Source organism: Actinoallomurus acanthiterrae, assembly GCF_054775715.1.
Map to the genome: position 1 here is coordinate 11,047,585 of NZ_BAAHCO010000001.1, position 222,906 is coordinate 11,270,490.

A 222,906-nucleotide genomic window follows, 5' to 3' on the forward strand; every position below is an offset into this window, starting at 1 on the left:
GGGTGCACCAGGGGGTCGGAGTTCCCGCCGGCGAAGCAGACGACGACCGCGTCGCCGGCGCGGAGCTGCCGGCCGCCCAGCATGGTGTCGCGGGTCGCCCAGCGGAAGGTGTTCTGGGCGGGCGACTCCTCCCACATGACCTCGTTCATCGCCTGACCCACACTGCGGCGCCCGCCCGCGAGGGTCAGGGAGAACCGGTCGTCGACCAGCATGAGCCGCAGTGTGTTGCCGATCCAGTTGGCCGTGGGGTCCTGGCCGGCGATCGTCATGATGAGGAGGTCCTGGGCGAGTTCCTCATCGGACAGGCCGGCCGGGTGGTGGACCATGCGGGACGTGACGTCCGGCCCGGGCTCGGCGCGCTTCAGCCGGACGAGGCCGCCCAGAGTCGCCGCGAACCGCTGGTACGCCTCGAGCGAGCCCTCCCCGCCGTCGATGATGGCGATCACGTCCTCCGCGACGCCGGGCACCTCGTCGTCGGGCAGGCCGAACATCCCGGCGAGCGCCAGGATCGGCATCCGGTTCGCGAACCGGGCCAGGAGCTCGGCCTCGTCGGCGAGGCAGAACTCGTCGATGAGCCCGTCGGCGATCCGCTCGCACCGGGACCGCAGCTCGAACTGGTCGACCTCCGCCATGGCCTCGGTCATCACCTCGGCCCGCCGCTTGTGAGCGGACCCCTCGCTGAACAGGATCGATCCGGGCTGGTAGCCGACGAGGACCATGAGGGGCCAGTCCGGCGGGACGTTCGGCCACTGGTTCCAGCGACGCGAGTCGCGGCCGAACAGCACCGAGTCGTTCAGCGCCTGGTGGACCTCCCGGTACCCGACCACGAGCCACGCCGGGACGTCCCCGTCGAGCAGAACCGGCACGACCGGCCCGTGCTCACTCCGCAGCTCCCCATAGAGCTGAGCGGGGTCCTCCATGTCGTACAGCGACCCGTACAGCCGCACGGAGCCCGGCGGGACCGGGGACGGCGGCCCCAGGGGACGGATCGCCGCGTCAGCTGCCGGCTCGAGCTCGGTCATTGATGGCCTTCCCAGCCCGGGAGGTCGGTCGGGGTTGGTTGGTCGGGAGAAATACGAGGTCGGTCGGGGGAGATACGAGGTCGGTCGGGGTCGGTTGGTCGAGAAAGATACATGGTAAAGACCCGGCGGTGACCGGCGCCGGGGAACCTTCACGAGTGGTGGGTCAGGGCCCGGTGGCGACCGGGGCCGGGGCGAACGTGACGGGCAGCGAGAGCAGGCCGCGGATCTGGAACGACGACCGCCAGGCCAGCTCGTCGGCGGGCACCGCCAGGGTCACGTCCGGAAGCCGATCGAGGAGCACCTCGACGGCGGTACGGGCGATGACCTCGGCGAGCTCCGGCGCCGGGTGCGGGCACCCGTGGCTGCCGTGCGCGAAGGACAGGTGCGCGTTGTTGGCGGGCGCGCCCTCCAACGAGGCGGGCCGGACGTACGGGTCGGCGTTGGCGCCGGCGAGGCCGAGGATGAGCCCGTCACCGGCCCGGATGTGCCGCCCGCCCAGCTGCGTGTCGCGGGTGGCCCAGCGCCCGAAGCTGTTCTGCACCGGGATGTTCTCCCACATCACCTCGTTGAGCGCCTGGCTGACGCTCTGGCGGCCGCCGGAGAGCGTGAGGGAGAACCGGTCGTCGGTGAGCATCAGCTGGAGGGTGTTGCCGATCCAGTTCGCCGTCGGTTCCTGGGCCGCGAGCGTGAGGATGAGCGTGTCGAAGGAGAGCTCGTCGTCGGTGAGGCCCGCCGGGTGGGCCAGCATCCGCGAGGTGATGTCCGGGCCCGGCTCCGCACGCTTGGCCTCCACCAGGTTCCGCATCCGGCCGGCGACCCTCTGGTAGGCCGGGAGGGCCCCCTCGCCGCCGTCGAGCGAGGCGACGAGGTCCCGCGCGGTGTCCCCGATGTCGCCGATGGAGATGCCGATGAGCCCGGAGATGGCCATGATCGGCATCGAGTAGGCGTACTGCGTCATCAGCTCGGCCTTGCCGCTGCCGGCGAACTCGTCGATCAGCGCGTCGGCGATCTCCTCGCAGCGGGCGCGCAGCTCGAACTGGTCGACTCCGGCGAGGGCGTCGCTGATGGCGTCGACCCGGCGCTGGTGCTCGGGCCCCTCTCCGTACAGCACCGACGGCTGGTAGGCGGTGTACTGGATGAGCGGCCAGTCCTGCGGGATGTTCGGCCACTGGTTCCAGATGCGCGGGTCGCGGGCGAACAGCTGCGAGTCGCTGAACATCTGGTGCAGTTCCCGGTACCCCATGACCAGCCACGCGAAGATGTCCCCTTCGAGCAGCGCCGGCACGACACCCCCGTACTCCCGCCTGAGTTCCCGGTACAGCTCGGCCGGGTTCTCGTCGTAACGCTGGCCGTACAACGGGACGGCGTCGGGTGGGATCGGGGTCGGCGGGCCCACGGGGCGGTGCGTCGGGTCGTTCGGGTCGAGTTCGGGCATGGGGTGCCTTCCGGGGCCGTGAGGGCAGTGCGGGCGGCTGGGCGTGGCTAGTGGATCAAGACCCGGCGCCGAGAAGAGAGGATGCCACGGATCATGATCTTGCGGTGGGCACCGGGGAGAACTTCACCGGCAACGAGAGCAGTCCGCGCAGCTGGAAGGACGGCCGCCAGGTCAGTTCTTCGGCGGGCACCGCGAGGATCACGTCCGGGACGCGGTCGAGGAGCACCTCGACGGCGGTTCGGGCGATGACCTCCGCGATCTCCGGCGCCGGGTGCGGGCACCCGTGGCTGCCGTGCACGAAGGACAGGTGCGCGTTGTTGGCCGGCGCGGCTCCCGCCGAGGCGGCCCGCACGTACGGGTCGGCGTTCGCGCCCGCGATGCCCATGAGGAGCGCGTCGCCGGCCCGGATGTGCCGCCCGCCGAGCTGTGTGTCGCGGGTCGCCCACTTCCCGAGGGAGTTCTGCACAGGCCCGTTCTCCCACAGCACCTCGAGGAGCGCCTGGCCGACACTGCTACGGCCGCCGGAGAGGGTCAGGGAGAACCGGTCGTCGGTCAGCATCAGGTGCAGCGTGTTGCCGATCCAGAGCGCCGTCGGTTCCTGGCCTCCCATCGCGACGAGCATGAGGTCGAGGGCGAGTTCCTCGTCGGTCAGGGCCGCCGGATGGGCCAGCATCCGGGAGGTGACATCGGCGCCCGGCTCCGCACGCTTCGCCGCCACGAGACGCTGCATCACGGCGAGGACTCGCCCGTAGGCCTCCTGGGAGCCCTCGCCGCCGTCGAGCGCGGCGATGGCGTCCCGGGCGACGACCGCGATCTCGGACGTCGAGATGCCCATCATCCCGGCGACGGTCATCACCGGGATCGAGTACACGTACTGGGTCATGAGCTCGGCCTCGCCGCTGCCGGCGAACTCGTCGATCAGCGCGTCGGCGATCTCCTCACACCGGGCGCGCAGCTCGAACTGGTCCACTCCGCCGAGGGCGTCGCTGATGGCGTCGACCCGGCGCTGGTGGTCGGGTCCCTCACCGAACAGCACCGACGGCTGGTAGGCGACGAACGCCATGAGCGGCCAGTCCGGCGGGACGTTCGGCCACTGGTTCCAGATGCGCGAGTCGCGCGCGAACATCTGCGGGTCGCTCAGGAGCTGGTGCAGCTCCCGATACCCGATCACCAGCCACGCGAACACGTCGCCCTCGAGCAGCACCGGCACGACGGGCCCGTGCGTCCGCCGCAACTCGCGCATCAGTTCGGCGGGGTTCTCCCGGTAGCGCGGCCCGTACAGCGGGACCGCGTCCGGCGGGATCGGCGACGGCGGGCCCAGGAGGTGGTTCGTCAGGTCGTTCGGGTCGAGCTCGGGCATGGGGTGCCTTCCGGGGCGGTGAAGGTCGTCCAGTGCGGGCGGCTGGGCGTGACTTAGTGGATCAAGACTCGGCGCCGGGCAGAGAGGATGCCAAGGATCATGACCTCGTGGCGGGCACCGGGGAGAACTTCACCGGCAACGAGAGCAATCCGCGCACCTGGAAGGACGGCCGCCAGGCCAGTTCTTCGGCGGACACCGCGAGGACCACGTCCGGGACGCGGTCGAGGAGCACCTCGACGGCGGTACGGGCGATGACCTCCGCGATCTCCGGCGCCGGGTGCGGGCACCCGTGGCTGCCGTGCGAGAAGGACAGGTGCGCGTTGTTGGCCGGCGTGGCTCCCGGCGAGGCTGCCCGCACGTACGGGTCGGCGTTGGCGCCGGCCAGGCCGAGGATGAGCCCGTCGCCGGCCCGGATGTGCCGCCCGCCCAGCTGCGTGTCCCGGGTCGCCCACCGCCCGAGGGAGTTCTGCACCGGCGCCTCCTCCCACAGCACCTCGTTGAGCGCCTGGCCGACGCTCTGGCGGCCGCCGGAGAGGGTCAGGGAGAACCGGTCGTCGGTCAGCATCAGCTGGAGGGTGTTGCCGATCCAGTTCGCCGTCGCTTCCAGGCCCGCGGTCACGACGATCATCAGGTCGGAGGCGAGTTCCTCGTCGGTGAGGGCCGCCGGGTGGGCCAGCATCCGGGAGGTGACGTCCGGGCCCGGCTCCGCACGCTTGGTCTCCAGGAGGCGCTGCATCGCGGCGACGAGCCGGCCGTAGGCCTCCACGGCGCCGTCGCCGCTGTTGAGCACGGCGATGGCGTCCCGGCCGACGACCTCGATCTCGCCGATCGGGATGCCGACCATTCTGGCGACAGCGTTCACCGGCATGGAGCGGGCGTACTGGGTCATGAGCTCGGCCTCGCCGCTGCCGGCGAAGCCGTCGATCAGCGCGTCGGCGATCTCCTCGCACCGGGCGCGCAGCTCGAACTGGTCCACGTCGCCGACGGCGTCGCTGATGGCGTCGACCCGGCGCTGGTGGTCCGGCCCCTCGCCGAACAGCACCGACGGCTGGTAGGCGATGAACGCCATGAGCGGCCAGTCCGGCGGGACGTTCGGCCACTGGTTCCAGATGCGCGAGTCGCGCGCGAACAGCTGCGGATCGCCCAGGAGTTGGTGCAGCTCCCGATACCCGATCACCAGCCACGCGAACACGTCGCCCTCGAGCAGCACCGGCACGACGGGCCCGTGCGTCCGCCGCAGCTCGCGGAACAGCTCGGCCGGGTTCTCCTGGTAGCGCGGTCCGTACAGCGGGACCGCGTCCGGATGCTCGACGAGCACCTGCCCCGGCTCCAGCGGCTGCTGGGTCATGGGGTGCCTTCTGCGGCGGTGGACAGAGCGTACAGGTGGTTCACCAGTGTGATCAGGACCTTCTTGCTCGACTCACGCTCGCGGGCGTCGCAGTCGATCAGCGGGATCTCCGGGGACAGGTCGAGCGCCTCCCGGATGTCCTCCAGCTTGTGCGCCGGTCCGCCGAAGTCGTTGCGCGCGACGATGAACGGCATCCCGTGGTGCTCGAGCCGGTCGATGGCGTACCAGGAGTCCTGGACCCGCCGGGTGTCGACGAGGACGACCGCTCCGAGGGTGCCGGAGAACAACCGGTCCCACAGGAACCAGAACCGCTGCTGCCCCGGCGCGCCGAACAGGTAGAGGATCATCTGGTCGTTCAGGCTGATCCGGCCGAAGTCGAAGGCGACCGTGGTCGTGGTCTTGTCCTGCACCCCGCCGGCGTCGTCGATGCCGACGCCGGCGCGGGTCATGACCTCTTCGGTGCTCAGGGGCCGGATCTCGCTGACCGATCGGACCATCGTCGTCTTGCCCACGCCGAAGCCACCAACGATCACGATCTTCAGTCCGTTGCTGGCGGTGCTCCGCAGCGGCGTACTGGTGACCCGTTCAGAGCTTTTCAAGTCCAAGGAGCACCTGCTTCAGGATGGCGGGATCGGGGAGTTTGGTCTTGGCGGGGGCCATGGTCGGGTGGCGAGCGGTGATCCGGCCCGTGTCGAGCAGGTCGCACAGGAGGATCTTCACCACGCTGACCGGCAGTCCGAGCTCCGCGGCGATCTCCACGACCGCCATCGGGTTGGTGCACATGCGGAGGATCTTCACGTGCTCGGACTGCATGCCCGGAGCGGGGTCGCACTCGCTGACGATCAGAGAGACCAGGTCGATGGAGCTCTCATCGACCTGGCTACGCCCACCCGTGACGATGTAGAGCCGGTCCGGGTCCTCTCTGTCGACTGGCCGTGACGTCATCGCGCGGCGCTGCCCTGCTGCGTCTGCCGGGGAGCGGCCACCAGGTACTCGCCGAGCTGCTCGACCAACTCGTGCATGTTGTGCCCGATCACGCCGACGTCGGCCTCCTCGCTCGCGATGAGGGCCAGGTGGGCCCCTTCGCCCGCCTCGACGATGAACAGCAGCCCGCCGTGGAACTCGGTCATCGACTGGCGGAGCCCGCCGCTGCCGTCGCCGAACTCGGCGGAGGCACCGTACGACAGGCTCTGGATGCCCGAGGCGATGGCGGACAGCTGGTCGGCCTGGTCGACGGACAGGCCGTACGTGTGGCAGAGCTTCAGCCCGTCCTTGGACAGGACGATGGCGTGCCGGCTCTCCGGCGTCCTCTCAAGGAGGTTCTCCAACAGCCAGTCGAGATCGCGATCTGTGGTCTTCATAGGTTGTTCGGGGCGGTGGTCCTGGCGCGGGCGCCGGAGACTCGTCCCCTGCCTCCAATCTCTTGTCGTGTCATTCCGGCCTGGCAGGGCGAGCCCAGCATTCAGGTCTCATCGGTGTCGGAGGCGGGCGCGTCATCGCTCGTGCGCTTACGGCGACCGGCCTCGCGGAAGGCGCTGAATCTGGCTCCGGGGTCGGAGGCGGGCTTCACGGATCGGGGCTTCGGCGCCTCGGCCTGTGCGGAGGGAGCCGTCGACGCCGCGAGTGTCTGTCCCCGGCGGCGCTTCGGCAGTCCGGCGATCATCTCGTCACTGGTCGTGGTGCTCTCGCTTTCGGCCTCGACGATGTTGAGCGGCCCGGTCGTGGCCGCGATGTCCTCGTCCATGCCGACGGGCGCCGCGGCCTCGACGGGGACGTCCACGCGCGTGGCGACCGCGGTGGCGCCGGCGCTCGGGAATGGCCAGATCACCCGGGACGGCGTCCGGACCGGTCCGCTCGGCGACGCTCTGGCGGATGCCCGCTCCGACGGTGCGCGGCGTGCCCTCGACGGCCACCGGCGCCTGCGTGATCAGCTGCCGCGGGATCATGACGACCACGCCGGTGCCGCCACGGGAGGACGGGCGGAAGGAGACGGTCAGGCCGTGCTTGCGGGCGAGGCAGCCCACCACCGCGAGGCCGAGGCGCGTACCGGACAGCGTCGTCAGGTCGAGGGACTCCGAGGAGACGGCCCGCTCCGCGCGCTCCAGGGCCGCGGCGCTCATGCCGAGGCCGCCGTCCTCGATCGTGACCACGACGCCCGCGTACACCTCTTCGACGTAGACGTGGACCTCTTCAGAAGGCGGCGAGAAGCTCGTCGCGTTGTCCATCAGCTCGGCCAGGGCGTGCATGACGCCTTCGGCGGCGTATCCGGCGACGGCGACGCTGCTGGTGGAGTGCGTACGGACCCGCTGGTAGGCGCTGATCCGGCCGACGGCACCGCGCAGGATGCTCTCCATCACGATCGGCTTGGTCCAGCGGCGGCCGGAACGGGCACCGGTCAGCACGGCGATGCTGTCGGCGAGGCGGCTGGCCTGCGCGGTCGCGTGGTCGACCTTGAGCAGGTCGCCGAGGACCTCCTCGTCGTGGCGGTTCTCCATCTCGCGGAGGTCGGCGAGCATGCTCGTGGCCAGCGCCTGGACGCGGCCGGCGGCGTTCGCGCAGGCCGTCATGGCGGCCGCGCGCATGCGCTCTCCCCGCCCGACCTCGTCGACGAGGGTGCGGAGGATGCGCCGGTGGATGGCGTCGCCCGGCTGTTCGACCGCGGACATGGCGGTGTCGGTGGACGCGCCGTCACGCAGCCGCTTCACCACGGCGGGCAGCGTCTGGTCGGAGAGCCGGCCGAGGTCCGACTCCATCACGGCCATCCGGTCGCGGAGCATGCGGGCGGTCTGGAGTCCGTAGGCGGCGAGCGTGAGCGCGGCGCATATGACGAGCGCGGCGACCCCGGTGTAGGCGGCCACGACCGCGCGGTCGGCGGCAGGGACCGAGGCCGTCGCCACCAGGCAGCCGCCCCCGGTGACGATCACCGCGGCCAGCAGGACGAGCAGGGCCCGGTCCATCGGCGGGCGCTCGGCCCGCTGGTGGGTTGGAACGTGTGCTGACATGAATCAGGTCCTCGTCGGCGGTTGGATCGGAACGGGAGTCATCCGGGAGCCATGGGCCGGTCCACCCGCACGAACGGGGACGTCCGACCGCACTCACCAAATAGTCGGTAAATCGGCGCGAGCGCGCCGTTCGGCGCGGGAGGCGGCGACGTCCTCGGCCGAGCCGCGTACGAAAAGGCGACGAGAGCGGCAAGAAGTGAAGCGGATTCGCTTTTGCCGTGTCGCGTATTCGTACGTCTCTATCTCGATCCCTCGCCTCAGCCGCGATGTCCGTCCTGGCCCGTATAGCGGCCAGGTCGCGCATGGGAGGCAAATAGTACTGGTTCTGTAGTTCTTGCGGGACGGTTTGTCACTATTCGCAGGGATTACCGCGCTAGGCGGCGAAACGTCCCGGTCGGCGACGCGAACGGAGACGCTTCGACTTCTCATCCGCACGACGGGCATGACGACTTCCCGCCTCAGCCGACGCCGCCGCGGACGGGCGCGGGGGTGAATCGCACCGGCAACGCGATGAGCCCGCGCATCCACACCGACGGCCGCCACACCAGGTCGTCGACGTCGACCGCCAGCGCCACGTCCGGGAGCCGGTCGAGGAGCACCTCGACGCCGGTCTCGGCGATGACCTCGGCGACCTCGCGCGCCGCCTGCGGGCAGCCGTGCTCGCCGTGGCTGAACGACATGAACGCCTGGTTGCCGAGCGCCTCGGCGTAGGTGTGCGGGCGCACGTCCGGGTCGGTGTTGGCCGCCGCCAGGCCGAGGACGACCATGTCGCCCTCCCGGATGCGGCGCCCGCCGAGCTCGGTGTCGCGCGTGGCCCAGCGGCCGACGAAGTTCTGGGTGGGGGTGTCCTCCCACAGCACCTCGTTGAGCGCCTGGCCGATGCTGCGGCGTCCTCCGGTGAGGCTCAGCGCGAACCGCTCGTCGGTGAGCATGAGCCGCAGCGTGTTGCCCAGCCAGTCCGCGGTGGTCAGCTGGCCGGCGCCCAGGATGAAGAACAGGTCCGTCGGGATCTCGTCCTGGGGAAGCCCCGCCGGATGCGCCAGCAGCCTCGAGGGGATGTCGTCGCCCGGCAGCTCGCGTTTCTCGGTCACCAGGTGCTGCATCCGCGCGACCACGCGCTGGTGGGCGCGGACGGCCTCCTCCCCCTCGTCCGCGGAGGCGGCGATGTCGCGGGCCAGGGCGGGGGCGTCCGAGTCTGGCAGGCCGAGCAGCCGGGCGATGGCGAGAACGGGAAGCCGCAACACGTACTGGGCGATCAGGTCGGCCTCGCCACGGGCGACGAACTCGTCGATCAGCCCGTCGGCGATCCGCTCGACGTCGGCCCGCAGCTGGAACTGGTCGACCGCGGACAGGGCGTCGCCGGTGGCGCCGGCCCGCCGCCGGTGCTCCTCGCCCTCGACGTGGAAGGAGCAGGGCTGATGCTCGGCGTACGGACGGAGGGACCAATCGGGCGGGACGCGATGCCAGCTGTGCCAGCGGCGGGAGTCGCGGCCGAAGATCTGGGGATTGCCCGTGACGTGCCAGACCTCGCGATAGCCCAGCACCAGCCACGCCGGCGCGTCGCCTTCGAGGACGACGGGGGCGACCGGCCCGTGCTCCTGCCGGATCCGCCGGTACAGCTCCGCCGGCTCCCGCTGGAACCGCTGCCCGTACAGCGCGAAGCCCGTCGCGCCGTCCGGCCCCTCCGGCGATGACGTCGACGTGGGGGCAAGGGGGTTCGTCACAGCACCTCCGTAGCGCGAAGAACGGGCGTTGAACCCGAAAGGCCGCAGACTGCCCAATGATCGGCAAAAATAGCGCCTTACCCCCTATCTCGCCGAGAGGCGGCGGCGTTTCCCTCCCATCTGCTCGTCTTACGCCGGAGGAAGGGTCCGCACCGGCTGCCGCGCTCGCCGGCTCACCGCCGAACGGCTCCGGGAGCGCGAGCGGTCTCCGCGGGGACCCGGAGTCCCTGCGGAGACCGTCGACGGTCGGGCCGGCGTCAGCCGGTGACGGGAAGGTTGCTGGGAACGGGCGTGGGCTTGGGCGCCTGGCTGGGCGGCGTGGTGGGGGTGCCGGGGGCGGTCGGGGTCGGGACCGGGGTCCCGGTCGGGCCGCCGGGCGGGGTGGTGGTCGTGCCGCCGCTAGGCGCGCAGGTGGCCGAGGAGATGCTGATCGTCTGGGTACTGCCAGGAGGCAGCGGCAGGGTGACCTCGATGGCGGTGACGGTCAGGCCACCGCCCGGGGCGCGGGTCTGCTTGTTGAGCACGACGGCGGCGGCGCCGAGGCCGGGGACCTGGACGGTCAGGGCGCTGTTGGGGGCGGCGTCGGCGGCGAGCCGGTGCCCGGCCAGGCGGGCCTCGGCCAGGTGGGAGACGCCGCGGCCGCCCTTGCAGGTGGCGGTGACGAGGCTGGCGGTCAGGGCGGCCTTGGCGACGCGCAGGTCGACGACGCTGGCGCGGGCGAAGGCGGGCTTGGCGGTGACGTGCAGGACCTTGACGTCGATGAGCGGGTTGGCCGGCAGGCTCACCAGGCTCTTGTCGGCGGTGGCGGTGACAGCGGGGGTCTGGGGGATGCGGACCAGACCGGTGGCGGCCAGGCCGTAGGCCGAGCCGGTCCCGGCGGTGGCCGAGGCGGTGCCGACGAAGGCCAGAGGCGCGGCCAGCGCACCGGTGATGACCATCGCGCTGGCGGCCAGACGTGTCGAACGCACGGGTGGGACTCCATTCCATACGGAAAAGGACATGCCACAGTGCCCGGACGGGCCGTGGCGAGAACCGGGCGCGATGCCCGGGGTGAGAACCGGGCGCGATGCCCGGGGTGAGAATGGTCGGCAGGCCGGATATCGGACCGCTGCCGACCGCTCCGGCCGGGCGGAGAGACTGATCCGCTCCGGCGGTGAGATCAGGCCGTGACGACGACCGGCGTGCCGAGGGGTACCTCGGACAGCTTCTTCAGGGCGTCCGCGGGTACGCGGACGCAGCCGTGCGTGACCGCCTTGCCGAACACCGACGTGCTCGGCCAGCCGTGGAAGGCCACCGTGCCGGGACCGCCGCCGAAGGTGTCGAGCGTCTCGGAGTGCGCCCCGACCGGCAGGATCAGCGGGCTGAAGGTCTTCTGGGCGGGCGCGAGCGAGGCCAGCAGGAAGGTCCGCCCGACAGGGGTCGGCGTCTTGGCAGCGCCCACCGCGACGGTCCAGGTGCCGAGCTTGTGGCCGGACTTGGTGAGCGTGAGGCTGCGCGCCGAGGTGTCGACCTTGATGAGGTACGGGCTGCGGGCGGTGTCCAGGCCGACCTTCCCGGTCGGGATCCAGCCGGTGGAGCGGTTCGGCCGGCTGGGCAGCAGGACGCGGTCCCAGCCCGGCTTCGTCTCGACGACCGGGACCCAGGTGGGGCTGCCGAGCTGGGTGCTGGGCAGCGCGGCGACCGGCGGCCCCCCGGCCGTGGCCGAGACCGGCACCGTGGCCTTCGGGTGCACCACGGCGCCGTCGGTCGCGGCGGCGGCGGTGTCCTGGCCGAGGCCTTTCACGGTCGTGTAGGTCGTCGTCTGCGGGAGCTTCCCGGTGGACGACGCCGCGTTGCCGCCGCGCCGGCGAGTGGCTCTTGCTGCCACAGCCCGTCGCCGCCATCGCGACGGCCGCGATGACCACGGCGGCCGTCGTCAGGCTGCGCGCGTCCATCGCCGCGAACGGCGCCGCCGCACGCGCGCGAGGAGGACGGTTGGAACGATCGGTCACGAATACTCCAGGAGATCGTGATTCAGGGGGGAGGCGAGCGGGGGATCTCGCGAGACCGTTATCTCGGAGGGAAGCCAAATAACTACCACAGGTAACGATGCTCGTGTGGGTGACTCTGAATAATCAGTTGGCAACAGATGCCGACATGGGTCGACGTGGGGAGATTACGCTGGATATCGCCACCGTCACCGTACGGTGAGAAAGACCTCACCTCGAGCGGCGTGTCCGGAATCCGTCGCCGAGCGCGCCGGGCCCGTCACGTATCGCATGTCCGGCCGCTGACCAGCGTCGGCCCGCTCCGGCCCGCCCCGGGGAAGTCTCGTCCGGAAAGCGATGAGCTGTAATGATTCGGGTTATGAGCATGCCCATCCTGATGACGGTCGACGATGATCCTTCGGTCTCCCGTGCCGTCGCCCGTGACCTGCGGCGACGTTACGGAACCGATTACCGCGTCGTCCGGGCCGACTCAGGTGCCGACGCCCTGGACGCCCTGCGCGAGATCAAGCTGCGCGGCGACGCGGTCGCCGCGATCCTCGCCGACTACCGAATGCCGAACATGAACGGCATCGCCTTCCTGGAGCAGGCGATGGACCTGTTCCCGCACGCCCGGCGCGCCCTGCTCACCGCCTACGCCGACACCGACGCCGCGATCCAGGCGATCAACGTCGTGGACGTCGACCACTATCTGCTCAAGCCCTGGGACCCTCCGGAGGAGAAGCTGTACCCGGTGGTGGACGCGCTGGTGGAGACCTGGCACGCCGTCGGGGACCGCCCGGTCGAGGAGACCAAGCTCATCGGGCACCGCTGGTCGCGTCCGTCGTACGAGGTGCGCCAGTTCCTGGCCCGCAACTCGGTCCCCTACCGGTGGTACTCCGTCGACGAGCCCGAGGCCTCGCGGCTGCTGGACGCGGCCGGCGCGACGCAGGAAGAGATCCCGGTGGTCATCACGCCGGACGGCAAGGCGCTGCGCGCTCCGACCGGCCCGGAGATCGCCGCCGCCGTCGGGCTGTCGACCGAACCGGCCGCGGAGTTCTACGACCTGGTCGTGATCGGCGGCGGGCCCGCCGGGCTGGGGGCCGCCCTGTACGGCGCGTCCGAGGGCCTGCGGACCGTCCTGGTGGAGAAGAAGGCCACCGGCGGCCAGGCCGGGCAGAGCTCCCGGATCGAGAACTACCTCGGCTTCCCCGACGGCGTCTCCGGCGCGCAGCTCACCGGCCGCGCCCGGCGGCAGGCGCTGAAGTTCGGCGCCGAGGTGCTCACCGCGCGCGACGTCGTCGGGCTGACCGTCCGCGGCTCGGCCCGGGTGATCACGTTCGGCGACGGCTCGGAGATCGCCACGCACGCCGTGGTCCTGGCGACGGGCGTGTCCTACCGGGCCCTGCAGGCGGAGGGCATCGAGCGCCTCACCGGCCGGGGCGTGTACTACGGCTCCGCGTCGACCGAGGCCCAGTCCTGCAGCGGCGAGGACGTGTACATCGTCGGCGGGGCCAACTCCGCCGGTCAGGCCGCGGTGTTCTTCTCCCGCTACGCCCGGACGGTCAACCTCCTCGTACGTGGTCCGGCCCTGGAACGCTCGATGTCGTACTACCTGATCGAGCAGCTGCGGGCCATCGAGAACGTCCGGGTCCGGGTGTGCACGACGGTCGAGGCGGTCGAGGGCGAGGAGCACCTGGAGCGGGTGACGCTGCGCGACGCGAGCACCGGTGCCACCGAGACCCTGCCGACGAACCACCTGTTCGTGTTCATCGGCGCGGCGCCCCGTACGGAATGGCTCGGCGACTCGATCTTCCGGGACTCCCACGGCTTCGTGTGCACCGGACCGGACCTGCTGCGTGAGGGCCACCGCCCGCAGGGCTGGACCCTCGACCGCGATCCGCTCTACCTGGAGTCGTCCGTGCCGGGGGTGTTCGTCGCCGGTGACGTACGCTCGCAGTCGGTGAAGCGGGTCGCCTCCGCCGTCGGCGAGGGCGCGATGGCGGTCGCGCTCGTGCATCGGTACCTGGAGGAACGTTGACCACTGCATCCCTCTCCCCGACCGAGCTGCGGGGCCTCTTCCTGTTCGAGGCGCTCTCCGACGAGCAGGTGGCGTGGATCGCCGAGCACGCGTCCATCGAGCACTACGAGGCGGGGGGCCAGGTCATCGCCGAGGGCGACCCCGCGACCTGCTTCTACGTGCTGCTGTCCGGCACGCTGCGCATGTGCCGGATGGTCCACGGCGACGAGGTGGAGGTCGTCCGCAGCGAGCAGCGGGGATCGTACTTCGGCGCGACGCAGTTCTACATGACGGACCGGCGCGAGCAGGGCTATGGGGCCTCGGTGTACGCCGTCACCGACATGACGGCCCTCACGCTGCCGACCGCGGAGTTCGGCGAGCGGTTCATCGCGTGGTTCCCGATGGCGGCGCACCTGCTGGAGGGGATGTTCCTCGGGCGGCGCAACATCGACGCCACCGTCGGCCGTCGGGAGCGGCTGCTCGCACTCGGCGCGCTGTCGGCCGGGCTGACGCATGAGCTGAACAACCCGGCCGCCGCGGCCGTCCGGGCCACCTCCGCGCTGCGGGAGCGGGTGGCGGGGATGCGGCACAAGCTGGCGCTGCTCGCCCGCAACGACATCGACCCCGAGCTGCTCGAACGCCTCATCGATGTCCAGGAGGCGATGGTCAAGCAGATCGCCGACGCGCCCGAGCTGACCGCGATGCAGACCGCCGACCGGGAGGACGAGCTCACCGACTGGTTCGACGAGCACGGCGTCACCGACGGCTGGGACCTCGCCGCGGTCTTCGCGCCGGCCGGCATCACGGTGGACCGCCTGAACGAGGTGCGCGAGGCGGTCGGCGTCGAGCACCTGAACACGGCCCTGCGCTGGCTCGGCTACGCGGTCGAGACCGAGACGCTGATGGGCGAGATCGAGGACGCCACCACCCGGATCTCCACCCTCGTCGGCGCGGCCAAGCAGTACTCCCAGATGGACCGCGCCCCGTTCCAGTGGGTGGACGTGCACGACGGCCTGGTGTCCACCCTCATCATGATGTCGGGGAAGATCGGGAAGAACATCCGGGTCGTCAAGGAGTTCGACCGGTCGCTGCCGCAGATCCCGGCGTACGCCGGCGAGCTCAACCAGGTCTGGACCAACCTCGTGGACAACGCGCTCGGCGCGATGAAGGGCGAGGGGACGCTCACGATCCGCACGAGCCGGAAGAACGACCAGGTGCTCGTCGAGATCTGCGACACCGGCCCGGGCATCCCGGAGGACCAGCGCGAGCGGATCTTCGAGCCGTTCTTCACGACGAAGCCGGTCGGCGAGGGCACCGGGCTGGGGCTGGACATCTCCTGGCGGATCGTGGTGAACCGCCACCACGGCGACCTGCGGGTCACCTCGGAACCGGGCGACACGCGCTTCCAGGTGCTGCTGCCGCTGACGGAGCAGCCCGAGACCTGACGGGTTCGAAGATCGCACCCGCCGCGTTCGAAGATCGCGCCCGGCGGGTTTTAACCATGCCCGCGCCGGACATTGTCCCCCAATCACCACTTAAGCTCCTCTGAGCTCGCGGTGTAACGCTCTGAACACGCATAGCGACAGGAGGGGTACATGGCCGATCAAAGCCTCCAAAAAGGGCTGAAGAACCGCCATGTCGGCATGATCGCCATCGGCGGCGTCATCGGGGCGGGACTGTTCGTCGGCTCCGGCGCCGGGATCCACACGACCGGCCCGGCGATCCTCGTCTCGTACGGCATCGCCGGCCTGCTCGTCGTCCTCGTGATGCGGATGCTCGGCGAGATGTCGGCCGCGTCGCCGGACACCGGATCCTTCTCGGCGTACGCCGACCGCGCGATCGGCCGCTGGGCGGGCTTCACGATCGGCTGGCTGTACTGGTGGTTCTGGGCCGTGGTCCTGGCCGTCGAGGCGACCGCCGGCGCGAAGATCGTGCACGGCTGGATCCCCGCGCTGCCGCAGTGGCTCCTGGCGCTGCTCCTGATGATCCTGCTGACCGCGACGAACCTGTTCTCCGTCGGCTCGTACGGGGAATTCGAGTTCTGGTTCAGCTTGATCAAGGTCGTCGCGATCGGCGTGTTCATCGTGCTCGGCGTCCTCGCCATCTTCGGGCTGCTGCCCGGCACCCACCACGCCGTCGGCATGACCAACCTCACCGGGCGCGGCGGCTTCTTCCCGCACGGGTACGGCGCGATCGTCACCGGCCTGCTGACCGTGGTCTTCGCGTTCATGGGCAGTGAGATCGTCACGATCGCGGCGGGCGAGTCCAAGGACCCGGGCCGCGCGGTCACCCGCGCCGTCAACAGCGTGATCTGGCGGATCCTGGTCTTCTACCTCGGGTCCATCGCCGTCGTCATCACCCTGCTGCCCTGGAACGCGAGCAGCGTCAAGCAGAGCCCGTACGTCGCGGTGCTCGACAACATCGGCATCCCCGGGGCGGGCACCATCATGGACGTCATCGTCCTCACCGCCGTCCTGTCCTGTCTGAACTCCGGCCTCTACACGGCGTCGCGCATGGCCTTCTCGCTGGCCGAGCGCGGCGACGCGCCGAACGTCTTCAAGGCCACCACCGCGCGCGGCGTCCCGCACGTCGCGATCTGGGTGTCGGTGGCGTTCGGGTTCCTCGCGGTGATCTTCAACTACACCAGCCCGGACACCGTCTTCCTCTTCCTGCTGAACGGCTCCGGCGCCGTCGCCCTCTTCGTGTGGGCGGTGATCGCCGTGTCGCAGCTGCGGATGCGCCGCCGCCTGGAGCGGGAGGCGCCCGACCGGCTGCTCGTCCGCATGTGGCTGTTCCCGTACCTGACCCTGGCCACGGTCGCCGGGATCGCCGCGATCCTCATCACGATGCTGTTCGACGACAGCGGGCGGCCGCAGGTGCTGTGGTCGATGGTGGTCGCCGCCGTCGTGCTCATCGCGGCGTTCGTCCGCCACGGCCGGGCCGGCGCGGCCGAACCCACCGCCGCCGAGACCGTCGCCGCCGACCGCTGATCCCCGTCCCGTACGGGCCCGTCCGCCACGGGTCCGTACGGACGGGCGGGGTGGTACGTTCCGCAGCGGAATGATCACATTCTGCGGGATCGTCGAGAATAGGTCACGTCAGGTGGGATATAACGCGTCCCGTGATGAGCGGCTTTCGTAAATTCATTCTGCGTGGCAACCTCGTCGACCTCGCCGTGGCGGTGGTCATCGGGACCCAGTTCAGCAACCTCGTCAAGAGCTTCGTCGACTCCTTCATCAACCCCCTGCTCGCCGTCGTGGGGGGAACGCCCAACTTCGACGGCCTCGTGTTCAACGTCGGCAAGGCCCAGTTCAAGTATGGAACCTTCCTCACCCAGGCGTTCTCCTTCCTGATCTCCGCCGCGGTCGTCTACTTCGTGATCGTGCTGCCGGTCACGCGCCTGCTGCACCTGTTCGACCGGAAGCAGGCGGCGACCACACGTGACTGCCCCGAGTGCACGATGCCGATCCCCCTGGCGGCGCGACGCTGCCCGGAGTGCACCACCGCGATCGCCCCGGCGGCCGAGCAACCGCAGCCGATGATGTAAGGGAGGCGACGATGAGCGAGTCGGCCGCCGGCGAGTCCCCTGCCCCGGCCGATGACCCGGAGCAGGACACCGGGTCGGCGGGTTCGGACGATGACGCCGAGCGCGAGGTTCCCGAGCCGACCGACCTGGGTGTCCGGTGGTGGTGGTCGGCGCTGCGCCGGGCCGTCAAGGAGGTCCGCCGCGACGAACTGGTCGACCGGGCGGCCTCGCTCACCTACTACGGGGTGCTGTCCGTCTTTCCGGCCCTGCTGGTGCTGGTCTCCCTGCTCGGCCTCGCCGGACGGGAGACGCTGCAGCGACTGATCTCGGAGCTCGGAAAGGCCGCACCCGGGCCGGTACGGCAACTGGCGATCAACGCCGTGACCGAGTTGCAGCACGGCACCGGCGTCGCCGGCGTGACCGGGCTGCTCGGGCTCATGGCGGCGCTTTGGTCATCGTCGGCTTACGTGGCCGCCTTCATGCGGGCGTCCAACGTCGTCTACGACGTCCCCGAGGGCAGGCCGCTGTGGAAGACACTGCCGATCCGCCTCGGCATCACGATCGCGATGATGATCTGCCTGACCGTGACGGCACTGACCGTGGTGGTCACCGGCGGCATCGCGCGCCGCGTCGGCGAGGTGATCGGCGCGCGGTCCGTCGCCGTGACGACCTGGGACATCGCCAAGTGGCCGGTGCTGCTGCTGGTCGTCAGCCTGATGTTCGCGCTGCTGTACTGGGCGTCTCCCAACGCCAAGCAGGGCCTCCGGTGGGTCAGCCCGGGCGGCGTGCTCGCCGTGCTGCTCTGGCTCGTCGTCTCGGGGGCGTTCGCCGTCTACGTCGCGAACTTCGGCTCGTACAACAAGACGTACGGAAGCCTGGCCGGCGTCGTCGTCGCGCTGGTCTGGCTGTGGATGTCGAACCTCGCGATCCTGCTCGGTGCGGAGTTCAACGCCGAACTCGAACGCAGCCGCGCCATCGAGGCCGGCCACTCGCCGCGCGAGGAGCCGTACGTCGAACTCCGCGACACCCGGAGCCTCAAGGGCGACGAACCACCGGTCTGACGATCGGGATTAGCCTGAGGTGATGACCCCTGCGCTTTTCGGGCAGCCGACCGGGCAGGGATGGGTACAGGTCGGCGAGCTCGCGCTGGCCCTCGTGCTGTCGGCCGCGATCGGGCTCGAGCGCGAGATCCGGCAGAAGAGCGCCGGGCTGCGCACGCACACCCTCGTCGGCTTCGCCTCCGCGTTGATCATGCTGGTGTCGAAGTACGGGTTCACCGATGTCCTGGGCGCGCACGTCGCCCTGGATCCGTCGCGGGTCGCCGCCCAGATCGTCTCCGGCATCGGGTTCATCGGCGGCGGGCTGATCTTCGTCCGGCGCGATGTGGTGCGCGGGCTGACCACCGCGGCCATCGTGTGGCTGACCAGCGCCGTGGGGATGGCGGCGGGCGCCGGTCTCTGGCTGCTCGCGGTGCTGGTGACCGCCGGGCACTTCCTGGTGATATTCGGCCTGACGCCGCTGGCCGCGCGGCTGCCCCGGTCGAAGTACGCGCCCTCCCGGCTGCGGCTCGCCTACCTCGGCGGACGCGGCACGCTGCGGGAGGCCATGGCCCAGTGCACGAATCAGGGGTTCGCGGTCAGCGAGCTGTCGATCGACCAACACGACGAGGAGCACGATCCCCGGATCGTCTCGGTCTGGCTGTCGGTGCAGGGCACCGGGTCGGTCAACGAGCTGGCCACGACGCTGGCGGAGATCGACGGCATGCTCGTGGTCTCCGGCGACGACGCCAACATCCAGCGGGAGTGAGTGGGTCAGCCCTGTGGAGTGGACAGGCGGTCGTCGCGGTGCGGATGCCCGTCCAGGGCCTCGCGGGCGGTGGGACGGACGGGGATCGCCTGGTCGACGCCGGACATCTCGAGCAGCCGCCCCAGGCGGTCGGGAACCGCCGCGAGCGTCAGCGACCCGCCCGCCTCACCCGCCCAGCGGCGCAGCATGATCAGCGCGCTCAGCCCGCTGGAGTCGCAGAACGGGACTCCCGACAGGTCGAGGATCAGGTGCGGATGGCCGTCGCCCGCCGCCCGTACGGCGGTGCGGAAGCCACCGCTGGTGTAGAGGTTCAGCTCGCCCTTGACGGTAAGGACCGCCACGGGCCCGCTGGCGTCGGTGACGTCAACGTCCAGATCCTTCACCATCAGACACCTCTCCCCGTTGGTGACGCCTGCTGCCGATGATAGGTCAGCGCTTCCCGCCGGGGATCTCCCCGCGTTCGGCGGCGATGAGCCGTCCGGACCGTCGTGGACTCGTCGCGGAGAAATCTGGTCGTTCGGGAACAATGACGCTGCTCGCCCCGTTACATGTCACGTGGCCGATGTGCCTGGTGTCCCCGGGCCTCACCTTCTGCCTTCGCGGAATACCGTTCGGCTGGAGCCGCGTTGTGCCTTTCGCCGAGAGGCGACCCACACATCGGTACACATACGTCGACGGCCCTGCCGGGATTCCCGGCAGGGCCGTCGGTCTTCTCCATCACGGTGAGCCGCCCGTGTGAGGCGGCGCCGCCCATGCGCCGGCGGGATGGCGGGCATGCGAGATCGTCGCTGGTCGTCCGCCGCGTTCCGGTTCTAGCGTGAGTCGCCATGGATCCGACGATCGGGCTGCACTCGCCGAACGGGTACGCCGCCGCGAGCCGGGACGGCGCCGCGCGCGTCGCAGCGCTCGCGGAGCGCCTCGGCTATGACTCGCTCTGGGCCGCCGACCATGTGGTGCTTCCGTCTCCGCGGACCGAGTCGTCACCGCTCGACCCGGACGCTCCCCTGCTCGATCCGCTCGTCGCGCTCGCCTTCGCGGCGGCGCACACCACCCGCATCCGGCTGGCCACCGGAGTGGTCATCCTCCCCCAGCGCGATCCGCTGGTCCTGGCCAAGCAGCTCGCGAGCGTGGACGTGCTCAGCGGCGGGCGGCTGATCTTCGGGTTGGGGATCGGCTACCTCGAGCCGGAGCTGCGCGCCCTGGGCGTGCCGCCGGCCGGGCGCGGACAGCGCGCGGAGGAGTACCTCGCGGCGATGCGAGCCCTGTGGGAGTCCCCGGAACCGGCCTTCCATGGGCGGTTCGTCGACTTCGCGAAGGTCGACGCGCATCCTCGCCCGCCGCAGCGCCCGGTGCCGGTGGTCGTGGGCGGGAACAGCACGGCGGCGCACCGGCGCGCGGCCCGCCTCGCCGACGGCTGGTACGGCTGGATGCTGGGCCTGCGTGCCACCGCCGCTCAGCTCGACTCCCTGCGGGCGGCGGAACGGGAGACCGGCCGGCGGCTCCACGTGTCGGTCACCCCCGCACGCCGCCTCGACCGGGAGACCGTTCGCGCGTACGCCGAGCTCGGCGTGGACCGGCTCGTGGTGACACCGCCGCCGGGCCTGCCGCTCTCCGATCTCGAACGCTTCGTCGAGGAGAACGCGCCGGAGCGCCTAGGCGCGCGCGTCGCCGGCTGAGCCGCCGGTTTCGGCGAGCGCCGGTGTGAAGCGGCGGAACACCTCGTCGTCGAGGAACCGGGTGATGCCGTGGAGGCGATCACCGGCGAGCGTGAGCACGATCAGCCCGGCGGGGCGTTCGACGGCGCCGACGTGCCGGCAGGTGAACGCCGGCTGCCCGTTGGCGCGCGTGGGGCGCAGCACGAGGCGCAGGTCCGCGCGCCACGCGGCGCTCGCCCGCAGGAACGCGGCGATCGCCGTGCCCCCGTGGTACTCGTGCGGGGCGGGCGGCATGGCCAGCCACGCGTCGTCGGTGAGGAGGGTCAGCAGTGCGCCGATGTCGTCGGTGGTGAAGGCCTCGGCGAAGCGGTGGACCAGGTGCCGCTCCTCCGGGGACCCTGGCGCGGGCGGTTCGTCGTGGCGGGACCGGCCGAGGGAGGTGCGCGCCCGCTGCAGCAGTCCTTTGACGGCGGTTGGTGTGGCGTCGAGCATCGGCGCGGCCTCATTGAGGGGGTAGCCGAGCACGTCGCAGAGCACCAGCGCGGCGGCCTGCCTCGGCGGGAGGCGCTGGAGTGCGGCGACGAACGCCAGCTCGATCGCCTCACGTGTCGTGTAGCGCGCCTCGGGGCCGGGCTCGGCGTCGGGCACGTGCTCCAGCAGGGCGTCCGGGTACGGCTGTAGCCATGGCACGTCGCCGTGCAGGCTGGGCCGTGGCGGCTGGAACGGCGGGACGGGTTCCGGCGGGATCCGCCGGCCACGGTCGCGCAGGGCGTTGAGACAGCGGTTGGTGGCGATGCGGTACAGCCACGACCGGGGCGACGCGCGGTGCTCGAAGCCGTCCAGGCCGCGCCAGGCCGCCAGCAGCGTCTCCTGGAGCACGTCTTCCGCGTCGGTCAGCGAGCCGAGCAGCCGGTAGCAGTGCAGCAGCAGTTCGTGCCGGTGCGCCGCGATCAGCTCGTCGAACTCGATTTCGGCCACGACCGTTCCGTTCCGCCGCTCGCCGGTGTCGTAAGAGGTGACACCGGAAGGAGACATCATGACCAGCCCAGCATTGCAGACCGCCCTGGCCTACCACCGCGCCTGGACCGGCAAGGACCTCGACCTGGCGATGACGTACCTCGCCGACGACGTCGTGTGCGACGCACCGGCGGGACGGCTCGAGGGCATCGCGGCGTACCGGGACTTCCTGGCGCCCTTCGCCGAGCGGTTCCTCATCGGCGCGGAGATGATCGCCGCGTTCGGGGATGAGGGCACGGCCGTGCTCATGTACGACACGGAGACGATCCCGGCCAAGAGCGCACCGGCGGCCGAGTACGTCAGGGTCCGCGACGGCAAGATCATCTATAACCGGTTCGTGTTCGACCGCACGCCGTTCGAGGAGTTCCGGCGCCGCCAGGCACCGACCGGTCCGTGACACGGTGCGCTCAGGGGCCGTCCCGTGATCACGGGGTGCGGCCCTTGGGCGCTTCGCCCGCGTCGTCTCCCCGGATGGCGCGCAATCCGGCGATCATGATCTGGACGCTGAACCGGAAGGCCTCCTCCTGGTTGTCGTCGGTGGCCTGGCGTTCGGTCGCGCCATGGGCGATGGTCGGGAAGAGCCTCCGAGCCTGTTCGACGTCGGCGGCGTCGAGCTCCGGAAGCGCCTGCTCCTCGACGGTACGGCCGACGACGAACCAGGTGAAGGAGCCCGCCGCGCGGGAGGCGTCGCGGAGGGTGAAGCCGGCGGCGTGCAGGACCTGGGCGGTGCGTTCGACGAACATCCCGAGGGCGACCGCTCGGATGAGGTTCGCCCCGAGGGCGATCCTGGCGCCGTCGGTGTGCGCGAGCAGCGTCGAGCGCAGGAGCTCGGCGGTCCGCAGCAGCCACTGCGGCCATTCGTCGGGGTGGGCGGGCCCGGCGAGCGCGGGCACGGCGGGCGCGAGGATCACGTCGGCCATATGGTCGAGCAGGGCGCGCTTGTTCGCGAAATGCCAGTACAGCGCGGGCGCGCGGACGTCCAGCTCGGCGGCGATCCGGCGCAGGGACAGCTTGTCGAGGCCCTCGGCGTCGAGGAGGCGCAGGGCCGTACGGACCGCGTGATCCCGGTCGATCGCCATGGGTTTCCTCCTTGTCCGGGTTGACAGCTTAACGCGTTAAGGAGAATCTAGGCCCGTCACTTAACAAGTTAAGGAGCCCCTCCGTGGACACTCAGGTCCTCATCGCCGGCGCCGGGCCCGTCGGGCTGATGCTGGCCGCCGAGCTTCGGCTGCACGGCGTCGACGTGCTCGTCGTCGACCCGCTTCTCGAGCCGGTGCCGTACTCGAAGGCGTTCGGCCTGCACCCCCGCAGCATCGAGACGGTGCAGCTGCGCGGCCTCGTGGAGCGCTTCGAGGAGCGAGGCGGCTTTGCCGGTCCCGGCGGCAAGGTCGCGCGGTCGCCGATCGCGCTCGCGCACTTCGCCGGGATCCGCACGATCCGGCTCGATCGCCTGCGGACGCGGTACCCGAGGCTCCTCGCGTCAGGGCAGGCCGCGATCGAGGCGGTGCTCGCCGAGCGCGCCGTCGAGCTGGGCGCCGAGATCCGTCGCGGAACGGCGATCGCCGGGGTGGCCCAGGACGAGGACGGGGTCACGGTCGAGACCGACGGTCCGGAGGGGTCGCGGGTGTGGCGCGCGGAATACCTGGTGGGCTGCGACGGCGGGCGCAGTGCCGTACGCGGGCTCGCGGGGTTCGCGTTTCCCGGCACCGACCCGACGATCACCGGCCGGCTGGCCGACGTCCACGTGCCCGCGCTGCTGGAGGACCCGGGGATGGGATGGCACCGCACCGACGGCGGGATCGTCCAGATCACGCCGTTCCGGGTGCTGACCGTGGAGTTCGACGGACCGCCCGCCGACCGCACGGCCCCGATGACCGAGCAGGAGATGACCGACTCGATCCGGCGCGTCGTCGGCCGCGAGGTCGAGCTCCCCGCCACGCCTCAGTGGCTGTCCCGGTTCACCGACAACACCCGCCTGGCCGACCACTACCGGCGGGGCCGGGTCCTGCTCGCGGGCGACGCCGCCCACGTGCACTCGCCGTTCGGCGGCCAGGGCCTCAACCTCGGCCTCCAGGACGCGGTGAACCTCGGCTGGAAGCTGGCGGCGGCCATCGACGGCCGGGCGGCCGAGGGGCTGCTGGACACCTACGAGGCCGAACGACGTCCCGTCGCCGCGCGCGTCCTGCACAACACGCGCGCCCAGGTCGCGCTCATGAACCCGGATCCGCGGCTGACGCCGCTGCGGGAGATGTTCGCCGAGCTGATGGAGCTGGAGCCCGTCAACCGCCATCTCGGCAACATGGTCAGCGCGCTCGAGGTCCGCTACGACCTGGCCGGGTCCCATCCCCTCACCGGCGGGTTCCTTCCCGACCTGACCGTCAAGACGGCGGACGGCGAGCAGCCGGCCGGAGACCTGTTCCACGCCGCGGCCCGTCCTGCTCGACCTCACCGACGGCACGGCCGTACGGAAGGCGGCCCGGGGCTGGACCGACCGCGTCGACGTCGTCACGGCCACCCCGGTCGGCGCCCCACCCGCCAAGGCGCTCCTCGGACGGCCGGACGGCTACGTCGCCTGGGCGGGCGACGACGAGACCGGCCTCCGTGAGGCCTTGACCCGCTGGTTCGGCCCGGAAGCCCACGCCTGATGCTCCGGGCGCCCCGGCCCCGGTGAATTCGGGCCGCCGACGCGGCCCCGGGGCGTCCGGCTTTGCCGGGTCATCCGGCGGTGGGCTGCGGGGGCTCGGGGTGGAGCTGCTCGACGCGGTCGCGCTTGGTGTACATGTCCCAGTAGTACGCGGCGAGGTCGTCCGGGTCGACGATCGGGAATCCCGCGAGCGACTCGGAGGCGGCCGCGGCCACCTCGCTGATCTCGCTGCGGGCGATCATGGCCCCGATGGAGAGGGTGCCGGCGTAGACGCCGGTGCCGGCCAGCTCGGCGTTGAGGGAGTACAGGTAGTTGCGGGCGGCGGCCATGACCGGGCCGACACCGCTGAGGTGGGGCATCGGGTGCACCGCCGTGTAGCCCTGCGTCAGCAGGAAGGCGCCGTCGCCGCGCTCGGTCCACTCCGGCAGCGCGGCGCGGACCACCTCCACCGGGGTGAGCAGCAGCAGCGGGATCAGCCCCTCCAGGGTGGCCGCGTCCAGCTCGGCGGCCGGGGTGAAGCCCTGGTCGCCGCTGATCGGCCCGTACTCGACCACGTCGATCCGGCCGAAGCGGTCGCGAACGGCCGCGACGAGAGCGGGCACCGCGGCGGGGTCGGACAGATCGGCGGAGAACGCGGCCGCCTCGATGCCTTCGCCGGCGAGCTGCTCGACGAGCGCGTCCAGACGGTCCTTGCGGCGCGCCACCAGGGCGACCCGGAAGCCTTCGCTCCCGAACCGGCGGGCCACGGACACGCCGAGACCGGTGCCGCCCCCGAGGACGGCGATCACTTTGGACATTGGGACTGCTCCTTTTATCTTGACCCCATGGTCAACTTATTCCTCCACGTTAGCATGGAAGTCGACCCAGGGGTCAAGTTATGTCCGGCGGGGAGGTGCGATCATGGGGAACGCCACGCCAGGACCAGGAGGAACGACCGGATGCGGGCCGACGCGCAACGAAACGCGGAGAAGCTGCGAGCAGCCGCCGCCGAGCTCTTCCAGGAACGCGGCCTCCACGTGCCCCTGAAGGAGATCGCCCGGCGGGCCGGCGTGAGCCACGGCACCCTCTACAACCTCTTCGGCAGCCGCGAGACGCTCATCGACGAGGTGGTGACCGACCTGGCGGCGGACCGCCTCGACGAGGTCGCGAAGCAGGCCCTGTCCTTCGACGACGCCTGGGAGGGCTTCGCGTACTACATCGAGAAGCTCTGCGAACTGCAGGTCGTCGATCCCCTGGTCGCCGACGTCCTCAGTGGCCGCTACCCGGGCGCCGAGCGCCTCATGGCCGTCTGCGACCGGGCGAAGGACGCGTCCGATCGGATCATCGAGCGGGCCCAGCGCGCAGGGGCCCTACGCCCCGACTTCACCGGCGAGGACCTCGCGTTCACCTTCGGCGCCAACGCCCTGCTGGCCCGCGCCGCCGCCGACGCGGCCCCGGACGCCTGGCGGCGCAGTGTCGCCTTCCTCCTCGACGGTCTGCGCACGGAGGCCGCCACCCGGCCGCTCCCCGTCGGTCCCCCCACCCCGCAGCAGGTCTACGAGGTGCTGCGGGGCCTCGCCGGTAAGCCGTAAGGGGTCATCCATCGGCCTCGGCGTGGCCGGGCCGGCGACCGGCCAGCGCACCGCCCACGGCGAGTACGGCGGGCACGACGAGGTAGGCCGCGCAGGACAGCAGCACCAGGCCGGTGAAGACGGTCGCCGCCGCGGCCACCGTACGGCCGCGGCCGGTGAGGAGCCGGACGGCGGCGGCCATTCCGATCACCGTGACGGCGGCCAGGCAGGCCGCCGTGGCCCGCATGAGGGTGTCCAGGCCGAGCCCGTACGGAACGGCGACGGCGGTGACCAGGGCCGTGAGAGCCGCCAGCAGTCCGAGGCTGCGGTGCGGCACCTGCCCGGCCGCCGACCCGCGGGCCAGCGGCGCGGGCAGGGCGCCGTCGCGGGCCAGCGCGGCTCCCAGCCTGGCCCCGCCGGCGACGTACGTGTTGATCGCGATGAAGCTCAGGATCACCGCCACGACGCCGGTGGCGACCCGGGCCCCGTCCCCGAGTCCCTCCTGCAGGAGCAGCGCGAGCGGTACCGGTGAGGTGGCGGCCCGGCCGCCGAGCACGCCGATCACGGTGACGACCAGCCCGAGATAGAGGACGCCGACGATGAGGAGGGTCAGCGCGGTGGCGCGGGGCATCGAGCGCCGCGGCTCGGCGAACTCCCCCGACAGGTGGCTCGCCGCCTCCCATCCCGCGAAGGCGAAGAACAGCACCCCGGCCGCGTGCACCACGCCGAGCGCGCCGTGCGGCGCGAACGGCGTGAAGTTCGCCCACGACGACCGCGGTCCCGCCGCGACGATCGCGGTGGCCAGCAGCGCGGCCAGCCCGCACACCAGCACGAGCTGCACCCGGCCGGACATGCGCAGCCCACCGTGGTTCGTGACGAACGCGGCCGCCAGCAGGGCGATCGCCACCACCACGGCCCACGAGCGGTCCAGCCCGACGGCCGCGACGACGTAGTCGCCGCCGATCAGCGCACCGGCCAGCGTGCCCACCGGGACGATGCCGTAGAACCACCATCCGACGACCGCCGCCGTCCGGGGCCCGAACGCCCGCGCGGTGAACGACGCGACCCCACCCCCGTCGGGAAACCGCGCCCCCAGCGCCGCGAAGGTCAGCGCGACCGGCGCGCTCAGCGCCAGGAGCACCGCCCACGCGAGGATCGAGGCGGGCCCGGCCGCCGCGGCGGCCAGCTGCGGCAGGGCCAGCACGCCAGGGCCCAGGACGGCCCCGACGAACAGCGCGGTGCCCTGCGCCAGGCCCAGGCGGTGCTCGGGGACGTCGGCGACCGGCCTCGCCGGGTGGCTCCGCGTCGGCAGCGTCACGTCGTCCTCCTCGCTGGTGGGTGATTCGCCTCGACGGTAGCCATACGATCGCCGGATTCCGCCTGCCACCGAACGTTCGTCCGGAATTCGGGTGGATAATCCGGTCATGGACGAACTCGACGTTGAAATCGTGCGCCTTCTCCAAACGGATGCGCGGCAGTCCAACCGCGAACTGGCCCGCAGGCTCGGCATCGCGCCGTCGACCTGCCTGGAACGCGTGCGCACGCTCACCCGCCGCGGGGTGATCCGCGGCTACCACGCCGACATCAGCCTCCCCGCCCTGAACCGGGGCGTGCAGGCCTTCGTCTCGGTGAAGCTGCGGGTGCCCAGCCGGCCAATCATCGATGAGTTCAAGGACTTCGCGTCCCGGCTTCCGGAGGTGCTGAGCGTGTTCGTCATCTCCGGCGACGACGACTTCCTCCTGCACGTCGCGGTGCAGGACCTCGAGCACCTGCACGCCGTCCTGGTCGACCGGCTCAGCACGCGCCGGGAGGTCGCCGGCTTCCGCACCTCGGTGATCTTCCAGCAGGTCCGCAACACGGTGCTCGACCGCCTCGACGCCCCGGCCCCCGCGCCCTGAGTCTCATCGCCGCCCGGGCGGCGGCGTCCAGGACCACAGGCGGGCCGTCTTGCGGCCGCTGAGGTCCGCGGGCGCCAGGCGGGTGAGTACGGTCGCCAGGCGGTAGGTCACCGGCGAGGTGGACAGGCTTATCCTCGGGTCGAGCCGGGCCATGCGGGCGACCTGCCGGCCGCGCGGCCGGCGGGCCCGGTCGTACGCGGCCAGTGCCGTGGGGACGTCAGTGGCGTCGGCCAGTTCGGCGGCGAGGACGACCGCGTCTTCGAGGGCCTGGCCAGCTCCCTGCGCCAGGAACGGGGTCATGGCGTGCGCCGCGTCGCCGAGGAGGGCCACCCGGCCATGGACGTACGACGGCAGCGGATCCAGGTCGTAGATGTCGTGGCAGAGCACCGACCCGGCGGGAGTGGCGTCCAGCAGCGCGGGAATCGGCGCGTGCCACCCGGCGGTCCGCCGCCGTACCTCCGCGAGGTCGTCGTCGTAGCGCAGGCCGGGTTCGGCCTGCCGGACGGCGAGGAACCAGAACACCCGCCGTCCGCTGAGCGGATGCGCCCCGAACCGTGCCCCGCGTCCCCAGGTCTGGAAGCCCTCGGTCGGCTCCGCCGCGCCCGGCGCGGTCACCCCGCGCCAGCACAGGATCCGCTGGAACACCGGCGCGGGCGCCTGCGGCCACAGGGCCCGGCGTACCGCGCTGTTGATCCCGTCGGCCCCGACGAGCAGCGCGGCGGTCGTCTCCCGGACGCCGTCGCGGGTGCGGTAGGCGACCGTCACTCCGCCCTCTGACAGGCGTGCGCCGGTCACCTCGGACCCGGTGTGCAGGGACTCGCCGGGGACCTGGTCGGCCAGCACGCGGTGCAGTTCGGCGCGGTGGTCGGCCAGGAGCGCGACGTCGCGGCCGGGCCGGAACCGCATCAGGTACGCACCGTCCGGGGTCCGCAGGGTGGCGCCCGCGTGGCTCGGCGTCGAGATGGCCCGGAACCGTTCGGCCACGCCCAGGGCCTCGACCGCTCGCACCCCGTTCGGCGCGAACGACCACCCGGCGCCGAGCTCCCGGAGCTCCGCCGCCCGTTCCAGCACGGTGACCGACCAGCCGGCCCGGCGCAGCCCGATCGCCGCCGCGAGCCCGCCGATGCCTCCACCGGCCACGACCGCCTTCGGCGTCATCTCGGCTGCGGAGCGTCGGCGAACAGCTTGGCCATCCAGTCGTAGACGTCGTGCGCCGCTCGCAGGCGCGCCGCGCGGGCGCTGTCGGCTCCGGCCAGCTCCATGCCGTCGGCGGCGATGTCGCGGAACGCGGTCAGACCGGCGATGCGCCGCCGGATGACCGTCTCCCACGCGTCGTCGTCCACCCGGTAGTACTGCGTGCGCTCACCGGGACGGGTGCGACGGCGTACGAACTTCGCGTCGGTCAGCATCCGCATGTTCGTCGCCAGCGACGCCCGGCTCGCCCCGATCGCGGCCGCGATCTGACCCGCGGACTGCTCGGGCGGGTCGCAGATCATGAGCCATCCCAGGACGCGTCCCGCGATCGGCGGCACGCCGTACTCGTCGGCGCAGAACATCGCCACCCGCTCGACCCACTCCAGCACCCGATCGCCGTCGGCATGCGACTCGGCCATCCCTACCTCCACAACTATCTAGCTTGTTCAGTATGTACTGAAATTACTAGATGATCAACGGGCGAGTGCGTCGTCGACGGCTTGGCCGAGTTCGGCGCGCAGCTGGGTGCACTCGCGGACCGGGTCGGCCCTCGGGCAGGTCAGCAGGTGCTCGAGGAGTTTCTGGGCGCTCCGCAGGTGATCGATCTGCCGCTTGATCGCCTCGATCGAACCGGTCAGCACCTCGCGTCCGGAGGGCCGGTCAGGGTCGTCGCTGATCAGGGTGGCGGTGTCGGCCAGGCTGACCAGGCCGTGCTGGTGCAGACGCTGGATGAGGGCGAGCCGGCGCAGCTCCGCGTGGCCGTAGTGGCGGACGTTCCCCCGGCGTTCGGCGGCCGGCAGGAGGCCCAGGTCGTCGTAGTAACGCAGCGTCGACACCGGCGTGCCGAAGCAGCGGGCGACCTGACTGATCGAGTAGCGCTCGTGTCCCATGCCGCCATCTTGCGCTCAAGTCGGCTTGAGCGTGCAGGGTGAAGGTCTCATTCGGGAAACAGCGAGAGGGAGCGTTCGATGCGTGTTCAGGATGTGCCGGTGCTGGTGGTGGGCGGGGGGCCGGTCGGCCTGTCGACGGGCCTGTTCCTCGCCCACTGGGGCGTTCGGCCTCTGGTCGTCGAGAAGCGGGATTCGATATCGGCGGTGCCGCGCGCGAGCACGAGCCTGCGGACGCTGGAGGTGTTCCGCTCGATCGGGCTGGAGCGGGCGCTGACGGACGTCGGCTGGGAGGGCGGCGCGCCGATGCGGACGGTCTTCAGAGACCACGGGCTCGGCGTCACCCTGCACGAGGGCGGGCTGCCGGAGCGGTACTCCAGAATGCTCGAGACCTGCAGCCCGGTGAATCCCCGTCTCGTCCTGACGCACGACCAGGTGCAGCGCCTCGCGCTGGACGAACTGCGCCGCCGCGACGGCGAGGTCCGGTTCGGCGCACGGCTGGTCGACCTCGCCCCCGAGGCCGACCACGTACGCGCGCGGATCGCGGACGCCGCCACGGGCGAGCACTGGGAGGTCAGGGCCGAGTATGTGATCGGCGCGGACGGGGCGAACAGCGACGTACGCGCGCGGCTGGACATCACGGTGCCCGATCGAGAGGTCATCTCGCGTCCCAACACCGCCTTCTTCCGCGCCGACCTCGGCCCCTTCCTGCGGGAATGGGGCACGCACATGTGCATCGTCCGCAACGACGCGGTGTACGCCACGTTGATGTCGAAGAACGGGCGGGACCAGTGGTCCTCGCACCTCATGGACTATCCCGGCAAGCCCGAAGGCCTCGCCGACCTGACCGAGGCCGAGACCGTCGCGCTGCTGCGGGCCGTGATCGGCGATGACACGATCCCGATCGAACTGCACGCCGTCAACGCCTGGGAGGCCGCCATCGGCATGGCCTCCTCCTTCCGGGCGGGCCGAGTCTTCCTGGCCGGGGACGCGGCCCACGTGCAGAGTTCGGCGGGCGGGCTCGGCATGAACACCGGGATCCAGGACGGCCACAACCTCGCCTGGAAGATCGCCGCCGTCCTGCGCGGAGAGTTCACCCCGGCGCTCCTCGACACCTACGAGCCCGAACGCCGTGCCGCCGCTCAGGCGTCCCTGGCCGTCTCCCGCCGGATGCATCAGGGCTACCTGTCGCTGGAAGGCGACCCGAACCTCCTGTACGAGAAGCTCGCCGCCGACTACCTGCGCGGCATGATGTGCTACGCCTACCCGCCGTACGACACCACCGAATCCGACCCCTTGGACGACGCCGTCCGCCCCGGCCACCGGTTCCCGCATCGCTGGGTGGACTCCGCCGGGACCGGCCGCGTCTCCACCGTGGACCTGGCGGGCTCGCGCTGGACGCTGTTCACCGGTACCGGCGGCGGGCGGTGGCGAGCGCAGGCGGCCGCGCTGGGGATGGACGTGCACGAACTCGGCACGATGGACGACGCCGCACTCGTACGGCCGGACGGCTTCGTGGCCTGGCGCGGCACCACGGAGGAGTCCATGCAGGCCGCACTCCGCGGTCTGGGCCGCTCGTAGGAGCGGCCACCCCGGGGGGCCGCGGTGGCGGTCGTTCAGAAGTCGCCGCTCGAGGTGCCGCCACCCGAATCGCCGCCCGACGTGTACCCGCCGGAATCGCCGCCTCCGCTGGAGAAGTCACTGGACGATCCCGAGTCGAAGGCGCTGAAGGCGGCGCCGGAGTCCACATACGAAGACTGATCCTCGTAGCTCCGATACCGCCAGCCGCCCGATCCGCCGCCGGAGCTCCGCGCTCCCGCACCTTTGGCGGCGACGCCGATCAGGATGATGAGCGCGATGAACAGCACCACGGCGAGGAGTGCTCCGGAACCACCGTGATGTTTCGATCCGGCACCGACGGATTCGGGCGGCGAGAACGTCGCCTGCAGATGCAACGCGGTCTCGATGTAGGTCAGTGCGGAGTTCAGCGCCTTACCGTAATTCGGCTCCATCTGGAAGCTGCTCGTGAAGTCCTCACGTGCCGTGTCGGCCATGGAGTCCGACAGCCCGGAACTGGTCCCGCTGGTGACGATGATGTGCCGGGATTTGGTGTTCACGGCGATGATGACGACGTTGTTCGGCGCCGATCCGCGCAGGTTCCCGTACCGCTGGTCGAAGGCGTCCTTGTCCCGGGCCAGGTCGGTCGTGGTGTAGATCGAGATCGGGTCCGAGTTCGCTGAGCCGAAGAGGGAGGCGGTGGTCCGCAGCGAGGAACGGTCGGCCCGCGACAACACGTGCGAGTCGTCGGTGATCTTCACTGCGGCGGAGGACGTCTCCGAGGGATTCACCGACGGTTCCGGGGTCGCAGCCGACGCCTGGCCGCCGAAGAGCAGCACCACGGCGAATGCGGGCACCGTCATCAACCGGACCATGCCTCGCAGCGCTCTTCGGGGGAATCGACCCATCGCACTCTCCTCCATGGCGTCGCGGACGGCCCCTTGGACGGTGGCCATGATCGATCGGTTCACCGTGTCCGGGTGTGGCCAACGGTGGCCCTGCACGGCTCACCGTTCGGCGCGAGCGACACATTGCCGTCGCCGTTGACGCGCGAACCCCAACGATTCGGGCAATCGACCGGCCATGCCGACGGCAGGGAGTCAACAGCGACGGCGATCAGTCGCGTCGGTGGCATCGAGGTCCGCGCAGTGTCCGACGATGCGCTCGACCACCTCGACGCGGTCGTACGGCGGGTGGCGTACGGTGCCCAGGCCCGGCACCCGGTAGGAGATCGACCCCTCGCGCACCCAGACGTGCACCCCGGCGCGGACGCAGATGACGGCCATGCCGTAGCCGATGGCCAGTTGCAGCGGTCCGAGGCCCCGGGCGGCGAGCAGGGCGTGGATCTCCTCCGCCGTCCGCCGCGCCGGGCTCGGCCTCGGGGCGACGAGCCCGGCCGGTACGGGCACGGTGAAGTACACGGCCTTCCCTGGAACGAGTCCCGCGCCGAGCCGCGACCGGGTCCGGCGCACGCCCCACTCGCCGCCGTACTCGGCGGTCAGCGCGTCCACCACCTCGAACCCGCGCCCGCCCTCGGCGTCCGGCGACGGCCGCAGCCGCCCGTCCGGCAGTGGGCCCTGCCAGGGCGCCGAGTCGTACACGGCGAGGACGACCTCCGGCCGCGCGCGCCATCGCACGTACGCCCACAGCTCCGGCAGGCCCGCCAACGGCGGGTGCATCGGGACCTGGCCGCCGTAGGCGTGCAGGTGGACGTTGGTCGCCAGCTCGGAGAGGGCGACGGCGGCGTCGTACGTGGTAACGGCGGGCATCCGCAGCTCGCCGAACACCGCCTTGAGCACGCTCCGCGCGAACCCCGCCCCCGTCGGCCCTGCGGGCAGAAGCCAGGCCGCGCACCCGCCGGCCGGTACGACCCGCGGAGCGACTCCCCCGATCGTCGTGTCCATGCTCACCCACCGCCTGTGCACCGGAATTGTTTTCCACAGGCTCGCCGACGGACTCACATGGAGTAATGGCTATCTCTACACTCCGTTACATGTCGGTCAACCGGCCCCCGCCGGTTGCGAACACCCGCCAACGGAGGTGGCTCATGCCGCGCCGACCCAACCCCCTCGACCCGTCGTCCTCGCCCCTCGCCCTCTTCGGCGCGGAGCTGCGCTACCTGCGCGAGCGCGCCCGCCTGTCCCAGGACCAGGCCGGGTCGAAGGCCAACTACAGCGGCTCCCACATCGGCTCGGTCGAGCGCGCCGAGGACATGCCGCTCCGCGACTTCGCCGTCGCAATGGACAACGCCCTCGACGGAAACGGCATCCTCTCCCGCCTCTGGGACGGCCTCCTCAAACGCAGCGTCCACCCGCCATGGTTCGACTGGCCGATCTACGAGTCCGCCGCCGACCTGCTGCGCAGCTTCCAGCTCGCCTTGGTCTACGGCCTCCTGCAGACCGAGGCATACGCGCGAGCCCTGCTGCACGGCGACGACCAGGCGGTGCGCGCCCGGCTGGCACGCCAGGAGATCCTCCGGCGCACCGAGCCGGAGCCGCCCTATATCACCTGCGTGCTCGATGAGGCCGTGCTCTGGCGCGAGGTCGGCGGCCCCGAGGTCATGCGCGAGCAGCTCCAGCACCTGGTCACGGTGGTCTCCGAGCGGATCAGCGTGCAGATCCTCCCCTGCGGGCTGCACCGAGGTGTCAACGGGTCCTTCGTGCTCGCCACACTCGACGATCGGAGGGAGGTAGCGTACGTGGAGACGGCAGCGCGTGGGATCACGACGGGCGAGCCGGCGGACGTGGCGACGCTGACCAAACGGTTCGAGTCGATCCGGTCGCGGGCGCTGCCGATCGATCAGTCCCTCGATCTGATCACGAGGACGGCGAAGGAACGATGGTGCTGACCCACACCCCCGAGTGGCGCACGTCCACCCACAGCGGCGACAACGGCGGGAACTGCGTCCAGGTCGCGGTCTGGCGCAAGGCCAGTCGCAGCGGTGACAACGGCGGGGACTGCGTCGAGGTCGCAGTGCTGTCCCTCACCGGCGACGACCGCGCCTGACCGGCGATCGCACCGGACGAGCGTCCGGCGTCTCTCCCGGTCGTACGACATCCGTCCACGTGGCGGTGAGCGGCCGTCCATCGGCCGTTCACTGCCACGCCGTTCCATGATCATTAATAGGCCACTGCCGAGTTGATCTTGGAGTGGAGATTTGAGCGTCACTCCCCGTAGAGAGAGGAACGCTCAATGAAGCGAACGATCATAGGAGCCGCGGCGCTCGGCCTGACCGGGCTGATCGTGACCGGTACGCCGGCGCAGGCGGCGTCATACGTGTCGTACAAGAACGACGCGACGCACAACTGAGCCCAGCCCGGCCGGTGATCCAGAGACCCCCCGAGACCCGCGAGCGGCTTCGCGTCCGCCGACCGGACCGCCTCGTCTGAGCTCGCCGACCGGGGTGGCTCGCGTGGCGGTGACGCGCGTGACCTGGGCCTAAACGTTTCGGTGCGCAGGACGCCGAAATTTCTCGGCGCGGCCGAGCAACTTTGGGGGTCTGCAGGACATCTTCACTTATGAGACCCATGATCATGAGTGCGGTGCCGCGCTCATCCGAGCTCGGGGAGATACGGATGGACACCAAGAATCGGCGGCGAAAGCCCCTGCTGATCGCGGCGGTCGTCGCCACCGGGGTCGCGGTCACGGTGAACGCCATCGCTCCGTCCATATCGGCGTCCAGCGCCACCGCCGCCGCGGCGGCCAAGGTGACCGCCGGCGGGCCCGGTAGGTCCGTGTCCGGCGACCCGAAGGTGTCCCTCTCCATGTCGACCGTTGTTCCGGCGAACACCGGCCGGGGCATAAAGATGTGCGCCACCACGCACGGTGAGTACCAGAGCACGGTCGTACGGGCGTTCCCCGTCATCGGTGACATGGGCGCCGTGAGGGGTAAGCGGGGCGGCACCCTCATCGTCATGCGGTCCGCCGTCTGCGGAACTGCGTGGGCCCTGCTGAAGAAGGACCCGAAGTACGACAAGCGGATGTACCGGACCAACGTCTCGATCGCCACGTACGCCACGGAGCTCACGGACCATTCGAAGGACGGCGAGAACTACCGAGAGACCACCACCACCCGACCGGTGCTCGCCACGAGGGCGGTGCCCCTCCGTGCGCACGGCCGGATCGAGGTGGAGGCTGGGTGGGCCGGGAACGACTTTGCCTTCAACACCTCTCTCCTGAATGTCGCCTATTGAACGCCGCGAGGGCCTCCTCGGCAGGCGCGAGCGATCGGCCCTCGGCGATGATCCGCCGTACGGCCTCCGCTTCCAGAGGGTACGCACGAAGAACAGGTCACGTACGGCGTCCGGGGTGAACGTGAGCACCTGCGGCGACCGGCCGGATCGCTGTGCCAGGTGCCGGGCGGCCGGCTCCTGCGGCGCCGACCGCACCGTCGGCCTGGCCACGCCGAACTCCGTCGCCAGTCCGTTCTCGGTCAGCGGCGTGCCGGTTTGAGGTCACCGCAGACTGACTGTGTCCTGTTCTTCCACCCAGGAGGCGACGATGAGTGAGATCCGCTGGGCGACGTTCGACTGTTTCGGCACCCTGGTCGACTGGCGGCACGGGATCGCCACCGGCGCTGAGCTGCTGTTCCCCGGTCGCGGTGCCGAGTTGCTGGAGATCTACAACCGCCATGAGCCCGAGGTGCAGCGCGACTTCCCGGCGATGCGCTACCGAGACGTCCTCACGGAGTCGCTACGCCGGGCGGCCGGGGAGGCGGGACTCGATCTGCTGCCGGACGACGCGTCGGTGCTGGCCACGGGGATCCCCTACTGGCCGGTCTTCCCCGACACCCGCCGGGCCTTGGCGCGACTGCGCGACGCCGGTTGGCGGATCGCCCTGTTGACCAACTGCGACCGTGACGTGATCGGCGAGACTCAGCGTCGTCTCGTGGTCCCGATCGACGCGGTCGTGACGGCGGAGGACGTCGGCGGCTACAAGCCCGCCCACGATCACTTCCACCGGTTCGCGGAATCCTTCGGCGTCACCCGGGACAACTGGGTTCACATCGCGCAGAGCTACTTCCACGACATGCGGCCGGCCCATGCGCTGAACATTCCCCGGGTGTGGATCAACCGGTTGGGCGAGAAGGACGATCCGTCGATCGTGGACGCCGTCCTGCCCGACCTGTCCGACCTGGTCGGCAGCGTCGAGCGGGTCCACCGCGCGGCCCGGTGAGCGCGGGCTCTACGGGGGGTCGGCGGCGAGTTCTGCTACGACGTGGGCGAAGCCGTGGACCAGCGGGTTGTCCGTGGTGGCGGGCCAGGCGAGTGCGACGCGGAGCGGTTCGACGTCGGTGAGCGGGACCCAGGCGAGGTCGGGCCGGGCGTAGTAGCGGGCCATGCTCGTGGGCGCGAAGCAGATCGCGATGCCCTCCGCGACCTGCTCCAGCATCTCCTCGACGTTGTCGTTGGTCGGCCCCCAGCGCGGGGCCGATCCGTCCGGCCGAGGGTTGACCGCCCACCAGTCGACCCACGCGCGCGGCGCGCGTTCGGTCCACATGAGCGGCTCGTCCTTGACGTCGAGGATCGACATCTCCGTACGCCCGGCGAGCGGGTGCCCGGCGGACAGGCCGACCACTCTCGGCTCGGTGTGCACGAGTTCGCTGCGCATTCCGGTCAGGTCGGCGGGCAGCCAGACGAAGGCGACGTCGACGCGGCCGTCCCGCAGCGCCGCCGCCTCCTCGCCCCAGTCGAACCGCTTGGGCTCGACCCGTACGCCCGGATGGCGGCGGGCGAACTCCGCGCGGGCGCGCGTCGTCAGCTCCCCCGCGCCGCTCGCTTCGAACCCGACCCGTAGCACGCCGGTCGCGCCCCTGCGGTGGCGTTCGGCGGCGGCGGTGACGCGTTCGGCCTGGTGGAGCGTACGGCGGGCCTCGGTGATCACGTCGCGGCCGGCCGGTGTCGCGGTCACGCCGCCGGCGTGCCGGTCGAACAGCCGTACGCCGAACTCCGCCTCGAGGTTCTTGAGGGCGTACGAGAGGGCGGGCTGGCTGACGAACAGCCGCTCGGCGGCACGGCCGACGTTCCCCTCGTCGTCGATGGCGACCAGGTAGCGCAACTGACGCAGCTCCACGCTGCGATGATAAACGCTCTTTATCGCTCAAACGATCTTCTGTCTTGGACGGCTTCCTCCATCCGCTGACATAACGGAGACATCAGCACGTCGACGGGAGTCAGCGAAATGAGCATTGAGAACACGCGTGCGGCGAGCGGCCGGGTCTGGTTGATCACCGGTGCGTCCTCCGGCTTCGGCCGGTCGATCGCCGAGGCGGCGCTGGCCGCCGGTGACACCGTGGTGGCCGCCGCCCGCAAGCCGGAGGTCCTTGACGACCTGGTCGCCGCCCATCCCGACCGGGTGAACGCCGTCCAGCTCGACGTCACCGACACCGCCCGCGTCGCCGCCGTCGTCGCCGAGGTCATGCTCTGGTACGGCCGGATCGACGTCCTCGTCAACAACGCCGGCCGCAGCCAGATCGGCGCGGTCGAGGAGACGACCGACCGGGAGTTCCGCGAGCTGATGGACGTGCACTTCTTCGGCCCCGCCGCGCTCACCAGGGCGGTGCTGCCGCACATGCGCGACCGGCGATCCGGGGCCATCGTGCAGATGAGCAGCATGGGCGGGCAGCTGTCGTTCGCCGGGTTCGGGGCGTACTCGGCGACCAAGTTCGCCCTCGAGGGGATGTCCGAGGCGCTCGCGCAGGAGGCCGCCCCGTACGGGATCAAGGTGCTGATCGTCGAGCCGGGCGCCTTCCGTACGAGCCTGTTCGGCGGCGCGCTCTACCAGTCGGCGCCCATGGACGCCTACGCCGAGACGGTCGGCCCCACCCGGGCGATGGCGGCCGGCGCCCACGGGCAGCAGCCCGGCGACCCGGAGAAGGCCGCCGCCGCCATCCTCACCGCACTCGACGCGGAGAAGACGCCGCTGCGCCTGCCGCTGGGCAACGACGCCGTCGACGCCCTCGTCGCGCACGCGGACGCGATCCGCGAGGAGCTCCGGGAATGGGAGCCCGTCTCGCGCGGCACCGACTTCGACGACGCCTGACCCCCACCATCGACCGCGACCATCGCGAAAAGCAAACGTCACAGGAGTGACCCGATGAAATCCCTGCCCACGCCCTCCCCTGCCGCCCGCACCGCTGCCGCGGCGCCGGAGGCGGTCCGGGGCGGATCTCCCGTGGTGCTCGGCGCCGCCATGCTGGGCTTCTTCCTCATCTCGCTGGATGCGTTGATCGTCACCGTCGCACTGCCCCACATCGGCCGCAGCCTCGGCGGTGGCATGTCCGGCCTGCAGTGGGTGGTGGACGGATACACGCTGATGTTCGCTGCCCTGATGCTCTCCGCGGGCGCCCTCTCCGATCGCATCGGGGCCCGGCGGGCGTTCGCCGGCGGGCTGGTGCTCTTCGCGCTGGCCTCTGCGGCGTGCGGGTTCGCGCCCGGGCTCGGCGTGCTGGTGGTCGCGCGACTGGTGCAGGGGGCCGCGGCAGCGGTGATGATGCCGGCGTCCCTCGCCCTGGTCTGGCAGGGCTTTCCCGATCAGGCGAAGCGGGCGCGGGCGATCGCCCTCTGGACCGTGGGTGGCGCGGTCGCGGTGGCGGCCGGGCCGGTGCTCGGCGGGGCACTCACCGCTTCCGTCGGGTGGCGGTGGATCTTCTTCGTCAATCTCCCGGCGGGCCTGCTGGCGCTCACCCTGCTCGCCCGCGTGCCGGCCTCCCCGCGGCTGCCCTCGCGGCTGGACGTGGTCGGGCAGGTGACGGCGGTGGTCGCGATGGGCGCGCTGACGTACGGCGTGATCGAGGGCGGCGCCGAGGGCTTCGGCCGGCCACCCGTGGTGGTGTCGCTGCTGGCGGCCGGGGCCGCGGCAGTGGCCTTCCTCGCCGCGCAGGCCAGGAGCGCGCACCCGATGCTCCCGCTGCCGCTGTTCCGCTCGCGGGTGGTGGCGGTCTCCTTGGTGGTCGGTTTCATGCTCAATGCCGCCTACTACGGCGGGGTGTTCATCTTCAGCCTGTACCTGCAGCAGGAGCGCGGGCAGTCCGCGCTGCGCACGGGCCTGATGTTCATTCCGATGACGGCACTGGTCGCGCTGGTGAACCTGGCATCGGCGAAGCTGGCGGGGCTGTTCGGCCCGCGGGTGCCGATGGTCGCGGGACAGTTGCTCGGGACGGCCGGGCTGGCGGCGTTGACCACAGTCGGCGCGCACACCGATGTATGGGCGGTGGCACTGCTGATGGTGCCGGTCGGCCTGGGCGGGGCGCTTGCGGTGCCGGCGCTGACCGCGATGCTGCTCGACGCGGTGCCCGCGGACCGGGCCGGCACCGCGGGCGCCGTGCTCAACACCGGCCGCCAGGTGGGTGGAGCGATCGCGGTGGCGGCCTTCGGGGCGCTGGTGGCGGGGGCGGACACATTCCTGGCCGGCATGCGCTGGAGCATGCTCGTCGCGGCGGCCGGGCTCGTACTGACGGCGGGAGCGACACTGACGCTGCCGCGGGGCAGGCGGGCGTGAGGCCTGCCGCGAGCGGGACGGCAAAAGGACCCCGGCCAGCACGAACGCCTCGTCGACCGCGTCGTCTACACCCGAAAAATCAAATAAGCACGGCACTGGGTCAGAACAGGGAGGGCGTCAGCATCCACAGCAGCTCGGCGTCCTCCTCCGCCGACGGGTTGCGCCAGCTTCGCTTCTCCCGGCCGGTGAAGGTCAGAGAGTCCCCGGCCCTGAGGCGGAACACCTCACCGTCGAGGGTGATCTCGAACTCCCCCTTCGTGACGTGGATGAACTGGGCGTCGGAGCGGGTGCGATAGGGCGGATCTCCGTCCCCTTCGCTGTTCCCGCCCGGCGCCACGGTCGACTGGATGACCTGGACGGTCCGGTTCGTACGGGGGGTGAGCAGGAAGTCCTGGGCACCGCTGCCGCCGAAGTGCAGCGCGGGCCGACGGTCGGCCGACACCAGGCCGGACTCCCCGTCGTCGAACAGCTCTCCCACCCGTACACCGAGCACCTCGCAGATCCGCAGCAGCGAGGCGACCGACACGTTGGCCCGGTCCCGTTCGACCTGGGAGAGGAATCCCTTGGTCAGCCCGGTGGCGTGGGCGAGCTGTTCGATCGTCAGCTCCCGCTGCCGTCGCGCGCGCCGCAGCCGGTCTCCGATCCGCGGCCGGAGCCCGGAGCCCGGCCCGGAGTCACGGTCGTCGCGCGCATCGGCCCCGTCGGTCATCATCGGCTCCAAGCTCTGGAGATTTACAGTGACATACTTAGTTTTCCAGGAGCATACTGGCCTGGTTCTGAGATGCCATGTTCTCGCAGCCGACGGCGGCCCCGGCCGGCCCGACGCCGCAGGACCACCCGGGAAAGGACGATGACGTGCCGAAGCCGACCCACGCCCCCGAGGTCCGGATCGAGCCGTGGGGCGAGGGCGACCTCGATCTGCTCCGGCGCATCAACGCCCCGGAGATGACGGAGCACCTCGGCGGCCCGGAGACGGAGGAACAGGTCCTCCGCCGCCACCGGCGCTACCTGGAGCCGGGAGACGAGGGGTCCGGCGGGATGTTCCGCGTCGTCCTCCCGGAGGGCGCGGCCGTCGGCAGCATCGGATACTGGGAGCGCGAGTGGCGGGGCGAGACCGTCTACGAGACGGGCTGGGGCATCCTGCCGGAGTTCGGCGGCCGGGGGCTGGCCACCGCCGCGGGCCGTCTCGTCGTCGAGCGCGCCCGCGCCGAACGGCGGCACCGGTTCCTGCACGCGTATCCGTCCGTCGACCATCCCGCGTCCAACGCGATCTGCCGGAAGCTCGGCTTCACCCTGCTCGGCCCCTGCGACTTCGAGTATCCGCCGGGGCACCCGATGCGCTGCAACGACTGGCGCCTGGACCTTCAGGCCAAATGATCGAACATGCGTTTGAACGAGTGCGTAGACTCGTCGTATGACAGGGGCTTTCCAGGCGTCGCTGCTCGACTTCGACGACGAGAGCGGCCTCGGCCCGCTCGGCTCGTCGGTGCACCGTACGGTCCTCGACCATGGGGCCTGGGTCGACGTGCGCCGGGGCTGGGTGACCGGGGCGGACACGCTCTTCGAGCGGCTCCGCGACACCGTCCCGTGGCACGCCGAACGGCGGCACATGTACGACCGGGTCGTCGACGTACCCCGCCTGCTGAAGTTCTACGAAGAAGACGAGCCGCTGCCCGACCCGGCACTCGACGAGGCGAAACGCGCGCTGGACGCGCACTACGCCGCCGAGCTCGGCGAGCCGTTTCGCACCGCCGGGCTGTGCTTCTACCGCGACGGCCGCGACAGCGTCGCCTGGCACGGCGACACGATCGGGCGCGGCAGCACGCACGACACCATGGTGGCGATCATCTCGGTCGGCGCGCCCCGCGCGCTGACGCTCCGTCCGCGCGGGGGCGGCGCGACCCTGCGGTACGACCTCGGTCACGGTGACCTCATCGTCATGGGCGGCAGCTGCCAGCGCACCTGGGAGCACGCCGTCCCCAAGACCGCCAAGCCCTGCGGGCCCCGCATCAGCATCCAGTTCCGCCCGCGCGGCGTCCGCTGACGCGTCGGGCCGGGGACGACGCACGCTCCCCATCGCCGGCCTCGGCCGGTGACCTGGCTTCCCTTCGGGCCTGGGACGACGCACGCTCCCATCCCGGCCTCGGTCGGTGATCCGGCTTCCCTTCGAGCCGGGACCACGGACGCCTCCTCGGTGAGTGACCCGGCGTCCCGCCGGGAAGGCCGATGGGTAGAGGCATCGCAAGCCGTCTCCCCGTGTCGCCGTCCCCCTCCGGTCCGGTCGCAACGCGAACGAGGAGGAGAAGGTCCATGGGCAAGCTCACAGGGCGCGTCGCGGTGGTCACCGGTGCCTCAAAGGGAATCGGAGCGGCCATCGCCACGTCACTCGCCGCGGAGGGCGCCTCCGTGATCGTCAATTACGCCACGAGCCGGGCAGCGGCCGAGGCCACCGTCTCCGCCATCACCGGCACGGGCGGCAAGGCCGTCGCCGTGGGCGGCGACGTGTCCAAGGCCGCCGACGCCGAGCGGCTGATCGAGGATGCCATCGAGCGGTTCGGCCGGCTCGACATCCTGGTCAACAACTCGGGCGTGTGGGAGTTCGCCGCCATCGAGGAGTTCACCGAAGAGTCCTTCCACAAGCAGTTCGACATCAACGTCCTCGGCGTACTGCTCACGACCCGCGCGGCCGTCCGGTATCTGGGAGCAGGCGGCAGCATCATCAACATCGGCTCGGCGGGAACAACGATGACCCCACCGGAGACCGTGGTCTACACGGCCTCGAAGGCCGCCGTGGACGCGATCACTCGGGTGCTCGCCAAGGAACTCGGGCCCCGCGGGATCCGCGTCAACTCCGTCAATCCCGGACTCGTGGCGACCCCGGGCACGGCCCATACCGGGGTCCTGGGCTCGGATCTCGAAAAGACCTTCGTCGGATCCACTCCGCTGGGGCGCGTCGGTCTGCCCGAGGACATCGCGGCGGTCGCGCTGTTCCTGGCCTCCGACGACGCCGGATGGCTGACCGGGGAGCACGTGCTCGCCGCGGGCGGTATGCGCTGACCATCGGCCCCGCGTGCGCATAGGCGGGCGAAACCGGGAGATACTCGCTGTGTCCTCGAACCCCCCGGAGGAGCAATGGCCTGGCTCGGTGCACTCGTGCTCTTCGTCGGCGCGATCCTGACGTTCGCCGTCGGCGGTGACGTCGGGACTCTCGACGTTCGCACGGTCGGCATCGTCGGGATGGTCGTCGGCGGCGTCCTGCTCGTCGTCGGCATCGTGCGACTGCGCCGTACGCCCCGGGCCGCCGGAGCGCGGTCTTCCTCCGGGGCGATCCGGGGCGGTGTGCAGGCGCGGGTGCAGGAGCAGATGTACCGGACGAGCAAAGGCAAGATCATCGCGATGATCGCCGTCGTCATTTACATCCTCTCCCCCGTCGACCTGATCCCGGACGTGTTCCTGCCCGTCGGCATCATCGACGACGGCACGGCGTTCGCGTGGCTACTGTTCGCGATCGGCCAGGAGGTCACCCGGAAGCGCCGCAGCGCGCTGTCGGCCCGTGAGCGATGATCGCGCACCCGAAACGCCGTCGGCCATGTGCGAGTGCGCCCGACGAGCCCGCGGCACCCGAAACGCCGCAGCACGTCCGCAGCCCGCGAGCGATCACGGCCCGGCGAACCCGCAGCGCCTCGTCAGCCCGTGAGCGCGTCCGGTGAACCCGCGCGGTATCGGCCCGGGGCGGTCGCGAACTCACGCTTGAACGCCCTGGCGAAGGCGAACTCCGAGGTGTAGCCGGTGCGTTCGGCCACGGAGCGGAGCGGCAGGTCGGTGTCGCGGAGGAGCCGGGCCGCGATCGTCATCCGCCACCACGTGAGGTAGGCCAGCGGCGGCGAGCCGACCATGGCCGTGAAGCGCCGGGCGAAGGCCGCCCGCGACAGCCCGGCCTGGGCGGCGAGCGACTCGACCGTCCACGGCCGGGCGGGGTCCTCGTGGACGGCGCGCAGTGTGCCCGCGACGGCCGGATCCCGCAGCGCGGCGCCCCAGCCGGCGGTCACCTCATCGGGCTGGTCCTCGTAGTACGCGCGAAGGATGTACAGCAGGAGCAGGTCCAGCAGCCCGGACAGCGCGGCGTCCCCGCCGGGACGGGGACGGGCGCCGAGTTCGTGGCCGAGCAGGTCGATCGCGGTGCGCAGCGCGGGATGCCGGCCGACGCGGGCGGGCAGGTGGACGACGTCGGGCAGCTCCGTCAGCAGCGGATGGGCGCGCGAGTGGTCGAGGCGGTACGCGCCGCACAGCATCTCCGTCGGGGTACCCGGCCCGTCGACGCCAAGGGAGGGGCCGTGCGCCAGGTCGTCGTACGTGAGGTGGACATCGGCCAGGCCCCGTGACGGGGTGTCGGCGATCCCGTGACCGAGCTCGCGCGGTAGGAAGGCGACGTCGCCGACGTTCAGCGCGATGGGCTCGCCGTGTACCGGAATCAGCCAGCAGGAGCCCTGCAGGATCACGTGGAACCCGGCGCCCTCCTGTGGCTGGAACCTGACTCCCCACGGGGCGCACAGCCGGGTCCGCGCCGAGTGCGGCCGGCCCGTGCGCATCGCCGCGACCGCGTCGCTCAGCACGTCCATGCACCAACCGTACGGCCTACCGCGCTCGAACGAGACGATCGGATATGGAACGCGGACGTACGGGCATGGGATCGGCCGCTCGCGATTCTTACGGTGATTCTCGGGCGAGGTCGCGGACGTGCCGCGACCCGCCCGAGACGTTCAGGGAGAACGAGATGAGGATCGCCGTCTACGGCGCCAGTGGGTTCACCGGCCGGCTCGCGGTCGCCGAGGTACGCCGCCGGGGCATGACCCCCGTCCTGGTCGGCCGGAACGAGGAACGCCTGCGCAAGGCCGCCGCGGAGGCCGGAGGTGGGGACGTCCGCGTCGCGGCCCTGGACGACCCCGCGGCGCTGGCCGGCGCGTTCGGCGACTGCGACGCGGTGGTCAACTGCGCGGGGCCGTTCACGTCACGGGGCGAGCCGGTGGTGCGCGCCGCCATCGCGGCGGGCCGGCACTACGTCGACACCACCGGCGAGCAGCGGTACATCAACAAGATCCTGTCGACGTACGACGCCGACGCCGAACGCGCCGGAGTCGCGGTCGTTCCGGGACTCGCCGACGACGGCGGCCCCGGCGACCTGATCGCGCACTTGACGGCCGAGCGGGTCTCACCGGTCGAGGAGCTGCTCATCGGCGACATGCGGCGTCCCGGTGGGGCCTCACGTGGGACCGCGCGAACGATGGCGGAGGTGTTCGCCGAAGGGCCGCTCGACTACGTCGACGGCGCCTGGGTCCCGGCCGGTGACGACGCGCCCGCGTCGCTCGTCGTGCCCGGCGCGGACGAGGAGGTGCCGGTCACGCCGTTCCCGCTGCCGGGGGTCGCCACCGTCCCGCGCCACGTGACGGCGCGCCGCGTACGGAGTGTCGTGGCGGCGGAGGTGGCCGGGGCGTTCCTGGCGCTGACGCCGGACGTCGTGGAGAGCATCCCGGAGACGCCGGACGAGGACGCCCGCCGCGCCGCCCGGTGGCTCATGGTCGTCCAGGCCGACGACGGCCGGGGCGGCCGGGCGCGTGGCTGGGTCACGGGCCCCGACCCGTACGGGCTCACGGCGGTGATCGCCGTGGAAGGGGCGCGACGGCTCGCCGCCGGCGAGGGCCGGGGCTCCCGCGAGGGCCGGGGCTCCGGTGAGAGGCGGGCGGGGGCGCTGACCCCGGCGCAGGCGTTCGACCCGGCGGATTTCCTCGGCTTCCTCGCCCCGTACGACGTCACCTGGCAGGTGACCGGCCCATGACGGTCAGGCGACGACCACCCGGTAGTGGGTGGTCAGCCGCCCCTCGTCGTCCAGGACGTGGAAGGCGAGCGCGGGAGGGATGTCGTGGTCGATGAGGCCACCCTGCGGACCGGTCTCCCACGGCAGGCGGACGGTGGAGACGACCCCAGGTGCGACCAGCAGCGGCCGGCCCGCGAACGTCGTCGCCGCCGGGGTGTGGGCGTGGCCGCACAGGACGGCGACGACGTCCGGGTGACGGGTGATGAGCTCGGCGAGCCGGTCCTCGCCGAACTGCCGGATCGCGTCGACGTACGGGGCGTGCAGGACGACGGGCGGGTGATGGAAGACGACGAACACCGGCGTTCCGGGCGGCGTCTCGGCGAGCACTCCCTCCAGCCAGGTCAGGGTCTCGTCGTCGAGGCGGCCGTCGTCCCGCCCCAGGATCGAGGAGTCGCACATCGCGAACACCGCCCCCGCGATGCGATGCACCTGGTTGACCGGGCCCGGAGCGGCCGCTCGTCGAGCAGCACCTGCCGGTACGGGGCGCGGACGTCATGGTTGCCCGGGCAGGTCAGCACCGGGTGCCGCGACGCCAGGACCGCGCGCGCCTCCTCGTACTCGGTGGCCAGGCCGTGGTCGGCGATGTCCCCGGTGACCAGCACGGCGTCGAGGTCGTACGGCAGCCGGTCGAGGTAGGCCATGACGGCCTCCGTACGCGCGGCGGCGCGCGCCGCGCCGTCGAGGTGGGTGTCGCTGAGGTGCGCGAAGACGATCACACGACGACGGTACGGGCACGTGCGGGAGGCGGGTAAGCGCCACTGCGCGCCGAGAACCGGAAGCCACTTCGCCGTCGGCGGTGTCTCATCGCCGCCGCCGTTGCCGCCTTCCGCTGCCGACGACGGCGGCGATGAGCGGGGTCAGCCGATGCTCGTCGTGTAGGTCACCGGGGTGTACGCCGGGCCGCAGGAGTTCGGGCAGGACGACGGGAGGGAGAAGGAGTAGACGCGGCCTCCGCCGACCAGCGTGTCGGAGGCGTCCAGGACGCGGATCCGGAAGTCGCGGCCGGCCGTCGCGGTTCCGCCGATGACGTACGCCTGGCCCATGTCGCTGTCCATCGTCGCGTTCTTCCAGGTGCTCCCGTCGTAGTACTGCACGCCGTGGATCCCGTTCGGCAGGTGCGAGACGGCGATGACCGGCCACCAGACCTGCGCGCCCTGTAGGAACCCGATCTTGATGTCGCCGCTGTAGCCGGGCGCGGAGACGAACTGCCAGCTGATGTGCCGGTTGTTCCAGTGGTTCGGGTACATGTCGCCGACCGGTGCGCCGTTCTTGGCGAACCGGTTCAGCGACGCCTGCGCGAGGTCGAGGTGGTACGGATCGTCGCGGCACCAGGCGTTACTGTCGGCGCAGCTGTCGGCCACCAGCATGGTCAGCGTCGCGCCGTTGTAGGCGTCGGCGACCCAGGAGCCGTTCCGGCAGAACGCCTGGTTCGGCGCTCCGTCGTTGACGCCCGTGCAGTAGTCGCCGATCGTCACCTGGACGTACCGGCCGCAGTTCTGGCCGTTGGCGAAGATGCCCATGCGGGCCGCGTCCGCTGCCGAAATCGGGCGGGGATAGCCGTTGTAGTCGTGCGGGGTGTTGAAGACGTTGAGCGCGACGAAGTCCTGGCTGTCGATGTTCGCCTGCGGCAGCCCACACCCGCCGTACGGAGATCCGAGCCCGGTGAACCAGGTCGCGTTGCCGGTCACCGGCGAGGACGGGGGTGGCACCGTCGCCGCCCGGACGGTCCCGCCAGGGGACGCCGGTCGGGCCGCGGCGGCGGGCGACCCGGCCGCCACCGGGGACGCGCAGGCGAACAGCAGCGCGCTCAGGGCGGGCAGCCACCTGCGCGGTCGAGGTCTCGGCATGTCAGCCTCCGTCAGTAGACCGGGTTCCAGCCGTCGGAACCGGCCAGGTAGCGGGCCGGCGTGTAGGACGGCGCCTGGGAGGCGCTCAGCTGCGGCCGGTTGGAGTTGACCGCCGCGCCGGCGCCCGTGTTCGCGTACTCGGAGAAGCGCGCGTCCTTCCACGAGAACCCGGACATGTCCGTCCAGGGGTCGTTGCGGATGTGCGCGCCGAGCGTGGACTCGCGGAACAGCACCTGGCCCACCGCGTTGGCGTCGTTGGAGGGGTGCCAGGGGCGGCCCAGGTAGACCGATTTGGCCGGGGCGTTGCTCGTCAGCGTCGACTTGTAGAACAGGAAGCCGTAGGGGTTGGCCTTGTTCGTGGCCGCCGCGGTGACGTACCCGTTGTTGCTCGACGAGCCGCGGCTCAGCGAGTGGATCTCCGACCGGTCGAACACCGCGGTCCCCCGGCCGAAGATGAAGTCGACGTCACCCTCGATGTAGGACGCGCGGATGTACGAGCGGCCGACCGTGCTCGTGCTCGCCGTCCACAGCAGCAGCGTGTCCTGGTTCGCGAGGACGCGCACGTTGTCCAGGACGGCCCGGTCCGCGTTGAGGTCCAGGGCCACCGCCTGCGAACTGCCGTTCTTCGCCTCGTCGTAGTCGTTGGAGAACGTCAGGTTCGTGGCTTTGAAGTCGTTCGCGGACACGGACACCGTCGCGCTGCCCTGCGTCCCGTACTGGCTCGCCGCGTGGTTCTCGACGATGACGACCTGGCTGCTGCTCGACCCGAGGCCCTTGAGGGTGACGTGGGTCTTGGCGGACGGGACCGAGACGGTGCCCCGGTACGTCCCCGGCTTGATGTCGATCTCGAAGCCGGAGCCGTTCGACGGGGCGGCGTTCACGGCGGCTTGGACAGTGGTGTAGTTCCCACTGCCGTCCTGGGCCACGGTGACGACCGTGGCCGCCGACGCCGGGCCGCCGAGCGTCATCGACGCCAGTGACACCGCGACGACCGCGCCGATTCGTCGTTCGCCGGACATCGCACCTCCTGAGGGGTCTCCCGATCAGGAGCAGATTCCGCCGCGGCGGATCATGCGTCAAAGCCGTGGCACGCACCGGGCCCGGCGGTCTCGGCCGCTGCGCGCGCCCGCGCTGGTCACCGGTCCGCCGACCGGCCGGGAGACGGCCGATCCCCGCTGAAAGTTTCACCGGCGCCGGGCGCCGCGGTCAGCGTGGTGAAGGACTCGACGAACGAGGTCAGCAGCCGGGCGAACGTGGCTCGGTCGTCGTCCGGCCAGTCGGCCATCGCCCGCGCGAACGTCTCCTGCCGGAACCGATGAATCCGATCGAGCTGTTCCCGGGCACGGTCGGTGAGCGCGACGGGCGTACGGCGGCCGTCCCGCTGGTCGGCCAGGCGGACGAGCAGGCCGGCGTCGACGGCGCGCGCCACCAGGCGGCTCGCTCTCGGCTGGTCGACGTCGAGCGCCGCGGCCACTTCGGTGACCGTGCAGGGCCGTCCCATCCCCTCGATCGCGTCGAGGACGCCGAAGACGGTCGGATCGAAGGTGACGCCGTCGAGATCCCGCCCGAGCCTGCTCATCGCGCGGCGCGTCTGGCTGCGGCGGATGGCGACCATGGCGCGCTCCACGGCGGCCAGCGCCTCTTGTTGCCTCGGGTTCATGGATGCTAGCTTACAAATACATGCACTTTTACATGGAAGTAGAGGTATCAATGCAGCAGCGTCCCGAGGTACGACAGACCCGCCCGTTCGGCTACTGGGTGAAGCACATCGACCAGCGCATCGAGGAGATGGGCCGCCGCGTGCTCGCCGAGGAGGGACTGAACCGGCGGTTCTGGCAGGTGCTCAACACGATCTCCTCCGGCCCGATCGGCCCGGAGCGGCTGGACCACGCCATGGCGCCGTTCATCTCCGACGAGGAGCCAACGATGCGGCCGTACGTCGACGAACTCGCCGACCGCGGCTGGGTCACCCGGACCGACGAGGGCGATCTCACGCTCACCGACACCGGCCGGGACGCGTACGCCCGCGTGGCGACGCGCATGCACGCCGCCCGTGCCCGCGTCGTCGACGGCCTCTCGACCGACGACTACGACACTCTGATGAACCTCCTGGAGCGGATCGCCGGCAACCTCGACGCCGAAGTCGCCGCCTGATCGCATACGCGGTGATTCTTACGGAATGCGGACGGCTCGCCGCCGTTCCGGTTCCGGCCGCCCGGCCGTGGTTACCGTGCGGGCATGCGCGTGCTCGTGACCGGCTCCGCCGGGTTCATCGGATCCCACATCGTCGAGACCCTCCAGGAGCACGGCCATGAGGTGCGTCCGCTCGACCTGCGGTCGGGCGAGGACGTACGGGACGCCGCGACCGTCGCGCGGTGTCTCCTCGGCGCCGACGCGGTCTGCCACCAGGCGGCCAAGGTCGGGCTGGGCGTCGACGTCTCCGACCTGCCCGCCTACGCCTCGACGAACGTCCTCGGCACGGCCGTCCTGCTCGCCGGCATGGCCGGGGCGGGCGTACGGCGGCTCGTGCTGGCGTCGTCGATGGTCGTCTACGGCGAGGGCGCGTACGACTGCGCCGCGCACGGACGGGTACGGCCCGGTCCCCGGGAGGAGGCCGACCTCGTCGCAGGCCGGTTCGAGCCCCGCTGCTCGCTGTGCGGCGCGGCGCTGACGCCGAGTGCCGTCGGCGAGGACGCGCCCGTCGACCCGCGCAACGCGTACGCCGATTCCAAGCTCGCCCAGGAGCACCTCGCCGCGTCCTGGGCCCGCGCGACCGACGGGAGCGTCGTGGCGCTGCGCTACCACAACGTGTACGGGCCGCGGATGCCGCGCGACACCCCGTACGCGGGCGTCGCCGCGATCTTCCGCTCCAGCCTCGAACGCGGCGAGCCGCCCCGTGTCTTCGAGGACGGCGGGCAGCGCCGCGACTTCGTCCACGTACGGGACGTCGCCCGCGCCAACGTCCTGGCCCTGGAGTCGGAGGGATCACCGGCGGGCGCGCTGCGGGCGTACAACATCGCGAGCGGTGAGCCACGCACGGTCGGCGAGATGGCGATCGCCCTCGCCAAGGTGTACGGCGGGCCCGATCCCGTGGTGACCGGCCAGTACCGGCTGGGCGACGTCCGCCACGTCGCCGCCTCCCCCGACCGCGCCCGTACGGAACTCGGCTTCCGGGCCGCCGTCCCCTTCGACGAGGGCATGGCCGAGTTCGCCACACGCCCCTGAGCCCCCGTCGACGCCGGCGGGCCGACGCGGCCGAGCGGCCTCCGACCGGCCGGCGCGGGCCGGTCGGAGCCGGTCTCGCCACAGGCCGCGTCGACGTCGATGGGCCCACGCGGACGGCCGGGCACAGCGTCAGCCGGCCTGGTGATGGGTGGTTCGCCGCCGATCGCGGTATGGGGTCGAGGCCCTGGTCGCCTTCGCCCGCAGGCCCCAGGGTTTGACCACGGAGAGCACCGCGTTCGTGGTGTACAGCGCCAGCCCCACGCACGGGATGATCACCAGGTTGTACGGGAGGAATCCCAGATCCATCGAGGAGATGGAACCGGTGGGATGACGGGCCACCGCGTCCGCGGCCTCGTGCAGCCGGTCGGTGAGGGCGAAGTTGGAGGCCAGGATCGCAGCGAGGGTGAGCCAGAACTTCACGGCGACCCAGTGGTACCGGAACAGCCCCCACGCGGTGCCGATCGCCAGGACGACTCCGCTCCCGAAGGACAGCACGCTGAGCGGCAGGATCAGCGCGTCACCGAGGACCGGCATCGCACGGTAGACGGCGCGCAAGGTATCGGCGTCGGAGGTGGTCAGGGCCCCCACGCCGAGGACGAGCACGCACAATGTGAGCGTCAGCCAGCCGATCGATGCGATCAGGTGAACGATCACCGTGACCTTGCGAGCCGTCGGCGACAGCCGTCGGCGTCGCGGCGTGCGGGATTCCCGGAAGGCGTCGGCGGGCGTCCTGGTCACACCGGCTCCTCCACGACGCTCGCCCTGCCGGACACGGCGGCCCGGCGGCGCAGCAGGACGATGCTCGCGCCGAGGAGCCAGAGCATGCCCGAGAACCGGCCGATCGGGATGAGCGGGGTGGCGGCCTTCCCCAGCAGGGACAGCATCGACAATGCCGAGATGACGGCGACCACGATGCCGATCCAGCACAGCCAGCCGGGCAGGAGGCGGGTCGTGCGGGCCGCGACCGCGACCGCGCCGAAGAGCAGACCGGTCGTGGCGACCTGGGGTCCCGCACCGGTGATGAAGGTCAGGTCCATGACGGCCCGATAAACATGCAGGTCCGAGCCGGTGCCGGGCCGGTTCAGGACCCACTGCGCGCAAGCGGACAGCAGCAGGAGGGCGGCAGCGACGGTTCCCACGGTGCGGGCCGCGCCCGCCTGCGGGCTCTGCGGATCGATCCTGCGCAGGTGATCGGGAACACGGGCGGCGAAGAGCAGGAGCGCCAGCGCGCTCATGGCCTGACAGAACGCGGCCACCGGCAGGACGTCCCGCGGAGCGGTGGACAGGAAGTGCGCCACTTCCGCGTCGGTGGAGTACGGCGTGACGATCCCGGCACCGCCCTGCTGCCCGAGGATGCCGGGCAGCGCCAGCGAGGCGAGGAAGAGCAGCACGTGGCACAGTCCGCTGAGGGCGCCGGTCCATGGTCGCGACGCACCATGACGGATCGGTGAATTGGGCATGACCAACAAGATCGCCACGTTCTTTGCGGAAGTCGTCACCTGTCCGGAGACACCGCCCGTACGTCCGGTGGCGTATGCCCCGCCCGGTCCGGCGGGACCGGCCATGTCCTGCGCGGCCCCGTCTGACGGGACCTGCCATGTTCTGCGCGGCCGACGCGGTCTCTCCCCCGCCTTTCACCCGCGGATCTCCGTTCACGCCGGCACGCGGCCGGGCCCGACGGTCCATCACCCCCCGCGAGAGGTAGACCGGAATACGCCCCGCGTACGACGCGCCTGTGGGACTGGACCGGCGAGCGTCTCCCCATGCAAAGATCCATCTTCCGCGTCCTGTGCGGTGCCGTTCTGACCGCCGGAGCGCTCACGGCCGTACCGGCCGGTTCGTCGAGTGCGGATGAGGCGGCTGTCCGCGTTTCCGATGGTCTGATCCGTGGCACCATCAACGCCGATCACCGCAGCTATCAGGGGATTCCCTACGCCGCCCCGCCGGTCGGTCCGCTTCGCTGGCGAGCGCCCCGTCCCGCCCCCGCCTGGACCGGCGTACGAGACGCGACCAGACCCGGCTCGCCGTGTCCATCGTCATCCGGTCGGCCCGCGAAGGTCATCGGCAGCGAGGACTGCCTCTTCCTGAACGTGGAGACGCCCCGCCGGCGATCCGGCAGGCTCCCGGTGATGGTCTTCGTCCACGGTGGCGGGTTCACGGGCGGCTCAGGCGGGTTGTACGATCCGACCCGCCTCGTCACCCGGGGATCGGTCATCGCCGTGACGTTCAACTACCGGCTGGGGGCACTCGGCTTCCTCGACCATCCCGCGTTGGACGATCCGTACGCCGGCGACTTCGGGCTCGCCGATCAACAGGCCGCGCTTCGATGGGTCCGGCGGAACATCGCGGCGTTCGGCGGCGATCCGGGCAACGTGACGCTGTGGGGCCAGTCCGCCGGTGCGTTCGGCACCTGCGCGCAGCTCGCCGCGCCGGGGGCTCGGGGCCTGTTCGCCAAGGCGATCGTGGAGAGCGGCCCCTGCGACAACAGGCTGCTCACCCGTGCGGTGGCCCGGCGGCGTGGTCTGCGGACGGCCGCGAACCTCGGCTGCCGGAATCCACAGACCGCCGCCGCGTGCCTCCGCGCCAAGCCGTTCCAAGAGCTCACCGGCCTCGGCGACGATCGGGTCTTCACGGTCCACCGCCGGATCGCGGAGCTGCCGTGGCTCCCGGTCACCGGCACCCCGGTGCTACCGCTTCAGCCTGCGGCGGCGATACGCCTCGGCCGCGCCGCGCATGTCCCGCTGATGCTGGGCGGCACCCGGGACGAGATGCGAGCGTTCGTCGCCGCGAGGTACGACGCCGCCGGGCACCCGCTCACGGCGCAGGAGTACCCGGACACCGTCCGCGCGCTGTACGGACCGGGAAAGGTCCGCGCGATCCTCGCCGCGTACCCGCTCGACCGTTACGCCACGCCGAGTCTGGCGCTCGCGACGCTTCTCACCGACGACGGCCGCATGCTCGGCGCCTGTTCGCAGGCTGCCACAGACGACGCCGCGGCCCGGCGGTCACCGGTGTTCGCCTATGAGTTCGCCGAACCCACCGACTACGCGATCGGGGACTTCCCGTTCGGAGCGTCCCACGGCTCCGATCTGCCCTACCTCCTCGACGGCGCCTACCAGGGCTCGAATCCCCCGCCGCTCACGGGCGACCGGCGGATCCTCGCGGACCGGCTGATCGGCTTCTGGACCCGATTCGCCCGGACCGGCGCCCCTGGTCCTCAGTGGTCGGAGTACGGACGGGGGACCGTACTGTCCTTCCGCGCGGACCACATCGCCCCGGTGGACCTGTCGGCCGAGCATCAATGCGGGTTCTGGAGATCACACCGCTGAGCGGAGACCCCGGGCGGGCCCGGACAGCGGAGCGTGCGGAGCGGGAAGGGCCGCAGTCGGTGCTCTGTCTCAGGTCGGCCCCGGCGATCAAACGCCCAGCGCGAGGCCGACGACGAAGTGGCACCCGGCCCGCGAATCAGACGCCGAGAGGGAGGCGGACGATGAAGCGGCAGCCGGGGCCCGCGTTCGAGACGCCGATCTGGCCGGCGTGGGCCTCGACGATGCCGCGGGCGATGGCCAGGCCGAGGCCGGCCCCGCCGCCCGGCGTACGGGCGGCCTCGCCTCGGAAGGCGACGTCGAACAGGCGCGGCAGGTCCTCGTCCGGGATCCCGCCGCAGGCGTCGGACACCGCGACGTACGCCATGCCCTCCTCCGCGCCCGCCACGATCTCCACGCCGCCGTCCTCCGGCGTGTGCCGGATCGCGTTCACCACCAGGTTGCGCAGCGCCCGGCCGAGCTCGGCGGCGTCCACCTCCACGGGCAGGGCGCCCTGCGCCTGTCCGCGCAGCCGGACGCCCTTGGCCCGGGCCAGCGGCTCCGTCCCGGCGACCGTCTCCGACACCAGGTCGCCGAGGCCGACCCGCTGCCGCGAGAGACGCAGCGCCCCGGCGTGGATCCGCGACAGTTCGAACAGGTCGTCCACCATCGCGGTGAGCCGGTCGGTCTCCGCCCGGATCTGCGCGTGGTACTGGCGCACCGTCGCCCTGTCGGCCACCACCTCGTCCTCGAGGGCCTCCGCCATGGCCCGCAGCCCGGCCAGCGGCGTACGCAAGTCGTGGCTCACCCAGGCGACGAGTTCGCGGCGGCTGCTCTCCAAGGCGCGTTCGCGGGCACGGGCGGCGTCGAGGTTCTCGTAGGCGGTGGACAGTTCGGTGCCGAGCTCGGCGAGTTCGGCGGGCAGCCGTCGCTCCGGCGGGCGGAACCGTCCGCTCTCCCCCGCCCGCCGCACGGACACCAGCAGCGAACGCGTGCCGCCGATCAGCCGGTGGCCGAGCAGCAGGGACACCCCGAGCCCGACGAGCCCGCCGATCACGGTGACGGTCAGCGTGACGGAGCGGTCATGGTCGCTGATCAGCATCTTCAGCGTGATCGCCACGATGCCGGCGACCGTGGCCAGGACGGTGGCTGCCGAGACGACTGCCACCAAGGTGACGATGGAGCGCCCGCGCAGGGCGTACAGCGCCGAGACGCCGGCGGCGCCGACGAGCAGCGCGGCTCCGGCGGCGTACGCCACCACCTCGGCGAACGCGGTGAAAGGAATCATGTGAGCGGCTCGTATCGGTAGCCGACACCCCAGACGGTGAGGATCCGCCGGGGCGCGGTGGGGTCTTCTTCGATCTTCTCTCTCAGACGGCGGACGTGGACGGTGACCGTCGACGAGTCGCCGAACTCCCAGCCCCAGACCTTCTGGAGCAGGTCCATGCGGGTGAACGCCTGCCGCGGATGGCGCATCAGGAACGCCAGCAGGTCGAACTCGCGGGCGGTGAGGGAGATCTCCTCCCCGCCGAGCCGTACCTCATGGGCGGCGGCGTCCACGGTCAGGTCGCCGTCGGTGATCGTCTCACCGGTCGGCGCGAGTGCGCCGCGCGCCCTGCGCAGGACGGACTGCACGCGCAGGGCCAGCTCACGCGGGCTGAACGGCTTGGTGACATAGTCGTCCGCGCCCGTCTCCAGGCCGACGAGACGATCGGTCTCCTCACCCAGCGCGGTCAGCATGACGATCGGCACCGGCCAGCGCTCACGGAGCCGCCGACACACCTCCAGGCCGTCGATGCCGGGCAGCATGAGGTCCAGGACGACCAGGTCCGGAGGCTGTTCCTCGGCGGCGCGCAGCGCGGCGTGCCCGTCGGCGACGCAGACGACCTCGTGCCCGTCGCGTACGAGGTAGCGGGAGACGACGTCGGCGACGGTCGGATCGTCGTCGACCACGAGGACGCGGCCGGTCTCGGATCTCACCATGGCGACCTCGCCAGGGCCTGGATCACGAGGGCGGTGGCCACCTGCACGAGGAGCAGCGTACGGGCCGGTGGGCGGGCGACGGCGGGCGCGATCGTCATCCACGCGGCGTACGGGATCCAGATCCGCTCCACCTCGCCACGCGTGACCCCGGACAGGTCGAGGGCGACCATCCCGACGAACGCGGCGGCGACCGGCCACCCCAGCCGTCCCGTCCACACGGGAACGCCGGACCTCTCGGCGGCAACAGGCCCGCGACCCGCCCCACGCCACCGGCTCCTGGCGAGGGCGACCGCGTGTCCGAGCACGGTGGGCAGGGCCATGGCGGTCGCGGGACCGATCAGCAGCGCCAGCACGGACAGGTCACCGACGAGGAAGTAGGCGTACGGCCGGGCGCGCGCTCCACCGCCCGCCGCCCAGGCCATATGCGTCCCGGCGACGCCCGCGAACCACGAGAACCCGGCGAGCGTGAACGCGGCGGGCACGACCACGCACCCCGCGACCAGCGCGCCGAGAACCACTCGGGGCGGCCGCGTCAGGACGAGGACGGCGAGCGGCAGCGCGAACATCGGCAGCAGCCCGTAGCTCAGGTACGGCAGGGAACCGAGCAACAGCCCACCCGCGAACGCACACCCGAGCGCCACCCATCCCCGCGCGCCCGGCCCACGGTCCCCCGGCGTAGACCAGAGCTGTGGAAATCCTCGGGACGCGGAGTCCCCGGACGCTGAACGCGCGGGCACGGATTGCCCGGGCGCGGATCGCGCGGACCCGGAGTCCCCGGACATGGAATGCCCGGACACGGAGGCCCCAGACGCTGAACGCGCGGGTGCCGGTTCGTCGTGTGTGGTGGCCACGGGTTCGAATCCGTCCGGAGTGGGCCGCGTGGTGGCAACTGTGGCCAGGGCCACCGCCCAGGCTGCGACGCCGAGGAAGAAGGCGTCCATGCTGGTGGCGACCCAGAGGGCGGTGGGCGCGAGGACGACGAACGGCACCGCCCGGCGGGCCGCGTCGGCGTCGGCCAGCCTCCGTACGGTGACCGCGATCGCGACAGAGGCGGAGCTTCCGACGGTGATCACCAAGGCCGCCGCCCAGCCCGCGTCGCGCAGCCCCGCCCGCTGGAGCGCCCAGAGGATCAGGGTCGGCAGCGGCGGATGGCCCTTCACGTGCGTCGGGTACGCCTGCATCGCCGCCGCGAACCCGCGGAGCCAGCGCAGCGGATCGTCGCCGATGGTGTGCAGGCCCGCGAGGTACTCGGTCGGGGCGGTCAGCGGGTGGGCGAGGCCGTCGGGCAGTTGGAGGGCGACGGCCCACAGCGCCGATCCGAGCCACGCCGTCAGGAGCACGGTCCCCCACGGCAGCCGCCGGGCCGCCACCGGCAGGACCGCGACCGTGACCAGCCCCACGACCACCGCGGGCAGCAGCGGGCCGATCAGCAGCCGGCGGTCCGCGTGCAACGGCGGGAACCGGTCCACCGGGAGATGCCCGGTGCTCCGGAGGATCGCGCCGACCCCGAACCCGACCACGATGATCGCGCCCCAGACCGCGAGCGCCGCGCGGCGGTACACGACCGTGCGGCCGGTGAACCGTCCGGCCGCCCGGCCCGGCTCGCCCGAGGGACCGAAGGGGTCGGCGGAACGCTCTTCGCCGCCGGGTGACGTCACCGGCCCGCTGAAGCTGATCACATCTTCACAGTAGGGCTGACCAGTGGGGATGCGCCGTACACGTCATCACTCTGTAAGGGTTGGCCACGGATGATTCGGTTCGGCGTCCACCTGACACACCGGGACGCCGAGGTTGATCACGGGCGGACCTGCGACGGATCCCCGTCATCACTCCGTAAGGGTCGATCAGCGAGGTCCGGGCGTAGCGTCGCCGACATGATCGACGTCGTACTGCCCTGCCTCGACGAGGCAGCCGCACTGCCGTGGGTGCTGACGAGGATGCCCTGCGGTTATCGCCCGATCGTGGTCGACAACGGGTCCACCGACGGCTCGGCCGAGATCGCCGCGGAGCACGGTGCGCTGGTCGTCCCCGAGCAACGTCGTGGGTTCGGCGCCGCCTGCCACGCCGGGCTGCTGGCCGCGAGCGCCGAGATCGTCTGCTTCATGGACGCGGACGCGTCCCTCGACCCCGCCGACCTGCCCAAGGTCGTCGGCCTCCTCACCGGTAGCGACAACCAGCCACCCGACGGCACCGCCGCGAGCAGGGATGCTCTCGACCGCGGGCCGTGGGATCGGGCCACCATGAGGGCGAGCGCTCCGGACCGCGCGTCCGGGGCCGATCTCGCGCTCGGCCGGCGGCGTCCGGTTTCGCTCCGCGCCTGGCCGCCGCATGCCCGGCTCGGCAACGCCGTCGTCGCGCGCCGCGCCGGTCTGCGCGACCTCGGACCGATGCGGGCGGCGCGGCGGGCGCGCCTGCTGGACCTGGAGCTGACCGACCGGCGGTCCGGATACCCGCTGGAGATGGTGCTGCGGGCCCGCGCCGCAGGGTGGCGCATCGTCGAGACGGACGTCGCCTACCACCCGCGGACCGGCCGTTCCAAGGTCACCGGCACCGTACGGGGAACGCTGAGGGCGATCCAGGACATGCGACGCGTGCTGGAGACGGTATGACGGCCCTTGAGGCGGAAGACGACCTGGCCGCAGGTAGCTCGACGACGCTGCTGGTCATCGCCAAGGAACCGGTGCCCGGCCGGGTCAAGACGCGGCTCACACCCCCGTACACGCCCGAACAGGCGGCCTCGCTCGCGGAGGCCGCGCTGGCCGACACTCTCGCCGCCGTCGCCGCGACCCCGGCGGCGCGGCGCGTGCTGGTCCTCGCCGGGCGTCCGGGGCCATGGCTGCCGGAGGGGTTCGAGGTGATCCCACAGCGGGGCGGTGGCCTGGATGAGAGGCTCGCGAACGCCTTCACCGACGCCGGCGGCGCCGCGGTCCTGGTCGGCATGGACACGCCCCAGGTCACTCCCGCCGCGCTCACCCGGGCGGCACGGTGTCTGGACGACGGGGACGCGGTCTTCGGACCGGCCGCCGACGGCGGCTTCTGGCTGATCGGTTTGCGCGAGCCCGATCCCCGGCTGTTCCTCGGCGTGCCGATGTCCCGCCCGGACACGGGGGCGCACCAGCGCGCTCGGCTGCGCGGCATGCGCGTCACCACGCTCGACACGCTGACCGACGTCGACACCGCCGCCGACGCCGTACGAGTGGCGGCGCAGGCCCCCGGAACACGCTTCGCGGCCACACTTGCCGCCCTGGCCGTACCGAGCCCGGGGCGCGGCCTGCCGTGCACCCCTCCTCCCGACCGGAACGACCAGCCGGACAAGCGTCGCCCCGGCCGAGCGGACGGGGAAGAACGAGGCGACACCCAGGCGCCCGCGAGCCTCCCGAACGACCGCCCGAACGAAGACAGCCCGGCTCGCGCCGACCGTACGGGCGGTCGGATGGGTGGGCGGTTCCCGGCTTCCGTGAGGCCCGCGGCCCCGTCGAGTCGTTCGATGGAGGAGGCAGCGCGGTGATCGGCGGGTTGTACGAGGGCTCGCTCGCAGGGTTCGGGGCAGTGGAGATCGAGCACGTCGGCGGGCGGCGGGAACGCCTGCCGGTGGACCAGTGGTGCGGTGGACGGCCGGGCGATGACGCGCTGCTGGACCGCTGCGCCGGGCCGACGCTCGACGTGGGGTCCGGCCCCGGGCGGCTCACCGTCGCACTCGCCGAGCGCGGCCTGCCGGCGCTCGGCATCGACGTCACTCCGTACGCCGTGGAGATGACGCGCGCGGCGGGCGGGCTGGCGCTGGTCCGCGACGTGTTCGACCACCTCCCGGGCACCGGTCGCTGGGAGACGGTGCTGCTGGCCGACGGCAACATCGGCATCGGAGGCGACCCGGTGGTGCTGCTGCACCGTGTCGAGGCGCTCCTGCACCGGGGCGGCCGGGCCGTCGTCGAGCTGCATTCGGTGACGCGCACCGAGTGGATACGGCTGCGCGACGGGCGGCGGGCGAGCGGCTGGTTCCGCTGGGCGCACGTCGGCCGGGACGCGATCGGCGGGTACGCGGAGCAGGCCGGGCTACGCGTCGCCGAGGTCTGGACGGAGGCTGAGCGATGGTTCGCGGACCTCGCCCCGACCGGCTGATCGCCGCGTCCCGCCGGTTTGGCGCCTTCCGCCGGTCCGCCGCGTCCCGTCAGTTCGGCACGTTCCGCCGGTTCGCCGCGTCCCGCCGGGTCGCCGCGTCCCGCCAGTTCGCCGCGTTCCGTCAGCTCGGGGCTTCCCGTCTGTTCGGGGCGTTCCGGCGGTTCGGGGGCCGGGCGGGCGATGAGCGTACCGCCGCGTGGCTCGGTATCGGGCTCGGCGTGAGCTTCACCGTGGCGTTCGTTACCGGCCTGATCAGTCACTTTATGCAGCATCCGCCGGGTTGGGCGGTCTGGCCGTCCCGGCCGGTCGGTCTTTACCGGCTCACTCAGGGACTGCACGTGATCGGCGGCCTGGCCACGATCCCGCTGCTGCTCGCCAAGCTGTGGACGGTCTATCCGAAGCTGTGGCAGTGGCCGCCGGTGCGTTCGGCCGGGCACGCGATCGAACGGGCGCTGGTCCTCCCGTTGGTCGCCGGTGCGTTGTTCCAGCTGGTGACCGGGCTGTTCAACATCGCGTACTTCTATCCGTTCCCGTTCTTCTTCCCTGCGGCGCACTACTGGACGGCGTACATCGTCTACGGTGCGCTCCTCATCCACGTCGCGAACCAGTGGGCCAAGGTGCGGGGCCTGTGGGGCACCAAGGGGCCGGCCGCCCGTCCGGTGGGGCCGTCCCGCCGGGGCGTTCTCGCCACCGTGGCGGGGGCGTGCGGCCTGGTCGGGCTGGTGACCGTCGGGGAGACGTTCACGCCGCTCGGCGGGCTGGCGTTGCTGGCACCGCGCCGGCCGGGGGTGGGACCGCAACGTCTGCCGGTGAACAAGACCGCGGCGGCCGCCGGCGTCACCCGGGATCCGGCCTGGCGGCTCGCCGTCACCGGTGACGTGGCGCGCGAGCTGTCCCTCTCCCTCGCCGATCTGCGGGCCATGCCCCGCCACGTCGTACGGCTGCCGATCGCCTGTGTCGAGGGCTGGAGCGCGGAGGCGACCTGGGCGGGCGTCCGGCTCCGTGACGTCCTCCACGCGGCGGGCGTCGGCGCGGACGCCCACGTACGGGTGGAGTCGCTGGAGGCGCGGGGGCGATATCGGACTTCGGAGGTGGATCCTCCGCACTGGCACGACGAGCTCACGCTCCTCGCCCTGGATCTGAACGGCGAGCCGCTGTCGCTCGATCACGGGTACCCGTGCCGCCTGATCGCGCCCGACCGTCCCGGCGTGCTGCAGACCAAGTGGATCGCCCGGCTGGTGGTGAGCCGGTCATGAAGGGCCGTCTCGTCGTCTACGGCCTCGGCGCGGCGCTGATCGGCGTCGGCGGCGTCGGGCTGCTCGCCGACGCCGCCGACACCCACCCGGTGGGCTGGCTCGTCTGGTTCGTGGCCTCGGCCCTCGCCCACGACCTGCTGCTGGCCCCGATACTGCTGGCGACTGCGGCGCTGACGGGACGGATCCCTGAGCCGTACCGCGGGCCCGTCCGGGTCTCGCTGGTCCTCGCGGGCTCGGTCTCGGCCGTGGCGCTGCCGATGGTCCTCGGACTCGGCCGCCAGGCCGGTAATCCGTCGCGGCTGCCCCAGGCGTACGGCGTCCACCTGGCGGTCGTCGTGGGCGTGATCGGCCTGGCGGGCGCCGTCGTCACGGTGGTCCGGCTCAGGCGAGGACGCTCCCGCCGTCCACGGTGAGGACGGTTCCGGTGCCGAACGGCTCCGTCATGAGGAACACGTACGCCCGCGCGATGTCCTCGACCTCGCCGACCCGCCCGGCCGGAATCGCGCCGCCGACCTCGGCGTACATCCGCTCGCGGTCCGCCTCGCCCATCCCGGACCACAGCGGGGACCGTACGACGCCGGGTGACACGGCGTTCACCCTGATCGGTGCCAGCTCGACGGCCAGGGCCTTGGTCAGCGATTCCATGGCGCCGCAGATGCTCGCCGCGACCGCCCAACCAGGGCCCGGCCGGTCCTTCGCCACGCCGGTGGTGAGAGTGATCGAACCGTCCTTGCGCAGGTGCGGCACCGCGGCGCGGACCGCCGCCAGGGCGCCGAAGTAGCGCAGTGTGAAGAAGTTCCGGGCCGCGTCCAGGTCGAGCGTGTCCAGCGGCATCAGCGTCAGTGGCTCGCCGGCGCTGTACACCAGGTGGTCGAACTCGCCGAGCTCGTCGAACAGCGCGGCCACCGCCCGCGTGTCGGCGAGGTCGACGACGCGGCCGTCGGAGCCGTCCGGCAGCCGGGTGAGCGCGCGATCGACGCTGCTCTGCCTGCTGGAGGCGACGGTGACCACGGCGCCCTGCCGGGAGGCCGCCTCCGCGGTGGCCAGTCCGATGCCCGAAGTGCCGCCGAGTACGACGACGCGTTGACCCTGCAGATCCATGATGCGGTCCTTCGCAGACGGGATTGCCGACCCCTCCACGATGTCGCCGTACCGCCGCCGGCGTCCAAGACCTCCTGCCGCGTCTGTAATACCCTCGAGGTATCAGGTAGCCGAGGAGGCGCTGGTGGACGTCGACCTACGGAAGCTGCGTTACTTCGTCGCGGTGGCCGAACGGCTGCACTTCGGGCGGGCGGCCGAGGCCCTCCACATCGCGCAGCCCGTACTGTCCCGCCAGATCAGGGCGCTCGAGGAGGAGCTGAAGGCCCAGCTGTTCGTGCGCAGCAAGCGGGCCACCGAGCTCACCCCCGCGGGCGAGCAACTGCTCGCGGACGCCCGTCCCCTGCTGGCCTCGGCGGAGGCGCTGCGCCGCCGCGTCGCGCGCGCCGCCCGCGGCGCCGACGCCTTCGTCGTCGGGTTCATGCCCGGGCTGATCGTCACTCCGGCGGTCCGGGCACTGCGCGAGCGCCACCCCGGGCTGGCCGTGGAGGTCGTGCGTACGACCTGGGACGACCAGATCGAGGTCATCCGCGACGGCCGGGTCGACATCGGGTACGTGCGCCTGCCGGTCGACCAGCGCGGGCTGCGCATCCGGCCGTTGCTCACCGAGCCGCGCGTCGCCGTACTGCCCGCCGACCACCGCCTCGCGGGCAAGGACGTCATCGGCATCGCCGACCTCGCCGACGAACACCTCCTCCAGGACCCCGACGCCGTTCCCGAGTGGCGCGACCTCGCCACCGAGCTCCGGCGTCCGGGCGGGCGGCGCCCGGAGCCGACGTTCCACGCCGTGGAGGAGAAGCTCGAACACGTGGCCGCGGGGCACGGCATCGTCGTCCTGCCGCTGTCGGTGGTGACCTTCTACACCCGGCCGGACGTCACGTACGTTCCGATCGCCGACATCCCGCCGAACCAGGTCTGCCTGGCCTGGGACAGCGCCCGTCGAACCCCGCTGATCGCCGAGTTCGCCGCCATCGCCGCGGACGCGCAGGGCGACGCCGCCTCGCCGCCGGCGTAAGGCGAAGCCGCCCCATCATCGGAGCCGCAAGGCGAAGCCGCCCCGTCACCGCAGCCGCGAGGCAGTGCCGCTTCGTCGCCGGAGTAAGGCGACGCCGCCCCGTCGCCGGAGCAGCGCGCCGGCGTGCACCGCATGATCCACTCCGCAGTCGACCCGGGCACTGCCCCGCAACCGGCCTCCGGCCCGGTCACCTGCCGAACCCGCCGTCGAAGCTCACGACGTCCGCGTCGGTCTGCTCGGCCAGGTAGGTGAGCGCGTGTAGGCGGCGCCGGCCCGCGCCCGGACCGCCCGCCTGCGGGGCGGCATCGACCCTGACCGGGCCACCGCCCCACTGCGAGACGAGATCAGTGGAACTGCGGGACGATCAGATAGATGCCGTAGCCGACGATCACCGCGCAGGCGAGGAAGCACAGTCCCGCCGCCGCTGTCGCCAGCGTCGTGTTGCCGCCCTGGCCGTGGTGGGCACCCTCAGGCGAACGTGCCGTCCACGCGAGGATGCCGACCGCGAAGATCACTACGATCGCCACCCCGACGGCGAAGGAGACCGCGGCCACCTCGCCGAGGGCGTTCCACTTGATGTTCATCGTGTACTCCCTCTCAGGCGGCGGAGGCCTGCGGAGGCGGCAGGACCGTCGTCGACCGCTGCTCGTTCACGTTGCCGGCGTGCACCGGGTTCCGCCGCGAGATCACGTAGATCGCGACCGCCACGGCGACCGCCGCGAGGAAGACCACGGAGATCCCCACGGTGCCCTGCTCGGCCACTGCCGCGGCGACCCCGCCGACCGCCGCCGCGGCGGGCAGCGTGAACACCCATGCCAGCACCATCCGGCCCGCGACGCTCCAGCGCACCTCCGCGAGCCGGCGGCCGACCCCCGCACCGAGGATCGCGCCGGAGCAGACCTGCGTCGTGGACAGCGCGAACCCGAGGTGGGACGAGGCCAGGATGACCGTGGTGGCGGAGGTCTCGGCCGCGAAGCCCTGCGGCGACTCGATGTCGGTGAGCCCCTTGCCCATCGTCCGGATGATCCGCCAGCCGCCGATGTACGTCCCGAGCGCGATCGCCAGGCCGGCCATCAGGACGACCCACCACGGCGGGCCGGCGCCGTGCGACAGGATGCCCGCGGAGATCAGTGTGAGGGTGATGACGCCCATGGTCTTCTGCGCGTCGTTGGTCCCGTGCGCCAGTGACACGAGCGAGGCCGAGGCGATCTGCCCGCCCTTGAACCCTCGGCCGACCTTGCCCCGGTCCCCCCGGGACGTGATCACGTACGCCAGGTAGGTGGCCGTCATCGCGACCACGCCCGCGATCAGCGGCGAGGCGAGCGCCGGGATGACGACCTTCTCCATCACCGTGTCGAAGTGCACGCCCTTGACCCCGGCGCCCACCCACGTCGCGCCGATGAGGCCGCCGAACAGCGCGTGGGATGAGCTCGACGGCAGGCCGAGCAGCCAGGTCACGAGGTTCCACACGATGGCGCCGACCAGGCCCGCGAAGATCATCGACGGTTTGACGAGGGAGTCGTTGACGATCCCGCCGGAGATGGTCTTCGCGACCTCCGTGGACAGGAACGCGCCGACCAGGTTGAGCGCCCCCGAGATCGCCACCGCGATGCGGGGAGGCAGTGCGCCGGTCGCGATGGACGTCGCCATCGCGTTCGCGGTGTCGTGGAAGCCGTTGGTGAAGTCGAACGCCAGGGCCGTGATCACGACGGCCACGACCAGAAACGACCAGTTGCCCATAGATCCCGCAATCTGTGCGGCGACGGCGTTTATCCCCAAAATCCTATTTTGGCGCTCTTAACAGAGAGTGAACCAAGTGCAACGGTCACGTTCGGCCTCGGCAATGTCACCGCATCGCGGCGGGGACGCCCGAGACGTCCCCGCCGCCCGCGTCAGAACTCGACGACATCGCCCGGCGAGAGCCGGTCGTACGCGGCGCCGGTGCCCGGACCGTTCTCGCCGAGAAGGCCGTTCACGACCGTCTTGCCGACCTCGCTGAGGATCTCGTCGTGCACGGAGAAGGCGCGGGCCGGCTTGACGGAGCGGACGTAGTCGATGGCCTCGGCGGGCTTCTGCCAGGGCCCGCTGATCGGCACCATGAGGGTGTCAACCGCCCGCTCCGGCGCGGTAAAGGCATCACCAGGATGGAAGATCTTCCCGTCGACGAGGAACCCGACGTTGCCGATGCGAGGGATGTCCGGGTGGATGACCGCGTGCCACTCCCCGTACACCTCCACGCCGATGCCGTCGATGTCGAAGGCGTCACCGTGACCGACGGCCGTGACCCGGCCGCCCAGCCCCTCGAGCTTGGCGGCGGTGGCGCCGTTGGTCCAGACGCGGAGCCCCGGCGACGCGTCGAGCGCGGCGCGGAGCGCGCCCTCGTCGAAGTGGTCGAAGTGCTCGTGGGTGATGAGCACCGCGTCGGCGCCCTCCAGCGCTCCCGGCCCGGTCAGGCCGCCGGGATCCACCACCAGCGTCGTACCGTCCTTCTCCAGTCTGATGCAGGCGTGTCCCAGCTTCGTGAGCCTCATGTCCGACGTCCCTTCACTCCGAATTTGTACAGCTTTGCTGTATATCTCCGCCGAATATACAGCAAGGCTGTAGATTCCCGGTGTGAGCGAAGTGGACGTCGACGAGATCGCCCGCGAACTACGGCTGGTCGTCGGACGGCTGGTGCGGCGCGCCCGCGACCGGACGGACCTGCCCGCCGCCCAGGCGGCCGTCCTGGGCCACCTCGACCGGGAAGGCCCCATGAGCACGAGCGAACTGGCCGACCGGCAGCACGTCCGGCACCAGTCGATGGCGCGTACCGTCGGGCAGCTCATCGCCCTCGACCTGATCTCCTCCGGGCCGCATGCGCACGACCGCCGCAAGAATCTGCTCACCATCACCGACGCGGGACGCGCCGCGCTGCAGAGTCAGCGGACCAGGAGGGCCGACTGGCTGGCCGAGGCGATCAGCGGTGAACTCAGCCCCGAAGAACAGCACGCCCTGGCCCGCGCGGTCCCCCTCCTGGGTCGGCTCGCGGACCACTGAACGGGCCTGGACGACGTACGGGCCCGGGACGTGGGTCCCGGGCCCGTACGGAGAATCAACCGGCGCGGCCGAATGACCGGCCAGTGCGATCGACCAGCGAACGATCGATGCCTGGCGGTCAGTACCGACCTGGCCGGTCAGTGAACGATCGGGCGGCGTGATCGGTCTGTGGGTGACCGTCCCGCGCGGCCGATCAGCGGACGCTCAGCCGACGCGGAGGTAGACGCCGTCGCCGGTCGGGTCGTCGGGGTCGCCCTGGGGGAACGAGCCGCCGGCCGACCAGACGGTCTTCGTGCCGGGGCGGGTCTCCAGCGTGGACAGGTTGACGTCGTGCCCGGCCGGGCGCGGCGCGGCAGCGGAGGCGAGCGTGTCGCCCGTGGCGTGGATGAACGCCGGGTTCCACGCGCCCTGCAGGATCCACGCGCCGCCCGATCCGTCGGCGGCCACCTTGGTGTAGCCGACGCCCTTCGTCGCGACGAACGTCTTGGCCTTCGTGCCGGTCAGCCGAAGCGCGAGCGGCTTGTAGCAGGTGTCGTCGCCATCCTCGCCGCACTCCCACGACTGCGAGCCGACCGCCCAGACGTTCTTGCCCGAGACGGCGACGTCCATGAAGGAGGTGGTCGCGTCGTCAGTCTGCTTGGGCAGGGTGACGGTCTTGGCGACCTTCCACGACTTGCCGTTCCAGTGGATGACCGCGGCCTTGGCGGCGCCGATGGCACCGGCCGCCCAGATGTTCTTGGCGGACACCGCCTGGATGGAGCCGACGTTCGCCGGCAGTTTCACGGTCGCCCACTTCTTGCCGTTCCAGTGCCGCGCCGTGGTGCCGTTGACCGCCCAGACGTCGGAGGAGCTGATCGCCTCGGCGTCGGTCGCGTGGAAGCGGCCGGTGAACTTCGACAGCGTCCACTTCTTGCCGTTCCACCGCACGATCGAGCCGTCTTCGCCGAACGCCCAGACGTTCTTGCTCGACGACGCGTCGACGACCTTGAGCGGCATCGACCAGCTCGCGGGCAGCTTCACGTCCTTCCAGGTCGCCCCCGACAGATGCTGGACGAGCGGCCGGTACTTCCCGCTGACGGTCCGCTGGCCCACGGCCCAGGCGCTGCCGCTGGACGCGACCGTCACGTCGTTGATGAGATCGTCACCCGGCAGCTTCGTGGTCTGGGTGACCCGCCAGGCCGGAGTCGCCGCGTGCGCCGTTCCGGCGCCGAGTCCGAAGGCCAGCGCCGCCGCGCCGGCCCCCATCAGCATTCGTCGCATCTTCACCCTTTCGGTGAACCGCTCAGTGAGATTCGGTGAGGGACGCTCGGCGCTCAGCGCACCGCCGACTCAGCTCAGGCGAACGTCGTGAGATCGCAGGGTGGGTTCGAGGCGGCGTGCCCGCTCTTGCCGTAAGCGTCCCTTCGCTGAAAGGACGCCGGACATGATCGTCCGGTTCACGCGATCGTCACTTTCCGGGGATTTCGCCTCTATCGCGACGAACCGGGCTCCTCGCCGGGGAAGCCGGCAGCCGTTCGACGACGTACGGGCCCGGGACGTGGGTCCCGGGCCCGTACGGAGAATCGGCCGGTGCGGCCGGTCGGCGGATGGTCAGCCGGCGCGGAGGTAGATTCCCTTACCGATCGGGTCGTCCGGGTCGCCCTGCGGGTACGATCCGCCGGCCGACCAAACGGTCTTCGTTCCCGTCGGGTTCTTCAGCGTGGTCAGGTTGACGTCGTAGCCGGCCGGGCGTGGCGCGGTCGCGGAGGCGAGCGTGTCGCCCGTGGCGTGGACGAACGTGGGGTTCCACGCGCCCTGCAGGATCCACGCGCCGCCCGACCCGTCGGCGGCCACCTTGGTGTAGCCGACGCCCTTCGTCGCGACGAACGTCTTCGCCTTGGTCCCGGTCAGCCGAAGCGCGAGCGGCTTGTAGCAGGTGTCGTCGCCGTCCACACCGCACTCCCACGACTGCGAGCCGACCGCCCAGACGCTCTTGCCCGAGACGGCGACGTCCATGAAGGAGGTGGTCGCGTCGTCACTCGGTTTGGGCAGGGTGACGGTCTTGGCGACCTTCCACGACTTGCCGTTCCACTGGATCACCGCGGCCTTGGTCATGCCGATGGAACCGGCCGCCCAGATGTTCTTGGCGGACACCGCGTGAATGGAGCCGACCTGGGCGGGCAGCTTGACGCTCGCCCACTTCTTGCCGTTCCAGTGCCGGGCCGCCGTCGTGCCGTTGACCGCCCACACGTCGGAGGCACTGATCGCCGCGGCGTCCGTCGGGTGGAAGCCCCCGCTGAACTTCGCCGACGACCACTTCTTGCCGTTCCAGTGCACGATCGAGCCGTCTTCGCCGAACGCCCAGACGTTCTTGCTCGACGACGCGTCGACGATCTTCAACGTCATCTTCCACGTCGCGGGCAGCTTCACGTCCTTCCAGGTCGTCCCGGAGAGGTGCTGGACGATCGGGATGGTCTTCCCCGCGGTGGTCCGCCCGCCGACGGCCCAGGCGCTCCCGGTGGGCGCGATCGCCAGGTCGTCGATTCCGTAGTGATTCATTAGCTGGGTGATCCGCCAGGCCGGAGTCGCCGCATGCGCCGTACCGACGCCAAGTCCGAGGGCCAGCGCCGCCGCGCTGGCCCCCACGAGCATTCGTCGCATCTTCACCCTTTCGGTGAACCGCTCAGTGAGATTCGGTAAGGGACGCTCGGCGCTCACCGCGGCGCACCGCCGACTCAGCTCAGGCGAACGTCTTGAGATCGCAGGCTCCGAGGCGGCGCGCTTTCCGTAAGCGTCCCTTCATAAAGGAGACGCCGGACATGATCGACTGGTTCACGCGATCGTCACTTTCCGGGATTTTGGCCTCTATCGAAATGAACCGGTCTCCCCGTCGGGGAACTCCGCCAGTAGCCGTTCCGCCGCCTCGCGGACTCCCGGGTCGGCGTCCTCCAGCAGCTCGGCCACCAGGGGGAGACACTCCTCGATCGTCGAGCGGACGTGCTCGGCCCACGGCGCGGCGTCCTCATCCGCCGGTGCGGCGGCGGCCCGCACGATCTCCGTCAGCAGGGCCAGCAGAGGACGCCGGACGCGGTTGTCCGGGTCTGCCGCGAGCATCACGAGGTACGGGCCGGCCGCGACGGTCACCGGGAAGACCGTCCCTTCCTGGCACAGGGTGGCGCGCAGGTCGGGCAGTGCCGCCTCGGCGGTCGCCGGATCGGCGGACGCCGCGGCGAGGATCCGGTCCGGGAACCCGGCGGCCGGCCCCGCGCCCCCTCCAGCCGTTCCCAGGCGAACCGGTCCAGCAGTTCCGTCAGCTCCCGCTGCGGCCACAGGAGATCGACGTCGAGCCGTACGGTGGCGCTCTCCGTCGAACCACCGACGGTGAGGGTCCCTCCCGGATCCAGCCTCAGCATCTCGATGCCGGACCCGAGGCTCAAGGTCGCGTCGAGGCCGGAGCCCATGTCCCACAGGCGTACCGTCCCGGTGCGCCACGCCGCCGCGATGGCGGGTCCGGTGGGCAGGCGCTCGGCGCTCACCGCGACCACCGGCCCGCTCTGACTCCCGATCCCGGCCGGCCCCCAGTCACCGTCCTCGGGCAGCCACAACTTCACGAGCCCGGTCTCGTCCCCGCTCACCACCGTGACGCCGAAGCCCTCGAACCGCCGGCAGGCGATCGCCGTCACCCCCGCGTCGTGGGCCGTACGGACGAGCGGGCCCGCCAGGTCCGCCTCCGCGGGCGCGCCTTCCGCACCGGCGTCCGGCGCGGAGTCGGCCGGCGCCCCTTCGCCCAGAGCCGGGTCCTCCGGAGCCGGCTCGACCGTTCCAGCGGCGCCCGAAGCCGAGCCGTCTGAAGCCTCGTCGCCCGAAGCCGAGCCGTCTGAAGCCTCGTCGCCCGAAGGCGCATCGTCCGAAACCCGTACGCCCGAAGCCCCGTCGCCCGGAGCCGCGTCGCACGCATCGCCCGGACCCGGTACGCCCGGAGCCGCGTCATCTGGAGCCGGGTCGTCCGTGCCAGAGGCGTCCGGACGGGTGGTCGGCCAGAGGTACAGGCCGCCTGCCTCGTCCCCCGCCGCTACGCCGGCGTCCGGGTCCACGGTCCAGGCGGTGAGGCCCGCCGGTCGGCCCGGCGCCGCGCAGGGGTGCCGGAAGTTCGGGCTCGGCGGGCGGCGGCGGCCGGTCGGAGACGGCCTCCACGGTCCACCGCCCGTCGGGATCGGATAGTCCCGGGCGCAGCGACAGCGGTTCGGGGGCGGGCGGCTCCGCGCTGTCCTGAGGATCCGGTGCGTCGGCCGGAGGGGACTCGATTTCGTCGCTCCAGTCGACGCCGAGCGTACGGGCGAGGTCCGCCAGGGCCGTACGGGTCCGGGCGTGCACCATGAAGGGGAAGTCGACGTATCCCCCGTCGTCGAGGTAGACGATCGCGTCGGGGGCGCCGTAGGCGACGGTCCGGCTGCCGAGTTCGCGCCAGGGCAGCAGGCCCAGCTCCGGGAAGGTCCGCCGGATCCGGTCCTCGAGCTCGGGCGCCGCCTCGTACAGGCGCACGCTCCAGCCGAAGTGCGCGGGCAGCCGCATCACGGCCAGTTGCAGGAAGAACTCCGAGATCGACCGGGACTGCATCACCCAGCCGCCCTCGACGCTGACCAGCACCTTCGGGTCGGCGAGCGCGGCGTCGGCGGCGGGGTACCCCCATTCGTTGCAGTACTCGTACTCCGCCTTGAACACGCAGACCCGGTGGTCGTCGTCCGGCCCGACGAACGGGTTGTCCGGCGGCAGCCCGTCCGAGACGCCGTAGCCGGTGGGGTCGGGGCGCACCGTCGGCGGCCACACCGGATTCGTCCAGTACAGGCGCGGCTGGTAGGTGAAGGAGTTGAACGGCAGGTCCCACCACTCGTCCAGCGCCGCGGGGATCGGCAGTGCCAGGTCGACGTCGGCGAACGCGTCGTCCTCCTCGCCGGTCGACTCGGCCTTGAGGCGGCGGACGTACGCGCGGTGCTCGTCCTCCGACCAGCGCGGCCAGCGAGGTTCGCCGCCGGGCGGTTCGTATCCCCACTCCTCCTGGAACGTCCGCAGCAGTTCCCAGCGCGGGCCGGTGTCCGCCAGGTGCGCGGCGAACTCGTCGGGGGTCATGCGCCCGCGGTCGTCCCACGTCGGCATCACCCGCCGCAGCCGATCGATGAACCGTCCGTAATCGATGATCTCCGACACGGCGGTCAGCGTAGGGCATGATCTGGGGCTTTACCGTCTATGGGACTTTCGGCCCTAGTGTCGCCCGTTGCCGTCCAGCGACCATTCTCTTACCAGGCGGAGATCGGGCCGATACGGCCGCTCAGCGCCGCGCCGGGGGGGCGGGGCGTGCTCCGTCGCTTCTGATCCGGGGACATTCATGGCAGGAAAGCCGCTGGCCTATCCGCCTACTTCAGGTTGGATCATGGCCATACCGGAAGGCTGGCAGCGCCTCGCACCGGCGCTCAGAACGATCGTGCGGGTACGTCCGGGGGCGGCTCCCGTCGTCTCGGTCCACGGCGAGCTGGACATCGCCTGCGCGAGCGCCTTCGAAGACCTCGTGCTCGAGGTGATCATCCGGCACGGGCCCGATGTCGTCATCGATGCGTCCGGTCTGTCGTTCTGCGACGCGCGCGGACTCGGCGCGCTGGTGCGCTGCGCCAACGAGGCCCGCCGATCGGGCGGGCGGCTCACGCTGGCCGATCCGGACCGCCGGCTCGCCGGCTGCTGCGGATCGTCCACCTCCACCACCTTATGTGACCGACATCACATCTACCGGAGGTTTACCCGGAAGCACGCAATCGCGCCGAAACACCGGTGTGGCTCGGATGTCGCGGCCCGCTGTTCGACATTGTCGACAGCGGGCCGTTGACGTGCCTGAACACGTCTCTTAACGTCACGGGAACGCCTGCTGGAGAGCCGGACCCCGGATCCCGGAGCCTCCGAGAACAGAAGATCGTCGGCCGTCCGCACATGTCCCCGGCGGCCGAATCCCTGATCGCCCCTTCCCCCCGGTTTCCGGGCGGGGTGCGTCCCCCCGGCACCCCGCCCGCGAGCCTTCCCCGCGATCACCGCAGGCCTGCCCCTTCCCCCTGCTTACGGGCGGGGTGCTCCCCCCGCACCCCGCCCGTGACGCTTTTTCAGCTGAACAGGTAGTGACCGCAGTTCGGCCACTGACCCTGCCAGCGGCCGTTCACCCGGTTGTAGAGGAGTTGCGCCCGGTAGGTCTGCTCGGCCGCGGACGCGTCGCTGGGCAGTCCCGAGCCGCCGACCGTCGCCCAGCTCTGCCGGTTGAACTGGTAGAGCCCGTAGTAGCCGGCCGGGTTCACCGCCCTGGGGTTGCCGCCCGACTCGCACTTGGCCAGCCCCGCCCAGTTGAGCCGGGCCGCCGAGCCGGTGCCGGCCCCCTGGGGGCCGAGCGAGACGATCTGCGACACAGGCTTGCGCTTGATCTTCTGGTCGATGACGGCCTCGACCTTCTTGCCGTGCCGCTTCACGTACGCGGTCGTCACGAGCTTGAGGCCGGAGCGGCCCTCCCGGGTCACCTTGCGGCTGAAGGGAGGAAGCTTGCTGTCCTTCTTCTCGACCGTCGACGCCGGGATCGCGACCTTCTTGGTCTTCGGCGCGGACAGGAGCCGCAGCACCTTGATCGTGGCGGTCGGGGCTTCGTCCGCGGCGGGCGTGACCAGGTCGTACTTGCCGAGCTGGATTTTCAGCTGGGTGAGCACCTCCCGGACGGTGCCCGCCGTCGTCATGGTCTCGGCGCTCTTCTTGCGATCGATGAAGACGACCACCTTGTGCGGGGTGACCGTGGGACTCACCGCCACGTCGCGCGGCGCGACCGCCCCGGCGTCCTTCTTGTCGCCCGCCTTGGAACCACTGCCACAGGCCGAAGCGGTGATCGCGAGCATCGTCAAGCCGGCGACCACAAGGTAACGGCGCACATTTCCTCCGTATCTGCAGCCCCCCGTATCAGGGCAGACCATAGCGGAGCCAAATGGCCTCATTCGCATCAACGGCAGAATTTCGCACCATCTCGGCGCGCCTTACGCAACGTGCCGGGGTCGCGACGGCCACCGCCGCCTCGAAGGACCACCTGATCAACGCGGTGTTCCGGCGGCGGCCGAGCGCGCTCCCGCGGCTCCAGGCCACGCCGCGCTCCAAGAGATCGCGCCGCTCGTCCCCGACGAACTAGAGGATCAAGGACAGGGCGAGGATGAGGCCGAAGGCGACGACAGAGATGATCGTCTCCATCACCGACCAGGTCTTGACGGTCTGGCCGACGGTCAGCCCGAAGTACTCCTTGACCAGCCAGAACCCGGCGTCGTTCACGTGGCTGAAGAACAGCGACCCGGCTCCCACCGCCAGCACCAGCAGGGCGACGTGGGACGTGGACATCCCGGCCGTCAGCGGCGCGACCAGGCCGGCCGCCGACACGGTGGCGACGGTCGCCGAGCCGGTCGCGAGCCGGATGGCGACCGCGATCAGCCAGCCCAGGACGAGCGCGGGGATCGACCAGTACTTGGAGAAGTCGACGATCATCTGACCGACGCCGATGTCGATGAGGGTCTGCTTGAAACCACCGCCCGCGCTGACGATCAGAAGGACGCCGGCGATCGGGGCGAGGGAGTTCTCCACCACCGACGACAGCCGCTCGCGGGGACCAGCCAGGGTGACCGGCCGGGGTGACCGGCCGGGGTGACCGGCCGGGGTGACCGGCCGGGCGCGGTGCGTTACAGGAGGATGGCCGCGCGGCCCATCGCGGACGATCACGATCTGTGACAGAGTGACTACAGTCACCCCCTACGGAGGTCGCGATGCGCGGACTGCCGCTTGCCGCACGGGCCTATGCCGGCGGCGTCATCGCCTTGGCGTTCGGCGTCATCGCCACGTCCTCGTTAACGGGCCTGTGCTGGCCCAGGCTCGCCATCCTCGCCGCGCTGTTCCTGGTCACCGAGTCGTCGGCGGCGACGCTGACGATCAAACGCGCCCGCGTGTCGATGAGCTTCTCGGCGGGCCTGGCCGCCGTGGTGCTGGCCGGCCCGGTCGGCGCGACGCTGATCGGCGCCACGGCGATGCTCACCGGCCGACGCGACATCGGCCTGGTCAAACGGCTCTTCAACGCCGCGCAGTACGCCCTGAGCGGGTACGCCGCGGGCGCGGTCTTCCTGTGCCTCGGCGGCCACACCTACCGCTGGGGCGAGGCCGACTGGACCCGGCACGTGCTCGGCCCGTTCGTCGGCGCCCTCATCACGTTCGTCACCGTGAACCTCGCACTGATGGCCGCCGTCCTGCTCATCAGCCGCCAGGCGACCTGGCGAGAGGTGCTGGTGACCGGACGCCTGGTCGCCCCCGGATGCCTCGCGTTCGGCATGATCGGGCTGCTGATCGCCGGCATCTGGCCGGCGGCTGGCGGCCTGTCCGCCGTCCTGGTGCTGATGCCGCTGTTCATCGCCCGGTGGGCGTTCACGCAGATCGCCGCCCAGCAGCGGGCACAGGCGGCCACCGTCGCCGCGCTGTGCCAGGCGGTCGAGACCAAGGACTACTACACCCGCGGCCACAGCGAGCGCGTCGCCTACGGGTCGTTGATGATCGCCCGGCAGGTCGGCATGCGGACCGACCGGATCGACCGGCTCCGCTACGCGGGCATGCTGCACGACGTGGGCAAGCTGGGCGTGCCGACCAAGGTGCTGCAGAAGCCCGGCCAGCTCACGGAGGAGGAGTTCGCCGCCGTACAACTGCACCCCATGCGCGGCGAGGAGATCGTGCGGGGCATCGACTTCCTCGACGAGGCGCTGGGCGGCATCATGCACCACCACGAGCGGCTCGACGGCACCGGATATCCGATGGGGCTGGCCGGTGAGGAGATCCCCGAGTTCGCGCGCATCATCGCGGTCGCCGACACCTTCGACGCGATGACCTCGTCCCGCTCGTACCGTCCGGGCCTGCCGATCGAGACCGCGATCGGCGAGCTCCGGAGCGGCGCCGGCACGCAGTTCGACCCGGTGCTCGTCGACGCCTTCCTCACCGCCCTGGACCGCCAGGGCTGGGTGAAGGCAGAGCTCGTGGTGCCGCCCGAAGACGACGAGGTGGAGACCACCCAGCGGGATCACGACGACCCGTCCACCCCCATCGAGCTGACCGGGGCGTAGCCGGGACCCGGCGTTGACACGTGATCGTTCAGCCGCCTAATATCTTCCTCAGTGCAGATACTTCCTTAGAGAAGATATTTGGAGCTTAGCCATGAACACCACTGTCACCAGCGCCGCCGAGGCCGATCTCGTCGCCGTCCGCACCCTGCTCGAGCAGAGCCAGGACGCCTGGAACCGCGGCGACGGCACCGCGTACGGCGAGCTGTTCACCGACGACGCCACGGACGTCACCTACGTCGGGACCGTCTACCGCGGCGGACCTGAGATCGGCCGCGCCCACCAGGCCCTGTTCGACAGCTTCCTCAAGGGCAGCCGGCTCGCCATCGAGATCGTCGACGTCCGCTTCCACGGCGCAGACACGGCCGTCGTCGTCACCCGCGGCGACGTCCACAAGGGCAGGCCGAAGAAGCTCGGCAAGATCGCCACCTACACGCTCGTCCGGGAGAGCGGCGGCTGGCGGATCGCCGCCGTCCAGAAGACCCAGCGAAAGGGGCTGATGGAGGCCATCTCCTTCAGGTTCCAGCCCGCCACCAAGCCCGCCGCCGGCTGAGGAGCACGATTCCCATGGTCTCCACCGCCGTCATCGGCGCGACCGGCCGCACCGGGCGGATCATCGTCGACCAGGCCCTGGCCCTCGGCCACCAGGTCACCGCGATCGCCCGGCGGCCCGCCGCCCTCTCCGGCGTTCATCCTCGCCTCACGCCGGTCGGCGCCGACGTCCGGACGCCCGGTTCGCTGCACGGAATGCTCGCCGAGCACGACGTCGTCATCTCCGCGCTCGGTGCCGCCGGACGGGGGCCGACCACCGTCTACTCGACCGGCACCGGCGAGATCATCTCGGCTATGAAGCCCGGCCGGCGCCTCATCGTCATCTCCTCGGCCGGGCTCGGCACGCCGGCCGACGCCGGAGCCGCCACCCGGCTGCTGGCCCGCGGCCTGCACCGCCTCATGCGCCACACGTACGCCGACATGACCCGGATGGAAGAGCTCCTGGCCGACAGCGACCTGGCCTGGACCGCCGTACGCCCGACTCGGCTGACCGACCGGCCCGCCACCGGACGCCCCCGCACCTCCATCGGCGCGACCGGACGGGTCGGCGCCCAGACCTCCCGCGCCGACCTGGCCACGGTCATCCTCGACCTGATCGACGACCCCCGTACCCATCGCACCGTGGTCGCCGCCTCCTCCTGAACCGCGCGCTCATCGCCCTTCCCTGCGGCGCGCGTTCAGAAGATGTCGGCGAAGCAGCCGAGCGTGACGGCCACCGCGATCACGGCCACCGACATCGTGATGAGCACTCTGGAACGCCACATCGTGATCCTCCTTAAGGGACGGACCGTCCGCCGGCGTCGCACTCGTCCTCGCCGGGCCTTGACGGATCAGGTCAGGCGACGACGGTCGCCTCGATGGACACCGGGATGTTGTCGCGGGTGGCCTTGGAGAAGGGGCAGAGCCGGTGGGCATCCGCGCCGAGCGCGTCCGCGGTCCGCTGGTCGACACCGCTGAGCTCGATACGGAGGACGGCGCCTAGGTCGAACTCGTCCGTGTCGCTGTGGTGCAGGGTGACCTCGGCCGTGACACCCAGCACCTCCGCGCGGACGCGCCGCTGCGCCGCCGCACGCTTGAGCGCGCCCACGAAGCACGCCGACCACGCGGCGGCGAACAGCTGCTCGGGGTTGGTGCCCCCACCAGCGCCGCCGAGCTCCTTGGGAACGGCGAGCGTGACGTCGAGGAGGCCGTCGGAGGCCGCCGCGCGGCCTCCGATACGGCCCTCTCGAGTCGCGGTGACGACGGCGGTGTAGCTGGAGGCCATGGCGATGCCCTTCCGGAACGAACGCACTCGGGAGTCGAAGGTGCGTCATCGGTTTAACTGATGACGAGATTCGCATCGGCGAGCGTCATCTGTCAAGCCGATGACGCGACTCACCACCGTGTCACCGGGGGACGATCAGTCGGCCGCGGCCGAAGGACTCGGCACAGGCATGCGGTGCGGGAATCCCAGCCGAAGGACGGCGGCCGCGATCGCGGCGGCCAGGACCACGGCGGCGGCCAGGATCAGTGCCTGGTGGTAGCCGTGGTGGAGCAACGGGGCGACGACCAGCGGTCCGAGGATCTGGCCGACGGAGTATCCGGCGGTCAGCAGCGCGACCGAGCGGGGGAATCGCAGATGGGCGCCGGTGGCGAGCGCGATGGTGCTGACGCCGAGGAACGTGGCGCCGAAGAGGAGCGCCGAGATCAGCGCCGCGGCCACCCCGCCGACCAGGGCGGGCAGGGCGATGCCGATGGCCTGCACGACCAGTGCGGCCAGCAGGAGGTCGGGACGAGACCAGCGCCGGGCCGACCACGCCCACAGCGCGCAGGAGGGGACGGCCGCCGCTCCGACCAGTACCCAGGCGCCGCTGCCGATCCACCCCGGAGAACTCTGCTCGATCGCGGCGACCAGGAACGTCCCGGCGATGATGTAGCCGATGCCCTCGAGCGTGTACGACGCGAACAGCGCGGTGAACCAACGGTGCGTGCGCGGCGACGCCGCCTGTTCTGGTTCCGGGGACGGCGTGGTCAGGGGCGCCGGTTCGGGGCCCAGCTTCCACGAGGCGGCGGCGAACAGCGCGGCCAGCGCGGCGGACGCCCACCAGGCGGCACGCCAGTCGGCGACCGAGCGCAGGAGCAGGACCAGCAGCCCGGACAGGGCGATGCCGGCGCCGACCCCGCCGAAGGCCCAGCCGGGCAGATGAGCGGGGTGGTCGCGCAACCGGTCGAGCAGTGAGCCGACGGCGATGACGAAGATCAGCGCGCTGGCCACGCCGGCGCACAGCCGAAGCGCCAGCCACAGCGCCGTCGTGTCCGTCAACGGCATCGCGGCGAGGGTCACCGCCAGTACCAGCAGGGAGCCGCGCAGGACGACCGAAGAGCGCATCAGCCGCGGCAGGAAGATGCCGGCGAGGGCTCCGGCCAGGTATCCGACGTAGTTGGCGGTCGCGAGATCCGCGCCACTACCGGCCGACAGGCCGGCCTGGGCGTGCATCAGCGGAAGGATCGGGGTGTAGACGAAGCGGCCGACACCCATTCCGGCCGCCAGAGCGGCGGCGGCCTGGATGACGTGGATCCAGGCCGAGCGGTGCACGGCGCCGTGCGTGGTGCGGTGCTGCAGGGACGATGCAATCACGATGTTCCTCGAGAGGGCGGGCCCGTACGGGATGCCGGACGGCTCGCCGCTGTACAGGGTGTCGGGTGGCTCCCGGCCGTACGGGACGCCGGGCCGCGTCCCGCCGTACGCGATGCCGGGCAGGCCTCGCCGTACGAGATGCCGGGCCGCGCCCCGCCGTACGGGATATCGGGCCGTTCCCCGCCGTACGGGGTGCCGGGCAGGCCTCGCCGAACGAGATGCCGGGCCGCGCCCCCGTCGCACGGGATATCGGGCCGATCCCCGCCGTACGGGATGCCGGGCCGCTCGCTGCCGTACGGGATGCCCGGCCCGCGCCCGGCCGTACGAGATGCCGGGCCGCGCCCCGCCGTACGGAATGCCGGGCGGCTCTCCGTCGCACGGCATGTCCGGCGGCTCGCCGCCGTACGGTGCTTCGTGCGAGGAGCGTGCCGTCGGTCGGCCGATGGCGCTGCCGACCGCGCTCCGGCGCATGCCCGTCGGCGCGGGCATCAGGGCGAAAGGTCGTGTCGGTCAGGTGGCGTCGCGCGTGCCCGGGTCGTTGGGATGGGGCTCCACGGGGGTGACCGCGAGCGTCATCCACGGGCGCAGGGGCAGGGTTCCGAGGACCTTCTCGTGCAGGTCGATCTCGTCATCCGCGCGCCACAGGCCGATGCTGCGAAGCTCCCCTACCGGGCGCCACAGCCGGGCCAGGTGGCCGGTGGCGGCCAGTTCCTTGGCCCGTACGACTTCGGCGGCGCGGCGGCGCTCGACCTCGGCCGGATCCGTACCCTCGGGGACGGTCGTGGTGATCTCTACCAAGAACTCCTTCATGGCGATTCCTCAATGCTTGTCGGCGGGCACCTGGGCGATGCCGGACGCGCTGTGGCGTTTCCCTGGGTCCAGCGTGCGCTTGTCACCAGGGCAAACACCACGACCGGCTTCCTCCCTGCTGATAGGCGCAACCTCCCAGGCGCCTAACATGCAGGAGTGGAGCTGCGCCAGTTGCGGTACTTCCTCACGGTCGCCGAGGAGCTGAACTTCGGGCGGGCCGCTGAGCGGCTGCTGATCGCCGGGCCTTCTCTGTCGCAGCAGATCAAAGCGCTCGAACGCGACCTCGGGGTCCGGCTGTTCGATCGCGACCGCCGCTCGGTCGCCCTCACGCCGGCCGGCGCGGCCCTCCTGCCGCACACCCGCGCCCTGCTGGAGCGCGCCGACGACCTCCAGCGGCGTGCGGCCGGGATCGCCGGTTCTGAGCCGGTACGGCTCGGTTACGTCAACTGGGTGCCCGCGGACCTGGCCGCCCGAACGTCCGCGGTCGCCCGGCTCCACGTCGACGCCTGGATCGCTCCCTCTCACGCCCAGGCCGCCCGGGTCGCCGACGGCAGCCTCGATCTCGCGGTGTGCTGGGTACGGACGACGGACCTCACTCGACACGGTCTGCAGGGCAGACTGCTAGGCGCCGACCGGCTCTACGCCGTCTCCACCGGCGAGGACACCGGCGACGTCGAGGCCCGCGACACCGCCGTCCTCCTCGACGACGACACCACGTCCTGGGAGTCCTGGAACCTCTTCGCCGAGCAGCTCGTCCGCGACACCGGCGCCCAGGAGATGCGCATCTCCGACGGCGGAGTCACCGGCCCGGCCTTCTTCGACCACGTCCGCCGCAGCCGGCGCCCGATCGTCAACTGCCCCAAAGGACAGACCACCCCGCTGCCGCCCGACCTCGTCCAGCGCCCGGTGATCGCCCCGAAGGTCTACTGGACCTGGTCGCTCGTCTGGCGCCGCACCGAGGTCCGCTCTGCCGTGCTCGCCGCCGCGGACGCTCTCACCGACGGCATCGGCGACCTCGGCATCCATGAGCCGGACGCCTGGCTGCCCGACGGCGACCCCTACAAGGGGTAGTCCACGCCACGGATCGCAGGGCCTCATCCGAGAATTCGCGACGGCGCCCCGGCACCCACCGACTAGAGACGATCGGCTTCGACGACGGCATCGGCGAAGGCCCGGGGTGCCTCCTGCGGCACGTTGTGGCCGATGGCCTTCAGCGTCCGGTGCGCGTACTTGCCGGAGAACTTGCCGCGATACGACGCGCCGTCGCCGGGAGGCGTGAAGGGATCGAGCTCACCGTCCAGGGTGACCGTCGGCACCGCGATGACCGGACCTGCCGCGAGCCGCTTCTCGAGGTGGTCGTATCGCGGGTCGCCCTCGGCCAGGCCCAGACGCCATCGGTAGTTGTGAATCACGATGCTGACGTAGTCGGGGTTGGTGAAGGCCGCCGCGGTCCGGTCGAACGTGGCGTCGTCGAAATCCCATGTCGGGGACACGTTCTTCCAGATGAGCCGGGTGAAGTCGTGCGTGTTCCGCTCGAGGCCGAGCCGGCCTCGTTCCGTGGCGAAGTAGTACTGGTACCACCAGGCCCATTCGGCCGCGGGCTGCAGCGGGAGCTTGTTCTTCTCCCGGTTGGTGATCAGATAGCCGGTCACGGAGACCAGCGCCTTACAGCGTTCCGGCCAGAGTGCGGCGATGATGTCGGCCGTCCGCGACCCCCAGTCGAAACCGGCGAGGACCGCTTTTTCGATCTTGAGGGCGTCCATCAGGGCGATGATGTCGAGAGCGATCACCGACTGCTGGGCGTTCCGGAACGTCCTGCTCGAGAGGAAGCGCGTCGTGCCGTGGCCGCGCAGATACGGGACGATCACCCGGTAGCCCTCCGCCGCCAGCAGCGGCGCGACGTCGACATAACTGTGGATGTCGTACGGCCAGCCGTGCAGAAGCACGACCGTGGGACCGTCGGCAGGGCCGGACTCGGCGTATCCGATGTTCAGGACGCCGGCATCGACCTGCTTCAGCGAGCCGAAGGACGTGTGCGTCCCCGAACCGCCCGTGAGCAGGGATGCGCGCTTCGTCTGGTCGAGCGTCGCCGCCGAGGCCGCCCTCTCCGCGACGGGCAGTGAGGCCGCGACCGCCGCTCCGGTGAGCATCTTCGAAAAGGTCCGCCTGTCCATGGTGACCGCCTTTCGGGCACGTTCTCAGCCGATGGCGCGGCTGGGCGCCCGGTCGTCGAACGCCGCTAAGGAGCGTTCGACGCCGACCGGGGCGGCTCGACCGCATCATCGGTTCAACTGATGACGAGCTTTGCACGTCGAATCGTCATCGGTCAAACTGATGACATGGAACACGCCTTCCCCTGCGGCAACCCGGCACTCGACTTCGTCGGAACGCTGCGCGCCCGGCGCAACGCCACACCACGGGAGATGCTCACGTCGCCGAGCAGCCTGGACGCGTGGTTCCGGGAGTCGGGGATCGTCGACGGCGACACGAGCTCCCGTCCGGCCGACGTCCCGAAGGCGGTGGCGCTCCGGGAGGCGGTCTACTCGCTCGTCGCCGCGAAGCTGGCGAACGACGGCTTCGACGAGAACGCGCTCTCGCTCGTGAACGCCACGGCGCGCACCCCCTGCACGATCCCGCAGCTCGGCCCCGCCGGGCGACGGATCGAGGCCACCCCCGACCAGGCTCTGTCGTCCATCGCGCGGACCGCGATCGACATCCTCGCCGGGCCGGACGCGTCGCTGCTCAGCGAGTGCGGCAGGCCCGAGTGCACGCAGGTCTACATCGATCGTTCACGTGGGTCACGCCGAGAGTGGTGTTCCACCAAGTGCCGCCACATGGTGAACGCCGCCGCCTACCGCGCCCGCAAGCGAGAGGACCGGTCCCGGCCGGCCACCACACGAGCGCGCTGACCGCGAGCCCCGCTGTGCCCCGCGACCGCAAGCCGAGCGACGTCAGTGCGGCGATCTGCGCATTTCTCTCGGGCCGTACGGGTTAGTGTCCGTGTCGTGGAACACGGGGCGAACAGGTTGATCGCCGAGCGTTACCGGCTTTCCGCCCAGGTCGGCAAAGGCGGGATGGGCACCGTCTGGCGGGCCTGGGACCTCGTGCTCGACCGCGAGGTCGCGGTGAAGGAACTGATCCTCCCCTCGAACCTCGAAGGACCAGAGCGGGCGGTCCGCATGCGGCGGGCGATACGGGAGGCGCGCTCGGCCGCCCGGCTCGACCATCCGGGCATCATCACGGTCTTCGACATGATCGAGCACGAACGCACGCCCATGGTCGTCATGGAGTTCGTCCGCGGGCGATCCCTCGAGCAGATCGTCGCCGCCGACGGGCCGTTACCTCCATCCCAGGTCGCCTCGATCGGCGCCCAGATGCTCGACGCCTTGCGTGCGGCGCACGCCGCGGGCATCGTTCATCGCGATCTGAAACCCGCCAACGTCCTGGTCACCGACCGCCGCGTGATCATCACCGACTTCGGGATCGCCAGCATGACGGGCGACTCGTCGCTCACCGCAGCCGACGAGCGCCTCGGCACTCCCGCGTTCATGGCACCGGAGCAGGCGAACGGCATGGAGGCCACACCGGCGTCCGACCTGTGGTCGCTCGGCGCGACCCTGTACACCTGCGTCGAGGGCAGGCGGCCGTTCGCGGGCTCCGGCGCCTGGGCCGTCCTGGCGGCGGTGCTCACCGCCGATCCGCCGGCTCCGCTGCGCGCCGGACCGCTGACCCCGCTGCTGCGCGCACTGCTGACGAAGGATCCCAACGCGCGGGCCACCGCGGCCGACGCGGCGGCGGCCTTGGACGCCGTGATCTCCGGGCACCATGCCGCCGGACCCCCGCGCGAGAACGACCGGCCGACGGCCACGAAGCCGCTGACTGAGCGACCGGTCCTACCGGTACCCCGGCACCGTACGAGCACGGCCGCGCTCGCCCTGCTCGGCGTGCTCTTCCTGCTGGCGGTCGTGACCGTGAGCGCCGTGGCACTGTGGGCGTACCGGCTTCACTCCGGCCACGCCGCCGCGGCGGGCGGATCGACGGCCGTCCCCTCGACCACGGCGACAGGGCCGGACACCACCTCGTCCGCCTCCACCACCGGTCCGAGCACCGGAAGAGCGACCCTGGGCGTGCTGCTCGACACGACCTATCCCGGCCCCGGCGCACGCATCGCCACCGCCGGCACGAACGGCAGGCCCGCCGTCGTCCCGGGAGGTCCGGCCGCCATGGCCGGCCTCCAGCCGGGTGACATCATCACCGTCTTCGGCGGCTCCCCCGTCAGCGACACCAGGGCCCTGGTGGCGCTGCTCCCGCGGTACTCGCCAGGCGATCGCATCATCCTCACCTACCAGCGCTACGGCCTGCCGATGACCATTCAGGTCATCCTGGGCCGATGACCGGCGCATCGCCGAGCGGAAAGCCCTGTCCGCCGAGAACTCCCCACTATCACCCGATTTCGTCTGGGCGGCGTGGCACAGTGGCGTGGGTGCGGAGGGAAGATCTGCTGGAGCGGCTGGCCGGCCTGCGCCGGGCGAACGTGGGCGGCGTCCGCGCCCCGCACAAGCCGTTGCTGCTGCTGTGGCTGTTCGGGCGGCTGACGGCCACGGGGAGCAGCGCCATCACGTACGAAGAGGCCGAGGAGCCGGTCAGCCTCCTCATCAACGAGTTCGGCCCGCCCGTCGCGAGTCCGTCGGCGGCTCGGCAGCGCGCCGCGATGCCGTTCGTCCACCTCGAGCGTGAGCTCTGGGAACTGCGGGACGGCGGCGGCGCCGAGATCGGCCCGGACGCGCCGGAACGTCGCGGATGGCTCCTCGACCGCGCGGCGACCGGACGGCTACGGCCCCCGGTGGAACGGCTGATGGCCACGCCGTCCACCATGGCGGCGGCCGTACGGGTGCTTCTCGACCGTCACTTCACGCCCGCCCTGGCCGAGCTGATCTGCACGGCGGTCGGCCTGGACCTCGCCGCCCTCGACCCGACGGCCGCCGCCCCGGCGTCCGGGGGACGCGGCCGCAAGGCGGGATTCGCCGAGCAGGTGCTGCGCGCGTACGCCTACGCGTGCGCGATGTGCGGTTTCGACGGAGCGCTCGGCCGCAACCCCGTCGGCCTTCAGGCCGCGCACGTCCGATGGCACAGCCAGGAGGGGCCGGACGAGATCGACAACGCGCTCGCCCTGTGCGCCCTGCATCACGCCCTGTTCGACCTGGGAGTCCTCGGGCTGACGAGCGAGCTTCGCATCCGCGTGTCAGAGCTGTACGTCGCGCGCAGCGAAACCGGCCAGGCCGTACACGCGCTCACCGGACGCCGTCTGACCGCTCCGCAACCGGGCCGGCCGACCCTCGCCGCCGACCACGTCGCCTGGCACACCCGGCAGGTGTTCAAGGGCCACCCAGCGGCGGCCTAGCGGGGCCGGTGGACCTTCGTCCGGCTACGCGGCGTCCACGGCCAGAGCCACTGGACAGGTCCTCGAGCCGATCGGCTCTGGCACCGTGCCGCCGCAAACGGTCCTGCCACCGTACGGGTCAGCGGGCCCATTCCGGGTCGCGGCCGAGGTAGCGCAGCAGTGCGGTGGTGGCGTCGTCGGCCGGGTGCGGGTCGAGGGCGGGCGCGTAGGCGAAGCCGCGGAGCGGCTCGGCGAGGGCCTCGGCCACCGGCAGGAGGCGCTCGGACAGGTCGGCGCTCAGCGGCGACGGGCGACCGGTGGCCACCGCGATGTCCCAGGCGTGCACGGCGGCGTCCAGCGCGGCGGCGCCGACGGCGACCTCGGCCGGCAGTGACCCCTGCGGCAGCGGCGTCGGGACGGCCTGCGCGTCCGGCGTCACGGTGGCGAAGGCCCGCGCCGAGACGTCCAGGGCGGTCTCGAGGAGGTCTTTCGGGTCGCCGGGAGCGTCCGTCGCGGGGTCGAACGGGTTCTCCTCCGGCCCGCCCGCGCCGGTGATCACGGCGGCGTAGGCACGCTGGTCGCCGGCGGCGTGCCGCAGCACCTGCGCGACGTTCCACTGGTCGCACGGCGTCTTCGCGGCCCAGTCGGGGACCTCGGCGACGGCTGCGCGCAGCGCGTTGTGGGACTGCTCGAGCAGCGACCAGGACGTAGCGGTCATGCGAACCTCCAGGTTAATCGGAACGGATCGTTCTGTTCAAACTCTATCGGAACAGAGCCTTCCGTTCAAGCTAGAATCGAGACCATGGAGCCCAAGACCCCCGGCCTGCGAGGCCGCCAAGCCGAGGCCGCCCGCAACGACCGGGTGATCCTCGACGCCGCCCGAGCCGTGTTCATCCGCGACCCTGGGGCGCCGATTTCGGCGGTGGCGGAGGAGGCGGGCGTGGGCGTCGGCGCCCTGTACCGGCGCTACGCCGGCAAGGAAGAGCTGCTGCGGACGCTCTGCGAGGACGGCCTGCGCCGGTTCATGGCGATCGCGGAGTCCGCACCGGCCCGGCACAGCGATCCCTGGGACGCCTTCGCCGCCTTCGTGAGCGAGGTCATCGACTCGGACGTGCACTCGTTGACCGTGCACCTGGCCGGCACGTTCACCCCGACCCCGGGGATGCACCGCCTGGCCGCGGACGCGTCCTCACTCGCCGAGCAGATCCTCGAGCGCGCGAAGACCGCCGGCGCGCTGCGGCCGGACGTGGACGCCCGCGACATCCCGATGATCTTCGATCAGATCACCGCGATCCGGCTCGGCGACGCCGACCGCACCGCCGCGCTGCGCCGCCGCTACCTCACGCTCGTACTGGACGCGCTGCGCGCCGACCCGTCGGCCACGCCGCTGCCCGCGTCCCCACCGAGCGACGAGGAGCTCGGACGGCGGTGGCGGCACACGGAGTCGGCACGTTCCTCGCAGCACCGCCCCCGCCGATGACCCGGTCGTTGGCGGGAGCACGCGTGCTACGGCATCCCGGCGCCCGGCTCGGTGGAGCCGGGAGGTCGGCGCGCCCAGAAGAGCGCGTGGCCGCCGTCGCCTTCGGGGACGAAGTCCTGGAGGGTGACCTGCAGGCCGGACTCCTGGAGCCATGAGCGATAGGTGGCCGCGTCGGCCTGACTCCACCACATCGTGGCGGTACCGCCGAGCCAGTTCTCCTCGACACCCGTCCAGGCGTCCTGGCCGACGATCGCCAGGAGCCACCCGCCCGGGCGCAGCCATCGGGCGATGCCCCGGAGGAGGCAGGGCTGTTGCCCGAGCGGCATGTGGATGAGGGCGTAGAGACAGATCACAGCGTCGAAGGAGCCGGCCGGAAGGCACAGCCGGGTGGCATCCGCTCGCATGAACGTCGCGTCCGGGACGAGACGGCGGGCCCGCTCGATCTGGACATCGCTGATGTCCACGCCGGTCACACGGTGCCCGGCCGTGGCGAGGGAACGGGCGACCGGGACGCCGCATCCGCATCCGACGTCGAGGACGTCCGCGTGCTCGGGGAGGCGAGTTCGCAGGTCCGCCAGCCAGCCGGCGTACTGCCCCGCTGGATCGTCGTCACCGCGGTAGCGGTGCGACAGGGCGTTGTAGCCGGCTCGGACCACGTCCTCGCTTCCCGTGCCAGGGTCCATGGCCGGCAGGCTATGCGCCGTACGGGCCGGCGGCCGAGTGGTTTTTCCGGTGATGGGACCCCCTCGGCAGTGGCGGCCGGACGGCGCCGCGCCGTACGGTCGCCCCGCCGGTCTCAGTCCAGATCGGCGAGCTTGCGCTGGAGCAGGCGGCGCTCGCGCTCGTTCCCGCAGAGCCGTACGGCGAGCTCGAGCTCATGGCGCGCGTCGTCGAACTTCCCGAGGCGTCTGAGCAGCTCGCCGCGTACGCTCGGCAGCAGATGAGAGCCGGCGAGGCCGCCCGCCGCGACCAGGTCGTCGACGATGGGCAGCGCGGCCGCCGGGCCCTGGGCCATCGAGACCGCGACCGCCCGGTTGAGCTCGACGACGGGCGACGGCGCCAGCCGGCCGAGCGCCTCGTAGAGCAGCACGATCCGTTCCCAGTCCGTCTCCTCGACCGACGCCGCGACCGCGTGACACTCGGCGATCGCCGCTTGCACGCCATAGGCGCCGAGACCACGACCGACCCTCCCGGCCTGGGCCAAGGCCGCCCGCCCGCGCCGGATCGCCGCCCGGTCCCAGCGCCAGCGGTCCTGCTCCTCCAACAGGACCGGTTCGCCATCGGCGTCGAGGCGTGCCGGGAACCGTGCGCCGGTGAGCTCGAGGAGCGCGAGCAGGCCGTGCGCCTCCGACGCGTCCGGGACCAGCCGCGCCAGGATCCGGGCCATCCGGATCGCCTCGCGGGCCAGGTCGGGGCGGATCCACTCACTCCCGGAGGTGGCGGTCGAACCCTCCGTGAAGATCAGATACAGCACGCTGAACACCGAGCCGAGCCGCTTGCGGCACTCGTCGGGCGGCGGCACCTCGAACGGCACCCGCGCGGCCGCGAGCGTCTTCTTGGCCCGCGTGATCCGAGCCTGCACCGTGGCGGTCGGTACGAGGAAGGCCCGGGCGATCTCGTCGCTCGTGAGACCACCGAGGACGCGGAGCGTGAGCGCGATCTGCGCCTCCCGCGCCAGCACCGGGTGGCAGGCGATGAACATCAGAGCCAGCACGTCGTCGTCGATGCGGTCCGGATCCCACAGCAGGTCGCCGTCCGGCGCGCGCGTCCCCGGGTCACCGGAGGCGACGCCGCCCTCGTCCAGATGCCGGGCGAGGGCGGCGTACCTCTCGTCGAGAGCCGAGCGGCGCCGGTAGGAGTCGATGGCACGACGCCGCCCCACGGTGAGCAGCCATCCCGCGGGATTACGCGGCACGCCGTCGCGCGGCCAGGCGACGAGCGCCTCGGCCAGCGCTTCCTGGGCCAGGTCCTCGGCCAGCGCGAAATCGCCGGTGAACCGGGCGAGCGTGCTGACGATGCGCGCGGACTCGATCCGCCACACCGCCACAACGGCCTGCCGGCCGCCGCCCGGCGGGACCACAGCCGACCGGCCGCCGTCCGGTGGGGTCACAGCTGGCCGGTTGCCGCCCGCCACGCCCGCTCCTTCTGAATCCACTCGTTGTCCTGCGGGAACTCGTCGATACCGGTGACGCGACGGATCTCCGTCTTCAGCCCGGGACCGCTCATCGGCGCCCGCTTGGCCCACGCGACGGCCTCTTCCTTCGAGGCGACGTCGAGGATCCAGAAGCCGCCGAACAGCTCCTTGGCCTCACCGTACGGCCCGTCGGTGACGACCGGAGGGTCGGAGGAGTAGTCCACGACGACGCCCTGCGCCGCGTCGTCGAGACCCTCCGCGGCGACGAGCACGCCCGCCTTGATCATCTCCTCGTTGAACCGGCCCATCGCCTCGATGATCTCGTTGAAGTCGACGTCCTTGAAGGAGGCGTACGCCTCGTCGGTCGCGCGCATGATCAGCATGTACTTCACGGTCTTCTCCCGCAGAGTCCCGGGCCCCGTTCGGACCCTCTCACCCCTGAGTCGAACGGCGGAACCGCCGAATCGACATCGCGGGCAAAAAATCCGATCAGGACGCCGGGAGTTCGGCGAGCCGGGCCAGCGCCGCGGCGGCCGGCCCGCCGGGTTCGGGCCGGTAGGCGATGATCACCTGGCCGTCGGCGCCGTCGATGCGCAGTACGTGCCGGCGCATCGGAAACCGGCCGACGAGCGGATGATCGAACAGTTTCGTCTCGTCCCGGGTCGGGTGGACGTCGTGACGTGCCCACAGCCGCCGAAACGTCTCGCTGTCCGCGGACAGCTCGGCGACCAGCGTGCTCAGCGCCGGGTCGTCCAAGGCCGCGCCGACCGCCGCTCGCAGCGCGGCCACGGTGGAGCGCGCGACCGCCGGCCAGTCGACGTACCAGGCGCGGGTCTCCGGATCGAGGAACACGTCGCGCACCAGGTTGCGGCCGGGCCGGTGCGCCGGCACCAGCGCCCGGGCCAGGGCGTTGCTCGCCAGTACGTCGAAATGCCGTCCCCGTACGTACGCGGGGACGCCGGACCAGGCGTCGAGGAGTTCCTGGATGCCCTCGGCGAGCTCCTCGGGGGCGGCCGGCGGACGATCCGGCGCCGCCAGCCGGTGCAGATGCGCCAGGCCGTCCGCGTCCAGTCGCAGCGCCCGGCTCAGGGCGGCGAGTACCTGGGGGGACGGATTGCGGTCGCGGCCCTGTTCCAGCCGGACCAGGTACTGCTCGCTCACCCCCGCGAGCGCGGCCAGCTCGGCCCGGCGCAGGCCGGCCACCCGGCGCCGGCCGCCCCCGTCCACGCCGACCTCTTCGGGGCGAACGAGGGCACGACGCGCCTTCAGGTACTCACCGAGTCGGTTGTCGCCCGTCACGGCCGCACTGTAACCCGCGCCGCGCCGGAATCACCGCCGTGAAGGTGACCGTGCCGGGGTACTGGCTGCCCCCGGTACGGCCTGGCCACGATCGCGTCATGGCACATGATTCCAAGGTCTGGTTCATCACCGGAACGTCCCGCGGACTCGGCCGGGTATGGGCCGAAGCCGCGCTGGAACGCGGCGACCGCGTGGTGGCCACCGCCCGGGACACCGACCGGCTCGGTGATCTCGCCGCCCGCCACCGCGACGCGGTCCTGCCGCTCACGCTGGACGTCACCGACCGTACGGCGGCGCGGGCGGCGGTGACGCGGGGGCACGAGCACTTCGGGCGACTCGACGTCGTGGTGAACAACGCCGGGTACGGACTGTTCGGCGCGGTGGAGGAGATCGACGAGAGACAGGCCCGCGCCCAACTCGAGACGAACCTCCTCGGCCCCCTCTGGGTCACCCAGGCCGCCCTGCCGATCCTGCGCGCTCAAGGGAGCGGGCACCTCATCCAGGTGTCGAGCATCGGCGGCGTGACCGCCTTCCCGCTGCTCGGAATGTACAACGCGAGCAAGTGGGGGCTGGAGGGCCTCACCGAAGCGCTCGCCCAGGAGGTCGCACCCGCCGGCATCCGCGTCACGCTGGTGGAACCCGGCCCGTACGGGACCGACTGGAACGGCAGCTCCGCCGTGTGGACCGAGCCCCTGCCGCCGTACGAACGGTTCCGGAGCGCGCGCCGTACGGCGGCGGCAGGACGGCGGCCGATCGACCCACGCGCCACCGTTACGGCGATCCTGTCCCTCGTCGACGCGGCCGAACCGCCGCTGCGACTGTTCCTTGGCACCTACCCGTACCCGTTGGCGGAGAAGGCGTACGCGCAGCGGCTGGACACCTGGCGACAATGGCACCATGTGGCAGCCTCAGCGGACGGCTCACCGTCCGATCCGTTGTCGCTCGTGCCGCTCAGGCCGTGAATGACCCACGCCGAAGGCGGCGTGATCAGGTCTTGCCGAGTTGGTCGGCCAGGTCGTCCAGGCCGTCGGCGTACAGGTCGAACCGGTCCGTGGAGGCGGGCGGGTCGCCGACGGGGCGGGCGATGTAGGCGGTGCGCAGGCCGAGGCCCTGCGCGCCGCGCAGGTCCCAGGCGTGGGCGGCGACCATCAGCAGCCGCTCCGGCGGTCGTCCGGAGACCGTGACGGCCAGCCGGTACACCGCCGGGTCCGGCTTGTACGTCCGGGCGTCTTCGGCGGACAGGACCTGGTGCCAGCGGAGTCCGGCGTGGGCGCACAGTTCCAGGAGAGCCGTCCGGCTCGCGTTGGAGAGCCCGATCAGCGGGAACCGTCCGGCGAGCCGGGCAAGCCCCGCCACGCTGTCGGGCCACGGCGGAAGCCGGCGAGCCGACCGGGCCAGCGCCGCCACGGCGGCCGGGTCGTCGACTCCGGCGGCGTCGGTGACGAGCCGGGTGGCGGCCTCCCGGTCGAGGGCGTCACTGGTGACGTACGGCCGGCCGCCGTCGAGGACGCGGCGCTGCTCGCGGTCGATGTGCCGCTGCCACAGCGACAAGAGCCGCTCGATCCCGGGATCGTCGAGCGACGGGTCGAGTTCACGAATGCCGGCGCGGATACCGGCGGGTTCGTCGACGAGCGTGCCGAGCACGTCGAACACGACGGCGTCGATCTCCAGCTCTGGCATGGGCGAGATCTCCTGAACGAAGCCGGGCGGCGGTCACGTCGATCGGCTTCACGCATGTAAGGGGTAAAGTGGCCGTTAATCGACGGTAGCGGGAGGTTCGTAAGGGATGCAAGTTGCTTTTGACGATTACGTCTGGGCGGCGGGCGTCGCGACCGAGCTGGTCAACACCACCGCCGAAGTCTGGCGCGGCGACGACCACCTGCCCGACCCGGCCGCCCTCGTCGCGTTCACCGACCTGCACGGAGACGGGACCGGCGCGCTGTCCGAACTCGCCCGCCGCGCACACACGGCCGACCTCCACGCGATCCACGCACTTCGGACGACCGTGCGCGACCTGATCGACCACCCCGACCGCGACCACCTCATCGCCGGCGCCGCCACGCTCACCTCACCCGCCCAGGGCGCCACCCTGATCCCCGATCCCGCCCACGAGAACCGCACACGCTGGGCCGCCCCACTCCGCGACGGAGCGACCATCGCCGACGCCCTCTCACTGATCTGCGGCATCGGCATCCTCGGCGTCGTACACACCCTCGGCGAGCAGCGCTTCCGCCCGTGCGGCGCACCCACCTGCCGGGGAGCGTTCATCGACACCACCCGGCCCGGCCGCCGCCGCTACTGCATGCCCGGCCTGTGCGGCAACCGCATCAACGTCGCCAACCACCGCGCCCGCCAAGCCGCGACACGCCAATAGGCCGCGACGGCGGTCGGCGGGCCGGTCGGTCGGTCGGCGGGCCGGTCGGTCGGCCGGTAGGCCGGTCATGGACGTCAGTGCGATTCAGCCCGCGTCACTGCGTCCGCGGCGGCTTCTCGGACCGCACGACGCCGTCGATGCAGCCGTACCAACGTGGCGAGGCCTCCGCCCCCGCCCAGTGGATCCGACCGATGGGAAAGGCGATCCGGGCCGCGAGGACAACCGGGGACGACCTGTCCGGTGATCCAGACCGTGCCGGGAATGATCGTACGTTCGGCCAGGTGCGCTTCCCGTAGATGGATAGGCGGCATGACCTGCGACACACTCGGGTCAGGAGCGTCACAGACGTGCGCATGGATCGGTCTTGATATACGACGTTCCATCAGCGGCATGCGCTGATACTCCGGGGGCCCGTAATCCCCGCCTGCTCACTTGACCGGCCCAGGCGGCCCCGGTGGCGTGGTCTCAAGAAGCCGAGCAAGAAGCAGTGCGACCGCCACCTCGCTGAACACATTCGAAAGGTCAGAATCTTGCGCGACTACGAAGGAGATGGGCAGGACGTGGAACCGACGCAGCCGGTGCTCTCTCCGCTGGCCCCGGAAGATCCTCGTGAGGTGGGCGGATACCGGATCCTTGCGCAGCTGGGAGCCGGGAGCATGGGTCGGGTCTACCTGGCTGTCACGCGGAGCGGCCGCCGACTGGCCGTCAAGCTCGTACGCCCCGAACTCTGTGACGACCCCGAGTTGCGGCGCCGTTTCCAGCAGGAGATCGCCGCTGCGGAACGGGTGCACAGTCCCTATACCGCTCCCCTCGTCGACGCGGATCCGAACGGCCCTCGCCCCTGGCTGGCGACGGCGTACGTCCCGGGGCCCTCTCTTGCCGCCGTCGTCGCCGCACCCGGCCCGCTGCCCGTCGACACGGTCCAGCGGCTGACCGCCGGCGTGGCCGAAGCACTTCAAGCGATCCACGCCGCCCGAGTGATCCACCGGGATCTGAAGCCCTCCAACGTGCTGCTCGCCGACGACGGACCGCGCGTCATCGATTTCGGCATCGCCCGTGCCACCGATGCGGCCCCCCTCACGCGTACCGGCTTCCGCGTCGGATCCCCTCGCTACATGTCGCCCGAGCAGGCGCTGGATCATCCGTCCACGCCGGCGATCGACGTGTTCGCGCTTGGCAGCATGGCCTACTTCGCCGCCACCGGACGCGCGGCGTTCGGCGACGGCCCGGAGTCCGCAGTGCTCTACCGGGTGGTGCACGAGGAGCCGAACCTCGAAGGCTGCCCGCCGGAGCTGCGCGCGATCATCGAGCGCTGCCTCGCCAAAGAGCCGGACGATCGCCCATCACCGGGCGAGGTCGTACGCTCCTGCACGGTCTACGACGGGCAACGCGGATGGCTGCCGTCCGAGGTGACCGCACGTCTTAAGCACTACGCCGATCCGCCGGTACCGGCGCCCGTCCCCTCTCTCAGCCGCCCGCGAGTAGCCCGACGTTCCCTGGCGAATCGCCGACACCCAGCGCGCCGGCGTCACCAACGCCACGGAAGCCGGCACGGAATGATCGCAAGATCCTGATCGGCATCACCGCCGCAGCTGCGTACATCACGCTCATCGCGCCGGGCGCTGTGCTGTCCCGAGGTGGTGATGGTCTCTCCCGATCACGTCAGATCCCCTGACCGGCGAGGACCGAAAGGAGCTGGGGTTTCTCGTGGCTTTCGCTGCCCGGCGTGGCGGCCATGAAGGCCTGCAGCGACTGGGACTGGTCCGGGTCCCAGGATCTCGGCGGCGCCAGCGTCATCCTCGCCGTACCGCTCGCGGCACCGCGGATCGGAGTGGCCACCGTCGTCGCGGCGATCGCGGCCGTCAACGTCCTGATCACCACCATCACCATCTCCACCAGCCGGAAGCGCCGAACCCCCCGGCCAAGTCCCCTCAGCCAACGAACTGTCACAAACGCGGCCACCGTCTGGTCCTTGGTGATATCTGCCCGTCGCCGACCATCCGGATCCTGAACAGATCGAGCCCATGGGGGTCACCAATGCAGGTCGTACTGACCGGGTACGGCGGGCTGGTCGGCTCGAACGTAGTGAGTAAGCCAGGCACGCGCCCATGGTGCGCGCCACCCTGGGCAGGTCGCGACGATCCCCTGTTCGCGACCTGCCAGGCGCGCACGGCAGGCCGTCCCGCCGTGCGCGCCGCCCCTGGCAGGCCGCGGCGCCGGTCCCCCGGCCCCGCCGCGGCCTGCCTCAAACCCGACGTCATATGTCACATGTGAGCCCTCTGCCCGGTCATGAATGACATGTGCAATGACGAAGCAGAGGCCGGCACTCCCCCTCGTGACGGACGGGACCAATATGCGGTGAGCGCTGAGTTCTACGACGTTCTCCAGGCCGAGCGGGACCGAGCGCGGGTCCACCGGCTGTACGGCGCGGACGTACGGACCGCGCGGGCCGGCGTCCTGGACATCGGTGCAGGCACCGGGACCGTGACCGCGATGACTCTGGTCGAATCCGGTGCCGCGGTGCACGCCGTCGAGCCGACCCGGGCCATGCGGACGGCACTCATGACGCGTCTGGCCGCCATGCCCGCCAACCTGCGCATGCGGGTCACCGTTCACGCCCGGGCGCTGCACGAGAGCGGCCTGAAGGCCGTGGCGGACGTGGCGATCTGCCACAACGTGATCGGCTGCCTTGAGCCCGTACAACGACGCACCTTTTGGCCTGCGGTGGCGAAGACTCTCCTTCCCGGCGGAGTGCTCATCCTCCAACCGCCACCTGCCTCTCTCCCCGCCTCTGCCGCCGGCACGGACCTGCCCACCGTGCGCATCGGGGAACACGAGTACGGCGGCCGGATGCTCACCTCAGCCGACGGGGAGCGCATTCGCACCCACTTCGACTATTGGGTACGGGGCCGGGCGGGCCGGTTGCGCGAGCACGCCGAGACGTTCTGGATGTGGCCCCTCTCCCGCGCAGAGCTGATCGAGGAGATGTCCGAGCACGGCTTCACCGCATTGCCGGACCGCGGCGACGACGTGACGCTGGCCGTACGACGTCCCGGCCTTCTCGACGACTGACCGGTCAGGAGTGTTTCCCTTGTTCTGGGTGCCCCCGGCAGGATTCGAACCTGCGGCACACGGTTTAGGAATCCACAGGCGATATGGCGGCCATGCGGGGCCTGACCTGCGCGGTAGCGACCTCAGCGAGGTGCGCGGCGGGCGGCCATCCCGCGTATATCCCGTGCGGAATTGTGGGGTCACGCCTCGGTGGCCGCCGTCTCCAAGAACCAGACCAGCCGGCGATTCGGGCGCGGGCAGCCGAGGACCTCCCTCAACCGAGGCCACATGTCCGCCTCAACTGGATACCAGTCGACGTCCCACTCCGGCCCCCGGTCCAACATGTCACGCAGCTGATCCAACTGCTCAGCTGTGATCGGAAAGATGGTCGGCGGGCCTTCTCGCACGGGATAGCCGGCGAGTTGCCAACGAACGTCGGCCGCATCATACGGAGACTCGATAGGCACGGCTACAACCTAGTGAGAGGCACCGACATGGTCGGCAAGGGCGGACACCATCTGATATCCGTAGCCGACGGTAGCCCACGCCCGATGCTCGACGACCGTGGGTCAACGGTGCCCGGCGATCGGGATCGTGCGGCGTGGGTTGTCGTCGTTGTCGTCACCGTTGTCGTCACGAGCGCTTGGCGCCCACGCCTGCGCATGGTCCTTAAAGAGGTAGCCCCCGTCTCACGCTCGGCGTATCCTGCTCTGTTCGCTTAGCGTCGGAGGAGTCATGATTATCAAGTCGCTTGAGGAGCTGCGTAAGGTCGACGAGCGCACGCTGCATTTCACCCCCCTGGGCTTGGGTATCGGTGTGCAGATGCGCGCTGAAGACTCCGCGGAGTACCAGCAGCAGGTAGTCGCCCAGTTCAAGTTGGCGTCGGTGGTGGCCGAGGGCACCCGCAGAAGTTTCGAGGACCTGCGTACGGTGTTTGGATATGGGGTCTTGTGCTACGAAGTCTTCACCCTCGTTCACGATCACGCCCTATTGGTGCTTGAGCAGGCGTTGCGGGATCGATTCGTCGATTTCCATCAGGGCACGGTGACGTTCCTCGATCCCAGCGGCACTCACCATCCGGTTCCTGTTGAGCGTTACGAGCAGGTGCATGAGTTCGTCGTCGCGCATCGCAGCTGCGGCTCTGTGTCGGCGACGGCCACTCCATTAAATTCAACGGCATGTTGTCAGGCTTGCGAGCCTGGGCACGGCAGGTCGGGTTGCTGAGGGGGCAACGGAATCGTGGCATCGAACAAGCACTCTCGAACCTGCGTAACTTTGTCGCGCATCCAAGCGGCTACCACATGACCGATCCGGTCGACGCCGCTCGCACACTTAGTGACCTCGCCGAGATCATTAACCATCTGTGGGGTGTCCCCACTCCGGGCGGGCGGCTCTATCCCGCGCCCATCTCGCGCGATGTGATCGTGATGGCTTGGAACACCGCCGGAACCCAGTTGTGCACCGCGCTTGCCAGGGATCTAGGCAGCGCGGTCGACCCAGATGACCAGCCGTGGCAGTGCATCATCGTTCGGGCGGTGTTCCGCGGTCATGAGAAGATCGTCGACCCTGGTCTAGAGCATTTCGACTCCCGATTTGAGGTCACTCACTACCCAGCGGACCTACTTTGGGGCCCGGGAACGATTACCGATGCTGCCGCCTGGTATGCCAAGCACCATCCCCAACCGGATGAGTGCGAGTACCTCGACCGCATCTTCGTCATCCGTCTCGACGAAAACGAGATTTACCTACCCATGCGGCCGTCAGTCGCGGTCGCGCTTCCGGAAGGCGAACGCGCCGGCACGTGGTACGCGATCAAAGCTGACGACCCAACCGATGCTTTCGGTCACGTCCGCAACCTTGCGACAGGGATCGGTTGTGCTGACAGCGGCCAATGCGGTCGATGCCACGCGGAAACGCTCGGGATTGGGGCGTACTCAGAGGTAGTCGCTTCGTACGCGCAGCCCGCAGGGCCGGCATCCGCCGTCCCACCGGACGCCCGAACCCCCTTGACCTATCCGCGTTCGCGAAATATCGCCACCTAGGGCGGGGCGAGGTGGCGTCACCTGCTACCCTATGCGCCCTCTAATCCGTAGCCGACGGTGACGCAGGACCGATGCGCGATGACGGTGAGCCGAGGGCGTCCGGTAGTTGGGCCAGTGTGGCGCTGATTGTCGTCAGGTCCTCCATCCCCGGCAGCTGCCTGCGCAGCCATCGGTGTTGACGCCCCCCTATCCTGAGTCGTCCACATGCGGTCAGTAGGTAGTCCCAACAACGTGACCCGGCGTCAACGCTTTACCGGATTGGATGTACCCAACGTGGCATGGCCGGCTTGTTGGTTCGCGAAACGTGAGTTGGGGGTCTGATGTTCACCTATGGTGCGCTGAGCCGCGGCACAGGCGTCGACCCCAGGGCTCTGACTTTCGCGGTGCTCGACGTAGAGACCACCGGGCTGCACCCGGAACGGGGAGCGCGGGTCTGTGAGATCGCGGTCGTGCGGATGCGAGGTAACGGCGAAGTCGTCGACGAGTACGCCACTCTGATTTCACCCCAGTGCGCAATTCGCAATGACGTCTACCACGGCATCACCGACGCGCACGTCTCCGGAGCCCCGACCTTTGGTCAGGTAGCCGGCGACGTCTTGGCGCGGCTGGGCAACGCGATCGTGGTGGGGCACAACCTAGAGTACGAACAACGCTTCCTGGCAGCCGAGTTCGCCCGCATGGGCCTACGCCTGCAGGGCGTTCCTGGCTTGTGCACTATGGTTGCCGCCCGCTTTCATCTCGACCGCTACACCTACCGACTTCCCGACATCGCCACGTTGGTCACCGATGAGTGGCCAGCCGCGCAACACACTGCTTTGGGAGACGCCCGTGCCACCGGGCTGGTACTGACAGCTCTCATCAACCAAGCACCCCAACGCCTGTCCTGGTACGGCCCTGCACCCGTTCCCTTGCCCGCTATCCCACCCACGGCGTTGATCGCTCCTCGCCCTGGACAGCTCCGACGCGGCAGCGAGGGATGGCTGGCCACGCTCACCGCGCGGCTACCACTCATGGCCACGCCGCCCGCACCGCGGCCGGAAGGATTGGCCCAATACCGGGCACTCCTCGCCCATGCCCTCACGGACGGCAAGATCGTCGCAGAGGAGGCCGAGCAACTGGCCATCGTCGCCGCCCGAGCCGGACTCACCCAAACCACGGCACGCCAAGTCCACGAGCAGTTCCTTGCAGAAGCCAGGAAGAGAGCCGAATCCGACGGCATCGTCACACCAGCCGAACTACGCGAGTTGCAGCGCGCAGCCAAGAGCCTGGCCGCCACCCACCTCATCCGCGACCTGGAGGAAGCCGCAGCCGCCGAACGTTCCAAGCGCAACGGACCGCTCAAGGGCTGGCGCATCCTGCCGATCAGCTCCGCGCAAAGAACCAGTGCGGCCAAGCTGATGGAACTGGTCAACCTGGCAGCCGAGCACGGCGCTAGCGTGGCGACGAACGTCACAAAGACCGTGCGCCTCGTGATCGTTGCCGAGGAAACGACCGACCCACGCATCGAACGAGCGCGCAACGCAGGGATTAACGTCGTCGACGTCCACGACGCTGAACGGCTGATCACGGCAGCGATCGGGTCCGCGGCGGCGAACCAAGGTCTGTTCGGCAGCAGTGAAGGCGAGAAGGTCGCCGCTGAACTGGCTGAGGAAAAGAACCAGCACGGCGGGCGGCCAGCCTGGCATGAATGTTGGCGACCTAATCAGCTTACGGCCGATGAGTATCGCATGCTGTTCATCGAACCCTACAAGGACGCGGACGACTGGGACGATGACTGGGATACCTAGAAATCGGGCGCAATGACGCCTGAGGAAGACCTGCTTTACCCCGCCCCCGGCTCCATACCGCAGCCGAGATTCGTGCACGAGAGTGCCCGATCCCAGCGTCCCCAGGCGTCTACGCCTGGTACTTCACGCCCCCGCTATCGGGTGTGCCAAGCCATGGCTGTCACGAGTGGAACGGTGCCGTGCTGCTGTATGTCGGCATATCACCGAAGGCACCACCAACGAACGGACGTACGCCCAGCCGACAGACCATCCGCACCAGGGTCCGCTACCACTACCGCGGCAACGCCGAAGGATCAACGCTTCGCCTGACCCTTGGCTGCCTCCTGGCAGACGAGCTGCGAGTCCGCCTGCGCCGAGTAGGCAGCGGCAAACGCATGACCTTCGGCCACGAAGGCGAGGCCCAGCTGACAGATTGGATGGCCAGAAACGCCAAGGTCGTGTGGACCGTGACAGAGACTCCGTGGAAGCTTGAGGACAAGTTGATCCGGTCGCTCGTGCTACCGCTTAACCTCGACCAAAACCGTCACAGCCCCTTCCACCAGCGATTGTCCGCTCTTCGAGCTGAGCAACGCGCGTTGGCGCGGTCGTCGCCGGTGGAAGCCCGATGAGGGAACGAGTCACCCAGACGTTCGGACCCGTTGCCGCCGCCCCGCTTCAGAAGCGGATCATATGATCCGTAGGAAGATCGGGAACGTCCACGGCCGTCCAGACTCGTCCGTTGGCCTGTCCCGCGACCACTGCATCGTCCAGGTTTGTCCATGGTGGTCTTGGGCCGTTGTTAGCAGAAGCGTTAGCAGTGTCCGTGCACTGAGAAGCCCTGTAACCGGCGGCAAGCGGAGCCGGAGCGTACGGGGTCGGCTATGGCCCGAGCGCTGGAAGCCGTACGGGCGGCGATCATCCTCAGCCGGACACGGGAGTGATGTCGTACCTGTCGTCAGGTAGATGCCACGAGTCAGGCCATGTCGTCGTCTCGTGGGACAGCATCAGCCCGGCGATTGAGAGCGGACAGGGGAACGCCAGGTGACCCTGTCCTAACTTCGTCGTTAGTGACCGTGTGGTCGCGCCCACGAGACACTCTGACCACCGACATAGGCAATCGATTCTTACGGTGTGAGGGTATGACGGCCTGGCTACCGATCATCGTGTCTAGCGCCGGAGGCGCGGTTGTCTCACTTCTCGGCGTCGCCGCCGGAGGCCTAGTTAGTCACAGGTCTCAAAAAAATCATTGGTCACGTGACAACGAATTGGAGGCGTGCGTTCGATTGATCTCCGAATCAACACGAACGCAGTTTTCTTTGTTGCACTCTTGGCGCCAAGGTAAACAAATGGAATGGGAAGCATGGAATGAGGCTCTCGACATTATCTCCCTGGTTGGCAAACCTGAGGTTGTATCAGCTGCATCCGGGATCGATCGTGAATTCTGGCTACTAAGCGCCTCTATTAAAGATGGCGTCGTCACTGATGTGGAGTCATGGAATCAGCAACGAAGGCAGCTTGAAGAAGCCCGACTCGCCTTCGTGAATACAGTCCGATCTAAAGTGACCGGAACAGCCTCGCGGTTGAACCGCAGCGCAGTTTCACGGCCAACGCACTTGCCCGCTTCATTTAGCAACTTCCGAGGCACCCCGCCGCCAAGAGATCCAGGCGAACGTACAGCCCCAGCCTGATGACAACCTGTTGGGAATATGCTCACACCTCTTCATTACGAGTCAGGCTACGCATGTCCGCAACCATCCAGATTCGTCTCCTGACCTGCTGTTCGCACCCCATCTTGTCCAGGCCAGTCCAAGATCGTCCAGAGCGCTTGTTAGCGCCAGCGTTAGCACTCGGCCGCCACTGCCCTACCCTCTCGATGCGAACTACCGGCACGGTCACGGTCACCGCTGGCTCGCCCTGCTCGGACGTGTGATGCCGTGCGATCACGACAGGTGCTGTACGGCGGTGTTGCTGTACTTCCGTGCTGTACAGCAGGAGACGCCGCACCGAGCGCCAGCGGATTTACAGAGGGTCGGCGATCTCCGTCGTGCTCCCCCGCTGACGTGGGCTGACGTCGAGCGGTGAGTGGTCGAGATGCCCGCTCATCCTGCGCACATCCCGTGCCCGTTTGGAAGTTCATGGATCCACGCCTCGATACGCTGCCGTAGTGCGACGCGTGAAGATCCCAGACGCCATTACGCGGGTAACCAAGCATGACCTGGTGAGCTTGAGCAGTAAGGCGCGATACCTGCACTTCACCGGGCGAGGCCGGGAGGCTGAGTGGCTCGCGGAATACCTGCCTGACGACGCAACGGGTGTCCTCCGGGCCGTACTGCCGGAACCCCACCCACAACCGTCCTACCGGTGTTTCGTGGTCATCCAGCCGAGCCACGAGACACTCGAACATTTCCCGCTCGACGTCCTTCCCAGCGACTTCGACCAACTGTCAGATATCACTGGTGAGGAGCTAATCCGACTCACGCGCTGGGCACTGTTCCAGATCCCTATCCAGCCCGAGGGGACACCGGCAGTGCTCAGACGCCCGTCCTCATCGCCGGCCGCCATCTGATCCGTAGCAAGATCGAAAAGGTCCACAGCTGTCCATACCTGTGCGTTGACCTGCCGCTCGATCACGGCTCTCCCAGTATGCCGGAACTGTTGGTCTCTGGCTGAGCATAGACACAGGACAACCTCCGATCCGCGTATCGTTACCGCTCATCCATGTAGTCCGGGTATGCGAGTTCCGTAAGTTCATCCAAATATCGCTTCCACCAATGAAACCGCTGGCGACATGCATTCGAGCAAAACTTTCTTGGCCGGCCAAGCTCCGCAGTTAACGGCGCCAGCTCCGGCTGCTCAGTATTTCGATACACGGACTCGCCACACGATAGACAAGGCCGCGCTTCAACTCCAGAAATAAGTTCAATAATCCAGTTACGATAGGGCGCCCAAACTGATCGCACCTTAAATTGATCGGCGAGCCATTGGACAAACGTGTTTTGCTTTACATCGGGCTCCCTGAAGTCCCAGAGATTCAACGGCCTTTCACTATACAGATTTCCCCTGCGAATACCGTCCCGCATTCTGCGCATGCCTAATGCCGTTAGACGCTGTGCTTTTCGAGGGGATACTTTGAGGTAGCTCGCAATCTTCGCGTACCGGACCCCCAGGACATAATGTGCGATTACGGCAACGGCCTCGTCGGTCGGAAGAGTTTCGATGAGCTTATTGAAGCGATCCACCAACTCGCGCTGATGCGACTGTGCGGACTTGCCGATCGGCTCGCTCATGCTGGCCTTTCAGTGCTATTTGCGTTTGCCGGGCGAAGGCAACCGGAGGTTCGGCATCGGCATGCGGAGCGCTGCTATCGCACGGACAACCTTATCGAGATTTTCGGGCTCAGATTTATCGATAGCGCTTTTCGCAAGCGCGTATAGCAGGATGGCGCATAGCGCGCTGTGTAGCAGACACAGCACACCCAAGACAACGATAGCCCACCATGGAACAACATGTGCGGCGAAATCCGCCATCTGAGCTCCTATCGATAAGGGTTGTAACGCGACAAAGCCCCTGACGCATGGCGTCAGGGGCGTGATGTCGACGGGAGAGTTGCCCGAAAACAAGTAGAGCCCCCGGCCTCGTCGGCCGGGAGCTCTACTCACGATCATGCGGAGACGCGCGCACCACGCCCCACAGCCACCACTCTAACCGCACTCGCGCGCTCGCACATTTTCCCAGGTGAGAGCACCTATCTCGGATGAGACTCACTCCAGCGACGCTGGTACTTTCGTTAGGCTTCTCGGACATCAGAAGGTGGCGACGATCGGGTGGCTCGTGTAGTCGTCTCGCGGATCTCCCAGATGACGACGCGCTCCTAGCAGCCCAGCCGATGCCCACAACCGCGGAGGTTGCGTCCGCGGAGGTGGTGTAGGAGTTTCCGCTGATCGGAGGCGTGGCGTCGTAAACTGAGACGGCCATCGCGTGATCTTTTCGATTAGCCAGTTCAAGATCGCCGGCGGCTGCTACGACGATCGCTCGGAAGCGTGCGGTCCTGTACAACGTGCTCAAGTACGCGGTCAAAGAGCGGAAGCTGCTCGACGCCAATCCGATCGACCAGGTCGACTGGAAGGCGCCCGACAAGGTCGAGCAGGTTGACCGCAGCGTTGTCGCCAATCCCGTCCAGGCGCGACAGCTCCTTGCCGCGGTGACCTACGTCGGCCGGTTCAACGGCCGTGGTCGACGTCTCCGGGCGCTGTACGCCTGCATGTACTACGGCGGCCTTCGCCCGTCGGAGGCGACTGGCCTTCGGCGTCAGGACTGTGAGCTTCCGGAACTGTGCGTCTGCGACGGGGAATGCTCCTGCGGTCGGCCCAAGGCTGCATGGGGCCGGCTGGTGCTCGCTCGGTCACGGCCTGGCCCTGGTCGGCTCTACACCGACAGCGGCAAGACGCACGACGACAAGGGCCTGAAGCGCCGGCCGGTCGGCGAGAAGCGCGTGGTCCCCATCCCGCCCGAGCTGGTGAGGATCCTCCGCGAACACCTCGACGCGTTCGGGGCGGCCGAGGATGGCCGGCTGTTCCGTACCTCGACCGGCGGAACCGTCTCCGCGTCGGCCGTGTGGCGCATCTGGCAGGACGCCCGGACCATCGGCCTCTCCCCCGAGCAACAGGTCACACCGCTCGCCGGTCGGCCGTACGACCTCCGGCACGCCTGCGCGACGCTGCTCCTCAACGCCGGCGTCCCACCCAAGGAGGTCGCCCGGCGGCTGGGCCACAGTGTCGAGGTCCTGTGGAAGGTCTACGCAGGGTGCCTCGACGGCGACGAGGAACGGATCAACCGCATGATCGAGAAGGCACTTGCCGCTTGACGCGCGCTGCGGTGACAGGGCTCCGGTTCATCCCGGAGCCCTTCACTTTTTTAGGGGCTGACCTGGGCCGACGCCCGGATTCTCATCCCGCGTATATCCCGCGACCAACGGCCGGGGACTGCTTTCGGTGGCATACGGCTGCGCACATGCGAAACCCCGGCGACCTGTGTTGGTGCTGGTCAGCCGGGGTTTTCCTTGATCAAGTGGGTGCCCCCGGCAGGATTCGAACCTGCGGCACACGGTTTAGGAAACCGTTGCTCTATCCCCTGAGCTACGAGGGCTTGTCGCTGGTAGAGCCTAGCGGAGCCTGACCGCTGCGCGCGTCCGGACGGTGCCCGTTCCGCGCATGTTCCGGATCTTGGTATCCGCCCGCCCCTCCGGCGTCGGGTTAAGACTAGCCCGTACTCGGACGCTCTACCCTCACCCAGCCTCGGAGCCAGAAGGCCCCGAGGCTCCGGCTTGCCACCTGACCGGATCCTTATCAATTCGATCTTGGTCAAGCTGATCAAGTCTGTCCCGAGATCGGCCAGTACACCGACGACCTCAATCGTCCGACAGCGTCTGTGAGTGTCGCTGTCACGACGATGACGCCGGTGCCGATCGGCTCGCCTGAGATGAGGTAACGCATGGAGCAGTGCCGCGAGTTGGACGTGCGTGACCCGAGCGATGCCGCCGACGTGCTTCTCTGCCAGCAAGCGGGATACGCGGTCGAGGCCGACTTGATCGGCTTTGATGGCATTCCCCCGATGCATGAGACGCTCGAAGAACTGCCTGCTTGCGGTGAGCGCTTCCTCGGCTCGTACGACCAGGAAGGGCTGGCCGGTGTCGTGTCCTGAAACCACCTGGCCGATGGGACGGTGGACATCTGCCGGTTGGTGGTACACACCCACGGGCTTTCCGTCGCGGGCATGCCACCGCCTTGCTCGATGCGCTCGACGCGGCCGTCTCAACGGACCGCATGATCGTGTCAACCGGCACCGCGAACACACCGGCGTTGACTCTCTACCGTCGTCGGCGCTTCGTCCCCGTGGAGAAGCGTGAGATCGCCCCGGACGTAACGGTTACTCTGCTCGAACGGCGCGGCTCCAGCACATCCGTCGTTGACTCCTGATCACTGCGGCTACTCACCCCTCTGCCAATATCGACCCGTCTGCATGGGGTTGTGACAGTCCAGGCGTCCGTCTCCTGTCGCCGTCACGTCCTCAGTACGCCACGGCTCCACCCGCCGGGTCATCCCCTCTGCCTTCGTCCCACCCGTAGGGCCTGGCCTGCTGGGCTTGCCCTGGGACGGAGGCAGAGGGGATGACCCGGCAAGGGAGCTGAGCGCTCAGCACTGCCTCAGTGCCACCGCTTCCAACTCGACGAGTTGATCGGGGTAGCCGAGCACGGCGACGCCGAGGAGGGTGCTCGGCGCATCGTGTTCGCCGAACGCTGCACTGATCTCTTCCCACGCAGCCACAAGATCGGTGCGTGCAGAGGATGCCACATAGATCGTCGTTTTGAGCACGTCGGTGATGCTGGACCCGCTAGCGGTCAGGGCTTCGCGGAGGTTGAGGATGCATTGCTGCGCCTGCAGCCTGATGTCCCCTACCCCTACGGTCGCCCCGTCCTTATCCAGCGGGCATGCACCAGCGGCGTACACCAGCGAGGCAGGTGAAGCAACGGACGCGTACGCATACGGCGCATCGCAAAGACCGGGCACGCGGATAAGTTCAACACTCATGATCCGAGGATGGCGGGACCTCAGGCATACCGTCGAGTGGTTTTGAGCCCACGGCACGCGTCAGTTGATCGCGCAGATTAGCCGCGCCTGACGAGCACGCCGGAACGGTGCATCTGGCCCGCGTATGGCCCGCGAACGGTGGCACACGGCTGCATACGATGATCGTCCACGACACTCGGCAGCACAGCGGCGGTAGAGAGCACCGACGCAGGTCAGAACCGGTTTTTGCTGATCAAATAGGGCAACGACGGACGCCCGACGATCAAGGCGTGTGTTCCTTAGAAAACCGTCGCTCTATCCCCTGAGCTACGAGGGCTTGCCGCTGGTAGCGCCTAGCGGACCCGCCCGGCTCCGCGCCTCCAGTCGTCGACCGTTCCGGACATGTTCCGGATCTTGACCGTCCGATGCGGACCAGCGCGCACCGTCAAGGGTTGTGCCGTCCTCGCACGCTCCACCCTCGGCCTGGTCATCCCGTCTGCCGTCGTCCCACCCTCCGGGGAGCGGGCCGGGCTAAGGTAGTGAAGCCTCCACGCTCCAGGGAAGTTGCCATGCCTCGCCGGCCCCCAGGCGAGATCAGACGTCAGCTACCACGTGCAGCCTTCCGCGGCCATGTGCCCGCAATCAAGGGGCTGTCCGGTGCCACCAACCATCAGATTGCTTCCTTCGAGCGACGAAGCGGATTGCCACCCGGCCACGTCGCTCGTGCCCTCCGCATCTGGGCTCAAGGCCCGACCCCTCACCCCGATGGAGGGCTGACATACGGAGCAGGGACCACCCTCTGGCGCGACATGCATGCGCGCACCTTGCTCAATGACGTCCTGCACACCTTGCGACGAGCCGCACGCCGAGACCTGAGCCGAACGCTTGTACCGCTAGACGACGCTTTCTTCAGAAGGACCGTTAACGATCCGACCGCTTCGCCCGATCAACCATGGTGGCGTAGGCGGATCGTACGCTAAGCACGATGGTGCGACCATCGGACGTTGAGGGCGTCGATTGCTTCGTGGAGGGAGTACCCGAACTCTTCGCGCAAGATGACCAGAGCCGGGATGTTCCGTCCTTCGAGGATGTGCTCGTCGATCTCAGGCCACCGGTCCGTCACGGCTGAATCCTCGCACGCGTGTGTTCAGCTCGATCCCGGCCGACACGCGAGCGGGGCTGCCGTCTGATGGCCGTAGGCCACCCATAGGGCGAGCGAATGCGAGTCTGCCAGCGGCCCTGCGCCCGTCCCGCGAGAGAATGATCCAGGCTGGAGAACCGGCCTGTCTCTCTTCATGAACTGGCGTCTGGTCGGGATCGGGATCCGGCTTCGCAGGCGCGGCGGGCGTACTCCCAGACACGCTCGAACTCTGCTTCGGTCGAGGGCTCGGGATCGTCGTGGTGGCCGCTCGCGAAGCTTGCCCCACCCACCGCGACCGACTGTGATCCCCCCGCCGCGATGCTCGGAGCGGACGGCGGCGGCCGTTCGCCATCATCTCCGCTGCTCGGCAACGTCGACGCCTCAAGCGACGGCGGATCCGAAGCCCTCCTACGCCACCAAGGGCTCATTTCGGCTCTTTCACTGGCGGTTCGGGAGCGCCCCGCGACGGCTGATTATCAAGAACTTGTCGATCCCGTTGGTGACTTGAACGCGGCCGGGAAACTCACGCAGCGGGCGGACGGGCCATGTGCCGATAGGCCGTCCTACGGATTTCGGCGATGTTCCGCGTCGACGGGCGGCCGTGCGCTCGGGACTACGGCCGGTCGGCTGCTCAACGCGCGGGGCCGGCAAACGTGCCTCCTACGTCGTCAGCGTCGACGGCCAGGGTACGTGGTGCAGTGCGAGCTGTGGGGGCTTCCGCGGGCCACGCCAACGGCGGCCCAGCGACTGTCGCCTGACTTGGCCGGCCGTGACGCGCCGGGGGCTTTTACGGGCCTCGGATGATGTCGCGATGATGATCCGAGACACGACGCGTCGAGGGGCGTCGCCTCCGCTCAATACTGCAGGATGTACCACTGCTGGGTTGCCAGGTTGTTGCAGGTCCACTGTTGGAGGCGGCTGCCCGGGGTGTTACTCCCGTCGGTGTCGTCGAGACACAGGTCGGACGCGAGGTTGCGCACCTGCACGGTGCCCGTCGCGCTTTGGGTGACCACCGACCATAGCTGCATGTCGCCGCCCCAGCATTGCCACTGTTGCAGCTTCACGCCCGATTCACATAAACCATCGTCCATTCTTGCGGCGAGCCGGCCCAACACCACCACTGCTGAATGGGGGCGCCGTCGTCCAGACTGGCGTTGGTGGCGTCCATGCACAGATGGCTCAAATTGCTGATGAACTCGTACGGGCCGTAGGTGGCAGCGGCAGCGGGGCCCGAGGGAATGAAAACGCTGGCAAGCCCCAGGCCGGCGGCCGCTACCAGGCCGGTGAACCGTCTCTTTCCGATCATGGTCTCACGTCCCTTTCTTCTGGTGGCGGTAACGTTCGGCGCGGCACCTGGTGCCCTCCTAGACCAATGCCCATGCGGCATTCTGGAGACGCGCCATCTCACCGCCCAAGGATCGAGATTCTTCTAAGCGTGGGCCGAGTTACACCGCTGCCGCATGAGTAGCCCCTACTCAGATTGCTGACGTACACTCCTGCGGTCGGAGCCATGGCCCTGAGCAGATCCGCGATGGAGCGAATGCCTGGGGCGCTCGCCCGGCTCGCATCCACGCGCTCCGACCCGTGGTTCATTCGGGGAGCCTCTTCTTTGGGCGGTTCACGTTGCCGAACGTAACGGTCAGCCATTGCACGAATATTGCACGACAATTGGCTGGCCGTTCACTCGTCGCCGTCGACGCAACTGGCGTAGTGAAGATCCACTCAGTAGATGGCCCACGTCCACAGCCGGTCGTGGACACCCCACCTGGGTCAGTGGAGGCTCACTGGTTCCTCCCAGGCGCGGGTCAGTTGTGCGCGCAGCAGAGGCAGCGGGCTGTCGCTCCCGCCGCGTAGGCGCTCATCGAGGCGGAGCAGCGTTTCGCAACGGGCCAGGGAGACGCCGCACGCCGCGGTCTCGCGGGCGTATCCCGCTTCGATCGCGATGCGCGCCGCGGCAGGTCCGCCGACCGAGATCGCGAGGCCGGCGATGTCCCGGGCCGGTTCGGCGAGTTCGGCGTCCGTCCAGTCGAGGACGCCGGCGAGGGTGCCGTCCGGGCGGACCACCAGGTGCTCTCCCTTGAAATCGGCGTGGACCAGTACGGGCTTCACCGATCCGCCTGGCATCGGTGGCCGCAGCGGTGTCGTGGGAACCGCTTCGGTGTCGGTCAGCCGGAGCCGAGCCGCTTCGGCATGAGCCGTGAGTCGCTCCCATTCGATGGGGCTGCCGGCGGGTACGCCGATCGTGGCCGCCTCACGTGCCGGAATCGAACGCAGCCCGCGCAGCAGCATGGCGAGCTGCCTCTCGCCGACCGCCGAAAGGGGCTGGTCCTCACCGGATGCGCCGTGTAGCCGCGTGTCGACGGTGAAGCCACAGCCGGGAGCCCACTCGCCGTAGGCGGCCGAGCGTGGAAGGGGAACATCTGTGTACGGGCGGATCAGGTCGCGCAGCGCCAGTTCGCGCTGCTGGCGGCGGCTCGCCCTCTGGTTCGGCGAGAACCGGGCCACGTAGCGATCAGCGACCCACCACGAGTGGTGTTCGCCGCCCTCGCCGATGGGACTCAACGGTGGCCGCCAGCTCAGTCCCAGGACGGACTGGACCAGAGCGGCGGCTTCGTCGGCTGTGGGGTGATCGGGCGAAGCCATGGCGGCATTCTCCTCGCACCACGACTGCCTGGCGGATCGGGGCGATCAGTGGCGTGTATTGCCGTCAGAACTGCCTCAGGTGAGTTTGAGGTTGAGTAGCCGCAGCCCGGTGACGGATTCGAATCCGGCGGACGCGTACAGCCGAAGCGCCGCGGTGTTCGCGGTCTCGGTCTGCAGCGACAAGCGGTGCGCGCCGCCGGAACGAGCCGCATCGATGACGTGCTGGATCAAAGCTCGGGCGACGCCGCTTCGTCGGTGTTCCGGGCTGACGTAGAGGTCTCGGATCAGCCAGAAGGTACGCAGTGTCTGGGACGCCGGCACCACGGTCGTGGTGATGAAACCCGCCCCACGGCCACCGATCATGGCGACGGCGAGTTGCAGGCGTCGCTCGGTGAGCTGGTCACGCAGCCATCGGCGTGTGGCCTCGCTCGAACCAGGATGGCCGTAATGCGCCCGATAGTCGTTGAACAGGTCGCTGATCTCGTCGAGCGCCGGGTCTTGGGCCGTCGCCGGACGCACGAGCACCTTCATGGTCATGCCACCAGTGTTTGCCACACCGTCCGTTGCAGACCAATTACTCTCCGTGCATAGAGTGGGTATGGCGCGGGTAGAGGTTGGCTGAACGTCAGGGCCCCTGACCAGGAAGGACGTCATGCGTCGACTAGCCGCCGCCCTCGGAACCACCATGTTCCTCGGAATCTTCGCCGTCTCCGCTCACGCCGGCACCTCCACCGCCACGACGAGCAGGCACGACATCGCCACAGCCTCCGAGGCTCAGCTCGCGCCGTCCGGCATCGTCTACCTGCCGATCGGCCTCAACCTCCAGCCGACCCCGTCCGGCACCTGGGCGAACTCCACCCTGCAGGTCACGCTTCCTACAGCCGGTATATACACGCTCGAGCTGGACGTTCGCGGTCGGCTCAGCGGCACGCCTCCGGTCAACGCGTACATCGTCGCGCGGCTCTTCAATATCACCGCCGCCGCCGTCCTGCCGAACAGCGAACGGCTCATCACTCAGATCATCGACGGTAACCCCGGCGCGGCCCCGTACGGGGTGAACACGACCGCGCCGATCAGTGAGCGCGTCAGGGTCGGCGGGCCGACGACCATCAGGTTGCAGGCGACCCGCGTCAACGCCGCCGGTGCGACCTCCGCCGCCGACATCCTCTCCGACCCGAACGGCCGCACGTCGTTCCGGTTCGAGCGGATCTTCCCCTGATTCAGCCAGGCTCCGCGAAGGGGTTCCGTCTTGCACGGAACCCCTTCCGCCCTACTCGACCTGCATGAATCGGCGAAGACGCGGAGCCGCCCCGGCCGCCTGCACGACACTGCCCGTTCGAACACCACCGAATGATCTCGAGGAACCTCGCCGTACTACCGTGTGCCCGTGACGGGTTCGGAGCAGATGGCGCGGGCGTTCAATGAACTGGCCGACGGCTATGACGACGATCATCACGATGAGGTCGCCCGGGCTCTGCTCGCTCTCCTGGGTCCCGTGGAAGAGGACGGGATCGCCGACGTGGCGTGTGGGAGCGGGGCGGTGGCGCTGGCGGTCGCACGGGCGCGATCCCGTACGGGGACGCCGGTCCTTGCCGTCGACCTTTCGGCGGAGATGATCCAAGCGGGCAGGGTCCGCGCCGAGCGGCTCGGTCTGGAGCGGGCGATCGATTGGCGTGTCGGGGCGGCGGTGCCGATGCCCGTGGCGGACGGCGGGCTCGACCTGATCCTGTGCGCCTCGTCGCTTCACTTTCTCGGTATGCGGGCGTTGGCCGACTGGCGACGCGCGCTTCGGCCCGGTGGGCGGGTGGGCTTCACGCTGCCGTTGGCGTCTGGGTTTCGCCCTTCCGGGCGGTTCGCCGAGCTCGTCGCCGCGGACCTGCCGCTGCCGCAGACGGCCGGGGATGCGGCGTCGCTCGCGTCGGACGCCGGTTTCGTCGACGTGAGTGCGGATGTCGTCACCGTCGGATCTCGGTCCGTCGCCTTGGCCGTTGCCGCGAATCCGATGGTCGCGGCCTGAGGAGCCGCCCGGCCCTCGCGTTGGGCACCGCCGACAGGCTCAGTGCCTCGGTCTCGCCGACGAGGGGCATATGGTGCGATCCATGCCGGTTCGACGGTATTTTTCTCGTCCAGTGATCACTCGCGGCATGCGGCGGTGGTGACCCTCACGGTCACCGTGAGGCCGTCCGCCATGTGATCGTCACCCATCGCATGGCGAGGAGATGGTGCATGACAGTCGGCGACGTGGACCGTGAGCGGGCGAAGCCCTGCCTGACGGGCGCTCCCGAGCGGGTGGAGCCCTCCCCGGGGGACACTCCCGAGCGGATGGCGATGTTCACCGACGCCATCTTCGCGATCGCCATGACGCTTCTCGTGATCGAGATCAAGCGGCCCGAGAGCGATGCCCTGAAGAGTTCGGCCAGTCTGTGGCGGTTCCTGACGCACGAGTGGGAGTCGTTCTTCGCGTTCTTCCTGGCCTTCGCCCTGCTGTGGACCGTGTGGCGCAGGCATCACGTGCTCATGGACCAGGTCGATCGGCTGGACCGGGCGTTCACGTCCTGGCATGCGCCCCTGCTGCTCTTCGTGGCCCTCCTTCCGTTCCCGACCGCGTTGCTCGGGCACGCCATCGACAACCCCCTCGCACTGTGCGTGTTCGCGGGGTCGGAGGCGGCGCTGCTGTTCTCCGAGGCGGCGTTGAAGGAGGTCGCTTGGCGTAGCCGGTCGATCCTGTCGCCGGACGCGAATGTGGCGGAGGTACGGCAGGGGGCGAGCAGCTCCTGGGCGGTCGCGGGGTTCTTCGCGGTGACCGCCGCGCTCCCCTGGGCCGTTCCCGCGATTCCGTTCGCGTGGCTGCTCGCGCCCGCTGCGGCGGCCTACGGCGGACGGCTCATCGACCGCTTCCGGCGAGGCGTCGGACCGGCCGCCGCCTGAGCGCCCCCCTGACCCGCCCGATCCAGCCGGCCCCGCCGACCTGACCCCGCCACGCCACCCCGGTCGACCACGGCGACCCGGTCAGCGGCAAAGGCGGACGGCTCGGGGAGAGGTCATGCGGGCGGTGACGGTGAAGCCGGGGAGGGCGTCCCGTCGCAGGATCGCGCGGTCGCGGGTGACCAGCGCGCACGTTACGCCGTAGCGCTCCGCGATGGCCAGACGGGCGCTGGGGGCCGTGTCCGCTGCGAAGAAGGCCGTCGTGTCCCGAAGACGGGCGGCCTCGTCGACGAACGGGTACGGCCAGCCGGGGGCGACGGTGTAGGCGCCCCTGGCGTTGACGAGGCGGTCCAGAGCCCAGTCGTCCGTGATCACCACCTGGCCGGGCTGGATGCCGTGGAGGACCCGGTCGTACGACGGGCCGGGTGGTGGAGCTCCCCAGGCGCGGAGGGTGGCCGGGGAGACGTTGCCGGAGTAGGCGCGGATCAGGCCGCCCGACTCGCCGTACAGGCCGACGCAGCAGGCGATGAGGGTGACCGCCGCGTACGGCCGCCAGCCCTTGGCCCGCTCGGCGAGGTAGGACGCGAGTGCCAGGTGGAGGGGCAGCATGGCGACCGGTATCGCGCGCGCCAGCCCGTACGAGCCGGTGGCCGCGCCGACGGAGATCACCGCGACGGCGAGGAGGAAGAGGATCTGCAGTTCGCGGCCGAGTGGGCGGCGGCCGCCGGTGACGAGTGCGGGCAGGCCGACGAGGGCGAGGCCGTACGCGGCGAATCCGCCGTCCTTGACGACGTCCGTGATCAGGACCTTGTGGATGGTGTTGAAGCTGCCCGCCGCCCCGAACAGGGTGGAGACGTCCGACCAGGGCCACACCATGACGAGGAGGAAGGCCGCCACCGCGCCCACGGCGAGACCCATCGGCCGCGCGCGGAGTGCGGCCTTCGGGTCGGCCAGGACGAAGGCGACGAGGCCGATCGTCATGCTCACGGCGGTGAACGGGTGGATCAGGACGACCAGGGCGCCGAGCAGCGCGACGGTGGCCAGCGCGCCCACGCCCTCGGGTCGCGAACGGTGGCGCAGGAACGCGTCCCAGACCAGGAGCATGAGCGCCGTGCCGATGACGCTGGGGTAGCACATGATCCAGGAGAGGGAGTACAGCCCGAGGAAGCCGCTCCACGCGACGGGGTCGACGCCCCACAGGAGGAGGGTGAAGACCAGGGCCAGTGCCGCCACGAGGCGTCCGCCGCCCAGGTGGCGGCAGAAGCGGCGCAGGGCGAAGAGCAGCAGCGCGACGTTGGCCATCCCGGCGGCCTCGAGCACCGTCCGGGCGGACAGCCCCGTCGCCGCCTTGATCACGCCCAGCAGGAGGGCGTACGGGGAGTAGTACGGGCTGCCGGAGGCCTGGCCGACCAGCGGGTCGACCGGGTCCCAGAGGTCGCGTGCCAGGGAGTCGACGGTCGCCAGGTGCAGCAGGAAGTCGCTGGTCCAGCTGTGCCGGAGTGTGACGAGGATCGCCCAGAGCCCGACGGGGATCGCGACGACCACGTACGGGTCGCGCCACCACCGGTCGCGGAGCAGGGTTCGATCGCCGGACGACCGAGGAGGTTCGAGGGTTGGTCTCTCGCTTACCTGGTCGGATCCGGGCAGGGGTAGGCCGTGGTGCACGTGTGTTTTCTCATGCGGGGGAGGAAGCGCCCAAAATCGCGCATACCAATGTTACGCCACATATGCGCATGCACTTACCGAAACCGGAATGGCCAGAAATGCCCGCCGCGCCGCTAAATCCGCGCCACGACCCCCGCCGCACACCCGACCGAAGGCATCCCGATACGCCGCGTCACGTACGGCGGCGTGGGCGGCTCAGGAACGGCGGACCAGACGGGCCGAGCGGTGACTCAGGCACGGCGGGTCAGACGGGCCGGCCGGTGACCCACGTACGGCGGTCCAGGCGGTCGCTCAGGCACGGCGGATCAGACGGGCCAGGCGATCGCTCACGTACGGCGGGTCAGGCGGGCCAGGCGGTACTGCACGCCCCACTCGGTGACCCGCCGGAAGGCCTCGACGATGATGTCGCGGCTCATCTTCGAGTCGCCGCGCTCCCGCTCGACGAAGGTGATCGGCACCTCCGCCACCTGGAGGCCCTGGCGGATCGTGCGCAAGGTCAGGTCGACCTGGAAGCAGTAGCCCTGGGAGATGACGTCGTCGATGCCGATCTTGCGCAGCGTCGTGGCGCGGTAGGCGCGGAACCCGCCGGTCGAGTCGTGCACGGGGATGCCCAGCAGCAGCCGCGCGTAGGTGTTCGCGCCGCGCGAGAGGACCTCGCGGTTCTTCGGCCAGTTCTCGACCTTTCCGCCGCGCACCCACCGGGATCCGATGGCCAGGTCGCTGTCTTCCAGGGCGTTCAGGAGCCTGGGGAGTTCCTCGGGCCGGTGGGAGCCGTCGGCGTCCATCTCGACGAGCACGTCGTAGTCCCGCTCCAGGCCCCAGCCGAACCCGGCGACGTACGCCGCGCCGAGGCCTTCCTTGCCCGCGCGGTGCAGGACGTGGACCTGCTCGTCGCGTTCGGCGATCTCGTCGGCGATCCTCCCGGTGCCGTCCGGACTCGCGTCGTCGGCGATGAGGATGTCGGCCGCCGGGGCGGCGGCGCGGACCCGCTCGACGATGATCTCGAGGTTCTCCCGCTCGTTGTACGTCGGGATGACCACCAGAACCCGTTGGAGGTCGCCCACGCTGTCCACCCTTCACATCCAATGATTCAGTTCCGCGGCTCGGCGGCCGCCGCTGCGACCTGCCCGCTCGTGATCGGAAGCGTACGCGACATGTAGGGCATAAGCGTCGTCGCGGGCGGACCTACGACGCCGTCCGGGCGGGCGGAGAAAGCGGGCGGAGAAATCCGACGCGAATACCGGCCTGGGTGCTCTTCGGAATCAAAGACGTGGTCGGGCTATGGCGCGTACGGTCCATAGGAAAGCGTGGACCAACGATCGAGGAGCGTCCTTGGACAGGGTTCAGCGACTGCGCGATGTTTCCGACACCGACGTCGCCGCGTGGCACGAGGTCGTCGCGGCGTCGGTCGCAGACGATTTCCCCGGTGAGCCCGCGCCGGCACTCGACCAGGTGCACGGCCAGCTCACCACGCCCGGGGTCGGCAGCCGTCACCTGATGTGGGTCGCCACGACGGACGACGCGGTGACGGGGGTGGCGCGGCTCCGGCTGTTCGAGGGGCAGGGCCGGCGTCACCTCGGGGAGTTCACCCTGCACGTCCATCCCGAGCACCGCCGGCGGGGCGTCGGGACGCGCCTGCTGCGGACGGTCGCGCGGGCGGCGCGGGACGAGAAGCGCCGGAGCCTGGTCGTGGAGGCGTCCGCCCAGGCCTCCGGGGCGGCCTTCCTCGAGGCGAACGGCTTCATCTGCGCGCTGTCCCTCAGCCTCCTGCTGCTGAACGTCCCCGAGGCGCGCGGCGTCGAGGAGCTCGTACGGACCGAGCACGCGGGGTACCACCTGACCCGGTGGCTCGGGGTGGTGCCGGAGGACCTGGCGGAGGCGTTCGCCGCGGCCAAGAGCGCGATGGGCGACATGCCGACGGGGAAGATGGACTACGGCACGACCACCTGGGACATCGACCGCGTACGGGACATGGCCGAGGTCGTCGAGAAGCGCGGGGACACGCTGCTGACGGTGGCCGCCCTGCACGACGACACGATCGCGGGCTTCACGGAGCTGGTGATCCCGGTCGGGGACGGCACGCGGGCGATCCAGTACGACACGGCGGTCGTGTCCGCGCATCGCGGGAAGGGCCTCGGGCTGTGGGTCAAGGCGGCGATGCTGGAATGGCTCCGCGCCGAGTGGCCCGCCGTGCTGGAGATCGAGACCGACAACGCCGAGGACAACACCCACATGCTCGCGGTGAACGAGCGGCTGGGGTTCCGTCCGCTGCGTCAGACCAGGCAGTACCAGTGCGACCCGACGATGATCCACTAGGCGCAGGTGTCCGCCTCCCGGTCTCGCCGGGTCTACAGTGACGGAGAGTCGTAGGAGGCACAGTTGCTGTACTGGTTCATGTACCGGGTGGTCCGGCCGCTGCTCCGGATCGTGTTCCGGCCGGTCGTGGTGGGGCTGGAGAACGTCCCCGAGGACGGGGCGGTCGTCCTCGCCAGCAACCACCTGTCGTTCGTGGACAGCGTGCTGATCCCGCTCGTGGTCCCGCGCCGGGTGACGTTCATCGCCAAGGCCGAGTACTTCGAGGGCAAGGGCACGGCGCGGATCCTCGGGGCGTTCCTGGACGCGATGGGCCACATCCCGGTCCCGCGCTCGGAGCAGCGCGCCGCGGTCGCCGCGCTGGACATCGCGCTGGGCGTCCTGAACAACGGCAACGCCTTCGCGATCTACCCGGAGGGCACCCGCTCGGAGGACGGCCGTCTCTACCGCGGCCACACGGGCGTGGGATGGCTGGCGCTGAACGCCCAGGCCAGCGTGGTCCCGGTCGCGGTGAAGGGCACCGAGAAGATCATGCCAGTCGGCTCGAAGATCCCGATCCCCCGCCTGCACCGGCCGGGCGTGAAGTTCGGCAAGCCGATCGACTACACGGCGTTCGCGGACATGCCGCCGGCGAAGGCCCGGCGCGCGATGGTGGACGAGATCATGAAGGAGATCCAGAAGCTGTCGCGCCAGGAGTACTCCGGCGTCTACAACGAGCGGTCCAAGAAAGAGTCCTGACCTCCCTACAGGGAGTGCTCGAACCAGACGACCTTGCCGGTCGGGGTCCGCTGGGTGCCCCAGCGTTCGGCGAGCGCGCTGACGAGTTGCAGGCCGCGGCCGTTCTCGTCGGTGGCCTCGGCGCGGCACAGGTGCGGCAGGTCGTGTCCGTCGTCGCGGACCTCGCACAGCAGGGAGTTCGCGCGGATGAGGCGGAGCCCGACGTCGCCGGCGCCGTGCACGACCGCGTTGGTGACCAGCTCGCTGACCAGGAGCTCGACGTTGGGCGCCAGGGCCGTCAGGCCCCAGGTCTCCAGGGCCTGGTGGGCGAGGCGGCGGGTCTCGCGGACGACGCTCGGCGTCGCCGTGAGGGACCAGGAGAAGACGTCCTCCTTCGGGATGCCCTCGAAGCCCACGGCCAGCAGGGCGATGTCGTCGTCGTGCCGGCCCGCCGTGCAGAACCCCTCGATTAAGGTCTCGCAGACGGTCTCGAGCGGGCGGAGTGGGCCACTGAGGAACTCCCGCAGCGCGGTGAGCCCGGCGTCGAGGGGCCGGCCGCGGCGTTCGACGAGGCCGTCGGTGCACACGACGAACTGGCTGCCGTCCTCCACGTCGAAGCCGACCGTCTCGAAGGCGACGCCGCCGACGCCGATCGGCGCGCCGGGCGGGACCTCCAGCAGCCAGGACTCGCCGGACGGGGAGACCAGGACCGGCGGCAGGTGCCCGGCGTTGGCGATCTCGCAGCGCCGCGCCACCGGGTCGTACACGGCGTAGACGCAGGTGGCGAGGCAGTCGTCGCCGAGCCGCCGGGCGAGGTCGTCGAGCTGGCGGAGCAGTTGGTCGGGCGGGAGGTCCTGGGGGGCGAGGGTGCGCACGGCGGTGCGGAGCTGGCCCATGATCGCGGCGGAGGTGAGTCCGTGGCCCATGACGTCGCCGACGACGAGCGCGAGCCTGCTGCCGGGCAGGGGGATCGCGTCGAACCAGTCGCCGCCGACCCGGACGGCCTCGTCGGCCGGGACGTAGCGGTAGCAGATCTGCGCGCCGGCGACGTCGGGCGGCGCGTCGGGCAGCATGCTGTGCTGCAGCTGCGCCGCGACGCGCGCCTCCCGGCGGTAGAGGCGTCCGTTGTCGACGCAGACCGCGGCCCGGCGGCCCAGCTCCTCGACCAGTGCCACGTCGTGCTCGCCGAACGGCGGCCGGTCACCTCGGCGCATCAGGACGATCGTGCCTAAGACCTTGCCGCGGGCGATGAGCGGCGTGATGAGCAGTGCCCGGCCGCGCAGCAGGGCCCGCAGGTCGCGGCCGCCGAGGTAGGCGGAGATGCGGCGGCTGATGCGGTCGCTGATCCGGGAGTAGCTGAGGCTGTGCCCCGTCGTGAGGTCACGGATGAGCGGCAGACCCGACGGCAGCCGGATCACCTCGCCCAGCGGGACCAGGTCGTCCCAGCGGCCGTCCTCCTCGTCGTACCGCATGGCCACGCGGACGATGTTGGGGGACGCGTCCGCCTCCGCGGGCGGCAGCTCCTGGTCCGAGACGATCGACTCGAGCAGCTGGACGCCGGCGAAGTCGGCGAACGAGGGCACGAGCGCGTCGCACAGGGCCCCGGCGGTCTGCACCGGGTCGAGGGTGTCGGCGAGCCGGGCTCCGACGTGGTTGAGGAAGTCGAGGCGTTCCTGGGCCGCCGCCTGCTCCATCGAGTCGACGACCGGCGGATCGTGCGGGGGCGGGACGGTGGGCCGGACGCGCTTCATCCGCGGTGACCCGGCCCGGTGGTCCGCGAACGGCAGGCGTACGGTGACGCTGATGTTGACGGCCGGGTAGCCACGGGCCAGGACGTGATCGGCGATCGCCTCCGGGTCGGCGTCGGGCGGCAGCATCTCGGTGAGCCGTCGCCGGAACAGCGCGGCGTCGGCGGAGGACTGGACGAGCGTGGGCTCGACGCGCAGGAAGCGGACGCCGCCGTTGCCGCTGAGCGGACTGCGCGGCGGGGGCGCCATGAGGACGTCGCCGAGCGCCAGTCCGGGGCCGTTCTCCCGGATCCGCTGGGCGTCGGCGGCGACGGCGAGCCCCCGGGCGCCGTCCGGGCCGGGCAGCGGGTAGACCCACCAGGCGATCTCCCGCAACCGGCCGTCGTCGAGGCGGGGAACCAGGAACACGCCGGTCCAGACGTGCCGCACGTGGCGACCCCCGGACTCGAACGCCGACCGGTGCTCCTGCGGCAGGTGCAGCAGCGAGCGCAGCGGGCGGCCGGCCACCGCGTCGTACGAGGCGCCGAACAGGTCCTCGGCGACAGGGTTCCAGTGGGTGACCCGCCCGAGCTCGTCGAGCAGGATCACGGCGAGCGGAGTGATCCCGAGCAGGTGCTGATCGAGCAGCCGGGGCGACGCGCCGGCCGCGGTGAGCCTGGCGGCGGGGCGTTGTCGAGTGACCACCGAGGATCCCCCTCTCAGGCGAGCATCCAACGCACGGCCCCCCGACCCGCGATGTGACCGACGTTACATCCGCGCAGGCCAACTCGCTGCGTTTCGATGCGATTACGTAACCGGGACGGTTTGATCTGCACGCCACGGTGACCACATGAGGCCGTCCGGCTTCGGCTAGGCGTCTTTCACCGCTCTTGGCCCTGAGGGAACATTGCGCCACCCCACATGGGACCTCCAGCCGATATGGAGTCGCCGTGAAGCGCGTGTTCCTTTCCGTCCTGGCCGCCTCGGCCTTGATCGTCGGCCTGCAGTCCACGCCGACGAGCGCGTCGCCGCCGAAGCCCGGTGCCGTCAGTGACCATGTCGACCTGTACACGGGCGACATCCCCCTCGCCCAGACCCGGGCCCTGCACGGCGCCGGGCTCGACGACGAGGACCTCCACACCGGCAAGGTCACCGGTGGCAAGGTGCACGTCGAGGTCCTCATGGGCGGCCGGCAGGCCCAGCGCCTGCGCGCCCAGGGTCTCGACCTGAAGCTCGACGTCGTGAACGGCAGGACCGCCGCCCAGCGCGCCACCCTGGCCGCCAAGGGAGACCACGTCTTCCGCCCGTACACCGGGCCCGGCAACATCCGCGAGGAGATCCTGAACGCGGCGGCGGCGCACGCCGACATCGCCCAGGCCGTCGACATCGGCACCACCGTGCAGGGCAAGCCGATCACCGCGATCAAGGTGACGCGGAACGCCCGCTCGCTGCGGCCGGGCGGCCGCCCGGCGGTCGTCTACCAGGCCACTCAGCACGCCAGGGAATGGATCGCGACGGAGACCGTACGGCGATTGCTCCACTACGTCCTCGACAACTACGGCAAGAATCCCCAGGTGACCAAGGCCGTCAACACCGACGAGCTGTGGTTCATCCCCGTCGTGAACGTCGACGGGTACGACTACACGTTCACGCCGGGCAACCGGTTCTGGCGCAAGAACCTCCGGGACAACGACGGTGACGGCAAGATCACCTCGAACGACGGCGTCGACCCGAACCGCAACTTCCCCTACAAGTGGGGCTACGACAACGAGGGTTCGTCGGCGGCCCCGGCCGACGAGACCTACCGCGGCGGCGGGCCGGCGTCGGAGCCGGAGACCAAGGCGCAGATCGCCCTGTACAAGAAGATCCGCCCGAAGTTCCTGCTGAACTGGCACTCAGCGGCGCAACTGCTGCTGCACGGCGTGGGCTGGCAGTCGCTCACCCGCAGCCCGGACGACCTGATCCACGACGCGGTCCTCGGCGACATCGACCACTCGGCCGTCCCCGGCTACACGCCGGAGCTGGGCGCCCAGCTGTACACCACCAACGGCGAGACCGACGGCTACACCGAGTCGGTGCTCGGCACGCTGACCTACACCCCCGAGCAGAGCACCTGCCTCACGGCGGTGAACAGCGACCCGAACGACGACTGGACGCCCGCCGACTGCGGCGGCAGCACCGCCCAGGTCTTCCAGTTCCCCGACAGCGAGAAGCTGATCCAAAAGGAGTTCGAGAAGAACCTCCCGCTCTCCCTCGACCTCGCCGGCTCCGCCCACGACCCGGCCCACCCGATCTCCCCCGTCGGCCGTACGGTGCCGGACTTCGCGGTCGACTCGTTCGCTACGTCGTACGGCTCCACGCAGACGGTGGCGTCCGTCATCCGCCGGTCCCTGCCCGGCAAGCGGCTGCGCTACAAGATCAACGGCGGCCCCGCGCGTACGGCGTCGGTCCACGAGTGGCAGGGCGGCGAGCGGTACGGCCAGGACAGCAGGAACTACTTCGCCGAGTACCGGGGCGTGATCCGCGGCCTGCGGCCCGGCGACAAGGTCCAGGCCTGGTTCATCGCGGGCGGCAAGGTCAGCACGCCGTTCACCTTCGCCGTACGGGACCAGAAGGGCGCCTCGGTGCTCGTGCTCGCCGACGAGGACTACACGGGCGTCAACCCGACCTACCCGCCGGGCACGAACAAGCCGAAGTACGCCCAGGCGTACGTCGACGCGCTCAAGGCCAACAAGATCAAGGCCGTGGTGTGGGACATCGACCGGGACGGCGTCCCGCACGACCTCGGCGTGCTCGGCCACTTCAAGGGCGTCGTCTGGTACCTCGGCGACAACCGCCTCACGCAGGACGCGGCCGACGAGTACGTCCCCGTCGGGAGCCAGAAGTTCCCCGACTCGGAGATCGCCGACCGCGAGGTCCACACGACCCTGTTCGTCCGGACTACCTCAACCAGGGCGGCAAGCTGCTCTACACAGGTGAGACGACCGGCTACTTCGGCCCGCTCGCCGGAGCGAACGGCGGCGGCATCTACTACGGCCTCAAGGGACACCCGGAGAAGCCCTGCGTCGTCACCTCCGCCCTGCGCGACGACTGCGAGCTGCTGGCCGACGACTTCGTGCAGTACTACCTCGGCGCGTACAGCCGGGTGACCCGGCAGAACCCGACCGGTTTCCGCGGCACCGGCGCCCCGCTCACCGGGCTCACCGCCGGGCTCGCGAGCACTGACAACCCGCTGAACGAGGCGGGGAACTTCGACGTGACCAGCGACAACCTGCCGGTCAAGCAGTTTCCGCAGTTCAAGAGCTGGGCGGCCGGGGAGTACAGCAGCAAGGGCGGCCCGTTCGACCCGGTCGAAGGGTCCTGGTACGCCGCCGGGCCGCACGCGGACAGCTCGTACATGCGCCTGACCCGCACCGTCGACCTGACCGGCGTCGCGGCCGACGAGCAGCCCAAGCTGGCGGCCAAGTTCTCCTACGACACCGAGAACGGCTACGACCACGTGATCGTCGAGGCGCACACCGCGGGCGCGGACGACTGGACGACACTGCCCGACCTGGGCGGGCGTACGAAGAACACGGTGCCGTCCGACTGCGACCAGGGCTTCCTGCTCGCCCTGCACCCCTGGCTGAAGCACTACCTGACGCTCGGCAGCCCGTGCACGGCGACGGGCACCAGCGGCGCCTGGAACTCCTTCACCGGCAACTCGGACGGCTGGCAGCCGGTGTCGTTCGACCTGTCGGCGTACGCCGGCAAGAAGGTCGAGATCTCGATCGGCTACGTGACGGACCCGGCCACCGGCGGGACCGGCGCGTTCGTCGACGACACCAAGGTCACGACCACGACCCGCACCCTCGACGCGGAAGGCTTCGAGAGCGGCCTCGGCCCGTGGTCCACCCCCGGAGCGCCGGCGGGCAGCCCGCCGAACGTGAAGGACTTCCACCGGGCCCAGGGATTCGGCGTCGCGGCCGTCGCCACCCCCGACACCCTGCTCTTCGGGTTCGGGCTGGAGCAGGTGCCGTCCACCGCCGAACGCGACAAGATCATCGGTGCGGCGATGAAGCAGCTGATCGGCTGACCAGCTGATCGGCCGCCGAGGGCGTGGTCACACGACGTGATCGCCGCGTGACCACGCCCCTTTTACGTCCAGGAGATCGTCAGCGTGCGGGGCGTCGCGCAGCTCGCCCGTGTTCATCCCTCACGTTGTCTCCTCCCGAATCCGGGTAACCCCAGTATTCGTGCCGGTCCTGGAGTGATCGGAAACGGAGAGCGGAGGAGACCGCGATGGGAACACGGAGTGTGACGAAGCTCATTTACCGGTGCGCCGAGCTTGCGTTAGAATGACGCTTCCGGTAGGCGCCCCGCGGGAGAGGCGTCCAGCCTCCTCGCCGGTCAGTCGACGCAGTCGTCGGCGGCCTATCGGCGATCCGATTTCATGGCCCCTGGCGGGCACACCATAGCCGACAGCTACACGGAGACCCTCCGTGTCCGGCGCTTCGACCCGGCCCCGCACAGCGGGGAGCTCCCCCGACCGCGGACGGATGATCCGTCCAGGTCAGCACCCCAACGGAGAGCAGCAAAATGACGACTGTGGCGAGCGATGCACGCCGCCAGGACGTCGAGCGATATCAGCGAGACGTCACACCGCTCATCGACCCGCTGTACGCCAGCGCGGTGCGGATGACGCGCAACCAGGCCGACGCCGAGGATCTCGTCCAGGAGACCCTCGCCAAGGCCTACGTCAACTTCCACCAGTTCGAAGAGGGCACGAACCTCAAGGCGTGGATGCACCGCATCCTTACCAACAACTTCATCAACACCTACCGCAAGAAGCAGCGGGAGCCCCAGCGCGCCGCCACCGACGAGATCGAGGACTGGCAGCTCGCCCGTGCCGAGTCGCACTCCTCCACCGGCCTGCGCTCGGCCGAGCACGAGGCGCTGGACCGCCTGCCCGACTCCGACGTGATCAAGGCGCTGCGCGACCTGCCCGTGGAGTTCCGCACCGCGGTGTACCTCGCCGACGTCGAGGGCTACCCCTACAAGGAGATCGCCGAGATGATGGGCACGCCCATCGGCACGGTGATGTCCCGGCTGCACCGCGGCCGCCGTCAGCTGCGCGAGCAGCTCAAGCAGTACGCGCCGCGCGTCGCCGTCGTCCGCGCCGCGTAGGGGCTGTCTCGAAGTCCCGCCGTCCTACCGCGCGGCGCCCAGGAGGCGCCGCGTCGTCGTCGGCCGCCGGCCGTCGGTCGCCGGCCGAAAGCTGGTCGGCTTCGGCCGATCAGGAGAATCCCCCTTGCAGGTGCCTGGTCAGCTGCTCGTAGCGCTGCCAGCCCTCCTGCTGCCGGCCGTCGCCGAGCACGTACCAGACCGCCGGTGACTGAGCGTCCCCGATCCGTTGCGCGGGAATGCCCGGCGGTCCCGGGGCCGAACCGCCCACGGCCATGCCGATGGGAGCGGGCGGCCCCAGCCAGCGCGGTACGGTCGTCAGATCGGCGCGTCCGTTGCTGAGCTGGGCGAACAGCGAGATCAGATGCCGCCCGGCGGCGATCCCGCCGAGCTGCGCGGACAGCGTGCCGACCGGCACCTCCCGCGGATCGGCGTACCCGACGACGAGCGTCACCGCCTCCTCGACGGCCTCGCCCGCCTTCGACACGAGCAGCGTCCCGACGGCGGGCCGGCCGCCCGCGCCCACGATCGTCAACCACGTGGCACCGGCCCCCCGCGACCAGAACAGCTCACTCAACTGCTCCCGCCGCCACACGTCCGTGGCGGGCTCGGCGATCCCCCACCCTCCGGGCGGCTCGCCCGTCAGCGCCATGCACACCTGCTCGGCCGCCGCGCCGATCTCCGTGTCCGACGTGTGGCGCACCCGGAACGTCACCGTCAGCTGCGCCCCCACCGGCTCGGCAGGAGGCGCCGTGTAGGCGGGCGCGTACGTCCGGGCCTGCGGGTCGGTGACGAACGCGCTGCCGTCCCACACGAGCGGGACGCCGGACAGCCCGTCGTAGTAGCCGCCGTCCGCGCGGACCACCCAATGGGTGTTCGGGCCGGTGAGGACCAGCCGCAGCGGCACCGTGATCCGCGCGTCCGGCCCCGTGACGATCTGGAGCCCGCGCCGCGTCTCGCTGCAGAAGCGCAGCCCGTCCGCGACCCACTTCGTGAACGCCGCGACGGGCCGGTCCTGCAGGATCACCATGGCCTTCGGCGTCAGCGCGTCCGCGGCCGGCCCGCTCACGGGCCTTCCTCGACGCCCGGAGGTCCGGCCCAGACCGTGCCGCCCTGCCAGTGCACCATGTCATCCGCGAACCGCCGGGCGATCCGGGCGGCATCCGGCACGCCCACGGCCGCGCGCACCTCGACCCACCAGATCGGCACCCGGACGCGATCGGCAAGCTCCGCGCCCAGCAGCCGCTCCACCTCACCGCGCACCTGGACGAGCTGCGGCGTCTCGATGGAGACGGCCAGCCGTCCCCCGCCGTCGTAGAGGTGGACGCCCCCGTCCCCCGCGTCGTACGGCTCCAGCGACTCGCCGAAGGCGATCATGCCTTCTACGACGGTCGAGATCTCGGGCTGGTGCCGTACCAACGCGACGATGTCGCTGGTCAAGAGCCTCACCTCCTATCGGGGGTCGTTCTCACGGAACCCGTCGAGAGTCGTTCTGCACCCGGCCTGTCGGCGTTGTCCTCACGCGGCCTGTCGGGGTCGTTCTCTTGCTGTCTGTCGGAGTCGTTCTCTTGCGGCCTGTCAGGGTCGTTCTCACGCGGCGACCGCCCGGGCGAACGCCTCGACCGCGATGCGGATGACCGCCGCCCGGGTCTCATGGCCGATCCGCGCGGACTCTACCGCCGTCCCCGCGGCCAGGTGCCGGTCGTACGGGATGTGCACCACCGGCAGCCCGCCCGAGCTGAGCATCTGCGCCGCGCGCCCCAGATCCGCGTCGACGTGCGGCGTGTGCGTCACGAACGCGATCACCGTACGGGGCAGAAGGTAGTCGTAGCCGTTCCGTGCCTGCCACTCCAGGGCCCCGTGCGCGCTGAGCGCCCCGTCGACCGTGCCCGGCGTCACCATGACCTGGGCGTGGGAGTCGGCGAGGATGCCGCGCTGCAGCTCCGGCAGCAGCCCGGCCCCGCAGTCGACGACCGTCGCGGCGAAGTAGCGGCTCATCGCGCCCGCGGCGGCACGGAACGTGGCCAGGTCCAGCTCGCCGGTGATCCGCCCTCCGGCCGTACCGGAGAGCACCCACAGCCCGTCGGTCGTCTGGGCGAGGTACCGGGACGTCTCCTCGAAGGACCGCGGGGGTGCCGACACCAGGTCGTGCAGCGAAAGCTGGGGACCCACGCCCATCCGCAGCGGCAGCGAGCCGAGCCCCGAGTCGGCGTCCACGGCCAGGACGCGGTCCTGCCGGTACTGGGCGATCACCGTCGCGGTCAGCCCCGCGACCGTGGTCTTGCCGGCGCCGCCCCGGATGCTGGTGACCGCGATCTGCCGGCAGGACGGGACCGCCCGGCTCAACACGGCCTCCACGTCGGCGGCCTGGCGCACGTCGTTGGCGGCGGCCGCCCCCACGGCGCGGAGCATCCCCCGGGACATCCGGCGCATGAGGGGGTCGCCGTACGCGGACCGGCGCACGAGGTCGCGGGCGGCCATCGGCCCGCCGGTGACCGGCGGCCCCGTCTGCTGCGGCCCTCCCGGCGGCGGGCCGGACGCGCGCGGGTTCCGCGGGGGCTGAGGCGCTTGCCCGTCCGGCTCCTGCTGCCACGCCTCGGCACCCGACTGCTCCCAGGCCTCACCCTCGGGCGCGGCGGAGGCCCCCTGCCGTTCCGGCGCCTCGGCACCCCACGCAGGCTGGGCGGCCTGGTCCCACTGCGCCTGGGATGCCGGATCCCACGACGCCGGGGGCGGCTCCTGCTCCCCCTGCGTAGGGACACTCAGCTCCCACTGGAGAGGAGGCGGCACCTGATCCGCCTGCGGCGCAGCGCTCTGCTCCCATGCGGGAGGCGGGGCCTCCTCAGGACGAGGCGGCACCCCCTGCCCCCACTGGGGAGACGGAGCCTGCTCGGGACGAGGCGGTGCTCCCTGGTCCCACTGGGCAGACGGAGCCTGCTCGGGACGAGGCGGTGCTCCCTGATCCCACGACACCGGCGGACCCGAATTCATCGGCGACAGTGACGCGTGTTCCGCCTGCTGCGGGAGTGCCTGTTCCGCCTGCTGCGGGACGCCCTGCTCCCATGCGGGAGGCGGCGCCTGCTCCGGGCGGGGCGGCGCCCCTTGATCCCACTGCCCTGGGCCCGGATCCCACGACGCCGGCTGTCCCTGCTCCACCTGCGGCTGCGGCACCCCCGGCGGAGCGCTCTGTCCCCACTCGGCAGGTGGCCCCTGCTCCGCCTGTTGCGGAACGCCCTGCTCCCACCCGGCGGGCGGGGCCTGCTCTGACTGCGGCGGAACGCCCTGCTCCCACCCGGCGGGTGGGCCCTGCTCCGCCCGCGGCCGAGCGCCCTGCTCCCACCCGGTGGGCGGGGCCTGCTCTGGCTGCGGCGGAGCGCTCTGCTCCCCTACGGCGGATGGGCCCTGCTCCGCCCGCAGCGGGACGTTCTGTTCCCATGCGGCGGGTGGGGGCTGCTCCGCCTGTGGCGGCATCGGGTCCGCCTGCGGCGGGACGTTCTGCTCCCACGCGGCGGCCGGGGGCTGCCGCGGACGGGGCGGTGCCTCCTGGTCCGGCTGCTCCGGCACCCTCTGCTGCGGGCTCTGGTCCCAGGACGGCGAGGGCCGCGCCGGCGCGTCGGCGGGTTCGGCCGTGGTCCGCTCCGCCGGCGGCTGCTCCGTCCACGCGGGAGCCGGGTCCGCCGCGATCGACGGCTCGACCGCCGGAGCCGGCGGCGCGATCGGCGGCTCGACGGCGAGAGCCGGCCACGCGGACGGCGGCTCCTGCGCCGCCGTCGCGTCCTGGGGCGTGTGGGCCGCCTGACCGGCCGGATCGCCGCTGACACCGCCGAACGGGGTGGCCCGGTCGTCGCCGGGTGAGCCGGCGACGGGCCGGTCGGCGAGCGGGTCGGCCGAGGTGCGCTCGGCGGGTTCGGCTGCCGGTGCCCCGATGACGGAGACGTTCTCGGCCGGGCGTGGTTCCTCCGGCCCGTCGGCCGGCGACGGGATCTCGGGAATGCCGCCGGTCGGCGCGTGACTCTGCGCCGACGGGCCCGCGGGCGAGGGCATGGGACGACGAGTCGGGTCGGCGGGGACGAGCCCGGATAGCGGGGTACCGAGCTCGGTGAGCACAGCGACCTGCCAGTCCTGCTCGGACACCGGTCTCCTCTCGGCGCACACCGGGCGTATAGGGGCGGAAACGCTCCTGATCCTATCTGCGCGAACCTGCCCCGGCTTCCAGTACCGCCACCCGATCCGATTACCGAGTGATATCGGTGCGCTACAGTGAGCGATTGAGCTCCGCCGATCGGGCGGACTTTCCGGGGGGAAATCACATGCGACGTTTCCTGGCGTTCTCCATCGCCGCAGCCATCCCAGCGACGTTCTCCGCGGCTCCGGCCGGAGCCGCGAGCAGACCCGCGCCACCGGCCACGGGCGCCCACGGCAGGGCGGCCGGCTCCCAGCGCCTCCTGCGGCACGTCCGACCGGCGCCGAGGGGCACAGTCGTCCACGACATGTCGGCCAAATCCATCGCGCCGGGCGCCGGGACGGCACCGGGGGCCTCCCCGGGCGCGCCGTCGCTTCCGGGCGACGTCGACGCCGCGCCGGCCGCCGCGTCGCCGCAGGCCAGCGCCGCCACATCGCCGCAGGCCAGCGCCGCCGCATCGCCGCAGGGCAGCGCCGCCGCATCGCCCGCGCAGTCGATCGCCGCGGGCGGCGGCCAGGCCGCGCACGGGCCGACCCAGCTCACCCTCACGACGGCGGTGGGCTCGGCCACGCCGAAGACCGTGACGCTGCAGTGCGACCCGGTCGGCGGCACCCATCCGAAGGCCGAGCAGGCCTGCGCCGACCTCGCCAAGACACACGGCGACTTCAAGCTCGCCTCGGACGAGAAGAACCCCCGCGCGTGCTTCATGATCTACTCACCGGTCACGACCAGCGCGGAAGGGCAGCTGCGCGGCGAGGCGGTCAAGTACACCGCGCGGTACCCGAACACCTGCGTGATGCGCACCCAGAGCGGTTCGATCTTCGACTTCTGAGGAGCGCGTCGGCGGACGTCCCGGCCCCGGCCGGGCTCCGGACGCCCACATGGCCGAATAAGACCCGCCTTCGGGGGTAATCGGCGCATGACGGGCGAAGGGAGTGTTCGCAATGGCGCAGAAAATACGCGACGTCATGACGCCCGAGCCGGCCGCCCTCCCTCTCGACGCACCGCTCACCGAGGCGGCTCGACTGATGCGTGACCAAGGAGTCGGCGGGGTGCTCGTCACCCAGGCCGGCCGGGTGTGCGGGGTGCTCACCGACCGCGACATCGTCGTCCGCGCCGTGGCGGAAGGGCGCGACCTGCGCGGCACACGACTCGACCGGATCTGCAGCGCCGGCGTGGTGACGATCGGGCCCGACGACGAGACCGACGCCGCCGTGCGTCTCATGCGCGAACAAGGCGTACGGCGGCTACCGGTCGTGGAGGACGGCCGCGCGGTGGGCATCGTCTCGCTCCGGGACGTGGCCTCCGAGGACGACGCGTCCGCCTTTGCCACCGGCGGCGAGCGCGCCGGCGACTGAGGACGGTTACCGTGGACGGTGTGGGTTACGGACCGCACATCAGCAGCGAGCTGGCCGTTGAGATCGCCCGGTTGAGCCTGATCCACGAGGCGTCGGAGACGGCGGCGCTCCGCCGCGTGACCGAGCTGGCGGTCCGTACGGTGGGGGGCTGCGCGGGCGCGACCGGGATCCGGTGGACCGCCGGGGACGATCCCGAGCCGCTCGACGAGGCCGGCACCCATCCGGATCTGTCGTACCTGAGTGAGATCCAGTGCGCCCGGCAGGACGGCCCGATCTTCGACGTGGCGCGCAGCGAGACCCCGGTGTTCTGCGGCGACACGCTGGTCGAGACCCGGTGGCCGGGATTCACCGCGATCGCGCTGCAGCGCGGGGTGCGGTGCTTCGCGACGACGGTGCACCGCACCGGCCCGATCATCATGACGCTCACGATGTACGGCGTGGTGCCCGGCGCGCTCGACCAGCGGGGGCTCGGGCTCGGGGCCCTGCTCGCCGCGCAGGGCGGCGCGGCCGTGTCGAACACCCGGCACTATGAGGACGCCCACCGTACGGCGGTGCAGTTGCGGCAGGCCGTGGAGGCGCGGGCCATCGTCGACCAGGCGAAGGGCGTGCTCATGCACGCGATGGGCTGTGACGCCGAAACCGCGTTCAACGAGCTCAAGCGCATCTCCCAGAACCGCCACGTCAAGCTGACGGCGCTGGCCCGGCGGATCGTCGAGGGCAGCGGGCCGGGCGGCGGCGGCTCCGGACGGTCTGGTCTCGCCGGAGCAGCGGACGGCCGTTAGAGTACGAACAGCCGTCCGATTTGGTCGCGGATCGCGATCACACCACGCTGGGAGGCACCATGTCCGACCAGCAGGAAACGGAGTCGCTCCTGCAGGAGACCGCCAAACTCCGGACCCGCGTGAGCGAGCTCCGCAGTGCCGCGGCCCTGCCCGAGGCCGACTCCGGCCCGCTCCTGGAGGCGGCCCTCGTCGAGCTGGAGCTGGCCGTGGCGGCGCTCGGCACCACGGGTGAGGACCGCGCCTCCACGGAGGCCAGATCGGAGGCCGCGGAGAGCGAGCGCCGGATGCTGCGCACGGTGTTCCAGGACGCTCCCGTGCCGCTGTTCCTGCTGGAGCGCGATGGCACGGTCCGCCGGGTGAATCGCCAGGCCGGCGCGCTGCTGGGCTCGTCGGCGGGCTATCTCACCGGCAAGCCGTTCCCGGTGTTCTGCGACATGGCGACGCGGGCGGCGGTCGGCTCGCACATCGCCGGGGTGTTCCACTCGGGGCAGCGACGCCGTACGCGGGTGCGCTTCCTGTCCAAGCACGGCCCGGTGCAGGCCGACGTGACCCTCGCCCGGATCTGGGTGAGCGGGGAGCCCGACCCGCTCGTGGTCGCGGCGACCGCCCCGGCGACGCACGAGCCGGCGGCGGAGGAGGCGTCGCACGAGGTGACGGCCCCGGACGCCGTGGCCACGGTCGTGCACCGGATGGACGTCCTCGCCACCGCGACCGGGATGCTGCTGGAGGACGACTCCCTGACCGAGTCGATCGCGATGCGCCGGTCGGCGCGGTTGCTCGCCGCCGAGCTCGCCGACTGGGTCATCGTCGACCTCGAGCAGAACGGCACGCTGCGGCGGCAGGTCGTGATCGGACCGGAGGACGAGCGGTCCACGGAGATCGCCCGGATGCTGGAGAACGTCCATCCGGGCCCCGGCTCGCTGCCCGTCTTCGTTTGCGACAGCGGCCAGGCCGTGCTGCAGGCCCACATCGACGACCTGAGGACGCTCGGCACCACCGAGGGCGACCTGCCGGTGTGCGGGCTGATCGAGGCGTCGTCGCTGATCTGTGTGCCGCTGGACGACGGCGAGCACCTGCTGGGCACGCTCACGCTGACCGTGTCGGGCGAGCAGGGACCGTTCGACCTGATGGACCTCGGGCTGGTCGAGCGGCTGGCCCGCAACCTCGCGCTGGTGATCCGCACCGGGCGGCGCTACCGCCGCCGTACGGAGGTCACCGAGCGGCTTCGCGCAGGTCTGCTGCCCAGTGAGCTGCCGGCCATCCCGGGCGCCGAGATCTCCGCGCGGTACGTTGTGGCCACGCGGGACAGCGGATTCGGCGGCGACTTCTACGACGTCTTCCCCACGGCGTCGGGCTGGAGTCTCGCCCTGGGCGACGTGTGCGGTAAGGGCGACGACGCGACCGCCGTGAACGCCGGCGCCCGGCACGGCATCCGGATCCTCGCCCGGTGGAACGCCAAGCCCGACGAGGTCCTGTCGATGGTCAACGAGACGCTGCTCGATCAGGAGCGTTTCGTCACGGCCGTGATGGCCTGCGTCGAGCCGCGCGACGAGGGCCTGGCCGTCATGATCGGCAGTGCCGGGCACCCGCCCGCCGTGCTGATCCGGCGCGACGGGCTGATCCGCACCCTGAGCGGCGGCGGCATCCCGCTCGGCCTGTTCGCGGACGACTTCGAGGTCGGCGTCGAGTCGCTCGAACTCGAGATCGGTGACACCCTGTTCCTCTACTCCGACGGCGTCGTGGAAAGCTCCGACGCACTGCGGAACCGCTTCGGCCACGAGCGCCTCGTCGAGATCCTCGCCGCCCACGCCGATCGCCCGGTCGCTGACATGCCGCTGGCGGTCGAGCACGCGCTCACCGAGTTCTGCGGCGGCGAGCTGCGCGACGACGTGTCGATGCTGGCCCTGCGCGTCACCGGGGAGACCAGCGGCGTCCCCGGCCGGGTCGCGGTCTCCGGCTCGGCCGTCTGAGCTTCTCACCTGGTCATTCGCCCTCCGACCACCCGGTCCGAACTCCAGCCGGCACCACCCGCCGACCACCCCGTCCGGGCGCCCGCCAGGACCGCCTGGCGGATCGGCCGTCTGAGCCCCTTCGGCGGGGCGACTGTTTAAACGCAGGGGCATCAGGTAATAATTGGGTCCAGGAACTCGTGCCTAAGACGCAGGCACACCACGGGAGGGCGGCATTTCCGCCCTCGATCTCCGGAGGGTGTGCATGCGTATATCTCATCCAGGCTTGGTCAATGGCCTGACGTCCGCGGTTCCCTCACTTTCCCCCGCGCAGCCGGACCCCTGCTCCGGCCGTGAGCGCGTGCATGCCTTCCCCATCCCCGGTCACGCCCGTTCCGTCTTTTCGCGAGCCGGACGGGCCGAGATCGTCGCGGGCACCGACGCGCCCGGCCGCCTGAACTTCCTGGAGGTTGCTCGATGATGAACATCGCCATGGTCTCGGTCCAGGACAGCCCCCTCGGAACCGCCAATGAACTCGGCGACGGCCTCGGGCCGCACATCGCCGAACTCGCCCGCGAACTCGGTCGGCAAGGACACCGGGTCACCGTCTACACCCGGCAGGACGGGCGCGACCCGCGGGAGCGGGTGCGGTTCGCTCCCGGGGTCACCGTGGAGCAGCTGGCGGTCGGCCCCGCCCACCCGCTCGCCGATGACGAGCTGCTGCCGTACCTCGCCGACTTCGGCGCGGTGCTCGCGCGGCGCTGGCACGGCCGGCGCCCCGAGGTGGTCCACGCCCACCACTGGGTGAGCGGCCTGGCCGCGATCGCCGGTGCGAACGGCCTCGACATCCCCGTCGTGCAGTCCTTCCACACCCTGGGGACGACTCTGGCCCGGACCGGGCAGCCGGTCTCGCCGACCCGGGTCCGCCTGGAGAAGGCCATCGGCCGCAGCGTGCGGTCGGTCGTCGCCACGACCGAGAGCGAGCGGACCGAGCTCGTACGGCTGGGCGTTCACCGCCGCCAGGTCACGCTGGTGCCCTCCGGCGTCGACGTGGGCAAGTTCTCCCCGAACGGCCCGTCCCTGCCCCGCGGCGAGGCGGCGCGCCTGGTCACGCTCATGCGGCTCGGCCGCACCAGGGCGTGACCTCGGTCATCCAGGCGCTGGCCCGGATCCCGGGCGCCGAGCTCGTCGTGGCCGGCGGCCCGGCCCGGGAGGATCTCGAGACCGACGAGACCGTCCACCTGCTGCGGATCAAGGCCAAGGAGGCCGGCGTCGCCGACCGGGTGACCTTCATCGGCCGGGTGTCGGCCAATGACGCCCCGAAGCTCCTGCGCTCCGCCGACCTGACGATCAGCGTTCCGGCGTACGAGACGGTCGGCCGGGTGCCGCTGGAGTCGATGGCCTGCGGGACGCCCGTCGTCGCCTCCCCTGTGGGCGGCCACCTCGACTCGGTCATCGAGAACGTCACGGGCATCCACGTTCCGGCCGACCGCCCCATGGAGATCGCCCGCCGGGTCCGGACCCTGCTCGCCGACCAGACACAGCGGACCGCCCTCAGCATCGGCGCCGTGGACCGGATCCAGTCCCGGTTCGCCTGGGAGCGGGTCGCGCAGGAGACCGTCAAGGTCTACGAGTCCCTGCAGCCCGAGCCGGAGCCGGAGCCCGTCCTCGCGGGCGTCGCGGCCGGCGCCGGGGATGAGGACGAGGAACTCTGACAGAGGTTCGATGGGCTCCACACCGGCATCCGGATCTTCGGCACGGGACGAGACGCCCCGGGAGCGCATCGACCGCGAACTCATCGAGATGCTCCAAGAGCTGCGCGTCATCGTGGCCGGGGTGCAGTTCCTGTTCGCGTTCCTGCTGACACTGCCGTTCTCCAGCGGGTTCAAGCGGGTCGGCCACGCCGGGCAGTGGGTGTTCTACCTGTCGCTGATCACGGCGGCCTGCGCGTCCATCTGCCTGATGGCCCCCGCCGCCCAGCACCGGATGCTGTTCCGCTCCGGCCGGAAGGACCTACTGATCAGCCGGTCGAACCGGTACGGCATCGCGGGCACGATCGCCCTCACCGTGTCGATGTCCAGTGCCGTGGCCGTCGCCGCAAGGGGGTTCTTCTCCTCCACGCTGGCGGCCGTGACGGCCGCGGCGATCGTGGCGGTCGCCGCGTGGGCGTGGTTCGTACAGCCGATGCTCACCCGGCGCCGCGTCCCCACGCGGGTCGAGGAGGAGGCCGAGAGCCGCGACGCCGACTGCGGGGAGGAGAACGCGCCGGGCGACCCTCCGCCCCGGCGGCCCGTGATCGACTGACCCGACGACGAAACCGCCCCCGTGCCGTGCACGAGGGCCTGTCTCGAAGTCCCCGTCCGTAGCGAGCGGCGTCCAGGTGGTGCCTCGCAAGGCGGAGGAGGGAGTCAGCCTGGTGTTGGCTGGCGACCGACGACAACGCGGCGAGGCGCCGCCTGGGCGCCGCGCAGTAGGACAGCGGACTTCGAGACAGGCCCTAGGGGCGGTTTCGCGGTTCAGGTCAGTACGAGCGGCCGAAGATGACCCGCTTGCCGTACGCGGACGGCTGCCCGCAGCGGAAGCAGGACCCGGTCTCCTCGGGCGCCGCGAGCGGGACCACGCGCGGCGTGGCCGCAGTGTCGGCCTTGATCTCGTCCTCGCACTCCGTACGGCCGCAGTGCAGGACGCGCGCCCAGCCCTCGGCGACCTGGGCGCGGAAGGAGTCCCAGTCGTCGATGTCGGCGGTGTGCTCGTCGCGGTACTGCTCCGCTCGGGTGTACAGGTACGCCTGGAAGTCCTCGAGGATGCCGGGCAGCACCTCCGGGACCTGGTCGAGCGGGATCTGCTCCTTGCCCTGGTCGCCGAGGCGGCGGGCCAGGGTCACCACGCCGGCGTCGAGGTCGCGGGCGCCGATCTCCAGCCGGATCGGGACGCCGCGCATCTCCCAGTCGTTGTACTTGAACCCGGGGCGGAGCTGGGTGCGCTCGTCGACGTGCACGCGGACGCCGGCCTTCTTCAGCCGGTCCGCCAGCTCGCGCGCCGCGGCGACCGTGCGCTCGGCGACCTCGTCGCGGCCGATCGGCACGATCACGACCTGGTACGTCGCGATGCGCGGCGGGAGCACGAGGCCCTTGTCGTCGCCGTGCGTCATGATCACGCCGCCGATCATGCGGGTGCTCATGCCCCAGGACGTGGTGTGGGCGTACACCAGCTCGCCCTGGTCGTCCTGGTACTGGATGTCGAAGACCTTGGCGAAGTTGGTGCCGAGGTAGTGCGAGGTGCCGGCCTGCAGGGCCCGGCCGTCGCGCATCATGCCCTCGATCGAGTAGGTGCGCACCGCACCGGCGAAGCGCTCGCTCGGCGTCTTCTCACCCTCGATCACCGGCATCGCGGCCAGCTCGCGGGCGACGCCCGCGTAGGCGTCCAGCGCCCACATCGTCTCGCGCATCGCGTCGTCCTCGTCCGCGTGCGCGGTGTGCCCCTCCTGCCAGAGGAACTCGGTGGTGCGCAGGAACATGCGGGGCCGCAGCTCCCAGCGCACGACGTTGGCCCACTGGTTGAGCAGCAGCGGCAGGTCGCGGTGCGAGTCGATCCACTTGGCCATGTACTCGCCGATGACGGTCTCGGAGGTGGGCCGCACGACCAGCGGCTCCTCCAGCTCCTTGCCGCCGGCGACCGTCACGACGGCCAGCTCGGGCGAGAACCCCTCGACGTGCTCGGCCTCGCGCTTGAAGTACGACTCCGGGATGAACATCGGGAAGCAGGCGTTGCCGTGCCCGGCCTCCTTGATGCGGCCATCGAGGTCGGCCTGCAGCAGCTCCCACATGCGGTAGCCGTACGGCCGGATGACCATCGTGCCCCGCACCGGGCCGCGATCGACCAGCTCGGCCTGGACGACGACCTCGTTGTACCAGGCGGAGAAGTCTTCGGACTGAGGAGTGACACCTTCCCGACTCACGCAGCCGAGGGTACCGGCCCCGGAACGGTCACGTGGACAACCCGGGAGGACAACCCCGTGATGACGGACCCTTTACACCGATCACATCCCGACTCGGTCTACCGTACGAGTCGTGTCAGACGAGTCCCCAGGCGAGGCAGAGCAGAAAAAGCCCGCCAAAAAGCGGTCATTTTGGCGCGAACTTCCGATTCTTCTCGGAATCGCCCTCGTGCTGTCTCTGCTCATCAAGACCTTCCTGGTCCAGGCGTTCTTCATCCCGTCGGAGTCGATGGAGCGGACCCTGCACGGCTGCGCCGGCTGCACCGGGGACCGGATCCTCGTCTACAAGGCCGGCTACCGGTTCCACGACCCGAACTACGGGGACATCGTGGTGTTCCGGGCGCCCGGGTCGTGGGAGCCGGAGACCCGGATCGCCCAGTCGAGCAACCCGCTGCGGCGCGCGGCCGGCTGGGTCGGCGGGCTGTTCGGCCTGCCGCAGGCCAACGAGAAGGACCTCGTGAAACGCGTGATCGCGGTGGGCGGCCAGACCGTCCAGTGCTGCGACAAACAGGGCCGGGTGCTCGTCGACGGAAAGCCGCTCAACGAGCCGTACGTCTACGAGGACGACCACAAGCCGTTCGGCCCGGTGAAGGTCCCGGCCGGCCGCCTCTGGGTGATGGGAGACCACCGGGGCGACTCCGCCGACTCGCGTTTCCACATGCAGGACGGCTACCAGGGCACGATCCCGGTGAAGAGCGTGATCGGCCGCGCCTTCGTGATCGTCTGGCCGCCGTCCCGCTGGAACACCCTGGGCAAGGGCTGACCGTACGGCCGCCGCGACCGCCCAGGCGCGGCGGCCGTACGGGGCCGGCGACCGTACGAGGGCTGCGCCCGTGCGGGCATGGCGACCGTATGGGCGTGGCGGCCTACGGGGCGGCGGCCGGAAAATCCGTTGGCTCGCTCGCTGTGATGCCGGAGACTGGGCGACCGTGGGCCACGTCGAAGTCGCGCATCTGAGCCATGTCCTCCCCGACGGCCGGGTGCTGCTGGCCGACGCGTCGTTCCGGGTCGCCGACGGAGCGGTGGCCGCCCTGGTCGGGCCGAACGGCGCGGGCAAGACCACGCTGCTCCGGCTCGTCGCCGGCGACCTCGAGCCACAGGACGGCACGGTCGCCCGCAGCGGCGGGCTGGGCGTGATGCGGCAGTTCGTCGGCAACATCCGCGACGAGACGACCGTCCACGACCTGCTCGTGTCCACCGCTCCGCCGCGCGTACGCGAGGCCGCCGCGGCCCTGGAGCAGGCCGAGCTGGCCATGATGGAGCGCGACGACGAGCCCACCCAGATGCGCTACGCCCGGGCGCTCACCGAGTGGGGCGACGCGGGCGGCTACGACGCCGAGGTGCTCTGGGACGCCTGCTGCGTCGCCGCCCTCGGCACGCCGTACGACCGGGCCCGGTGGCGCGACGTGAAGACGCTCTCCGGCGGGGAGCAGAAACGCCTCGCCCTGGAGGCGCTCTTCCGCGGTCCCGACGAGGTGCTGCTGCTCGACGAGCCCGACAACTACCTGGACGTGCCCGGCAAGCGCTGGCTGGAGGAGCGGCTGCGCGAGACGCAAAAGACCGTGCTGCTGGTCTCGCACGACCGCGAGCTGCTGGCCCACGCCGCCCGGCAGATCGTCACCGTGGAGGCCGGGATCGTCTGGGTGCACGGCGGCGGCTTCGCGACCTACGCGCAGGCGCGCCGCGACCGCAACGAGCGGCTGGAGGAGCTGCGCCGCCGCTGGGACGAGGAGCACGCCAAGCTGAAGGCGCTCGTCCGCATGTTCAAGGAGAAGGCGGCGAACAACTCCGACATGGCGTCGCGCTACCAGGCGGCGAAGACGCGGCTGCGGCGGTTCGAGGAGGCCGGGCCGCCGGAGATCCCTCCGCGCGACCAGAACATCAAGGTCCGCCTGCGCGGCGGCCGGACCGGCAAGCGCGCCGTCGGTTGCGAAGGGCTGGAGCTCACCGGCCTGATGCACCCGTTCGACCTCGAGGTCTGGTACGGCGAGCGCGTGGCGGTCCTCGGCTCCAACGGCTCCGGCAAGAGCCACTTCCTGCGGCTGCTGGCCGGGGAGGACGTCGCGCACACGGGCACCGCCCGGCTCGGCGCGCGGGTCGTCCCGGGGCTCTTCGCGCAGACCCACACCCGGCCGGACCTGCAGGGCCGTACCCCGTCCGAGATCCTCATGACCGAGCACGCCCGGCTGCGCGACGAGGCGATGGCCGCGCTGGCCCGGTACGAGTTGCAGTACTGCGGTGATCAGCCGTTCGAGACGCTGTCCGGGGGCCAGCAGGCCCGGTTGCAGATCCTGCTGCTGGAGCTGAGCGGCTGCACGCTCCTGCTGCTCGACGAGCCCACCGACAACCTCGACCTGGCCAGTGCCGAGGCGCTGCAGGAGGGCCTGGAGGCGTACGAGGGCACCGTGCTGGCCGTCACGCACGACCGGTGGTTCGCCCGATCGTTCGACCGCTTCGCGGTCTTCGGCGCGGACGGAACGGTGTACGAGTCCGCCCAGCCGGTGTGGGACGAGGCCAGAGTGGCGCGCCCCCGCTGAGCCGGACGCGCCCCGGCCGAGAACGCCTGCCGGCCAGCCGACGGGCGCCGGTCTCCGGTGACGCCGGGGAGTCGCGCGATCAGTCGGCCGCGGGGAGGGTCAGGTCGAACTCCACGTTGACCTCGTCGGCGAGCTTGAGCGCGCCGAGCAGGGCGGAGTACGGCTTGATGCCCCACTGCGTCTGGACGACAGCCGCTCCGCCGCGGACCCGGTCGTCGTCCACGGCTCCGCGGATCGCGATCGGGTGCGTCCGTCCCATGATCGTCAGCTTGCCGGTGAGCGTGAACGCCTCGGGGGCGCCCTCCGCGCCGGTCGACCGGAAGGTGATCTCCGGGTGCTGGGCGACCCGGAGGATCTTCTCGCGCGCGGTCTTCTCGATCTCGGCGCGGTCGGAGTCGGTCAGCGGTTTCACGCCGCCGGTGCCCTCGCGGACCTTGAGCGAGTCGGCCTCCGCAGACACGGTCACCGACAGGCTCGCGGGGGCCGCCGGGTCGACGACGGCCTCACCGGACCAGCGGGTGACCTCGATCGTCAGGTCGTGGCCCACCTTGCGGCCGACTCCGCTACGCGAGGTACGGAGCAGGAGCCGTCCGGTCTGCGGACCGAGCGTGTAAGTGCCCGCGGTCAGCGCCATGACACCAGGGTACGTCCGGTCGCCGGACCCGCCGGCTCCCGCGACGGCACCGCCGTCGGTGCGGCCGCCGGAGCAGCGGCATCGGTCATGGGTAGGCGCCCGGACGGACGCCTCCGGTTCGAGATCCTCAAGTTCACCTGTATCCCCGAAGGATGCCCCGGCCTCCAGGTCAGGGTAGAAATCCGGACTCCGTCATGAGCGGCCCGGCGTAGCCGGGACGGCCGGTGAACAAAGTCCACCGGCATTCGACCAATCACCTTACGCGATCGCGAGTCACATGTAAGGTGCAGGTCATGCGGACGGCGTACAAGTGCCGGGCCTACCCGGACCCCGAACAAGCGGCGGTGCTCAGCCGCACGTTCGGGTGTGTGCGCCTGGTGTGGAACAAGACGCTTGCCGAACGTCACGCGGCGTACCACCAGCGAGGCCAGAAGACCTCCTACAAGCAGACCGACGCCGCTTTGACCGGCTGGAAGAAGACCGAAGAGCTGGCGTTTCTGTCGGAGGTGTCGTCGGTTCCGCTGCAGCAGACGCTGCGGCATCAGCACGCGGCGTTCGCGAACTTCTTCGTCGGCCGCGCCAAATACCCACGCTTCAAGAACCGCAGCTCCCGGCAGACCGCGCACTACACCCGCTCGGCGTTCCGGATGAAGGACGGCGAGCTGCAGTTGGCCAAGACGGCCACGCCGCTGCGGTTCGTGTGGTCTTTTGACGATGTCGAGGTGTCCGCGCTGAACCCGACCATGGTCGTCATCTCCCGGGATCCGGACGGCCGCTGGTACGTGACGTTCGCCATCGATACCGACGCGCCCGAGCCCGTGGACGAAGCCGGGCACGCCATCGGTATCGAGCTGGGGATCAAGGACTTCGCGGTCACCTCCGACGGGGAACGCATCGCCAACCCCCGCCATCTGGAGCGCAAGGCCCGCAACCTGGCTCGCTATCAGCGGCGGATGGCCCGCTGCCAGCGCGGAAGCATGAACCGCCGCAAGGCTAAAGCCAAGGTCGCCCGCGCCCACCGCAAGGTCCGCAACGCCCGGAACGACTTCCTGCACCGCGTCAGCACGAACCTGGTCCGCAGGACCGACACCATCGTGATCGAAGACCTCGCGGTCACCAACATGGTCAAGAACCACGCGCTGGCGCGGGCGATCTCCGATGCGGGGTGGGGGGAGTTCCGCAGGCAACTGGAGTACAAGGCCGAACGCGCCGGACGCACCCTCGTGGTCATCGACCGCTGGTACCCCTCGTCCAAGACCTGCTCGGCCTGCAGGCACCTGCTCGCCAAGCTGAGTCTTTCCACCCGACACTGGACATGTCCGGGCTGCCGCACCCGGCACGACCGGGACATCAACGCGGCCAAGAACATCCTTGCGGCTGGTCAAGCCGTAGCCGGGCACAACCCCGGTGATGCCTGTGGAGCTGATGTCAGACGGCAAGGGCCCTCCCTTCCGCAGTCGGCGCTGAAACAGGAAACCCGCGCCGCGAGGCGCCCGGCCTAAAGGCCGGATTCGGCCACAAGGCCGATGGGACTCCCCCTCCGCCAGGAGGGGGAGCAGTCAATGGTCCACGTCTCAATGCGGGGCGGTCAGGCCGATCTCACGGACGATCTCGCCGATGGTCCGGAACTCCTTGCCCTCGGGCAGCCGGGAGATCGTCTCGACCACCGAGTCGGGCGCGCCCTTGCTCCGCAGGTGAGCGAGCAGCCGCCGCCGATCGGCGGGGAACTCGCTCGGCGGCAGGTGCCGGCTGAGCTCCGCCCTGCGGGCGACGTCGGCGGGTGACATGCCCCGCGCCGGCCCCGGCGGACGTGCCGCGGCTTCCGCGCCCGTGCCGCCGTGCTCCGCCTGCGCCGATCCGCTGCCCCTGATCAGGTTCTTCGCCTCCTTCCGGAGGTGCTCGTCCTGGGCCGTACCCTGCTTGTCGCTCTCGCGCTGCATGGATGACCTCACCTTTCGCCATAGCCCCCTCTCAGGCGCTCCCCCGGCACGCTGACGTTCCGGTCCGACCCCCCGGATGGGGAACGCCCGAGATCATCGACTTGAAGCCGGGCAGTCGCTCTGCGTGACCACCCCCTCAAGCCGCCCTACCCGACCAGCGCACCCACGAATCCTGGCCGGCGCCAACGTGATCATCAGCCGGCCGCCGTCCTGGAGGGCACGAAGACGGCAAGTGCGGCGGCCTGCTTGGTGACGGTCACGGTTCCCTCGGAGGCACCGACCTCTCCGTCCCGGGTCAGCCGCAGGGAGCCGTGGGCGCCGGCGAGCTCGACCTTGCCCGCCGACCACACGCTGTAGTCCGGCATCAGCCGCAGGTGCCCGAGGAACAGGGCCGCGACCGCGCGGGTCCGGCTGATGTGGCGGCGCGCGCCGATCAGCCGGATGTCGAGCACCCCGTCGTCGAGGCGCGCGCGCCAGGTCGGCGCGACGCCGTGCGCGCCGTACCGGCCGTTGCCGATGAACGCGAACCACACGCGCCTGCGGCGGCCGTCGACGTACACGTCCGCCGGTTCGGTGTCGCGAAGCACGCGGACGGCGGCCACGGCGAGCGCCGGCCACTTGCCGAGCCGGCCCTCCAGCCGCTCGCGTCGCTGGACGAGCTCGGTGTAGGCGCCGAAGCTCGCGGTGTTGAGGAAGATCTCGCCGCCGCCCGGCCGACGTCCACCCGTGCGACGCAGCCGGAGCGGTAGGCCGCGACCGCGTCGGCGACGGTGTGGACGCCCAGCGCCCGCGCGAAGTGGTTGAGGGTCCCTCCGGGGATGACCAGGAGGGGCAGGTCATGCTCGAGGGCCACGCCGGCGGCGGCCCGGATCGTGCCGTCGCCGCCGCAGGCGCCGAGCACCGCGGCGCGTCCGGCGGCGTCCTTCAGCATGGCGGCCAGGTCGGCCCCGGACTCGACGATCTCCGCGGCCGGGAGCCGCTCCTTGAGGACCTGGGCGACGTCACCGTTGCCCGCGTCCGGGTTCACGACCACGACGAGGCCCTCGCCGTCCTCCGAGACGCCGGGGACCGCCTCGGCCGGCATCGCCCACCGCGCGCTCGCCGACCGGGGCATGGTGGGCCACAACAGCCGGGTGCCGAGGCCGGCGGCGGTGCCCAGCGCGACCCCGGCCAGCACGTCGCCCGGGTAGTGCGCGCCGGTGTAGATACGGGAGAAGGCCACCGCCGCGGCGGTGATCCCCACCGGTACGGCCACGGCCGCCGGCGCCTCCAGCGAGACCCCCGTGGCGAACGCCGCCGCCGACGCCGAATGGCCCGACGGGAACGACGGGGACGTCGGCAGCCTCCACGGCGAGCGGATCGACGGGATGAGCGTGACCCCGACCCGGGTGACCGTCGGACGCGCCGCCGAGGTGAACAGCTCGATCAGCGGGCGGGGGCGGCGGAACGCCTGCTTGCCCACCAGATTCGCCAGCGGGCTGGCCAGCCCGATCGCGATGCCCCCGCGCAGCGCCGCCCGGCGCAGCCGCGGCTGCCGGGTGAGCGCGAGCCCCCCGGCGACGCCGCCCCACAGCACCGAATGGTTCGCGATTCTGGAGAGCCGCGGCAGGATGTACTCGAGCCCGGGCAACTCGGCCGCCGCGACCGCGCCGAAAGCGCGCTTGTCCAGCTCTCTCGCTCGATTCAACAGGGACATGAACCGGTGTATCCCCGTTGCTCACCGGATCACGCCAAAGATCACATTCTTGGCACTGCATCTGCCGGTTGGTCGTTCCCGCGCCCCGGACTGCAATAGGCTGCTCCGCATGAGTCACCCGGAACGGCTCGGAGCCTCGGGTGGCGGGCAGGTCAGCGCGATCGCGGAGCCCCCTCACATGAATGGGAACCCCTCGCTGGCCGAGTTCGCCACGCGTAATGGGCTCAAGCAGAGCGCCGCGCGTCCCCCCATCGGTCCCTACATCCGCCAACTCTGGCAGCGACGTCACTTCATTTGGGCGTTCGCCTCCGCCAAGAGCGTGGCGATGTACACCGAGTCGCGTCTCGGCCAGCTGTGGCAGGTGCTCACCCCCCTGCTCAACGCACTGGTCTACTACCTGATCTTCGGTCTGCTGCTCGGCCGCAAGAGTGACGTGACGCATTACATCCCGTTCCTGGTGATCGGGATCTTCTTCTTCCACTTCACTCAGCGGTCGGTGACCTCGGGCGCCAAGTCGGTTCAGACCAGCATGTCGCTGATCCGCGCCCTGCACTTCCCGCGGGCGACGCTGCCGTTCTCGTACACGATCGTCGAGTTGCAGCAGCTGTTCGCGGCCATGGCCGTGCTGGTCGCCATCATGTTCGGCTTCCAGGAGTGGCCCACGTGGGAGTGGGTTCTGATCATCCCGGTGCTGCTGCTGCAGCTGATGTTCAACATCGGCGTCAGCCTGGTGGTGGCCCGCATCGGCGCCTTCGTTCCCGACCTCAGCCAGCTGCTGCCCTTCATCCTGCGCACCTGGCTCTACTTCTCCGGGATCATGTTCTCGATGTACGCCCTGGCGGGGAAGGTCCCCGGCTGGGTTCTCAAGCTCATGGCGGCCAATCCCGGATCGGTCTACGTCGAGCTGGCCCGCCGCGCGCTGATGGGCTCCTATCGCAAGGACCTGCACAAGATGCAGGGCACCTTCGAGAAGCAGTGCCACGCTCAGGCGTTCACGCCGAAGCAGGTCGCCAAGGCCGCCAGTGCCTGTAAGGAACACGCCTCGCTCGCCACGACGAACCACATGATCTGGTACTACGCCGCAGGCTGGGCCGTGGTCGCGTTCGTGGTGGGCTTCTGGTTCTTCCACCGCGCGGAGGAGAGGTACGGCCGTGGCTGACGCCGTCAAGGAGAAGATCAAGGTGTCCGGAGCACCCGACGGGTCGGCTCCCCCCGTGGTGATCGACCCGAACCGTGAGCCCATCGTGGTCGTCGACGACCTGCACATCATCTACCGGGTGTACGGCGCGGGCGGCAAGGGCAACGCCAACAACGCGCTCAAACGCATCATGCGCCGGGAGCACCGCCCGTCGATGAAGGAGGTCCACGCGATCCGCGGGATGTCCTTCATCGCGTACAAGGGCGACGCGATCGGCGTCATCGGCACCAACGGCTCGGGCAAGTCGACGCTGCTGAAGGCCATCGCCGGGCTGCTGCCGCCGCAGCGCGGCGGCGTCTACACCGAGGGCCAGCCGTCGCTGCTCGGCGTCAACGCCGCCCTGATGAACGACCTGACCGGCGAGCGCAACATCGTGCTCGGCTGCCTGGCGATGGGCATGCGGCCCGACGAGGTCAAGCAGAAGTACGACGAGATCGTGAAGTTCGCCGGTCTCAAGGAGGGCTTCATCCAGCTGCCGATGAACGCCTACTCCTCCGGCATGGGCTCGCGGCTGCGGTTCGCGATCGCCGCGTCCAAGTCCCACGACGTGCTGCTGATCGACGAGGCGCTGGCCACGGGTGACGCGAAGTTCCGGCGCAAGAGCGCGGCCAAGATCGACGAGCTGCGCGAGGAGGCCGGCGCGGTCTTCCTCGTCGCCCACCAGCTCGACTCGATCAAGGAGATGTGCAACCGGGTGCTCTGGGTCGACGAGGGCCGGCTGGTCATGGACGGTGACACCGACACGGTCGTCGACGCCTACATCGAGGCCACCGGCAAGTAGAGCCCGCCGCGAGAAGCCGGGAAGTTCCGGGGAACGGCTTCTCTCAGCAGGCTCGTACCGAGTCGTCCACGAAGGGGTCGGCCCAGCGATGGGCTGGCCCCTTCGGCGTGTCAGTCGTCGGTGGACGCAGCCGGATCGTCGGGGTCCGGCACGCTGCCGTTCAGGTGGTAGTGGGTCTGGGCGGCCTGCCAGAGCCGCGCGAAGTTGCCCTGGTAGGCCTGGTAGATGTCCGCGCCCTCGATGGTGATCATCGTCTCGTCGTTGTGCCGCAGGGCCGGCTCGGTGTAGTTCGGGCTGCCGGTGATCACGACCTTGCGGGTGCGCCCGGCGTACGTGCCGTCGATCAGCACGTACTTGGAATGGGCGAAGGCGTCGACCTCGTCGCCGTTCTCGTCGAAGTACAGGTAGTGGCTGTTCAGCAGCTGCGGTCCGCCGTCCCGCACGAGGATCTCGTGGGCCCGTTCGCTGAGGTTCGTGTAGATGACGCGGACGTCGCAGCCCTGGTGGGAGAGCGACCACAGCCGCTCGGCGACGGCCGTACGGCTGAGGTTGAAGGTCGTGACGCGCACCGCGGTGCCCCGGGCGCAGCCGACGTGCCCCAGGAGCCCGTACAGGGTGTCGGTCTTCGGCGAGTCGCCCGCACGCGGGAAGGTGTACGCCGTGACGCCCCCGCTGTGGGCGACCCGGTAGTGGTCCCGCTCGTGACGCCGGGCCGCCAGCGCGGCGAAGTAGCTCCCGTACGCCCGGTAGAGCCGTGCGTCGCTGATCGTGAAGGCGTTGTTCCAGGCGTTCACGCGGTTGCGCGTCGTCAGGTTGGCCGAGGACTGCACCACGACGTCGCGCGCCCTGCCGGTGCGGGAGAACAGGAAGAACTTGTTGTGCATGATCGTGTCGCCGATGCACCCGCTATGGCACGCCACCACCCACGATGAGCTCTTGCGGCTGGTGCCGAGGGCGCGTTCGACGCTCCGGTAGGCATCGTTGTCGCGAGTGCTCGCGTCGACGACGAGCTGCACGCGCGCCCCGCGCTTCTTGGCGTCGATCAGCGTCTGGGCGAACGCCCGCGAGGTGAACATGAACACCGCGATCTGGATCAGCGCCCCGCGGGGAGCGCCGGCGGTCAGCTGGTTGACGTGGTGCGCGATGGCGTTCTGCTCCGCCGCCGATCCGGAGGGGACGTTGAACACCGCGGACGGCCGCATCGCGGCCATGGGAGCGGTCTCGGCCGGGATGCCGGACATCGCGGCCTTCGGCGCCGTCCCGTGGGCACCGGAGAGGCCCAGTACGGCCCGGGCAGGCGGGGAGATGCTTCCGAGGGCGACCGCACCGACGGCGGCCATGGCGGCGATGGGGAGTCCACGCATGTTCGGTTCTCTCTTTGTCGCTGGGGGGCCGACCACCTGACTTCCGGCACACGCCCAGATCTCGGCCGATTTACGATCACGCACTGTAGCGTCTTGGTCACACAGACCACACGGGTTACCGAAGAAAAGCCACAGATGCGGCCCTGTGCGTCAACTGCCGCTGGCCGCACGGCCAAGATCGATCTACTTTCAAGGGAGGAACCTCAGCACGGGGAAGGTCCAATGCCGGATCAGCGTCCTCTGTCCCGACATCCCTCCCGTTCCGACTCTCCGTTCTCCTGCCGTCCCGCCGGCCTGTTCTCCTCCCGATCCGTCAGTCCGATCTCCTCCCGGTCCGTCAACCGGGTCTGCTCCCGTCCCGCCGGTCCGCCTTCCGAGCCCGCCCGTCCGTCCGCGTCCACCCGGCGGTGAAGGTCGTCGAGGTACGGGGCCTGGTGAAGGTGTACGAAGGCCCCGGCAGGCGGCAGGTGCGTGCCCTCGACGGCGTCGACCTGGCGACCGGACGGGGCGAGTGCGTCGTCCTGCTCGGCCCGCCCGGCTCCGGTAAGACGACCCTGTTGCGTGCCATCGCCGGTCTCGAGGCCCCGACCGCAGGCGAGGTCCACCTCGGCGGCCACCTCATGAACGGCCTGCCGCCGCGGATCCGCCGGGTCGGCCTGGTGGCCGCCTCGCACGCCCTGTACCCGCACAAGACCGTGCGCGGCAACATCGAGTTCCCGCTCAAGGCCGAGCGCGTGCCGCGCGGCACGCGCGAGCGCAAGGCCCGCTGGGCCGCCGACCTGCTCGGCATCGCGCACCTACTGGACCGCCGCCCCGGCCGGCTGTCCGGGGACGAACGCCGCCGGGTGGCCCTGGCCCGCGCCGTGGCCCGGGAACCGGCCGTGCTGCTGCTCGACGAGCCGCTGTCCGGCGTGGACGCCCGGTCGCACACCGCCGTCCGCGACGAACTGCGGGCGCTGCAGCGGCGCCTCGGCACCACGATGATCTGCGTGACGCACGACCAGGCCGAGGCGATGGGCCTCGGCGACCGCGTCGCCGTACTGGACGCCGGGCGGTTCCGCCAGGTCGGCACGCCCCAGGACCTGTACGACGAACCGGTCGACACGTTCGTCGCGACGCTCATCGGCACGCCGCCGATGAACCTGGTGCCGCGCGGCGACCGGCTCATCGGCTTCCGGCCCGAGCACCTGCTGCCCGCCGAGGAGATCCCCCCGGACCGGCGGGTCACCATGCCGCTGCGCGTCGACCGGATCGAGTACCTGTCGGGCGACCGCCACGTGTACGGCACGGTGACGCGGATCGGCCCGGAGACCCGGGTGATCGCACGGCTGCCCGCCACCGTCACCGCGCCCCTCGCCGAGGGGCAGACCCGAGAGTTCGCCGTGCCCGGTGATCGGGTGCGCTTCTTCGACGCCGAGTACGGGAACCGGACGGCGCCCGTACGGATCGGCGGGTGAGGGGCATGGCCGCCGAAGCCGCGCCGGGCGGTCGCCGGGCCGGCCTGGCGGACCGGCAGGGTCTGCTGACCTGGGTGTTCCTGCTGCCGTCGGTCGTGTACCTGGCGGCGCTCGTCGTCGTGCCGCTCGTCCTCGCGGTAGTGCTGGCGTTCTCCGCGGCGACCGCCGGCCACCCCGCGTACCGGTTCACCGGCGCGCGGCAGTTCACGACCGTGCTGTCCGAGGGGGTGTTCTGGCGGGCGCTGGGCGACACGCTGCTGGTCACCGGCGCCTCGACGGTCCTGGTGGTGCTCTGCGGTCAGGTCCTGGCCCACGTCCTGCTGGCCCGGTTCCGCGGCCGATGGCTCGTCCGGCTGCTCGTGCTGCTGCCGTGGACGACACCGGCGGCGCTGTCGGCGACCTCCTGGCGGTGGCTGCTCGACTCGGCCGGCTCCCCGGCCGGGTGGCTCCTGCGCGCGGCCGGGATCCCGCCGGGCGCCACCTGGAACGGACGGCCCGCCGTGGCGATGGGCGCGGTCGTCGCGGTGCAGGCCTGGCGGCTGACGCCGCTCGCCGCGGTCGTCATCTCGGCCGGGCTGGCGGCGATCCCCCGGGACGTCCGGGACGCCGCGCGCGTCGACGGCGCGGGCGCGGTGCGGCGGGCGTTCGACGTGACGATCCCCCTCACCCTGCCGTCCATCGCGGTCGCCGCGCTCCTCACCGCCACGCTGGTCTGCGCCGACGTCCCCGTCGTGAACGTGCTGACGCACGGCGGCCCGGGATACGCGCCCCAGACGCTCGCCACCCTGTCCTACGCCCGCGGAGTCGAAGGCGGCGTGCTCGCACAGGGAGCGGCGATCGCCGTCCTGCTCCTGCCGCTGCCCCTGGCCGGAGCAGCGGGCCTGCACCGCGTCGTACGACACCGGGGAGCGGACTGGTGAGCGTCTCCGGCGGGTCGGCCACCCGCGTCGTACGAGACCGAGAGGCGGAACGATGAACGCCACCAGCGGACCGGCCGTCCGCGCCGTACGGCACCGGAAGGCCGACCGGTGAGCGTCACCAGCGGGTCGGCCACCCGCGTCGTACGAGACCGAGAGGCGGAACGATGAACGCCACCAGCGGACCGGCCGTCCGTGCCGTACGCCTCCGGAGGGCGCGGTGAGTGTCACCGAGGGGCTGGCCGCGCGGACGGCGGCGCGGGAGCTGGCCCGGCAGCGGCGGCGGTACACCGTGCGCCATGTGCTGGCGAGGTCCGCGCTCTACACGACGGCGGCAGGTGCCTCGCTCCTGTGCGCGGTGCCGTTCCTGTGGAGCGCGGTCGCCGCCGTCCGGCGGTCGTCCCCGGATGACGCGGGTGTCGTGGCGCACCTACGCCTCCTCCTGAGCTCGACGCCCTTCCCCGCGTTCGTGGGGAACACGCTGGTCGTCGGCGTGCTCGTCACGGTGTTCACGCTGCTGGTCGCGCTGCCGGCGGCGTACGCGCTGACCCGTCCGCGGTGGGGCGGCGCGGTCGGGCGGGCGATCGCCGTCCTGGTGGTGGCACCGGCCGTGGCCCTCGTGCTGCCGTTCTCCTGGGCCGCGCACGAACTCGGCCTCGGGCCCTCCCTCGGGGCGCTCGTGCTCGTCCAGCCGACGCTCACCATCCCGGTGGCGGTGCTGCTGCTCGGCGGCTTCCTCCGGGCGGTCCCCGCCGACATCGAGGACCAGGCGCTCGTGGACGGGCATGGTCGCGTCGCCGCGTTCCTGCGGGTCGTGCTTCCCCAGCTCGCACCCGCGATCGTCGCGGTCGCGGTCCTGGCGTTCACCCTGTCGGCCGGGGACTTCGTCTACGCGCGGTCGTTGGCCCCGGTGGACTCGACGGTGGCCACCGGGATCCCCGCCCGGCTCGGTTCCGGCGGGCCGTGGGCGGTGGCGCAGACCGGGGTCGTTCTGGTGGCGGTCCCCTTGGCGGCCGCGGTCGACCTCGTCCTGGGGAGGATCATCGCGGCCGCAGCGGGCACGGCTGGTAGGACTAAGGCGTAACCGTCGAACCGAGCGAGGAGTTTGCCATGGCGGGTCGGCCACCACTGCCCCATGAGTTCCTGCCCGAGGTCCCGTCCTTCACCGTGACCAGCGACGACGTGGCGCACGGCGAGCAGATGCCGAACGCGCACGTCTTCAACGACTGGGGGTTCAACGGCGAGAACCTCTCCCCGCAGCTGAGCTGGGCCGGATTCCCCCCGGAGACCAAGAGCTTCGCCGTCACCTGCTACGACCCCGACGCCCCGACCGGCAGCGGCTTCTGGCATTGGGTCCTGTACGACCTGCCCGCGTCGGTGACCGAGCTGCCGACCGGTGCGGGCGGCGGTGACTTCAAGGAACTGCCCGAGGGCGCCGAACACGGCCGCAACGACTACGGGAACAAGGAGTTCGGCGGGGCCGCCCCGCCGCCGGGCACGCCGCACCGGTACGTCTTCACCGTGCACGCGCTCGACGTCGAGGAGCTGGGCGTACCCGACGACGCGTCGCCCGCCGTCGTCGGCTTCAACATCACCGCCCACACCCTGGCCCGCGCCCAGGTCGCCCCCGAGTACGGCCACTGACGGCCGCCTGATCGCGGCGGGCCGGCTCACGCCGGCCCGCCGGGACCGTTCTAGACTCGGCGAATGATCAAGCTGGTGCGCCTGGACCACCTGGTCCTGACCGTCGCCGACCTCGACCGGACCGTCGACTTCTACACCCGGGTCCTGGGGATGGAGCCGGTCACGTTCGGTGCGGACCGCAGGGCGCTCAACTTCGGACCACACAAGATCAATCTGCACCGGCAGGGCGCGGAGTTCGAGCCGAAGGCCGCCCGGCCCACGCCCGGGTCGGCGGACCTCTGCCTGGTCACCGAGACGCCGATCGACGCGGTCGTACGGCACCTCGAGGAGTGCGGCGTGCCGATCGAGGAGGGCCCGGTCGGCCGCACCGGGGCACAGGGCCCGATCACCTCGGTGTACTTCCGCGACCCCGACGGCAACCTCATCGAGGTCTCGGCGTACTGACCCCGTGATTCGCTGCCGCGGGTTACTCCCCGCTCGATGCCAGATGGCTGCGGAAGAAGGCGGTGGCCGCGCCCGAGGCTCGAGCGATCTCGGTGGTGTACGGGGCGAAGTGCCCACCGGGGATCATCACCAGCTGCTTCGGCTCCAGCGCCCGGTTGTAGGCGGCGAGACCGGTGTCGGTGAGGGTGACGGTGTCCTCCCGGCCGACGATCATCAGCAGTGGTGTGGGGGAGATTCGGTCGATGAAGGCGCCCGGCTCGTACATGCGTGCCTTGCGGGTGGAGCGGACGGTGACGGTGTTGTCCCAGCGGGTTCCTTCGGGGAGTTCCTGGAGGTAGAACTCGATGGCGTCCTGGGCGCGATAGGAGGCGGCGACGGACGGGTCGGCGCTGACCAGGGTCTGGGTGCGCGGCGGCTCGCCGGCCAACTGGGCACGCTCGTCGGCGTCGAAGGCGGCCTCCAGGGCGGCGATGTTCTCGGGGGCGACGCGACGTTTGGCCTGCTCGACGCCGCTGATGGTGGGCACCTGGGCGACGACGGCCTTCAGGCGGCGGTCGGTGGCGCCGAGTACGAGGGCGTGTCCGCCGGCATAGCTGGAGCCCCACAGGCCGATCCGGCCGCCGTCGACCTCGGGTCGCGATTCCAGGTAGGTGATGGCGCGCCGCCAGTCTTCGATCTGCCGCCAGGGGTCGATGTCCTGGCGCGGGGTGCCGTCGCTGGCGCCGAAGGTGCGGTGGTCGTGGACCAGGACGACGAAGCCGGCCTGGGCGAACGTGTCGGCGAAGCGGAGGATGGCGTGCTCCTTCACCACGCCGTACCCGTGCGCCATGGTGATCGCCGGGTGCGGGCCAGGCCCGCCGGGAACGTACAGCGTCCCGCGCAGGATCACGCCGTCGGGAGCCGGGAACTCGACGTCGAGGCGGGTGGGCCGGCTCATGGCTGCTCCCTCCTGGTCGTGTGGCCGGTGGCGTCCATGCCTCTACCCTGCCCCGCCGCCCTCGCCCGGATTCGTCCTGACACCCGGATCGCCGCGATCCGCACCGAACGTTCATCCTGGCCGTGGCCGGCCTGCTCGACGGAAGGCGGGCAACCGCACACGGAGAGTGCGCGGCCCGACGGCGACCTCATCGAGGTCTGGGCGTACCGACCCTCCGGGCGGACGCGTTCGTGGGGCCGCACCACGGGTGCGGCCCCACAACCGTTTCGCGGTTCGCCCAGGGAGGGCTAGCCGGTCACAGGGACGGGCCGGCGGCGACGACGTCGTGCGCGGTGACGTCCCCGCCCTTGACGATGCCCTCGAAGGGGAACCGGTCGCCGAAGGCCGGCCGGAGGTCGGTCAGCCAGACGGCCTCCGGGTCGTACTTGGCGAAGAACGGCCGGTTGACGAACTCCGGGTCGCGGCACTGGATGAAGTGCAGGACGAACAGCTTCTCCCCGCCGATCTCGACGACGCCGTCGACGCACACCTTGCCGGGCGTCGCGGACATCGACGGGCCGCGCACGGTGCGGCAGAGCCCCGAGACGTTCTTGTAGGCGTCCCGGAAGATCTCGTACGCGCGGGCGAGCGGTACGGCGAAGTAGTCCTGTGGTCCGGTGTCACGTTCCACGAACATGTAGTAGGGGACCATGCCCATCTGCAGCTGTCGCCGCCACATGGCCTCCCACGTCAGGGGCATGTCGTTGATCGTGCGGATGAGCGGCGCCTGCGTACGGATGACGGCACCGGTGCTGAGGATGCGCCGGGTCGCCTCCGACACGAGGTCGGACTCGAGCTCGCGCGGGTGGGTGAAGTGCGCCATGAACGCGAGGTTCTTGCCCGCGTCGACGACCTTCTCGAACAGGCGGAGCGTGTCGTCCGCGTCGGGGTCGGTGACCCAGCGCTGCGGCCAGTACGCCATGGCCTTGCTGCCGATTCGGATCGACTCGAGCTGCTCCAGATCCAGCAGCGGCTCGATGTAGCGGCGGAGTACGGACTCGCCCATGATCATCGGGTCGCCGCCCGTGAACAGGACGCTGGTGACCTCCGGGTGGGCGAGCAGGTAGCGCTTGAGCCGCTCGACGTCGTCGCCCGCCATCTTCAGGTCGGGTTCGCCGACGAACTGTGCCCACCGGAAGCAGTAGGTGCAGTACGCGTGGCACGTCTGCCCCTGCTTCGGGAAGAACAGCACCGTCTCGGGGTACTTGTGCTGTACCCCGGGCACCGGCTCCTCTTTGAGGGTCGGAATGTTGAGCTGCAGCTGACCCGCCGGGTGCGGGTTGAGCTTCATGCGCACCTCGCGGGCCGCGGCGTCCACCTCGGCCTTAGGTGCCTCCCGGCGCAGCAGGTCGGAGATGCGGGCGACATCCTCCGCGGGGAGCATGTCCTCCTGCGGGAAGACGAGCCGGTACATCGGGTCCTCCGGAGCGGCGGACCAGTCGATCAGCTCGTCGACGACGTAGCTGTTGGTACGGAACGGCAGGACCGTCGCGACCGCCTGGATCGCCAGGCGTTGCTCGGCGGTCAGACCTGCGCGAGCGGTGAGCTCGCCGAGGTGCTTCGCCGTAAAGGCGCGGAACCTGCGGCCGGTGGTGTTCACCGCGGCCGGTGCCGCGTCGTTGACCAAGGTCACGTTGACGTTACTCCTCCGAGTCGACGGGAAACGCGCGCGCGACGCCTGTCACATCGGGTCTCATCGGGACCCGCCGCAGGCGTCCGCTGTCGGGGTTCGCCCTCCTTCACGATCAGGCCGCGACGCCATCACGCCGCAGCTCGCCACGCTCCCCAACCCCTATTGAACCGTTAAGCCCCGTTTCTTACCTATTCGGTACCCGCACTTGGGCTTTTCGATACTCAACGGCTGGCTCCGCTGAACGATCAACGTCTGAGCAGCCACGGAAGTGCCACAGCGACACGCCGGAGGCCAGTTCGTGATCTTGTACGTACGCTGCGCCATACTGCCGGGGACGGATCCCACCTGCGACAGCGGTCACCGTGGTCAGCGGTGTCCCTGGCGCCCCACGAGGAGAGGTCGTGGGCAGACACCGCAAGCGCCGCGCATCACCCCGGCTGAGCCGCAGGATCGCGCTGCTCTCGGCCGGTCTGCTCATCCCCGGCACGGGCGGCGCCGTGCTCGCCGCGACCCACCTCGATCAGCACGCCGCTCCGTCGGCCCGGTCCGGTCCCGCCCCCCGGTCCGGCGCGGCGATGACAGAGCTCCCCCGCCCGCGCACCCAGGCCACCGCCGCCCGGCCCGCGCCCGCCGCGCCGTCGGCCACCGCGTCGCCGGAGGCGACCGCCTCGCCCGCGCCCGCCGCCCGGATCACGTTCGCCCCGTACGCCGACGTGCTCAGCTGGCCGCCGCTGGACTTCGCCAGGACCGCGGCGCGGACCGGCGTACGGGACTACACCGTCGGCTTCGTCGCGGCCGGCCTCGGATGCACCGCGACGTGGGGCGGCACCACACCGATCGCCGACCCGATCGTCCACAGGAGGCTCGCGAAGATCCCCGGTGAGACCATCGTCTCCTTCGGCGGCCCGCACGCCACCGAGCTCGCCCACGGCTGCCCCGACGTCGACGACCTGACCGCGCGGTACCGCTCCGTGCTGGCCGCCACGGACACGCGGCAGATCGATTTCTTCCTGACCGACGATGCCCTGGCCGACACCGCGTCGGCCGGGCGCCGCGCCCAGGCGCTCGCCCGGCTCCAGCACGACGACCCGGGCCTCCGCGTGTCCTTCACGCTTCCGCTGCGCCGCTCCGGCCTCACGGACGCCGCGCTGGCCGCGCTGCGTGGCGCCACGGCGGCCGGGGTCGACGTCTCGATCGTCGACCTCCTCCCGGCGGGCGGCACCGGGCCTGCCCTGATCTCCGCCGCGACCGCCGCCCACGGCCAGTTGCAGCGGCTCTACCACCAGGACGCCGCCTCGGTGTGGCGGCGGATGGGCATCGCGCCCCTCATCGGCGTGGCGGACACCGGCGCCGGGTTCCAGTCCGCCGACGCCCGGCAGATCCGCGGCTGGGCGGCCACCCGCGGGCTGGGCCGCCTGTCGATGTGGTCGATCACCCGGGACACCCCCTGCACCCTGGACACCACGGCCAAGAACGACACCTGCAGCGGGCTGGACGAGGACGCCGGCGTGTTCTCCAGAATCTTCCAGGGATCGTAAGAACACGCACTTCGCGGCTTAAGTCCGCCGCAGGGCGGCCCCCGGCAGCCGTGTCCGGATACCTATGCTGGAAGTCGAGCGGGGGGATTCGAAAAGGAAGTGAGAGTGAGCTCGTCCGAGCGTTCACGCGACCAGGGGACGGTGCCGGCGTTCGTGCCGCCCCTCGCCGCCGTCGCGGGCGTCGTCTACAGCTCTTGGATCCTGCAGTTCCTTCTCAACCCGCACCTGGACGCCGTCAACGGCTACGTCAGCGAGCTGTCCGCCACCGACCAGCCCTACCGCGGGCTCTTCTCCGGCTGTGACTTCCTCGCGGGCACCTTGTCGATCACGGTCGCGGCCGTCGTGCTGCGCCGGCTCCGGCCGCGCGGCTGGGCGCTCGCCGGCTGGCTCGCGCTGCTGCTGTTCGGGATCTTCTCGATCGGCGACTCCCTGTTCGCGATGGACTGCGCGCCCAACTCCGACCCGACCTGCGCGCTGCGCGAGCGGGCCGAGAAGGTCTCCTTCGCCCATGAGTTCCACTCGGTGACGAGCACGCTGGTCGTCACCAGCGGCATCGTCAGCCTTATCGCCCTCACGATCGCCGCCCGCCGGTACGGCCGCTGGCCGGTCCTCGCCCGCTGGAGCTGGCCGGTCATGGTCGTGGAGACCACGACCGCGCTGGCCACGCTGCCCCTGATGTACTTCGGCCTGACCCTCGGCGTCATGGAGCGGATCCAGGTGACCGTGATCTCGGTGTGGCTGTTCGTCATCGCCGTCGAGCTCTACACCGGGCGGCGCCGCGCCCGCGCCCCCGGACGCATCGTCACCCGCCCGATCCGGCGGACCGGGGACCCGGCCGTACGGGAGAAGGCCACCTTCCCGTGAACGGCCGTCTGCCCGGCGAGATCGTCACCGTCGGCGGAGACCGCCTGCACGTCGTCTCGGACGGAACCGGATCCCCTCCCCTGCTGCTGAGCGCCGGGCTCGGCGGAGCCTGGTTCGACTGGATCCCCGTCGTCCGGCTGCTCCACGGTGAGCGCCGCACGATCGCCTTCGACCGCCCGGGCCTCGGCGGCAGCCCTCCCGTACGGCACACCGGCACCCTCCGCGCGGAGGCCGACCGGCTCGCCGCGCTGGCCCGGTGGGCGGGCGCGCCCGTGACCGTGGTCGCGCACTCGTTCGCCGGGTTCCACGCCGAGGCGTTCGCGCGGCTCCACCCGGACCTGGTCACCGGCATGGTCCTCGTCGACCCGAGCGCGGAGCCCGGGACACCGAGGTACGCCGGTCCGCTGACCCGCCTCGCACCCCTCGCCCGCCTCGCCGGTACGGTCGCCGGCGTGAGTGGCTTCGCCCGGCTGGCCGGGCCCACCGTCCACGGCGTGGCGATGCGGATGATGAGCGCGCGCGGGAACGTCGCGCCACCGGAGTTCGTTCGCGCCGTCTGCACCCGCGGGCACGTCCTGGGGGCCCTCCTCGCCGAGGACACCACGTACCGCCGAATGGCCGCCGACCTGCTCACCCTGCGGCGGCACCGGGCGTTCCCCGACATCCCCCTGTGCGTGATCACCGCGCTCGGCGACGTACGCGGCACCGGCGAGAAGTGGCGGCAGGCCCACGCCGCCCTGGCCGCGCTCAGCCCACGAGGACGGCAGGTCGTCCTCCCCTGCGTCGGGCACCTGGTGCAGGTCGACCGGCCCGAGGTCGTCGCCCAGGCGGTGCGCGACCTGTGAAACCGCTCATGCTCGTCCTGATCGTGCTGCTCGCGGCGTCGTGCGGGAATCCGGTGCGCCGGGTGTCGGAGAGCTCGCTGCTCAACGCCACCGCCAAGGGCACGGCCGACGAACTGCGCGGCATCGGGTACACCGTCCGCTCGCGTATGAACTGCCGGACCCTGTCGGCGGACACGCTGTCGGTCGTCCGGGTACGGTGCGTCGGCCGTACGGACCGCGGCGAGCCCGTCCGGGTGGACGCCGTCGCCTACGAGGCCGGCTCGCCCATCCGCGCCAGGACTATGTGATCACCGTGAACGGCCGTGAGGTCGTCCGCCGGCCTTGCCTCGGCCAGGGCTGTCAGGACCCCGCATGACGGGCCGGACCGTGGGACGCGCCAGCGGGCGCGCGGAGAGGCGGATCGCGACCCGGCCCGACGGGCCGGCCGGGAGGAAGGCCGACGGACAAACGGGGAGGCAGACGGACGGACCGACCGGGAGACCGGCCCAACGGCGGACTCGGAGCCAGACGGACGGGCCGACCGGGAGACCGGCCCAAGGGCGGACGGGGAGCCAGACGGACGGGCCGACGGGGCGACCGGCCGAGGGGCGGACCGACGGGGCGACCGGAAGGGAGACCACGAAGGTGGCCGAGAGTCGGACCGGCGGAGCGGCCGGAAGGAAGACCACGAAGGTGGCCGAGGGACGGGCGGACGCCCGCGCCGAGGGTCCGCGGATCGCGGTGGACGCGATGGGCGGCGACCACGGACCGGAGGAGGTCGTGGCCGGTGCCGTCGCCGCGGTCCGCGAACACGGCGTCCGGCTCGTGCTCGTCGGGCAGGCGCGCCGCATCCGGGATCTGCTGCGCGAGCACGACGCGCTCGGCGAGGTCCCGATCGCGCACGCCGAGGACGCCCTGGCCATGGACGAGGGGGCGCTGGCCGGGTGGCGGCGGCCCCGCTCGTCCGTGGCGGTCGCCTGCCACCTGATCCGCCGGGGCCACGCCGCCGCGCTCGTGTCGGCCGGGTCCACCGGCGGGGTCGTCGCGACCTCCCGGCTGCGCCTGCGCGGACAGCCCGGCGTCATGCGCCCGGCGCTCGCGGTGGTGCTGCCCACCCGCCCGCGCCCCACGGTGCTCCTGGACGCCGGCGCCACGGCCGACGCCAAGCCGGAGATGCTCGTCCAGTTCGCCACGCTCGGCACCGCGTACGCGCGGATCAGGCTCGGCGTCGAGTCCCCGCGCGTGGGACTGCTGACGATCGGCGAAGAGGCGGGCAAGGGCAACAAGCTGACCCGCCGCGCGCACGAACTGCTGTCCGGCGACGTGCCGGGCGTCCACTTCGCCGGCAACGTCGAAGGCACCGACCTGCTGACCGGCGCGGTGGACGTCGTGGTCACCGACGGGTTCACCGGGAACATCGCGCTCAAGACCGTCGAGGGCGCCGTACGGCTGGCGGTCACGGAGATGCGCACGGCGATCGGCTCCGGCCGGATCGCACGCGTCGCCGCGCTGCTGCAGCGCCGGCAGTTGCGCGGGCTGCGCGACCGCCTGGACCCGGAGACGCACGGCGGCGGCGTGCTCCTCGGCCTGAACGGCACCGTCGTCATCGCCCACGGCGCCTCGCGGGCCACCGGCGTCGCGGCCGCGTGCGTCCTCGCCCGCGACCTGGCGGCCGGCCGGATCGTCGAACAGATCGGCGAGGGCCTGGCCGCCGCCCGCCCCCACCGGTTCCCCCGCCGCGGCCACGGCGAACCCGACACCGAGGAGCCCTGACCCGGAGCCGGGCGCGATCACGGGCCGAGGCCGGCCACGAGCCGGACGCGACCATGACACGGGCGGCGAGGCGACGGGCGAGCGAGTGGCCGGTGATCTGCGGGCGCGGCGAGCCGGCCGCGCCCAGGAGACGCGTGTGTCTCGCCACAGTCGTTCCGTGACGCCTTCCTAGAATGGCGTTCTAGGGGGTAAGGATGACCCATGGATCGCCCCTACGACATCGTGCTGTTCGGCGCCACCGGGTTCACCGGGGCCCTGACCGCTGAGTACCTCGCGGCCCAAGCGCCGGGCGGCGAGGCCGCCGCCCCGAAATGGGCGCTCGCCGGGCGGAACCCCGCGAAGCTCCGGGCGCTGAGCGACCGGCTCGGGCTCGACCTGCCGCTGCTGCGGGCCGACGCGTCCGACGCGTCCTCCCTGCGGGAGATCGCCTCGTCCGCCCGGGTGGTGATCAGCACGGTCGGCCCGTACGTCACGTACGGTGAGCCGCTCGTGGCCGCCTGCGCCGAGGCCGGCACGGACTACGTCGACCTCACCGGGGAGCCGGAGTTCGTCGACCTGATGTACCTCAGGTACCACGCGCGGGCCGCCGAGACCGGGGCGCGGATCGTGCACGCCTGCGGGTTCGACTCGGTGCCGCACGACCTCGGCGCCTACTTCACGGTCCAGCAACTGCCCGAGGGCGTCCTGTTGCGGGTGCGCGGCTACGTCCAGGCGAGCGGCGCGCCCTCCAGCGGCACGATCCACTCCGCGGTCACCGCGGCGGCGCACTTCCGCACGGCGGCGCGGATCCACCGTGAACGGCGCCAGGCGGAGCCTCCCCTGCCGGACCGCCGGGTCCGTGCCGTTCAGGGCCGGCCGCACCGTAACGGCGGACTCGGCGCCTGGGCGCTGCCGTTGCCGACCATCGACCCCGACGTCGTACGGCGATCGGCGGCGGCCCTGGACCGCTACGGCCCCGACTTCGCCTACAGCCACTTCGGGGCGGTGCGGCACCTGGCGTCCGCGGTCGGCCTGGCCGCCGGGGCGGCGGGCGTCGCGGCGGCCGCCCAGGTCGGACCCGTACGCGACCGGCTGCTCGAGCGGTTCACGCCCGGGGACGGTCCGTCTCCCGAGAGGCGCGCCAAGAGCTGGTTCAGCGTGCATTTCGCCGGCGAGGGCGGCGGCCGGAAGGTCGTCACGAAGGTGTCCGGCGGGGATCCCGGCTATGGGGAGACCGCGAAGATGCTCGCCGAGTCGGCGCTGTGCCTGGCCTTCGACGACCTGCCCGAGACGGCGGGCCAGGTCACCACGGCCCAGGCGATGGGTGACGCGCTCCTCACCCGGCTCCAGAAGGCCGGCCTGGAGTTCACGGTGGTCGGCTCGACCGGGTGACGCGAACGAAATTCGGATGGGGCTGTGGCCGGTCGCCGATAGTCTTTAAGGACCGTGCAGCCTGAGCTGCCGAAGCCGTACTCACCGAGGATCTTGATGTCCGACCCGCAGCACGTTCTCGCCGCCCGCGTCCAGGCCGCTCTCGGAGCGGCGTTCGGAGAGCCCGACGCCGACCCGGTGATCCGCCCGTCGCAGTTCGCCGACTTCCAGGCGAATGTCGCGCTCCCGCTCGCCAAGAAGCTGGGCCGAAAGCCGCGCGACATCGCGACCGAGATCGTGGCGCACCTCGACGTGTCCGACGTCTGCGAGAAGGTCGAGATCAGCGGCCCGGGGTTCATCAACCTCACGCTCGGCGCCGGCTGGATCGCCGGGCAGGCCCAGGCGATGTACGGCGACGAGCGGCTGGCCGTCGAGAAGACCGGCGCGCCGCAGACGACGATCGTGGAGTACTCCTCGCCGAACATCGCCAAGGAGATGCACGTCGGCCACCTGCGGACCACGATCGTCGGCGACGCGATCGCGCGGGTGCTGGAGTTCGCCGGGCACCAGGTGATCCGGGACAACCACGTCGGCGACTGGGGCACGCCGTACGGCATGCTGATCGAGCTCCTGCTCGACGTCGGTGAGGGCTCTGAAGAGGCCAAGCTCCTCGAGACGGACCCGAACTCCTTCTACCAGGCGGCCCGGGAGCGGTTCGGCTCCGATCCGGAGTTCGCCCAGCGGTCGCGGGAGCGGGTCGTGAAGCTCCAGGCCCACGACCCGGACACCATCCGGCACTGGGAGCGGCTGGTCGAGCTGTCGAAGATCTACCTCCACAAGGTCTACGGCCGGCTCGGCGTCACGCTGACCGACGACGACATCCGGGGCGAGAGCTTCTACGACGACATGCTCGGCGACATCGCCGACGAGCTGCAGGCCAAGGGCATCGCGGTCATCAGCGAGGGCGCGCTGTGCGTGTTCCCGCCCGGGTTCGCCGGCCGGGACGGCGACCCGCTGCCGGTGATCATTCGCAAGAGCGACGGCGGCTACAACTACTCCACCTCCGACCTGGCCACGATCCGGTACCGCGTCGACAAGATCAACGTCGACCGGATGATCTACGTGGTCGGCAGCCAGCAGGCGCTGCACTTCCAGATGGTGTTCGCGGTGGCCCGGATGGCGGGCTGGCTGCCCGAGGAAGTGAGCGCCGAGCACGCCCAGATCGGCAGCGTGCTGGGCCCGGACGGGAAGATCTTCCGGACCCGGAGCGGCAAGTCGATCAAGCTGACCGAGCTGCTGGACGAGGCCGTCGAGCGGGCGGGCGTGGCGTTCGACGAGGTCCCGCACAAGGAGCCGTTCGACGAGGAGACCCGGCGGCAGGTCGTCGAGGCGGTCGGCATGGGCGCGGTGAAGTACGCCGACCTGTCGACGGCGCGCGGCAGCGAGTACGTCTTCGACTTCGACCGGATGATCTCCTTCCGGGGCAACACCGGGCCGTACCTCCAGTACGCCACGGCGCGGATCCGCTCGATCTTCCGCACGGGCGGCCTCACGCCGGAGGAGGCGACCGGGCCGATCGTGCTCGGACACGACGCCGAGCGGGCGCTCGCACTGCACCTGCTGGGCTTCGGCGCCGCCGTCCACCAGACCGGCGAGGCGGCCGAGCCCCACCGGCTGTGCGTGTACCTGTTCGAGCTGGCGTCGGCGTTCACCACCTTCTATGAGAACTGCCTGGTGCTGGACGCCCCGGATGAGGCGACGAAGGCGTCGCGGCTGGCGCTGTGCGGGCTGACCCTGCGCACGCTGGCCAAGGGCCTGGAGCTGCTCGGCGTGCCCACGCCCGAGCGCATGTAGCCGTCGCCACCCCCTGATCTATCGCGAGCACGTGGGCGGGCGCCCGTATGCGCCCGCCCGCCGCGTAGGCGTGCCCATCGGCGCGCGACGCGTGCGCCTGACGCCTCTCACGCGCGTTTTCTGCGGAACGCGCTGAGGGCGCCGTACGTCGCATATCCGGCGGATGCAGTGCCGGTGTCTGATCAAGGAGGCGGCGTGAGCGACTGGGCCGACTATCGGCAGGACCGTCAGATCCGCGGCCTGCAAGAAGAGGTCAACGCGGCCTACCAGTACGCGGACCGCAGGTCGCGGACGCTGCAGTCGAAGCTGGCGGCGGTCCAGGGCACGCTCGAGCGGCGGATCGACCGGCTCGCCCGGTCGTTCGACGCCTTCGTCGAGCTGTCGGACCTGCGGATGGAGCTCGCGGCGTTCGACCGGGAGTCCGCCATCCGCGCCGAGACCCGGCGGCTGCTGCGGGAAGTGACCGACCCGTCCCTCCTGGACGTGGCGGACTGCCCGGGTTACTGGCTCGGACCGGCCGCCGAGGCATTGCACGCCCTGCTCCGCGGCGACGAGGTGGCCGCCGAGTCGCACGCAGCCGAGGCGACCCGCCGCGACGAGGAGCGGACGGCACTGTTCCTGACGCTGGCCCTCGCGGTGGCGGGCCGAACCGCGCTGGTCGCGCCTTGGCTGGCACGCACCCTGCCGCCCCTCGAAACGACCTCCACTCGGGTGCGGCGACTGCTGTGGGCGGCCTGCGCCGAGGGCGTCTTCGGCGAGACGGGACGGTCCCACATCGAGCGACGGCTGGCCGAGTTCGTCGACGGCCTCCCGGCCGAGACGGCCGCCGCGGAGGGTGCGCGCTGGCAGGAGAAGATCGCTTCCGAGGGGAGCGGCCGGGCGGAGACCTCCTGGCTGCCGAGGGTCCTGCAGTCCGAGGCCGCGCTGACCGAGCCTCCCGCATACGCCGCCCGCCTCGCGCGCCTGCGGACCCGCCTCGAGGAGACCCTTCCCGCGGCCGAGCCTCCCGCCGAGACGGCGGACACCGTTCCCGAAGAGCTCGGCGCGCTGCTGACCAGGCTCGTCGACGAGGGCAGCCCCGACGAGGCGCCCCTGCTCGCCCGGGCCCGCGAACTGCGGCAGATCATCGAGAACGGCACGTCGACGCCACCGAAGGCGTGGGACGCCCCGGAAGGGGAGACCCTCGCGCTGCTGCGCGACGACATGTTCGAGCAGGGCACACCGGCCCGTCGCCTGCTCGCCCTGCGCGCCGGGCGCCGCTGGATCGCCGCGGCAGCCGAGGACCTGGCCGAGAAAGCGTCCCGCCGGGCTCCAGAGCGCCTCCGGGTCCGGGTCGGCGCCTGGTACCTGTCGATGGGACCCGACGGGCCGGACTCGACGGCGGAGATGGAGGCCGGGGTCGACGCCGAGTACGCCACCAGCCCCCTCGCCGAGCGGGCCGGTCTGATCCTGACCGGTGTCGGCGTCGTTCTCCTGGCCGTCACGATCCCCCTCGGGCTCGGCGTCCTCCCGGCCCTGCCCGGGGTGGTGACGGTCGTCGGGGCGGTCCTGTGGCTCATGCAGCGGCACGGCCGCCGGGCGGCCGCCCAGGCCGCCGTACGGGAGAAGGCCCGGCTCACCCGCGAGGCCGGGCAGATCACCGAAGCCATCCGGGAACATCGCTCCCGCTATGAGACTCTCGCCACGTCCGCCGCGAAAGACCGGGACGCGATTCTTACCATCGTGGCCTAGGGGTATGCATTCCTGCGAAAGCGGGACGAACACCCCGGAGGCTTTGCATGGGCAGGGACGTGGCGGCCATCGCCATCACCAAGGAGGACCGGCGGCGTTACCGGGAGAAGGTCCAGCGCTGTCTGGAAGCCCTGTCGGCGATGCTGCGGGACTCGCGGTTCGAGGACGACCGGGCCTCCATCGGCATGGAGGTGGAGCTCAATCTCGTCGACGAGACCGGCCGGCCCGCGATGCGCAACGCGGCCGTGCTCGAGTCCATCGCCGATCCCGGTGCCTGGGCTACCGAGCTCGCGCAGTTCAACATCGAGATCAACATGCCGCCCACCTCGCTGGCCGGCAAGTCGCTCGCCATGCTCGAGCAGAGCATCCGTGACAATCTCAACCATGCCGACGGGCGAGCGCGCGAGGTGGGCGCCCGGCTGGCGATGATCGGCATCCTCCCGACGCTGCGGGAGTCCGACGTCGGCGAGGCGGCCCTGTCGTCGAACCCGCGCTACCGGCTCCTCAACGAGCAGGTCCTCGCGGCCCGCGGCGAGAACCTCCACCTGGAGATCGACGGGGTCGAGCAGCTCAGCACGTCCGCCGACTGCATCGTGCCCGAGGCGGCCTGCACGAGCGTCCAGTTCCACCTGCAGGTCGGGCCGGACGACTTCGCGGCGTCCTGGAACGCCGCCCAGGCCATCGCCGGGGTCCAGGTGGCGCTCGGCGCGAACTCACCGTTCCTGTTCGGCCGGGAGCTGTGGCGGGAGACCCGGCTCCCGCTGTTCGAGCAGGCGACCGACACCCGGTCCGAGGAGCTCAAGGTCCAGGGCGTACGGCCCCGCGTCTGGTTCGGCGAACGCTGGATCGACTCGGCCTTCGACCTGTTCGAGGAGAACGCACGCTACTTCTCCGCGCTGCTGCCGTTGTGCGAGGACGAGGATCCGCAGGAGGCGCTGGCCCGCGGCGAGATCCCCGAACTGGCCGAGCTCGCGCTGCACAACGGCACGATCTACCGCTGGAACCGCCCGGTGTACGCCGTCGTCAACGGCCGTCCGCACCTGCGCGTGGAGAACCGCATCCTGCCCGCCGGCCCGACCGTCGCCGACATCATGGCCAACGCGGCCTTCTACTACGGCCTCGTACGGGCCCTGGCGGAAGAGGAGCACCCCGTCTGGGAGCGGATGCCCTTCGCCGCGGCCGCCGACAACGCCCGCCGGGGCGCGCGGCACGGCCTCGCCGCCCGGGTCTTCTGGCCCGGGGTCGGCGAGGTGCCGGTCACCGAACTGATCCTGCGGCACCTGCTCCCGCAGGCCGCCACCGGCCTCGACCGGTGGGGCGTCGACACGATCGTCCGCGACCGGCTGCTCGGCATCGTCGAACGGCGATGCGCGACCGGCCGGAACGGCGCGACGTGGCAGACGGAGACCGTCCGCGCGGCCGACGCCGACCGCGAGGAGGCGCTGCGGCTCATGACGTGCCGCTACATCGACCGCATGCACACCAACGCGCCGGCGCACACCTGGCCCGTGGGAACCTACTGAAGGTAGCCCTCGACCTCGCCCTCCGGCCTGGACTCGGCGCCCTCGGGATCCTCCCCGACGTCGCGCCGCGCCCGACGCTGGCGCAGGAGGTCCCAGCACTGGTCGAGCTGCACTTCGAGTGAGCGCAGCCGCTGGTGCTCCTCCGCCGCGGTCAGGTCCCCCTTCTGCAGCCGCTCGCGGAGCGTGTGCTCCTCGTCCACAAGCTCGTTGATATGACCGAGAATCTCGTTGTCCTGCATCCCTGGATCACCTCTCGACGACAGTTTGTCAGTTCGGCGTCGCGAGCGGCAGACAGGAGGGGCCTGGGCACGCCGGGCTCGGTCCCGCCCGGCAGCGGTGATCGTCGGTTGTCCATGGGTCTCTCGCATCGGGCCGGGCGGCGGCGTCCGTACGGCACGCGCCGGAGCCGTCACCGCCTCGGCGAGGGCTCCGGCCGCGCCGTCACAGCGGATTGCGGTTCCCGACGAGCCCGTTGAGGAACCCGCCCGCCCGCTCGGACGCCGGTCCGCCGACGGCAGCGGTCTCCGGTGGTGGCGCCGGCGCCTTGGCGGCGGCCTTCGCGGTGCTCTTCGGTTTCGCCTTCGCCGTGGTCCTGGCCTTCGCGGTCGTCGTCTTCTTCGCGGTGGCCTTCTTCGCCGTCGTGGTCTTGGCGGCCGGTTTCCTCGCCGCGGTGGTCTTGGTGGCGGTCGTGGCCTTCCTGGTCGTGCTCCGGGCCTGCGCCGCGGCCGGCATCTTCATCGCCGACATCGACTTCGCGGCCGTGGTGAGCGACTCGGCGGCGGTCATCATGGCCTTGGTGGCGGTGTTCATCGCCTTCAGGGCGGTGTTCATCGCCTGGGCCGAGTTGGTGGCCTTGCTCGCCGCCGCCGTCATCTTCGACGCCGCCGACGAGACCTTGGTGGCCGCGGACGACACCTTCGTCGCGGCGGCGGCCGGAGTGACCGAACCCCTGGACGTGGTCGTGGTCTTCTTCGCCGTCGTGCTCTTGGCGGACGGCTTCTTGGTAGCGGCGGTCTTCTTCGCGCCGGTCTTCGCTGTGCGGCTCGAGCTCGCCGTGGAACGGCGGGCGGTCGACCGCGTCGTGGTCTTCGTGGGCACTGATCCATCCCCCCGTGTTGATCAGTTTCGGAGGGATGCATTCCACAATTGACGACGATCTACACACCGCCTGAACAGCGGACGGCCTTTGTTTCCCCAAATGTGGACAGTCGCGGAAAGCCGGGAGGCGTCCGCCATACCGGCGGACGCCCCCCCACTGATCAGCGACCGTACTTGACGATCACATCGGCCTTGTCGGCGTAATCGCCGCCAGGTCACTATCGGAATTTACGCCCAAGGCGCCAAGCAAGTGCTTGGTATAACTAGATCATGGGACTGCTGGACGGGCTTCGGGTGCTGGATCTGACGATGTGGCGGCCGGGGCCGTACGCCACGCAGTTGCTGGCTCAGCTCGGTGCGGAGGTGCTGAAGGTCGAACCGCCGGGCGGCGAGCCGATGCGGGCGTTCCGCGGTCACTTCGACCTGCTCAACCGGCACAAGCAGAGCGTCGTCATCGATCTCAAGGCCGACGCCGCGCGGTGCCTGCAGTTGGCCGCGGAGGCGGACGTCTTCGTCGAGGGCTACCGGCCCGGTGTCGCCGACCGGCTCGGTGTGGGCTACGAGGCCGTACGCGCGGTCAACCCGCGCGTCGTCTACTGCTCGATCTCCGGGTACGGCGCGAGCGGCCCGCTCGCCTCGGTGCCGGGGCATGACGTCAACTACCGCGCGTACGCGGGCACCGCCCCGCCGGACGACGGCGGCCATGAGTTCCCCGTCGCGGACATGGCCGCGGCGACGATGGCCGCCTTCGCGATCCTGGCCGCGTGTCGCAAGGGCCGGGGCGAGCGGATCGATCTCGGCATGGCCGACGTTCTGGCGAACTGGATGGGCACTCTCCCGGTGCCCGGGGACTCCAGGTCCGGGGGCAGGCCCGTGCCGGGATACGGCGTCTACCCGGCCCGGGACGGCGGGAGGGTCGGTCTCGGGGTCGTGTCGGAGGACCGGCTGTGGGCGGCCACCTGCCAGGCCCTGGGGCTCGAGCACCACGCCGGCCTGGGCTTCCCCGAGCGGCTGGCCCGGGCGGAGGAGCTCGACCGGGACCTCGCCGAGCGGATCGCCGCGCTGCCCCGGGACACCGCGATCACCCGGCTGACGGCCGCCGGCGCGCCGGTCGCGCCCGTCCTGTCCCCGGCCGAGACGCGGACCGTCGACCATTTTCAGCAGCGCGGCGTCCTCGACGGCAGCCCCGTACGGACGCTGCACGATCCGCCACTGCCCCCCGGTCGGGCACCAGAACTGGACACCGCTCAGGGCTGGTCGCGTACGGACCCGGGCCGGCGCACTGACGAAACCACGCCCGAACGCCCATACGAGCGTTCGCCGGACGAATAAACAGTCCGTTTTGTCCCGGCTGGATGGCATCCTTGGGGCGTGCGCAATCAGCAGGGGGTCAGTGCCGTCCTGGCCGGGCGGGCCGATGAGCTCGCCTTCCTCGACAGCGCCCTGCGTGAAGTGCCGACCGCCCTGATCGTCGGCGGCGAGGCGGGCGTCGGCAAGAGCCGGCTCATCCGGGAGTTCCTGGACGCGCACCCGGGCGTACGGACGTTCATCGGCGGCTGCCTCCAGATCAGCTCTGAGGGCCTGCCGTTCGCTCCGTTCAGCGCCGTACTGCGGCGGATGGTCCGGGAGATCGGTGTGGAGGGCATCGCCGCGCTGCTGCCCGGCGGGACACCGGCCGGGCTGGCCCGCCTGCTCCCGGAGTTCGGCGAGCCGGACACCGAGACCGGTACGGCGGAGGCGCGCGTCCGCCTGTTCGACCACGTGCTGCTGCTCTTCGAACGGCTGACGGCGGACGAGCCGGCCGTCCTGGTCATCGAGGACGTGCACTGGGCGGAACGATCCACCCGCGACCTGCTCAGCTACCTGATCCGCAACATCCCGTCCGGGCTGCTGGTGATCGTCACCTACCGGTCCGACGAACTGCACCGCGACCATCCGCTCCGCCCGCTGCTCGCCGAGCTGAACCGCGCCGACTGGGTCCGGCGGCTCGACCTGGACCGCCTGCCCCGCCGCGCCGTCGCCGAGCAGGCTCGCGACATCCTCGGCCGCGACCTCGACCAGCGGACCCTCGACGCCGTGTACGAGCGGAGCGAGGGCAACCCGCTGTTCGTCGAGGCCCTGCTGGACTGCGACGACCGGGTCAACGGCGAGCTGCCCGAGTCGCTGCGCGACCTGATCCTCGGCAGCGTACGGAAGCTGCCGGAGGAGACCCAGGAGATCCTGCGCGTCACCAGCGCGGGCGGCGACCGTGTCGAGCACGCGCTGCTCGCCGCGGTGACGAGCCTGGACGACGGCGCGCTGTCCCGGGTGCTGCGGCCCGCCGTCGCCGCGAACGTCCTGGTCGTGGACGGCGAGGCGTACGGTTTCCGGCACGCGCTGATGCGCGAGGCCGTCCACGGCGATCTGCTGCCCGGCGAGCACACCCGCACCCACACGCGGTTCGCCGAGGCGCTGGAGAAGAATCCGTCACTGGTCCCGATGGGCCGCGCGGCGGCCGAACTCGCCCACCACTGGTACTCCGCGCACGACGCCACCTGGGCACTGGTCAGCGCCTGGAAGGCCGCTCAGGTCGCCAAGGAGGCGACCGCGTACACCGAGTGCCTGCGCATGCTGGACCGCGTCCTCGAGCTGTGGGACAAGGTGCCGGACGCGGCGGAGCGGCTCGGGGCCGATCACGCCGGGGTACTGGAGATGGCGGTCGACGCCTCCAACCTGGCGGGTGAGACCGCACGCGGCGTCGCCTTCGCGAAGGCGGCGCTGAAGGAGATCGACGATCCCATCCGGGCCGCCGGCGTCCTGGAGTACCGCGGCCGGCTCAAGATCCACCTCGGCCATCCGAAGGCGTTCGACGACCTGCGGGAGGCGGCGCGGCTGGTGCCGGCCGATCCGCCCAGCGTGGCACGGGCGCGTGTGCTGTCGACCCTCGCCCAGCAGCTGTACCTGCTGCCGACCGGCCTGGAGGAGGGGCGGGCGCTCGCCGTCGAGGCCCTCACCACGGCCCGCGCGGTCGGCGACGCGACGGTCGAGGCGCACGCGCTGACGACGATCGCCGGCTGTGACTTCTCCGAAGACGACGGCGAACGCCACCTCGCCGAGCTGGCCAAGGCCGAGGCGGTGTATCGGCGGGGCGGCGCGGACGACTCGGCGATGCTGCGCATCGCCACGAACGAGTCCCACGTGCTCGAGGGCCTCGGCGAGCACGAGCGCGCCGTCGAGGTCGCGCGGCGCGGCGTCGCGCTCGCTGGCAAGAGCGGCGTGGCGCGCACCTCCGGGGCGTTCCTGAGCATCAACCTGGCCGAGCCGCTGGTCTCGCTGGGCCGCTGGGACGAGGCCCTCGAAGTCACCGAGCACGCCCTGGAGCTGTCCCCGCCGCCCCTGACCCGGGCCTCGCTGCAGTGCGTCATCGGCGTGATCGCGGTGGCGCGCGGCGACCTCGACGCCGCCGCCCGCGCCGTGAGCACCCTGGACGCGGTGCTCGCCCCGACCTTCTCTCGTACCCAGGAGCTGTTCCCCTCCGAGGGCCTGCGGATCGACCTGCGGGTCGCCGAGGGCGACCTGTCCGGAGCGCTCGACGCCGTCGAGTACGCGCTGACGGAGTTGCAGCCGGCGGTCAGCGCGCGCTACGGCCTGCCGCTGCTGTGCGCCGCCGCGCGGGCGTGCGCGGAGGCGGGCGGCGAGCGCGCCGCCGGGCTGCTGACCCGGATGCGGGCGGCCGCCGAGAAGACCCCCGAGGGCGGCCGGGTCCAGCAGGCGTACGCGCTGCTCTTCGAAGCCGAGGCGGCCCGCGCCGAGGGCGTGCTCGACCGGGAGACGTGGGCGGCCGTCGCGGACGCGTACGAGGCTCTCAAGCAGCCCCATCCCCTGGCGTACGCGCTGCTGCGGACCGCCGAGGCGAACGACCCGCACGACGCCGGGGCCCGGGAGGACACGACCGCGCGGCTGCGGCAGGCCGCCGAGATCGCCGAGGGCCTCGGCGCCCGGCCGCTCCTCGAGCGGATCGAGGCGCACGCCCGGCGGTCCAGGATCTCCCTCGGCGGGCGGACCGGCACGTCCACGCTCGGGCTGACCCCGCGCGAGCTGGAGGTGCTCCGGCTCGTCGCGGAGGGCCGCAGCAACCGGGAGATCGCCGGCTGTTCATCTCCGCGAAGACGGCCAGCGTGCACGTGTCCAACATCCTGGCGAAACTGCAGGTCGGCAGCCGTGGCGAGGCCGCGGCCGCCGCCCACCGGCTCGGCCTCGTCTAAGCGCCATCGCACCCGGTGCCGCGCCGGCACGAGCCGGGCCGAGCGGCACGGTCAGGCCGATTATGCCCTCTCCGGAATGGCCGATTTCGCGCACCATCAATGGCGGCGAACACATCACTTATCAGTCCGTTGACATGACAGAAAAGGCGTTTTAACTTCACAAAAGCCCCATATGTGCGCAGCCGAAGGACCCCGACCCGCTGGAGAGCCCATGAGCAAGCCAGTACGAAGATCCCTTCGGCGCACGGCGGTCGCCTGCGCGCTCACGATCACCCTTCCGATGAGCCTGGCGCTCGCCGCGGAGCCGCCGGCGCCGCCGCAGCCACGGCGGGCGCCACGGTGACGGTGCGCGCCGACGGCGGCTACACGATCGACACCAGTGGACCGCGCTACCACTTCGGTGGTTCGGTCGGCGCCTCCGCCAGCAACATCAAGACCGTCACCGGCCGGGACGGTGTCGGCGCCTACCGCGAAACCGACTTCGACTACACGGCCGGTGGGGTGGCGCGGAGCAGCGGCATCCGGGCCTACGGCAACAGGCCGGTGGTGCTCTTCAGCACCACGTACCGGCAGGCGGCGGCCAACGCCGATCCGTTCCCCGCACTGTCGTCCCGGCCCTCGCTGCCGCACGACGAGAGCTTCAACGGCTGCTTCGCGGGACACCGGCTCGACGCCCCGGGCGATCCGGGCTTCAGCCCGTACCTGGCGTTCGACGCCTCCCACAGCGGCTACCTGCTGTCTCCGGCCTCGAACTTCACCACCGGCGTCGTGAAGTTCGTGAACGGCGCGCTGACCAGCACCGTCTCCGCAGGTATCGGCGGCCTGCCGGCCGGGTTCACCCAGAAGAGCATCCTGGTGTACGGCACCAGCATCAACGGCGTGTACGACACCTGGGGCAACGCCCTGACCCGTCTGTCCGGCAAGCACCGCCCCGCGCAGAACTCCACGAACACCCTCGCCAAGCTCGGCTACTGGACCGACAACGGCGCCACCTACTACTACAAGTACGACTCCGACCTCGGTTACGAGGGCACGCTGCGGGCGGTCCAGAACGACTGGAAGAGCAAGGGCCTGCCGATGGGGAACCTGCAACTGGACAGTTGGTGGTATCCGAAGGGCCCGAACGCCGTCTGGAACGACAAACCCGACGGCCAGTACCGCTATGAGGCGGAACACACGCTGTTCCCGGACGGCCTCGCCTCGTTCCAGAAGAGCGCCGGCGTACCCCTGATCACCCATGCCCGGTGGATCGACCCGTCCAGCCCGTACCGGAGCCAGTACACGATGTCCGGGAACGTGATCACCGACCCGGCGTACTGGAACGACCGGATGAGCTACCTCAAGTCGTCCGGGGTCGACACCTACGAGCAGGACTGGCTGTGCGCGGGCGCGCAGCCCGACTTCAACCTCACCGACCGCGCCGCGTTCCTCGGCGGCATGGCCAAGGCCGCGGCGGCCAACGGCCTCGACATCCAGTACTGCATGGCGCTGGCGCAGGACTACCTGCAGAGCACGCTGTACGACAACGTGACCAACGCCCGGGTCTCGAACGACCGGTTCGAGCGGTCCAAGTGGGACGAGTTCCTCTACACCTCACGCCTGGCCGGCGCCCTCGGCGTGTGGCCCTTCACGGACGTGATGATGAGCACGGAGACCCGGAACCTCCTGCTGTCCGACCTGTCCGCCGGCCCGGTCGGTGTCGGCGACGCGATCGGCACGGAGAGCGCCGCCAACCTGAACAAGGTGGCCGAAGCGGACGGCACGATCGTCAAGCCGGACACCCCGATCGTCCCCGATGACGCCACCTACGTCCGCGACGCCTCCGGAACGTCCGGCCCGATGGTGGCGACGACCGGTAGCCGGCACGGCTCGCTGTCCGCCGGCTGACGTCTACGCCTACGCCCGCACCATCCCGGCACCGAAGCCGGACACGACCTACGAGGCCGAGGACGCCACCCTGTCCGGGCCCGTGGTGGGCACCGACCACTCCGGCTACACCGGCCGCGGGTTCGCCGACTACCAGCATGACTCCGGCGACTACGTCGAGTGGACCGTCGACGCGCCGTCCAGCGGCACGTACACGCTGATGTTCCGGTACGCCAACGGCGGCACCGGTAACCGGCCGCTCGCGGTCGCGGTCGACGGCGGCGCGGCCTCCACGCAGGCGTTCGCGCCGACCGGCGGTTGGGACACGTGGGCGGTACAGCCGGTCGTGGTCGAACTCTCCGCCGGCGACACCGTACGGGCCACCACGACGGGAGCAGGCGGCCCGAACATCGACAACCTCGGCGTCAGCGCCGGTACGGTCAGCCTCCCGACGACCGACGACGCCTCCTTCCGGCCCGCCGACCTCGGCGTCACCGGCAAGGCGTACGTGTACGACTACTTCGCCGGCAGCGGTGCGCCGGTCGACGGCAATGCCCCGTACACGGCGCACGTGACCCGCGACGGGTCCTACCTCCAGGTGGTCCCGGTCGGAAGGTCGGGCATCGCCTTCCTCGGCGACGCGGGCAAGTTCGTGTCCCTGGGCAGGCAGCGGATCCGGGCGCTGTCCGACAACGGCGCGGTCCACGTCACGGTCGCGTTCGCCGCGGGAGACGGCCCGGTGACACTGCACGGGTACTCCCCGAGCCCGGTGTCGGCGACCGCCTCCGGCGGCAGCGTCGGTCAGGTCGGCTACGACAGCGGTTCACACCTCTTCTCGGTGCGCGTCAGCCCGGGCCATGGATCCACCGTCCCCGTGACCTTGACCCGGCGGTGAGCGTGGGGGTGGTTCTAAGACCCTGAGCGCTCGTGGAGGGGCGTGCTTAGACCCGGAGAACGCCTGCTAGGCGGGCCGGGCAGCCTCGGATAGGACATTCACCCGATGCGCCGGATCCCGTCTTAGACCGAGTCTTAATGGTGTCAGCCACTCACACAGGAGGACACCATGCACCCCGACATCTCGTACGCGCTGATGAACGAGCGTACGCGGGAGTGGCGGGAGACGGCGCGGGAGCGCCGGCTCCTCCGCCTCCCCCGCGGGCGGCGCCTGTCCCTCCGGACACCGCGACCGCGCGGCATCTCGGCCTGAGATCCCGACATGCGTGGCATTCTGGACGGCGTGCGCGCACGTGAGGTGAGCCCCGCGTTCGTGGGCCGGCAGGCGGAGCTCGTGGTCCTGGCCGACGCCCTGCGACGGGCGACGGCCGGGACGCCCGGCGCCGTACTGATCGGCGGCGAGGCGGGCGGCGGCAAGACCCGGCTGGTCGGGGAGTTCGCCGACCGGATCGGCGGTGAGGCGCTGATCCTCACCGGTGCCTGCCTACAGCTCAGCACCGTCGGCTTCCCGTACGCCCCGTTCACCGCCGCGCTCCGCCAGCTCGTCCGTGAGGTGGGCGCGGCGGAGATCGCCGCGCTGATGCCGCACGACGGCGCGCGCGACCTGGCCCGGCTGCTTCCCGAATTCGGCGAGCCGGCCGCCGACCCGGATCCGGACAGCGCCCGGGTACGGCTGTTCGAGCAGATGCTCGTCCTCTTGGAACGGCTCGCCGAACGCCGCCCGCTGGCACTGATCATCGAGGACGCCCACTGGGCCGACCGGTCCACCCGCGACCTGCTGATCTTCCTGCTGCGCAGCCTGCGGAACGCCGCCGTCCTACTGATCATCACCTTCCGCTCCGACGAACTGCACCGGTCCCACCCCATGCGCCCCGTGATCGCGGAGCTGGAGCGCATCGAGGGCGTGGTGCGGCTCGACCTGCCCCGGCTGACCCGCACGGAGACCGCCGGCCAGCTCGCCGGCATCCTCGGCGGCGAACCCGACCCGAGAGTGGTCGACGCGGTGTACGAGCGGAGTTCCGGCATCCCGCTGCTCGTCGAGGCGACCGCCGACTGTCCCGACTGCGGGATGCCGGAGTCGCTCCGGGACCTCGTTCTCGCGGGCGTGCGCCGGCTGCCCGAAGAGGCACAGGACCTGCTGCACCTGGCCGCCGTCGCCGGCGTACGGTTCGGGCACGCGCTGCTCGCCGCCGTCTCCGGGCTCGACGACAGGGCGATGTCGTCCCTGCTGCGCCCCGCCGTGGACGGGAACATCCTGGTCGTCGACGACCAGGCGTACGCCTTCCGGCACGCGCTCATCTGGGAGGCGATCCACGACGAGCTGCTTCCCGGCGAACACTCCCGCTTCCACCACCGGTACGCCGAGGCGCTGGAGGCCGACCCGTCACTGAGCGCCGGCGGGCGCTGCGCCGTCGAGGTGGCCATGCACTGGCAGGGCGCGCACGATCACGAACGCGCCCTCCAGGCCGCCTGGCAGGCGGCCCGTGAATCGGAGACCGCGTTCGCGTACGCCGAGCAGCTGCAGATGCTCGAGCGGGTACTCGAGCTGTGGGATCGGGTGCCGGACGCGGCGACCCGGATCGGCGTGGACCATGTCGGCGTGCTCCGGCGCGCCGCCCAGGCGGCCGGCGCCTCCGGCGAACCCGACCGGGGCATGGCGTTCGTCCGCGCCGCCCTCGCCGAGGTCGACGAGGAGCACGACCCCGAGCAGGTCGCGCTGATCCTCCGGCGACGGGCACGGCTGAAGTTCGACCGAGGGCAGGCGGGCGCTCTCGACGACCTGCGGCGAGCCGAGCGCCTGCTGCCGGAGGACTCGCCGGAGCGGGCGGCGGTGCTGGCCCCCATGGGCCGCATTCTGGTCCTCTTGGATGACGCCGAGGCGCGGCCGGTCATCGAGGAGTCCCTCGCACTCGCCGACCGCGTCGGTGACGACTGTGCCGCGGCCGACGCGCTGAACAACCTCGCGATCGCGGAGGCGATCCACGGCCGCTTCGCCGAGGCGCTGGCCGCGCTGGAGCAGGCCGCCGCGCGGGCGGCTCGCGCACACGACGACGACGGCCGGCTCCGCGCGCACGTCAACACCATCGACGTCCTCTTCATCAAGGGAGAGTACGAGGCGGCCGTCGCCGCAGGGCGGCAGACGCTGACGCTGGCCGAATCGCTCGGCCAGGCCCGTACGAAGGGGATCATCGCGGCCCACAACACGTCCGACGCGCAAGTCGCGCTCGGCCGCTGGGACGAGGCGCTGGAGACCATCGAGCTCGCCGAGAAGGTGGCCCCGAGCCTGGGGCGGCTCTCTCAGCTGCTCCTGTGCCGCGCCGCGATCGCCATCGCCCGCGGCCACGGGGACGAGGCGGCCACGGCGGTGGAGAGGCTCACCACGCTCTCCGCCGCGGACGACCCCTATCCGCAGCAGCTCCTCCCCATCGCGCGGCTGAGCATCGAGTGGCGTCTCGCCGAGGGCGACGGCCCGGCCGCCGTCGCGGCCACCGTACGCGCCGTCACAGACCACGACATGGGCCGGGAGGCCCGGTACATCTGGCCGATCCTGGTCGCGGGCATGCGTGCCTGCGTCATGGAAGGTGACCGAACGCTCGCCGACCGGCTCCGGGCGATCGCCGCCACGAAGCCGGCGTACGGCCCCGTGATGGCGGCCTGGCGCGCGACGTTCGACGCGGAGTCCGCCCTCGCCGACGGCGCCGCGGACCGTACGGCGTGGGAGGCGGCGGCAACCGCGTGGGGCGAGCTCGGCTCCCCGTACCCCCAGGCCCACGCACTGCTCCGGACCGCCGAGGCCGCCATCGCCGACGGAGACCGCGACGCCGCGGCGAGCATGCTCTGCCACGCCGCCGACATCGCCGACCGCCTCAAGGCACGACCGCTACGCGCGGACATCGACCAGGTCGCCCGCCGCGCCCGGCTCCGCCTGGACGGCGGGCCCGGCGGTCAGGCCCCGCTCGGACTGACGCCCCGCGAACAGGAGGTGCTGCGCCTGCTGGCGGAGGGACGCAGCAACCGGGAGATCGCCGACAAGCTGTTCATCTCCGCCAAGACCGCCAGCGTCCACGTCTCCAACATCCTGACGAAGCTGAACGCCTCAAGCCGCACCGAGGCCGCCGCCACCGCCCACCGCCTCCGCCTGACCGGCTGAGACAGGGCCGGCGATCGGGGCCCGTCAGCCGTCTTGGCGGGTGCGTTGGAGGGTGAAGGTGTCGACCGGGGTGGTCTGGCCGTACAGGCCGGTGACGGCGTAGTAGGTCACGGCCATCGTCGTACGGCCGCCGGGGCGGGTGCCCGGGTCGACGGAGAAGGCGACGAAGCCGTATGGGTTCACGCGGTCGCGGACCGCCGACCACGGCGCCGGTTCCGTTACGTAGATCGGGGTCTTCTTGCCGTTGGCGCCGGCCGGGCCGACGCCGGTGATCACATTGCACTGGGGCTTGTCGAAGAGCACGTCCGTCGACGGGATCGAGGTGCCCCCGCCGCCGATGATCATGTGGACGGTTCCCTTGCCGGTGTCGACGACGTCGGTGCGGGTCTCGGCCGGGTCGGGGGTCATGGTGTCGCTGGACGCGTGGCCGCGGATCGGGTGGGACCGCTCGTAGTGGTGTTCGTGACCGCAGACGACGACGTCGACGCCGTACTTGTCGAACAGCGGTAGCCATTCCTGCCGGACGCCGAGGTCGGCGCCGTTGCCTGGATGGTCGGCGGTGGAGATGGCGACCTGGTGCATCACGACGACGATCCAGTCGATGTTCTTGTTCGCGCGGGTGCGCGCGAGTTCGGCCTCCAGCCAGCGCCGCTGGGCGCCACCGGAGTAGCCGCGGACGTAGGAGTTGCCGGCGTCCTGGTACACGACGTCGTCGTTGGCCAGGCTCACCACGCGGACGGACCCGACGGTGAACGCGTACCACAGCCCCCGGGTCTCCGCGTCACCGCCGTTGCCGGGCAACGCGAAGTAGGTCTGGTAGGCGGCGAAGCCGATCGGCCCGTTGCCGAGTTCGTTCTCGTGGTTGCCGGCGGCCGGCATCCACGGCCGGAACCGCGCGGACCGGGTCGTCATGTCGAACCAGTCGGACCAGGTACGGAGGCGGTCGGTGGCCAGGTTCGCGTAGCAGAGGTCACCGTTCATGAGGTGGAAGAGCGGCGCGACGCGTTCGACGGCGGTGGTCACGTCGCCCGCGTACGGCGAGCCGAGGTTGTCGTTGAGATATACCTGCTTCTCGGTGATCTTCGGCGGTTTCGGGCCGTTCAGCTTCCCGACGGTGGGGGTGCCCTGGTCGCCGAAGCTGGTGAAGGTGAACGGCGCCCTGCCGCGGGGGCCGGTCCGGAACGACCCGGGCTCCGGCGTCGTGCCGTCGTGGACCGCGGCGTACACGTAGTCGGTGTCGGGGCGCAGCCGGCTCAGGCTCGCGTGATGCACGTAGATGGTCTGCCCGGACTGGCCGTCCTTGTAGAACGACGTCTCGGCCGCCACCTCGCGGCCGAAGCCGTCGGCCGGGGTGCCGAGCAGGACCTTCGGTCGCCGTACGGGCATCGCGGTCTGCCAGGACACGACGACCTCTCTGGCGGCGTCCTCGCCGAACTGCAGGTGCAGGCCGCTGACCGGCGGCATGCCCGACCCCGAGGGCCGGCTCCACAGCATCGGTGAGGCGGCCGCCGGCCGGACGCCGGTGACGGCGACGAGACCCGCCGCCGCGCCGGTACCTGCCGCTCCGAGTAGGCCACGTCGGCTCACCCTGCCTGGGCGGTCCGTGGCCGTGCTCTGCTCGCCGTTGTCCGCGGTGTGCCCGCCGCCCGTCGATGTCGTCGTCATGGGGACAACTCTTCAGATCGGCGCGGTCAGCCCGGTACCGGCGGACGGCGAACAGTGTGCCACTGACCGCTACTGGGGCGACGACCTGGCGGTTAACCCGGACAACCATTTCGGCGGTCGGCTCAGGCCTCTCCGAGCCAGGGCAGGTGGCATGCGACGGAGTCGTTCAGCCGCTCGAGGTAGGCCGCCAGGTGCTCCAGGTCGGCTCCCGACCAGTCCGACAGCGTTTCGCCGAGGAGCTCCGCTCGCCGCGCGCCGGCCAACCGCAGATGGCGATGTCCGTCCTCGGTCAGCGCGACGCGGCGGATCCGCCGGTCCAGCTCGTCGCTGACCCGGGCCACCAAGCCGTCCTCGGCCAGCCGGTCGACGACGCGTACGGCGCGTGCGCGGTCGACCAGGAGCACGGCGGCGACATCGGACACACTGGGCGGCGGCGGAGAACTGACCTCGATGAACCGCAGCACGCGGTACCCGGTCGGCGTCACGTCACCAGGCAGTCCGCCGAGGAACCGGTCCCGGATCACCGGGCCGTACAGCCCGAAGCGGCCATGCCGCAGCACCTGCACCGCGGAGTCCAGCCTGCGCACGAGCTCCGCTCGCTCATCCATGACGCCAGTGTCCTCGCCCGCGAGGTTGCATCCGGTACCTGGGTACAGGCTTACCGTCGAGGCATGGAGCCGAATCAGGAGATGGCCGATGCGGACTGGGTGCCGCAGGCGTGCACGCTGCCGACGGCCGAGCGGCCGCTGCGGGTGGCCGAGTTCGACGAGCTGTTCGCCGACGCGGTGACCGGGCTGGAGGAGGTCGGGCCGGCCCGGATCCGGATGCGGTTGCGCCCCGAGACGCCGGTCGCCGCCCGTGCCGCCGAGCTCGCGGTACGGGAGACCGCGTGCTGCTCGTTCTTCACCTTCACGCTGACCACCACCGGCGGCGACCTCGCCCTGGACATCACGGTCGGCGACGAGCACGCCGGGGTGCTGCGGGCGCTGGCCGACCGTGCGCGAAGCCGCCTGGCGGGGAGCCGTCTTACGGGGAGCCGGACATGACCTCGATGCGCAGCGGGCAGCTCGCGGCGGCCGCCGGAGTCAACCCGCAGACGCTGCGGTACTACGAGCGGCGCGGGCTGCTGCCCGAGCCGCGGCGTACGGCCGGCGGGCACCGGCTGTATCCGCCGCAGGCGGTCACGCTGCTGAATGTGATCAAGGCGGCGCAGCGCCTGGGATTCACCCTGGAGGAGGTCGCCGAACTGCTCCAGGCGCGTGGCCACCGCCGCCACGCCAGCGGGCTGTCCGAACGGGCACGCGACAAACTCGCCGAGGTGGAGGCCGAGATCGCCGATCTCACCGTCATCGCCGACACCCTACGGACCGCGCTCGCCGCCGGGTGCGACGACCTGATCACCTGCGCCGGCGAACCGCGCTGCCCGCTGCCGCTGCCGTGATCGCCGATGCGCCGTACGTGGCCCCGAAGTCTTGGGGGCCGTGAATGGTGTATATGGTGACAGACATCACATTCACGGCCATACCGCTCATGCAGCGACGGGGGGTTCGCATATGGCCAAGATCCTGTTTGTGGTGACCGGAGCGAGTTACTGGACGCTCAAGGACGGCACCCGGCATCCGACCGGTTACTGGGCCGAGGAGTTCACCGCCCCGTACAGCGCGCTCACCGAGGCCGGCCACGAGATCGTGGTGGCCACCCCCGGTGGTGTGGTGCCGCACGTGGACGTCATGAGCCTGCGTCCCTCGATGGCCGGCAGTGAGCAGATCGCTCTGGAGCAAGAGGAGATCCTGCGATCAGCCGAGGAGCTGCGGCGGCCGATCGAGCTGGCGGACGCCCGCCTGGAAGACTTCGACGCGGTCTACTACCCCGGGGGCCACGGCCCCATGGAAGACCTGTGGGAGGACGCCGACTCGGGCCGTCTACTGACCGCGGCCCTCGCCTCAGGCAAGCCCCTGGCCATCGTCTGCCATGCCCCGGTCGCGATGTTGGCCACTCGGCGGAAGGGAGTCTCACCTTTCGCCGGCTACGAGATCACGGGCTTCACCAACGACGAAGAGGAAGCCGTCGGACTGGCTCCCAAAGCCAGGTGGCTGCTCGAGGACGAAGTGGTCAAACTGGGCGTCAACTTCACCCGTGGCGAGATCTGGAAGCCGTACACGGTCGTGGACCGCAACCTGTACACCGGCCAGAACCCCGCGTCCGCCGGGCCGCTGGCACAGGAAGTGCTCAAAGTCCTCGATTAGCGCGACGTCCCCGCTCCTCAGGGCCCTGAGGAGCGGGGACGGCGCAGGACAGGATCAGGTCTCCGCCGTACGGCGTCGGGTTACTCCGGGACGCGCGCGACGCAGAAGACGGTCTGGCCGAACGGCGGCCGGACGAACCGCTCGATGAGGCGGGTGGTCGGCACGACCGTACGGTCGTAGATCTTGACGAGCTTCGGGTCGGGGTAGCCGGCGCCGCCCCGGCGGACCGCGGCCCACCAGGCGATGCCGCCGAGGAAGTTGATCGGCTTGAGCATGTCGATGCCGAGCCCGGCGCCGGTGACCGTCGCGCCCAGCGTCTTCGGCGTGTAGCGGGTCACGTGGCCGACCTTGCGGTCGAAGTCGCCGTACAGCTGCATGTAGCCGGGCACCCAGATGACGATGCGGCCACCGGGCTCGACCACCGCGGCCAGGTCCTTCAGCGCCTGCACGTCGTCCTTGATGTGCTCCAGGACGTTCATCATGACGACGGTGTCGACCTTGCGCTTGATCTTGATCTCGGCGGGCAGCGCGAGGTCGAGCACCTCGACGTCGTCGTTGCCCTGGTAGCGCTTGTTCAGCTGCTCGACGCAGTAGGGGTCGTTGTCGCTCACGACGAGGTAGTCGAGGCGGCCCGCGAACTGCTCGGAGAAGTGACCGAGGCCGGAGCCGACCTCCAGCAGTGACTTGCCGACGTGCGGGGCCACCGTGTCGTACTCGTACTGGCGGTAGTTCTTCGCCTCATCGCCGCCCAGGTGGTTCTCCAGCTGCCCCTCTCCGGCGGCCGGCTGATCTTCACCTTCGAAGGTCTCGGGCGCCGGCTTGCTGCTGCCCAGCAGGCCGAGGAGGGAGCGTGCGATGGAATTCTTCTGCTCTGCTGGCATGCGATCACTCGCTGAAAGTCGACGACAGGCCCAGGTGGGTGAGAAGTCTATCCACAGCCGGTGCTCATGCGGCCACCGTGCACGAACGCGTGTGCGTGGAGTCGTGCCCCGCCCCGGGACCATGGTGGCCGGAAGGCCAAACCCTGCGACAGCCGTGGCCATGAGCACATCGAGGTCGGACCATGGCCCGGGGCGGGAATCTGTGGGGGGCCGCCGCCCATGCCACATAGGTTCACGATAATCCGCATTGACCGCAAGATGGCTGTTTTCAGATGGTGAGTGCTCGATTGATCCGGGCGGCGGCGGCCTGGAGACGCGGGGCGCAGGCCTCGATCTTCGCCAGTCTCGCCGGGCTGCAGGAGACCGCGAGGGCCCCGACCGTCTTCCCCGACGCGTCGGTCACCGGGACGGCGGCGCACCCGGTGCCGAGGATGTACTCCTCTCGGTCGAGAGCGAGCGGGGAGCCCAGCCGGCGTTCGAGCTCGCCGCGATGGGTGATCGTGTTGGGCGTCAGATCGATCAGCGGATGCCGGGCGAGATGGTCCCGCCGGGCCCGCGTGTCGAGCTGGGCCAGCACGCACTTGCCGATCGCGGTGGCGTGCGCCGTCTGGGCGAGGCCGGCCGACAGGTCGACCCGGGGCGTCCGCGGGCCGTCCGCGATGTCGACGACGCGGAACTCCCCCTCCTCGTAGAGGCTGAGGTACGCCGCCACGCCGAGCTCGTCACGGAGGGAGGTCAACACGTCCCGGATCCGTGCGAGCCGGTCCTGGGTGCGCCGGTCGTCCTTGAGCGAGTCGACCCGGTCGCCGAGGAGGTACGACCCGTCGCTCGTCCGTACGACGTATCCCTCGTGGACGAGTGTGCGCAGCAGGTGATAGGTCGTGGCCAGCGGCAGGCCGGCCTGACGGGCGAGCTGTTTCGCCGGTGCGCCGCCGGGGTGCGACGCCACCGCCTCCAGGAGATGCAGCGCGCGCTGCACCGAGACGATGAGGGTTGGCCTCCGTGTCTCATTCATCACGGACAGCGAACCCCGCACGCGTGGCAGGGTCAAGCGCTTTGTGCAATCTGCCCGCCTTGGACCGTTCCCGGCCATCTCCCACGGTTCTCCCAGATTCCTCCACCGGGTTCTTCAAGACCTTCCCCTTCACTGGATGAGGGGCAACCTGAAAGGAGGCCGAAGTTGAACAACAAGGTCATTGGCGGCGTGTCCGCGTTCGCCATCGCCGTCGTCGGTACGGGCGTCTACCTGGCCGTTCCCGCGTCGGCGGGCGCGAACGGGCGCCCCGCCGCCAAGGCGGCCCACGGCGCGAAGCGGCACCCGATGCGCGGCGTCCGCGGCATCCGCGGCGTCCACGGACAGGCGACCGTCCGTACGAAGAAGGGGTTCGCGCAGGTCGAATGGCAGCGAGGGCGGCTGACCGCGACGAGCGGCGGGACGCTGAGCGTGCGCAGTGCCGACGGCGTGACCTGGCAGTGGAAGACCGACGACAAGACCCGGGTCCGCAAGGACAAGGCCAAGTCCACCGTGTCGCAGCTGGCCACGGGCGACTTCGTCTTCGTCGCGGGCCTGGACGCCGGCGGCGCCCGTACGGCGAAACGGATCATCGTCCCGAAGAAGGTGCCGGCCAACGAGACCACGTCGCCGGCTCCCTCCCACAGCTGACCGGCCGCCCCGGCCCCGGGCCGGCCGCCGTACCGGCAGGGGTCGGCGGCGACCGGCCCGGAGTCGGTGGCGCATCTGCCCGGGGGTCGGGAACGGCGCGATGATGGAGCCGATGGACAACCCACGAGTGCTCGTCGTCGACGACGAGCCGAACATCCGGGATCTGGTGGAGGTCGCCCTGCGCTTCCACGGATTCGCCGTAGTGACGGCGGCCACAGGAGCCGAGGCGCTGCGTCGTGTGCACGACGACCGCCCAGGACTCATCGTGCTCGACATCATGCTGCCCGACCTGGACGGCTTCGAGGTCTGCCGCCGCCTGCGCGGCGGCGGCGACGAGACGCCGATCATCTTCCTGACGGCCCGCGACACGCCCTCGGACACCGTCACGGGGCTGACGCTCGGCGGCGACGACTACGTGACCAAGCCGTTCGCGGTGGACGCGCTCGTCGCCCGCGTACGCGCGGTGCTGCGCCGCGCCCGGCCGCGCGGCGCCGCCGACGAGGTCCTGCGCGTGGGCGACCTCGAGGTCGACATCTCCCACTGGACCGTGCGCCGGGCCGACGCCGAGATCGAGCTGTCACCGACAGAGTTCCGGCTGCTCACGTTCTTCATGCGCAACCCGGGCCGGGTGCTGACCCGGGCGCAGTTGCTGGAGAACGTCTGGGGCTGGGACCACTCGGCCGGCTCGCCGGTCGTGGAGACCTACATCAGCTACCTGCGCCGCAAGCTCGGGCCCGACCTGATCCACACCCAGCGGGGCGTCGGCTACGCCCTGCGGCCCCCGGCATGAGATCGCTCAACTCCCGGCTCGTCGCCGGGCTGCTCGCCGTCACGGCGGTGGGGCTGACGCTCATGGGCCTGGCGAGCGCGGTCGCGCTGCGGACGTACCTGCTGCACCGCGTGAACAACCAGCTGGAGGCGGTACGGCGGAACCCCAAGCTGGCCGTGACCGTGGACAACGGCGTCTCCGGCCGCTACGTCGTGCTCCACGTGACCCCGGCGGGCCGGTTCTGGGCGGCGGGGAACGGCTATCCCGATCCGAACCGTGCGCTGAAGCGCGCACAGGCGCTGGGCCTGGGGCCGCTGCTCGCCGAGGGACGGCGAGGGAAGCCGTTCCGGTTCGGGGGGATGCGGGCGATCGCCAAGGTGGGGCCGCGCGGGAACGCCACCGTCATCGTGGACCCGCTCACCGACGTCCACGCGACCGTGGCGGGTCTCATCGTCGCCGAGTCGGCCACGGGGCTGGTCATCCTCGGCCTGGTCGCGCTGCTCGGCCGCGGGCTGGTCCGGCGGGGGCTCGCGCCGTTGTCCCGGATGGCGGCGACGGCTCACGGCATCGCGGGCGGCGGCGATCTGCGCGCCCGGATGGAGGAGTCGCCGTCGGAGGTGGGCCGGCTGGCCGGCGCGATCAACGTCATGCTCGGCCGGATCGAGCAGGCGTTCCTCGCGCGGCTGCGCTCGGAGGCGAAGGTGCGGGAGTTCGCCGCCGAGGCCTCGCATGAGCTGCGCACGCCGCTGACGACCATCCGCGGCTACTCCGACCTGTACGAGCAGGGCGCGGTCAGCGCCGAGGAGGCGATGCGGCGGATCTCCGGGGAGGCGGCGCGCATGGGCAGCCTCGTCGACGAACTGCTGGAGCTCGCACGCCTGGACAAGGGCTCGGCGCTGTCTCCGGAGCCGGTCGACCTGGCGTCGCTGGCGCGGGAGGCGGCGGCGGACGCGACGGCCGTGGAGCCGGACCGGCCGGTACGCCTGGAGGTGCCGGACTCGCTGGTCGCCGTGGCCGACGAGGCGCGAATCCGGCAGGTCCTGGCGAACCTGCTGGCCAACGTGCGGGCGCACACCCCACCCCACACCCCGGCGACCGTACGGCTGGCACGGACGCACTCCGCGGTCGTCCTCGAGGTCGCCGACGAAGGGCCGGGGATGACGCCGGAGGAGGCCGCGCGGGCCTTCGACCGGTTCCACCACGCTCGGGACAGCGGCGGCAGCGGCCTGGGGCTGGCGATCGTCGCGGCGATCGCGGCGGCGCACGGCGGGGGCGCCGCGCTGCGTTCGGCGCCGGGAGCGGGCACGGTCGTCCGCGTCGAACTGCCGCGCATCGCCCCGAATGGGGGACCTACTGGCGGGTAGAACTTAGGAGTAACTTCCTACGGAGGTGATCCTCATGGCGCACGTGGACGAACGCACCGCCCGCCGCGTCGCCGAAGAGGCACGCGAGACGTCATGGCGCCTGCCCAGCTTCGGCAAGCAGCTGTTCCTCGGCGACTTCCGCCTCGACCTCATCCACCCGCATCCCCGGACGGACGAGGAGGAGCGGGGGAAGGGCGAGGAGTTCCTGGAGCGGCTCCGGGACTTCTGCGAGACGAAGGTGGACCCCCGGATCATTGAGCGCGAGGCCCGCATCCCCGACGACGTCATCAAAGGGCTGAAGTCCCTCGGCGCCTTCGGGATGAAGATCCCCGAGCAGTACGGCGGCCTGGGCCTGAGCCAGGTCTACTACAACAAGGCGCTCATGCTCGCCGGGTCCGCGCACTCCGCGATCGGCGCGATGCTGTCGGCCCACCAGTCCATCGGCGCCCCCCAGCCGGTCAAGCTCTTCGGCACCGACCAGCAGAAGCGGACGTTCCTGCCACGCTGCGTCAACGAGATCAGCGCGTTCCTGCTCACCGAGCCCGACGTCGGCTCCGACCCCGCCCGGCTGCGCACCGCCGCCGTCCCGGACGGCGACGACTACGTCATCGACGGCGTCAAGCTGTGGACCACCAACGGCGTCGTCGCGGACCTGCTCGTCGTCATGGCGCGGGTGCCGAAGTCCGAGGGCCACCGGGGCGGCATCACGGCGTTCGTCGTCGACGCGAACGCCGAGGGGATCACCGTCGAGAACCGCAACGCCTTCATGGGCCTGCGCGGCCTCGAGAACGGCGTCACTCGCTTCCACCAGGTCCGCGTGCCCGCCGCGAACCGCGTCGGCGAGGAGGGCCATGGCCTGAAGATCGCGCTGACCACGCTCAACACCGGGCGCCTGTCGCTGCCGGCCATGTGCGCGGGGGCGGCCAAGTGGTGCACCAAGATCGCCCGCGAGTGGTCGAAGGAGCGCGTCCAGTGGGGCCGCCCGGTCGGCGAGCACGAGGCCGTCGCCACCAAGATCTCCTTCATCGCCGCGACGGCGTACGCGCTGGAGGCGATGGTCGACCTGTCCAGCACCCTCGCCGACAACGAGCGCAACGACATCCGCATCGAGGCGGCGCTGGCCAAGCTGTGGGCCTCGGAGATGGCCTGCCGCGTCGCCGACGAGCTCGTGCAGATCCGGGGCGGGCGCGGCTACGAGACCGCCGAGTCGCTGGCCGCGCGAGGTGAGCGGGGCGTGCCCGCCGAGCAGCTCCTGCGCGACCTGCGCATCAACCGCATCTTCGAGGGCTCCTCGGAGATCATGCGGCTCCTCATCGCCCGTGAGGCGGTCGACACGCACCTGTCGGTGGCCGGCGACATCATCGACCCCGACGCCGACCTGAAGGCGAAGGCCAAGGCGGTCGGCCGCGCGGGCGGCTTCTACTCCACCTGGTTCCCCACGCTCCTCGCCGGGGCGGGACAGCGTCCCGGGTCGTACGCCGAGTTCGGCCCGCTGGCCCGGCACCTGCGCTACGTCGAGCGCTCCGCGCGCAAGCTGGCCCGCTCGGTGTTCTACGCCGCCGGGCGCTGGCAGGGCGCCCTCGAACGCAAGCAGGGCTTCCTCGGCCGCATGGTCGACATCGGCGCCGAGCTCTTCGCGATCAGCGCCGTCTGCGTCCGGGCGAAGGACGACGACCGGCCCGAGGCGTACGAGCTGGCGGACGCGTTCTGCGAACAGGCGCGGGTGCGGATCGGCGAGCTGTTCGACCGGCTCTGGAACAACACCGACGCCCTCGACGGGAAGGTCGCCAGGCAGGTGCTGGACGGCCGCCACACCTGGCTGGAGGAGGGCGTGCTCGACCCGTCCATCCCCGGCCCGTGGATCGCCGAGGCCGAGCCCGGCCCGACCGAGCGCGAGAACGTCCACCGCACCGTCGCCTGACCACCGACAAGATCCCCGGGGCCGTAGAGTGCGGCGGCCACCGGGGATCGATCATGTCGGGCGGCGGGAAAGGCCTCAGGGTCTTCGTCGGAGTACCGGTGACAGCTCCGCTCACCGGAAGGTGCCCCACGATGGACGTCAGAACGTGAAGGGCGCGCGGATCGCCGAGCCGGCCGCACGCACGCCCGACGCCTTCGCCGCGCTCTACGACGAGCATTTCCCCGCCATCCACAACTACGTCGCGAGCCGCCTGGGCCGGGACGTCGCCGACGACATCGCCGCCGACACCTTCCTCATCGCCCTGCGCAAACGCGGCGGGTACGACCCGGCGAAGGGCGCCGTACGGCCCTGGTTGTTCGGCATCGCGACGCGGCTCGTAGCGCAGCACCGGCGGCAGGAGATGCGCCGGTACCGCGCCCTGGCCAAGCTCGGCCCGGAAGAGGTCGCCGACAGCCACGAGAACCGCGTCATCAACTGGGTCCGCGCCGAGGGCCTGCAGCCACGCCTGGCCAAGGCGCTCGCCGCGCTGCCGCGGGGGCAGCGCGACGTTCTGCTGCTCAGCGCCGTCTCCGAGCTCTCCCACGAGGAGATCTCCGAGGCGCTCCAGATCTCGTACGGAACGGTCGGCTCGCGGCTGAGCCGGGCCCGCAAGAAGGTGCGCGCCGCACTCGGGGAGGACAACGATGGATGACGAGCGCATGATCCGGACCTTCCTGGCGGAGGCTCCGCCGTCGGCAGAGGTGATCGCCGAGGGGCGGCGGCGCGTGCTCGCCCAGGCGAAACCCCGGCCACGCCAACGGGACATGGCCTTCCGGCTGGGGCTGGGCGGGCTCGGCGTGGCGGCGGTGGCCACCGCGACCGCCATCGCTCTCATGGTGAGCGGCGGCTCCCCCGCCTCCCGGACCACGCCGACGACGGAGCTCACCGCGCAGCAGGTACTGCTCGCCGCCGCGCAGAGGGCCGCGTCCGAACCGGTCGGGCGCTACTGGCACTCCCACGTGATCGACGGTCAGGCGTACCACGTCGCCAAGGGCGACTATGTGATCACCGGTGCCCGGCACGAGATCGACCAGTGGATCGCCCGGACGGGTAAGGACGACGATGTCTTCCGCAGCCGCTTCGCCGGGGCGATCCCGCAGACGCCCGCCGACCGGGCCGCCTGGCAGCGCGCGGGCTCGCCGACGACCTGGCGCGTGATCTCCAACGGTGAGCCCATCACGCAGACCGCGGCCCCGGACAAGTGGGATCTCGTACGGACGACGCCGGCGGAGCGGAAGGGCTTCGACAAGATGCTCGCGCAGGCAAGGAAGAAGTGCGCCGCCAAGGCGCGGATATGCCCGCCGAACCCGGATCTGCCCCAGGCCGAGCGCGAGGCGCTCGCGGACGACCTGCCGGCGCTGCGGGCGTACCTGCTCAGCCCCGGCAAGGGGGGCCCGAGTGTCGCACTCACCAACGCCGCGCACTTCCTGGCGCAACCCGGCTCGCCGAAACTGCGCGCCGCCGTCTTCCGTGCGCTCGCCGGCACGCCGGGCATCCGCAACAAAGGCCTGACCAAGGACGTCTACGGACGGGTCGCCACCACGCTGGCGGTGACGCGCTCCGACGGGAGCGGCACGTTCGACGTCGAACTGCTGCTGCGGCCCAGCACCTATCAGGTGCTCGGCACCGAGACCGTGCTGGTGTCCGGGCAGGGCGTCATGGTCCAGGGGATGAAGCCGGGGACGGTCTTCACGCACGAACTGTTCCTGGAGATGGGCTGGGCGGACACCGCCCCCCGCTGACCGGACGTCGATCCCCGGCGATCGCCGCCGCGACCCTCGCGACCGCCGGGGATCAGCGCGTCAGGAAGCCCGTCAGCTCCTCGAGGGCTGCAGGAAGCCCCTCAGCTCCTCGAGGACGGCCTCCGGGCGCTCCTCGGCGAGGAAGTGGCCGCAGTCCTCGATCATCCGGCCGGTGACGTTCTCGGCGTAGTCGCGCCAGACCGCGACGGTGTCGATCGCCTGCAGGAAGCTGTGCTCGCCCCACAGGGCCAGCAGCGGCATCGAGATCTTCCGGCCGGCGTCCGCCTCGTCGTGCTCGGCGTCCTCGTCCGAGGCGCGGTAGTCGTCGAACCCGGCGCGCAGCGCGCCCGGCCGTGAGAACGCCCGGACGTACTCCGCGATGTCCTCTTCCGGGAGCGGCACGTGCGACCAGCCGTCGATGAGGTACCGCACGTACGCCCCGGGGTTCGCTCCGGCGAGCAGTTCGGGCAGGTCGGGCTGCAGGTGGAAGAGCCAGTGCCAGGTGCGGCGGGCCAGGTCGGCGTCCATCCGCCGCCACATCTCGCGCGTCGGGATGATGTCCATGACGACGAGCCGCTCGATGTCCCCGGGGTGGTCGAGCGCCCAGCGGTGCGCCACGCGGGCGCCCCGGTCGTGGCCGATGACCGTGGCCGACTCGTGCCCGAGGACGCGGATGAGCTGATGCAGGTCCTCGGCGCGGGTGCGCTTGTCGTGGCCGTCCGTCGGCAGGTCGCTGCGCCCGTAGCCGCGCAGGTCGGGAACCACGACCGTGTACGCCTCGCTGAGCGGCCCCACGAGGTGCCGCCAGCAGTATCCGGTCTGCGGCCAGCCGTGCAGCAGGACGAGAAGCGGCCCGTCACCCGTGCGCCGGTAGTGCAGGCGGATGCCGTTCACCGTCGCGATCGCCATCTCTAACCTCCTTATGCGGTTAGAGCCGATTCTAACCATATGATGGGGTTATGGGCGATTGGCTCTGGTATGGCGGGCGGCCGAGTGTCGACCTGGTCAACACGGTCCGCGACCGCAAGCTCGGCGGCCGGGAGACGCTGCGCACCCCGGCCGACCTCGAGGCGTGGCTGCGTACGGCGGACCTGCCCGGCGCTCCCGGCGAGGACGACCTGCGGGCCGCCCGCCGCCTGCGCGAGGCGATCGACCTCCTGGCGTTCCCGGCCGCGAACCCCACGGACCGCGGCGCCGTCGCGGAGGCCAGCGACGGCGCGGAGGCCGGCACCGTCACGGAGGCCGGCGACGGCGCGGAGGCCGGCGATGGCCTTCCCCGCACCGCCCGGGAGGCGGCGGACGTGATCAACGCGGCGGTCGCGGCGGCGCCGCCGGTCCCCCGCCTGGCGCTGGACGCCGCAGGACGTCCCGTCGCCGCGCCGCGCGACGAGTCGACGGCGGCGGCGCTCGCCGTGCTGGCGGTCGACGCCGTCGAACTGCTCACCGGCGACGACCTGCTGCGGGTGTGCGCCGCGCACGACTGCGGGATCCGCTTCGTCGACCGCTCTCCGGCCCGCAACCGGCAGTGGTGCTCGATGCGCCGGTGCGGCAACCGCAGCAAGGCACGACGGCACTACGACCGCGCCCGAACCTGAGATCGCGAATCCGTCGATGGAGTGTCACCGCCGTTCGCCATAATCGCCGAATGATCGACAACGAGGACCGCGACCTGCTCCGGAGCCACATCCGCGTGGCCCTGGCCATCGGCGACGACGATTTCGACACCATCGTCGAGGAGTGCGTCGACTACCTCGACACCGCGCCCGACTCCGACGAGGTCGAGGACGCGGCCACCGAGCTCGCCAAGGAGGAGTTCGCGGCCTACCTCGCCGACCAGGAGACCTGGCCGGACATCCTCGACTCCGACCGGCTGCTCTGGGCGTTCCAGGACCTCGAGGCCGCCGGCATCGTGGCGCGGGCGGACTTCACCTGCTGCCAGAACTGCGGCGTCAGCGAGATCGGCGGCGAGGTGCCGGAGGGCGCCGCGATGCGCGGCTACACCTTCTGTCACCGCCAGGACATCGAGGCCGCCGTCGAGGAACAGACGCTCTACCTGTCGTACGGCGCCTTCGATGGAGACGACGCCGCCGCGACGCGGATCGGCGAGGAGGTCGTCGCGACGCTGCGCCGGAACGGCCTGGCTCCCGAGTGGAACGGCAGTCACACCACGCGGATCGACGTCCCCATGACCTGGCGGGAGCGACGCTTCGGCGGGCTCGCCACCTGGCCGGGAGGTCCCGAGCCGGAGTCCGACGGCCCGCTCCAGGTGACCTACTGCGACTACGCCGGGGGGAGCGAGCAGACCTTGGCGGTCCCGATGTCGTTCGCGGAGGCCCGCCTCGTCCTGATCCGCCTGAGGCCTCGCAAGGGCAACTTCGCCACGTTCGAGGGCCGGTCCGGCGCGATCGTGCAGGTGATGTGGGAGGACGGGCCCCGGCTGTGGCTGGAGAGCCCGGACCCCGCCGCGCGGTGCTCGCGGGGCCGCCACGTGACGCCGGCCGAGGCGGAGGAGCTGATCGGCGTCCTCGCCGACGAGGACCGGGTGGACCTGGCCCGGCTCGGCGACCTCGAGGTGAGGTCCTGGCCGGTCCAGTGAGCCGTCAGATCGGAGGGATCCGCTCGCGCCGCATCCGCGGGATCGGCGGGCGTTTCTCCAGCTGGAACACGCGGTCCCAGGCCGCGTCGAGCTGCGCCTCCAGCTCCCGGATGCGCTTCTCCAGGCCGATGATGTGCCGGATCCCGGTCAGCGTGACGCCGTCGTCGGCGAGCTCGATGACGCGCCGGATCCGGCCGATCTCGTACGCCGAATAACGGCGATGGCCGCCGGGGGTGCGCCGAGGGCTCACGACGCCGAACCGATCGAGACGATGCAGGAACCTCCGGCGTGTCTCCAGCATCGCGGCGGCCTGCCCGACGGAGTACAGCGGCCGGTGTTCTTCTTCAGTGAGGACCATGACGCGTGCCATCGTGGGGCACGCCGTACGCCGTGCGCGGACGCCACACGCGTGGGTTGTGGGCTTCTTTACGAAGGGCGGGGCCCCGCCGGGACCCGCCCTTCGTCGGTCACGTCAGAGGCGCTCGATGATGGTGGCGTTGGCCTGGCCGCCGCCCTCGCACATCGTCTGCAGGCCGTAGCGGCCGCCGGTGCGCTCCAGCTCGTGCAGGAGCTTGGTCATCAGGATGCTGCCCGTCGCGCCGAGCGGGTGGCCGAGGGCGATCGCGCCGCCGTTCGGGTTGGTCTTCTCCAGCGAGGCGCCCGTCTCACGGGCCCAGGCGAGCGGGACCGGCGCGAACGCCTCGTTGACCTCGAACACGTCGATGTCGTCGATCGACAGCCCGCCCCTCCGCAGGGCCTTCTCGGTGGCCGGGATCGGCCCGGTCAGCATGTACACCGGGTCGGAGCCCTCGACGACGAGCGTGTGGATGCGCGCCCGGGGCGTCAGCCCGTGCTCCCGTACGGCCTCCTCCGAGGCGATCAGCAGCGCGCCGGCGCCGACGGAGATCTGCGAGGCGATGGCCGCGGTCAGCTCCCAGCCCTCGCGCAGCGGCTGCAGGCCCGCCATCTTCTCCAGCGAGGTGTCAGGGCGGGCGCCCTCGTCCTTGGTCACGCCGGCGATGGGCGCGGTCTCCCGGTCGAAGTGGCCTGATTCGATGGCGTGGACGGCGCGCCGGTGGCTCTCCAGGGCGAACGCCTCGAGGTCACCGCGCTTGAACCCCCACTTCTCGCACATCAGCTGCGCGCCGCGGAACTGGGAGATCTCCTGGTCGCCGTACCGCGCGGACCAGCCCTCTCCGTACGGAAACGGCATGCCCTTCTCCAGGGCCATGGCGACGCTGGAGCCCATGGGGACCATGCCCATGTTCTCCACGCCGGAGGCCACGACGAGGTCCTGGGTGCCGGACAGTACGCCCTGAGCGGCGAAGTGGATCGCCTGCTGGGACGACCCGCACTGGCGGTCGATGGTGACGCCGGGCACCCGCTCGGGCAGCCCGGCGGACAGCCACGCCGTACGGGCGAGGTCGAGCGACTGCGGGCCGACCTGCATGACGCAGCCCATGATGACGTCGTCGACCGCTTCGGGGTCGACGCCTGTGCGCTCGACCAGTTCCTTGAGCACGTGCGCGCCCAGGTCGGCCGGGTGCACGGCGGCCAGCGCGCCCTTCTTGGTGCCTACGGGGGTACGGACCGCTCCGACGATGTACGCCTCGGCCACGACGCCTCCAAGTCTCTTCTCGGGGTTCCGTCCCAATCAGAACCGAACATGATTCGGTCAGTACGAGGTTACCTCGTTCCGCCCACTCGTCCATATGACCGGGGTCTCAGGAATCTAGGGTTGGGAGCATGGAACACCCCCGATGGGACGCCGGCGAGCTCACCGTGGGACAGGTGGCCGCGCGCAGCGGCGTCGCCGTCTCGGCGCTGCACTTCTACGAGGCCAAGGGCCTGATCCGCAGCCGCCGTACGGCGGGCAACCAGCGCCGCTACGCCCGGGACGTCCTGCGGCGCGTGGCGTTCATCCGGGTCTCCCAGCGCGTCGGCATCCCGCTGAAACAGATCCGGGAGGCCCTCGGCCGGCTTCCAGAGGAACGCACCCCCACGCGCAAGGACTGGGAAAGCCTGTCGGCCACGTGGCGGAGCGAGCTCGACGCGCGCATCGATCAGCTGCAGCGGCTGCGCGACGACCTGACCGACTGCATCGGCTGCGGCTGCCTGTCGCTGAGCCGGTGCCGCCTGTCCAACCCGTACGACCAGCTGGGCGAGGAGGGCTCCGGCCCCCGGCGCCTGCTCGGAGATGCCTCCTCGGCCGCCGGGGAGCCGGTGGGGGCCCGGTCCGCGGCCTCCCCGGATCCGGCCGCCTGCGACGGCGATCAGTGCGGCTGACCAGGATCACCCGCCGCTGAGACGGGCGGCGACGCCTGCCCACCACACGTGACCTACAGAAAGACCTCAGACGAAGATCGCCTGAGGTCTTTCTGACGGCAGTGGACGGCTCAGCCCGCCTTAAAATCCCCGCAGCCAAAGAGTGAGCATTTGTGTAGAGTTTCCCGCCGTCCAGATCAGACGATTCGGATCAAGGGGCCACGGCATGACATCGGATTCCGTTCGATTTTCGGTCGAGGTGCTGTTGTATTACGCCCCCCGGTTCGACGATGTGGGAGCGGCGTTGTCGCAGGCCAGCACGGCAGCGCAGCACCGACTGGAGGGATTAGGGTCATTTTGGGGCTCATCCTGGCCCGATGAAGCCTTCGCCGAATCCTACCGACCGGCCCAGCACTCACTGCTGTTCACGGCGCAGCAATGCGCGAGTGATCTACGACAGATCGCCAGCCGAATCCGCCATGTGGCCCACAACTACGGCGTCACCGAAGCCAACGTCACCAGCGACATCAATCGCATCGGCCAGGCCGCGAGCCGAGAATCGCGGCTCCTGCACAACACCGGCGGCCTGCCACCGCCACCCGACGTTCCCGAACACACCCCACCACCTCTCCCACGCACGACCCCGAACCCGACAGCGAACCGGCCTCCGACTCCAGTGGTGGCCCCACCCGAACCACCGAAATCGACCCAACCGGCGTCGCCGACGCCGAAGCCGTCTCCAGAGGCATCACCGGACCCGAACGCCTGGAAGCGAAACGGAGCCACCTCCTTCTTCGGGCCGTTCCCCACCGGAAAGCCCAACCTGATCGAGCAGGCCGCCGAGGCTTGGCGCGACCTCGCCACCGCGCTGCGCACCGCCTGGGAGGACACCCAGCACTATGCCGCGTACGTGCTGGCCGAGAACGAAGGCCACGCCGCCGACGAATTCGCTGCCCACGTGCGACGGCTGGTGGACTCCGGCAAAGGCTCACTTACGCTGACCCTGCAGGGCTGCGAGAACACCGAACGTGCCTGCTGGGACCAGGCTCAGGCGATCCGCGACCTCAAGCACCAGTTCGAAGAACTGGCGGCCGAATTCGCCCTCACCTTCGTGATCGGCCAGGTACTCGCCGCAATCTTCGCCGCCCCCACCGCGGGCGGCAGCGAAGCCGCCGGCCAAGCCGCCGAAGCCGCCGAAGCCGGAGGGATCACCGCACGGGCGACGGCCCTGCTCCGCCAGTTCATCGCAGCGGTCGTGGCCCGCATGAAGACTGTCGGCACCGCGCTGAAAGACCTCGCCCGAGTGCTACCGAAGGCAGAACGAGAAGCCTCCGGACTGGGCAAGGCCGCCGAGGAAGGGCGTAGGCTCCTCGGAGACGGCAAGACCCCTATCAAGGAGCTGGACCCAGCAGAGCAGGCGGAGCTCGCTAAATACCGTGAGGACCTGGCAAAAGAGGACCCGGATCTCTACAACGAGCTTCAAAAGGACCCGGATCACTTGAAAAGGGACGGCACATACGCAATTGACGACGGCGCTCGCGAAGAAGCGAAGACCGCATTGTCGTTGCGACAAGACGGCCGCGTCCCCGACGACTTCCAGCGTCCGCCAGAAAGAGGTCAAGGCGACTTCTACTCGCCCAGCACAAATACTTATTATGACGTTAAGGAAGTGACGTCATCAAGCAACTTCAAGGTCGACAACTTTGAAAGCAAACTAGAAGCGCAGTTTGCAAAAAACCGCACTCCGATCATTGATACGCGGAACGCTTCGCAAGCAAATATCGATCAAATCAAGGCCATGATCGCCCGCCGAGGATGGGGAAGCAATGTCATCTGGTACCCCTAACAACGCCTCGAGGCCATCTGCTGGGTCAATCCAGTCATGGCCGCACAACGAAGCGGCCCGCGAGACATTGGCCGCCTATATCGAACGACGCGTGAAAGATGAAGATGCAATCCTGATCGGTGCACATCTTGACTTCCGTGGCGCGGATCTGCGCGGCATGGACCTCTCCCGCGCGGACTTCACCGAAGCAACCCTCGATAAAGTCTCTTTCGCCGATTGTACGCTGAATCGCGCCAACTTCACGGAGTCGTCAATCGTCGAAGCGAAGTTCACCAACGTGGAGATGATGGGCGCCGATCTGTTCGGAGCCTCAGGTAAAGGTGCGCGCTTCGTCAAGGCGTGGCTCTCGGGCACCGAGGCCGAATTCGCCGATCTGCGGTCCGGCGACTTCCGCAACGCCTTCCTTGGCGGGGTGAGCTTCGTGAAGTCTGACCTGACCGGCGCCGACCTGCGGGACGCGAAGGCCGAGCGTACCTTGTTCATTAACTGCAAAGTTGCGGATATCCAATTGACCGGGTTTTCGGGAACCATCGTCGGCCCGAGCCTGGTCGGGAGCGATACTGAGCTCGATGATGGACAGCTTCAGCGCTGGTTCCTGGAGCGGGATGCAGATGTCACAGTGGTGCCAGTTCATCCGGCCTGATATCAAAGCGGTGCGCCGCGGCCTCCCCGGATCCGGCCGCCTGCGACGGCGATCAGTGCGGCTGAGCAGGACCACCCGCCGCTGAGACGGGCGGCGACGCCTGCCGCTCGTACGCGGTGACGACGGCGTCGAGCAGCCCCGGGAAGCGGGCCTCGATGTCGTCCCGCCGCAGTGTCGTCCACCGGCGGTTGCCGTCCTCCCGCTGGCGGATGACGCCCGCCTCGCGGAGCACCCGGAAGTGGTGCGTGAGCGTCGAGGGCGCCACGTCCACGGGGAACGTGCCGCAGGCCCGCTCCGGGTCGGCGCGCAGCGTCTGGACGATCGTCATCCGCGTGGGATCCGACAGCGCGTGCAGGACGTCCAGCACGTCCAGTTCGTCGACCTCCGGATGGGTCAGCGTACGGCGTTGCGATCGGGGCATCGGGACGACCTCTCTTTCGACAACCATCGTACAACTGTGATACGACATTCGTCGTACGACGAACGTCGAAATACGAACGAGGAGACGTCATGCGTGCTCTTGTCATGACCGAGCCGTCGCAGGGCCCCGACCGTACGGAGATCCGGGACGTGGAGGCGCCGCGCCCCGGCGCCGGGGAGGTGACCGTCGACGTCACGCACGCGGGGATCAACTTCATCGACGTGATGGCCCGCCGCGGCGACGCCGGCTACGCGTCCTGGCCCTTCGCCCCGGGCAAGGAGGTGGCCGGGACCATCCGGGAGGTCGGCGCGGACGTCACGGACCTGACCGCCGGGCAGCGGGTGGCCGCGTTCCTGCCGGGGGCCGGCGGGCTGGCGGAGGTCGCCCTCGCACCGGCCGCGCTCACCGTCCCGGTCCCCGGGGAGGTTCCGTCGGCCGTCGCTGCGGCGGCCCCGCTGATGCTCGCGACCGCCCTGCTGCTGCTCACGGACGCCGCCCGGTTCAGCCCCGGCGAGACCGTACTGGTGCACTCGGCCGGCGGAGGCGTCGGCGGCGCGGTGGCGCAGCTCGTCCCGGCGCTGGGCGGCGGACGGCTCGTCGGCACCGTGGGCCGCGCCGACAAGATCCCCGCGACCCTGAAGAGCGGCTACGACGCCGCCGTCGCCCGCGAGGGCGACCTGGCCAAGGCGGTGCGCGCGGCCGCCGGCGGGGGCGTCGACGTCGTCCTGGACCCGCTCGGCACGGCACTACTGGACGCCGACCTCGAGATGATCGATCCGGGCGGACGCGTCGTACTGTTCGGCAACGCGGGCGGCGGGCAGACCGCCGCGCTCCCCGGCCTCGACCGGCTGCGCGCGGGCAACGTCGCCATCAGCGGATTCAGCATCAGCGCCTTGGCGGTCACGGCGCCGGACCGCGTGGCGGCGGCGCTGCGCCGCGTCCTCGGCCTCCTCGCCGAGGGGCGGCTGCACGTCCCGGTCACCGAGATCGGATCGCTGTCCGACGTCCCCGCCGCCCACCAGCTGCTCGCCGACGGGCGCGGCGCCGGCAAGTACGTGGCGCGAATCGGCCAGGCGGATAACTGACAGGAGATGTCAGCCGGACCGGCGATCATCGGTACGGCCGCCGACCGCGGCCGATCGACCACACTCGCCGAGGACGCCGTGCACCCCCACAACGACGCGCGGATCCCGCGGGCCGAGCGCCTGCTGATCCCCGCCACCTTCATCACCTCGCTGGGCAACAACATCCAGCTGATCGCAGCGGCGCTGCTGCTCGTCCGGGCCGAGCAGACGATGCTGGCGGTCGGCTGGCTGTTCATCGCGGTCGCCGCGCCCCAGGCGGTGCTGTCCCCCTTCTTCGGCCGCCTCGCCGACCGGTTCGACCGCCGTACGCTCTGGGTCTGCTGCGACCTGGCCGGCGCGTTCGCCGCGTTGGCCCTGCCGGTCGGGCTGGCGGCCGGTGTGCCGACGAACGTCATCATCTACACCGCCAACCTGGCGCTGGCGGTGGTCGCCACCCTGTTCGTGCCGGTCAGCGCGGGCCTGATGAAGGAGCGGGTCCGGCCCGCCGAGCTGCGCCGGTTCAACGCGAACTACGAGATCGCGATGCAGGCCGGCATGCTGCTGTCGGCGTCGGTCGGCGGCTTCGCCGTCCAGTGGTTCGGGGCCGTGCCGCTCTTCGCGTTCAACGCCGGGACGTTCGTCGCGTCGGCGCTGTGCGTGTTCGCGGTCGGCCGCCGGCCCGCGCGCCCGGACCCCGAGCTCGGGACCGGCCCGCACGACGCGCCCGCCGGGGCGGACCGGCGCGTGGCCACCGGCTGGCTCATCCTCCTGTACGCCCAGGGCAGTGTCGTCGTGACGGTCTTCAACGCGCTCCTGCCCGTCCTCGTCGTCAGCGAATGGCATCGCGGCAGCGCGGTCCTCGGCCTGGTCGACGCCCTGGGCGGCACCGGCTTCCTGCTCGCGGCGGCGGCGTACCGCCTGGTCGGTCGAAGGTTCGGCGACCTGCGCATCGCCCTGACCGGGTTCCTGCTGTGCAACGGCATGCTGGTCCTGCAGCCGCGGTACGGCGTCGCCGGGCTGATGCCGTTGGTGCTCGTCGGCGCGTGCGGGTTCGGGCAGGCGCGCATCGCGTCACGGGCGCTGCTGCTCGCCTCGGCCCCCGAGCACCGGATCGGGCGGGTCTTCGGCGTCGCCAACGCCTGCGCCCTCGCCGGCACCGTCGCCGTCATGCTCGTCGTGGCGACGATCACCGACCACTCGGACACCCGGTACGGCTTCGCGACGCTCGCCGCCATCAGCCTTATCGCCGCCGCCCTCCCCGCCGCCGCCCTGGGGTCCCGTCGCACGCGCGTGCCGGAGCCCTCCACACACGGTCCCGACCCCGATCCGGACGATCTTCAGCTGATCGCGTGAAGCCGGCGGGAGATGCCGTTCGCGGCATCTCCCGCCGGATCCGTCAGGCGGGTATGAAACTCACGGACACGCCGGCGTGGTTTCCGGAGCCGCCGACGATGTTGGAGCGGAAGGCGCCGTCGGTGCCGGCGCTGTCATAGGAGTTCGATCCGGAGTACGGATTGTCCCAGTGGAAGTGGATCCGCTTGTTGTTGTTAGCCGGATTCCGACACGACTGGGTGAAGTAGTCCGCTTCTCCCTCGGTCCCCGTCCAGATCCCGGAGGACTCCGACGCCCACCGTCCCTGGTCGCCCTGCAGGATGCGCTGGGGCGGCCGGGCCTGGAACACGCCGTGGTCGAGCCGGGTGGTGACGAGAACCAGGTCACAGCCGGTGAGGTTGTTCAGGAACACCTCGACGCTGCGGGCCGAGTGGGCGCTGGCCGGGGGGATGGACGCGATCAGACCGCCGCCCAGGACGGCCGCGGCCACGGCGGTCCTGACTCCGGCCCGCATGGGGATTCCGACGTTTCGCATGAGACTTCCTCTCTTGGAGGTCGAAGAATCTCGACGAGTTCCAAGGTAGGAACGGCAGCAAAAATGCGTTATCCCGAAAGCTGGGGGGTTGCGGGCCGGCAGCGGACGGGTTTATCGACCGAACGACACGATCGGCTATTGGCGAATCAACCTAAAGGATATTAGGCGACATATCATCGCATGCGAATTCACCCAGCGGCTGCCGCTCAGCCCCGCCGCCGGGCACCCTTGCCATCCGAGGCCACGGCCACGTGCGGGCCTCGAGCACCGCGCGGGTGAGCTGGTCGGCATCGGTGGCCTCGACCAGCCGCCATCCGGACGGAACCCAGACGAGCGCCCACCACGACCGGGTACATCGCCCGAACCAGAAGACCAGCCCCGGGAACCGTCGAGAGATCACCCATGCCGGATCGGTGTTCATGACAAGCCGCAGTTAGGCCGGGCGGGACGCTTCCATCCGAACCGCAGTCGACAGAGGAAGACGCTCCCCCGCCGCAGCCGCCTCGTCATCACACGTCGTCCCCGTCGCGCGCTTTCAGATATGCGGTGATTCGGTGAGCTGCCCCGGGCGCGTCGTCGGCTTCGTGCCGGTCTGTGTCGTCGCGCCGCCACACGAACGCCCCGTCGACCATCTGGATCGAGACACGGGGTGTCGTCAGGCTCAAGCGCACTGACAGGGCCGGGCGGGCGTCGCTCATCTCGACCCGGATTCCGCGCTTGACCAACTCCCGGCACAACTCGGTCAGCCGATCGACCTTCTGAGCATGGCTCCAGGTTCTCCGGGCGGGGGTCTCCTCTCCCATCCCTGACTCCTCTGTATGCGTGTCGAGTGGGTAACTGTGCGTCCCACTTCACACCCGCCAAGGCATACTGAGAGGAGCCCCGACTGTGGGCCTGCAATGGGCCCACAGCAGCCGACGAAAGCCGCCGCATGAACGAGCAGACGCGACTTCCGATTGCCCTATTCCTCGCGCGTCTACGCGCCGAAGCGCAGTTGTCTCAGGCTGACCTTGCGAAACGAGTCAACGAAATTTCAGGATCCAGCCTGACCCGTTGGGATATCTCGCGATATGAACGCGGTGGCCGGATCCCGACCGTTCATCTCCCCGCTTTAGCCGTCGCGCTCGGTGTCGAGTTGAGCATGTTGGAAGAGGCCGTCTCGATCACCAGAGCAGTTCGGCGAGGCGAGGTCTCGGCCGTAATCGGGGACGGCGACGGCCGGCAGCGCACCCCTGATGACGAAGAGAGGCTGATCCGAGCCGCACGCAATCCATCACGCATCGACGCCGCCGTCGTAGCCGACCTGAGCGGAACTCTTGCCGGCCAGCGCCGCATAGAAGACATGATCGGGTCTGCTGCGATCATCGAGCCGGCCAACGAACAACTCAAGCTCACCCTTCGGCTTCTCCGCGAAGCACGTGGTGCTCTGGCCGACGATCTCGCCGCCACCGCGTCCGGAACATCGCAGTTCAACGGCTGGCTCCACACCGCCACCGGCCGCCACGACGCCGCGGGAGTCCTGTACGACCAGGCACTACGGCTCGGTATCCAGGCAGGCGACGCAGACCTGACGGCCACCGCCCTGTCCATGCGAGGGCACCTGGCATGGGTGACCGGTGATATCGGCTCGATGGCCGCCCTATCTGACGCGGCCGCCGAGATGGCCACGGCTACCGGGACGCGGACGGTGGCGATCCAGCAACGAGGCCGCGCACTCGCGATCATGGGCGACACGAACGGTGCGCTACATGCCATCGATGCGGCCGAACAGGTCATCGCCTCCGGCGAATCCGGCGATGACCCGGACTCCCTGTACTTCTACGGGCCGGAGATCCTCGGGATGCAGAGGGGTCTCACCCTCGTCTACCTGGCGGACGACCCGACCGCCTACCTCCGTGCGGCGAACACGATCTCGGACGCCATCGAGGCCCTGTCCCCGGCCGTACGCGACTCCGAATGGGTCGCCTGGTACCGCGTCCGAGCCGCTGCCGCTTTCGCCGCCGGCGGTGAACCCGACGCCGCATCGGTGGGGCTGCGACAGGCCCACGCGGTCGTCTCGGCGACGGGAGGGAGCAAGACCCTCGGAGAGATCGTCCGAGTACACGCGCGCATGGCCGCCAAGTGGCCCACGAACCCACGGGTCATCGTAGTCGGAGACGAGATCACCACGTACTGAGCGCTTACTCCGCGTCTGTCCCCGGGGCGATCCGCAGCGCACGGTGGTCTCGTGAAGCCGGCGGGAGATACCGTTCGCGGCATCTCCCGCCGGACCCATCAGGCGGGCACGAAAGTCACGGACACGCCCGCGTGGTCTCCGGAGCCGCCGGCGATGGTCGAGCGGAAGGCAGCGTCGGTGCCGACGCTGTCATAGGAGTTCGTTCCGATGAACGGATTCTTCCAGTGGAAATGGATCCGCTTGGCGTTGTCAGCCGCGATCCGGCAGGCCTGGGTGAGGTAGTCCGCTTCTCCCTCGGTCCCGGCCCAGAGCTCGACGGCCTCCGACGCCCACCGTCCCTGGTCGCCTTGCAGGATGCGCTGGGGCGGCCGGACCTGGAACACGCCGTGGTCGAGCCGGGTGGTGACGAGGGCCAGGTCACAGCCGGTGAGGTTGTTCAGGAACACCTCGACGCTGCGGGCCGAGGCGGCGCCGGCCGGAGGGATGGACGCGGTCAGACCGCCGCCCAGGACGGCCGCGGCCACGGCGGTCCTGACTCCGGCCCGCATGGGGATTCCCATGTTTCGCATGAGATTTCCTCTCTTGGAGATCGAAGAATCTCGACGAGTTCCAACGGCCGGCGGGAGATGCCATTTTGCGGCATCTCCCGCCGGATCCGTCAGGCGGGTATGAAACTCACGGATACGCCCGCGTGGTTTCCGGAGCCGCCGACGATGTTGGAGCGGAAGGCGCCGTCGGTGCCGGCGCTGTCATAGGAGTTCGATCCGATGAACGGATTGTCCCAGTGGAAGTGGATCCGCTTGTTGTTGTTGCCCGGATTCCGGCAGGACTGGGTGAAGTAGTCCGCTTCGCCCTCGGTCCCGGTGGCGATTCCGGAGGACACCGACTCCCACCGTCCCTGGTCGCCCAGCAGGATGAGCTGGGGCGGCCGGACCTCGAACTCGCCGTGGTCGAGCCGGGTGGTGACGAGGGTCAGGTCACAGCGGGTGAGGTTGTTGAGGAACACCTCGACGCTGCGGGCCGAGTCCGCGCTGGCCGGGGGGATGGACGCGATCAGACCGCCGCCCAGGACTGTCGCGGCCACGGCGGTCCTGAATCCGACCCGCATGGGGATTCCGATGTTTCGCATGAGATTTCCTCTCTTGGAGGTCGAAGAATCTCGACGAGTTCCAAGGTAGGAACGGCGGCGGAAATGCGTTATCCCGAAAGCTGGGGGGTTGCGGGCGGCGGCGGGCGCGTTATCAGCCGACGACGGGATCGGCCATACCGACTCCCGTACAAAAGATATTAGCCGACATATCCCGGCATGTGCATTTCACTCACGGCCGCGATGAGCTCGTCCCGGCCCCTGCTCGACCAGCGTCCTCAGCTTGGCGGCGGATTCGGGGTCGGCGGGGAGGTGGGCGGTGAGGATCTGCCCCGGGCGGCCGACGCACTCCAGCTTCACGTAGTCGAGCTCGATCAGGCCGACGGCCGGATGGTCGATGCGCTTGCGGGCCGGGTCGTGGCCGCGGACGTCGTGGCCGGCCCACAGGTCGCGGAACTCCGGGCTGCTCTTCACCAGGTCGTCGGTGAGCGCGCGCATGCGCGGGTTGCCCGCCTGCTCGGCGGCCGCCGCCCGGAACTTGGCCACCATCGAGCGGGCGTCGGCCTCCCAGTCGACGATGCGCGCGCGGATCTCGGGGCTGTTGAACATCAGCCAGATCACGTTGCGCTGCTCCGGCGGCAGCTCGTCGTACTCGGCGATCAGCGCCGCCTGCGCCCGGTTGTAGGCGAGGACGTCCCAGGTCTCGTTGGCGATGTAGGCGGGCTGCGGGTCGAGGGAGTCGACGAACGCCCGCATCGTCGGATGCACGTCGGCCTTCTCGGCCGCCGCGTGGCCGGCTGACCGGCCAGGGTGAAGAGGTAGTCGTGCTCGGCCGCTGACAGCTGCAGCGTGCGGGCGAGCGCGTCGAGCACCTGCCGGCTGGGCGTGACGTCCCGGGCCTGTTCGAGCCAGGTGTACCAGGTCGTGCTGACGCCGGCGAGCGTGGCGACCTCCTCCCGGCGCAGCCCGGGCGTACGGCGCCGCCCGCCTCCGGGCAGGCCGGCGTCTTCAGGGGTGAGGCGCTCGCGGCGGAACCGGAGGAAGGCGGCGAGCTCGTCACGGCTGGACATTGGGCGGTACTCCTTATACCAGGATGAAGCACATCTGGTACCCGTTTACTATTCCTCCCATCGTGGGAGACATGACAGCTCTCACGCAAGCCCCCGAACGGACGCGGATCCGGCCGTGGCCCGCGCTGATCGCGGCGTACGCGGGCGTCTTCCTCACCATCAGCGACCTGTTCAAGGTGCTGGTGGCCGTCCCGGCGATCGAACGCGCCCTGCACGCGTCGCCGGCCGTCGGACAGCTCGTGCTCGCCGGGTTCCAGCTCACCTACGCCGTCACGCTCGTGACCGGCGGGCGGCTCGGCGATCGGTACGGCCGGCGGCGGATGTTCTGTGCGGGAGTCGCGCTGTTCACCGTGGCGTCGGCGGCGAGCGGTCTCGCGCCGGACGCCGGTTTCCTGGTCGCCGCCCGGCTCGTGCAGGGGGTCGGCTCCGCGCTCGCCCTGCCCCAGGCGTTCTCCCTCGTCCAGGTGCTCTTCCCGCCGGACCGCCGGGACCGGCCGTTCGCGGTCATGGGCGCGGTCCTCGGCATGGCCTCGGTGGCCGGGCAGGTGCTCGGCGGAGTCATGCTCCAGGCGCTGCCCTGGCGCGCGGTGTTCCTCGTGAACCTGCCCCTCGGAGCGGCGATCTTCCTGGCCGCCCGGGTCCTGATCCCGGAGTCGCGTGCCGCCACGGCCGGCCGGATCGACCGGCCGGGCATGGTCCTGCTCAGCGGCGCGCTGATCCTCCTCGTCCTGCCTCTGATCGAGGGCCGCCAGCTGGGCTGGCCGGTGTGGACGTGGCTCTGCCTGGCCGCCGCGCCCCTCGCGCTGGCCGCGTTCGCCGCCGCGGAACGCCGGGTCGCCGACCCGCTCGTCGACCCGCGGCTGTTCCGGGACCGCCCGTTCACCCTCGGCGTCGTGATCGTCCTGACCTGGTACGTGATGGTGAACGGCTTCAACTTCGTGATGGCCCTGGAGCTGCAGGAGGGGCTACGACTGACCGCGCTGCGCGCCGGGCTGGCGTTCACGCCGTTCGCGCTGGCCTTCCTGGCGGGGTCGCTGGCCGCCGGCCTGGTCCCGCTCCTCGGACGCCGGCTGCTCGTCGTGGGGGCCGTGATCGCGGCGGCCGGCCTCACCGTGCTGCTCCTGGAGTCGTACACCACGGTCTCGATCATGGCGGCGACGGTCGTCCTCGGCGCGGGCATGGGGCTGGTGCAGACGCCGCTGCTCAACGTGGCCCTGAAGGGCGTACGGGAGGAGCAGGTCGGCACCGCCTCGGGTGTGCTGGCCACGGCCCAGCAGGTCGGCGGCTCGGTGGGCGTCGCCCTGGTCGGCGTCGTCGCGTTCCGGGCGGTCCCCCGCGGCTGGGACCAGGCGTTCGCGGCTGGGTGCGCGTTCGCCCTGGTCCTCGTCCTCGCCGGTCTCGCCCTCCTCCTGGCCCTGCCGCGGGAGGCGTGATTCAGTGTTGTACCGCCTGGGGGTCGGGCAGCACGGAGTCGTCGTCGGTGCCGAGGGAGTCGCGGGCGAGGCCGTCCAGGAGGTCGGCGAGCTCGGGGTGCTCGTCGGGGCTCCAGCCGTCGACCAGGTGCCCCAGCCCGTCACGGCGGGCCTCGACGAGCCGGTCGGCCACGAGGCGCCCCGCGTCCGTGACCCGCAGGAGGCCGTCGGAGCGCTCCATCAGCCCGTCGGCCACCAGACGGTCGACGGAAGGGCGGCCCTCCTCCAGGGTGACGCCCGCGCGGGCGACGAGTTCGGCACCGGGCACGGTGCCGTCCCGCGCGACGCGGCACAGCGCCCACATGCTGCCCGGTGGCAGGTTCACGCCGGACCGCGCGCCGAGCCGGGCGTACATCTCCCGTGCCCGCGGATCGCGACGCATGAGCTGGGAGAGCGCGCGTTCGATCTCGTGGCGCGAGGAGCGCTCGGTCGGCGCGCCGCCGAGCCCCTCGCCGAGGTCGGGGGCGCGCGAGGTGCCGCGCAGCGGGCTCTCCCGCAGGAACCAGGTCAGGAGGAAGGCCAGCACTGCGACGGGGACCGACCAGAGGAAGACGTCCTGTATCGAGGCCGCGTACGCGTGCAGGATCTTCGCGGCCGTCTCCTGCGGGAGGGAGCCGAGCACCTTGGGGTTCGCCCGCAGTGCCGCCGGGTCGAAGCCGGCGGGCAGGCGCGCGCCGCGCAGGGCGTCGGCGGTGTGCTCCGTCAGGCGGTTGGCGAAGATGGAGCCGAACACCGCGACGCCGAACGACCCGCCGATCGACCGGAAGAACGTCACACCGGACGTCGCCGCCCCGAGGTCCTCGTAGCCGACGGCGTTCTGCACGGCGATGACGAGGACCTGCATGATGAGGCCCAGGCCGAGGCCGAGCACGCAGAAGTAGATGCTCGTCAGGAGCGTCGAGGCGTGCTCGTCCATCCCCGACAGCAGGTACAGCCCGAGGGTCATCACCGCCGAGCCGACCAGCGGATATGCCTTGTACCTGCCGGTGCGGGCGATGAGCTGGCCGGACACGATCGAGGTCACCAGCATTCCGGCCATCATCGGCAGCAGGTGCACGCCCGACAGCGTCGGCGAGACGCCGTGCACGACCTGCAGGAAGATCGGCAGGAAGGTGAGGGAGCCGAACATCGCGAAGCCGACCACGAACGAGATCGCCGAGCCGAGCGAGAACACCGAGCGCCGGAACAGGTGGAGCGGCAGTACCGGTTCGGCGGCCCGCCGCTCGGCGAACCACCAGGCCACGCCCAGCACGACGGCGGCGACGCCGAGCCCGATGATCTCGGCCGACGCCCAGGGGTACTGCGTGCCGCCCCAGGTCGTCATGAGGACGAGGCACACGGCCGCGCCCGCGAGGAGTGCGGTGCCCAGGTAGTCGATCCGGTGCTGTTCCCGGACCGTACGGGTGTGCAGCACGGCGGCGATCACGGCGAGCGCGACGACGCCGATGGGCAGGTTGACGTAGAAGACCCACCGCCAGCTCAGGTGGTCCACGAACAGGCCGCCGAGCAGCGGCCCGACGACGCTGGACACGCCGAACACCGCGCCGAACACGCCCTGGTAGCGCCCGCGTTCCCGGGGCGGCACGATGTCGCCGACGATCGCCTGGGCGAGGACCATCAGGCCGCCGCCGCCGAGTCCTTGGAGGGCGCGGAACCCGATCAGCGAGTTCATGTTCCACGCGATGCCGCACAGCGCCGACCCGACCAGGAAGATCACGATCGCGCCCATGAACAGCGCCTTACGGCCGTACAGGTCGCCGAGCTTGCCCCACAGCGGGGTCGACGCCGTGGTGGCGAGCATGTACGCGGTCACTACCCAGGACAGGTGGCTGAACCCGCCGAGGTCGCCGACGATCGTCGGCAGGGCGGTCGAGACGATCGTCTGGTCGAGCGCGGCGAGGAGCATGGCGAGCATCAGCGCGCCGAGGATCGCCCATCGGCCACGCTCGTCCCGTTGTCCCTGCGCGTTGCGGGCGTCTGCCGACATGTGGTCTCCCTTCCGCGGCGGGCCCTGGCCTCCTTGATCGGCGCGAAACCACCGATTCGTGTTCCCTGAGATCACACGTTAAACACCCCCGGCATTCGGGCAGGTGGTGCTGGATGCCACCCCCGCGTACGCCCGAATGGCTGAGCCGGCCCCTGCGGAACCTGCTGCGCTCGGCCGCGAACGCCGTCCGCGGATCCGGCCGAGAGCGGGACATCGCCATCCAGTCGCTCAAGGCGACCGCCGCCGCGCTCCTCGCCTGGGTGATCGCCGCGCTGTGGCTCGAGGCGCCGCTGGCGTACCTCGCGCCCTGGGTCGCCCTCGTCATGGTGCACGCCACCGTCTACCGCTCGGTCGTCAAGGCCGTGCAGCAGCTCGTCGCGGTCGTCGTCGGACTGCTGGGCGCGACGGGCGGGTACGTGCTGCTCGGCGACCGGACCCTGACCCTGGCGCTCGTGCTGGTCGTGACCGTGCCGCTGGCGTACTGGCGGGAGTTCGGCGACCAGGGCATCTACGGAGCGACGACCGCGATGCTGGTGCTCACCTCCGGGGACCCCTCCCTGCACCAGCTCTTCTCCCGGCTGCTGGAGACCGGGCTCGGGACGGTCGTGGGAGTCACGGTGAACGCGCTGGTCCTCCCGCCGGTCCACCTGCGCGACGCCCGGCGGGCGATCGACTCCGTCGCCGGCGAGCTGGCCGAGGTGCTGGAGGGGGCGGCCGCCGCACTGCGCGAGACGTGGGACGCGGACGCGGCGAACGAGTGCCTCCGCCGGGCCGGCCGCACGTCCACACGGGTCGAGGAGGCCTGGGCGGCGATCAGGTGGGGTCACGAGAGTCTCCGCTTGAACCCCCGCCGCCGGATGGGCGACTCCCCGGCGGATCCCTCCCCCGTCCTCCTGCCGCTGGAGGTCGTCGCCAAGCGGACGTCGACCCTGCACCGGGCGCGCGTCGACGCCATCAGGGCCGGGATGCCCGATCCCGATCACGAGTTCGTCGCCCTCTGCTGCGACGTCCTGGACCACGGCGCCGACACCGTACGGACGTATCGGTGTCATTACCTGAACGCGCCATGGCCGCCGCCGGCCGGCAGGGACGCCCTGCGCGACACGAACCACCGGCTCCGGGAACGGCTCCGCGCCCGGCGGTCCCGCTCCGACGGCTGGCTCGTCTACCAGCCCCTGTCCGTCCCGGTGGACCGGCTCCTGGCCTCGCTCGACGACCTGCTCACCGACTCCGCCCCCGCGAAGGTGAGCGTGTGAGGACCGCTCAGCCGGAGGTCTCGGCCTTCCGGATCATCGCCAGGTGCGTGCGCAGCTCGGGGAGGGCCTTCTTGGCCAGGGCGATCACCCGGGGGGACGATCCCTGGGAGATCTGGGTCCGGGTGTCGGCGATGACTTTCTGGTGCCCGCTCGCCATGGCGCTGAGGAAGTCCTGGTCGAAGGTCTTCCCCGATTCCTTCTTCAGCCGGTCGGCGACGGCCGTGTCGGCCGGCGTGGGCGTCTTGGGCAGGGACACCCCCAGACGCTCGGCCAAGCGGGTCACCTTGCCGTCGAAGGCGGTGTGGTCGGTCACGAGCATCCGGCCGGCCGAGCGCACCGCCGGGGTCGCGCCCTTCTTCTGGGCCAGCCCGCCGACGTCGATCTCGGCGAGGTTGGCCTGATGAGCCTCTCGCAGCCAGGTGCGGTCCTGAGCGGACACCGGGGCCCGGGACGCCGGCGCGACCGTCACCGACGTCGGCCGCGCGGCACCGGCGCCGGACGCCGGGGCCGCCGTGACGGTGACGGCCGCCGTGACGATCGCAGCCGCCGCCGGAAGCGCGCACAGGTACGGATGACGCTGCATGTCTCCCCCTGTCGGTAACTGTCGCATTACCATCTGTAATGTTCCTCGCCGTACCCGCGGATGAGCGGCGTCATGCAGCGCGGGGCTCCACCGGGTTAGTCTGGGTTCGGGTCGGACCGGAGGAGAAGAAGCGTGAGTGGGGTCGTAACGCTTGCACTACTGGCGATCCTCGTGGCATTCATCGTCAGCCGCGTCGCGAAACGCATCGGGCTCGGCATGTCCCGTGATCGCGTCATCGGGCTCATGGTCGTCTTCGTGATCGTCGCACTCATGATGTGGGGGCAACACCAGGCCGGAAAGTAGTGTCGTCACCGAACCCAAGGTGCCGGTGCTGCGTCTTATCGCTTACGAAGCATCGCTCTGCCCGGGAGGGCCCATGCCACAAGCCAGCGCGCACGCGACCGAAACCGCCTGTCACGTGCGCAGACTTGTGGAGTTCGCCGAACCCCGGCCGGACGACACCTGTCTCGACGTCACCTGCGGCGCCTCCGACGTCGCGCCGCTCCTCGGCCCGTGGGTTCAGCACGTGACCAGCGCGGACGCCACCGCCCTGCCCGAGGGGCCGTTCACCCTGATCACCGCCCGCCTGACGCCGGCACCCGACCCGGTGGGCCTGATCCGGCGGCTCCTCGGCGTCTGCTCCGGACGGCTCATCATCGCCGACCTCGTACGGACCCGCGCCGGCGACAGCGGCCGCATCGAACGCCTCCGTGACCCGGCCCGTACGACGACGCACACGTTCGGCGAGCTGATGGGCCTGGTCCACGAGGCCGGAGGCGAGACGCGCCGGCTCGAGGTGTTCACCATCGAGCGTCCGATCGATCCGTGGCTCGCCGACGCCGGAAACGGCGACCGGATCCGGGAGGAGCTGACCGCCGAGCTCGACGGCGGCCCGAAGACCGGAGCGCGCCCTCGCCTGATCGGCCGGGAGCTGTGGTTCACCCAGTCATGGGCCTACGTCGCCGCCGCACCCGCCGGCGCGGCCCGAACGTAGGCGACGCCGCCGCGCCCACCGGCGCGGCCCGAACGCAGGTGACGCCACCGAACCCGCCGGCGCGGACCGTACGTAGGCGACGGCCGGTGCGGCGCACGTAGGCGACGAAGCCGTCGGCGCCGACCGTACGTAGGCAGCGTCGCATAACGGCAGACCGGCCGAGGGATCGCGCGGGCGAGCCGGTCAGCGGGGGTCTGGTGGAAGCAGCACCGCCGCACCGTTGACCCGGTCGGCGGCCAGGTCCGCCAGCGCGCGGTCCGCCTCGGTCAGGGGGTAGGGCGTGACCGTGACCTTGAGCCGCAGCCGGTCGGCCAGCCGGAGGAACTCCTCGCCGTCCGCGCGCGTGTTGGCGGTCACGCTGCGGAGCCGGCGCTCCTGGAAGAGGTCGGCCTGGTAGTTCAGGGCCGGGATGTCGGTGAGGTGGATGCCGGCGATGGCGAGGGTCCCGCCGCGGTCGAGGCGTTCGAGGGCGGCCGGGACGAGTTCGCCAGCGGGTGCGAAGATGATCGCCGAGTCGAGCGGCTCAGGGCTCGGATCGAACGAGTCCTGCGCGGATGCCGCCCCGAGCTCGAGCGCCAGAGCGCGGGCCGCCGCCGCCCGGGTGAACACGTGGACCTCGGCGCCCTCGGCCATGGCGACCTGCGCTGCGAGGTGCGCCGACCCGCCGAAACCCCAGATGCCGAGCCGTCCGGCGGGCGGCAGGGCGGCGCTGCGCAGCGCGCGGTAGCCGATGATCCCGGCGCACAGCAGCGGTGCGAGCTCGACGTCGGCCCGGTCGCCGGGCAGCGGATAGATGTACGCCTCCGGGGCGACCGCGAACTCGGCGTATCCACCGTGCGCGTCCCAGCCGGTGTAGACCGAGCGGGGGCAGAGGTTCTCGTCGCCGCGCCGGCAGTACTTGCACATCCCGCAGGTGCCGCGCAGCCACGCCGCGCCGACCCGGTCGCCCACCGCGAAGCGTTCGCCCGGGGTCACGACCTCGCCGACGATCTCGTGGCCGGGCGTCACGCCGGGCAGGTGCGGCGGCAGGTCTCCTTCGGCGACGTGCAGGTCGGTCCGGCACACCCCGCAGGCGCGCACGCGCAGAAGCACCTCTCCAGGCCCCGGCTCGGGAACCGGCCGGTCCGCCGCCCGCAGGGGCTCGGTCCTGATCGGCCCGGGCTGCCGGACCTCCCACGCCAGCATGCCTCCACCCTAAGGCGTGCCACCGGGCACGCCTTAGACTCCGTGGTCCATGACAGATGATCGTGGATCCTCGCCCGTCCGCCAGCTTCGCCTGGTCGTCGAGGCCGAGGACTACGAGGCCGCGCTCGCCTTCTACCGCGACGCGCTGGGCCTCCCCGAGCAGGCGGCCTTCTCCAGCGACGAGGACGCCCGTGTCGTGATCCTGGACGTCGGCCGGGCCACCCTGGAGATCGCGAACCCGGCGCACAAGCGGTACATCGACGACGTCGAGGTAGGGCGTCAGGTCGCGCCCAAGATTCGGGTCGCGTTCGAGGTCGACGACGCTCAGGCCACGACCGACCGCCTGGTGTCCGCCGGCGCCGAACAGGTGGCCCCGCCCACGCTGACCCCCTGGCAGTCACTGAACGCGCGCCTCGACGCCCCGGCGGGCCTGCACATCACGGTGTTCCAGGAGACGCTCACCGACGACGAACGCCGGTCGCTGAACGGCTTCGGCACCGAAGCGGCGGAATCGGCCGAAGACTGATCAGCCGTCGGCGCCTCGACGGCGACCGCGCCGGCGCGGGACACGGTGGACGTGGTTGAAGTGATGCGGCCCAAGACGCGACCGAAGTGACGCGGCCCAAGTGACGCGGTCGGAGTGACGCGACCGAAGTGACGCGACCGAAGTGACGTGGGCGGAGTGACGCGACCGAAGTGACGTGGGCGGAGTGACGTGGGCGGAGTGACGTGGGCGTCCGGACGCGACGGCGTGCCACGGCGCCCCGGTGGTGCGGGGTGCCGACCCGTGGGCCGGGTCAGGACCTGAGGGGGATCTCGAACCACACTGCCTTGCCGTCGCTCGTGGGGCGGGAGCCCCACCGGGCGGCGAGCTGGTCGACGAGGTAGAGGCCACGGCCGCCTTCGTCGGTCTCCCCGGCGCTCCTGATGCGGGGCAGGCGCATGTCCTTGTCCAGCACCTCGACCCAGACGGCCTTCCCGCCTCGCCGCAGCCGGAGCGTGAACTCCTTGGTGGCGGGCTCGCGGCGGGTCAGGTCGGGCAGCTCCCACGGGTCGTCGAAGCCGCCCGGGCCGTCGAGGCCCAGCGCGCCCTCCAGCACGAACTCGCGGCGTGGGGCCGGGGAGTTGGCCGCGTGCAGCACGACGTTGGTGACCACCTCGGAGACCAGCAGGCAGGCCATGTCGGACTGTTCGTCCAGCATGCCCCAGTCGGCGAACGTCTCGGCGGCCAGCCGACGCGCCTCCGACACCATGATCGGCTCGGCGGGGAAGGTGCGCTCCTCGACCTGCAGCCGGGTCGGCGCGGTGCGGACCACGACGATGGCCACGTCGTCGTCGATCTCGCCGGGGACGGCCTCGAACGCCGCGTTGGCGATCGACTCGACGTCGCCGCGGGCCGCCTTGCGGACCGCTTCGTACAACTGCTCGCGCGCCTGCTCCCGGCTGTGGTGGTCGCCGTCCTCCTTGGGCAGGCGTTCGATCAGCCCGTCGGTGTAGAGGACCAGCGTGCTGCCGGGCGGCAGCTCGCGGGTCTCCTCCTCGAACCGGATGTCGCCGCCCACGCCCGGCTGGCGGACGCCGAGCATGGCGCCCCTGCCGCTGGCCTCAAGCTCTCCGACCTCGCCGTCGAGGACGAGCAGCGGCGGCTGGTGGCCCGCGTTGGCGAAGGAAAGGTGGCGGGACCAGGCGTCGTACACGAAGTAGGTGACGGAGACGAGTGGCGTCTCCTGGCCGCCGGGGGTGGCGCCGTTGGCGTACCGGACGGGGGTGCTCATCGTGCGCACCCACTCGTCCAGCTTGAGAAGGATGTCGGCCGGCGGCTTGTCGTCCTGCGCGAACGCGCGCAGCGCCGCCCGCAACTGCCCCATGACGGCGGCGGCGCGGGCGCCCCGGCCCTCGACGTCGCCGATGACCAGGCCGACCCGGCCCGCCGACAGCGGGATCACGTCGTACCAGTCGCCGCCGACCTGCGTCTGGATGCCCTGGCCGTGGGACTCCAGCGGCCGGGCCGGTTCGTACCGCCAGGCGATCTCCAGCCCGTCGAGGGGCGGCGGCCGGTCCCCGGGCAGGAGCTGCTTCTGGAACGCCAGGGCGGTCTCGCGCTCCTCCTCGAACAGCATGGCGTTGTCGATCGCCAGCGCCACCCGGCTCGCGATGGCGCCGATGAGGTCGCGGTCGAATCCGTCGTAGTGCGGGTCGGGCCGTACGGTGAGGCCGGACAGGGCCAGGCTCATCACACCGAGCAGCTCCCCGCGCGCCAGCAGGGGCGCCGCGATGATCGAGGTCACGCCGACCTCCTCGCCGAGCCGCCTGCTCGCCGGGGTCGGCGCCTTCATCCGGTCGGCGACGACGTCGTCGACCAGCACCGCGTCGCGGCGCGTCATCGCCTTCGCGCAGAAGTGACCGGGTGGGTACTCGACCGTGTCGCCGATCTCCCGCCAGGTGCCCGGCGGCGGGGTCCAGGCGCCGGCGTGCCCGGCCTACCCGCCGGACGAGCTGGTCGCCGCTGAACAGGTCGATGAAGCAGTGATCGGCGAACTGGGGGACGAGCGTGTCGGCGACCCGGCGCAGGGTCTGCTGCAGCTCCAGCGAGCCGGCCAGCCGCTCGCCGATCCGCTCGAGCAGGCCGTAGCGGTCCTGGTCGCGCTGGTTGCTGCGCAGCGCCTCCCGGCCGAAGATGACCAGGCCCTCGACGCTGCCGGAGGGGTGACGCAGGGGCACGGCGTACGCCCGGGTGTAGACGGTGCTGCCGTCGGCCCGGACGTTGCAGAAGGTCCCCTCCCACACCGCGCCGCGCAGGACGCGCCGGCCCAGCTCCTTGGCCTGCTCATGGTCCTCCTCGGCGACGCCGAGGGACAGCCACGACCGGCCGATGTACTCCGGGCCACCGAACCCGAGGAGGGTCTCGGTGAAGGGGTTGGTATAGATGACGTTGCCGTACCGGTCGCAGACGATGACCGCCATCTCCATGGCGTCCAGCACGGTCTTCGGCGGCAGTAGCGCGTCGACGTGCGAATCACGTCGGCGCGTCATGGGCCTGTCACCTTGCGATCACTCACTCGGCCCCCCGGACAATCGTCCCCCCGTACATATTGAACGACGAACGCCGCGCCGGGATACGCCGAACGGCGGCAACTCAGCGCTTCGACACGAAGACGTGAGACGCCACGCGGTGCGGAATCTCGGCGGACGGACTGTCGGCTTCGTCGTCACGCGTCACTCGGATTCCGTCGTCGCCGGCCGCAAGCGTCACCTCTCGTCCCGGTTGAATCCCGATCTGCTTGAGTTGGACCATCAGCGCGCGATCGCCCTGGACCTGCTCGCTGATCCGCTGCACGACCACGGGGACCCCGCTCTCGGTCGCGACATCGGTCATCAGCGCCAGCGGCTCCGCCTCCGGCGCCTCGGCGGTGGCGCCGAGCTCGGCCAATCCGGGGATCGGGTTGCCGTGCGGGCACGTCGACGGGCCGCTGAGCAGCGCGACGATCCGCCGCTCGACCTCCTCCGACATCACGTGCTCCCAGCGGCAGGCCTCGACGTGGACGTCCTCCCACGGCAGGCCGATGACGTTGACGAGCAGGCATTCGGCGAGCCGGTGCTTGCGCATGACCCGCACGGCCAGGGACCGGCCGGTGTCGGTGAGCTCCAGGTGACGGTCGCCCTCGACCCGGACCAGGCCGTCGCGCTCCATCCGCGCGACCGTCTGGCTGACCGTGGGACCGCTCTGCGACAACCGCTCGGCGATGCGCGCGCGAAGGGGGACGATGCCCTCTTCTTCGAGCTCGAAGATCGTACGGAGATACATCTCCGTGGTGTCGATCAAGCCGTGTGCGGTCAAGGCTTCCTCCAGTCTCGCCCCATGCTACGGCGGATCAGCGACGGTTGGGGAACCGAAAAGGGCAGGGGGCGATCCTCATGTCCTCATTCTTTGAACGTCCCGTGGGGACCTGCTCTTCCCGGCCGCTTCGGGCGGCCCGCCCTGGGTAGATTGAGCGCGCGATGACACGTTTCGAAGGTGCCGAACACTACGTCCCGGCCGGGGCGGATCTCGACGGGCTGCGCCGCTCCGTGCAGGACTGCCACGGCTGCGACCTGTACGAGCACGCCACCCAGGCCGTGCTCGGATCAGGCGGCCCGGCCGCACGGGTGGTGCTGGTCGGAGAGCAGCCCGGAGACCAGGAGGACCGCCAGGGCGCGCCGTTCGTGGGCCCGGCGGGCGGCTACTGGACAAGGCCCTCGCCGAGGCGGGGATCGAGCGGGGCGACGCCTACGTCACCAACTCCGTCAAGCACTTCCGGTTCAGCCAGTCGGGGCCGGGCAAGCGCCGCATCCACCAGACGCCGGATGTGGCGCACATCTCGGCGTGCAAGCCCTGGCTCACCGCCGAGCTGCGGATCATCGACCCCGAGGTGATCGTGGTGCTCGGCGCGACGGCGGGCAAGGCGCTCCTCGGCCCGTCCTTCCGCGTGACGAAGCAGCGCGGCCAGCTGATCCCGCGTCCGCCGCTGGACGACGAGTCGGCCACGCAGAACGGCTTCTACGTCGCGACCATCCACCCGTCGGCCGTGCTGCGCGCCGACGACCGCGACGCGGCGTACGCCGGCCTGGTCTCGGACCTGAAGGTCGCCGCCGACGTCCTGCACTAGAGCCAGTCCTCGCCCTTGGCGCCGGTCCCTGCACCACGGCCCGGCACTGCGCCAAGGCCGGGAACCCCGCCAAGGCCGGGAACCCCGCCACGGCCGGGCACTGCGCCAGGGCCGGGCACTGCATCGGGACCGGGCCTGCACCAACGCCGAGCCCCGCACCAACGTCGGGTGCCGCACCGACGTCGCGCTGCACGAGCGCCTGCCCTTGCAGCAGTGCCGGGTCCAGCACCGGCGTCGAGCCCCGCATCGAGGCCGAGCCCCGCCCAGGCCAGGCGCCGTACCAGGCCAAGCCCTGCGCTCGGGGCCGGGCCCTGCCCTGTATCGGCCTCGGGCGCTGCTCCCCCGGGCGGTCAGCCCGCGACGGAAGCGCCGAAGGCGGCCTTGGCGGCGGACACGCCGGTGGACTTGCCGCCGAAGACGGTCATGCCGGCGATGCCCTGGCCCGGGTAGATCGAGACGCCGCCGTCGCCGCCGTTCTCGCCGGGGGTGCCGACGGCCAGGTCGAGCCTCGTGTCGCCGTCGAGATCGGCGAGGGAGAGCGCGCCGCCGTACCGGTCGCCGGTCTCCGCGACGCCCGGCACGCCCTCCGTGTTCTGGCTGAACGCCGACGACCCGGAGCCCAGCTTCCAGTGCGCGTTCCCGCGCAGGACCGTGACGGCCCCGGCGTTCCGGCGCTTGCCGATGTCCTCGCCCGGAGCGCCGACCACCACCTCGGCACGCCCGTCGCCGTCGACGTCGCGCGCGGCGACCGCGGCGCCGAACTCGTCGCCCTTCTCCCCGGTACCGGGCACGCCGCTGGAGTCCTGCGAGAACGCCCGCGGGTGCCGGAGGTCGCCGCCGGGATAGATCTTCACGAGCCCGCCGTGGGATCCCGCGGGGTCGCCCGCGACGACGTCCCCGCGGCGATCGCCGTTGACGTCGGCGATCGCCAGGCCGCCGGTGGACCCGACGCTCGCCGTGCCGGACACCGCCCGCAGCCCGGTCTTCGATCCGTGGAGGAGACGCAGGCGGCCGTCGGCGTTCCACGCCGCGTCGGCGTACCCGTCGCCGTTCACGTCACCGGCGGCCAGCGCGACGTGCGCCGCGGTCCTGCCCTTGATCGTGGCCACGACCTTCGCGTCGCCGGTGGCGAACCCGATCACCAGGAGGGCGGACTTCGTCGCCGCGAGGAGGTCGGGGTGCCCGTCGTGATCGACGTCGCCGACCGCGAGGGCCCGCCCCGCCCCATCTCCGGGGGTCAGGACCGCGTGCCGGGTCAGCCCCGAGCGGCTCCCGGTGAAGATCTCGATCGTGCCGTGTCCGGGTGCGCCCACTGCCAGGTCGGCATGCCCGTCACCGTCGAAGTCCGCGGTCGCGACTGCCGTGCCGAACGCGCCTCCCGACCGGAGCGGGGCGAGGACCTGATGGCGCTTGACGTTCACACCACCGCGCGAGCCGTACACGACGGCCACCCTGCCGCCGGACGCGCGCGGCGCCCCGATCGCCAGATCGCCGTACCCGTCACCGTCGACATCGGCGACCCCGGGCGTACGGACGGCGGCCTCCGCCGTACGGGCCGCGGCCCACGACGTACGAGCCCTGGCCTCCGACGCCCGGGTCGCGACCCACCGCGTACGCGCAGCGGCCTCCCGGGTCACGGTCCCCGGCGTACGGCCGATGGCCGACGGTGTGCGGAGGGCGGCGTGGGCGGGGGTCACACTCAGGGTCGCGGGCAGGCTGATCAGGGCGAGCGTCATCGCCGCTCGCAGGCGTCGCTGCATGAAATCTCCGGGCGGGTACGGATGATCATGTGGGCGCTGCGAACGGTAGTGCGCCGGTCGCTCCGGGGCAATGCTCTGCCCCGGCGAGTTCCCGCGAGACCCAGCCGCCCCGCCGCTCCCGAGGCCGGGTTAGCGGTCCGCGGTGTAGCGGCGGAAGGACGGCACGGCCAGGCCGACGAGGACGACGAGGACCGCGCAGGCGAGTCCGCCGCCGACCCAGGACGCGGTCGCGCCGACCGCCGCGCCGAGCGCTCCGGCGCGGAGGTCTCCCAGCCGGGGGCCGCCCGCGACGACGACCGTGAACACCCCCTGCAGGCGTCCCCGCATCTCGTCCGGGGCGTACGTCTGCAGGATCGTCTGCCGGAACACCGCCGACACGAGGTCGGCCGCGCCGCCGAGGGCGAGGAACAGGACGGCGAGCCACAGTGAGTGCGCGAGTCCCGACGCCGACACGGCCAGGCCCCACACCACGATGACGGCGATCAGCGCGATGCCCTGGCGGCGGATCCGGCCGATCCAGCCGGACAGCAGGCCGCCGATGACGGCGCCGACGGCGATCGCCGCGATGAGCCAGCCCACGGCCTCCTCGCCGCCGAAGCGGGTCTCGGCGACCTCCGGGAACAGTGCCCTGGGCATGGCGACGCCCATCGCGATGATGTCGACGACGAACGACATCATCAGGACCGGCCGGGTGGCGAGGAAGCGCAGGCCCTCGATGACCGAGCGCAGCCCGGGTCGCCCCGTCTCCTCGCCGAGCGGCGGCATCGACGGCAGGCGGACGGTGGCGTACAGCCCGACCGTGAACAGCGCGGCGTCGATCCCGTACGCCATCGCGTAGCCGCCGTGCCCGATCACGACGCCGGCCAGCACGGGGCCGGCGAAGGTGGCGATCTGCGAGGCGGTGAAGTTCAGGGTGTTGGCCGCGGGGACCAGTTCGACCGACAGCAGGCGCGGGATGACCGCGCCCCGGGTCGGCGAGGAGATGGCGACCCCGACCGCCTGCACCACGACCAGCCCGATGATCAGTGGAACGCTCCCAACGTGGAGCAGCGCCTGGACCAGCAGGCCGAGGGTGGACGCCCACGTGATCAGGGACGCGATGATGAGCAGCCGCCGGCGGTCCATGGCGTCGGCGACCGCCCCGCCCCACAGGCCGAAGACGATCAGTGGGATCAGGTTGGCCGGGCCGAGCAGCCCGACCCAGAACGAGGACTTCGTCAGGTCGTACACCTGGACGGAGATCGCCACCGAGGTGAGCGCGAACCCGGCGAACGAGACTCCCTGGCCGATCCACAGCCGCCGGTACGCCGGATGCCGTAGCGGGCGCGTGTCGATGGCGGCCCGCCGCGCGAGCGCGCCGAGGCGCGTCGACCGGGCGGCCCGCCGGGCCGTGGACGGCTGATCGTCGGTGGTGGAACGCAGGTCAGGCGAGGGGGTGTCGGGGTCGGGGCTCACGGGCTAAGTCTCTCGATGCCCCATTCGCCCTCTTCGCCCGGGGCTGCGCGCCGGTAGCGGAGCCGATCGTGCAGCCGGTCGGGGCGTCCCTGCCAGAACTCCACGCTCGTCGGCCTCACCCGGTAGCCGCCCCAGAAGTCCGGGAGCGGCACCTCGTCCGGCCAGCGCTCCTCCAGTTCGGCGTAACGACGCTCCAGCGCGGCGCGGTCGGTGATGACCGCGGACTGGTTGTCGCTCGTCCAGGCGCCCAGCCGCGAGCCGTACGGCCGGGTCGCGAAGTACGCCGCCGACTCCTCGCGCGGCAGGTGCTCGGCGGTGCCCTCGACGATCACCTGGCGGCGCAGCGGGTGCCACGGGAAGAGCAGGGCCACCCGGGGATCGGCGGCGATCGCCTGCGCCTTGCGGGAGCGGTGGTTCGTAAAGAACCGGAACCCGTCCGGGCCGTACCCCTTGAGGAGGACCGTCCGTACGCTGGGCCGGCCGTCGGCGTCGACGGTGCTCAGCACCATGGCGTTGGGCTCGGTCAGCCCCGCCCCGACCGCGTCGGTGAACCAGGTGCCGAACTGGGTCAGCGGATCGGGCGCGAGGTCGCGGGCGTGCAGGCCCACGCCCATGTAGGACTCTCGGAAGGCTGCGACATCATGGTGCTCCACGACAGGACATCCTCTCGCGTGAGGGCGGGGAGGACGCGACAAGGTTCCCGCGAGAGTTGCTCAAACGGAAAGAATTGCGCATCTCACACCCCCCCGGGTACGGACCAGCGCCGATGAAGCGGTTCAATTACCAATTGGCGTCTGTACATCAAGGGGACGAAAGGCAGGACAGAACATGTCCGACTTCAAACCCGGCCTCGAGGGCGTAGTGGCCTTCGAGACTGAGATCGCGGAACCGGACAAGGAGGGCGGGGCTCTCCGGTACCGGGGAGTCGACATCGAAGATCTCGTTGGCCGCGTCTCCTTCGGTGACGCGTGGGGCCTGCTGGTCGACAACAGCTTCACCCCCGGGCTGGCTCCGGCCGAGCCGCACGTGCTGCCGGTGCACTCCGGCGACGTTCGCGTCGACGTCCAGAGCGCGCTGCCGATCATCGCTCCGGCGTACGGCATGCGTCCGCTGCTGGACATCAGCGACGAGCAGGCGCGCGAGGACCTGGCCCGTACGTCGGTGACCGCCCTGTCGTTCGTGGCGCAGAGCGCCCGCGGCCTCGGCCTGCCGATGGTCCCCCAGAGCCGTGTCGGCGAAGGCACGACGATCACCGAGCGGTTCATGATCCGCTGGCGTGGTGAGCCGGACCCGCAGCACGTCAAGGCCATCGACGCGTACTGGGTCTCGGCCGCCGAGCACGGCATGAACGCCTCGACCTTCACCGCTCGCGTCATCGCCTCCACCGGCGCGGACGTGGCGGCGTCGATCTCCGGTGCGATCGGTGCGATGTCCGGCCCGCTGCACGGCGGTGCCCCGGCTCGTGTGCTGCCGATGATCGAGAAGGTCGAGCAGCTCGGTGACGCCCGCAAGGTCGTGACCGACATCCTGGACAACCACGAGCGGCTCATGGGCTTCGGCCACCGCGTCTACCGCGCCGAGGACCCGCGTGCCCGCGTGCTCCGTCGTACGGCGAAGGAGCTGAACGCCCCTCGGTTCGAGGCGGCCAAGGCCCTGGAGGACGCCGCGCTGGCCGAGCTGCGCGAGCGCCGTCCCGACCGTCCGATCGAGACGAACGTGGAGTTCTGGGCCGCAGTGATCCTCGACTTCGCCGAGGTTCCGCCGCACATGATGCCGGCCATGTTCACCTGCGCCCGTACGGCGGGATGGGCCGCGCACATCATGGAGCAGAAGCGCACCGGCCGTCTGGTCCGCCCGAGCGCCAAGTATGTCGGCCCGGCCTCCCGCTCGGTCGCCGACGTCGACGGCGCGTCCGAGGTGCTCGACAAGCACTGAGGACGTTCCGTACGGCCCGTGACGCTCAAGCCTCACGGGCCGTTCGCCTTTGGGCCGGAGGGAGGATGGGGCCATGTACACCGGCCCCCGCGACGAGGAACCCGACGAGCGTGACGTCGAGCTGCTGCGGCAGGATCGCGAGCGGCGCGAGCGCTCCCAGAGCCGCGACGCGCTCTCCTGGAAGATCGTCGGCTGGGTGATGGCCGGGGCCCTCGCGCTGCTGTCGTACGACTCCGGGGGCGCGGCGCTGGACGCCCACCGCGCGGGCCGCCCGTGGCTCTATCCGGCCACCGTGTCCGTGGGCTGCGCGCTCGGCCTGCTCGGCCTGGTGGCCTGGGTGCTCCGCCGCCGGTCTTGACAGGGGGTTGGCGTCTCAAGCTGTGGAAAGGCCGCGGCGCGGCGCCGCGCCTGAACTAGTCTTGCTGGACGTGACCGACATCGTGCTCCCCGACAGCCTCAAGCCCGCCGACGGCCGCTTCGGCTCCGGGCCGTCGAAGGTCCGTCCCGAGCAGGTGGCCGCCCTGGCAGCGTCCGGCGCCACCTACCTCGGCACCTCGCACCGGCAGCGGCCGGTCAAGTCGCTCGTCGCGCGCGTCCGCGAAGGACTCGCGCAGCTGTTCTCGCTGCCCGAGGGATACGAGGTCGTGCTGAGCAACGGCGGCACGACGGCGTTCTGGGACGCCGCGGCGTTCGGGCTCGTACGGGAGCGGTCGCAGCATCTGGTGTTCGGGGAGTTCTCCTCGAAGTTCGCGAAGGTCACAAAGAAGGCCCCGTGGCTCGCCGACCCGTCGGTGATCGAGAGTGAGCCGGGTGCCCATCCCTCCCCGGTCGCCGACGACTCCGTCGACGTTCACGCCTTCACCCAGAACGAGACCTCCACCGGCGTCGCCATGCCGATCGAGCGGCCGGCCGGGTCGGCGCTCGTGCTCGTCGACGCGACCAGCGGCGCCGCCGGTCTGCCCGTGGACGTCGCCGAGACCGACGTCTACTACTTCGCGCCGCAGAAGGGGTTCGCCTCCGACGGCGGGCTGTGGCTGGCGCTGATGTCCCCGGCCGCGCTGGCCCGGATCGAGGAGATCGCCGGTTCCGGCCGTTACATCCCCGACTTCTACGACCTGACCGTCGCGGTGACCAACTCCCGCAAGGACCAGACGTACAACACCCCCGCGGTCGCGACGCTGCTGCTCATGGCCGAGCAGATCGAGTGGTTCCTGGAGCGGGGCGGCCTGGCCTGGTCGACCGGGCGCAGCGCCGAGTCCGCGCGGAGGCTCTACACCTGGGCGGAGAAGACCTCCTACACGACGCCGTTCGTCGCCGACCCCGCCCAGCGCTCGAACGTCGTGGGCACGATCGACTTCGAGGGCGTCGACGCCGCCCAGGTGGCGAAGGTCCTGCGCGCCAACGGCATCGTCGACACCGAGCCGTACCGGAGCCTGGGCCGCAACCAGTTGCGCATCGCGATGTACCCGGCGATCGACCCGGACGACATCGAGGCGCTCACCGCCTGCGTCGACCACGTCGTCGAGCGCCTTTAGATGGGATCGCCCGGCACCGTTCCGCCCGTGACGGCGGACCGGCCCCTCTCCCCTGCCCGCCGGCTGCTCAGCTCCCTGATGTGGGCCTGCGCCGTCCCCGTGCTGTTCGTCCTCGGGGCGTGGCTCGCCCAGTATCCGCACGGCCTCATCGTC

The 222,906-nt window shown here is 70.9% G+C and carries 219 protein-coding genes, 1 tRNA gene and 7 pseudogenes (2 of these 227 cut by a window edge); 125 read left to right on the forward strand and 102 right to left on the reverse strand.

The annotated features are described in order from the left end of the window. The 11 genes from ACYVF7_RS52065 to ACYVF7_RS52115 all read right to left on the reverse strand — a co-directional run. Nucleotides 1-1,022, reverse strand: the 5' portion of a protein-coding gene (locus tag ACYVF7_RS52065; protein ID WP_460354635.1) for a cytochrome P450. The gene continues 253 nt to the left of window position 1, outside the view; 1,022 of the gene's 1,275 nt are visible here — the first part of the coding sequence; the start codon lies at nt 1,020-1,022; its stop codon lies off the left edge, out of view. Between the two features lie 163 nt (nt 1,023-1,185). Next, nucleotides 1,186-2,457 (reverse strand): cytochrome P450, encoded by a 1,272-nt coding sequence (locus ACYVF7_RS52070; RefSeq protein ID WP_460354638.1) that lies wholly within the window; start codon nt 2,455-2,457, stop codon nt 1,186-1,188. A gap of 91 nt (nt 2,458-2,548) precedes the next feature. After that, complete coding sequence (locus ACYVF7_RS52075; protein ID WP_460354641.1) at nt 2,549-3,817, reverse strand: cytochrome P450; 1,269 nt, start codon at nt 3,815-3,817, stop codon at nt 2,549-2,551. 97 nt (nt 3,818-3,914) lie between these two features. Further along, nucleotides 3,915-5,165, reverse strand: coding sequence for a cytochrome P450 (locus ACYVF7_RS52080; RefSeq protein ID WP_460354644.1), 1,251 nt, complete (start codon nt 5,163-5,165; stop codon nt 3,915-3,917). Continuing rightward, nucleotides 5,162-5,770: a GTP-binding protein gene (locus tag ACYVF7_RS52085; RefSeq protein ID WP_460354647.1), complete on the reverse strand. Its 609-nt coding sequence runs from the start codon at nt 5,768-5,770 to the stop codon at nt 5,162-5,164. The genes ACYVF7_RS52080 and ACYVF7_RS52085 overlap by 4 nt, the downstream gene beginning before the upstream one ends. Further along, complete coding sequence (locus ACYVF7_RS52090; protein WP_460354649.1) at nt 5,751-6,110, reverse strand: DUF742 domain-containing protein; 360 nt, start codon at nt 6,108-6,110, stop codon at nt 5,751-5,753. The genes ACYVF7_RS52085 and ACYVF7_RS52090 overlap by 20 nt, the downstream gene beginning before the upstream one ends. Beyond that, nucleotides 6,107-6,526 carry a roadblock/LC7 domain-containing protein gene (locus ACYVF7_RS52095; RefSeq protein ID WP_460354652.1) on the reverse strand — a complete coding sequence of 140 codons (420 nt, stop codon included), beginning with the start codon at nt 6,524-6,526 and terminating at the stop codon, nt 6,107-6,109. The genes ACYVF7_RS52090 and ACYVF7_RS52095 overlap by 4 nt, the downstream gene beginning before the upstream one ends. Nucleotides 6,527-6,832: 306 nt before the next feature. Then, nucleotides 6,833-8,167, reverse strand: a complete 1,335-nt coding sequence (locus ACYVF7_RS52100) for an ATP-binding protein (protein WP_460354655.1) — start codon at nt 8,165-8,167, stop codon at nt 6,833-6,835. A gap of 458 nt (nt 8,168-8,625) precedes the next feature. After that, complete coding sequence (locus tag ACYVF7_RS52105; protein WP_460354657.1) at nt 8,626-9,891, reverse strand: cytochrome P450; 1,266 nt, start codon at nt 9,889-9,891, stop codon at nt 8,626-8,628. Between the two features lie 257 nt (nt 9,892-10,148). Then, nucleotides 10,149-10,859, reverse strand: coding sequence for a choice-of-anchor P family protein (locus tag ACYVF7_RS52110; protein ID WP_460354659.1), 711 nt, complete (start codon nt 10,857-10,859; stop codon nt 10,149-10,151). Nucleotides 10,860-11,050: 191 nt separating this feature from the next. Next, nucleotides 11,051-11,758, reverse strand: a complete 708-nt coding sequence (locus tag ACYVF7_RS52115) for a L,D-transpeptidase (protein WP_460354660.1) — start codon at nt 11,756-11,758, stop codon at nt 11,051-11,053. A 479-nt stretch (nt 11,759-12,237) separates the two neighbouring features. Here ACYVF7_RS52115 and ACYVF7_RS52120 point away from each other — a divergent pair, with 479 nt between their 5' ends. From ACYVF7_RS52120 to ACYVF7_RS52145, 6 genes are all read left to right on the forward strand, one after another. Then, entirely contained in the window at nt 12,238-13,896 is a 1,659-nt protein-coding gene (locus tag ACYVF7_RS52120; RefSeq protein WP_460354662.1) for an FAD-dependent oxidoreductase, read from the forward strand. Continuing rightward, a complete protein-coding gene (locus tag ACYVF7_RS52125) occupies nt 13,893-15,320 on the forward strand; it encodes an ATP-binding protein (RefSeq protein WP_460354663.1) in 1,428 nt (475 codons plus the stop codon). Before ACYVF7_RS52120 ends, ACYVF7_RS52125 begins: the two co-directional genes overlap by 4 nt. Nucleotides 15,321-15,470: 150 nt before the next feature. After that, nucleotides 15,471-16,865 carry an amino acid permease gene (locus ACYVF7_RS52130; RefSeq protein ID WP_460354666.1) on the forward strand — a complete coding sequence of 465 codons (1,395 nt, stop codon included), beginning with the start codon at nt 15,471-15,473 and terminating at the stop codon, nt 16,863-16,865. 134 nt (nt 16,866-16,999) lie between these two features. Then, complete coding sequence (mscL, locus tag ACYVF7_RS52135; RefSeq protein ID WP_460358567.1) at nt 17,000-17,422, forward strand: large conductance mechanosensitive channel protein MscL; 423 nt, start codon at nt 17,000-17,002, stop codon at nt 17,420-17,422. An 11-nt stretch (nt 17,423-17,433) separates the two neighbouring features. Next, nucleotides 17,434-18,462 (forward strand): YihY/virulence factor BrkB family protein, encoded by a 1,029-nt coding sequence (locus ACYVF7_RS52140; RefSeq protein ID WP_460354668.1) that lies wholly within the window; start codon nt 17,434-17,436, stop codon nt 18,460-18,462. Nucleotides 18,463-18,484: 22 nt separating this feature from the next. Next, nucleotides 18,485-19,207 (forward strand): MgtC/SapB family protein, encoded by a 723-nt coding sequence (locus ACYVF7_RS52145; protein ID WP_460354669.1) that lies wholly within the window; start codon nt 18,485-18,487, stop codon nt 19,205-19,207. A 5-nt stretch (nt 19,208-19,212) separates the two neighbouring features. On the opposite strand, the gene ACYVF7_RS52150 is transcribed toward ACYVF7_RS52145, so the two are convergent. Further along, complete coding sequence (locus ACYVF7_RS52150; protein WP_460354672.1) at nt 19,213-19,593, reverse strand: STAS domain-containing protein; 381 nt, start codon at nt 19,591-19,593, stop codon at nt 19,213-19,215. 441 nt (nt 19,594-20,034) lie between these two features. On the opposite strand from ACYVF7_RS52150, the gene ACYVF7_RS52155 reads away from it, so the two are divergent. Beyond that, nucleotides 20,035-20,883 (forward strand): TIGR03619 family F420-dependent LLM class oxidoreductase, encoded by an 849-nt coding sequence (locus tag ACYVF7_RS52155; RefSeq protein ID WP_460354675.1) that lies wholly within the window; start codon nt 20,035-20,037, stop codon nt 20,881-20,883. On the opposite strand, the gene ACYVF7_RS52160 is transcribed toward ACYVF7_RS52155, so the two are convergent. Continuing rightward, entirely contained in the window at nt 20,860-21,900 is a 1,041-nt protein-coding gene (locus tag ACYVF7_RS52160; RefSeq protein ID WP_460354677.1) for an RNA polymerase subunit sigma-70, read from the reverse strand. The genes ACYVF7_RS52155 and ACYVF7_RS52160 overlap by 24 nt on opposite strands. Between ACYVF7_RS52160 and ACYVF7_RS52165 the strand changes: the two genes are divergently transcribed. Then, nucleotides 21,899-22,276 (forward strand): nuclear transport factor 2 family protein, encoded by a 378-nt coding sequence (locus tag ACYVF7_RS52165; RefSeq protein ID WP_460354680.1) that lies wholly within the window; start codon nt 21,899-21,901, stop codon nt 22,274-22,276. The two genes, ACYVF7_RS52160 and ACYVF7_RS52165, sit on opposite strands and share 2 nt — an antisense overlap. A gap of 28 nt (nt 22,277-22,304) precedes the next feature. Here the strand turns inward: ACYVF7_RS52165 and ACYVF7_RS52170 are convergent, their stop codons facing one another. Continuing rightward, nucleotides 22,305-22,958 (reverse strand): TetR/AcrR family transcriptional regulator C-terminal domain-containing protein, encoded by a 654-nt coding sequence (locus ACYVF7_RS52170; RefSeq protein ID WP_460354682.1) that lies wholly within the window; start codon nt 22,956-22,958, stop codon nt 22,305-22,307. A 128-nt stretch (nt 22,959-23,086) separates the two neighbouring features. Here ACYVF7_RS52170 and ACYVF7_RS52175 point away from each other — a divergent pair. Both ACYVF7_RS52175 and ACYVF7_RS52180 read left to right on the forward strand, forming a co-directional pair. Then, nucleotides 23,087-24,010: pseudogene (locus ACYVF7_RS52175) on the forward strand (FAD-dependent monooxygenase); the annotation flags it as partial. A 304-nt stretch (nt 24,011-24,314) separates the two neighbouring features. Beyond that, nucleotides 24,315-24,524, forward strand: a complete 210-nt coding sequence (locus ACYVF7_RS52180; protein ID WP_460358568.1) for an aromatic-ring hydroxylase C-terminal domain-containing protein — start codon at nt 24,315-24,317, stop codon at nt 24,522-24,524. A 70-nt stretch (nt 24,525-24,594) separates the two neighbouring features. On the opposite strand, the gene ACYVF7_RS52185 is transcribed toward ACYVF7_RS52180, so the two are convergent. After that, the gene (locus ACYVF7_RS52185) at nt 24,595-25,320 is read right to left on the reverse strand and encodes an SDR family NAD(P)-dependent oxidoreductase (RefSeq protein ID WP_460354685.1); all 726 of its coding nucleotides are present in this window, start codon (nt 25,318-25,320) and stop codon (nt 24,595-24,597) included. Between the two features lie 141 nt (nt 25,321-25,461). Between ACYVF7_RS52185 and ACYVF7_RS52190 the strand changes: the two genes are divergently transcribed. Further along, on the forward strand, nt 25,462-26,094 hold the full coding sequence (locus ACYVF7_RS52190; RefSeq protein ID WP_460354687.1) for a TetR/AcrR family transcriptional regulator: 633 nt from the start codon (nt 25,462-25,464) through the stop codon (nt 26,092-26,094). A gap of 4 nt (nt 26,095-26,098) precedes the next feature. On the opposite strand, the gene ACYVF7_RS52195 is transcribed toward ACYVF7_RS52190, so the two are convergent. After that, nucleotides 26,099-27,391, reverse strand: coding sequence for an amino acid permease (locus ACYVF7_RS52195; RefSeq protein WP_460354690.1), 1,293 nt, complete (start codon nt 27,389-27,391; stop codon nt 26,099-26,101). A 106-nt stretch (nt 27,392-27,497) separates the two neighbouring features. Here ACYVF7_RS52195 and ACYVF7_RS52200 point away from each other — a divergent pair, with 106 nt between their 5' ends. Beyond that, nucleotides 27,498-27,971, forward strand: coding sequence for an Lrp/AsnC family transcriptional regulator (locus tag ACYVF7_RS52200; protein WP_460354692.1), 474 nt, complete (start codon nt 27,498-27,500; stop codon nt 27,969-27,971). A gap of 3 nt (nt 27,972-27,974) precedes the next feature. Here the strand turns inward: ACYVF7_RS52200 and ACYVF7_RS52205 are convergent, their stop codons facing one another. The 3 genes from ACYVF7_RS52205 to ACYVF7_RS52215 are packed head-to-tail and all read right to left on the reverse strand — an operon-like array spanning nt 27,975 to nt 30,055. Further along, nucleotides 27,975-29,129 carry an FAD-dependent monooxygenase gene (locus ACYVF7_RS52205; protein WP_460354694.1) on the reverse strand — a complete coding sequence of 385 codons (1,155 nt, stop codon included), beginning with the start codon at nt 29,127-29,129 and terminating at the stop codon, nt 27,975-27,977. After that, nucleotides 29,126-29,584, reverse strand: a complete 459-nt coding sequence (locus tag ACYVF7_RS52210) for a GbsR/MarR family transcriptional regulator (protein ID WP_460354696.1) — start codon at nt 29,582-29,584, stop codon at nt 29,126-29,128. Before ACYVF7_RS52210 ends, ACYVF7_RS52205 begins: the two co-directional genes overlap by 4 nt. 54 nt (nt 29,585-29,638) lie before the next feature. Then, nucleotides 29,639-30,055: a MerR family transcriptional regulator gene (locus ACYVF7_RS52215; protein WP_460354698.1), complete on the reverse strand. Its 417-nt coding sequence runs from the start codon at nt 30,053-30,055 to the stop codon at nt 29,639-29,641. 78 nt (nt 30,056-30,133) lie between these two features. Here ACYVF7_RS52215 and ACYVF7_RS52220 point away from each other — a divergent pair, with 78 nt between their 5' ends. Beyond that, on the forward strand, nt 30,134-31,633 hold the full coding sequence (locus tag ACYVF7_RS52220) for an FAD-dependent monooxygenase (protein WP_460354700.1): 1,500 nt from the start codon (nt 30,134-30,136) through the stop codon (nt 31,631-31,633). Nucleotides 31,634-31,668: 35 nt separating this feature from the next. On the opposite strand, the gene ACYVF7_RS52225 is transcribed toward ACYVF7_RS52220, so the two are convergent. Together ACYVF7_RS52225 and ACYVF7_RS52230 are read right to left on the reverse strand one after the other, a co-directional pair. After that, the gene (locus ACYVF7_RS52225; protein WP_460354703.1) at nt 31,669-32,472 is read right to left on the reverse strand and encodes a TPM domain-containing protein; all 804 of its coding nucleotides are present in this window, start codon (nt 32,470-32,472) and stop codon (nt 31,669-31,671) included. 237 nt (nt 32,473-32,709) lie between these two features. Beyond that, the gene (locus tag ACYVF7_RS52230; protein ID WP_460354706.1) at nt 32,710-33,513 is read right to left on the reverse strand and encodes an ATP-binding protein; all 804 of its coding nucleotides are present in this window, start codon (nt 33,511-33,513) and stop codon (nt 32,710-32,712) included. A gap of 143 nt (nt 33,514-33,656) precedes the next feature. Between ACYVF7_RS52230 and ACYVF7_RS52235 the strand changes: the two genes are divergently transcribed. From ACYVF7_RS52235 to ACYVF7_RS52250, 4 genes are all read left to right on the forward strand, one after another. After that, nucleotides 33,657-34,457 (forward strand): helix-turn-helix domain-containing protein, encoded by an 801-nt coding sequence (locus ACYVF7_RS52235; RefSeq protein WP_460354709.1) that lies wholly within the window; start codon nt 33,657-33,659, stop codon nt 34,455-34,457. Continuing rightward, the gene (locus ACYVF7_RS52240; RefSeq protein WP_460354711.1) at nt 34,448-34,615 is read left to right on the forward strand and encodes a DUF397 domain-containing protein; all 168 of its coding nucleotides are present in this window, start codon (nt 34,448-34,450) and stop codon (nt 34,613-34,615) included. The genes ACYVF7_RS52235 and ACYVF7_RS52240 overlap by 10 nt, the downstream gene beginning before the upstream one ends. A 569-nt stretch (nt 34,616-35,184) precedes the next feature. Then, the gene (locus ACYVF7_RS52245; RefSeq protein WP_460354714.1) at nt 35,185-35,802 is read left to right on the forward strand and encodes a hypothetical protein; all 618 of its coding nucleotides are present in this window, start codon (nt 35,185-35,187) and stop codon (nt 35,800-35,802) included. Nucleotides 35,803-36,109: 307 nt separating this feature from the next. Continuing rightward, complete coding sequence (locus ACYVF7_RS52250; RefSeq protein WP_460354717.1) at nt 36,110-36,784, forward strand: HAD family hydrolase; 675 nt, start codon at nt 36,110-36,112, stop codon at nt 36,782-36,784. Nucleotides 36,785-36,793: 9 nt separating this feature from the next. Here the strand turns inward: ACYVF7_RS52250 and ACYVF7_RS52255 are convergent, their stop codons facing one another. Further along, on the reverse strand, nt 36,794-37,681 hold the full coding sequence (locus ACYVF7_RS52255) for a LysR family transcriptional regulator (protein ID WP_460354719.1): 888 nt from the start codon (nt 37,679-37,681) through the stop codon (nt 36,794-36,796). Between the two features lie 108 nt (nt 37,682-37,789). On the opposite strand from ACYVF7_RS52255, the gene ACYVF7_RS52260 reads away from it, so the two are divergent. Beyond that, nucleotides 37,790-38,650: an oxidoreductase gene (locus tag ACYVF7_RS52260; protein WP_460354722.1), complete on the forward strand. Its 861-nt coding sequence runs from the start codon at nt 37,790-37,792 to the stop codon at nt 38,648-38,650. A 54-nt stretch (nt 38,651-38,704) separates the two neighbouring features. Then, a complete protein-coding gene (locus tag ACYVF7_RS52265) occupies nt 38,705-40,108 on the forward strand; it encodes an MFS transporter (protein ID WP_460354725.1) in 1,404 nt (467 codons plus the stop codon). Nucleotides 40,109-40,208: 100 nt separating this feature from the next. Here the strand turns inward: ACYVF7_RS52265 and ACYVF7_RS52270 are convergent, their stop codons facing one another. Then, nucleotides 40,209-40,820: a helix-turn-helix domain-containing protein gene (locus tag ACYVF7_RS52270; RefSeq protein ID WP_460354728.1), complete on the reverse strand. Its 612-nt coding sequence runs from the start codon at nt 40,818-40,820 to the stop codon at nt 40,209-40,211. Nucleotides 40,821-40,963: 143 nt separating this feature from the next. On the opposite strand from ACYVF7_RS52270, the gene ACYVF7_RS52275 reads away from it, so the two are divergent. From ACYVF7_RS52275 to ACYVF7_RS52290, 4 genes are all read left to right on the forward strand, one after another. Then, the gene (locus ACYVF7_RS52275; protein WP_460354730.1) at nt 40,964-41,485 is read left to right on the forward strand and encodes a GNAT family N-acetyltransferase; all 522 of its coding nucleotides are present in this window, start codon (nt 40,964-40,966) and stop codon (nt 41,483-41,485) included. A gap of 37 nt (nt 41,486-41,522) precedes the next feature. After that, on the forward strand, nt 41,523-42,152 hold the full coding sequence (locus ACYVF7_RS52280; protein WP_460354732.1) for an alpha-ketoglutarate-dependent dioxygenase AlkB: 630 nt from the start codon (nt 41,523-41,525) through the stop codon (nt 42,150-42,152). Between the two features lie 266 nt (nt 42,153-42,418). Further along, nucleotides 42,419-43,165, forward strand: a complete 747-nt coding sequence (locus ACYVF7_RS52285; protein WP_460354734.1) for an SDR family NAD(P)-dependent oxidoreductase — start codon at nt 42,419-42,421, stop codon at nt 43,163-43,165. 75 nt (nt 43,166-43,240) lie between these two features. Then, the gene (locus ACYVF7_RS52290) at nt 43,241-43,672 is read left to right on the forward strand and encodes a YkvA family protein (RefSeq protein WP_460354737.1); all 432 of its coding nucleotides are present in this window, start codon (nt 43,241-43,243) and stop codon (nt 43,670-43,672) included. A 122-nt stretch (nt 43,673-43,794) separates the two neighbouring features. On the opposite strand, the gene ACYVF7_RS52295 is transcribed toward ACYVF7_RS52290, so the two are convergent. Then, on the reverse strand, nt 43,795-44,727 hold the full coding sequence (locus ACYVF7_RS52295) for an AraC family transcriptional regulator (RefSeq protein ID WP_460354740.1): 933 nt from the start codon (nt 44,725-44,727) through the stop codon (nt 43,795-43,797). A 155-nt stretch (nt 44,728-44,882) separates the two neighbouring features. Between ACYVF7_RS52295 and ACYVF7_RS52300 the strand changes: the two genes are divergently transcribed. After that, a complete protein-coding gene (locus ACYVF7_RS52300) occupies nt 44,883-45,941 on the forward strand; it encodes a saccharopine dehydrogenase family protein (RefSeq protein ID WP_460354742.1) in 1,059 nt (352 codons plus the stop codon). Between the two features lie 3 nt (nt 45,942-45,944). Here the strand turns inward: ACYVF7_RS52300 and ACYVF7_RS52305 are convergent, their stop codons facing one another. The 5 genes from ACYVF7_RS52305 to ACYVF7_RS52325 form a co-directional block, all read right to left on the reverse strand. Then, a complete protein-coding gene (locus ACYVF7_RS52305) occupies nt 45,945-46,409 on the reverse strand; it encodes a metallophosphoesterase (RefSeq protein WP_460354744.1) in 465 nt (154 codons plus the stop codon). Further along, nucleotides 46,322-46,696, reverse strand: a complete 375-nt coding sequence (locus tag ACYVF7_RS52310; RefSeq protein WP_460354747.1) for a metallophosphoesterase — start codon at nt 46,694-46,696, stop codon at nt 46,322-46,324. Before ACYVF7_RS52310 ends, ACYVF7_RS52305 begins: the two co-directional genes overlap by 88 nt. Nucleotides 46,697-46,837: 141 nt before the next feature. Continuing rightward, nucleotides 46,838-47,827: a hypothetical protein gene (locus tag ACYVF7_RS52315; protein WP_460354750.1), complete on the reverse strand. Its 990-nt coding sequence runs from the start codon at nt 47,825-47,827 to the stop codon at nt 46,838-46,840. A gap of 11 nt (nt 47,828-47,838) precedes the next feature. Continuing rightward, nucleotides 47,839-48,846, reverse strand: a complete 1,008-nt coding sequence (locus ACYVF7_RS52320) for a pectinesterase family protein (protein WP_460354752.1) — start codon at nt 48,844-48,846, stop codon at nt 47,839-47,841. Nucleotides 48,847-48,962: 116 nt separating this feature from the next. Next, nucleotides 48,963-49,487, reverse strand: a complete 525-nt coding sequence (locus tag ACYVF7_RS52325; RefSeq protein ID WP_460354754.1) for a MarR family winged helix-turn-helix transcriptional regulator — start codon at nt 49,485-49,487, stop codon at nt 48,963-48,965. A 50-nt stretch (nt 49,488-49,537) separates the two neighbouring features. On the opposite strand from ACYVF7_RS52325, the gene ACYVF7_RS52330 reads away from it, so the two are divergent. Both ACYVF7_RS52330 and ACYVF7_RS52335 read left to right on the forward strand, forming a co-directional pair. After that, on the forward strand, nt 49,538-49,981 hold the full coding sequence (locus ACYVF7_RS52330; RefSeq protein ID WP_460354756.1) for a MarR family winged helix-turn-helix transcriptional regulator: 444 nt from the start codon (nt 49,538-49,540) through the stop codon (nt 49,979-49,981). Nucleotides 49,982-50,065: 84 nt separating this feature from the next. After that, entirely contained in the window at nt 50,066-51,052 is a 987-nt protein-coding gene (locus ACYVF7_RS52335; RefSeq protein ID WP_460354758.1) for an NAD-dependent epimerase/dehydratase family protein, read from the forward strand. A 129-nt stretch (nt 51,053-51,181) separates the two neighbouring features. On the opposite strand, the gene ACYVF7_RS52340 is transcribed toward ACYVF7_RS52335, so the two are convergent. Both ACYVF7_RS52340 and ACYVF7_RS52345 read right to left on the reverse strand, forming a co-directional pair. Next, nucleotides 51,182-51,790 carry a hypothetical protein gene (locus tag ACYVF7_RS52340; RefSeq protein WP_460354760.1) on the reverse strand — a complete coding sequence of 203 codons (609 nt, stop codon included), beginning with the start codon at nt 51,788-51,790 and terminating at the stop codon, nt 51,182-51,184. Next, complete coding sequence (locus tag ACYVF7_RS52345; protein ID WP_460354762.1) at nt 51,787-52,512, reverse strand: hypothetical protein; 726 nt, start codon at nt 52,510-52,512, stop codon at nt 51,787-51,789. The genes ACYVF7_RS52340 and ACYVF7_RS52345 overlap by 4 nt, the downstream gene beginning before the upstream one ends. Before the next feature lie 303 nt (nt 52,513-52,815). Here ACYVF7_RS52345 and ACYVF7_RS52350 point away from each other — a divergent pair, with 303 nt between their 5' ends. After that, nucleotides 52,816-54,381 carry a carboxylesterase/lipase family protein gene (locus tag ACYVF7_RS52350; RefSeq protein ID WP_460354763.1) on the forward strand — a complete coding sequence of 522 codons (1,566 nt, stop codon included), beginning with the start codon at nt 52,816-52,818 and terminating at the stop codon, nt 54,379-54,381. Nucleotides 54,382-54,517: 136 nt separating this feature from the next. On the opposite strand, the gene ACYVF7_RS52355 is transcribed toward ACYVF7_RS52350, so the two are convergent. The 3 genes from ACYVF7_RS52355 to ACYVF7_RS52365 are packed head-to-tail and all read right to left on the reverse strand — an operon-like array spanning nt 54,518 to nt 58,019. Continuing rightward, nucleotides 54,518-55,645 (reverse strand): sensor histidine kinase, encoded by a 1,128-nt coding sequence (locus ACYVF7_RS52355; RefSeq protein ID WP_460354765.1) that lies wholly within the window; start codon nt 55,643-55,645, stop codon nt 54,518-54,520. After that, on the reverse strand, nt 55,642-56,340 hold the full coding sequence (locus tag ACYVF7_RS52360; RefSeq protein WP_460354768.1) for a response regulator: 699 nt from the start codon (nt 56,338-56,340) through the stop codon (nt 55,642-55,644). Before ACYVF7_RS52360 ends, ACYVF7_RS52355 begins: the two co-directional genes overlap by 4 nt. After that, nucleotides 56,334-58,019: a hypothetical protein gene (locus tag ACYVF7_RS52365; protein WP_460354771.1), complete on the reverse strand. Its 1,686-nt coding sequence runs from the start codon at nt 58,017-58,019 to the stop codon at nt 56,334-56,336. The genes ACYVF7_RS52360 and ACYVF7_RS52365 overlap by 7 nt, the downstream gene beginning before the upstream one ends. A gap of 195 nt (nt 58,020-58,214) precedes the next feature. Between ACYVF7_RS52365 and ACYVF7_RS52370 the strand changes: the two genes are divergently transcribed. From ACYVF7_RS52370 to ACYVF7_RS52390, 5 genes are read left to right on the forward strand one after another with little or no spacing between them, the layout of a single operon-like run. Next, entirely contained in the window at nt 58,215-58,949 is a 735-nt protein-coding gene (locus ACYVF7_RS52370; protein WP_460354773.1) for a glycosyltransferase family 2 protein, read from the forward strand. Beyond that, a complete protein-coding gene (locus tag ACYVF7_RS52375; protein WP_460354774.1) occupies nt 58,946-59,848 on the forward strand; it encodes a TIGR04282 family arsenosugar biosynthesis glycosyltransferase in 903 nt (300 codons plus the stop codon). The genes ACYVF7_RS52370 and ACYVF7_RS52375 overlap by 4 nt, the downstream gene beginning before the upstream one ends. Continuing rightward, nucleotides 59,845-60,459: a class I SAM-dependent methyltransferase gene (locus tag ACYVF7_RS52380; RefSeq protein WP_460354775.1), complete on the forward strand. Its 615-nt coding sequence runs from the start codon at nt 59,845-59,847 to the stop codon at nt 60,457-60,459. The genes ACYVF7_RS52375 and ACYVF7_RS52380 overlap by 4 nt, the downstream gene beginning before the upstream one ends. Then, a complete protein-coding gene (locus tag ACYVF7_RS52385) occupies nt 60,429-61,715 on the forward strand; it encodes a molybdopterin-dependent oxidoreductase (RefSeq protein ID WP_460354777.1) in 1,287 nt (428 codons plus the stop codon). Before ACYVF7_RS52380 ends, ACYVF7_RS52385 begins: the two co-directional genes overlap by 31 nt. Further along, nucleotides 61,712-62,128 (forward strand): hypothetical protein, encoded by a 417-nt coding sequence (locus ACYVF7_RS52390; protein WP_460354779.1) that lies wholly within the window; start codon nt 61,712-61,714, stop codon nt 62,126-62,128. Before ACYVF7_RS52385 ends, ACYVF7_RS52390 begins: the two co-directional genes overlap by 4 nt. Here the strand turns inward: ACYVF7_RS52390 and ACYVF7_RS52395 are convergent. Then, entirely contained in the window at nt 62,097-62,816 is a 720-nt protein-coding gene (locus tag ACYVF7_RS52395) for an SDR family oxidoreductase (RefSeq protein ID WP_460354781.1), read from the reverse strand. The two genes, ACYVF7_RS52390 and ACYVF7_RS52395, sit on opposite strands and share 32 nt — an antisense overlap. 124 nt (nt 62,817-62,940) lie before the next feature. Between ACYVF7_RS52395 and ACYVF7_RS52400 the strand changes: the two genes are divergently transcribed. Beyond that, a complete protein-coding gene (locus ACYVF7_RS52400) occupies nt 62,941-63,828 on the forward strand; it encodes a LysR family transcriptional regulator (RefSeq protein ID WP_460354784.1) in 888 nt (295 codons plus the stop codon). A gap of 344 nt (nt 63,829-64,172) precedes the next feature. Here ACYVF7_RS52400 and ACYVF7_RS52405 read toward each other — a convergent pair whose 3' ends face one another. From ACYVF7_RS52405 to ACYVF7_RS52415, 3 genes are all read right to left on the reverse strand, one after another. Beyond that, nucleotides 64,173-64,412, reverse strand: coding sequence for a hypothetical protein (locus tag ACYVF7_RS52405; RefSeq protein WP_460354787.1), 240 nt, complete (start codon nt 64,410-64,412; stop codon nt 64,173-64,175). 13 nt (nt 64,413-64,425) lie between these two features. Next, a complete protein-coding gene (locus ACYVF7_RS52410; RefSeq protein WP_460354790.1) occupies nt 64,426-65,568 on the reverse strand; it encodes an inorganic phosphate transporter in 1,143 nt (380 codons plus the stop codon). Between the two features lie 152 nt (nt 65,569-65,720). Continuing rightward, nucleotides 65,721-66,359 carry an MBL fold metallo-hydrolase gene (locus tag ACYVF7_RS52415; protein WP_460354793.1) on the reverse strand — a complete coding sequence of 213 codons (639 nt, stop codon included), beginning with the start codon at nt 66,357-66,359 and terminating at the stop codon, nt 65,721-65,723. 82 nt (nt 66,360-66,441) lie between these two features. On the opposite strand from ACYVF7_RS52415, the gene ACYVF7_RS52420 reads away from it, so the two are divergent. Continuing rightward, nucleotides 66,442-66,864: a MarR family winged helix-turn-helix transcriptional regulator gene (locus ACYVF7_RS52420; protein WP_460354796.1), complete on the forward strand. Its 423-nt coding sequence runs from the start codon at nt 66,442-66,444 to the stop codon at nt 66,862-66,864. Nucleotides 66,865-67,068: 204 nt separating this feature from the next. On the opposite strand, the gene ACYVF7_RS52425 is transcribed toward ACYVF7_RS52420, so the two are convergent. From ACYVF7_RS52425 to ACYVF7_RS52445, 5 genes are all read right to left on the reverse strand, one after another. Further along, nucleotides 67,069-68,124, reverse strand: a complete 1,056-nt coding sequence (locus tag ACYVF7_RS52425) for a hypothetical protein (protein WP_460354799.1) — start codon at nt 68,122-68,124, stop codon at nt 67,069-67,071. Nucleotides 68,125-68,454: 330 nt separating this feature from the next. Beyond that, nucleotides 68,455-69,504, reverse strand: a complete 1,050-nt coding sequence (locus ACYVF7_RS52430; RefSeq protein ID WP_460354800.1) for a hypothetical protein — start codon at nt 69,502-69,504, stop codon at nt 68,455-68,457. A 204-nt stretch (nt 69,505-69,708) separates the two neighbouring features. Then, nucleotides 69,709-69,987 carry a hypothetical protein gene (locus ACYVF7_RS52435; RefSeq protein WP_460354802.1) on the reverse strand — a complete coding sequence of 93 codons (279 nt, stop codon included), beginning with the start codon at nt 69,985-69,987 and terminating at the stop codon, nt 69,709-69,711. Then, nucleotides 69,984-70,526, reverse strand: coding sequence for a hypothetical protein (locus tag ACYVF7_RS52440; RefSeq protein WP_460354805.1), 543 nt, complete (start codon nt 70,524-70,526; stop codon nt 69,984-69,986). The genes ACYVF7_RS52435 and ACYVF7_RS52440 overlap by 4 nt, the downstream gene beginning before the upstream one ends. A gap of 304 nt (nt 70,527-70,830) precedes the next feature. Further along, entirely contained in the window at nt 70,831-72,048 is a 1,218-nt protein-coding gene (locus ACYVF7_RS52445) for a hypothetical protein (RefSeq protein WP_460354808.1), read from the reverse strand. A gap of 178 nt (nt 72,049-72,226) precedes the next feature. Between ACYVF7_RS52445 and ACYVF7_RS52450 the strand changes: the two genes are divergently transcribed. Beyond that, complete coding sequence (locus ACYVF7_RS52450; protein WP_460354809.1) at nt 72,227-72,718, forward strand: STAS domain-containing protein; 492 nt, start codon at nt 72,227-72,229, stop codon at nt 72,716-72,718. 268 nt (nt 72,719-72,986) lie between these two features. On the opposite strand, the gene ACYVF7_RS52455 is transcribed toward ACYVF7_RS52450, so the two are convergent. Then, entirely contained in the window at nt 72,987-73,790 is an 804-nt protein-coding gene (locus tag ACYVF7_RS52455; RefSeq protein ID WP_460354810.1) for a transglycosylase family protein, read from the reverse strand. A 247-nt stretch (nt 73,791-74,037) separates the two neighbouring features. Then, complete coding sequence (locus tag ACYVF7_RS52460) at nt 74,038-74,646, reverse strand: GntP family permease (protein WP_460354812.1); 609 nt, start codon at nt 74,644-74,646, stop codon at nt 74,038-74,040. Between the two features lie 17 nt (nt 74,647-74,663). Here ACYVF7_RS52460 and ACYVF7_RS52465 point away from each other — a divergent pair, with 17 nt between their 5' ends. The 3 genes from ACYVF7_RS52465 (at nt 74,664) to ACYVF7_RS52475 (ending at nt 77,189) form a co-directional block, all read left to right on the forward strand. Further along, nucleotides 74,664-75,998: an HD-GYP domain-containing protein gene (locus ACYVF7_RS52465; RefSeq protein WP_460354815.1), complete on the forward strand. Its 1,335-nt coding sequence runs from the start codon at nt 74,664-74,666 to the stop codon at nt 75,996-75,998. 91 nt (nt 75,999-76,089) lie between these two features. Then, nucleotides 76,090-76,548: an SgcJ/EcaC family oxidoreductase gene (locus ACYVF7_RS52470; RefSeq protein ID WP_460354817.1), complete on the forward strand. Its 459-nt coding sequence runs from the start codon at nt 76,090-76,092 to the stop codon at nt 76,546-76,548. A gap of 14 nt (nt 76,549-76,562) precedes the next feature. Continuing rightward, nucleotides 76,563-77,189, forward strand: a complete 627-nt coding sequence (locus ACYVF7_RS52475) for an NAD(P)-dependent oxidoreductase (protein ID WP_460354819.1) — start codon at nt 76,563-76,565, stop codon at nt 77,187-77,189. A 193-nt stretch (nt 77,190-77,382) separates the two neighbouring features. Here the strand turns inward: ACYVF7_RS52475 and ACYVF7_RS52480 are convergent, their stop codons facing one another. From ACYVF7_RS52480 to ACYVF7_RS52490, 3 genes are all read right to left on the reverse strand, one after another. Then, the gene (locus ACYVF7_RS52480; protein WP_460354821.1) at nt 77,383-77,838 is read right to left on the reverse strand and encodes an Ohr family peroxiredoxin; all 456 of its coding nucleotides are present in this window, start codon (nt 77,836-77,838) and stop codon (nt 77,383-77,385) included. A 108-nt stretch (nt 77,839-77,946) separates the two neighbouring features. Beyond that, nucleotides 77,947-79,653: a YbfB/YjiJ family MFS transporter gene (locus ACYVF7_RS52485; protein ID WP_460354822.1), complete on the reverse strand. Its 1,707-nt coding sequence runs from the start codon at nt 79,651-79,653 to the stop codon at nt 77,947-77,949. 21 nt (nt 79,654-79,674) lie between these two features. Next, nucleotides 79,675-79,974, reverse strand: coding sequence for a muconolactone Delta-isomerase family protein (locus tag ACYVF7_RS52490; protein WP_460354825.1), 300 nt, complete (start codon nt 79,972-79,974; stop codon nt 79,675-79,677). Nucleotides 79,975-80,130: 156 nt separating this feature from the next. Between ACYVF7_RS52490 and ACYVF7_RS52495 the strand changes: the two genes are divergently transcribed. Beyond that, a complete protein-coding gene (locus ACYVF7_RS52495) occupies nt 80,131-81,045 on the forward strand; it encodes a LysR family transcriptional regulator (protein WP_460354827.1) in 915 nt (304 codons plus the stop codon). A 62-nt stretch (nt 81,046-81,107) separates the two neighbouring features. Here ACYVF7_RS52495 and ACYVF7_RS52500 read toward each other — a convergent pair whose 3' ends face one another. Next, on the reverse strand, nt 81,108-82,148 hold the full coding sequence (locus tag ACYVF7_RS52500) for an alpha/beta fold hydrolase (protein WP_460354828.1): 1,041 nt from the start codon (nt 82,146-82,148) through the stop codon (nt 81,108-81,110). A 165-nt stretch (nt 82,149-82,313) separates the two neighbouring features. Between ACYVF7_RS52500 and ACYVF7_RS52505 the strand changes: the two genes are divergently transcribed. From ACYVF7_RS52505 to ACYVF7_RS52515, 3 genes are all read left to right on the forward strand, one after another. Further along, nucleotides 82,314-82,883: a CGNR zinc finger domain-containing protein gene (locus ACYVF7_RS52505; protein WP_460354831.1), complete on the forward strand. Its 570-nt coding sequence runs from the start codon at nt 82,314-82,316 to the stop codon at nt 82,881-82,883. Nucleotides 82,884-82,979: 96 nt separating this feature from the next. Continuing rightward, nucleotides 82,980-84,368, forward strand: coding sequence for a serine/threonine-protein kinase (locus ACYVF7_RS52510; protein ID WP_460354832.1), 1,389 nt, complete (start codon nt 82,980-82,982; stop codon nt 84,366-84,368). An 89-nt stretch (nt 84,369-84,457) separates the two neighbouring features. Further along, on the forward strand, nt 84,458-85,375 hold the full coding sequence (locus ACYVF7_RS52515) for a phosphorothioated DNA-binding restriction endonuclease (protein WP_460354834.1): 918 nt from the start codon (nt 84,458-84,460) through the stop codon (nt 85,373-85,375). 118 nt (nt 85,376-85,493) lie between these two features. Here the strand turns inward: ACYVF7_RS52515 and ACYVF7_RS52520 are convergent, their stop codons facing one another. Beyond that, nucleotides 85,494-86,072, reverse strand: a complete 579-nt coding sequence (locus ACYVF7_RS52520; protein ID WP_460354837.1) for a TIGR03086 family metal-binding protein — start codon at nt 86,070-86,072, stop codon at nt 85,494-85,496. An 84-nt stretch (nt 86,073-86,156) separates the two neighbouring features. On the opposite strand from ACYVF7_RS52520, the gene ACYVF7_RS52525 reads away from it, so the two are divergent. Then, nucleotides 86,157-86,834 (forward strand): TetR/AcrR family transcriptional regulator, encoded by a 678-nt coding sequence (locus ACYVF7_RS52525; protein ID WP_460354839.1) that lies wholly within the window; start codon nt 86,157-86,159, stop codon nt 86,832-86,834. Between the two features lie 26 nt (nt 86,835-86,860). Here the strand turns inward: ACYVF7_RS52525 and ACYVF7_RS52530 are convergent, their stop codons facing one another. The 4 genes from ACYVF7_RS52530 to ACYVF7_RS52545 form a co-directional block, all read right to left on the reverse strand. Continuing rightward, nucleotides 86,861-87,517 (reverse strand): class I SAM-dependent methyltransferase, encoded by a 657-nt coding sequence (locus ACYVF7_RS52530; protein WP_460354842.1) that lies wholly within the window; start codon nt 87,515-87,517, stop codon nt 86,861-86,863. A 113-nt stretch (nt 87,518-87,630) separates the two neighbouring features. Next, the gene (locus tag ACYVF7_RS52535; protein WP_460358570.1) at nt 87,631-88,914 is read right to left on the reverse strand and encodes an RNA polymerase sigma factor; all 1,284 of its coding nucleotides are present in this window, start codon (nt 88,912-88,914) and stop codon (nt 87,631-87,633) included. Nucleotides 88,915-88,940: 26 nt separating this feature from the next. Further along, complete coding sequence (locus tag ACYVF7_RS52540; protein WP_460354843.1) at nt 88,941-89,360, reverse strand: YciI family protein; 420 nt, start codon at nt 89,358-89,360, stop codon at nt 88,941-88,943. A 97-nt stretch (nt 89,361-89,457) separates the two neighbouring features. After that, on the reverse strand, nt 89,458-90,267 hold the full coding sequence (locus ACYVF7_RS52545) for a helix-turn-helix domain-containing protein (protein ID WP_460354845.1): 810 nt from the start codon (nt 90,265-90,267) through the stop codon (nt 89,458-89,460). A gap of 98 nt (nt 90,268-90,365) precedes the next feature. Between ACYVF7_RS52545 and ACYVF7_RS52550 the strand changes: the two genes are divergently transcribed. After that, on the forward strand, nt 90,366-91,229 hold the full coding sequence (locus tag ACYVF7_RS52550; protein WP_460354847.1) for an SDR family oxidoreductase: 864 nt from the start codon (nt 90,366-90,368) through the stop codon (nt 91,227-91,229). 25 nt (nt 91,230-91,254) lie between these two features. Here ACYVF7_RS52550 and ACYVF7_RS52555 read toward each other — a convergent pair whose 3' ends face one another. Further along, nucleotides 91,255-91,947 carry a haloacid dehalogenase type II gene (locus ACYVF7_RS52555; protein WP_460354850.1) on the reverse strand — a complete coding sequence of 231 codons (693 nt, stop codon included), beginning with the start codon at nt 91,945-91,947 and terminating at the stop codon, nt 91,255-91,257. A 106-nt stretch (nt 91,948-92,053) separates the two neighbouring features. Between ACYVF7_RS52555 and ACYVF7_RS52560 the strand changes: the two genes are divergently transcribed. Both ACYVF7_RS52560 and ACYVF7_RS52565 read left to right on the forward strand, forming a co-directional pair. Then, entirely contained in the window at nt 92,054-92,641 is a 588-nt protein-coding gene (locus tag ACYVF7_RS52560; protein WP_460354852.1) for a CGNR zinc finger domain-containing protein, read from the forward strand. Nucleotides 92,642-93,201: 560 nt separating this feature from the next. Beyond that, nucleotides 93,202-94,215, forward strand: coding sequence for a serine/threonine-protein kinase (locus ACYVF7_RS52565; RefSeq protein ID WP_460354854.1), 1,014 nt, complete (start codon nt 93,202-93,204; stop codon nt 94,213-94,215). An 88-nt stretch (nt 94,216-94,303) separates the two neighbouring features. Here ACYVF7_RS52565 and ACYVF7_RS52570 read toward each other — a convergent pair whose 3' ends face one another. After that, nucleotides 94,304-94,519, reverse strand: a complete 216-nt coding sequence (locus ACYVF7_RS52570; RefSeq protein WP_460354855.1) for a hypothetical protein — start codon at nt 94,517-94,519, stop codon at nt 94,304-94,306. 480 nt (nt 94,520-94,999) lie between these two features. Here ACYVF7_RS52570 and ACYVF7_RS52575 point away from each other — a divergent pair, with 480 nt between their 5' ends. The 6 genes from ACYVF7_RS52575 to ACYVF7_RS52600 all read left to right on the forward strand — a co-directional run bounded on the left by ACYVF7_RS52575 (nt 95,000) and on the right by ACYVF7_RS52600 (nt 102,066). After that, nucleotides 95,000-95,713, forward strand: coding sequence for a class I SAM-dependent methyltransferase (locus ACYVF7_RS52575; protein WP_460354856.1), 714 nt, complete (start codon nt 95,000-95,002; stop codon nt 95,711-95,713). A gap of 714 nt (nt 95,714-96,427) precedes the next feature. Next, nucleotides 96,428-96,916: a hypothetical protein gene (locus tag ACYVF7_RS52580; protein ID WP_460354858.1), complete on the forward strand. Its 489-nt coding sequence runs from the start codon at nt 96,428-96,430 to the stop codon at nt 96,914-96,916. Next, nucleotides 96,871-97,734 (forward strand): hypothetical protein, encoded by an 864-nt coding sequence (locus tag ACYVF7_RS52585; RefSeq protein WP_460354860.1) that lies wholly within the window; start codon nt 96,871-96,873, stop codon nt 97,732-97,734. Before ACYVF7_RS52580 ends, ACYVF7_RS52585 begins: the two co-directional genes overlap by 46 nt. Nucleotides 97,735-98,054: 320 nt before the next feature. After that, complete coding sequence (locus ACYVF7_RS52590; protein ID WP_460354862.1) at nt 98,055-99,521, forward strand: exonuclease domain-containing protein; 1,467 nt, start codon at nt 98,055-98,057, stop codon at nt 99,519-99,521. An 89-nt stretch (nt 99,522-99,610) separates the two neighbouring features. Beyond that, nucleotides 99,611-100,129, forward strand: a complete 519-nt coding sequence (locus tag ACYVF7_RS52595; RefSeq protein WP_460358572.1) for a GIY-YIG nuclease family protein — start codon at nt 99,611-99,613, stop codon at nt 100,127-100,129. 1,535 nt (nt 100,130-101,664) lie between these two features. Further along, nucleotides 101,665-102,066, forward strand: a complete 402-nt coding sequence (locus ACYVF7_RS52600; RefSeq protein WP_460354863.1) for a hypothetical protein — start codon at nt 101,665-101,667, stop codon at nt 102,064-102,066. A gap of 139 nt (nt 102,067-102,205) precedes the next feature. Here ACYVF7_RS52600 and ACYVF7_RS52605 read toward each other — a convergent pair whose 3' ends face one another. Continuing rightward, entirely contained in the window at nt 102,206-102,787 is a 582-nt protein-coding gene (locus ACYVF7_RS52605; RefSeq protein WP_460354864.1) for a sigma factor-like helix-turn-helix DNA-binding protein, read from the reverse strand. A 770-nt stretch (nt 102,788-103,557) separates the two neighbouring features. On the opposite strand from ACYVF7_RS52605, the gene ACYVF7_RS52610 reads away from it, so the two are divergent. Further along, nucleotides 103,558-104,364 (forward strand): tyrosine-type recombinase/integrase, encoded by an 807-nt coding sequence (locus ACYVF7_RS52610; RefSeq protein ID WP_460354866.1) that lies wholly within the window; start codon nt 103,558-103,560, stop codon nt 104,362-104,364. Between the two features lie 208 nt (nt 104,365-104,572). On the opposite strand, the gene ACYVF7_RS52615 is transcribed toward ACYVF7_RS52610, so the two are convergent. Then, nucleotides 104,573-104,645, reverse strand: a tRNA-Arg gene (locus tag ACYVF7_RS52615). A gap of 345 nt (nt 104,646-104,990) precedes the next feature. On the opposite strand from ACYVF7_RS52615, the gene ACYVF7_RS52620 reads away from it, so the two are divergent. Next, nucleotides 104,991-105,200, forward strand: coding sequence for a hypothetical protein (locus ACYVF7_RS52620; protein WP_460354867.1), 210 nt, complete (start codon nt 104,991-104,993; stop codon nt 105,198-105,200). A gap of 83 nt (nt 105,201-105,283) precedes the next feature. Then, nucleotides 105,284-105,475, forward strand: a complete 192-nt coding sequence (locus tag ACYVF7_RS52625; RefSeq protein WP_460354870.1) for an N-acetyltransferase — start codon at nt 105,284-105,286, stop codon at nt 105,473-105,475. 216 nt (nt 105,476-105,691) lie between these two features. On the opposite strand, the gene ACYVF7_RS52630 is transcribed toward ACYVF7_RS52625, so the two are convergent. The 6 genes from ACYVF7_RS52630 to ACYVF7_RS52655 all read right to left on the reverse strand — a co-directional run bounded on the left by ACYVF7_RS52630 (nt 105,692) and on the right by ACYVF7_RS52655 (nt 110,387). Beyond that, on the reverse strand, nt 105,692-106,087 hold the full coding sequence (locus ACYVF7_RS52630) for a RidA family protein (protein WP_460354873.1): 396 nt from the start codon (nt 106,085-106,087) through the stop codon (nt 105,692-105,694). 955 nt (nt 106,088-107,042) lie between these two features. Further along, nucleotides 107,043-107,189, reverse strand: a complete 147-nt coding sequence (locus ACYVF7_RS52635; RefSeq protein WP_460354875.1) for a hypothetical protein — start codon at nt 107,187-107,189, stop codon at nt 107,043-107,045. A gap of 872 nt (nt 107,190-108,061) precedes the next feature. Further along, nucleotides 108,062-108,271, reverse strand: a complete 210-nt coding sequence (locus tag ACYVF7_RS52640; protein ID WP_460354877.1) for an RICIN domain-containing protein — start codon at nt 108,269-108,271, stop codon at nt 108,062-108,064. Further along, complete coding sequence (locus tag ACYVF7_RS52645) at nt 108,268-108,513, reverse strand: RICIN domain-containing protein (protein WP_460354880.1); 246 nt, start codon at nt 108,511-108,513, stop codon at nt 108,268-108,270. Before ACYVF7_RS52645 ends, ACYVF7_RS52640 begins: the two co-directional genes overlap by 4 nt. Nucleotides 108,514-108,977: 464 nt before the next feature. Then, nucleotides 108,978-109,850 (reverse strand): phosphotransferase family protein, encoded by an 873-nt coding sequence (locus ACYVF7_RS52650; RefSeq protein WP_460354882.1) that lies wholly within the window; start codon nt 109,848-109,850, stop codon nt 108,978-108,980. 75 nt (nt 109,851-109,925) lie between these two features. Next, the gene (locus ACYVF7_RS52655; RefSeq protein ID WP_460354885.1) at nt 109,926-110,387 is read right to left on the reverse strand and encodes a GNAT family N-acetyltransferase; all 462 of its coding nucleotides are present in this window, start codon (nt 110,385-110,387) and stop codon (nt 109,926-109,928) included. Nucleotides 110,388-110,502: 115 nt separating this feature from the next. On the opposite strand from ACYVF7_RS52655, the gene ACYVF7_RS52660 reads away from it, so the two are divergent. From ACYVF7_RS52660 to ACYVF7_RS52670, 3 genes are all read left to right on the forward strand, one after another. Next, the gene (locus ACYVF7_RS52660) at nt 110,503-111,069 is read left to right on the forward strand and encodes a hypothetical protein (RefSeq protein WP_460354887.1); all 567 of its coding nucleotides are present in this window, start codon (nt 110,503-110,505) and stop codon (nt 111,067-111,069) included. 168 nt (nt 111,070-111,237) lie between these two features. After that, on the forward strand, nt 111,238-111,867 hold the full coding sequence (locus ACYVF7_RS52665; RefSeq protein ID WP_460354889.1) for a class I SAM-dependent methyltransferase: 630 nt from the start codon (nt 111,238-111,240) through the stop codon (nt 111,865-111,867). A gap of 209 nt (nt 111,868-112,076) precedes the next feature. Beyond that, the gene (locus ACYVF7_RS52670; protein ID WP_460354891.1) at nt 112,077-112,778 is read left to right on the forward strand and encodes a TMEM175 family protein; all 702 of its coding nucleotides are present in this window, start codon (nt 112,077-112,079) and stop codon (nt 112,776-112,778) included. Nucleotides 112,779-112,859: 81 nt separating this feature from the next. Here the strand turns inward: ACYVF7_RS52670 and ACYVF7_RS52675 are convergent, their stop codons facing one another. Together ACYVF7_RS52675 and ACYVF7_RS52680 are read right to left on the reverse strand one after the other, a co-directional pair. Beyond that, nucleotides 112,860-114,440 (reverse strand): hypothetical protein, encoded by a 1,581-nt coding sequence (locus ACYVF7_RS52675; protein ID WP_460354893.1) that lies wholly within the window; start codon nt 114,438-114,440, stop codon nt 112,860-112,862. Nucleotides 114,441-114,766: 326 nt separating this feature from the next. Continuing rightward, nucleotides 114,767-115,504: a polyprenol monophosphomannose synthase gene (locus tag ACYVF7_RS52680; protein WP_460354895.1), complete on the reverse strand. Its 738-nt coding sequence runs from the start codon at nt 115,502-115,504 to the stop codon at nt 114,767-114,769. 268 nt (nt 115,505-115,772) lie between these two features. Here ACYVF7_RS52680 and ACYVF7_RS52685 point away from each other — a divergent pair, with 268 nt between their 5' ends. Both ACYVF7_RS52685 and ACYVF7_RS52690 read left to right on the forward strand, forming a co-directional pair. Next, entirely contained in the window at nt 115,773-116,756 is a 984-nt protein-coding gene (locus ACYVF7_RS52685) for a GNAT family N-acetyltransferase (protein WP_460354896.1), read from the forward strand. Nucleotides 116,757-116,819: 63 nt separating this feature from the next. Continuing rightward, complete coding sequence (locus ACYVF7_RS52690) at nt 116,820-117,491, forward strand: lysophospholipid acyltransferase family protein (protein WP_460354898.1); 672 nt, start codon at nt 116,820-116,822, stop codon at nt 117,489-117,491. Between the two features lie 5 nt (nt 117,492-117,496). Here the strand turns inward: ACYVF7_RS52690 and ACYVF7_RS52695 are convergent, their stop codons facing one another. Continuing rightward, on the reverse strand, nt 117,497-119,902 hold the full coding sequence (locus ACYVF7_RS52695) for an ATP-binding SpoIIE family protein phosphatase (protein WP_460354900.1): 2,406 nt from the start codon (nt 119,900-119,902) through the stop codon (nt 117,497-117,499). Nucleotides 119,903-120,147: 245 nt separating this feature from the next. Here ACYVF7_RS52695 and ACYVF7_RS52700 point away from each other — a divergent pair, with 245 nt between their 5' ends. From ACYVF7_RS52700 to ACYVF7_RS52710, 3 genes are all read left to right on the forward strand, one after another. After that, entirely contained in the window at nt 120,148-122,346 is a 2,199-nt protein-coding gene (locus ACYVF7_RS52700) for a M14 family metallopeptidase (protein ID WP_460354902.1), read from the forward strand. Further along, on the forward strand, nt 122,313-123,272 hold the full coding sequence (locus ACYVF7_RS52705) for a hypothetical protein (RefSeq protein WP_460354904.1): 960 nt from the start codon (nt 122,313-122,315) through the stop codon (nt 123,270-123,272). Before ACYVF7_RS52700 ends, ACYVF7_RS52705 begins: the two co-directional genes overlap by 34 nt. Nucleotides 123,273-123,775: 503 nt before the next feature. Beyond that, the gene (locus ACYVF7_RS52710; RefSeq protein ID WP_460354906.1) at nt 123,776-124,363 is read left to right on the forward strand and encodes a sigma-70 family RNA polymerase sigma factor; all 588 of its coding nucleotides are present in this window, start codon (nt 123,776-123,778) and stop codon (nt 124,361-124,363) included. A gap of 109 nt (nt 124,364-124,472) precedes the next feature. Here ACYVF7_RS52710 and ACYVF7_RS52715 read toward each other — a convergent pair whose 3' ends face one another. From ACYVF7_RS52715 to ACYVF7_RS52725, 3 genes are all read right to left on the reverse strand, one after another. Next, complete coding sequence (locus ACYVF7_RS52715; RefSeq protein WP_460354909.1) at nt 124,473-125,429, reverse strand: DUF6177 family protein; 957 nt, start codon at nt 125,427-125,429, stop codon at nt 124,473-124,475. Next, a complete protein-coding gene (locus ACYVF7_RS52720) occupies nt 125,426-125,800 on the reverse strand; it encodes a hypothetical protein (RefSeq protein ID WP_460354912.1) in 375 nt (124 codons plus the stop codon). Before ACYVF7_RS52720 ends, ACYVF7_RS52715 begins: the two co-directional genes overlap by 4 nt. A gap of 150 nt (nt 125,801-125,950) precedes the next feature. Next, the gene (locus ACYVF7_RS52725; RefSeq protein ID WP_460354915.1) at nt 125,951-128,494 is read right to left on the reverse strand and encodes a MinD/ParA family ATP-binding protein; all 2,544 of its coding nucleotides are present in this window, start codon (nt 128,492-128,494) and stop codon (nt 125,951-125,953) included. A gap of 176 nt (nt 128,495-128,670) precedes the next feature. Between ACYVF7_RS52725 and ACYVF7_RS52730 the strand changes: the two genes are divergently transcribed. From ACYVF7_RS52730 to ACYVF7_RS52760, 7 genes are all read left to right on the forward strand, one after another. Continuing rightward, on the forward strand, nt 128,671-129,375 hold the full coding sequence (locus ACYVF7_RS52730; RefSeq protein WP_460354917.1) for an SSI family serine proteinase inhibitor: 705 nt from the start codon (nt 128,671-128,673) through the stop codon (nt 129,373-129,375). Between the two features lie 112 nt (nt 129,376-129,487). Beyond that, on the forward strand, nt 129,488-129,901 hold the full coding sequence (locus ACYVF7_RS52735; RefSeq protein ID WP_460354918.1) for a CBS domain-containing protein: 414 nt from the start codon (nt 129,488-129,490) through the stop codon (nt 129,899-129,901). A gap of 11 nt (nt 129,902-129,912) precedes the next feature. Further along, the gene (locus ACYVF7_RS52740) at nt 129,913-130,683 is read left to right on the forward strand and encodes a GAF and ANTAR domain-containing protein (protein ID WP_460354919.1); all 771 of its coding nucleotides are present in this window, start codon (nt 129,913-129,915) and stop codon (nt 130,681-130,683) included. A gap of 59 nt (nt 130,684-130,742) precedes the next feature. Next, entirely contained in the window at nt 130,743-132,653 is a 1,911-nt protein-coding gene (locus ACYVF7_RS52745; RefSeq protein ID WP_460354920.1) for a PP2C family protein-serine/threonine phosphatase, read from the forward strand. A gap of 456 nt (nt 132,654-133,109) precedes the next feature. Further along, complete coding sequence (locus tag ACYVF7_RS52750; protein WP_460354922.1) at nt 133,110-133,775, forward strand: glycosyltransferase; 666 nt, start codon at nt 133,110-133,112, stop codon at nt 133,773-133,775. Continuing rightward, nucleotides 133,772-134,347, forward strand: coding sequence for a glycosyltransferase (locus ACYVF7_RS52755; RefSeq protein WP_460354924.1), 576 nt, complete (start codon nt 133,772-133,774; stop codon nt 134,345-134,347). The genes ACYVF7_RS52750 and ACYVF7_RS52755 overlap by 4 nt, the downstream gene beginning before the upstream one ends. A 10-nt stretch (nt 134,348-134,357) precedes the next feature. Next, nucleotides 134,358-134,936 carry a DUF6328 family protein gene (locus ACYVF7_RS52760; protein ID WP_460354926.1) on the forward strand — a complete coding sequence of 193 codons (579 nt, stop codon included), beginning with the start codon at nt 134,358-134,360 and terminating at the stop codon, nt 134,934-134,936. Nucleotides 134,937-135,153: 217 nt separating this feature from the next. On the opposite strand, the gene proS is transcribed toward ACYVF7_RS52760, so the two are convergent. Further along, entirely contained in the window at nt 135,154-136,590 is a 1,437-nt protein-coding gene (gene proS, locus ACYVF7_RS52765; RefSeq protein ID WP_460354929.1) for a proline--tRNA ligase, read from the reverse strand. A 112-nt stretch (nt 136,591-136,702) separates the two neighbouring features. On the opposite strand from proS, the gene lepB reads away from it, so the two are divergent. Further along, entirely contained in the window at nt 136,703-137,392 is a 690-nt protein-coding gene (lepB, locus tag ACYVF7_RS52770; protein WP_460354931.1) for a signal peptidase I, read from the forward strand. Nucleotides 137,393-137,558: 166 nt separating this feature from the next. Beyond that, nucleotides 137,559-139,166 carry an ABC-F family ATP-binding cassette domain-containing protein gene (locus tag ACYVF7_RS52775; RefSeq protein ID WP_460354933.1) on the forward strand — a complete coding sequence of 536 codons (1,608 nt, stop codon included), beginning with the start codon at nt 137,559-137,561 and terminating at the stop codon, nt 139,164-139,166. Between the two features lie 79 nt (nt 139,167-139,245). Here ACYVF7_RS52775 and ACYVF7_RS52780 read toward each other — a convergent pair whose 3' ends face one another. Beyond that, nucleotides 139,246-139,800 (reverse strand): YceI family protein, encoded by a 555-nt coding sequence (locus ACYVF7_RS52780; RefSeq protein WP_460354936.1) that lies wholly within the window; start codon nt 139,798-139,800, stop codon nt 139,246-139,248. A gap of 293 nt (nt 139,801-140,093) precedes the next feature. On the opposite strand from ACYVF7_RS52780, the gene ACYVF7_RS52785 reads away from it, so the two are divergent. After that, nucleotides 140,094-141,302, forward strand: coding sequence for an RNA-guided endonuclease InsQ/TnpB family protein (locus ACYVF7_RS52785; RefSeq protein ID WP_460354938.1), 1,209 nt, complete (start codon nt 140,094-140,096; stop codon nt 141,300-141,302). A 72-nt stretch (nt 141,303-141,374) separates the two neighbouring features. On the opposite strand, the gene ACYVF7_RS52790 is transcribed toward ACYVF7_RS52785, so the two are convergent. The 3 genes and pseudogenes from ACYVF7_RS52790 to ACYVF7_RS52800 form a co-directional block, all read right to left on the reverse strand. Next, the gene (locus tag ACYVF7_RS52790; RefSeq protein WP_460354940.1) at nt 141,375-141,740 is read right to left on the reverse strand and encodes a DUF2795 domain-containing protein; all 366 of its coding nucleotides are present in this window, start codon (nt 141,738-141,740) and stop codon (nt 141,375-141,377) included. 194 nt (nt 141,741-141,934) lie between these two features. Beyond that, a complete protein-coding gene (locus tag ACYVF7_RS52795; RefSeq protein WP_460354943.1) occupies nt 141,935-142,342 on the reverse strand; it encodes a diacylglycerol/lipid kinase family protein in 408 nt (135 codons plus the stop codon). Nucleotides 142,343-142,509: 167 nt separating this feature from the next. Then, nucleotides 142,510-143,436 (reverse strand): annotated as a pseudogene (locus ACYVF7_RS52800) (phosphatase PAP2 family protein); the annotation flags it as partial. A 109-nt stretch (nt 143,437-143,545) separates the two neighbouring features. On the opposite strand from ACYVF7_RS52800, the gene ACYVF7_RS52805 reads away from it, so the two are divergent. Then, nucleotides 143,546-144,595, forward strand: a complete 1,050-nt coding sequence (locus ACYVF7_RS52805) for an ABC transporter permease (RefSeq protein WP_460354946.1) — start codon at nt 143,546-143,548, stop codon at nt 144,593-144,595. Then, entirely contained in the window at nt 144,588-145,415 is an 828-nt protein-coding gene (locus tag ACYVF7_RS52810; protein ID WP_460354948.1) for an ABC transporter ATP-binding protein, read from the forward strand. Before ACYVF7_RS52805 ends, ACYVF7_RS52810 begins: the two co-directional genes overlap by 8 nt. Nucleotides 145,416-145,525: 110 nt before the next feature. Here the strand turns inward: ACYVF7_RS52810 and ACYVF7_RS52815 are convergent, their stop codons facing one another. Beyond that, nucleotides 145,526-146,779 carry a phospholipase D-like domain-containing protein gene (locus tag ACYVF7_RS52815; protein WP_460354950.1) on the reverse strand — a complete coding sequence of 418 codons (1,254 nt, stop codon included), beginning with the start codon at nt 146,777-146,779 and terminating at the stop codon, nt 145,526-145,528. A gap of 407 nt (nt 146,780-147,186) precedes the next feature. Here ACYVF7_RS52815 and ACYVF7_RS52820 point away from each other — a divergent pair, with 407 nt between their 5' ends. The 5 genes from ACYVF7_RS52820 (at nt 147,187) to ACYVF7_RS52840 (ending at nt 151,241) form a co-directional block, all read left to right on the forward strand. Further along, nucleotides 147,187-148,236, forward strand: coding sequence for an ABC transporter ATP-binding protein (locus ACYVF7_RS52820; RefSeq protein ID WP_460354953.1), 1,050 nt, complete (start codon nt 147,187-147,189; stop codon nt 148,234-148,236). Between the two features lie 5 nt (nt 148,237-148,241). Further along, nucleotides 148,242-149,156 (forward strand): carbohydrate ABC transporter permease, encoded by a 915-nt coding sequence (locus ACYVF7_RS52825; RefSeq protein WP_460354956.1) that lies wholly within the window; start codon nt 148,242-148,244, stop codon nt 149,154-149,156. A gap of 217 nt (nt 149,157-149,373) precedes the next feature. Further along, nucleotides 149,374-150,237: an ABC transporter permease subunit gene (locus tag ACYVF7_RS52830; RefSeq protein ID WP_460354959.1), complete on the forward strand. Its 864-nt coding sequence runs from the start codon at nt 149,374-149,376 to the stop codon at nt 150,235-150,237. Between the two features lie 26 nt (nt 150,238-150,263). Next, a complete protein-coding gene (locus ACYVF7_RS52835) occupies nt 150,264-150,797 on the forward strand; it encodes a YbhB/YbcL family Raf kinase inhibitor-like protein (RefSeq protein WP_460354960.1) in 534 nt (177 codons plus the stop codon). Nucleotides 150,798-150,860: 63 nt separating this feature from the next. Continuing rightward, on the forward strand, nt 150,861-151,241 hold the full coding sequence (locus ACYVF7_RS52840; RefSeq protein ID WP_460354962.1) for a VOC family protein: 381 nt from the start codon (nt 150,861-150,863) through the stop codon (nt 151,239-151,241). 22 nt (nt 151,242-151,263) lie between these two features. Here the strand turns inward: ACYVF7_RS52840 and ACYVF7_RS52845 are convergent. Both ACYVF7_RS52845 and ACYVF7_RS52850 read right to left on the reverse strand, forming a co-directional pair. Further along, nucleotides 151,264-152,181: pseudogene (locus ACYVF7_RS52845) on the reverse strand (alpha/beta hydrolase); the annotation flags it as partial. A gap of 292 nt (nt 152,182-152,473) precedes the next feature. Next, nucleotides 152,474-153,850, reverse strand: coding sequence for a KamA family radical SAM protein (locus ACYVF7_RS52850; protein WP_460354964.1), 1,377 nt, complete (start codon nt 153,848-153,850; stop codon nt 152,474-152,476). A 401-nt stretch (nt 153,851-154,251) separates the two neighbouring features. Between ACYVF7_RS52850 and ACYVF7_RS52855 the strand changes: the two genes are divergently transcribed. The 9 genes from ACYVF7_RS52855 to ACYVF7_RS52895 all read left to right on the forward strand — a co-directional run bounded on the left by ACYVF7_RS52855 (nt 154,252) and on the right by ACYVF7_RS52895 (nt 165,307). After that, nucleotides 154,252-155,388: a glycoside hydrolase family 18 protein gene (locus ACYVF7_RS52855; RefSeq protein WP_460354966.1), complete on the forward strand. Its 1,137-nt coding sequence runs from the start codon at nt 154,252-154,254 to the stop codon at nt 155,386-155,388. A 105-nt stretch (nt 155,389-155,493) separates the two neighbouring features. Further along, the gene (locus tag ACYVF7_RS52860; RefSeq protein WP_460354968.1) at nt 155,494-156,252 is read left to right on the forward strand and encodes a DUF998 domain-containing protein; all 759 of its coding nucleotides are present in this window, start codon (nt 155,494-155,496) and stop codon (nt 156,250-156,252) included. Beyond that, complete coding sequence (locus ACYVF7_RS52865) at nt 156,249-157,097, forward strand: alpha/beta fold hydrolase (protein ID WP_460354971.1); 849 nt, start codon at nt 156,249-156,251, stop codon at nt 157,095-157,097. Before ACYVF7_RS52860 ends, ACYVF7_RS52865 begins: the two co-directional genes overlap by 4 nt. After that, entirely contained in the window at nt 157,094-157,384 is a 291-nt protein-coding gene (locus ACYVF7_RS52870; RefSeq protein WP_460354974.1) for a hypothetical protein, read from the forward strand. The genes ACYVF7_RS52865 and ACYVF7_RS52870 overlap by 4 nt, the downstream gene beginning before the upstream one ends. 442 nt (nt 157,385-157,826) lie before the next feature. Continuing rightward, a complete protein-coding gene (plsX, locus tag ACYVF7_RS52875) occupies nt 157,827-158,849 on the forward strand; it encodes a phosphate acyltransferase PlsX (RefSeq protein WP_460358573.1) in 1,023 nt (340 codons plus the stop codon). Between the two features lie 201 nt (nt 158,850-159,050). Then, on the forward strand, nt 159,051-160,220 hold the full coding sequence (locus tag ACYVF7_RS52880) for a saccharopine dehydrogenase family protein (RefSeq protein WP_460354976.1): 1,170 nt from the start codon (nt 159,051-159,053) through the stop codon (nt 160,218-160,220). Nucleotides 160,221-160,316: 96 nt separating this feature from the next. Beyond that, nucleotides 160,317-162,053 carry an arginine--tRNA ligase gene (gene argS, locus ACYVF7_RS52885; protein WP_460354977.1) on the forward strand — a complete coding sequence of 579 codons (1,737 nt, stop codon included), beginning with the start codon at nt 160,317-160,319 and terminating at the stop codon, nt 162,051-162,053. Between the two features lie 195 nt (nt 162,054-162,248). Further along, entirely contained in the window at nt 162,249-163,784 is a 1,536-nt protein-coding gene (locus ACYVF7_RS52890) for a hypothetical protein (RefSeq protein WP_460354980.1), read from the forward strand. A gap of 47 nt (nt 163,785-163,831) precedes the next feature. After that, on the forward strand, nt 163,832-165,307 hold the full coding sequence (locus tag ACYVF7_RS52895) for a glutamate--cysteine ligase (RefSeq protein WP_460354983.1): 1,476 nt from the start codon (nt 163,832-163,834) through the stop codon (nt 165,305-165,307). Here ACYVF7_RS52895 and ACYVF7_RS52900 read toward each other — a convergent pair. Both ACYVF7_RS52900 and ACYVF7_RS52905 read right to left on the reverse strand, forming a co-directional pair. Then, nucleotides 165,301-165,546 carry a DUF2630 family protein gene (locus ACYVF7_RS52900; RefSeq protein ID WP_460354985.1) on the reverse strand — a complete coding sequence of 82 codons (246 nt, stop codon included), beginning with the start codon at nt 165,544-165,546 and terminating at the stop codon, nt 165,301-165,303. The two genes, ACYVF7_RS52895 and ACYVF7_RS52900, sit on opposite strands and share 7 nt — an antisense overlap. 202 nt (nt 165,547-165,748) lie before the next feature. Further along, nucleotides 165,749-166,117: a hypothetical protein gene (locus ACYVF7_RS52905; protein ID WP_460354987.1), complete on the reverse strand. Its 369-nt coding sequence runs from the start codon at nt 166,115-166,117 to the stop codon at nt 165,749-165,751. On the opposite strand from ACYVF7_RS52905, the gene ACYVF7_RS52910 reads away from it, so the two are divergent. The 8 genes and pseudogenes from ACYVF7_RS52910 to ACYVF7_RS52945 all read left to right on the forward strand — a co-directional run bounded on the left by ACYVF7_RS52910 (nt 166,104) and on the right by ACYVF7_RS52945 (nt 176,620). Continuing rightward, nucleotides 166,104-166,457, forward strand: coding sequence for a hypothetical protein (locus ACYVF7_RS52910; protein ID WP_460354990.1), 354 nt, complete (start codon nt 166,104-166,106; stop codon nt 166,455-166,457). The genes ACYVF7_RS52905 and ACYVF7_RS52910 overlap by 14 nt on opposite strands. Nucleotides 166,458-166,675: 218 nt before the next feature. After that, entirely contained in the window at nt 166,676-167,737 is a 1,062-nt protein-coding gene (locus ACYVF7_RS52915) for a CaiB/BaiF CoA transferase family protein (RefSeq protein WP_460354993.1), read from the forward strand. A gap of 120 nt (nt 167,738-167,857) precedes the next feature. Continuing rightward, nucleotides 167,858-168,244: pseudogene (locus tag ACYVF7_RS52920) on the forward strand (AAA family ATPase); the annotation flags it as partial. Nucleotides 168,245-170,568: 2,324 nt separating this feature from the next. Then, the gene (locus tag ACYVF7_RS52925; protein WP_460358575.1) at nt 170,569-170,649 is read left to right on the forward strand and encodes a hypothetical protein; all 81 of its coding nucleotides are present in this window, start codon (nt 170,569-170,571) and stop codon (nt 170,647-170,649) included. Between the two features lie 339 nt (nt 170,650-170,988). After that, nucleotides 170,989-172,536 carry a hypothetical protein gene (locus ACYVF7_RS52930; RefSeq protein ID WP_460354996.1) on the forward strand — a complete coding sequence of 516 codons (1,548 nt, stop codon included), beginning with the start codon at nt 170,989-170,991 and terminating at the stop codon, nt 172,534-172,536. Next, nucleotides 172,445-173,410 (forward strand): CBM35 domain-containing protein, encoded by a 966-nt coding sequence (locus ACYVF7_RS52935; RefSeq protein WP_460354999.1) that lies wholly within the window; start codon nt 172,445-172,447, stop codon nt 173,408-173,410. Before ACYVF7_RS52930 ends, ACYVF7_RS52935 begins: the two co-directional genes overlap by 92 nt. A gap of 168 nt (nt 173,411-173,578) precedes the next feature. Next, complete coding sequence (locus ACYVF7_RS52940) at nt 173,579-173,722, forward strand: hypothetical protein (protein WP_460355001.1); 144 nt, start codon at nt 173,579-173,581, stop codon at nt 173,720-173,722. A gap of 9 nt (nt 173,723-173,731) precedes the next feature. Further along, on the forward strand, nt 173,732-176,620 hold the full coding sequence (locus tag ACYVF7_RS52945) for a helix-turn-helix transcriptional regulator (protein WP_460355002.1): 2,889 nt from the start codon (nt 173,732-173,734) through the stop codon (nt 176,618-176,620). Nucleotides 176,621-176,644: 24 nt separating this feature from the next. Here ACYVF7_RS52945 and ACYVF7_RS52950 read toward each other — a convergent pair whose 3' ends face one another. Both ACYVF7_RS52950 and ACYVF7_RS52955 read right to left on the reverse strand, forming a co-directional pair. Then, nucleotides 176,645-178,285, reverse strand: a complete 1,641-nt coding sequence (locus tag ACYVF7_RS52950; protein WP_460355005.1) for a purple acid phosphatase family protein — start codon at nt 178,283-178,285, stop codon at nt 176,645-176,647. Between the two features lie 122 nt (nt 178,286-178,407). After that, nucleotides 178,408-178,893 (reverse strand): MarR family winged helix-turn-helix transcriptional regulator, encoded by a 486-nt coding sequence (locus ACYVF7_RS52955; protein WP_460355008.1) that lies wholly within the window; start codon nt 178,891-178,893, stop codon nt 178,408-178,410. A gap of 63 nt (nt 178,894-178,956) precedes the next feature. On the opposite strand from ACYVF7_RS52955, the gene ACYVF7_RS52960 reads away from it, so the two are divergent. The 3 genes from ACYVF7_RS52960 (at nt 178,957) to ACYVF7_RS52970 (ending at nt 180,531) form a co-directional block, all read left to right on the forward strand. Further along, on the forward strand, nt 178,957-179,331 hold the full coding sequence (locus ACYVF7_RS52960) for a hypothetical protein (RefSeq protein WP_460355011.1): 375 nt from the start codon (nt 178,957-178,959) through the stop codon (nt 179,329-179,331). Further along, the gene (locus ACYVF7_RS52965; RefSeq protein ID WP_460355013.1) at nt 179,328-179,726 is read left to right on the forward strand and encodes a MerR family transcriptional regulator; all 399 of its coding nucleotides are present in this window, start codon (nt 179,328-179,330) and stop codon (nt 179,724-179,726) included. Before ACYVF7_RS52960 ends, ACYVF7_RS52965 begins: the two co-directional genes overlap by 4 nt. A gap of 112 nt (nt 179,727-179,838) precedes the next feature. Next, entirely contained in the window at nt 179,839-180,531 is a 693-nt protein-coding gene (locus ACYVF7_RS52970) for a type 1 glutamine amidotransferase domain-containing protein (RefSeq protein WP_460355015.1), read from the forward strand. A gap of 80 nt (nt 180,532-180,611) precedes the next feature. Here the strand turns inward: ACYVF7_RS52970 and ACYVF7_RS52975 are convergent, their stop codons facing one another. Beyond that, complete coding sequence (locus ACYVF7_RS52975; protein ID WP_460355018.1) at nt 180,612-181,412, reverse strand: class I SAM-dependent methyltransferase; 801 nt, start codon at nt 181,410-181,412, stop codon at nt 180,612-180,614. Nucleotides 181,413-181,680: 268 nt separating this feature from the next. Next, nucleotides 181,681-182,427, reverse strand: a complete 747-nt coding sequence (locus tag ACYVF7_RS52980; protein WP_460355020.1) for an IclR family transcriptional regulator — start codon at nt 182,425-182,427, stop codon at nt 181,681-181,683. Between the two features lie 165 nt (nt 182,428-182,592). Here ACYVF7_RS52980 and ACYVF7_RS52985 point away from each other — a divergent pair, with 165 nt between their 5' ends. The 6 genes from ACYVF7_RS52985 (at nt 182,593) to ACYVF7_RS53010 (ending at nt 188,910) form a co-directional block, all read left to right on the forward strand. Further along, nucleotides 182,593-183,075, forward strand: a complete 483-nt coding sequence (locus ACYVF7_RS52985) for a hypothetical protein (protein WP_460355022.1) — start codon at nt 182,593-182,595, stop codon at nt 183,073-183,075. Between the two features lie 112 nt (nt 183,076-183,187). Next, nucleotides 183,188-183,865 carry a response regulator transcription factor gene (locus tag ACYVF7_RS52990; protein WP_460355023.1) on the forward strand — a complete coding sequence of 226 codons (678 nt, stop codon included), beginning with the start codon at nt 183,188-183,190 and terminating at the stop codon, nt 183,863-183,865. After that, nucleotides 183,862-185,208: a sensor histidine kinase gene (locus ACYVF7_RS52995; protein WP_460355025.1), complete on the forward strand. Its 1,347-nt coding sequence runs from the start codon at nt 183,862-183,864 to the stop codon at nt 185,206-185,208. Before ACYVF7_RS52990 ends, ACYVF7_RS52995 begins: the two co-directional genes overlap by 4 nt. A 34-nt stretch (nt 185,209-185,242) precedes the next feature. Continuing rightward, on the forward strand, nt 185,243-187,129 hold the full coding sequence (locus tag ACYVF7_RS53000) for an acyl-CoA dehydrogenase family protein (protein WP_460355026.1): 1,887 nt from the start codon (nt 185,243-185,245) through the stop codon (nt 187,127-187,129). Nucleotides 187,130-187,274: 145 nt separating this feature from the next. Beyond that, the gene (locus ACYVF7_RS53005) at nt 187,275-187,820 is read left to right on the forward strand and encodes an RNA polymerase sigma factor (RefSeq protein WP_460355027.1); all 546 of its coding nucleotides are present in this window, start codon (nt 187,275-187,277) and stop codon (nt 187,818-187,820) included. After that, nucleotides 187,813-188,910, forward strand: a complete 1,098-nt coding sequence (locus ACYVF7_RS53010) for a hypothetical protein (protein WP_460355029.1) — start codon at nt 187,813-187,815, stop codon at nt 188,908-188,910. Before ACYVF7_RS53005 ends, ACYVF7_RS53010 begins: the two co-directional genes overlap by 8 nt. A gap of 72 nt (nt 188,911-188,982) precedes the next feature. On the opposite strand, the gene ACYVF7_RS53015 is transcribed toward ACYVF7_RS53010, so the two are convergent. Continuing rightward, nucleotides 188,983-189,819: an alpha/beta fold hydrolase gene (locus ACYVF7_RS53015; RefSeq protein ID WP_460355030.1), complete on the reverse strand. Its 837-nt coding sequence runs from the start codon at nt 189,817-189,819 to the stop codon at nt 188,983-188,985. 50 nt (nt 189,820-189,869) lie between these two features. On the opposite strand from ACYVF7_RS53015, the gene ACYVF7_RS53020 reads away from it, so the two are divergent. Both ACYVF7_RS53020 and ACYVF7_RS53025 read left to right on the forward strand, forming a co-directional pair. Then, on the forward strand, nt 189,870-190,505 hold the full coding sequence (locus ACYVF7_RS53020) for a CGNR zinc finger domain-containing protein (protein WP_460355032.1): 636 nt from the start codon (nt 189,870-189,872) through the stop codon (nt 190,503-190,505). A gap of 50 nt (nt 190,506-190,555) precedes the next feature. After that, on the forward strand, nt 190,556-191,506 hold the full coding sequence (locus ACYVF7_RS53025) for a DUF6891 domain-containing protein (RefSeq protein ID WP_460355034.1): 951 nt from the start codon (nt 190,556-190,558) through the stop codon (nt 191,504-191,506). 4 nt (nt 191,507-191,510) lie between these two features. Here the strand turns inward: ACYVF7_RS53025 and ACYVF7_RS53030 are convergent, their stop codons facing one another. Continuing rightward, on the reverse strand, nt 191,511-191,864 hold the full coding sequence (locus ACYVF7_RS53030; protein WP_460355035.1) for a MerR family transcriptional regulator: 354 nt from the start codon (nt 191,862-191,864) through the stop codon (nt 191,511-191,513). Nucleotides 191,865-191,978: 114 nt separating this feature from the next. Beyond that, nucleotides 191,979-193,124: an acetyl-CoA C-acetyltransferase gene (locus ACYVF7_RS53035; protein WP_460355036.1), complete on the reverse strand. Its 1,146-nt coding sequence runs from the start codon at nt 193,122-193,124 to the stop codon at nt 191,979-191,981. 128 nt (nt 193,125-193,252) lie between these two features. Here ACYVF7_RS53035 and soxR point away from each other — a divergent pair, with 128 nt between their 5' ends. The 3 genes from soxR to ACYVF7_RS53050 all read left to right on the forward strand — a co-directional run bounded on the left by soxR (nt 193,253) and on the right by ACYVF7_RS53050 (nt 196,260). Continuing rightward, on the forward strand, nt 193,253-193,792 hold the full coding sequence (gene soxR / locus ACYVF7_RS53040; protein ID WP_460355038.1) for a redox-sensitive transcriptional activator SoxR: 540 nt from the start codon (nt 193,253-193,255) through the stop codon (nt 193,790-193,792). A 205-nt stretch (nt 193,793-193,997) separates the two neighbouring features. Beyond that, nucleotides 193,998-195,617 (forward strand): WXG100-like domain-containing protein, encoded by a 1,620-nt coding sequence (locus ACYVF7_RS53045; protein ID WP_460355041.1) that lies wholly within the window; start codon nt 193,998-194,000, stop codon nt 195,615-195,617. A 91-nt stretch (nt 195,618-195,708) separates the two neighbouring features. Further along, nucleotides 195,709-196,260: a pentapeptide repeat-containing protein gene (locus tag ACYVF7_RS53050; RefSeq protein WP_460355043.1), complete on the forward strand. Its 552-nt coding sequence runs from the start codon at nt 195,709-195,711 to the stop codon at nt 196,258-196,260. Nucleotides 196,261-196,312: 52 nt separating this feature from the next. On the opposite strand, the gene ACYVF7_RS53055 is transcribed toward ACYVF7_RS53050, so the two are convergent. Next, the gene (locus tag ACYVF7_RS53055; protein WP_460355046.1) at nt 196,313-196,708 is read right to left on the reverse strand and encodes an ArsR/SmtB family transcription factor; all 396 of its coding nucleotides are present in this window, start codon (nt 196,706-196,708) and stop codon (nt 196,313-196,315) included. Nucleotides 196,709-196,770: 62 nt separating this feature from the next. Here ACYVF7_RS53055 and ACYVF7_RS53060 point away from each other — a divergent pair, with 62 nt between their 5' ends. Continuing rightward, complete coding sequence (locus ACYVF7_RS53060; protein WP_460355048.1) at nt 196,771-197,766, forward strand: quinone oxidoreductase family protein; 996 nt, start codon at nt 196,771-196,773, stop codon at nt 197,764-197,766. 6 nt (nt 197,767-197,772) lie between these two features. Next, nucleotides 197,773-199,098 (forward strand): MFS transporter, encoded by a 1,326-nt coding sequence (locus ACYVF7_RS53065; RefSeq protein WP_460355050.1) that lies wholly within the window; start codon nt 197,773-197,775, stop codon nt 199,096-199,098. Nucleotides 199,099-199,141: 43 nt separating this feature from the next. On the opposite strand, the gene ACYVF7_RS53070 is transcribed toward ACYVF7_RS53065, so the two are convergent. Together ACYVF7_RS53070 and ACYVF7_RS53075 are read right to left on the reverse strand one after the other, a co-directional pair. Then, on the reverse strand, nt 199,142-199,612 hold the full coding sequence (locus tag ACYVF7_RS53070) for an aegerolysin family protein (RefSeq protein ID WP_460355052.1): 471 nt from the start codon (nt 199,610-199,612) through the stop codon (nt 199,142-199,144). 509 nt (nt 199,613-200,121) lie between these two features. After that, nucleotides 200,122-200,415, reverse strand: coding sequence for a hypothetical protein (locus ACYVF7_RS53075; RefSeq protein ID WP_460355054.1), 294 nt, complete (start codon nt 200,413-200,415; stop codon nt 200,122-200,124). A 128-nt stretch (nt 200,416-200,543) separates the two neighbouring features. Between ACYVF7_RS53075 and ACYVF7_RS53080 the strand changes: the two are divergent. Together ACYVF7_RS53080 and ACYVF7_RS53085 are read left to right on the forward strand one after the other, a co-directional pair. Further along, nucleotides 200,544-200,753 (forward strand): annotated as a pseudogene (locus tag ACYVF7_RS53080) (helix-turn-helix transcriptional regulator); the annotation flags it as partial. Between the two features lie 201 nt (nt 200,754-200,954). Continuing rightward, the gene (locus ACYVF7_RS53085) at nt 200,955-201,788 is read left to right on the forward strand and encodes a hypothetical protein (protein WP_460358663.1); all 834 of its coding nucleotides are present in this window, start codon (nt 200,955-200,957) and stop codon (nt 201,786-201,788) included. Nucleotides 201,789-201,886: 98 nt separating this feature from the next. Here the strand turns inward: ACYVF7_RS53085 and ACYVF7_RS53090 are convergent, their stop codons facing one another. The 4 genes from ACYVF7_RS53090 to ACYVF7_RS53105 all read right to left on the reverse strand — a co-directional run bounded on the left by ACYVF7_RS53090 (nt 201,887) and on the right by ACYVF7_RS53105 (nt 203,945). Further along, complete coding sequence (locus ACYVF7_RS53090; RefSeq protein ID WP_460355056.1) at nt 201,887-202,357, reverse strand: hypothetical protein; 471 nt, start codon at nt 202,355-202,357, stop codon at nt 201,887-201,889. Between the two features lie 89 nt (nt 202,358-202,446). Continuing rightward, nucleotides 202,447-202,917, reverse strand: coding sequence for an aegerolysin family protein (locus ACYVF7_RS53095; protein ID WP_460355058.1), 471 nt, complete (start codon nt 202,915-202,917; stop codon nt 202,447-202,449). Between the two features lie 186 nt (nt 202,918-203,103). Next, the gene (locus ACYVF7_RS53100; RefSeq protein WP_460355060.1) at nt 203,104-203,643 is read right to left on the reverse strand and encodes an MmyB family transcriptional regulator; all 540 of its coding nucleotides are present in this window, start codon (nt 203,641-203,643) and stop codon (nt 203,104-203,106) included. Next, nucleotides 203,535-203,945, reverse strand: a complete 411-nt coding sequence (locus tag ACYVF7_RS53105; RefSeq protein WP_460355062.1) for a helix-turn-helix domain-containing protein — start codon at nt 203,943-203,945, stop codon at nt 203,535-203,537. The genes ACYVF7_RS53100 and ACYVF7_RS53105 overlap by 109 nt, the downstream gene beginning before the upstream one ends. A 71-nt stretch (nt 203,946-204,016) precedes the next feature. Between ACYVF7_RS53105 and ACYVF7_RS53110 the strand changes: the two genes are divergently transcribed. Further along, on the forward strand, nt 204,017-205,378 hold the full coding sequence (locus ACYVF7_RS53110) for an MFS transporter (protein ID WP_460355065.1): 1,362 nt from the start codon (nt 204,017-204,019) through the stop codon (nt 205,376-205,378). A 1-nt stretch (nt 205,379) separates the two neighbouring features. On the opposite strand, the gene ACYVF7_RS53115 is transcribed toward ACYVF7_RS53110, so the two are convergent. Next, a complete protein-coding gene (locus tag ACYVF7_RS53115; protein WP_460355067.1) occupies nt 205,380-207,404 on the reverse strand; it encodes an MFS transporter in 2,025 nt (674 codons plus the stop codon). Between the two features lie 113 nt (nt 207,405-207,517). Between ACYVF7_RS53115 and ACYVF7_RS53120 the strand changes: the two genes are divergently transcribed. Then, nucleotides 207,518-208,660 carry an FUSC family protein gene (locus tag ACYVF7_RS53120; protein WP_460355070.1) on the forward strand — a complete coding sequence of 381 codons (1,143 nt, stop codon included), beginning with the start codon at nt 207,518-207,520 and terminating at the stop codon, nt 208,658-208,660. Between the two features lie 7 nt (nt 208,661-208,667). Here the strand turns inward: ACYVF7_RS53120 and ACYVF7_RS53125 are convergent, their stop codons facing one another. Further along, entirely contained in the window at nt 208,668-209,243 is a 576-nt protein-coding gene (locus ACYVF7_RS53125; RefSeq protein WP_460355073.1) for a DUF4142 domain-containing protein, read from the reverse strand. A gap of 132 nt (nt 209,244-209,375) precedes the next feature. Between ACYVF7_RS53125 and ACYVF7_RS53130 the strand changes: the two genes are divergently transcribed. Further along, nucleotides 209,376-209,546, forward strand: a complete 171-nt coding sequence (locus tag ACYVF7_RS53130; protein ID WP_460355074.1) for a hypothetical protein — start codon at nt 209,376-209,378, stop codon at nt 209,544-209,546. 115 nt (nt 209,547-209,661) lie between these two features. After that, nucleotides 209,662-210,237, forward strand: coding sequence for a class I SAM-dependent methyltransferase (locus tag ACYVF7_RS53135; protein ID WP_460355075.1), 576 nt, complete (start codon nt 209,662-209,664; stop codon nt 210,235-210,237). Between the two features lie 183 nt (nt 210,238-210,420). On the opposite strand, the gene ACYVF7_RS53140 is transcribed toward ACYVF7_RS53135, so the two are convergent. Beyond that, the gene (locus tag ACYVF7_RS53140) at nt 210,421-211,422 is read right to left on the reverse strand and encodes a zinc-dependent alcohol dehydrogenase family protein (RefSeq protein WP_460355077.1); all 1,002 of its coding nucleotides are present in this window, start codon (nt 211,420-211,422) and stop codon (nt 210,421-210,423) included. A 49-nt stretch (nt 211,423-211,471) separates the two neighbouring features. Here ACYVF7_RS53140 and ACYVF7_RS53145 point away from each other — a divergent pair, with 49 nt between their 5' ends. Beyond that, a complete protein-coding gene (locus ACYVF7_RS53145) occupies nt 211,472-211,948 on the forward strand; it encodes a VOC family protein (RefSeq protein WP_460355080.1) in 477 nt (158 codons plus the stop codon). Between the two features lie 271 nt (nt 211,949-212,219). On the opposite strand, the pseudogene ACYVF7_RS53150 reads toward ACYVF7_RS53145, so the two are convergent. Continuing rightward, nucleotides 212,220-214,455 (reverse strand): annotated as a pseudogene (locus ACYVF7_RS53150) (SpoIIE family protein phosphatase). 103 nt (nt 214,456-214,558) lie between these two features. Beyond that, nucleotides 214,559-215,260, reverse strand: a complete 702-nt coding sequence (locus tag ACYVF7_RS53155; protein WP_460355082.1) for a metal-dependent transcriptional regulator — start codon at nt 215,258-215,260, stop codon at nt 214,559-214,561. A 161-nt stretch (nt 215,261-215,421) separates the two neighbouring features. Here ACYVF7_RS53155 and ACYVF7_RS53160 point away from each other — a divergent pair. Continuing rightward, a pseudogene (locus ACYVF7_RS53160) lies at nt 215,422-216,068 on the forward strand (UdgX family uracil-DNA binding protein). A gap of 350 nt (nt 216,069-216,418) precedes the next feature. Here ACYVF7_RS53160 and ACYVF7_RS53165 read toward each other — a convergent pair. The 3 genes from ACYVF7_RS53165 to pdxH all read right to left on the reverse strand — a co-directional run bounded on the left by ACYVF7_RS53165 (nt 216,419) and on the right by pdxH (nt 219,936). Then, nucleotides 216,419-217,828 carry an FG-GAP-like repeat-containing protein gene (locus ACYVF7_RS53165; RefSeq protein ID WP_460355085.1) on the reverse strand — a complete coding sequence of 470 codons (1,410 nt, stop codon included), beginning with the start codon at nt 217,826-217,828 and terminating at the stop codon, nt 216,419-216,421. A 129-nt stretch (nt 217,829-217,957) separates the two neighbouring features. Then, nucleotides 217,958-219,283 carry an MFS transporter gene (locus tag ACYVF7_RS53170; RefSeq protein ID WP_460355086.1) on the reverse strand — a complete coding sequence of 442 codons (1,326 nt, stop codon included), beginning with the start codon at nt 219,281-219,283 and terminating at the stop codon, nt 217,958-217,960. Continuing rightward, entirely contained in the window at nt 219,280-219,936 is a 657-nt protein-coding gene (gene pdxH, locus ACYVF7_RS53175) for a pyridoxamine 5'-phosphate oxidase (protein ID WP_460355088.1), read from the reverse strand. Before pdxH ends, ACYVF7_RS53170 begins: the two co-directional genes overlap by 4 nt. A gap of 175 nt (nt 219,937-220,111) precedes the next feature. Here pdxH and ACYVF7_RS53180 point away from each other — a divergent pair, with 175 nt between their 5' ends. The 4 genes from ACYVF7_RS53180 to ACYVF7_RS53195 all read left to right on the forward strand — a co-directional run. Next, nucleotides 220,112-221,218 carry a citrate synthase 2 gene (locus ACYVF7_RS53180; protein ID WP_460355090.1) on the forward strand — a complete coding sequence of 369 codons (1,107 nt, stop codon included), beginning with the start codon at nt 220,112-220,114 and terminating at the stop codon, nt 221,216-221,218. A gap of 73 nt (nt 221,219-221,291) precedes the next feature. Further along, nucleotides 221,292-221,576, forward strand: coding sequence for a hypothetical protein (locus ACYVF7_RS53185; protein ID WP_460355092.1), 285 nt, complete (start codon nt 221,292-221,294; stop codon nt 221,574-221,576). Between the two features lie 70 nt (nt 221,577-221,646). Further along, complete coding sequence (gene serC / locus ACYVF7_RS53190) at nt 221,647-222,753, forward strand: phosphoserine transaminase (RefSeq protein ID WP_460355093.1); 1,107 nt, start codon at nt 221,647-221,649, stop codon at nt 222,751-222,753. Nucleotides 222,754-222,780: 27 nt separating this feature from the next. Then, on the forward strand, nt 222,781-222,906 hold the beginning of the coding sequence (locus ACYVF7_RS53195) for a hypothetical protein (RefSeq protein ID WP_460355096.1). 567 nt of this gene lie beyond the right edge of the window; the window shows 126 of its 693 coding nt (coding positions 1-126); its start codon is at nt 222,781-222,783; its stop codon lies off the right edge, out of view.

Bases quoted from the DNA above. Each gene is read 5' to 3' on its own strand.
- ACYVF7_RS52070 (WP_460354638.1), bottom strand. From the start codon at position 2,457: ATGCCCGAACTCGACCCGAACGACCCGACGCACCGCCCCGTGGGCCCG.
- ACYVF7_RS52075 (WP_460354641.1), bottom strand. From the start codon at position 3,817: ATGCCCGAGCTCGACCCGAACGACCTGACGAACCACCTCCTGGGCCCG.
- ACYVF7_RS52080 (WP_460354644.1), bottom strand. From the start codon at position 5,165: ATGACCCAGCAGCCGCTGGAGCCGGGGCAGGTGCTCGTCGAGCATCCG.
- ACYVF7_RS52090 (WP_460354649.1), bottom strand. From the start codon at position 6,110: ATGACGTCACGGCCAGTCGACAGAGAGGACCCGGACCGGCTCTACATC.
- ACYVF7_RS52095 (WP_460354652.1), bottom strand. From the start codon at position 6,526: ATGAAGACCACAGATCGCGATCTCGACTGGCTGTTGGAGAACCTCCTT.
- ACYVF7_RS52100 (WP_460354655.1), bottom strand. From the start codon at position 8,167: ATGTCAGCACACGTTCCAACCCACCAGCGGGCCGAGCGCCCGCCGATG.
- ACYVF7_RS52120 (WP_460354662.1), top strand. From the start codon at position 12,238: ATGAGCATGCCCATCCTGATGACGGTCGACGATGATCCTTCGGTCTCC.
- ACYVF7_RS52130 (WP_460354666.1), top strand. From the start codon at position 15,471: ATGGCCGATCAAAGCCTCCAAAAAGGGCTGAAGAACCGCCATGTCGGC.
- mscL (WP_460358567.1), top strand. From the start codon at position 17,000: ATGAGCGGCTTTCGTAAATTCATTCTGCGTGGCAACCTCGTCGACCTC.
- ACYVF7_RS52140 (WP_460354668.1), top strand. From the start codon at position 17,434: ATGAGCGAGTCGGCCGCCGGCGAGTCCCCTGCCCCGGCCGATGACCCG.
- ACYVF7_RS52145 (WP_460354669.1), top strand. From the start codon at position 18,485: ATGACCCCTGCGCTTTTCGGGCAGCCGACCGGGCAGGGATGGGTACAG.
- ACYVF7_RS52150 (WP_460354672.1), bottom strand. From the start codon at position 19,593: ATGGTGAAGGATCTGGACGTTGACGTCACCGACGCCAGCGGGCCCGTG.
- ACYVF7_RS52155 (WP_460354675.1), top strand. From the start codon at position 20,035: ATGGATCCGACGATCGGGCTGCACTCGCCGAACGGGTACGCCGCCGCG.
- ACYVF7_RS52165 (WP_460354680.1), top strand. From the start codon at position 21,899: ATGACCAGCCCAGCATTGCAGACCGCCCTGGCCTACCACCGCGCCTGG.
- ACYVF7_RS52160 (WP_460354677.1), bottom strand. From the start codon at position 21,900: ATGATGTCTCCTTCCGGTGTCACCTCTTACGACACCGGCGAGCGGCGG.
- ACYVF7_RS52170 (WP_460354682.1), bottom strand. From the start codon at position 22,958: ATGGCGATCGACCGGGATCACGCGGTCCGTACGGCCCTGCGCCTCCTC.
- ACYVF7_RS52185 (WP_460354685.1), bottom strand. From the start codon at position 25,320: ATGTCCAAAGTGATCGCCGTCCTCGGGGGCGGCACCGGTCTCGGCGTG.
- ACYVF7_RS52190 (WP_460354687.1), top strand. From the start codon at position 25,462: ATGCGGGCCGACGCGCAACGAAACGCGGAGAAGCTGCGAGCAGCCGCC.
- ACYVF7_RS52200 (WP_460354692.1), top strand. From the start codon at position 27,498: ATGGACGAACTCGACGTTGAAATCGTGCGCCTTCTCCAAACGGATGCG.
- ACYVF7_RS52205 (WP_460354694.1), bottom strand. From the start codon at position 29,129: ATGACGCCGAAGGCGGTCGTGGCCGGTGGAGGCATCGGCGGGCTCGCG.
- ACYVF7_RS52210 (WP_460354696.1), bottom strand. From the start codon at position 29,584: ATGGCCGAGTCGCATGCCGACGGCGATCGGGTGCTGGAGTGGGTCGAG.
- ACYVF7_RS52215 (WP_460354698.1), bottom strand. From the start codon at position 30,055: ATGGGACACGAGCGCTACTCGATCAGTCAGGTCGCCCGCTGCTTCGGC.
- ACYVF7_RS52220 (WP_460354700.1), top strand. From the start codon at position 30,134: ATGCGTGTTCAGGATGTGCCGGTGCTGGTGGTGGGCGGGGGGCCGGTC.
- ACYVF7_RS52225 (WP_460354703.1), bottom strand. From the start codon at position 32,472: ATGACGGTGCCCGCATTCGCCGTGGTGCTGCTCTTCGGCGGCCAGGCG.
- ACYVF7_RS52230 (WP_460354706.1), bottom strand. From the start codon at position 33,513: ATGGACACGACGATCGGGGGAGTCGCTCCGCGGGTCGTACCGGCCGGC.
- ACYVF7_RS52235 (WP_460354709.1), top strand. From the start codon at position 33,657: ATGCCGCGCCGACCCAACCCCCTCGACCCGTCGTCCTCGCCCCTCGCC.
- ACYVF7_RS52240 (WP_460354711.1), top strand. From the start codon at position 34,448: ATGGTGCTGACCCACACCCCCGAGTGGCGCACGTCCACCCACAGCGGC.
- ACYVF7_RS52245 (WP_460354714.1), top strand. From the start codon at position 35,185: ATGGACACCAAGAATCGGCGGCGAAAGCCCCTGCTGATCGCGGCGGTC.
- ACYVF7_RS52250 (WP_460354717.1), top strand. From the start codon at position 36,110: ATGAGTGAGATCCGCTGGGCGACGTTCGACTGTTTCGGCACCCTGGTC.
- ACYVF7_RS52260 (WP_460354722.1), top strand. From the start codon at position 37,790: ATGAGCATTGAGAACACGCGTGCGGCGAGCGGCCGGGTCTGGTTGATC.
- ACYVF7_RS52265 (WP_460354725.1), top strand. From the start codon at position 38,705: ATGAAATCCCTGCCCACGCCCTCCCCTGCCGCCCGCACCGCTGCCGCG.
- ACYVF7_RS52270 (WP_460354728.1), bottom strand. From the start codon at position 40,820: ATGATGACCGACGGGGCCGATGCGCGCGACGACCGTGACTCCGGGCCG.
- ACYVF7_RS52280 (WP_460354732.1), top strand. From the start codon at position 41,523: ATGACAGGGGCTTTCCAGGCGTCGCTGCTCGACTTCGACGACGAGAGC.
- ACYVF7_RS52285 (WP_460354734.1), top strand. From the start codon at position 42,419: ATGGGCAAGCTCACAGGGCGCGTCGCGGTGGTCACCGGTGCCTCAAAG.
- ACYVF7_RS52290 (WP_460354737.1), top strand. From the start codon at position 43,241: ATGGCCTGGCTCGGTGCACTCGTGCTCTTCGTCGGCGCGATCCTGACG.
- ACYVF7_RS52295 (WP_460354740.1), bottom strand. From the start codon at position 44,727: ATGGACGTGCTGAGCGACGCGGTCGCGGCGATGCGCACGGGCCGGCCG.
- ACYVF7_RS52300 (WP_460354742.1), top strand. From the start codon at position 44,883: ATGAGGATCGCCGTCTACGGCGCCAGTGGGTTCACCGGCCGGCTCGCG.
- ACYVF7_RS52315 (WP_460354750.1), bottom strand. From the start codon at position 47,827: ATGCCGAGACCTCGACCGCGCAGGTGGCTGCCCGCCCTGAGCGCGCTG.
- ACYVF7_RS52320 (WP_460354752.1), bottom strand. From the start codon at position 48,846: ATGTCCGGCGAACGACGAATCGGCGCGGTCGTCGCGGTGTCACTGGCG.
- ACYVF7_RS52325 (WP_460354754.1), bottom strand. From the start codon at position 49,487: ATGAACCCGAGGCAACAAGAGGCGCTGGCCGCCGTGGAGCGCGCCATG.
- ACYVF7_RS52330 (WP_460354756.1), top strand. From the start codon at position 49,538: ATGCAGCAGCGTCCCGAGGTACGACAGACCCGCCCGTTCGGCTACTGG.
- ACYVF7_RS52335 (WP_460354758.1), top strand. From the start codon at position 50,066: ATGCGCGTGCTCGTGACCGGCTCCGCCGGGTTCATCGGATCCCACATC.
- ACYVF7_RS52345 (WP_460354762.1), bottom strand. From the start codon at position 52,512: ATGCCCAATTCACCGATCCGTCATGGTGCGTCGCGACCATGGACCGGC.
- ACYVF7_RS52350 (WP_460354763.1), top strand. From the start codon at position 52,816: ATGCAAAGATCCATCTTCCGCGTCCTGTGCGGTGCCGTTCTGACCGCC.
- ACYVF7_RS52355 (WP_460354765.1), bottom strand. From the start codon at position 55,645: ATGATTCCTTTCACCGCGTTCGCCGAGGTGGTGGCGTACGCCGCCGGA.
- ACYVF7_RS52360 (WP_460354768.1), bottom strand. From the start codon at position 56,340: ATGGTGAGATCCGAGACCGGCCGCGTCCTCGTGGTCGACGACGATCCG.
- ACYVF7_RS52370 (WP_460354773.1), top strand. From the start codon at position 58,215: ATGATCGACGTCGTACTGCCCTGCCTCGACGAGGCAGCCGCACTGCCG.
- ACYVF7_RS52375 (WP_460354774.1), top strand. From the start codon at position 58,946: ATGACGGCCCTTGAGGCGGAAGACGACCTGGCCGCAGGTAGCTCGACG.
- ACYVF7_RS52385 (WP_460354777.1), top strand. From the start codon at position 60,429: ATGGTTCGCGGACCTCGCCCCGACCGGCTGATCGCCGCGTCCCGCCGG.
- ACYVF7_RS52390 (WP_460354779.1), top strand. From the start codon at position 61,712: ATGAAGGGCCGTCTCGTCGTCTACGGCCTCGGCGCGGCGCTGATCGGC.
- ACYVF7_RS52395 (WP_460354781.1), bottom strand. From the start codon at position 62,816: ATGGATCTGCAGGGTCAACGCGTCGTCGTACTCGGCGGCACTTCGGGC.
- ACYVF7_RS52405 (WP_460354787.1), bottom strand. From the start codon at position 64,412: ATGAACATCAAGTGGAACGCCCTCGGCGAGGTGGCCGCGGTCTCCTTC.
- ACYVF7_RS52410 (WP_460354790.1), bottom strand. From the start codon at position 65,568: ATGGGCAACTGGTCGTTTCTGGTCGTGGCCGTCGTGATCACGGCCCTG.
- ACYVF7_RS52415 (WP_460354793.1), bottom strand. From the start codon at position 66,359: ATGAGGCTCACGAAGCTGGGACACGCCTGCATCAGACTGGAGAAGGAC.
- ACYVF7_RS52425 (WP_460354799.1), bottom strand. From the start codon at position 68,124: ATGCGACGAATGCTGATGGGGGCCGGCGCGGCGGCGCTGGCCTTCGGA.
- ACYVF7_RS52430 (WP_460354800.1), bottom strand. From the start codon at position 69,504: ATGCGACGAATGCTCGTGGGGGCCAGCGCGGCGGCGCTGGCCCTCGGA.
- ACYVF7_RS52450 (WP_460354809.1), top strand. From the start codon at position 72,227: ATGGCAGGAAAGCCGCTGGCCTATCCGCCTACTTCAGGTTGGATCATG.
- ACYVF7_RS52465 (WP_460354815.1), top strand. From the start codon at position 74,664: ATGCGCGGACTGCCGCTTGCCGCACGGGCCTATGCCGGCGGCGTCATC.
- ACYVF7_RS52470 (WP_460354817.1), top strand. From the start codon at position 76,090: ATGAACACCACTGTCACCAGCGCCGCCGAGGCCGATCTCGTCGCCGTC.
- ACYVF7_RS52475 (WP_460354819.1), top strand. From the start codon at position 76,563: ATGGTCTCCACCGCCGTCATCGGCGCGACCGGCCGCACCGGGCGGATC.
- ACYVF7_RS52485 (WP_460354822.1), bottom strand. From the start codon at position 79,653: ATGCCCGCGCCGACGGGCATGCGCCGGAGCGCGGTCGGCAGCGCCATC.
- ACYVF7_RS52490 (WP_460354825.1), bottom strand. From the start codon at position 79,974: ATGAAGGAGTTCTTGGTAGAGATCACCACGACCGTCCCCGAGGGTACG.
- ACYVF7_RS52500 (WP_460354828.1), bottom strand. From the start codon at position 82,148: ATGGACAGGCGGACCTTTTCGAAGATGCTCACCGGAGCGGCGGTCGCG.
- ACYVF7_RS52505 (WP_460354831.1), top strand. From the start codon at position 82,314: ATGGAACACGCCTTCCCCTGCGGCAACCCGGCACTCGACTTCGTCGGA.
- ACYVF7_RS52520 (WP_460354837.1), bottom strand. From the start codon at position 86,072: ATGACCGCTACGTCCTGGTCGCTGCTCGAGCAGTCCCACAACGCGCTG.
- ACYVF7_RS52525 (WP_460354839.1), top strand. From the start codon at position 86,157: ATGGAGCCCAAGACCCCCGGCCTGCGAGGCCGCCAAGCCGAGGCCGCC.
- ACYVF7_RS52530 (WP_460354842.1), bottom strand. From the start codon at position 87,517: ATGGACCCTGGCACGGGAAGCGAGGACGTGGTCCGAGCCGGCTACAAC.
- ACYVF7_RS52550 (WP_460354847.1), top strand. From the start codon at position 90,366: ATGGCACATGATTCCAAGGTCTGGTTCATCACCGGAACGTCCCGCGGA.
- ACYVF7_RS52555 (WP_460354850.1), bottom strand. From the start codon at position 91,947: ATGCCAGAGCTGGAGATCGACGCCGTCGTGTTCGACGTGCTCGGCACG.
- ACYVF7_RS52560 (WP_460354852.1), top strand. From the start codon at position 92,054: ATGCAAGTTGCTTTTGACGATTACGTCTGGGCGGCGGGCGTCGCGACC.
- ACYVF7_RS52580 (WP_460354858.1), top strand. From the start codon at position 96,428: ATGATTATCAAGTCGCTTGAGGAGCTGCGTAAGGTCGACGAGCGCACG.
- ACYVF7_RS52585 (WP_460354860.1), top strand. From the start codon at position 96,871: ATGTTGTCAGGCTTGCGAGCCTGGGCACGGCAGGTCGGGTTGCTGAGG.
- ACYVF7_RS52590 (WP_460354862.1), top strand. From the start codon at position 98,055: ATGTTCACCTATGGTGCGCTGAGCCGCGGCACAGGCGTCGACCCCAGG.
- ACYVF7_RS52605 (WP_460354864.1), bottom strand. From the start codon at position 102,787: ATGAGCGAGCCGATCGGCAAGTCCGCACAGTCGCATCAGCGCGAGTTG.
- ACYVF7_RS52620 (WP_460354867.1), top strand. From the start codon at position 104,991: ATGGAGCAGTGCCGCGAGTTGGACGTGCGTGACCCGAGCGATGCCGCC.
- ACYVF7_RS52630 (WP_460354873.1), bottom strand. From the start codon at position 106,087: ATGAGTGTTGAACTTATCCGCGTGCCCGGTCTTTGCGATGCGCCGTAT.
- ACYVF7_RS52645 (WP_460354880.1), bottom strand. From the start codon at position 108,513: ATGATCGGAAAGAGACGGTTCACCGGCCTGGTAGCGGCCGCCGGCCTG.
- ACYVF7_RS52650 (WP_460354882.1), bottom strand. From the start codon at position 109,850: ATGGCTTCGCCCGATCACCCCACAGCCGACGAAGCCGCCGCTCTGGTC.
- ACYVF7_RS52655 (WP_460354885.1), bottom strand. From the start codon at position 110,387: ATGACCATGAAGGTGCTCGTGCGTCCGGCGACGGCCCAAGACCCGGCG.
- ACYVF7_RS52660 (WP_460354887.1), top strand. From the start codon at position 110,503: ATGCGTCGACTAGCCGCCGCCCTCGGAACCACCATGTTCCTCGGAATC.
- ACYVF7_RS52670 (WP_460354891.1), top strand. From the start codon at position 112,077: ATGACAGTCGGCGACGTGGACCGTGAGCGGGCGAAGCCCTGCCTGACG.
- ACYVF7_RS52710 (WP_460354906.1), top strand. From the start codon at position 123,776: ATGACGACTGTGGCGAGCGATGCACGCCGCCAGGACGTCGAGCGATAT.
- ACYVF7_RS52730 (WP_460354917.1), top strand. From the start codon at position 128,671: ATGCGACGTTTCCTGGCGTTCTCCATCGCCGCAGCCATCCCAGCGACG.
- ACYVF7_RS52735 (WP_460354918.1), top strand. From the start codon at position 129,488: ATGGCGCAGAAAATACGCGACGTCATGACGCCCGAGCCGGCCGCCCTC.
- ACYVF7_RS52745 (WP_460354920.1), top strand. From the start codon at position 130,743: ATGTCCGACCAGCAGGAAACGGAGTCGCTCCTGCAGGAGACCGCCAAA.
- ACYVF7_RS52750 (WP_460354922.1), top strand. From the start codon at position 133,110: ATGATGAACATCGCCATGGTCTCGGTCCAGGACAGCCCCCTCGGAACC.
- ACYVF7_RS52760 (WP_460354926.1), top strand. From the start codon at position 134,358: ATGGGCTCCACACCGGCATCCGGATCTTCGGCACGGGACGAGACGCCC.
- ACYVF7_RS52780 (WP_460354936.1), bottom strand. From the start codon at position 139,800: ATGGCGCTGACCGCGGGCACTTACACGCTCGGTCCGCAGACCGGACGG.
- ACYVF7_RS52785 (WP_460354938.1), top strand. From the start codon at position 140,094: ATGCGGACGGCGTACAAGTGCCGGGCCTACCCGGACCCCGAACAAGCG.
- ACYVF7_RS52790 (WP_460354940.1), bottom strand. From the start codon at position 141,740: ATGCAGCGCGAGAGCGACAAGCAGGGTACGGCCCAGGACGAGCACCTC.
- ACYVF7_RS52805 (WP_460354946.1), top strand. From the start codon at position 143,546: ATGAGTCACCCGGAACGGCTCGGAGCCTCGGGTGGCGGGCAGGTCAGC.
- ACYVF7_RS52815 (WP_460354950.1), bottom strand. From the start codon at position 146,779: ATGCGTGGACTCCCCATCGCCGCCATGGCCGCCGTCGGTGCGGTCGCC.
- ACYVF7_RS52825 (WP_460354956.1), top strand. From the start codon at position 148,242: ATGGCCGCCGAAGCCGCGCCGGGCGGTCGCCGGGCCGGCCTGGCGGAC.
- ACYVF7_RS52835 (WP_460354960.1), top strand. From the start codon at position 150,264: ATGGCGGGTCGGCCACCACTGCCCCATGAGTTCCTGCCCGAGGTCCCG.
- ACYVF7_RS52840 (WP_460354962.1), top strand. From the start codon at position 150,861: ATGATCAAGCTGGTGCGCCTGGACCACCTGGTCCTGACCGTCGCCGAC.
- plsX (WP_460358573.1), top strand. From the start codon at position 157,827: ATGGGCGGCGACCACGGACCGGAGGAGGTCGTGGCCGGTGCCGTCGCC.
- ACYVF7_RS52880 (WP_460354976.1), top strand. From the start codon at position 159,051: ATGGATCGCCCCTACGACATCGTGCTGTTCGGCGCCACCGGGTTCACC.
- argS (WP_460354977.1), top strand. From the start codon at position 160,317: ATGTCCGACCCGCAGCACGTTCTCGCCGCCCGCGTCCAGGCCGCTCTC.
- ACYVF7_RS52895 (WP_460354983.1), top strand. From the start codon at position 163,832: ATGGGCAGGGACGTGGCGGCCATCGCCATCACCAAGGAGGACCGGCGG.
- ACYVF7_RS52900 (WP_460354985.1), bottom strand. From the start codon at position 165,546: ATGCAGGACAACGAGATTCTCGGTCATATCAACGAGCTTGTGGACGAG.
- ACYVF7_RS52905 (WP_460354987.1), bottom strand. From the start codon at position 166,117: ATGAACACCGCCACCAAGGCCATGATGACCGCCGCCGAGTCGCTCACC.
- ACYVF7_RS52915 (WP_460354993.1), top strand. From the start codon at position 166,676: ATGGGACTGCTGGACGGGCTTCGGGTGCTGGATCTGACGATGTGGCGG.
- ACYVF7_RS52935 (WP_460354999.1), top strand. From the start codon at position 172,445: ATGACGCCACCTACGTCCGCGACGCCTCCGGAACGTCCGGCCCGATGG.
- ACYVF7_RS52940 (WP_460355001.1), top strand. From the start codon at position 173,579: ATGCACCCCGACATCTCGTACGCGCTGATGAACGAGCGTACGCGGGAG.
- ACYVF7_RS52945 (WP_460355002.1), top strand. From the start codon at position 173,732: ATGCGTGGCATTCTGGACGGCGTGCGCGCACGTGAGGTGAGCCCCGCG.
- ACYVF7_RS52950 (WP_460355005.1), bottom strand. From the start codon at position 178,285: ATGACGACGACATCGACGGGCGGCGGGCACACCGCGGACAACGGCGAG.
- ACYVF7_RS52955 (WP_460355008.1), bottom strand. From the start codon at position 178,893: ATGGATGAGCGAGCGGAGCTCGTGCGCAGGCTGGACTCCGCGGTGCAG.
- ACYVF7_RS52960 (WP_460355011.1), top strand. From the start codon at position 178,957: ATGGAGCCGAATCAGGAGATGGCCGATGCGGACTGGGTGCCGCAGGCG.
- ACYVF7_RS52965 (WP_460355013.1), top strand. From the start codon at position 179,328: ATGACCTCGATGCGCAGCGGGCAGCTCGCGGCGGCCGCCGGAGTCAAC.
- ACYVF7_RS52970 (WP_460355015.1), top strand. From the start codon at position 179,839: ATGGCCAAGATCCTGTTTGTGGTGACCGGAGCGAGTTACTGGACGCTC.
- ACYVF7_RS52975 (WP_460355018.1), bottom strand. From the start codon at position 181,412: ATGCCAGCAGAGCAGAAGAATTCCATCGCACGCTCCCTCCTCGGCCTG.
- ACYVF7_RS52980 (WP_460355020.1), bottom strand. From the start codon at position 182,427: ATGAATGAGACACGGAGGCCAACCCTCATCGTCTCGGTGCAGCGCGCG.
- ACYVF7_RS52990 (WP_460355023.1), top strand. From the start codon at position 183,188: ATGGACAACCCACGAGTGCTCGTCGTCGACGACGAGCCGAACATCCGG.
- ACYVF7_RS52995 (WP_460355025.1), top strand. From the start codon at position 183,862: ATGAGATCGCTCAACTCCCGGCTCGTCGCCGGGCTGCTCGCCGTCACG.
- ACYVF7_RS53000 (WP_460355026.1), top strand. From the start codon at position 185,243: ATGGCGCACGTGGACGAACGCACCGCCCGCCGCGTCGCCGAAGAGGCA.
- ACYVF7_RS53010 (WP_460355029.1), top strand. From the start codon at position 187,813: ATGGATGACGAGCGCATGATCCGGACCTTCCTGGCGGAGGCTCCGCCG.
- ACYVF7_RS53015 (WP_460355030.1), bottom strand. From the start codon at position 189,819: ATGGCGATCGCGACGGTGAACGGCATCCGCCTGCACTACCGGCGCACG.
- ACYVF7_RS53020 (WP_460355032.1), top strand. From the start codon at position 189,870: ATGGGCGATTGGCTCTGGTATGGCGGGCGGCCGAGTGTCGACCTGGTC.
- ACYVF7_RS53025 (WP_460355034.1), top strand. From the start codon at position 190,556: ATGATCGACAACGAGGACCGCGACCTGCTCCGGAGCCACATCCGCGTG.
- ACYVF7_RS53030 (WP_460355035.1), bottom strand. From the start codon at position 191,864: ATGGTCCTCACTGAAGAAGAACACCGGCCGCTGTACTCCGTCGGGCAG.
- soxR (WP_460355038.1), top strand. From the start codon at position 193,253: ATGGAACACCCCCGATGGGACGCCGGCGAGCTCACCGTGGGACAGGTG.
- ACYVF7_RS53045 (WP_460355041.1), top strand. From the start codon at position 193,998: ATGACATCGGATTCCGTTCGATTTTCGGTCGAGGTGCTGTTGTATTAC.
- ACYVF7_RS53055 (WP_460355046.1), bottom strand. From the start codon at position 196,708: ATGGTTGTCGAAAGAGAGGTCGTCCCGATGCCCCGATCGCAACGCCGT.
- ACYVF7_RS53060 (WP_460355048.1), top strand. From the start codon at position 196,771: ATGCGTGCTCTTGTCATGACCGAGCCGTCGCAGGGCCCCGACCGTACG.
- ACYVF7_RS53065 (WP_460355050.1), top strand. From the start codon at position 197,773: ATGTCAGCCGGACCGGCGATCATCGGTACGGCCGCCGACCGCGGCCGA.
- ACYVF7_RS53070 (WP_460355052.1), bottom strand. From the start codon at position 199,612: ATGCGAAACGTCGGAATCCCCATGCGGGCCGGAGTCAGGACCGCCGTG.
- ACYVF7_RS53075 (WP_460355054.1), bottom strand. From the start codon at position 200,415: ATGGGAGAGGAGACCCCCGCCCGGAGAACCTGGAGCCATGCTCAGAAG.
- ACYVF7_RS53085 (WP_460358663.1), top strand. From the start codon at position 200,955: ATGATCGGGTCTGCTGCGATCATCGAGCCGGCCAACGAACAACTCAAG.
- ACYVF7_RS53090 (WP_460355056.1), bottom strand. From the start codon at position 202,357: ATGCGAAACATGGGAATCCCCATGCGGGCCGGAGTCAGGACCGCCGTG.
- ACYVF7_RS53095 (WP_460355058.1), bottom strand. From the start codon at position 202,917: ATGCGAAACATCGGAATCCCCATGCGGGTCGGATTCAGGACCGCCGTG.
- ACYVF7_RS53105 (WP_460355062.1), bottom strand. From the start codon at position 203,945: ATGTCCAGCCGTGACGAGCTCGCCGCCTTCCTCCGGTTCCGCCGCGAG.
- ACYVF7_RS53110 (WP_460355065.1), top strand. From the start codon at position 204,017: ATGACAGCTCTCACGCAAGCCCCCGAACGGACGCGGATCCGGCCGTGG.
- ACYVF7_RS53115 (WP_460355067.1), bottom strand. From the start codon at position 207,404: ATGTCGGCAGACGCCCGCAACGCGCAGGGACAACGGGACGAGCGTGGC.
- ACYVF7_RS53120 (WP_460355070.1), top strand. From the start codon at position 207,518: ATGCCACCCCCGCGTACGCCCGAATGGCTGAGCCGGCCCCTGCGGAAC.
- ACYVF7_RS53125 (WP_460355073.1), bottom strand. From the start codon at position 209,243: ATGCAGCGTCATCCGTACCTGTGCGCGCTTCCGGCGGCGGCTGCGATC.
- ACYVF7_RS53140 (WP_460355077.1), bottom strand. From the start codon at position 211,422: ATGCTGGCGTGGGAGGTCCGGCAGCCCGGGCCGATCAGGACCGAGCCC.
- ACYVF7_RS53145 (WP_460355080.1), top strand. From the start codon at position 211,472: ATGACAGATGATCGTGGATCCTCGCCCGTCCGCCAGCTTCGCCTGGTC.
- ACYVF7_RS53165 (WP_460355085.1), bottom strand. From the start codon at position 217,828: ATGCAGCGACGCCTGCGAGCGGCGATGACGCTCGCCCTGATCAGCCTG.
- ACYVF7_RS53180 (WP_460355090.1), top strand. From the start codon at position 220,112: ATGTCCGACTTCAAACCCGGCCTCGAGGGCGTAGTGGCCTTCGAGACT.
- ACYVF7_RS53185 (WP_460355092.1), top strand. From the start codon at position 221,292: ATGTACACCGGCCCCCGCGACGAGGAACCCGACGAGCGTGACGTCGAG.